Below are 230686 nucleotides of genomic sequence, written 5' to 3'. Positions count from 1 at the left end.
GCCCGGTGACCGTCGACGCCACCACCACCGTCACCGCGCCGTCGGGCCATCGCAGGCGCACGCCCGGTTCCGCGGTGAGACGACCGCAGTCCGCGATGGTCAGGGTGCTCGGGGCAGGTACCTCGGCACGACGCCGATCCGCACTGAGCATCGCGTACCCGGGAAAGCACGTCAGCCACGCGCCCATCGACGCCTCGTTCGGGCGCGGAACAGCGGTGACGTCGAGTTCGGCTCCGGTGCCCGACGCCTCGGCGAGCATGCCGAGCGTCCCGGCGATCCCGGCCATGCTCACATCCTTCGCCGCTGTGGGCGCGACCGTCGCGAGATGACCTGCCATCGAGCACAATTGGTCGCTGCTCCGCGAACTCGTCGAGTCCCACTGGCGGTCGTGATAACCCGGTCGCCACGACCCGCCGAGATCGGCGTGCAATGTCACCGTGTCGCCGACCGCGCCGCCACCGGCCCGCAGGGGACTGCTGGTGGTCCCCAACGCCGTCACCGACAGCGCCGACGGCACCCCGACCTGGGTGTGACCGCCGAGAACCGGGGTCTGCCAGGCGCGTGCGGCATCGGAGATACCGCGGATGATGCGGGTCAGATGCGACGTCGTGGGTGCGCCGACGGCGTCGAGCAGGCCGATCGGCCGTGCCCCCATCGCGGACAGGTCGTTGATGTTGACCAGCACCGAACACCATCCGGCCCATTCGGGGTCGCGTTCGATCATCGACGGGATAATTGCATCGCAGGCTGCGATCACGTCGGTGCCGGGCAGTGGGACACCGTCGTCGCCGCGGAAACCGGCCGCGCCGAGTCCGCCGTCCTGGTCGGCGAACGGTGCAAGTACCTCGGCGAGAACGGCTTTGGTGCCGTCGACGGTCCGCTGGATGCGGTGGATCGGCCACCGCATCTCCCGATGTGCCTGACCGGCGATCACCGGGCCGGCGCCGCAGTCGTCCCAGCCGAGCCGCCGGAACATCCGTGCGTAGCGGTCCTGCACGGTGGCGTCGAACCGTAGTGCACCCTTCTGTTCGATGTGCGCACACGCCGCCCGCACGAGTGCCGGACCGATCCCGGCTGCGTGCCCGGGGTCGGCGACCACGAGCCGGCTGCCGAACCACCAGCCGATGTCCTCGGTGTCCGACGATCCGTCCCAGCGCACGGGCGCGACGCGAACACCGCCGGCGATCGTGCCGTCCGCCAACGTCGCGACGAGGACCACCGTGCGCGGATCGTCGTCGGTGTCATCGAGGTCGGTATGCGCGAAAAGCCCTTGCTGGTCGACGAATTCGCGGTGTCGCATCGACCGGTAGGCAGCATGTTCGGCGGCGGTGTCGGCGACCGTGATCAGGAAGTCCGGCCGCGCGGCGACGCGGCGTCGACCGGCGAGGATCGACAGTTCACCTCCGACGACGTCTGTGCTGGATGTCCTCATTCAGCCACCCACCGTCGGGAGGATGCTGCACGCACCACACGCCGCGCATCCGGCGCGCTGATCCGCTCCCGCCATCCCGATCAGGGCAAGATGGCGCGCGACCTCGCGACTGATCTTCTCCACGATGGCCGGGTCCGGTGCCGGCGCATCGTCGACGTCGACGGCAAGCGTCCCGGCGTGGCGCCGAAAGGGCACGATGAACGGGTAGACGCCCATGTCGGCGAGTTCCTTGGCGCCGGCAATCATCTCGTCGGTGTCCTCACCGAGCCCGACGAGCAGGTACGTCGACACCTGGTTCCGACCGAAGACGCGCACCGCTTCGGCCCACGCGGCGCGGTACTCGTCCATCGACACCGACGACTTGCCGGGCATCCACCGACGCCGCACCTCGTCGTCGAGGGATTCGACGTGGATGCCGATCGCATCCGCGCCCGCCTCACGGAGTTCGGTGAGGACGGCGAGGTCGGCGGGTGGTTCGCACTGCACCTGGATCGGAAGGTGGGGGACCGCGGCCTTGATCGCGCGGACGCAGCGGGCGAGGTGCCGAGCGCCGCGATCACGGCCATTGGTGGTGCCCGTGGTCATCACCATCTGGGTGATGCCGTCGAGTTCCACCGCGGCCCGCGCGACCTCGGCCAACTGGTCGGGCTTCTTCACCGCGATCGTCGACCCCGACCGCAGCGACTCCTCGATCGAGCAGAACCGGCACCGCTCAGATTCGTCGTAGCGGATGCACGTCTGCACCACCGTCGTCGCCAGGACATTGCGCCCGTGCAGTAGGGCGATCTTCTCGTAGCTGATCCCGTCAGCGGTCTGCAGGTCGTAGAACCGGGGCCGCCCGATCGCCTCGACCTCGATGCCGACGTCCACCCCGTCGTACAGGACGCGCTGGCCGTCGAAAACGAACGGACTCTGCGGGTTCCGCGGTATCGCGGCGTGCAGTCCGTCGACCATCAGGTGGCCGTCGTCGCTCGGTCCGGCCCCGCCGGTCCGCTGCACCGGCGGGTCCCCCCGAATCCCGAGCAATGCCAGATCAACTCGTGTGGATACCGTCATGGGTACTCCTCTCCTTGAGGAAATCGATGTGCTCGCCCCTCGCGCCCTGAGGTGCGAGGAGCGCTAGCGACGAGCCACGAAGGGCGGGCGACGACCGCATCCCGCTCAGCCATCTACTGCGCCGCCGCCAACCGCGGGCGGTTCTCACCCAGAACACCGACGATGTGCGCGGCCAGGTACCTCGCGTCCCGGTCGATCCCGAGGAACCGTCCCGATCCCCAGGTGTGCATCCACGGCAACCCGACGAAGCTCAGTCCGGGCACCTCGGTGATCCCGCGCGTCTGCATCGGGCGGCCCCCACCGTCGAAGGCGCTGGCCTCGATCCACCGGTAGTCGGGTCGGTACCCGATGGCCCAGATGATCGACGTGACGCCGGCGGCCGCCAGATCCAACTCCACGGGGTCGACATCGGGAGCCCACACCGGTTCGTACCGTGAGGGTTCCGGCGCCTCGATCCCCAGCGAGTCGATGTGGCGGTCGATGTCGGCGCAGATGGAGTTGTAGGTCGCGTCGGCCTTGTCCAGTGCGTCGGTGAGTGTCGGCGCGAACCGCAGCGTCGAATCCTTGCCGTCGGTGAGCAGGCCGTAGAGCTGCATGCCTTCAACGGCGAAGCGCCGGAGGTCGATGTCGCGGCCACCGTCGCGGCCGGTGACGTAGTGGTTGGTCTTCTCCTGCGCGGCACGACCACCTGGGTACTCCTGCGTCGGAGTGTCGTAGAGCCCCATGTCCGAGAGCCACGTCATGCAGTCGCGTCCCCGGTAGAACCGCGCGACCCTCGGCGCGTTGCCGATCGCGAGGTGAACCTGCCGGCCGGTCAGGTGCAGATCTTCGGCGATCTGCGTGCCCGACTGCCCCGACCCGACGACGAGCACCGCGCCCTCGGGCAGCTGCTCCGGATTGAAGTACTGCTCCGAATGCAGCTGATGCACCGCCGGATCGAGCGCCGACGCGAACGGAGGGATGACCGGCAGCGGATACCCGCCGGTCGCGATCACCGCCTGATCACACGTCACCGCGCGGATGCCGTCCGGCCCGTCGAGGGTCACCTCGAACCGGTCAGCACACAGACGCTGCAGTCGGGTCACTCGCGTGTGCTCGATGAGTGGCGGGTCGAAGGTCTGCAACCACCCGGTCAGCCAGTCGACCACCTCGTCGCGGGTCATGAACCCGTCCGGATCGGGACCGTCGTAGGCGTACCCAGGCAACCGACAATGCCAGTTGGGTGTCACGAGAGTGAAGTTGTCCCAACGCTTGTCGGCCCAGGCATGGACCGCGGTCTCTGCTTCGACGACGACGTGCTCGACCCCGGCCTGACCGAGGTACCAGCTGACCGAGAGGCCGGCCTGCCCGCCGCCGATGACGACGACCGGAACGTGTGTGTTCATGAGCGCTCCCGAAGGTCGGTGGTGTGGGCGGGTAGCGGCGGATACATCGAGACCACCTCGACCTCCGCCGAATCCGGATGCCGCGCAGCATCGTCGGCGATCTCCTCAGCGGACGCGGCGGCCGAGGTGCACGCGAAACCGAACTTCGCCCGCACGCGTGCGCTCGCCTCCTCGAGTGCGGTGGTGGCCCGCGCCCGGAAGTCGTCGACGCGGTACGACCCTGGTGCAAGGTGGTCGTGCAGCACGAGGCTGGGGGAGTAGTACTGGCGGAACTGCCCGTCGGGCCAGCGCACCTGGACGGTCATCTCAGGCATGAGCGAGGTCCCGCCAGGCGAGGTCGTCGGCCGACTCCGGTTCGGTGAGCAGACCGTATTTCTCGGGCCGCCGGTCCCGTAGGTGGAACATGCCGGCACGCATCGCGGTGAAGCTCTCGCAGATGTTCACCTCGGCGACCGCGAGCCCGCTACCGAGCAGCGTGGTGTCGAGGATGTTGCCGCCCGGATCGACGATCTTGGCGTTGCCCACGTAACGCAACGATCCGAACGTCCCGCTCTGGTTCGACGCCACCCCAGAACACCTGGTTCTCCAGGGCGCGCGCGGCGTCGAAGAGGTTGAACCGGTAGGTCCACCGGTCCTCTTGGAGGTTCTCGGCGGTGGCGGTGCGTGCGGCCGGCCAGGCCGACAGGCTGGCGATGATCTCGGCACCCTTGAGTGCCATGATGCGCGCGGCCTCGGGGAACGCCTTGTCGTAACAGATTTGGAGTCCGACCCGTCCGATGGGGGTGTCGAAGACGCCGTATCCCTCACCCGACGAGTACGACATGTTCTCGCCGAGTGGCTGGTGGACTTTCCGGTAACTGCCGTAGATCCGGTGGCCGTCGAGAACGGCGGCCGCGTTGTAGCGGGTCTCGCCGTCCTCGCCGAGTTCGCAGAACCCGATCGCCACCACCAGATCTCCGACGATGGACTGCACCCGCGCGATCTCGGGTCCGTCGAGGGAGATCGCCGGCGGCAGCGACCGTGCACTGTTCTTCCGGGTGTCGCCGTGATTGCCCAGCGACGACAGGTATCCGCCGATCGCCGCCTCCGGGAAGACCAGGAAGTCGACGCCGCGGGCCCGCGCCTGGGCGACGTACTGTTCAATTGTCGCGTAGTTCTGTTCGAGATCGCGGGTGAAGTTCGCCGCGACGGATCCGATGGTGGTCATAGGATGTCCCAGGGTCGGTGATGCGGAAAGGGTTATCCCGCTGGTTGAGTAGGCGAGGAGCGTAGCGACGAGCCGTATCGAAATCCTCAGACCATGTAGGTCGAGTTGATGATCGCGCCCTTGCGTGCGTAGTGGATGATGGCGTCCTGGACGTCGAGCGGATGCGCCGGGATGACGCCCTCGATCAGGTCCTCCTCGCGGCCGCCGTGCAGTGCGAGACCGAAGCGGCAGCAGAACACGGTGCCGCCCTCGGAGATGAAGGTCTCGAGCGCGTTGTTGATGTTCTGCTCACCGGGGAATCCGGAGTCGCCGGTCGTCGGAAAGCCACGCGTGGCAAGGCAATTGATGGCACCGGGACCGTAGAAGTACATCGCCGATTCGAAACCCTTGCGCAGGGCGCGGGTCGCCTGCAGGACCGCGACGAAGGACACCGACGACTCGTGCGCGATGCCGTGCACCAACGTGAAGTACGTTTCACCGTCCTCGGCCTGGTAGTCCGGGAAGATCTTGGTCCCGCCGTAGATGTTGGACCCCTTGGGAAGTGAGGGATGCGGGATCTCCGCCAGCGACGCGGCGATGTTCTCGGTGATGGTTTCGTCGAAAGAGGGCACAAGGACTCCTGGATGGCGAGACGACGGCGCCTGGCGGCTCGGCGTGTGAGACGAATGCGGATCGGGCATCATTGCCCAAGAGCGGTGGATCGGAAGATTTCGATCGCATCGAGTAGCTGATTGCTACGAGAACCAGTTCACCCCTCGACGATTACCGGGTGGTTACCGCTGGAATAAATGGATGGCCGGTCTGCGTAACACGTCGCTCGACGCGCGCCTGTCTCTCAACCGCTCGTCAGGACAGCAGGATGGTCCGGCAACAAAAATGTCCGACGAACCGGTCGGGTCGGGGGTCTGACCGGTTCATCGGACGTAAGTCAGCATATCCTCTGCGTCGCCGCAGGTCGAGCGCGGGATCCGCAATTCTGTGACCTGTTTCTCACGGATTCCGGACGAACCCGACCTCTACGGCTCCGTAACCGTCGTTCGCAGTCGTCCACCTGGACGACACCGATCCCGTCCGACGTGTCGCACCACCTCGCCGAACGACGAGGCGCAAGCTGGACCCATGCTCACTGCGATCCTCTACGGACTCGTGACTGCGGTACCCATCGCGATCGGTGCCGCGATCGGTCTCCGCTGGGACCTCCCCGCACGCGTCCTGGCGACGCTGATGGCCTTCGGCGCGGGCACGATGATCGCCGCGGTCTCCACCGAACTGTTCCTGCCGGCGTTCAAGCAGGCGGGCATCGGCCTCGCCGGCGCCGCACTGTTCCTCGGTACCGCGGTGTACGTGATCGCCGACCATGTCGTCGAGACTAAACTCGGCTCCCGCGCCATCGGTCCGGCCCTCATGCTGGGTGTCTTCCTCGACGGCGTGCCCGAGAACAGCGCGCTGGGCGTCTCACTCACCGCGGGCGGCTCGCTGGTGCTGGTGGTGGCGATCGCCGTCGGCAACGTCCCCGAGGCGGTCAGCGGGGCGTCGTTGATGAGACGCGAACACGACATGTCGCTGCGCTACGCGCTCGTGATGTGGGTGGCCACCGCCGCGATCCTCATTGCGGTGACCGTCGGCGGTTACGCGGTGGCAGAAGCCATCTCGCCGACCGCGATCAGCATCGTCCAGGCCTTCGCCGGCGGCGCGACCCTCGGCGTCCTCGCCAACGGCCTGATGCCCGAGGCCTATAGAGAAGGCGGCTGGTGGGTTGGCCTGGCCACTGCGGGCGGCTTCCTGCTGGCGTTCGTCCTGGGTTGAGCCGACGACCTCAGTGCGTCTGCGTCGCGTCCGGGTCGCTGGCCACGTGGCCCTGGGCGAGCTCTTGGAGTTCTCGGAAGACCCGCTTCGACGCCTCGGCCCACGGCATCAGGATCGGGAACACATGGAACATCCCCGGTTCCTCGAGTGCGCGCGTGGGCACCTCGGAGTCTTCGAGTCGCGCTGCGAATTCCCGGATGCCGTCGCGGAACATCTCGTCCTTGCCCCAGCACACGAATGTCGGTGGGAACCAGTCCGGCTCCGGGTCGGCGTGGATGATCGAGACGCGAGCATCGTTCGGCTGCACACCATGGAGGTACGGCGTCACCGGGATGTTCCACGGCAGCACGTCGTACTGGGCGTTCTCGGTGATCGACGGGTGGTCGAGGTCGAGATCGATCTCGGGGGAGAACAACGCCAGCGCACCGGGCTTGGGTAGACCCTGCTCGTGCAGGTGCGCCACGAGCGACGCGGCGAGCCCACCACCACCGGAGTCGCCCGCGACGATGATGTGTTCCGGGCTCACCCCACGTCCCAGGAGTGCCTGGTAGACATCCGCGGCGTCGAGAACCCCGGCGGGAAAGGGGAATTCGGGTGCCATCCGATAGTCGGCGATGAAGACCTCGAACCCGGTGATCCGCACCAGCGACGACGCGAACGCCGAATACATGATCGGCGACGTCCCGATGTAGCCGCCGCCGTGCAAGTACAGGATGGTCGCGCCGATCTCCTGCTTCTCCTCGTCCTCGTCGACGTAGGCGTCGGTACTCGCCTTCGCACGACACCACAGGCCGGGGACGCCGCCGATGGTGTCGTCGGTCAGTTCGACCCCGTCGGTCAATTCGACGAACGGCGGCATCACCACACGGCAGATCTCGTCGAGGATCTTCTCCATCGACCGGAACTCCTCGATCGGCAGACCCATCGAGTAACCCATGAACGTACGGATGGACTGCCGGGTGACAGACTGGCCGATGTTGTCCAACAGCCCCGACGGCCCCGACCACGGCCTCTTGAAGGGCACGCGCGCGAGCCCGCCGAGCATGCTCGACGCCAGTCCGGCGACGGCCAGCGCCGTCAGCGGTCCGGACGCGGTCTCGACCTCGGGACGATCAGCCATCACCATGATGCTCAGGGTAGCGAGGTGGGTCACCTGCGGCCGAACACACGACCACCGGACTGGGGTGCCGTCGCGGGGACGTGGCAGACTGTCGCGGGTCCCGTAGTCCCCGAGAACCCCGTGAGGCGGCGATGGAGATTTCTGCCTTCCCGGCTCAGCGCGAGGCCGGGCGACCTGCCGTACCGTCGGAATCGGTGCAGGTCACGCTGGGTGACGCCCTCGAAGCGAACCGTGCGCTGCAGAAGTCGGCGGCGGTCAAGCTGTTCGCCGCAAACAACTCGGCCCTCTACGTCACCTTGATGGAGCGTCACCTCGACTACGGCACCAAGATGTCCGAGGTCGAGCTGACGATGCGACTCGAACGCGATCTCGCCGAGCTCGACCTCACCGACGACCAGCCCACCGGCCTGGAACTGGTCAAACTGTGGGCCCGCCAGGGCTGGCTGCACCGCGTCACCGACACCACCGACCCCGACGCCCCCAACCTCTGCCACCTGACCAGCGAGGCCCGCACGGTCCTGGACTTCATGCGCCGCCAGCGCCGCGAGGACTCCATCGCCACCGGCGGCTCGATCACCGGCATCGCCGCCGAACTGCGACGCGTCGCCGGACAGGTCAGCAACGACCCCGAGACCATCCGCCTCGAGCTCGAGGCGCAGATGTCCGACCTCGACGCCGAGCTCGCCGACCTCGAAGCCGGCCGCCGCCCGCCGGTCGACCTACGCGTCGCCGAGGACTCCGCCCGCGCCATCGGCTATCAGATGGAGCAGATCATTTCCGACATCGGCCAGTACGGCACGATGCTCGATCGCATCACCACCGCGCTGCTCGACGACCCGGGCGACTCCGACCTCGCCTACCGCGACCGTCAGCGCCAGCTCTTCGACGACTACGAGGCACTCCTGCAGTCGTCGCAGTCGGCGTCGTACCAGGCGTTTTCTCAGATGATCCAGGACCCGGAGCGCCGCGCTCGCCTCAAGGCCGACATCGACACCATCATCGAGAACTTTCCCGGCATGGATGCCGGCCTGCGGTCGGTGATGGACAACTTCTTCGGGCTGGTCACCCAGCAGATGGCCGAGGTCGGCCGCACCCGTCAGCGCTGTGCTCGTCGTATTCGACGCTTCGTCGCGTCGGGCACCCTCGAGCAGAGCCGCGGTCTGGCCCGTCAGCTCAACGACGCCCTCGCCACCGCCAACGACCTCCTCAAGTCCTCGCTCGCGGACCGTCGCCTCGGCTACGAGCTGCCGCTGGCCGCGCCGACGCTCAATTCGATCGGCCGCCTCGCCTTCGAGATTCGCGAACACGTGCCACCCGCACCGGCATTGCCCGCCGGCGGCGCCGACGCCGACCTCTCGGCCTTCGCCTCGATGACCGGCCAGGTCGACACCGTCGAACTCACCGAAACCGTCAACAACGCCGTCGCGGCCGGACCCGTCCCGCTCACCGAGGTGATCGAAAGTCTCGACGAGGCGTACCTCGCGCACGTCATCGTGCTCTGGTCCTGGGCTCAAAAGCAGATGGCGGCAGGGGAGAAGGTGCCAATGACCACCGTGCGCTTCCGGTCCCTCCTCGGGGAGGACCACGCCATCGAAGTCCCCGACCTGACCTTCACCGAACCGATTCCGACTGCGGAGGTCGACGCCGAATGACATCTTTGCCCCCTGAGGTGCGAGCGGAGCGAGCCACGAAGGGCGCCCCTGAGGTGAACGCGGACACCGACCCCTCGCTCCCTGAGGTGCGAGCGCAGCGAGCCACGAAGGGCGCCGAAACCGACCTCCTCGACGAGTTCGCCGGCTTCGACGATCTCCCCACCGTCGCCAACCGCACCACCTCGCACGCCCCGAGCGCGCCTCGCTTCGACGGCGACGTCAGCGAGATGCCCGACCGGGCCTGTTGGGCGCTGCAGAACCTGCTGGCCCGCCGCTATGTCAGCGGTGACCGGCAGCCGCAGCTGTGGTCGTGGGTGTCGGAGTACCAGGACGTCCTGCGTATCCGCTTGTCCGAACTCGACCTCCGCCTGCGCCTCGTCGACGAACTGCAGGTCGCCTTCGTCGAGCAGGCCGGCTACGACTCCCGTTGGGGCCGACGCATTCTCAAGCGCGAGACCGTCCACACCTACGACGCGATCCTGGCGCTGCATCTCGCCAAGTACATCCGCGCCGCCCGTGACGAGGATGCGCTGATCACCCGCGAGGAGATCCACGAGCTCTTCGCCGGCGTCACCAACACCATCGACCGCGACCTCGCGCTCTTCGACAAGCGCATCGAGCGGGCCATCGACAAGATGGAAGAGCTCGAGTTCCTGCGCAAGCAGCGCGACGACGCCGACACCTTCACCGTCAGCCCAGTGATCTCCGCGGTCATGACGGCGTCGGTGATCACCGATCTGCAGCGACAGTTCGAGCAGTTCATCGGCTCCGGCGACACGGGGGAGGAGCCGCCGGAGGCTGCCGCCGCCGATGCGACCGACCTTGACGCCGAGGACGCCTACAGCGACGACGAAGGAGACAACTGGTGAGCGGGCAGGTCGACCAGTACCACCTGTCCCGGTTGCAGCTGATCAACTGGGGCGTGTTCGACGGGTATCACTCGATCCCGTTCAGCTCCAACGGTTCTCTGATCACCGGGTCGTCGGGTTCGGGCAAGTCGTCGTTGCTCGACGCCATCTCGCTGGCGTTCCTGCCCGACCATCGCCGCAACTTCAACGCCTCGGGCGATGCCACGGCCGCCGGCTCGTCGAGCGGTAAGCGCACCGTCGGCAAGTACGTGCGCGGCGCGTGGGGTGAGCGGCGCGACGGCACCAACGCGCACCGCGAGATCATGTACCTGCGCGGCACCGGACCGGCGTGGGCGGCCATCGCGGTCACCTACACCTCCTCCTCGGGAACCGCTATCACCGGCCTGGTCCTCAAGTGGCTGGCCGCGGGCAAGATGACCGACGCGCACAGCTCGTACTTCATCTACGACGGCGACGCCGACATCGTCGAGGTCTGCAACGAGTGGGCCGCCGCCAACTACAACTCGGCCAAGTTCCGCGACCGCGGCTGGCGCGGCGGACCCGGCGAGGGCAAGTACCTCTCGACGCTGTACTCGCTCATCGGGATCCGCGGCTCCGACGCCGCGCAGCAGCTCCTCGGAAAGGCCAAGTCGCTCAAGAGCGTCGGTGGTCTGGCGCAGTTCGTGCGGGAGTTCATGCTCGACGCCCCGACGTCCATTGTCGGCATCGCCGACGCCCTCGAGCAGATAGACCCGCTCGTCGAGGCCCGTGAGCTGCTCGACGTCGCGCGCCGCAAGCGCACCATCCTCGGCAACATCGAAGAAGTGCAAGAGCGGTACGCGACCGAGTCGGCCACCTTCTCCGTGCTCGACACCATCGACAGCAACACCATCCGCAGCTACGTCAACAACCTGCGGATCCGTAACGCGCAGCCCGAGGTCGCCGACCTCGACGACCAGATCACCCGCCTCGACGGTGATCTCGCCGCGCTGACCACTCAGCACGACCAGCTGCGCCAGGACCACAGTCTGCTGCTGGCCCGCATCGCCACCTCCACCGGCGACCTCGCCCCGCTGCGCGAACAGCTCGGCGGCGCACAGAAACTCAGCACCGAGGTCACCGCACGACGAAACGCGTACGAGGACAAGGTCTCCGCGCTCGGATTCAGCCCGCCGACCAACGCCGAGGGCTTCTGGTCGCTGCGAGAGGAGCTGATCGAGGAGGCCACCAAGATCGACGGCCAGCTCGAGGCCGGACGCGCCCACTACGCCGAGGCGCTGGCCCGCGAGGTCGCCGCCCGCAGCCGCCGCGACACCGCCCAGGAAGAACTCGGCCGCGTCGAACAGGCCGGATCCGCGCTGCCGCGCACCGAACACGAGATGCGCCGCGTCATCGCGCACGCGCTGCAGATCGACGAGTCCGAGCTCAAGTACGTCGCCGAGCTCGTCGAACTCGACCCCGACGAGGAACGCTGGCGCCTGGCCGTCGAGAAGGTACTGCGCAACGCCGGCCTGCGGCTCCTCGTGCCGGACAAGCATTTCCGCTCCGCCCTGCGTTTCGTCAACTCGCACGACATGCGTGGCCGGATCCAGCTGCACCAGGCCGAGACCCGCCCGATGCCCGTCGTCGAGCCGGGCACCCTGGCGTCCAAGCTGCGTTCGGTCGACCCGGGCCATCCGTGTGCGGCCGAGGCGATGACCGTGCTCTCGAAGCTCGGCAACCACATGTGCGTCGACAACCCGGGGGAGTTCTCCCAGTACGCCAAGGCCGTCACCGACCAGGGTCTGCGCAAGGACTCGGCGAAGCTGGCCGTCAAGGACGACCGTCAGCAGCTGCGCCGGTCGCAGTACATCTTCGTCGGTGACGTCGAATCCAAGATCACCGCGCTGCGCGACGAACTCGCCTACGAGGAGCGCGTTTTCGAGGATGCCCGCGAGGACTGTGCCGAACTCGACCGCGAACGTTCCGCCAAGGAGAAGCGCCGCGACGCGTATCGCCGTGTGTGCGAGCAGTTCACGCAGTGGAACGAGATCGATGTCGACTCCGTCGATGACCGCGTCGACCAGCTCACCGATCAGTACGACCTCCTCATGGAGGAGAACCCCGACGTCGAAGCCCTGCAGCGCAAGGCCGAGGACCTCTGGGAGCAGGTGCGCCACGCGATCTCGCAGGCCGCACTGGTCAAGGACAAGATCGCCCGGCAGGACGAGCGCCGCACCCAGCTGCTCGACCTCATCGACCGGCTTAAGCCCGACGACGTTCCCGCACAGGCGGAGAAGACCCTCGACGGCTTCCGCGAGGATCTCTCGGCGACACTCGACGTGCTCAACCCCGAGCCGTACCGACAGGAGATCGTCAAGGCCGCCGGCCGCGAGCGTGACCGCATGCGGTCCGATGCGCGTCGATCGCGTGATGAACTGGCCCGGATTCTCGACACCTACGACGAGGAATTCCCGGACGCGATCCCCAACGACAGCGACGACTTCGACGAGCGCATCCACGATTACGTCGCCGTCTGCCGCCGCATCGACGAACGCGAGCTGCCGTCCGCCTACGAGCGGATGCGCCGCCTGATCACCGAGCAGGCGCCCGGCGCGATCCTCGGTCTGCACATGGCCGCCGACGCCGAGGAACGACGCATCGTCGAACAGATCGAACGCGTCAACACCGGCCTCGGGGCGGTGGCGTTCAACCGCGGCACCCGCCTGCGGCTGGTACCGGGCCGCAAGAAGCTCGCCGCCGTGGAGGAGCTGACGGAGAAGGCGCGTCAGATCTCCAACCGCGCAACGGCGGTCAGCTTCGGCGACGAGCAGGCCATCCTCGAGCAGTACTCCGACATCCTGCTGCTTCGCGAACGCCTCGCCGGCAACACCCCGGAAGACCGCCAGTGGACGCGCGACGCCCTCGATGTGCGCAATCGCTTCGACTTCTACTGCGAGGAGCACGACGCCGAGAGCGGCGAGACCATCCGCACCTACTCGAACGCCGGCGACAACTCCGGTGGCGAGCAGGAGAAGCTGATGGCCTTCTGCCTCGCGGGTGCGCTGAGCTTCAACCTGGCCAGCCCGCACGGCAACGACAACCGGCCGATCTTCGCCCAGCTGATGCTCGACGAGGCGTTCTCCAAGTCCGACCCTCAGTTCGCCCAGCAGGCATTGTCGGCGTTCCGCAAGTTCGGGTTCCAGCTGATCATCGTTGCGACGGTGCAGAACACGAGCACGATCCAGCCGTACGTGGACAACGTGGTGATGGTGTCGAAGGTCGAAGCAGGTCCGGATCTGCGGCCGGTGGCGACGGCGACGTCGACGACGATCAAGGCGTTCTCGGAGTTGCGGCGGTCGGGGAGTCAGTTGTCGGTCTAGGGGAGTCCTGTGCCGGAGATGCTGGCACCCGCCGAAGAGCGGGAGCTCTAAGCAGAATGGATTCCTCGCGGTGTGCAGCGGATGTCCAGTCGGTAGGACGAGCCGGGGGTGCGGTGCGGTCTTCATTCGTGCCGGAGGGAGTTCGTCGATGGCATCGGCTACACCGATGATCTCGAGATGTTCCACCATCAAAGGGTTGTAAGCGACACCATGCCGATGCTCGCGGATGAGGTAGAACGCGAAACCGCGGAGCAGGTACTCACGCACACTTGGGAATCGTTCGACCTCGACCCGAGTACGGTCTGTGTGCTTCCCGGGTCATTTGAAGAGACGACCTGTGTAATTCACGCCAAAACTCAGCTGAGGTTCGTCACGATGGAGGCGAACCGTGCGGACGTCCGAGCGACCGGGCAGTTTCGTCCGTACGGACGATTTTGGCGGTGCTAAAGCTAGTGGGACCGCGAACGCGCCAGGTGGTCGGCACGAAACAGCAAGCGGACTGTTGACTGCATCGCTAGGGGAACGTAGAGATAGCCTATGGATCCTTACGGCAACCCGAGAGTACAGCCGGTCTATGACACCACCAGTCTGTGGAAAGCGCGGTGCCTATTTGGTGGTAACTCTCTGCTATTCCCTGACCGCGCAGCGTGGAGTCTTTCCAACCTTGCGGAGCTCGACCAAGTCTTCAACCATCAGCCGCTGGTAGGCAGCGGCTCGTTCGTCGACAAACTGGACGAGCAGCTCGCAAACTCCGAGTCGGACGTGAGAGTCACAGCGGCCGAGGTACTTTGGTTGTATTATCTGGTACCGCATACGAGCGTCGTTGGTTGGTCCCGCAAGCGTTCAACGATCGAACGGATCCTCGGCGAGAACCTTCCGGAGGGCGGCGTCGTTGAGGCGCTTAGGAGAGGCCCATGGCGACCGGGGCAGAACTACCTCCAACGCCCGGACCTCCACGTCGGGTATTTGATAGATTTCGCGCACCGTGCGAAGCAGCTTGACCTGGACGAGCTTGAGAAGATCACCGCGGACCCCGAAAAACTTACGAAGTTTGCGGACTCAACCGACCGTAGCCTCGGCGCAGCGCGCAATATGCTGTTGCACTTCTTGATTCCGACTGAATACGTCTCGGTCGCGGCGGGGAATCACAGGCGTCAACTAATATCGACCTTCTCGGAATTTGTGGCAGACCAAGGCGCGCACCCCGACGAGCAGCTACGCAAGGTTGTTAGAAACCTCGAGGAGAAGGGGATTATTGGCCCGGCTGGTCGCGTAGAGTTCTACAGCCCACCGCTCCTCGCCGTCTGGCGGCCTACCGACGACGACAACGTCGGCGAGCTGGAGGCACTGAGGTGGAAGAAGAATCTCTGTTTGTATGGGCCTCCAGGCACCGGAAAGTCCTATACGGCGAAGAAGATCGCCGAATCGCTTATTCGCCGCGAAGCGCTGGTGCGGTGGGGGGCTCATACCTACTTTAGTAATGCCACAACCGTTGACAAGATTGTCGGAACCAACATCCACGAACTGCAGTTGCACCCGGGGTGGGACTACTCCAATTTTGTCGTCGGACTAAATCTGCAAGACGGTAAGACCACTTGGAAGAGGGGGAGATCTTCACCGTCTTGGACAAGCTGAAGAATCAGGTGCTCCCTGTCGGCTGCGATCCGCTGCCGATCGTGCTGATACTTGACGAGATTAACCGGACGGATCTCTCAGCGATGCTTGGTGAGCTCTTCAGCCTTCTCGAACGTGATAAGCGGGGTGAGACCCGTAGGCTGCCATCGCATGGTGAGCAGGGTATCGGCGAAATTTCGTTACCCGCCGATCTCTACCTGATCGGCACGATGAACGACATCGACCAGTCAGTCGAGTCGCTGGACTTCGCTCTGCGGCGCAGATTTCTTTGGCGCGCGGTCGGATTCGACAAAGAGTCTCTCGCCGAGATCGTGATGCATCGCTGGAACGCGGAACACGGAAATGTAAGTAAGGTTGTATCCAGGACTACATATGCTGAATTGGAGGAGGAGATTACGGCACTAGGTGAGTGTGCGAGTAACTTGAATGCAGAGATATCGAAGATCCGCGGTTTAGGTACCGAGTTTGAGATCGGTCATACGTATTTCGCCGAAATTACTGAGTTCTTAATACTTTGGCTGGGAACACTTAACAAGAAACCGAATTCCGGCACCTACCTGTGGACGCCGAAGAATGAGCCACGCCCTTCATTGAGAGGTTTATGGAACTTGAGTCTCCGGCCGTTGTTAGAGCAGTACTTGGCCAGTGTCGAAGATCGGGACCAGGAGATGGAACGCCTCGAGAGAGCGTTCCTCACCAGGCCATGACTCAGAGAATCATCGAATTCCTCGATCTCGACGGACCGAGGACCGTCCTAACCGCCGAAGACGACATGTGGCTTGCCGACCTTGCAAAGGTGGCACACCCGGACGCTTTCGTAGTGCCATTCGCTCACCGCCACCCGGACGAGATTCCAGGATCGGTTATCGAACGGTTCGGTTCGGGTTGGCGTGCTGGCCGCTACATCGGGCAACTCCGAAGAGGTAATCGGGTCCTCACGATCAACCCACGATTGGGAATCGACACGATCGGTAGGTGGATGACTGGGGTCACGGGCGTCGTTGCGATCAAGCAGACGGCATCGCTGGGGGAGTCGCCCGATCTGCTGGTTGCGCCTGTTATAGCAAGGCTGTGGGCTAACTCGGTTACTCAGTCGTCGCAGCACGGTCTGCCGACGTTTCGACGCGAAGTCGATGCCTCCGGGACGACAGTCAAAGGGCGTATCAACGGGAAGCGCACGGCTGGTTTCGCGGCCCGCGGTGTCGCGTCGGTTGCCTGGACGGAGCGTCAAAAGTCGTTGGATAACTCCGTAAGCCGGTCGATCGTGGCTGCGGATAATGTGCTGGGCGGTCTTCTCGATTCGTGGGCACCCGACTGGAGAGGGCCCCGGGTGGAGGAAATCGTGATGCGTTTGCGCCACAGCACCGGCAATCGCCCTCGTCTACCAAAACGACGCCAGCTAGATAGTGTGCGATACACGCCGATCCGCCTGCCCTTCAAGCAAACAGCTGAACTATCTTGGCGTATAGCTCATTTCGGAGGCATTCAGAACACTCCCGCGGGAGACAGCATCGAAGGCATGCTGATCGACGTTGCAGAACTATGGGAGCTATTCGTCCTCGCCTGCGCACGGGAGGCCTTCGCGAGCGAGACGGTGGCACACGGCAACCTCGGAGGTGACAAGTCGTATTTCTTGCGATCGACTCGAAACGGTACGTTCGGCCTCGGCCGGTTGCTCCCAGACATAACCGTCGGTCCAGCCAGCAGCCCATTGGCTATCATCGATGCGAAATACAAGCGATTGACGAACGACCGGCGAGATCCCGATCGAGGGGACCTTTACCAGCTAGCTGCCTACCTAGCGACAAACTCGAAGGCAGGGCTCCCACCACCTCTTGGGCTTCTCGCTTATCCAGCAACATCTGAGATGGATCTAGACGTTCGAGCAGAGGCCCTCGGACCGTGGAAGACATCGCAGGGCAACATCGTGCATTTCATGCGGCTACCGACAGAGCAGACCCTCTGTGCGGCAGCGTTGAGGGCAATCGTCGGTCCGTTCTCTCGGGGATAAGGCTCCCCCGGTCGGTAGAAACCGTGATGGCTGGATGGTTAGTTCCGCTAGGAGGATGGTGTTCGCACGTCACCAAAGCGTCGGTCGTCTTCGGCCGTGCGTGGGGAATGGCAGCCGAGAGACCGTCGCGAGGATCATTGCCAGGCGCGCGTCGTGAGGGATCGCTCTTACAGTTCTCGCGTCCTTACCGTCAGCGAAGAACCTGAGGCCGATACGATGACCCAGGGGCGACGAGGAGGCTGATGACGTGAAGTTCAAGTGGGTGTCTCCCTCGCAGCCGCCACGTCCCGTCCCGAAGCCGTTCGTCGCAACTCCAACACCGGCGAGATCGGCACGCGGTGTCGCGCCGCCCCCGGCTTCCGTCAAACCCGGAGCTCGGGTAGGCCCGGTCACGGCTGGCCCGACAGCAAGCACAGCAGATATTCCGAAACTTGAAGGTGATGCGGCGAAAGCGGTGGCGCACCGTGGGAGCCACATCCAGATCATCGCGGCGGCCGGCTCCGGCAAGACGGAGGTCGTATCGCAGCGGGTGGCTTCCCTCCTTGCTGACGGCGAGCCCCCAGAGTCGATTGTCGCGTTCACGTTTACGGAAAAGGCGGCCGCGGAGCTGAAGGACCGCATTCGGGAGCGGGTGACAGCCCGAATGGGTGCTGCTGCAACTGATCAACTCGGGCGTCTGTTCGTCGGCACGATTCACGCGTACTGCTTTCGCATGCTGCAGACCTACGTCCCGCGATACGAGACCTACACGCCGCTCGATGCGAACCAGCTGACCAACTTCCTGTATCAACAGAATCGTCTGATCGGAATCAAGGACCTCGCGCCAACCGACGGCACGTTCAAGAACATCGACAGGTTCCAGCGGGGCATCGACGTCATCGAGAACGAGCTGATCGACGTTGCCACGCTCCCGGCGGGCGGCTTCAAGGACGCCGTGCTGGCGTACTACGCCGCTCTCGACCGCTACCAGTTCATGTCGTTCGGGACCCAGATTGTGCGGGCTGTCGAGGCACTCGCCGACCCAACGGTGCATTCCGCGGTCAGCGCCCCACTGCGGCACTTGATCGTCGACGAGTACCAGGACGTCAACCCAGCTCAAGAACGGCTCGTCGAACTGCTCGCGAAGCCAAACGGCAACGCTGACGTTGTGGTGGTCGGTGATGACGACCAAGCGATCTACCAGTGGCGCGGTTCATCCGTGCAGAACATAGTCACCTTCGCCGACAGGTATCCGAACGTGGCTCAGTTCAAGCTCCTCACCAACCGTCGTTCGCGGCCAGGCATCGTCGAGGTCGCGAACCTTTTCGCGCAGACAATCTCCGACCGGATAGAAAAGCAAATGCTCCCGCACCGAATGGCGGACGGCCCGAGTGTCGCGTTCGTTCGCGACCCAGGAGACGAGACCGACGCCGCGAGCGAGATCGCGCGGCAGATCCGCGACTTTCACTCGGGCGGACTCGCATATCGCGACATTGCGATTCTCGTGCGGGGTCGGTCGTCGTACCCGGCGATCATGGACGCCCTCGAGAAGGCCGGAATCCCTGTACAGGCAGGCGGACGATCAGGCCTGTTCGCGCAGCCGGAGCCTCGAGTGTTCGGCGAGACGTACGCCTGGATCGGGGATATCGGCTGGCGGCCGGCACAGTACGCGCAGTCAGAGATCATCACGCTGGAACGATTGCTCGACAACTACACCACGACGTTCGGCCTGTCTGTCAATCAGCGGTCGGCGCTGTCGGTCCACCTCGAGGTGTGGAAGAAGAAAGCCTGTGACAGCGACTTCAACGAGAGTCTCGTTCGTGACTTTTATGGCCTGATGGAGTTGCTCGGTGTGAATGCGTGGGATCTCTCCGACGAGACGACGCGCAACCGCCTCGGGACAATTGCGCGCTTCACGACGGTTCTCGCCGACTACGAGGGCGTCAGCTGGCGAGCGCGCAAAGACCCGAACACTCCGGGGGAACAGGTCGGTGGCCGAAGCGGCGGGCTGTGGTTCTACAAGAACCTCGCGATTCTGCTCACCAACTATGCAGTGGGAAGCTATGACGACTTCGCTGGCGAGGAAGGGCACCTGGACGACGGTGTCGCACTCGGCACTGTGCACGGGTCGAAGGGTCTCGAATGGCCGGTCGTGTTCTTGCCGTCTCTCGTGAAGACCCGCTTTCCATCGAGCCGCAACGGCCGCGCGCAAGACTTCCCCCAAGATTTGCTCGGTCGCTTCGACCGGCAACGGTACGAAGGCACCGACGACGACGAGCGGCGCCTGTTCTACGTCGCGATCACGCGCGCTCGCGACGCGGTACTTCTGTCCAGTTTTTCGTTGACAGGAGCCGGCAAGAATCGCAACGCCTCTCCGTACTATGACGAGGTTGCAAACGCCTACGCCAAGGCCGGCGTCCCGACGTCGGTGACTGGCAAGGGAACTGCGTCGGAGACCGACCTCACGATCACGTATAGCGAACTCGCACTGTACGACACGTGCCCGCGCAGCTACTTACTCAAGAACGAGCTCGGGTTCATGCCGACGATTCAGCAGGAACTCGGTTACGGCAACGCCGTGCACCACACGATGCGCGTTCTAGCGGAGCGTACACAGGCGACTGGCGTGGTGCCGACACGACAGCAGATAGACCAGCTGCTCAACTCTGAATTCTTCCTTCCTTACGCGAACAAGGCCGGCCACAAGCAAATGCGTGACAAGGCGCGCCAACTTGTGATGAGGTACGTCAGCGAGTACTCGTCAGACCTGTTACGTACCTGGGCGACCGAGCGACCGTTCGAGCTTTACCTGGATGGCGCAGTGATCTCGGGCCGCGCCGACGTCATCTACGACAACGAGGACGGCAAGATCGGGCGTCTCGCGATCGTTGATTACAAGACGTCCACGGGTGGGCAGATCGACCCTCTCCAGTTGCAGATCTACACCGAAGCGGGACGTCGAGAAGGCCTCGACGTCAGCGCCGCGTTCATTCAGGATCTCGGAACCGAGAAGCGATACGACGTCCAGGTCGACGCGAACTCGATCGGCAAAGCCGAAGAACTGATCATCGCTACAGCGGACAGCCTGCGCCGCCGCGAGTTTGAGCCGAAACCAGACCGACAAAAGTGCAGGCAGTGCGACGTGCGCAACGTCTGCTCGGCCGCCGCGAAATCGTGATCATCTGCTGAATACCTTCGAGTTTCGTTCCGCAGCGGCACAACAGCCCAGACTGAGACTCAGCGCTAAACCTTGTTATCGGCATAGTAGTTGCTAGCCAGCTGGGAGCTGTAAAACCAATCGACAGAACGGCCGCCGGCCTTGATGGTCGCGCGCACGTCATCGTCCTGCAGGTCCAGCATCTTCATCACGCCACCGACTTTGCTCAGTGCTTCGATTCGATGAAACGCGGACCCGTGCTCCTCGGCGAACGTTGCTAGGGCCTGAAGCTTGACCAATGAGTCATCGAGGTAGTGACCGTGAGGGTCGATGATCGAGGCCTTCGCTTCGCCATCAATATCGTGAAAGAAGACGAAGTCCGGGTGCATCGATCGCCAATTTCCCGTCGTCTCATCGCGATACGCGATCCCGAGTGAGTCGGCCGTCTGACGCGGAGGATTTCGATACCAGCCAAGAGCACCATCGCGCGCGATCTCGTGCTTGACGATCTCGGCTTCCCACTCGTTCAACTTCGTGATCGGCGCGTCGCCGTTCTCGTCCGACATGAGGTGCAACTTGACCAACTCGGCGCGGAGGAGCTGTTTATCTTCGTTCTCCTCGACGTAGTCTTCGATGCGGGTTCGTGGTCTACCGAGGGGTTCGATTTGAGGCGTCGCTGCGAGAGCGTTGATGTCGCGGTATTCCTGCCGACGATCGTCTGGCAATTTCAGGATGGCGTCGTCGTGTTCGTCAAACAAATCGGCCGCGATCTGATCGGACTTCTTGTCGACCGCTTCCCGTATCTCCGGCACGCAGGCGAGAGCTGCGGTTCGAACGAATGCTTCGCGTAGCGCGTCGTCGCTGTCATCTTCGGTCGTCAGGTGGTCGACGTAGCCGTGCGCGATATCGGCGCCAAACGCTTTGCGAGCGTCCTCGAACGCAGCGCGAATGGCCCGTTCGTCCGCCACCTCGACGATGTCGGCGTATTCAACGCTCTTGGCACCGAACTTCGCCGAGATCTCCTGCAGCCGCACAGCTAAGACTTCAGCAATCGCCGCCTCTACTTTGCTTCGATACGACACAGCCGCCTCATCGAGCAACGCATGGACCTGGCTAGACACCTCGGCCAGCGCTCCGTGCCGCACACCATCGGTTGATAGGGAAAGTGCGAGAGTAGCAAGTCGTTTCACGGGAGACGTCCCACGCTGCGGGATCGTCATCGACGGTAGGTTGTCCCACACGCGCCAAACCGTCTCCGGGACCGACTTGTTTGGCGTCATAAGGCACTCGTCGCGGACTATCCTCCTGGTAGGTTCGGGGACACCGTCGATCTGGGCGGTCAGCAGCCTTACTACATCACCGGCGGTCTTTCGGTCGAAGAACGGCAACAGGCAGTCGACCGAGTTAAGTTCGTCGTCGCCCGGAACTCGGCGGGCGAGGGGTGTGCGCACCATCCGGCCTAGCAACTGCTGGATGTGGTCGTGATCTTTCGCAGGACGAAATGACACCAATACCTCGGCACGGGGACAGTCCCATCCAGTGGAGATTGCGTCCTTTGCGATGAGTACTCGGACGTCGGGGCGATCTTCGACCAGTTGCGGCTCAATCCAATGGACTTGGTGAGCCCCGAATGTCTGCATCGCGTGCTTGTCAAAGACGTGTCGGATCGAAGATGAGCCTAGCTCGGGCATGACGTCGAAGATGACGTCGAGTGCCTCACCGATCTTATCGTGATCTGGTGTGTTGGGAGCCTGTAGGACCATCAAAGGCTTGACGACGTCGGGCAATCCCTGCGTCTCGCAGTAGATCTGCCACCGCTCGGACGAGTGTCTGAGCTTCCTCGCGCCACGACGAACCAAAACCATGTCGATGGCTTGCGCCTCAGCTGGAATGTCGACCTTGACGACATCCTTGACGAGTCCCGACTCCTGCACCTGGAAACCGTCTACCTGTACCGGAGGAAGGTAGCGGCGGTCGCCCGAGACATCCGCGTCGTCCATCGCCTCCCGGAAATCGCCAATTGTGGCAGAGATTCCCCAGACAATTGGTACCGGCGGATACCCTGCATGCCCATTGATCAGCTTTTGGACGATCGTGGACTTGTCTCTTGTTGCTTTAGTACCGAACCCTCGGTGCGCCTCGTCCACAATCAGATACAGAGTCAGGTCCGGATCATCGATAGTGTTGGCAATGGTCTGCCAAATCGTGTAGCCCTGCGTGTCCGGCTGGACGGACGGTTGCATGCCGTCCAACATGTACTCCTCCGCAACGGTCTGGTGACCACGCGTGAGAAGTGAGGACTTCGACAGCTTCTGCGTGTTGAGAAAATACACTTTCCCGGCTTCGAGCTTCGGCCGTGAGAACGGAGGCTCAATCGTTACAAGATCAGTCGAGACTACCCTGTCGGACGCCTCCATGATGCGAAAGCGTGTCTGCTCATTAAGATTTGGTTGGTCCGAGAACCAGATGACGACGGCGCCGTCGTCCGGTTCGAGGTCATAGTCGTCGTTGCCGTAGAACAACGATTCGATCACTGCCGCCGCGATGACAGTTTTTCCGGCGCCGGTGGTTGCAGACAGAGACACCGAGGTCGGGCTTGTCTCCCGCTCGTTGATCGTCTTAGCACGCTCGAGAGCCGCTAGCATGTCTTCGAGCGCTGTGCGCTGATACGGCTTCAGTGTGAACTTCAACGTGCGGCCCTCCCCGCTTCGATCTCGAAGTTGCGGAGGTAGGTGGAGTATAGGCGAATAGGTTCCACGTGTTCTGGCAGCTGTCGAACCATCGCCTCGAAGAGCCGATCCTCGTCGGTCACAATGAACGCGTGGGTTAGACCTTCCTGTGCTTCGATCGCCTTGATAAACGGCTCACTTAGATCGAGGTCCGCTAACACACCGTACGTGTCGGAAACATCCCATCCAGCCGCGATGTCGTCGATGCGCCGCCCTCGTGACCCAGCTCGAAGCCAAAGGAAGGGAGCGATCTTGGCGAATTCACGGTTGGACGCTACGCGCATCGCTGATTCGTACGTGAGGGTGAAGAACTCGACGTTCTCTTCAAAGCCTTCAGATATCGGGAACTCGTCAGTGTACTTGTAGTCGCCAACGATCCGTTCGCCAGCGGGTGTCGTCCCAGTGACACAAGCTGCGATGCGTGGCTTAGTAATATAGTCACAGATTCCCCATTGTTCCCATTTAGGGTCGCCGGGTCGAAGTCCCTTTTCGCGAAGTCCGCGCTGCTCCTCTGCGGATACCTCGTTGTTAGTTACGGAGACGCACTGGCGGGCACCACCGTCCTGCCTATTTAACCGCATAATTGCATGCGCGGTAGTTCCAGATCCTGAAAAGAAATCTAGAACAATAGCGTCCTTTTTGTGTCCGACAGCGAATCTTATGGCATCCTCAACCGCGTACAGTGACTTTGGATATGGAAATTTTCTGTCTCCGAGGAGGGTCTTGACGATTGAAGTGCCGTGTCCGGAGGTGGAATGTGACGATTGGTTCCAAACTGTGAGCGGTGACCGTAGGCTTGAGCGCATCTCCAACTCGACAGCTCCATCTGAGTCACGGCCGGTTATTAGTAGGTCGCCAGATTCGATTGCTGCCAGTTGGCCTTCCATAAGGTAGTAAGGAGTTCTTCCGCCGCCATTCTTTGAACCAAACTTAACGTAGCCCTTTCGGTAGTACTCGTTGAACTTCGGCTGACTGAGAGACCAACGGCCGTCCTTCCCGTTCTTCTGGATAGGCCAGAGGACTGACATGCCGTCCGGAATTGTCACCGACTCTATCGGGGTGCCGTCTGGTATTGGATCGCCAGCAAAGCGGAAAGCGAGGGTCTCGGAATCAAAGAAAAGGGGGTAGAACATATTGAATCGGCCAGTTGTCTGACCGGTTGATGCTAGGCGGAGGAGGCTTTTCCAGCGGATCTTCTTTCCATCCTCCGGCTCGGGTTGATTGAGCATATCCGAGTTCCATGGCGAGATTTCTCCATCACCGAAGCGGACATAGTAGATGTACTCTTCACTTCTGGAGAACTCGCCGCGTCGCGCGTTACCTTTGCGATTTATAACCGTAGTTATCATTTGTGTTCGCCCGTCGGGGTAGATCTGCTCAAGCAAGAGGCCTAGCCTCATGTATTCTTTTTCGTCGATTGTGACAATCAACATGGAGTCTGCCGGATTGAGGAGCTCTCTCGCTACGAGGAGGCGGCGCTCGATGAACGCAAGCCATTTCGAATGACGGTAGTGGTCATCGCTTTCGACATAGTCATTGTTATATTTCCAGTCCTTCGCGCCGGTATTGTAAGGCGGATCAATATAGATACAATCAACTTTTCCTCGATGGGTAAATAGGAGCGCCTGAAGGGCATGATAGTTTTCGGAGTTAATTACCGTGTGGAAAGGTTTATGTCCGCCGCGCTCAACTTTCCCCGTCGAGACTAGTCCGGGGTAGATCGGGTCTCGGAACTCTGCGACGACGACAAGGTCGTCAACGATTACGGACCACGTCTCCTCATCGTTGTCAACGGCGAGGACATCAGCCCACCGGTCTCCGTCCTCCGAGTAGACCTTCGTGACCCGGTACAGTCGCTCGTCCTCCTTTTTCGGCACGTCGCCACGCGCCGGGAGGATCCGAACCTTGTCGTTCTTCCGGACCGGCCGGCCCGGAAGCTCGACAGCCTCGGGAGTGTGTCGTTCGAAGTTCAATCCGAACGCCCGGCGGTCTGCGAGCGCATCCGTTTCGCGTCGAAGATCTTTGGCGAGTTGGGGATCAGTGTTGGCGACTTGGCGGAGGAGGTCGTTGAGGCGTGACACGTGTCGATTCTTTCCTACTGGTTCCGAGGGGCTAAGACGGGCCAGGCTAGAAGCCCGGATGCGGCCGGACAGCAACGAAGGACGGTGGGCACTGACCGCTGGCGGCCGTTCAAATCACACGCTCTAGACGGGGTCGTTTGAGTTCCAGCATTGCTTTCATCTGCCAGACGGCGCTCATCCGTGCTCCGATACGTCGATTGCACTCCGTGCGAATGTTGCAAGGATTCGTGCGTGTGTCTGCCGCGGCAGTTGACGAGTACCTGGTTCACCGAACGGTGTGCCGGGCCGGGCCGGCGCCCCGGCCAGGAGGTCATCGAGACCGGGGCGAGCCAGCATGAGGAGCCCGTGCGTCGCGCGGGTACATGCGACCGCGAGACGGCCGAACGCAGAGTTGAACGCGTCCAGCTCCGCCGCGCCGTTCAATGGGTGCACCGCGATCGTGATGCCGTTCGTCTGTCCCTGCCAAGAATCCACAGTGGAAGCGACGATGTCACGGTCGGTCAAGTTGTACCGTTCTTGAAGCCGCAGAACGACTTCGGCTGCGTCGTCGACGGATTGATTACGCGTTGCCAAAATTGTGATCATAGGATCCGAATGAGGGTCGCGCAGATTCACCGTCTCCCATCCTCCCGTAGGCCTACCTGAGACGTCCCGGTCATACACCGCGGACGTCAGCGTCGGCTCGGCAGCGAGAAACTCGTCGAGTAAGGCCTCGAGGAAGGTCATTAGCGGCAAGTCGATGTCGGCTGCTTCCGCTTCGGGTAATCCGCCAACCTCGAGCAAAGTTGGCACACCCGTGCCGACTTGCCTCCAGATTTCGGCCGCGCCGTCGTCCATCGGTCCGAAATCGATCGATCGGTCGCCTGGAGCCGCGACACAGTCGAGCGAGCCCTCCCATTCGGGGTAGAAGGCGCGCCAAAGTGCGAGGTGGCCGGCCGCTGGGCGCCACACCGTTGGGAGTTCACGCGACCACGTGCGGGCATCGTCGTCGTACTCGGTCGGCCACGCGCGGTATGGGTTATAGGCCGGGTCGCCACGCCACGGGTTCTGCCCGATCTCGAGTGGCGGCAACTGTCCGACGTCGCCCACACCAACCCAGATCGGAGCGAGCTTAGTGATCTGATCGAACAGGTGGTGTGCGATCTGCCACGCCTCGTCGACGAACAACACGTCGAACGGGGAATCCGTGTCCGATGCCGAACCGAGGTGATCGAGGAGTCTCTTACGCTCTGAGATTGCGCCGAACCGTGCCACCGTCCCGATCACAACCTGCACGTTCAACGGCAGGTTAGTCGTTGACGTCACGACTGTTGCTGCATCGACAACCTCTTGCGGGATGTCGAGGTACGCATCCTTTCCGGCGAGTAACGCAACAGCGTCCTTCCCAAGGGACTCCGCGAGCGAGACGGCGAGCGGTCGAACTTGTTTGTTCGTAAATGCGGTTATCGCGACTCGATGACCCGGAGCGTGCTGAGTCGCCTCCACGACGAGTCGTTTAAGCGCGTACGACTTGCCCGCACCGGCCGCCGCCTTCAACAAAATCCGTTCGTTCATCGACGTGCCAGACAGCATGGAGGCGAGTTCGACACTGGCCTCGTCGGTGACGTGCTCGTTGAGTACGGCTGCGTCCTCGTGGTGCTTGGCGCTGGTCGCAACGTCAAGCGGTTCCTGGAAGTGGCTCGACTCTTCCACCTGCTGTGCGGTCATTCGACGTCATCCATGGTCTTGTGGGCAGGCGGCGTCTCCGGCACGGTTGCGTACGCGTTCCCCTCAGACGCACCGCTGGCGGCTACCTCGAACGCGTCATCGTCACGCACCGGCGGCCACGTCTCGGGGTTCAGCTCGCCTCGTGCACGTCGTTCCGCGAGCAGGTCGGAGAACTCGGCCTCGCTGATCTCGTGCGAACGGCAGCACCACCTATGGGTCGACGGATCGGACTCGTACGAGTCGAACCGGCAATCGGGCGTAGGCGCCGACGTCGTGTCGGACTTTGGCTTGCACACCGGAAGTTTGCGGTTGCCCGTGAGCTTGTCGAACCAGGCAAAGTCGGCGACAACGAGCGAGTCGCCAACTTCCAGTTGTGGTGTCGTCTGAGGGGTCCACCGCAATATTGTCGGGATGTCTGGGTCGTCCGTCGCAAGGGGGCCGATCGACAGGCCGTCGATCTTGAACTTTCCGCCGGTGGGTGCGTCGAGAGTTACGTCGGTCATCTCCACGCAGGCCATGCCGTTCCGAGTCACCATAATGATCCGCGACCCGTCAACGATCCTCCGGGAATCGACGTCGAGGACGAGCGGCGTAACAGACACGACGGTGGCAGATGCGACGAATCGATTACCGGCATCCGAGGCCATGTCGCGCGCGGTTTGCGGATTACATAAGAGGAGCAACTGAGACGCACACTTTCCGTCGCTCTCGAGCATCGGCACGAGCGAATTCCGCCAGGGACGGTAAGCACGGCCGAAGCGCACGAGGTCCGACGCGTGCAGCGTCAAGCGCCGGCGCCATACCTCTTGCGCGTCAGACTCAACCGCGCGATACGCGGCGCGCAGTGTCGACGGCTCGATAGCTCCCAGAGCGTCCAGAGCGCGTTCAATTGCCCGCGCCTTGTACTGCATCTCCTCGAGAACGAGCCTCTCGTACATCTCGGGGTCAGCCGCCTCGCCTGATCCGGACTTGCCGCGCTTTCCAACTAGAGCCTGGTGAATTGCATCGGACATCGAATTAGTTAGGCGTGCGCCCGGAGTGTGTACGGAATCTTCGATCTCGTCTGCAAACGCCCTGTGATCGATCGGCCCGGACTTCTGTGCTTCGGCCCAGCCGACCAGGTAGTCGAGACGGCCCGCATTGACCGCAGGGCCACCAGCCACGAAGTGGCGCGCGAGTACTTCGCGAGCGTCGATGATGGGACAACGAAGCGAGAACCCGCGCGAGCGGTCGTCCTCGAGAAGGAACGCAATCGCCGTGCGTTCGCCCTCCGTGATCGCTCGCGGAATGGTTGCCGGTTCCCCGTCGTAGGTGAGCGCGGGGCGGCCCTGGTGCTCGTCGTGCTTCCATCGCAAGCGGCTCAGTTCGACTCCAGCTAGGTTGTCCGCGATCGTGACAAGCACGTCGGCAGTCGCCTGGTCGGGCACCACCAGGTGCACCGAGTCGGGCTGGCCGACGCCGGCCGCCCGTTGTTGCTCGCCGATTGCGCTGTTGAGCGACTTCCCGATGATCCGCATCGCTCGACGGCGAGTATCGGACGCTTGCGGGTCGTGGAAGACAGTGAACTGCCAGTCCTTTCGTCCGCTCGCTGTAACTCGTTGCACGCCGATTCCGTGGAGGCCGATCGCTGCAGCGTCCGACTTCGCGAGGACTACGTTGATCGTGCCCGGCTTACCGGCCTGGTCGACGCGAAGCTGGCCGGAATGCTGTGCCATCCCGCTCAGCGTTGCCTTGATGTTCGCCGCCGTCGACGCGGGCACGCGACCGACATCCGTCACACCGTCGACGAGGCCGAGGGCTGCGTTTCGAAGCCGCCGGGCTATGCCCAGTTCGATAAGCAAATCGCCAGCTGCAGTCGAGCGACGTAGCTCGTCGCGGCAGTAGGTGAAGAGCGTGCAAGTCGGGCACGAGGCCGGGTCGAAGGCGGCTTGGAGGTGCTCGACATATGGCTTGACGTCTTGCCCAGCGGCATAGCAGGACTGGGCCGCTTCACGTCGGCGCTCGTCGATGCGGAGGTTGACCTCCTCGGCGTAGTCATGGAGGTTCTCGACTATCGCCTCCGGTTGGAGGAACGCGTTGCGCGGCACGGCAAGTACCCCGAAAGTGTGGACGGACATGCCGACTGGCAGCCGAGACCACGCGCGTGCGGATTCTGCGCCGACAGCCACCTGAAGGAAGCCCTTGAGCATTCGCGCGTCGTCGATTCGCGAGCGAACCCGCTCGTAATCCTTTGCATCGCCCATAACCAGCCACGACGCGGTCGGGTCGTCGATAGATGGCGCGACGACAGCGAAATCGGGCTTCACATCGGTAGCGTCGTGCTCTTCGAAGCCGACGAATGGGACCGCGAGTTGGTAGACGAGGGTCACGGACTGTTCGTTTACGGCACGCTCGTGCGCTGCGACGAGCACCTTCGCGGTGGTGTCAGGGTTGGAGTGCGCGTCGACCGTGACCACTTCCTTCGGTCGGTCGAGGTAAAGCGCACCTACAGTCCGTGTGGCGATTCGTCCGGCGAAGTCCTCGTTGCGCACCAGCCGCTCGAATGTCATCGCGCGCATCCACCGTGCCTGCGGGATCGCGCCGGAGGCGTCGTCAAACCCGACTGCAGTAGCGAGATTGCGGCGAGTCAAGCCTGTGATCAGCGGATCGGTGCCGCGGAAGCGGGCACACGCGGCGTGAGACGAGGACGCGACGGCACTCGACCCTCCGCCGACAACTTGCAACGCCATTAGTTCAATCTTTCATCTTCGAGTCTGTCCGTTCGCCCGTACGCAGAAGTTACGTCGACAGGAAGCTAACCGATCGTTACGACAATCGTGAGCATTTGCGTGTCGGGTCGGAGGGATGTCCGAACCGCCGGGTGCTCGAACCAATTCTGTCGGCGTCAGCCACTATCGTGGACACCGTCATCCGCTACGGCCCGACAGACGCGTCATCGTGACAAGGCTCCAACCCGTGCGGGAAGTTCGTCGTGTCTTCCTGGAGCCGCATGTCTCTGTTTCGAGCTTCGGTGTTGGGCGTTCGCGCCCAGATCACCGCTAACACTCTGATCCCTAAGTTGACCGAGCAACATTTCTTCGAGTACGGCTACCACGCGTCGAAGGCCGAAGTGCGCTCATGGGAGCGCAGCGTCGCAGTACTGGTCAGCGACCTCGAAGACGCCGGGTTGGACCAGGCTGAGCTACTTCTCGAGTACCGGCTGCCGCTGACTAGCAAACGTGCCGACGTCGTTGTGTGCGGTGTTCATCCGAACACCGGCGAGGCCTCTTATATCGTGGTCGAGCTAAAGCAGTGGACGACTGCGACTCGACTGGACGGTACGGAGGACGTCGTCCTCTACGACGGCGACCGCGAACGTCTACACCCGGTGGAACAGGTCAGTCGCTACTGTTCTCACATCGCGGATTTTATTGCCGCCCTGGGCGGTAGTTCAGAGCAACTCGCGGGTGTCGCTTACCTGCACAATGCGACCGATGACGGTGTTCGATCGTTGTGGGGTTACCCCGAGTCTCAGACAGGCCGAATGTTCACGGGTCAGCGGCGCAGTGAGTTGATTGACTTCCTCCGCTCGCGCATTGCCGACAAGCCCGGTGCCGATGCGGCCGACCAGTTGATGGCGTCTGCGATTCGACCGAGTAAACAGTTGATGGCTCTGGCCGCCGACGAGGTGCAACGTCGAGAGCAGTTCGTACTTCTCGACGAACAGAAGATCGCTCATTCCCTCGTGATGCGTGCCGTTCAGGCGGCCGCCCGACAGAACACGAAAGAGGTGATCGTCGTCGTCGGCGGGCCCGGCTCGGGAAAGTCGGTCATCGCGTTGAGCTTGCTCGGCGAACTCGCACGTCAGGGCCGGACTGCAGTGCATGCCACTGGGTCGTCCGCCTTCACAAAGACTCTCCGCAAGGTCGCCGGTGCTCGAGCGCCGCGAGTCCAGAAGCTTTTCACCTACTACAACAACTTCATCAACTTTGAACCGAACGATCTAGAAGTCCTCATTTGCGATGAAGCGCACCGCATTCGCGAGACCTCGACCAACCGGTTCACTCGCGCGATCAATCGCACTGGTCGCCCACAAGTCGAAGAGTTGATCGACGCGGCGCGCGTACCCGTGTTCCTGCTTGACGAGGATCAAATCGTCAAACCGTCGGAGCGCGGCAGCGTCGATGAAATCCGACGAGCGGCCGAGCGAATGGGATGCACCATAAAGACCATTCGATTGGACGGCCAGTTCCGGTGCGGTGGTAGCCAAGCGTACGACTACTGGGTTCGAAGGCTTCTTGAACTCAAACCAGGCGGACCGATTCCGTGGGAGGGAGACGAGGCCTTCGACGTGGCAGTCGACGAGGCGCCATCCGTAGTTGAGAGTCGACTTCAACAAATGCTCGACGACGGCTACTCCGCTCGTATGGTCGCCGGATACTGCTGGAAGTGGAGCACGCCTGAGAAGGGCGAACCGCTCGCGGATGACATCACGATTGGAGGTTGGCGTCGACCCTGGAACAACCCGAAGACCACGAGACACGAGGGTGCACCCAGCCGGGAACTTTGGGCCACCGATCCCGCTGGTTTCGGTCAGATCGGATGCGTCTATACCGCTCAGGGATTCGAGTACGACTACGGCGCAGTCATTTTCGGGCCAGATCTGGTCTGGCGAACGGATCGTTGGGTAGCGCAGCCCGAGAAGAGCTATGACAGGCAGGTCAAGACGGCCGACCGAGCGGCCTTCGACCGAGCCATCCGTAACACCTACAAGGTGCTTCTCACCCGAGGGATGCGCGGCATGCGGATCTACTCGACGGACGCCGAGACGCAGGACATGCTCCGTGCTCTAGTCGAAGGACCGCGGAGTTGACGCGGATTCTCACCACCTATTCGGGTGTCACGCCGGCGGTCCAGGAGAACCTTCGATTCGGAATACAGCATGGCCGCTGGGGACTTCGACGGGAGCCACAGGGCTGGACGAAAGGAATGAGCTTCGACTGGCACGTCATCGGAGCTCGTGCCAGCGGGCTGCGGCGCGGTCCACGGTGCCAGCCGGAAGAGTGGGTGACGAGTGCGGTGGACGTATATCTATTCCGGGTGTTGTCTCCGCTGAGGTGGGAGTCGAGCTGTTTCTGGCCTGACGAGACAGCGGAGTCGGTGTTGAAGTATCCGTTCCGATTCGATACCGAGTTGATCGCGCAGGCCATGCAGGTGCCGACTGCGTACGACGACCCGATGCCGAGAGAAATCTCCGATGGAATTCGTCGGGCATCGAATCCGAAGGCTGAGTCAGTGGTGTCACTGAGCGACGCCAAGTGGTCCAAGATTGTCGCGGAGATCAAGATGCGCTGACAGTAGGCGTCGTGACTTGCGCGGCGGTCAGGAGGTCGTCGAACAGTCTTGGTCCGGTGGCCGTTGAGTTGGGTGGCACGTTCCGCGGAACGCTCATAACGGGCAGATGCCGATCGTCTCGCTGGCGTCGGCCTCGATCAGTGCTTGCAGCCCGCTCGGACCAACTCGGCGGACGCCGCCTCGGCATCGGCGGTGCGGAATGCATCAAGCTGTGAGAGCAAGGCAGAATGGTCGCCGACCCGCTCAGCAACAGCTGCCCTCGCCGCGAAACCCCACCATCCCAGGGCACTTATCGTTTCTTGAAAGGCCCGAATGTGATGCCCCGTTGGCGGCCACAGAATAAATGGGTCACTTGACTGTCCTCTTGGCGTGTCCCCCGTGAACCGGTCCGGTCTGTTTTAGAGTCCTGATTGCCCTGTTGAGGGCAGAGAAGGGACGATGAGGATCATGGCAGGACGCAAGCGCCACTCGGCAGAGGACATTGTGCGCAAGTTGCGCCGGGCTGACGAGTTGGCGGCGCAGGGCAAGACCGGCGAGGAGATCGCCGCCGACCTCGAGGTGTCGGCAGCGACGTTGTACAACTGGCGCCGCCAGTACGGCGGCATGGACGGTGACGCGGCCAAGGAGCTCAAGGAGCTGCGTGAGCAGAACGGCCGGCTCAAGCGGCTGCTCGCCGATGCCGAGTTGGAGAAGGACGCGCTACGGGAGATCGCCAAGGGAAAATTCTGAGCCCAACCGCCAAACGCGCCGCCATCGACATGCTCAAAGACGTGATGAACATGTCAGAACGCAAGGCGTGCAAGGTTGTTGGGCTTGCTCGTTCAGCGTATCGTCAACTGCCGCAAGCGCACACCCCGGCTGACCCGGATGCTGGCCTGCGCCAGCAGCTACGAACCTACGCCCGTCAGAACCCACGCCACGGGTTCCGTCGGGCGTGGGCCTGGCTACGTTTCGACGAAGGCGACACCGTGAACAAGAAGAAGGTCCACCGGCTGTGGAAGGAAGAAGGATTGCAGGTGCGCCGGGCGCCGCGGCGTAAACGGGCCGGCCAGTCGTCGGTGCCGATTGTCACCGCGGACGCACCGAAAGTGGTGTGGGCATTGGACTTTCAGTTCGACTCCACTGTCGACGGACACAAGATCAAGATCGCGTCCATGGTCGATGAACACACCCGGATGTCGCTGCTCAACATTGTGGATCGCTCGATCGCCGCCGACCGGTTGATCGAGGAGTTGAAGAAGACCTTCGCGATCTGGGGTGGCCCACCGAAGGTGCTGCGCATGGACAACGGCCCTGAGTTCATCTCTGAGGCCCTCCAGACGTTCTGTGCAGGGTCGGTGGGGATCTCCTACATTCCGCCTGGCACGCCGTGGAACAACGGGTTCATCGAGTCGTTCAACAACCGGTTGCGCGACGAGTGTTTGAACCGCAACTGCTGGCCCACCCTGTTGGAGGCCCGCGTGGTCATCGAAGACTTCAAAGACGACCACAACCACCGACACCGCCACTCAGCGCTGGGCTACAAGACCCCGGCCGAGTACGCTGCCCGATGCACCCACCAGCACCACCCCGTGGGCTGCGAGATCGACTGACCGACCGCAAGAAAGAACTGGCTCTAGGACCGACTGGACCGGTTATCGGGGACCTGCCACTCTGAACGATCGAATTCAAGGGTGTCCACCACGAGAAGTCTGGATAGGCACCCTGCCGGACGACAGTTACCCGCGCTAACTGTCACGGTCGCCCGCTATTGTGACTCTCGATTATGGCGAGCCGCGACGCCGCGGCCTGAGTTAGTGGGTTTTAGTGGCCAGTCGAGAGAACGACGTCGACCTCAAGGATCGCGTTGGCAGATTGATGCAGTTCCTTCGGGAGATGGTGAAGGCCCGGACACGACCGGTTCTGAAGGTTGATGACCATGAAGAACACCACTGGCTCTTCCCAGGCAGAACACCTCTTCAGGTGGATCGGGCTGCGACGGCAGGAGACGTGGTGGTGCGGGCGCCACGCGTGCATCTGGAGGATCCGCCCGAGCTCCCTCGGGACCTCCTGACCTGGGTCGACGATCCTACTGCCACCGACCGGAGCGAATCCTCGGGCCCCCAATTCCGCGAGACGGGCCAGGATGCTTCGGTCCCCGAATCTGAGGTTGTGCGGGCTCGCGCGAAGTACCTCCGTTGGTACGTTCGGTGGACTGCATGGGCGCAGACGGATCGGCAGCGTCGACCTCACCATGAGCTTTACCAAGCTCTGACCGACATGATGCATGAGCTCACGGCGAGACCTGAGTCGGTGGAGCTTGTCGTCGCGTCCGGACTTCTGTCCCTCCCGTCCAAGCTCGCTGACGGGTCGCGTGTGAATACCCATCTCGTCACGCAGGCAGCGACCATCGAGCGGGACGAAACCACTGGTGACCTTTTGGTGAGGTATGTCGATCTCTCGTCCTGTCGACTGGAAGACAGCGAGCTCCTCACCGGGCTCGAGATCTTCGACCAGTCGGGGAGTCGGACGCTCCTTACGCAACTCAAGGAGTCGAGCTCGCCTCTTGACGAGTCGATCCAGGTGTTTCTCAAGACCTGGGCGGCTCGTGCGCTCGGAATGGAAGTCCCGGTCACCGACGAGCTCGAACCTCCAACCACCACCGGCGAGGTATCGCTCGCCCTCGCCCCCGCTCTGGTCCTGCGGAAGCGTGGCGCGTTTGCGCTGGTCGAGTACTACAACCAGATGATCAGCCAGGCCGAAGAGGTGTCTGCGAAGACGCCACTCGGCCTAGCGCAGCTCGTAACCGCGATCGAGGCTGATGAGCGAGTCGCGTGGCTAGAGTCCACCGGGGCTACCGCGCCGAGCGAACTCGCCGAGGACCCGCTGTTTCCGCTACCCGCCAATGCCGAACAGTCGAAGATCATTGAGCGGCTCGGCGGCGACAGTGGCGTCGTCGTGGAAGGCCCGCCCGGTACGGGTAAGACGCACACAATTGCGAACCTGATGTCCGCGCTCCTTGCGCGCGGACAACGAGTGCTGGTGACGAGTGAGAAGTCACAGGCGCTGCAAGTGCTCCGAGACAAACTGCCGGCGGACATGCAAGAACTGTGCGTGTCCATCACGGACCTGGCCCGCGGCGGTTCCCAGGAACTCAACCGAAGCGTCGCGACGATCGCTGAGCGTAAGACTTCGTTCATTCCCGAGGCGTCCGAACGGACAATCGCCGACCTCACCGACAAGCGCGAGCAAGCGCTGGCGCGTCGATCGACAATCCTCGAGTCGATCCGAGCGTTGCGGGAATCGGAGACGTACCAGCATCCCGAAGTCGCTCCGGGGTACAGTGGGACGCTGGCCGCCATCGTGCGACGGCTGGAGGAGCAGCGTGAGCGACTCGCGTGGCTTCCCGGCCCGCTGTACGACGCGGAACCGCCGCTTGCTCCCGCAGAGTTTCGGGAATTGGTCCGGCTCCTCGAGCTGCAGACGCCTGAGCATGGGACTCGCGCGGAGCAAATGCTGCCGGCACTGGACACCCTGCTGCCTAGTGCTGATCGCATGACGAGCCTCTTCGACGCTGTCCACCGCCCGCGGCTGGAACTTCCCGCTCAGACACAGGATCTTGTCGACATCATCGAGAGTGTCGACAGCGGAACCGCCGAGCAGGTCCTGCTCCAGTGCGGCACGCTCAGGGAAGCGGTCGACATCGTTCGTGCGCTGCCTATGGACTACCAGCAGCTCGCAAACCGCGTGCTCGCAGGTGAGATTGACCATCTGTGGGCGCGGGTCCCAGAACTCGACACCAACGTTCAGGACGCGACCCGGTGCGACCGGGCCGTCGGCAGCGCTGCGGTCGATGCACCTGGCGTGTCACGTAGGGCTCTCCAGACGATAGAGGCATGGCTCGCCCGCTTGCAGGATGGCGCTGAGTGGAAGGGCAGGTTCCGTCGTTCCGCCGAACAGAAGGCATACGACGAACTCGAACTTGGCTGATCGTCGACGGCGATCCGGTGCGTCGAGCCGAGGAGCTCGAGATCATCGTCGCACACCTCAAAGCACTCGACGCAGTCGAATCCGCGCGGCGAACCCTCGCGGATCTGGGCATCCACCTTGCCGTCGACTCCTCTCGTACGGCACAGGTGAACAACCTTGTCATCCTGCGTCGACACCTCGCGGCGATCGAACGCGTGGTGGCAAGCTGCCTCGCGCTTACCGACACCCTCTATCAGAGCACTCGGCGGCATCTGGCCGTCCGAAGCGTCGACGACGCCGACACGCTGTCTCAAGCGGCGTCCGCAATCACATTCGAGCTGCAGCGAAGAGAGGCCCGGCAGGAACTGTCTGCCATCACTGAGGTGCTTGGCAACGCATTCGGGCCCGCGCCGGCGCCCGAAGCTCGTGAGCTCACCGAAAGCGTTCGGATGGCATCCGCTCGTCAATTTGGTGAAGCGGTGAGCGCGTACCTTCATGCGCAGCAACAACAGCGCGAGCACCACGAGTGCCAAGCTCTTGTACAGACTGTGCGAACGGCATCACCGTCGTTGCTCGACGAACTCACGGGGCACCTCGCTGACCCAGGCTTGGGAGTTCGCCTCGACACCATTGCTGAAGCGTGGCACTGGCGTCGTGCGTACGAGTGGGTTCAGCAACAGCGGACTCCCGGGCGGGAGGCGCAGCTCAGCCGTGAACTCGACGCCGCCACATCTGATATCAGCTCTCTCACAGCGCGATTGGCGGCAGAACGTGCGTGGAAGAGTGCTCTCGAGCGCATGAGCGCCACCGAGGTTACCGCGCTTCAGGCCTACCGCGATCACATTCGCAGCATCGGAAAGGGAACCGGCAAGCACGCTGAGAGGTTCCGGCAGGCAGCCCGCATGGCGATGCAAGAGGCGCAAAGTGCGGTGCCGGCGTGGGTCATGCCTACTCAACAGGTACTCGCGTCGATCCCGCCCCAGCCGGGCGCCTTCGACGTCGTCATCGTGGACGAAGCCAGCCAGGTCGACATCACGAATCTCTACCTTCTGTGGCTGGCACCGCGAGTCATCGTCGTCGGCGACGACAAGCAGTGCACGCCAAGCGAAGTCGCTCTCGGTGGCCTCGACGACGTATTCACACGCCTGGACAACTACCTTGGCGACCTACCCGACCACGTGCGAAATACGTTCACGCCGCGGTCGAGTCTCTTCTCGCTCTTGCGGTCACGCTTTGGCCAGGTGGTCCGTCTCCGGGAGCACTTCCGGTCGATGCCGGAGATCATCAGCTGGTCAAGCAACCAGTTCTATCGGGACGCTCCGCTGGTGCCGGTCCGGCAGTTCGGTTCCGACCGCCTGCCACCGCTGAAGAGTACGTACGTCTCCGGTGCGACCGTCACCGGCAAGAACGCCACACTCGCCAACAAGGCCGAGGCAGTGGCTATCGCCGACCAGGTTCGTTCCTGCCTCGACGACCAGCAGTACGACGGGAAGACGATGGGAGTCGTCGTCCTGCAAGGGCAGGCGCAGGTTACTGCGATCCAGAACGCTCTGCGCGGCAACATCTCGGAAGACGAGTGGGAAGAGCGCCGATTCCGAGTCGGAACTCCGCCAGACTTCCAGGGCGATGAACGAGATGTCATCTTCATGTCCATGGTGGTTGCGCCTGACCAGAACTTCCAATCGCTGACACGTACCGAGTTCGAGCAGCGATTCAACGTTGGCGCGTCCCGCGCGAAAGACCAGATGTGGTTGTTCCACTCAGTTACACTGGATCGGTTGCGGACGGGGGACCTCCGCAAGTCGCTCCTGGAGCACATGACTACGCGGACCGTCGCAACAACGGAACCCGTGCCAGAGAACGTCTCGGATGACGTACGAGATCACCGTTTTGACAGTCTGTTTGAGCAGCGAGTCTTCAACGAGATTGTTGCGCGCGGATACCACGTGAATCCCCAAGTCCCAGTCAACAATCGTCGCATCGACCTGGTCGTTACCGGCAGCGCGTCACGGTTGGCAGTCGAATGTGACGGGGATGCGTTCCATACGACACCTGAACAGCTCAGGGACGACCTTGAGCGCGAGATCGAGCTTCGTCGGTGCGGGTGGACCTTCTGGCGGGTGCGGGAATCCGAGTTCTACGCGGATCGCGTGGAAGCGATGGCGTCGCTGTGGGCAGAGCTGGACAGGCTGGACATCAAGCCTGGCGCTCAGTTTCAGGATGAGACGTCTACGGTCTCCACTGTCACTGCCCGGGGAAGCGAGGGTCAGGAGACTGGGTCCGGCGGACCCGCGACCAAACCGGCAACGAACACCGGAACTGAGGAGAACCAGCAGGGCAGTTCAACAGTCTCACCGCCGGTTCGGACTCCGGTGGAAACCGGGCCAAGCGTCGTCAACCTTGGAACCAAGAATAAGTCGCCACAGGCATCCGACTACGTGGTTGGACGTAACGCGCGCGACGACCTCTTACGGAGGGCTGCTGCCGAATCCGAACCGCCTGTTGCGCCGCCTGCACCAGCGCATGGTGCGCTTCACAAGGTTTTGGTCGCTGCGGCATGGGCGACCGTTCCGCTGACGTTGGAGCGGGCCCGCCACATCTCGAAGTTGGGCGACGGCGAGACGCGCGCAGTGTTAAGCGGGCTGGTCGAAGACGGGCAACTCGATGAGATCACCAAAGCCGGAACGGTGCTTTGGGTTCGTTCACATGGGACTAAGCCATGAAACCCCTTCGCGCCTGGCAGAAGGAGGCGCTCGATGAATGGCACAGGAGAGGGCGACGAGCGGTCGTTGAGGCCGTTACCGGGTCAGGAAAGACCGAGGTAGGAATCGCTGCGACGCTGGAGGCGGTAGCTGAAGGTCGTCGTGTGCTCGTTGTCGTTCCTTCACGAGACTTGCTGCGCCAGTGGCATAACCGGCTGATAGCTGCGAGTAGCACGCTGAGAGTCGGACGACGGGGCGACGGCAATCAGGACTCGTTCCGCCGGTACGACGTCATCGTGACGACCGTGCAATCCGCCGTGATGCCCGCCGCGGAACGACCTCCCGCCGGAGCGCTCATTGTCGCTGATGAGGTACATCGCTACGCCGCGGACTCCTTTGCGAACGTCCTGTCCGACTCGTTCGATGATCGACTGGGACTGACGGCGACTCTGGAACGTTCAGATGACGGGATCGACAGAGTCCTTCTGCCGTTCTTCGAAAATGTGATCTCGGGCTGCACGTACCAGCGCGGATACGACGACGGCATTCTCGCGCCGGTCAACGTGGCGTTGGTGCCCGTACCGTTCTCACCCCAAGAGCGTGCGCGCTACGAGAATCTCGACGAGGTGGCGCGCACCGAGCGAAACAATCTCATCTCCAAGTACGGTTGCCGGGCAGAACCTTTCGGTTCATACCTCCAGGATGTGCAGCTACTCGCGAAGGACGAGTTCGGCGGGGACCCCTCTGTCCGGTCCGCGCGGCGATACCTGAAGGCTTTCTCTGATCGCCGCGACCTTCTCGCATCGATCTCGGGCAAGGACGAGGCACTGGCAACCGTGGCACCTGGGCTGGCACGGTCGAGTAGGACGCTTGTGTTTGCCGAGACCAAGTCGGCCGCCGCGTCTGCTGCCGAAACCCTGTTGCAGGAAGGTGTTGCCGCCGCACCATATACGAGCGACCTCAGCAGAAACGATCGGATCGCCCTGCTTCAGAGCTTCAAAGACGGCAGGCTGACAACCCTGGCCGCCCCACGCGTGCTCGATGAAGGCATCGACGTCCCCGAAGCTGATGTCGGGATCGTCCTCGCTGCCAGCCGTACTCGACGTCAGATGATCCAACGAATGGGTCGAGTAATCCGGCCGAAGTCGGATGGACGGGCTGCAGTCTTCCTCATCTTCTACGCCGAAGGCAGTTCCGAGGACCCAAAGCTAGGTGCGCACGGAACCTTCCTCGAGCAGCTGACGGACATCGCACAAAGCATCGAGACCGTCGAGGTACACACTGTGCCGGCACTGCTGAAGGAGTGGCTACCCGAGGCGCGCACCAGCAGCCCATCAACCTCAGATAGTGAGCGAGACATGGCAGTAAACGTGGCTAAGACGGTGGCGCAGAGCGCAGCCGTGGTTCAACAGGTTAGCTCGCACATTCGGAGCGTGGTAGCGAGTGCGGTGCGGTTCAAGCGATCCGAAAGTCTCGACGACATTCTGCGAGCACTCGTCGAGCTTGACCCGGACGAGGCCGAAATCCTGATTTACCGATTCGGACTCGACGGTGACGATCCCCTTGATTACGGCACCATTGCAGCACGTCTCGGGCGAACCTACGACGAGGTGGTGCAACTCGGCGACGACGCACTGGAAAAGCTTCGGCTGCCGAGCGTAGGGGTGCCAGACCAACCTCGCGTTGCGACGCCTGTGGTCGGGGTCGAGACCTTAAGCAAAACGACAGACCTACGTTCGAGCAAACCAACATCCGAGCACAAGGAGGTCACTAAGCGGCAGGAAGGCGAAGCCTTCCGGGTTGAACAGCGGTCACCGAATCGTCCTGGTATTCGAACGATCCAGCTGCCCACGAAGCCGGGGGGCCGACAGGGTGCGCCGGCGAGACGGAACAAGGTCGCCATCTACATGGAGTGCGAGGGTGGCTTCATGCCCGGGGCCCTGTTAGACACCGACGACTGGAGCGTCATCTTGGACGAACCTGCCGCAGGTCGCCGCCGGTTTGAAGACCCGGATGAAGCGGCACGAGCACAGCTCGCCTTCTATGGTGACGAGCGAAGCCAGGTGGACGGTTGGTCGCTGTGGACGGTGAAGGAGTCTGGTCAGCCGATCGCCGCGCTGAAATCAGGACATCACGAGGTGACAGCCTGACGGCACTAAGCTGCCGATGTCGCATCCTGTCCAGCAGCACATCTCCAAGGGTCATCACCTGAGTGCAATACTCGTGCGGGACCTAACGCACGTCATCAAACGACTGGGTGACTGCACCGGCGCAGACGGACGGGACACGATGAAGCCTACGGAAGAGCAGCAGGCCATCATCGACGCTGCAAGACGCGGGGAGAGCCTCGTGATTCAGGCAGGCGCCGGTACCGGGAAAACCACGACGCTAAGACAAGTTTCAGAGTCCGTCCGACGCCCGTCGCTCTACATTGCCTACAACCGTGCAACTGCAGATGAGGCACGAGCCAAATTCCCGCGCCACGTCGAGTCACGAACCATGCATTCGCTCGCCTTCCAGGCTGTCGGTAAAGAGTACGCAGCCCGGCTGAACAGGCCCCGATTGACACTGCAAGATGCTGCCGACATCCTCGCGATAGACCCCGTGACACTGCCTCGAAAAGGGCTCTTTCGTCGGGGTCGCACTATTGACCGGCTCCACGTCGCTCGCCTCGTCCACGAAGCCGTGAATCGCTTCTGTATTAGCGCAGACGAACAGATCTCACTGCGCCACGTGCCAGAAGAACGCTCGCTCTCGAAGGACGAGAACGCCCGGCTCGCCGAACAGATCCTGCCGTTTGCTCAACAAGCATGGGCGGACATAGGTGACGTCGACGGACGACTTCGGTTCACGCACGATCACTACCTGAAGATCTGGGCGCTAAATCATCCGAGACTCCGCGCCGACGTGATCATGCTCGATGAAGCCCAAGACACAAATCCTGTGGTGGCCCAGATCGTCCGCGAGCAGCGCCTGGCACAGCAGATCGTCGTCGGTGACTCGGATCAACAGCTCTATCAGTGGCGCGGCGCCGTGGATGCTCTTGCGGATTGGCCTGCGGATCAAGAGCTATACCTCACACTGTCTTGGAGATTCGGTCGTCCAATCGCCGAAGAAGCCAACAAATGGTTGTGGCTGCTCGACAGTCACAAGAGACTTGAGGGAGCCGCGGCGCATGGGTCACGCGTCGATTCGCTCGCCGCCCCAGACGCGGTTCTCTGCCGGACAAACAGTGGGACAGTTCGACATGCGCTCGAACAACTGAAGACCGGGAAGAAAGTCGCGATCGTCGGAGGCGGTGCAGAGGTGAAGCGCCTTGCAGTCGCCGCAGACGAGCTAAACCGCCGGGGTGCGACGAGTCACCCTGAGCTGTATCTGTTTACGTCCTGGGACCAGGTACGGGAATTCGCTGATGAGCCAGCCGGTGCCGACCTTCGTACTTTCGTCGATCTCGTCGACAAGTACGGAACTGCAGAAATCATCAGGATCGTGGATTCGCTCGTGAGCGAAAACTACGCTGACGTGATCATCTCGACCGCCCACAGAGCGAAGGGGCGTGAATGGGGAGCAGTCCGAATATCTGACGACTTCAACCGATCCACTGCGGACCCAGAAAACGCCGGCAAACTCCGGTCGGTTCCCCACACGGACGCCATGCTCGCGTACGTCGCGGTCACGCGTGCAAGGGAAGCGCTCGACGTGGGCGGACTAGCGTGGATCGACGAGTACAACCCACCCGCATGGACCACGATCAGCGAGCCGGTTCCGCCTCCTGCAGCTTCGCGGTCAGACATCACTCTCGCAGCGTCGCTCGAACGAGAGGACCAACCTCAAGGACTGCCGAAGATCAATGAGACCGCGAGAGGTAGCGCCGTCGAATGGTCGAGTGATCCGGTTCGTACTGCAACGCGCATCAGCGAGTACGACGAGTACACGAAGACAAACATCCTCGCCGGCACCGAGATCGTATGCCCCTCGTATCGGCAATGCCGCCGCGCTGCTATGGGAGATGAATCATCCGAGAGGCAGGATCGTGACTACTACCCAGCACAACTTGGATACATAGGCGAGCACTACGACATACGGGTCAACGGTGTGCCGCGTCGAATCCTAATTGTTGGGATGGAGCGTGGAGAGGGGCCGGCTTGGTTTGATCGGGAGGCTCGAACGCTAGACCACGACCGTGCATTGGTTCCATCGAACAGGAACCCTCACATGAGAGGTGTCGTCAATGCGCTCAGGACTGCCTTCGAGGTAGTCGACGCAGAAACCCCGGAAGAGTACTTGGACCTCGATGCAGGGCCGAGCCATGTGCTCAAATGCTATGCGCTAGTCAACCTGCGCTTGTGTTCTGCGGTAAAGCGGACGGCACGCGGACGGGAATCGGCTCAGGTTGACGAGATGTCAGTGAACTGCGAGGTGCACCTCACAGAGACCGTGAGAATCCTCCAGCCGACCCTCACGATCGTCCAGGGTAAAAGGCTCTCGCCGTACGTGAAGTCAGCGCTCGGCGTCGAGAAGCAGGTGCATGACGAGCTTCCGCTCTACCTTGGCCAGATCGCCGGCACTCGACGTCTCGTGGCGCTGTTTAACCATCCATCAGCAAGTGACCCGCATGGATGGAGTAGTCCGATGTCGGAGTACTTCCGCGAGATTGTCGTACCCACCATTGAGCTAGCGAACACCATCGTTGGTCGGGCATATGCCCGGCGGACGGTGGCGCTCGCGCCCCAGCGTTCAGAAGGGTAAGTCTTCGTCCGAGATGTCGACGTCGTCATCATCGTGCCGGACCTGGCGCTGGATGCCCTCCTCGACAATCGAGACTGCTGGACTTTCGACTGGGCCCAATGCTGCGCTACCTGCTGAGTTAGGCAAGTATGGCAGCCGACCGAGCCACTCCCCGGCCGCATCGTTGTCGACGAGCCCATCATCAATGTGCCCACGGAGACAACGGAAGTAGACGCGACTGAGTTCGGAGTCAACTTGTGACTCTGCTGCCAGCGCATGCATGGCGACGTTCCACAGACCAGTCTCCGTGCACTCTCGACACATCACGACTGGTGCGGCTGGACTCTCAAGCGCGCCCCAGATAGTCGTAAGATCACCAGTGCGCAGTTGCTCCTCAACGAAGTCCGATCCAAGCGTGATCTCAACTCGCGGGTGGAAGTGACCGTTCGCGCAGACCTGCGGGATCTGGTCAGGATCTTCGCCTGTAACGATCTCCCATCGCCATTTAACCGATGCGTCGACCGCTTCATCCGGCGAAGGAAGGTGGGCATCTCGCTCGACGGCAGCTTCCCACAGATCAGAGTGCCGGTTGAGATGCCAAATACTGCCGTTTTCCGTTGTAATAATAAGGATCCACGGACGCGTAGGTTCCTTTGTGCGTCTGGGCTTTTCACCAAATCGTGTACGCACCTCTGCAGCCGTCTCTCCCAAGCCTATATCCACGATCCGCCGAACAACGGAAGCGACTGTGACGCCAAAGGTCTCTGCCAGAGCATCTAGCCTTGGGCTGCTCTCCGTCCACGCCGCCCGAAGCGCAGCGTCACTTTGCACATCCCACAGCGGAAGCCCCGCAGCGTCCAGGTTTTCCTGGAGAGCTTTCATCCAGTCGTACTCGTCTTCGGACAGTCGTTCCTGTGCTTCGTAGTAGCGGTCATCCTTGTTGCGCTGCGACGCGTCTGGACTAGCTCCGCGGATGAGAAATTCGGCGCGTGCTGCAACCGCGCCCGGTGTTCGCTCTAGGATGTCGGCTGTCTCGTCGAGCGACAACGCGTCACGCATTGAGGATACGAGGGTCTCGTAATCATCGAGGTCCCACGATCGTCCGTGGTTCGCAGGAGTATCGGTCATGGTTGCTCACTTTCAGCACGTTCGATCGACGATCGGCGTCAGATGTGCACGGTTGGGGGCAGACGTCAGCTCGCCACCACCGATCCGCTCTCAAATACATCGATCGGCATCGGCCGCCGCAGCTTCCAGGTGATAGCGATCGGCCGTTCGCCGCGGTGGCTGACGTAGTCGGCGTTGCCCAACAGGATGTACGGCTCCGCGCCGAAGTCTCCGTCCGTTCGGTCCCGAACGAATAGGAGAACATTGCACCCGTTGGAGCGCTGCTCGATGTACCGCCGACCCATCTCGGAGTCCTCGGCGGTGTTGTTGGGTGATTCCCAGTGGAAGAGGTCGCGCGAGATCGGATAGTCCCGATACATCGTCGTAGGGCTGAACTCACGATCATTCTTGTGCAGCGTCACAAAGAGTGCACCCGTGTCGTCGTACCAGGTGACACCGCCAGCCTGCCCGCGCGCCTTTCGTTGTAGGTTGGCGAACCCGATTGCCGCGAGTACTTCCTCACGTCGGTAGTGGGTGTGGGTGTAGAGCGGCATGTCGTCCGAATTGTGGTTGATGGCACGCGGGACATGGTCGATCTTCGCCGTGGTGACGTCGAAGAGCTGACCAATCTCAACGCAGAGGGTCCGGTGCGCACGAAGGTAGTGGAAACCGGCGTCGTAGCTAGTGAACCCACCGAGGTCTGACCACAGCGTAAAGAACAGCATTCGAGCGAGAACCTGCTCACGCGGCGACAGGTCCTGATAGGAAGGGGCGTCGGGCTCGACCATCCTGCGGTACAGCGCAATCCGTTCGGGATCGTCTACGTGCGCTAAGGCACGGACTCGCCGTGCCAGCGAGTCCTCGTCTGGACCCGCATCAGTTGTGAGAAGCTGAGCATCCCGCAGGAGCCGTGTCCAAGCTCGAGTGCCGCTGCCTGCGTATATGTCTGACAGCTCGGTGCCTGTGGCGTCGAGGTATTCACCTAGGACCACCGTGTTCGTCTCGCGGACTGACGATACGAGTGCGGCGCGGCGGTTACTTGGTAGCGCCCGCTTGATGGAGTCCAGGACGATCTTCTGAGACTGACGGTCGAGTACGATCCGACTCGCGCCGGGTAGATAGGGGAAGCCTCCAGAGATCTCGTCGAGGAGGTGTTTCCCGCGCACGCCGGTCACTGCGGTGAACCGCGGAGCGAAGTTGAACTCGGCGCGATGGTGACCGATGAAGTCGAGCACCGTGAGTACTGCCTTGTTTCGGCTGCGCCGGAGGCCACGGCCTAGCTGCTGGAGAAACACAGTCGCACTCTGCGTCGGTCGAAGCATCAGCAGAGTGTCGACGTCAGGGATGTCTACGCCCTCGTTAAAGACGTCAACTGCGAACAGACACTTGACGGTCCCGTTTCGGAGATCAGCGAATGCTTGAGCTCGATCTACCCTCGTTGTGTCGGCAGAGATGGCGGTCGCGGGGACTCCCTGCTTCGAAAACGAATGCGCCATGTACTCAGCGTGCGCGATCGATACGCAGAATCCGAGGGCGCGCATGCTCAGAGGGTCCGCTACGTGGTCACGGACGGCGTTGAGTATTAGCCGGGTTCGTGCATCGTTGCCTGTATAGACCTTCTCGAGGTCGCTGACCCGGTAGTCGCCACGTGACCAGACGATGTTGCGGAGGTCGGTGTTGTCTGCAATCCCGAAGTAGTGGAATGGACACAGCAGGTCTTGTTCGAGCGCGTCCCAGAGACGTAGCTCGTACGTCGGTCGGCCACCAAACCAGCCGAGGATGTCGAGGGTGTCGGATCGTTCCGGGGTTGCGGTTAGACCGAGAAGTTCGGCGGAAGCGATCCGAGAGAGAAGCGCCTTGTACGTCTCAGCTGCGGCGTGATGGAACTCGTCCACGACAACCACGTCGAAGTCTGCGGGGTCGAACGTTGGCGTATTCCTGCTGTTCAAAGACTGAATGCTTGCGAAGACGTGCTTCCACTGTGTGGGACGGTGCCCGTCAACGTAGAGCTCGCCGAAGTCCCCGTCGCCCAGTACCTCCCGGTACTTCCGCAAGGATTGTTCCAGGATCTCTTTCCGGTGCGCGACGAACAGCAAGCTCAATGATCTCCCAGCCGACTCGCAGAGTCGCTTGTAGTCGAGCGCCGCGACGACCGTCTTACCCGTCCCGGTCGCCGCAACCACGAGGTTGCGATGCTGATCGTGGACCTCGCGAGCAACCTCCAGCGCTTCAAGGATCCGTTCCTGGTGGGGGTAGGGCTGGACGTCGAGTCCGGAGATCGTGATTGCGTCGGTCGACCGAGTACCTCCGGCCGCGGCCAGCGCCTTGTCCAGCCGGGCACCGTCGACTTCTGGGTCGTAAGGGATGAACGCCGGATCGTTCCAGTAGGTGTCGAACGTGGCCTCGAACTTCCTGACCAGGTTCGGGGTAGCAACGTTGGAGATCCGAACGTTCCATTCGAGCCCGTCGACGAGCGCGGAGCGAGACAAGTTCGAACTGCCAACGTATCCGGTGTCGAAGCCGGAGTTTCGTCGGAAGAGCCAAGCCTTCGCGTGAAGGCGGGTCGATGCGGTTTCGTAGCGAACCCGAACCTCAGCCCCGTAGCGGGACACGAGTTCGTCGAGAGCTCGACGTTCGGTCGCACCACGGTAGGTCGTCGTGATGACCCGCGGCTGGACGCCTCGATCCCGGAGTGCATCTAGCTGGCGTCGGATGACCGCGACACCCGCGAATCTGATAAACGCGCACAACAAGTCGACGCGGTCAGCACTTTCGAGTTCTCGCGCGATTTCGCTCGCCATGTTCGGCTCATCGCGGGTGTTAGTCAGCAGCGCTACCTCGGAAAGCGGTGTCGCCGGTCGCAATGGCGCTGTAGCCCCTGGTGCGTGAACTGAGGTCACAAGGTCGGATCTGACGAGGGCGTCGTCGGATGCGTCATCCAGCGCGGCGATGATCCCGTTGGCGGCGTCGCGACGTTGATCGTCGTGGATGTTTGCGAGGTGTCGTTCGACCGCGATTGCGATGTGCTGTGCGAAGACATGCGGCTCATCGTTCTTTGCTAATGCGGTCTGTTCCGCCTCTAGCTCCGAGGCCGCGATGCGTCGGCGCAGCCTTTCGGTCAGGACGGATTCATAGATACCTGGAACCAACGGATCGTGCACGGGGGCAAGTAGATCACGGTGGGACGACAGTAGCGCCTCTTGTTCGGGCTCAGGTCCCGGTGTGTCAGGAAAGACTCGACGTCAGGGGGCGCTTCAGGCATCGCCAACAAGCGGATTCGTCCAGCTCGTCGCGTTGGGGTGAGCCGCCAAGTTCGAGCACGGTTGAGGTATCTGTCACGGATCTAGCGTGTGTTCGGGTATGGCGAGGTGCGTTCGCGACTAGACTCGCGAACGTTATCCGCCTCGGCCCGACAGACGCGTCGACACGACAAGGCTCCAACCCGAGCGGCGAGTCCGTCGTGTCTTCGTGGAGCTATATTGTCGTCGCTGTACAGGGCCTCCGTGGCCGGGGTGCGCAAGCAGATCACCTCCGAGAGCCTGGTTACTACTCTGTTCGAACAGTTCGCCTACGAGTTCGGATACAACCCGTCACCGGGTGAGGTCCGGTCGTGGGAACGCAGCCTGCAAGTTCTGGTGAGTGACCTCGAGGACGCGGGGCTCGACAAGGTCGAAGTCCTCGTCGAGTACCGCCTGCCACTCACCAGCAAGCGCGCCGACGTCATCTTGTGCGGTGAGCACCCGAAGACCGGTGAATCGTCCTACGTGGTGGTCGAGCTGAAGCAATGGACGAGAGCCTCGCGCTCGGCCGGCACCGACAGCGTCGTCCTCCTTGACGGTGTGCTCGAACGGCTACACCCGGTTGAGCAAGTGAGGCGGTACTGCACCCACATCGCCGACTTCATCGCAGCGCTGGGAGGAAGTACCGAACAGCTCGCCGGAGTCGCGTACCTGCACAACGCGTCGAGGGAGGGAGTCGCCGAGCTCTGGGACTTCGAGCAGGGCGAAACAGGGCGACTGTTCACGGGCGACCGACGAGGCGATTTCATCAGCTTCCTCAAGTCAAAGCTCTCGGCGGCGAACGGGGCTGCCGCGGCTGACCAACTGATGAACTCCGCTGTCCGACCCAGCAAACAGCTGATGGCGCTGGCGGCCGAGGAGGTTCAACATCGTGAACAGTTCGTGCTTCTCGACGAGCAGCAGGTCGCCTATGAGGACGTCATGCGCGCCGTTCGCAACGCTTCTCGAAGCAACACCAAAGAAGTCGTCATCATCAAGGGTGGACCAGGTTCAGGAAAGTCAGTCATCGCGCTCAGCCTTCTCGGTGAATTGTCGCGGCAAGGACGCACGAGTCTGCATGCAACTGGTTCGTCCGCGTTCACTCAGACGCTACGAAAGGTCGCAGGGGCCAGACAGCCTCGCGTGCAGAGGCTCTTCACGTACTACAACCAATTCATCGATGCCGAGCCGAATGGGGTCGACGTGCTTATTTGCGACGAAGCCCACCGCATCCGCGAGACCTCCACGAATCGCTTTACAAAGGCGACCCTCCGTACCGGCCGACCTCAGGTAGAGGAGCTGATTGACTCTGCCCGTGTGCCTGTATTCCTGCTCGACGAATACCAGGTGGTTAAGCCCTCGGAGCGCGGAAGCGTTGCGGAAATTGAAGGTGCTGCAATCCGAATGGGCTGCAAGGTAACCGAGGTCGACCTGGATGGACAGTTCCGTTGTGGCGGCAGTCGCGCCTACGAACACTGGGTGCACCGGCTTCTTGAGCTAGAACCCGGCGGGCCGACCAAGTGGGAGGGTGACGACGCATTCGAGGTCCACGTCGATGACGCCCCGTCGCTCATCGAGACAAGACTGCGTGAACTCCTCGAGGAAGGATTCTCCGCGCGGATCGCAGCCGGCTATTGCTGGGAGTGGAGCGATCCGATCAAGGGAGGCGGATTGGTCGACGACGTCGTGGTCGGCGATTGGAAGCGGCCATGGAATAACAAGAAGGCGACATCCCACGCTGGTGCTCCCGGTACCGCCTTTTGGGCATTCGATCCAGCTGGATTCGACCAAGTGGGATGTGTGTATACGGCGCAAGGCTTCGAGTACGACTACGGCGCCGTGATTTTCGGGCCTGACCTCGTGTGGCGGACGGACCACTGGGAAGCTCGGCCGGAGTTCAGCCATGACAAGCAGGTCAAGAAGGGGCAAGGGCTCTCGTTTGAGAAGGCGATCAAGAATACCTACAAGGTGCTCCTGACACGGGGCATGCGGGGGATGCGTATGTACTCGACTGACCGAGAGACCCAGGATCTATTGCGGTCGCTCGTAGAAGGGCGATGAAGAATGGCCTCAGTTCTGACTACGTATTCAGGCGTTGCCCCTGAGGTCCGGCGCAATCTGCAGTACGGGATCCGCAAGGGTCGGTGGGGGTTACGGAAGGAGCCTGTCGACTGGAAGGCGGGTAGAATATTTGACTGGCACGTCATTGGCGCCGAGGCGAAAGGACTTCGACGGGGTCCGCGATGCCAGCCCGAAGAGTGGGTGACCGCGAAGATCGACGTCTATGTGTTTCGGGTGCTGTCGCCCCTTAAGTTGGAGTCGGGGCCCTTCTGGCCGGATGAGTTGGAAGAATCCACCTCGAAGTACCCGTATCGATTCGACATAGATCTAGTTGCTCGTGCATTCGGTGTCCCAGCGGCTTACGACTCGCCGATACCCACGGGCATCTCGGAAGGCATCCGCCTTGCCGCTTCACGTGCCGAGGCAATCAATCCGGTTGGCGAGGAGCGGTGGGTGAACTTCTTGGACGAAGTTCGCCAGCGACACTGAGACCGGTTATTCGGACAGTCGTTCGGGCGGCCGTCGCTGTGGATCACTAGCCGTCTATTCTGCACCGGCCCGAAGACGCTCGGCGACATCACCGATAGCGCCCTCAAACCGTTCCCGACCGCCCGCAGTGTTCAACCCACGCATAGAACAGTGCGGGATATTGCCGCCCGGTACGTACACGCCAGGCAGGTTGATTCTTGCTCGTTTCCATCCGTCCCGCGCCGCCGCACCGAGCAGGAGCACGATCTCGAGGTTGGGCAGAAGGTCGACCACTTCACGTGTCCAGCGAACGGCCTGAGCCCGTTCACTCGGCGTCGACCCGCCGTTCTTCTCGCCGGCGACAGGGAATGGCACGACATTCCAATGCACGACGTCAGCCCACTCAACGTTGTGTCGCGCGTACGCTTCTCGGCAGTTCCGCGCAGTGTGGTCGTTGTTGTCCAGGCTCAGGAGTCCAGAGCCGGTCGCGGCCTCAGCCTTCGTGGACGGGTTGTCCAACAGCACGAGCATCCGCGCGCGAACACCACCGGCGTCCGGGTCGGCATACGGAACATATCCGTGGGGGAGTCCTTCTGCATCGGCGATGCGGTTCGCCAACTCGTTGAGTGGAGCGACGTGCGGTTCCCAGATTCGAGCATGCTTGTCTCGTACGACAGCAGGGTCTGCGTTACGTCCGTTGACTGCCATGGTCTTTCGCGCTAGCTGTGGTGAGTCGACAGATCACGAGGCGATGGCCGGGAAGACGATGACCGAGCCGTCCTTCTCCTGAAGGATGTCGATCGTCACCTCCGACTGGCGGGTGGTGGGCTGGACCGACTGGCCGAGATCGCGCAGACGACGTGTGGTCTCCAGTAACTTGTCGACCTCGCCGGAAGAGAACACCACGTCCCGGATGCCGTGAGAGCGATCCAGTTCCAATGCCGACAGCCGCAGAACTACCGCTTCAAGGCGCTGTTCGAGCGAGTCGAGACCCCGCTTCTCCGCCTGCAACGTGGTCACGAATCGTTCGAATGGGTTGCCCTCGGACAGTTGAGCATGTTCGACGGCCTGCAGGATCAGCACTCGTTGCTTCATCGCGATGGCCAACTGTGCGAGTTCGACGTGGACATAAAACTCGCTGTCAGCCTTCTCGATGCCCGGGATGAGCTTGGCGAGCTGGTTGAGTTCCACCTTGTCGCTACTCAGGTTGGTGAGTTCCTTTTCCCACTTGGCAATCCGCGACTTTGCGCGCGACAGCGCCTCCTCGATTGCGAACACTGTCGAGTCGAGTCCAAGGCTGGCGCCGATGCGTCCTTCGTCGAGAAGGACCGAAGTGGCCTTGACGATCGCGCCGCGGCACGCCTCTAGGCTGTGCTGCTCTGATTCGAGGTTGTCGGCGATCAGTTTTTCGAGGAGCTCGGTGATCCGCTCCAAGGTCTTCTGTCGCTGCTGGTCGGCGTACGCGCTGACGCCGACTGCCACCGCCATGAGTACGAGCGGTGCGGCGATGGTCAGGGCTCCGGCACCAGCTGCGGCCGCACCTGCGGTGGTGGCCGAGCCGGTCGCGGCGCCGGCTGCCGCTGCCTTGCCTGCACTGACAGGGACGAAGGATGCCTGGGCGGCGATCTTGGATCCGTCTGACAGCGCACTGTGGATGCCGTCTGCGGTCGTCGAGGACGCCATCGGTTTGACGATTCCGGCGGCGAACTGCGACGCAAACTTGGGGGGTACGACCATCGTGTACAGAGTCTCACCGCCGTCGGTGACGACATTAGGGGTCTTCTTCACGAGCTCCGACAGCTGCGTCGCCAGCGGACTGACACCGTGGAGGTGGATGCCCTTCGACCGGTCGAAAGCCTTGGGAACGTCGTGGGCCTCGAGAGTCGTGATCGGGATGTCACTCAGCGCTGCGAGAGCGGTCCGAAGACTGTCGAGCCGCTCGGGAGTGAGTGCGTTATCGCCGATCACCGCGGGTACGTCCGCGCGGTCCGTCGCAATCGTCCACACCGGCACCGTCCTAGGGTTCTTCGACAATCCGCCACCTCCCGCGTTCTGCTACAGAATGAACCGAATGTAGCGGATACGGCCGACATCCGTTCCGTTCGTCCGATCAGGTGACACCAGCTCCAGGAGCGCATGATTCGCGGGCGTTATCGGCTCATGCGACCCAGACCGGCACGAGTCAGACACGGGTTCGACAGTTGGAACAAGGTGTGAGAGGTTGTCGGGAGAGTGCGCTAGCGTCACGAATCGCGACACACCCGCTACCGCAGGCCGATGCACTCACACCGTCCCGCGGTGTAGCCGCCGGTGTCCAGGATCCAGGACGTTCCGTGCTCCGCACGCGGTCAGGAGACGAGGTTTATTTGTTGCCGTCACATAGAGGCTGGGCTCTGGTCGACGTCGAAACGTCCGGCTTGAACGCAAGCCGCGATCGCGTACTGAGCGTCGCAGCCATCGCCGTCGACCGCAATGGACAAACCGAAGCCGAGTACTCGTCGTTTTTTAACCCGGGCTGTGATCCTGGCCCCGTGCACATCCACGGGCTCACGCCTGAGAGGCTCCGAGGCGCGCCCACCTTCGATTCAGCGGTCGTGCAACTACACGAGCTGTTATCCGGCCGAACTCTTGTGGCGCACAACGCGAACTTCGACCACGGATTCCTCGTGGGAGAAGCCAAGCGAGCTGGCGTGACTCTCCCGATCACTCATCGTCTGTGCACGGTAACCCTCACCCGTCGCCTGCAGCTCGATGTGCCCAACGCTCAGCTCGCGACGCTTGCCCGTCACTGGCAGATACCGCAGCGCGACGCCCATAATGCGGTTGACGACGTTCGGGTGCTCCTTGAAGTCTTTCGTCGCAGCCTCGATCTCGCGAACAACCTCGGCTTACAAGTTCCGGTCGTCGCGTGCGGTTCCACCACGCGTGCTTACCCGGGCAACGTGACCCGCGTGCCGTGCCCATGGACTGACCCTGGTCGGTTCGACGCCGGTGTCGGACTGGTCCAAGGCACCAAGGTCGTCATCACCGGATCAACCTCGCTGCCCCGTCTCGAGCTGGCTCGACGGTTGACCGACGCAGGCCTCGACGTGATGAACGGCGTCAGTGGGAAGACCGGTCTGCTGATCGCCAACACCGGAGTCCCAGACAGTCGAAAACTGAGGGTTGCCCGCGATAAGGGCATCCCCATCGTCGACGAGGCCACCGCTATGCGACTCGTCGAACGAGTGGTGCCGGGAACCCCGAAGTCCGTCCCCGTCATCGAGGTGTTGCCGCAGACCGCGTCGTCGCGTCCCTCCAAACAGCCGGTGGCTCTACCGTGGAGCGGTCGGCGAGTCCTCGTGCTCGGTGGCGACCACACTGAGGCGGCAGCCATCCGATCTCGCCTGACGACTCTAGGCGCCACCCCGGCCATCAATTTCACGGCCGGCGTGACACACGTCCTGGTGTTGGACGGTGGGCACTCGGATCCGCGGATACGAAAGGCCCACGACAGGCAGCTTCCGATACTTGAATCGCATCACCTCGAAACGTTGGCGGGCGATACACCCATTGGGGAGCCAGAATCCGCTGTTGCCACGGCGGCCGCAACCCGTGCGCAGACACCCAGGAACCTGACGCCTGGAGCGGTGATGGACGTTCCTTCCGACGTCACCGAATTCACGGTCAACGTCGCCTGGGCGGATACTGCTGCGCCGATCGAAGTGGACGTCGTCGCCTTCGAGTTGGACCGCGATCACAAGGTGCTTTCCGACGACGAGTTCGTCTTCTACAACCAGCCCGCCAGTCCGGACGGCGCGGTGCGCCTGTGTATCGACGGCGATCGGGAGCAGGGGATAGCGGTCGACCTCCCGGCGGTAGACGTCGAAATCGACCGCATCATGGTCGGCGCGTCGATTGAGACCGCCACCTTTGGTGACGTCGGAGCACTGTCGGTGACCGTTGACAGTTCCGAACTCACCTTCGCCACAGCAGTACTCGACGCCGCGACGACCGAGCGATCAATGATCATTGCCGAGATCTACCGTCGCAACGATGTCTGGCGAATTCGTGCGCTCGGACAGGGATACGACGACAGCTTGGCCGAGTTCGCTGTGCGGCACGGCGTAGAGGTGGACGACTGACTTACGGAGCCTCGACCCAGCACCTACTCGAAGCACAGACGGCCATGTCGTTCCTAGCGGAGATGATGATCTCGAATGGTTCTTTGGTGCCAAGGGAACCAGGTCGACGCGGGCGAGGTTGTTGTCCAGAGTCCTAACAGCTAGGCGAGCGCAACGAGCTAGTCGTCCGAGAACTTCGGCATCGGGACGTGTTCGATACCCGGAATTCCCTCGCTGAGAGCGGAATTGAGATCTCGCCAGTTCAGATCAAGAAGGAAGGCCGTCGTAGTATCTGGGTTAACGGTGATGTAGAACCTGGTCGGGTTGTCGCTCCTGTAATAGGTCTTGGAGTCGACAAAACCGCCGGGATTCGGCTGGGCGACCTCGGTCCATGAGGGTGCGAGTCCGAGGTTTTTCCATCTGCGAGTGACTATCTCGAGTCGCTTGCCCGGGATTCGCAGTCGCGTTGTCAATGCCACTTCACTCGCAAGGAAGTGCTTTCCCGCATCGCTGAAGATTCCAAACCATGACTCTGACGATTCGCTGTACAGATTTCCCCTGCTTCTGCCTGAGCTTCGAATGCTGAAGTAGTCGTTCTGGTCGAGGATGGAGTAGTCGGTGTAGCCTTCCGAGTCCTCGGCATTTCCCGGACCACGCGGGACAACAAGCCTGTTTCCGTCGAGGTATGGCGGTTCGTAGAGAGGCGCTGCACTACGAAACTTTCCGCCTTCTGCTAGTGCGTTCTGAACTTCGGACCAATACTGCATCGAAGAAAGGAAGTCTGTCAGTCCATGCCAGCGGTCCACGGGTATTCCTCTCAGTACTCTGTACAAGATATCTGGACATCGGGTTGGCTACTCGATTACATCTGCGTCGATGAGTTTCTTCACTGGCACTTCTTTGCCCGTCAGCTTGTCCACCACAACCCACTGGTGTCCGCCTCCTGACTGATCGAATGCCTCCGCGATCTTGCCGTGACGTACTTCCCAGTTCGCGGGCAGCGGATTTCCGGTGCCAACGTACTCGGTGTACGGCCCAGCCTTGCCCGGTGGAAGCGCTCGGGCGCTGTACGAGTCGCCTTCGCGCCCCATGAACCCACCGCCGTCTCCGCCCAATCGGTCGAGTCGCGTGCCCGCAGGAATACTGTCGGCTACCTTGTAGCCGCCCTCGAATCCGTTGTTCGGTGGGTATGCCCAGGTACCTCGGGCATCATCCCAGTATCGATCGAGGATCTGCTGCGGTGTCATGTTGCGATACGGGTTGTTCGCGATTGCGTCGTCTATCAGATTCTTCGGCACCCCGTCGGCCTCCAGTGCCTTGCGGAGAACGTCAGGATCGGCCGCGCGTTTCAATTCATCGTGTGCCCAAACCGGGATCTTCTCCAAAGCGGCAGCTAACTCCGCCGCCCGTATTGACTCTTTGGACAACTGCATGGAGAACATCGCCCCACGCGAACCCATCAACGCGCCGAGGTCGCCAGCCGCCGCAGCAACCGGGTCCAGCACGTACGCCACCGGACGGAGCACTGGGCCGGCAGCGGTCGCGAGGGCCCGGATCACGCCCGCGATCCGGGCACCCGTTTGTGTAGCCTTCGCCACGCCCGCCGCTGTCGCGATCAGGCTACTCAACCCCGAGGTGACAAGCACCAACGCTATTCCGATGGCTGCCGCGACCAGTAGCTCACACGCCAACTCTTCGACGAGGTTGCCGATTTCTTCGCGGGTCTTCCGTACTTCATCAGCAAACCCATTGCAGAGCTTCGCCACTGCATCGCAAGATTCGGCAATCTCACCTAGATGTTGGTCGATCATCGCTGCCTGATCCTGGGCTGGTCCAACTTCGGCAGAGCTCTCGCCGGCGATCGGTTTGATCGCGGACCGAACTGCGCTTTGATGCGTGCGGAGTGCTGTCGCCGCACGGGTCCAGGCGTCGCCGGCCTTCTCTAGCTTGTCCGGTTGTCCGTCGGGGAAGATTTCGCCTTCGATGAACTCCTTTAACTTTTCCCAATTGCTCGGTTCACCCGGACCGCCAAAAGAAGTACCCACCGACAGCGTCGGAATCGTGTCCAGGTTCTTGAGGTTGCCTGAAGGATTGGCTGGAGTACACAGCCCGATGGCGTTGTTGACGTTCGCATGGTTGACCGCAGATGCGTCCAGCAGCTCGGCCATCTTGCCGCAGGCGTTACCCATCAGTGCGATACCCGCAAGGAGACTCTGTTCCCCGTTAACGGTCTTGTCGTAGGACTGTGCGAACTCCCTGCCGGACTTGTCGCTTCCTGCCATTTGGTCGCTCGACTGCAGCGAGACGTACAGTGCGTCCAGAGTCCTGCTGATGTCGGTATGGACCTGCAGGAAGGCTTCAGCCGCGGAGGAGAACGACGATGGACGGACCGCGATCGGTGCCGTCAAGGCCACATCTTTCGCAGGTGTTCTTGTAGCCCACCAAAAGCCGCGTGCGAGTGACTCGCTGCCTTCCGGATCTCCACGATGGCTTCACGAATGTCGGCAACACCCTCGCGCCACTGGCTATGAGCGCTGCGATGAGCGATTGCTGCGTCGCTGGCCCACACCAGGTGTAGTTCCTCAATCTGTGCGTCGAGGCTACGGATCCGGTCGTCAACCGTTGTAGCGAACCGTGCGAGGTCATCGACAAAATCCTGAACTGCCGCGAGCTCGATGCGGTAGGCATCGTCAGAGGTCATGGCAGCCTCAGTGCGATGTCGAAGGCTGTCCTCTCGATGACTTTCGCACCCGAAGTGTCGCGCTCAGCGTATGTTTGTGCCGCTGAGGCGAGGAGTTGGCCCATCGTACTCAGGCCGTTCAAGACGTGCCCGAGACCTTCGCAGCAGTGAGCCCACGGCTCGGCGTATGAGTCCGCGGCCGCTCCTGACCAGCTACCACCGAACAGATCCTCGGCCCGCTTGGCGAGCGCGGACCATTCGTCTGCGATATCGGCATGAAGTTCTGCGACGCTTCGCGATGTAGCGTGCAGCGCCTCGAGATCGGCTCGCAATTCCATTTGCCCCCCCATATGACCCGCCCGGACATTACCTGGTCTCTGAGGAGACCGCCGACTCTGTCCACAGGGCGTGGCGGCAATACAAGGGAGACTCAGCGCGACAGGGCCATGGGGAGGTTGCACCTGTTGAACGTCCCCGTTGGGAGCGGACGTGCGCTGGCTCCCAGGAAACGTAGCAGCGGATGAACCCTCCGGGCAGCGAACTCCTCGATCCGCGGTACAGCGGCTAAGCCATCCGGAGAACTCCTACCAGGAAATCCGAGTTCTCGGAGAACGGCCGTACGTCCCAGGCCGACAGCAGAACGTCAGGAACGAGGCCGGCTGACGCTGCGTCGGAACGGAACTCGGCGAATGGGTGATCCCGGCCGGCGCCAAACCCAATCACGGCACGGCCATCGTCGCGCAGATGTGCTCGTAACCGACTAAGCACGGTGACACGCGTACTCGGCGCAAGCAAAGTCACGACGTTGCCTGCGGACCCGATGATGTAGAACGGTTCACCGACGCCGTGGGCAGGCAGGTCGAGTTCGGCGAGGACCCGCTTCCGGACGTCTCCCGCGAATTGAACTTACGCAAACCAGGATCAGGACTTCCGAGACTCCGACACCGTCAGCGACGCAGTCAGGGGTTCGAGTGTGTCGAGATACAAGGTCGCGAGGACGGCCGAGTTGCCTGCAACTCCGCGGAGATGGTCGGTCTCCGAGGCGTTCACCACGTCATCTACCGCGTGTTCCAGCTCATCGATGGCGCCGACACGATCGAACCACGCCCGCTTGTCCTCGCGTTTCTGCACCCCGTCCACAACTTCGCGGTACTCGGCGAAGGCCTGCACTCGCCGCAACAGACCATCTGCGCGACTGTCGAGCACGCGTGCTTTCTCGACGTAGACACCCACCACGTCGTCGTCCTTCGCGAGATGTCCGGCTGGCGGTTCGCCCAGCAGCGCACGCTGATCACGTAACAGCGCGGCGCTGGCGGCGATGGCCGAGACCTGAGCGGCCAGGTCTATGCGAACGTTGTGTTCGTCGAAGAAGTCGAGGCGCCAGGCAGGGTAGGCGTGGATGCGCGCTGCGATCAGCCCCGCAACATAGGCGAACCGACCGACGAGGTCATCGCGCATTCCCTCCACTTCGGCTCGTTCCGTCTTGTTGAGGTCGTACACCCGGTCAAGACGTGCCTCGCGAGTCTCGTCGGTCTCCTCATGCTCGGGCGGATCGACAAACGGAAGCCAGCCTAGTCCGACGGCCCGATTGCGTTGCGTGAAATCCCGCCCTGACCAAACGTCAAGCGCGAGAACAACATGGCCCGCCGCGCGCCCCTCCGGAATCTGATCAACCAGGGCGACGCTCTCCAAGACCTCCGCTCGCAGCGCATCACAGGCCTCATTACGTTGCGCACGGGCGGCGAAGAGTTCCTCATTGAGCGCCAGAATAGGTGACCTCCGCCTACTAGGCCTGGCCGCGGGCTTCCGGTCCTTGTTGGGACGCGGCCACGCGAACGATGCCGTCGAAGCGAGGACAACAGCACACAGCAGGAGCACAGTCACGGCCTTCACGATGAACCCAGTGCCACATGCCGCAACGCGCCCCGCAGGTCGCGCGCGGTCTTCTCCCAGCCCCGCGCCTCGTGGAGGCAGGCCTCGGCTTCGTCGGTATCACCCGTGGCGAGCGCATCGTCTGCGCTGTTGCGCCAGTTGATCATCTGTTCCTCGACGATCCGGATGTACCGCAGTATGGCCGCACCGTCGTCGTCGCATATGCGTGCGACGTCTTCTGGTGACAGCGGGTGGCCGCCGTCTGCGTCGAGTTGGATGAGGATCATGATGGGAGTTGGCAATTCCTCGTCATCGTCGTCCTCGTCCTTAGCCCCGAGTTCCCATGCGAAGGTGCCCCCGACGTCCTGAGCGATCTCGGCGCCGTCGGTCATCACCGACTCGAACTCGGTGAGGCACCGAATCAAATGAGCTTCTACCGGCGGATCGGCGTAGAGAATTGCCCGCACGCGGATGGTGTCGCCCACAAGGAAAAACTTGAGGGCCGGGTGAGCCCTGTTGAGCCGCTGCACAACGAACCCCGCGTAATCGGTCTCGACGATGTCGGTCACCAGCGGGGAGAACACGTGAATCGCTTTCTCGTCCTCGACAGCTGTGATGAAGGCGGCGCCCGTGTCGAACTGGATTGGGAAGTCGCCGTCGTCGTCATTGACCGCCTCATGACCCACCATCGGTTCGAGAGCAGAACTGATCCAGATCTGCAGATCCGACAACGACAGATTCTCTTCGGCCACCTTCATCCCCTTGTCCTCGTGCCTCGCGGCTCAAGCCCCATCGTGGCGCACCGGACGACCACATGGTCGACATTGCCCGGGCACGCCCCATTCCGGCCCACCGGGGTAGCACGGGCTTCGGGACTGTGGACTACACCTCGTCGATGGCGTCGAGTTAGTGCGTGCAGCCGACCGCGGAACCCGGCACCACACAATGCTGATGATCGCATTGACCCCCGACAAGGTGAATCATCGTCGGATCAGCAACCTGCCGACAGCCCTGGGGCCAGGCACGGTTTCGCACCAACATTGAGGGGATTGTCGATGTCCAATGCGGTCCGACGATGATCTTTGTAGTGCGCTTGACCGCTCCACTCATCGATCTCGAGCCTTCGTGGACCACCCACTGTGCGGTATCTACGCGGGACGCAGCACCGCGACAAGAAACTCCGACTCCGCCGTGAACGGCCGAACATCCCACGCCGATAGCAGTACGTCGTCAGTGAAGCCCGCCGACGCCGCGTCGTCGAGGAACTCGTCGAACGGGTAGTCCCGACCGGCACCAAACCCGAGCACCGCACGTCCATCCTCCCGAAGGTGAGCACGCAGTCGCTTAAGGACGGTCACGCGCGTACTCGGCGCGAGAAACGCCATCACGTTGCCGGCCGAGACGATGATGTCGAACGGTTCCTCGATGCCGTGCGCCGGCAGATCCAGCTCGGCCAGATCGCCGACCAGCCATCGGGGCCCGGGATGGTCTTCCTTCGCAGCCGCGATGAGCACCGGGTCGACGTCGACGCCGACCACGTCGTGCCCGACCTCGGCCAGATATCCACCGACACGTCCCGGACCGCACCCTGCGTCGAGGATGCGGGATCCGCGCGCTGCCATCGCGTCGATGAGTCGAGCCTCACCGACCAGGTCGTCGCCCTTCGCCGCCATCGCGCGAAAGCGCTCGACGTACCAGGTTGAGTGATCGGGATTCGCTGCGACCTGTTGCATCCAGATGCTCTGTTCGACCATGCCGCCCATTGTCCCAGAGGCAGCGACGCACCTACGTGGGTGCGCCGCTCCGGCCGGTCACCCGCGCGTGGCCGTTGTCCCCAGATTGACCTCCAGCACGGTCCCAGTAGTGAGGCCAGGATCGTCGACAAAGTACAGGACCGCGCGGGTGACGTCGGCGGGTTCGAGCCACGGCACACCCAGCGGGCCGAGACCGGCGAACACCGACCGCGCGTCGTCGGGCTTGGGGTCGTCGAGGTCTGGCCGGAACCGCCTCAAGGTGGTCGGGTTCATGACCATCGGAGTATTCACCGACGTCGGGCACACCACGTTGGCGGTGATGCCGTATGCGCCGACCTCCAGGGCGACCGACTTGATGAAGCCGATGATGCCCCACTTGGTGGCCGCGTAGTGCGAAAGATTCTTCATGCCACCGCGTCCCGCACCTGACGACACTCCGACGATCCGACCTCGCCCATTCGCCCTCATCGCTCCGACCGCGGCGCGCACACAGTGGAACGTTCCGGTCAGGTTGGTGTCGACGATGTCGGCCCACTGGTCGTCACCGATCTCCTCGACCGGCGTGAACGCGCAAACGCCGGCGTTGGCGACGAGGATGTCGAGCCGACCGTGCTCGGCCATGATCGCGTCAACAAGCGCGGTGACTGCCGCAGCGTCACGCACGTCCAACCGCGCTTCCGTGGCCCGGCCGCCGTCGGCGACGATCTCAGCGACGGTCGTAGCCAGTTCCTCTTCGGTGGCCAACGGATAGGGGACCGTCGGCACCTGTCGGGCGATGTCGCTGACGATGACGTGGGCTCCCGCTGCCGCCAACGCGCGAGCGTGGGCGCGTCCCTGGCCGCGTGCGGCGCCCGTGACCCAAGCGACCTGCCCGGTCAGGTCGGTCATCGTTCCTCCTCGAAGCCGTACACGCCGAGTGCGTTTCGGCGATAGAACCGGTCCTGTTCGTCCGCGGGCTCGTCACCGATGATCGAGGTGAGTGACTCGATGAGGTCGGCGTAGCGGCCGCCGATGTGCTCGATCGGGATATTGCTGCCGAAGATCACCCGGTCCCAACCGAACGTGTCGATCGCCGGTTCCGCCCACGGGCGCAGAGTCTCCGCGGACAGGTCGCCCGTGGACATGCCGAGCCCGGAGATCTTGCACCAGGCGGAGGTCGTGTCGGCGCACGCGGTGATGGCGCGACGCCACGCGGTCCGGGCGTCGACGTCCGTCGCGGTGGGCCATCCGGTGTGCTCGAGAACGACGGTGAGATCGGGGAAGTCCGCGAGCGTCCGCAACCAGCCGTCCATGGTCTCCGGGTGGGCGGTGAGGTCGAAGACCAGGTCGTGGTCGTCGAGCCAGCGCAGCACGGTGCGCGCCGCCTGCGAGTCCGGTTCGAAGCCGTAGAGCACGCGGACTCCTCGGAACTCCGGCGTGATCGCGGCCTGGGCGTCGAGGTCGGCGCAGATGTCGTGTGCGCTCAGCGTCGGGTCGACGGATCCGACGAAGCGCATGTCCACTCCGCGGTCGGCGGCGACCTTCGACACCCACCGCAACTCGTCCAGGTACGCACGCGGCGCGGTCACCGCCGAGACGTGCACGTACTGCTCGACCGGGAACCCAACGGCTGCCGCCGCGTAGTCGTCGAGACCGAAGTCGGAGTAGAGGTCGGGCCTGCCGACATCCTCGGCGAAAGCTTGCAGACCCGGGTACCAGGGATGGTTCAGGTCCCACAGGTGAAGGTGGGCGTCGACGACATGTTGAGGCATGGACCTAATCGTCGACGCCGCGCGCGAAAACGACCAACACCCGTTGCCTATCGATCTAGCATCACAGGATGCTAGATGTGTCGTTGCGTGAGCTCGAGTACGTCGTCGCCGTGCATCGCGAACGGAACTTCACCCGCGCCGCACAGCAGCTGCACATGGCGCAGCCCGCCCTGAGTCAGGCCATCCTCCGGTTGGAACGACGCCTCGGAGTGCGTCTGTTCGACAGGACGAGTCGCCGGGTCGAACCGACGCCGGCCGGACACAACCTCGCGGTCGACGCTCTCGACATCATCGACCGCGTCGGTGCGGCCATCGCGCGAACGGCCGCACCTCGTCGTGCCGTCACCGTGCACATCAGCGAGCCCGCGCTCGAAACCCCACGCAGGCTGATGGCCGCGTTACGCTCCGCCGACCCCGCATTGTCCATACACCTCACGACGCTGCCCCGGTCGCTGACCGGCGACGACGCCAGGGGAGCGCAACTGTCGTTGACCATCGGTGCACCCATCCACGCGGCGGGGGCGCGAAGCACGCCGCTGCGTGCCGAACGCGTCGGCGCGCTCATGGACGTGAGACACCCTTTGGCACAGCAGGATTCGGTGACCTGAGGCGACCTCGAACGTTTACCGGTGGTGTCCATCGACGATCAGCTCAGCCAGTGGAACCGGTGGATCGCACAGTGGGCAACGAGTCAGGGCCGACACCCCAGATGGACGACGTCGGCGGTGTTCGGCATTGTCGCCGGCAGCGACATGGTCACCGACGGCGAGAGTCTGTTCGTGTGCCTGGAGTCGGTGGCCGCAGACGTCGGTGACGACTTCCGGTGGCTCCCGTTGGCGCCCACCGCGACCGCATCGTGGTTTCTCAATTGGATGGATGCGCAATCGGGTTCGCCGGAAGTACGCGACTGTGTCAGTGGCGCAGCCGCATTCGCCGAGGAATGTGGGTGGATAGCAGGCGGGAATCTGCCCGGTGGGTGAAGCGCTATGCGGTACCCGCACGCACGAGGTGTGCCCGCCACGATCCTCCGTCGTCCGACACCCATCCACGTTCATGCGCATAGGCGACCATCGCTTCGAACTGCCGGCCGTCGAATCCCTCGGACGCAGCCAACAGTACGGTGAGAGCGCCGATGTGAATCCACGCATGGTCGCCCTCGATCTCACCGAGGTGGGAGTCCTTGAGCTGCTTCGCGATGTCGGCGGCGGTGAGGCTTGCAGCGGCTTCGACCTGAAACCGGCGGTAGTCCGTGGCCTCGAGCACTTCGACCCGCCCGGGCTGGACGGTTACGTACACGACGAAAGACCTCCAGGTGTCAGGTGGCGTTGAGGATCGGGGAGTGGGTGCCGAAGATGCGACCGTGGTAGGTCAGCGGTGGCGACTCCTCACGAATGACGTGCCGCACGGCGCCGACGATGATCGTGTGATCGCCGCCGGTGACGAAACGTTCTGCGGCGCAACTCATCCAGATCGCCGCGCCGTTGAGAGCGGGGAGCGTCTGAGTGGTCGCCCACCCGATGCCGTCGAACTTGTCGTGGCCCTTCCGCGCGAAGGCAAGCGCGACGTCGGACTGATGCGCGCCGAGTACGTTGACAGCGAAGTTCCCGTGCGCGCGGATCACGCCGAGGAGTTCCGAGTTCTGGTCGAGCGCGATGGTCACCATCGGCGGTTCCATCGACAATGACATGAACGCGCTGACGGTGGTGCCGTGCGGCCGGTCGCCGTCGAAGGCCGTGACGACGGCGACCGGGGAACACACGTGAGCCATCGCGTCGCGGAATGACGCTTGAAGCGAATCGGTGGCTGTTGTGTTGGAGGGCATCGATGTTCAGCCCTTCGATGCCAGTTCCTGCTCGTACTTGCGCGTCATGTGGTCGACGGCCTCCAGCTGCTTCGCAGCATGGCCCTCTCGCACAGCGCGCGCGTGCTCAGCGGCGTCGAGTGTTGCCTGCGCCTGGCCCTGGAAGTGCGGGAACACTTCCTGCGCGAAGAGTTCCGCGGAACGCTTGGTGTCCTGCGGGTTCGCCCAGTCGTGGCCCATCTGCAAGAGGCATCCGAAACCTTGGGACTGATCCCACAGACGCTGGACCTGGGCCCGGGCTTGTTCCGGAGTACCGATGACCCCGATGCCGGCCTGGTTGATGAAGTCGATCATCTCGGTGAGTTTGTTTCCGGAGACGGCCATCTGGGGGAATGCGGCGACGTGTTGGAAGTAGTCGAACCACTGCTCGATGCCGTACTCGACCTGGCGGTACGCCTCGGCCTCGGTCTCCGCGATGTGGAACGGCCCGGCGAGGGTCCACTTGCTGCGGTCGACGGTCACGTTGTTGGCCGCAGCGCGTTCCTCCATGACGTTCCAGTGGTGCCCGAGTGCGTCGAAGCCGTCGGCCGACAGGGTCGCCCCGATCGACAGCAGGCCGAGGCCGTGGGTGCCGGCCAAGCGTGGCCCGGTGGGGGAGGCCACCGCGGCGACGACCACGTCGATCCCGTCCGCCGAATAAGGCGCGAGCTGCAGCTTGGCGTCGTAGAGCTCGTGGGTGCGGGTCTTGGCGGAGACGGTCTCGCCTCGCAGAAGACGTACGACGATATCGAGGTTCTCCTGCAGAAGTTCACGAGTGTCGGTGGGGTTGAGGCCGATCATCGCGGAGTCGGTGGGCAGGGATCCGGGCCCGACGCCGAAGATGGTGCGGCCGCGGGTGAGGTGGTCGAGCTGCATGATGCGGTCGGCCGCCCACAGGGGGTTGTGGTATGAGAGCGAGGTGACGCCGGTGCCGAAGCGGATGCGCTTTGCCCGCTGTGAGGCGGCGGCGATCATGATCTCCGGCGACGCGATGATCTCGCTGCCGGCGGAGTGATGCTCGCCGAACCAGGCTTCGTCGTAACCGAGGTGGTCGAGGTGTTCGACCAGGTCGAGGTCACGCTCCAGGGCGGCGGTGGGGTTGCGGCCGGGTGCGTGGAACGGCGCCATGAAGTATCCGAAACGAAGCCTGCTCATGCGAGTCTCCTGTCGATCTGTCGGCCGGCGGTCTGTCGGCCACGACCAAAGACTAGAAAGAGTGTGACTGGCGCCACAGTGCACGAAAGTGGACGGTTTGCTTTGTGCCTCCTGCCGCAGCGCCCGTTGCATGGCGTTGCATGTGCTCCACATCACAATTGAACCGGTACAGTTCAGGGGATCGCGTCAGGAGGAAGGAGCACGGGATTGGCCAGTCAGTCGGTCGCGCTACCCGTCGACGAGTACGAGCGGGTCTTCGCCATCTTGGACGCGTGCTCGCAGGCGGATACCCTCGACGCGTTCAAGAACGTCTTGATGTGTGCGCTGCACGAGCACTACGACTGTCTGAACACGACGTTCTTCACCGGCCCGACCTTTGTCACCGCGTTCTCGGACCCCAACCCTCTGGTGACGGGGCGGATCATGCCGGTGATCGACGAGTATCAAGCGCGGTGGTACCCGAAGGATGTCTTCGCGTCCACGCAGTCGCGGGCAGCACTGTCGAAGAACCCGGCGATCTCGGCGGACAAGCTCGGCGGACTCGCCAGCGACTCCGTCAGTTATCTACAAGACTTCCTGTATCGCAAGCAGTTACACAGTGCATCCGTGATGCATCTCGACCTCGCGAACGATTGCCACGGGCTGGTCGGGTTGTTCGACTCGGAGGGTAGGGAACCGGACCGCGTGCGGTTGCATGCCATGGGTCTGCTGTCGCGGCAGCTGTCGAACCTGGCGAAATTGCTTCCCGAGCAGCCTCTCCCGTCGTGGCGGGAGTATCTGTCGCCGCGGCAGATTGAGCTGGCTGAGCTCGTCGCGGATGGGCACACCAACGAAGAGATCGCGTCGATACTCAACCTGGGAGTCGACACGGTGAAGAAGTATGTCAGCCGGGTGTTCGCAGCTACGCGGGTAAGGAACCGGGCGGAGTTGGTGAAGTTGGTTTGTGTCAGCGCGCAAAGTTCTGATCGGAGCGTTGCGGCACAGTAGGCTACGGCGGACGAGGTTCACGCCAGTGAAGTTAACTCGCGCGCGACACTTTAACCGGTTCTCGGCCATCGTTTTTGACTGAGTTGCCCGTTTCACGCTCCTAATTTGGAATCTGGGCAATGGTTGCGGTCAGGAAATCGGTAGCCTCCGCGCATAGCTGTTCCGTAGGTGGCGGATTGAAGCCCATCCTTGTGACAGACGTTATGACAAGGGCATTTCCAGACCTGACGTAAACCGTGCAGTCTCCTGGACCCATGGATTCGCGAAGCACACGACGCCCGTTGACTTCAGTGTCTGGTAGCCAGGTTGTCCCTGCGTCGTTCGAGGCTTTGTGACCGGACAGACCCGCCTCCGGTCGTTGCAGGTTCCCCACGAACTGAGCGATCGAGGATCTCCTGTCGTCGACGTACTTCCACTCACATCCTCTGGCTGTCTGAAAGTCGGAAGCGGCGACGTCTCCAACGGAGTCTGGGTCCAGTACGAAGCGCGTCACAACATCGACCGATACCTGCGTACAGGGTTCGTACGTCGATCCGTCGTTGTTGATGCTCCATCTGTTCGGGAACTCGGTCTCGAAGGGAAGTCGATTGCCCGCGTCGTCTGTCTGCCGAATCTCTTGCGCTTTGGAGGGCGACATCGCAGTCGACGGCTCGGCGACTGGCTGTCCAGATTCAGTCGCACAGCCGCTCAGCGCGAGCATTGTGAACGAAGCGAGTGCGACAGAGAGTCCTGCCAGACGTGGATTACGCATCAATTCCCTCGGCGCCGGCGAGGTCAGTGCTTTCGAACTCGGTGGCGGCAGTTCTGCACTGGCGTGCCAAGTCGGTCGCTTGGTTTGCGTAGGCCGCAATGTCAGCGGAGAGGGATATGACAGCACGTCTCAGTCCGGCGGTGACGTCACGTCCTTCGACACAGTCGCCTAGGTGATTCGACTTGCCTACGGGTTTCAGATCTGAGAATGCCGTGTCGAGTGCTGCGGCCACGTCCACGGCCACCGCAGCCCGCCGCTCCCACAGTGCCCGCTCCGAGCGCAGTTGGTACTCATCTCCGTGCGGACTCGCCGGCATCGCGGGAGCAGCGCTGGGCAACAACGAGTCGTCTGAGAACGGTGTCGTCACAAGTCCCCCTCACGCTCGCGCGCCCCGACGGCGCCCCACCCTCGCCGAACAGACTAGCGTGGCCCGCTGATTCCGCCAGCTGATCCCGCTCGCTGTGGAGTCTGAAGACAGAGACTCCGACCGAATCCAGCCTCGTCGACCAACTCCGCGGACTCGCGCGAGCGACTGCACCGACAGGGGGAGGGCGAACGGGGTATTGGTGCGGCCACCGAGCCCAAGCCCGGTGGCCACACCCCAACAACGACCCACTACCGCCGACGCCCGCGCTTCCGGTTCGCGAGGTGGTACGAGTCCCGCGACATCTTCGACGCGTACCCCGCACCCTCGACCCTCGCCCGGGCACCCAGCACCTCGATGCTCCGCAGCTCCTCCTCGATCGCCATGAACTCCTCGGGCGAAGCAAGCGCCGACGCCCGTCGAAGCTGAGACGCCGACTCCTCCAGAAGTGCCTCAGCCGCACCCAGGTCGCCGGACTCGTACGCCTTCGACGCTTCGAGCTTCGCCGCCTGGCCCTCCTGGTATAGCCGCTCGGACTCCACCTTCGGGTCCGGCACGCGACCCGAAGCCTCTTCGCCCGGCACCACATTCACCGAGATCGGCAGCGTCACCGTGTGTTCGGTGAGCGTCGAGGTCTCGACGTACCGCAACTCGAGCATCGCGATCTGCGCCAGCCCGAGCGCGGCCATCCCGTCGACCTTCATCCGCAGCAACAGCTTCCGCTCTTCGAGCGCGTAGAAGTCGCCGAGCTCGATCATCACCTCGCCGTCCGCGGTCTGGTGTGCCGGCAGGTCGTTGTACAGCGACAACTCCTGTACCTGCGGGACGAAACGTACGGTCAGTGTCACCACCTGCGCCGACTTCGACAACAACCCCTCGATCTCGCCGGCGATCGCCGCACCCGCCGCATCCGGGTTGTCGGCGAACACGTGGTTGCCGTTGCCGGCGCGCGCCATCGCCGACAGCAGCGTCTCGTCGTAACCCCGCCCGTATCCGAGCGTGGACGTGACGATCCCGTCGCCAGCGGCCTTCGACGTGACGCTCGCGAACTTGTCGACCTCGAGAATGCCGCGGTTCACGTGGCCGTCGCTGATGATCAGCACCGTGCCCCCCTGGGTCCCAGCGGCCTGGGCGCTTCGCCGCAGTTCCCGAAGGCCGAGCAGGTAGCCCGACGACAGATCGGTGCAGCCGCCGGTCGCGATCGACCCGATCGCGTCCACCGCGCGCTGCTTATCTGACAGGGGAGCGGCCGGCACGACGACCTGCGCGTCGTCGTCAAACGTCACCACGCCGAACGCATCCGACGGATCCAGCTGCGCGACAACGCCGGCGAGCGCCTTCTTCGCACCCTCGAGCGGGCTGCCGGACATCGACCCGCTCCGGTCGAGCACCATCTGCACGGCGGTGGGGGTACGTTTCGTTTCAGGTCCCGCGGGAGCCTGCAATTCCAGCAGAACGGTCACTTCATCGGCAGTCTCGTGGGCCACCATCTCGACGTCCAGAGCAGCGGAGAGTTTCATCATTCTTCCTTCCTCCGTCCCGGCATCCGATCGAGACGGCGACTTTGCGCGAATCTGAGAATAGACCTTTGCGCAGACATTCGCATAGTCTTTTTGGTTGTGGCCACCGGTTCGACGACGCTCACTGACTACCCACGACCGAACGTGGCCGTCGACATCGCGGTCCTCACGGTCGCCGACGGCACGCTGAACGTGGTGATCCAGCGCGACGAGCAGGGGAGAGCCGCGTTGCCGGGGCGGTTCGTCCGCGAGCGACACACTGTCGAGGAGACGGTGCGCGAGGTGCTCGAACTGAAACTGGGGCTCTCGCCCGATCACGTCCATCCACACCTGCTGGCTGTCTTCAGTGATCCTGACCGAGATCGTCGCGGCTGGACGATCTCGGTCGCGCATGCGGTGGCGTTGCCGGCCGTCGAATTGTCCGACGTCACGGGCGAACTCGCACCCGTGACACCAACCGGTCAGCTGGCATCAGGGGAGCGGGTCCTTTACGACCACGCCCAGATCATTGCAGCGGCCACCGACAAACTCCGCGAACGCTACGAAGACCAGCCCGACCCCGACAATCTCCTGCGACCTCCGTACACGCTGTCGGAGCTGCGGGAACTGCATGAAGCAATCCTCGGGCGACGGCTGATGCGGGACTCGTTCAACCGGCGCGCGCAACCCTTGCTCGCACCACAGCTCGATGCGGAAGGAAAGCCTGCAACGCGCATCGGTGGCGGCCGTCCGGCGAGGCTGTACGCGAAAGATGCGCCACCAACCGCGACCTTCGGGTGGCGATTGCCCAGCCCGAGGCCCGACACTCAGTAGCGGCCACGCGACATCACCGGACGACGCCCCTGGATCCGCAGCGTCGTGTACACCGAACAAAGGAACTCGATGACGGACTCCCCGGCCCCGCTGCGTCGCGCACTCGGTCTCCACGACGCGGTGCTGGTCGGGCTCGGTGCGATGCTCGGCGCCGGAATCTTCGTCGCACTCGCGCCGGCCGCCGCCGCTGCCGGGTCTTGGCTGCTGGTCGGCCTCGCGATCGCGGGCGTCGTCGCTTATTGCAACGCAACATCTTCGGCGCGGCTGGCTGCTCTCTACCCAGTCTCGGGTGGCACCTACGTGTACGGCCGGGAGCGCCTCGGCGAGTTCTGGGGCTACCTCGCCGGCTGGGCGTTCGTCATCGGCAAGACCGCGTCGTGCGCCGCGATGGCGCTGACGGTCGGGGTGTACGTGTGGCCGGAGAATGCCCACGCAGTTGCGGTTGCCGCCGTGGTCGCCTTGACTGCGGTGAACTACGCGGGAGTGCAGAAGGCGGCGTGGCTGACGCGGATCATCGTCGCGTTCGTGCTGGCGGTGCTGGCCGCGGTGGTGGTGTCCGCGTTCACGTCCGACGTCGCCAGTCCCGACCGTCTGACGCTGAGCTCAGACGCGAGCGTTCTCGGCGTGCTCCAGGCGGCGGGCCTGCTGTTCTTCGCCTTCGCGGGCTACGCGAGGATCGCGACGCTGGGCGAGGAGGTCCGCGACCCCGCCCGCACCATTCCTCGCGCGATCGGCATCTCCCTAGGTCTGACTCTCGTGGTCTACGCGCTGGTCGCGACCGCGGCCCTCAGCATTCTGGGGGCCGACGAACTCGGTGACGCCGCAGCACCATTGACTGCGGTCGCGCAATCGGCGGGCGTCGACTGGCTGGTTCCGGTCGTGCGCGTCGGCGCCGCGGTCGCGGCGATCGGTTCCCTGCTCGCGCTGATTCTCGGCGTCTCGAGGACCGTGCTCGCGATGTCCCGCGACGGTCATCTGCCGCGGACGCTCGCCGCGGTGCATCCGCGGACGCAGGTCCCGCATCGCGCCGAGCTGGTGGTCGGTGCGGTGGTTGCGGTGGTCGCCGCGACTGCGGATGTTCGCGCGGCCATAGGGTTCTCGTCGTTCGGCGTACTTCTCTACTACGCCGTCGCGAACGCGTCGGCGCTCACGCTGTCTCGCGACGAGAACCGTCCCGCGCGAGTCATACCCGTGGTGGGTGGCCTCGGGTGCGTGGTGGTGGCGTTCACGTTGCCGCTCACCTCCGTGCTCGCTGGGATGGTCGTCCTAGCAGTCGGAGCCGGCGTGTACGCGATTCGCAGTACACACCGGCTCCGACGTTAGGACTCAAGAACGAGCGTCCGTCACGGGTGGACGCCGCGCTGGTTCAGCCACACTTGGGGGTTGATCTTCTTGCCGTTGGCATCCCAGACCTCGTAGTGCAGGTGGGGGCCGGTGGACTGGCCGCGGTTGCCGACGGTGGCAATCTTCTGGCCGGCAGTCACGTGCTGTCCGGGACGGACGAAGCTCTGGTCGACGTGGCCGAAGACGCCGGTGGTGCCGTCGTCCTGCTTGACGCGGACCCACTGGCCGAAGCCCGAGGCCGGTCCGGACTCGAGGACGACGCCGTCGGTGACGGCGTAGATGGGGGTACCGATCTTGTTGGCGATATCGACTCCGTTGTGGTTGGTGCCCCAACGCGGGCCGAACCCGGAAGTCACGGTGCCGCTGACCGGCTTGACGGCCTTCCGCATGCCGGGGGCGCCGGGGGTGAACACCGACGGCGGCAGGATGTCACGAGCGAACTTGTCGACCTCGGGCGGCAGGACCAGGCCGGCCGGCATCTTCACATTTTCCGGCAGCGCGATGTGCGGGGCGGGCGGCGCGGGCTGGGCCGATGCCTGCGCCGCGGTGCCGATCGTCAGGCCGGCGGTGCCTGCGAAGGCCGCGAGTGCGACCGCTCGCACTGCCTTCCGGGTGCGGGTCTGGGGTGAGCGATGAGCGTTCAGGAAATTCAAGGGCACAGCATTTCTGTTTCGGTAACGATTAGGTCTCGGAACGGACACGACGAGGCTAACCATGCCGACCTGAGCGAATCCTTAGAAGACGGCCCGATCGTGGCCGGGCTCACTCAAAATGGCTGAATTACGAGCTCAGCGTGGGTCCGGTCACACCTGGTTTGTCGCCCAGCAGACACGTGGCGCTGTCTGTCACGGGCCACGTGAGGGAGAGCGGGTCCGCCAAACGTGGGACACCGATCCGAACAGTCGGCGCCCCGCCATCAGGCCATGTGGACAGTTCCGTGGACCGCCACGTCTTCGTGCGCGCAGGCGCACGAGCGTCACATGCGCGATTGCCGGCGCCTACCGAGTTTCTGCATCGCACCGATGAGTCCGAGGCCGACGCTGGGCGCGAGGTCTCCGGCACGGCTGATCACCCCACGCCACCGGGGCAGTACCCGGAACACCTGACGGCTGTTCATCAGTTCCATACCGGCCTGGACAACCGCCGCCTCGTCGAGTGGCCGGGGGCCGGCGAAGAGCATCGCGGCACCCGGGTCGTTCGCGTGCGAGGTCACCATCTGCGTATTCACGACATCCGGGCACAGCGCGCGAACCCGGATGGGCAGACCTGCGTGCCGCACATCGCCTTCTAATGACGTCGTGTAGGACAACACCGCCGCTTTGGTGGCGGCGTACAGCGCCAACCCCGGCACGGGTGCGAGCGCCGAGAGGGACGCGACATTAAGAATGACTCCGCCGCCGGCGTGGCGCATCTGTGCAACCGCGGCGGCCGATCCCGCCATGACACCACGCACATTCACGTCGAGGATGGTCGCGATCTCCTCGTCGGAGTGCTCCCACGCCGCTCCCGCGTACAGCACGCCGGCATTGTTCACCCAGACGGTCAACCGCCCGAGTGCGGCGGCTTCCTCCGCTATCCGACGATGCGACGAGATGTCCCGCACGTCCTGCTGCAGGCCTACTGCGCCACCGCCGATCTCGGCCGCGGCGCGTTGGGCCGCCTCGCCGTCGACGTCGGCGAGAATCACCAGGTGCCCCTCCTGCGCGAGACGACGGGCGAAAGCAAGGCCGATACCGCGACCGGCGCCGGTGACAACCGCTGTGCTGGGCATGCCCGGACTCTACTGTGCGCAGATCCGCCCACTTGCGTCGTATCTCGCGACGCGCCGGGCTCCGCGCGGGGGTGGGCCGACCCTGGCACCCGACGCCAGTCGCTCCCGCCGATGTTGTTGCAGATGCTCGCCGTAGCCCGAACGCCGAGCCTCTAAGGTGAACGCATGGACACCGACGCCACTCGTCGTCTCGATGAACTAGCGCACATCGAGGCCATCAAGCAGCTCAAGCACCGCTACTGGCGGGCCTGTGATGCCAAGGACGTCAACGGTTTCCGCAGCTGTTTCACCGGTCAGGGTGCACGCATCGACTACGGCCGGCTCGGCATCTTCGACGACGCCGAGCCGATGGCGAAGATCTTCGAACAGGTGGCTCGGCACAAGGTCGGCGGGGAGTACGCCATCTTCGACATGCACCACGGCCTCCACCCCGACATCACGCTGACTTCGGAGACCACAGCCACCGGCCGGTGGACCCTGAAGTTCCGTCAGGTGAACCTGATCGACCGCACCGAAACCGTGATGACAGGGGAGTACGACGACGAGTACGTCGTCGAGGGCGGCGAATGGAAGATGTCGGCCAGCAAGCTCACCGAACGGTGGTCACTGCGACGCCCACTCGGCCCCGACGCCACGGTGCACGCCGGAACTTTCCACGAGTCGGACTAGCGTCACGCCGGCTGCCGGACCATCGCCGCGAGCCGCTCGAGTGTCTCCGTCATGCCGTGCCGCAGATCGGTTTCCGGTCCTTGAGTCCGTAGAGCGTGCCGATGAGGAACCAGCCGAACGAGTTCAACGGCTCGGTCACCTCGTAGGACTCGGTGACCATAGTGCCGGTGGCATCGGGATCGAATCGATAGCTCCAGCGCAGGGTCCCGCCGATCCACTCGGTGCGCTCGAAGGTGAACTCGCGTCCTCGGTCGGCGACGGTGATGACGGGTTTGTTGAACCAGTCCGGTCCACGCCCGGCCGAGTTCCGCGCTCGGAACCGCGCGCCGACGGCCGGACCGGTGGCGCCGTCCAGCCACTTCACATCCGCTATCTCCGAGGACAATTCGGGCGTTCGCGTGACGTCGGAGACGATGTCGTACAGCTCTGCGGGGCTCGCGTCGATGTGGCGCGACACCGAGTCGCTGGTCAGATCCTGACGCATGATGGTTCCTTTCCTTCCGCGCCCCGAGGCTTGCTCAGGGCGAATAGTGGCGCACCCACATCTGTAGGGCGTCGTCGAGTAGTCGTGTATAAGAACCGGATTCGTAGGTCGCGCCCGGTTCGTTGGACATCTGCTGCGAACCGATCCCCGAGACGACCGAGGTGAGGAGTCGCAGGGCATCCTCCGAGTCGGCGCCGGGGCCGAGTTCACCGCGCGCGACCGCAGTCGCCAGATCCTCGCGAGCCTGGTCCACGATCGCCCGCGCTGGAGCGAACGCCGCCTCGCTGGGCTCGAAGCCGGGCACCGGACGCCAGAACAGCAGGGCCGCCAGCCCGGGCTCCGTCATCGACCACCGGATGATCGCCCGCGACTGTTCGAGCAACCCGTCCAACCCGGGCTCGCGGCCCGCGCGTGCAGCGTCGACGAACGTGCTGAGTTCGTGGTTTCCGACCTCGAACAGGCTGTCGTACAGGGCATTGCGCGACGGGAAGTACTTGTAGAGCGACGGCGGCCGCATCTGCATCCGCCGGGCGATCTCGGAGATGGAGACCGCGCCGGCTCCTTGCTCGGCGATGATGTCGCGAGCATGCCGGATCGCCTCGTCGATCGTCGTCTGCCGACGCTCCGACCGTCGCGTTGAACTATATCCTGTAGCCACAGCTATAGGGTATAGCTATCTAGGCGTCGAAACAACGGCTCGGAACTAGAAGATGCAGATCGTGGCACCGTGGAACCCATGACCGATCCCGAGCGCACGCCCGACGGCCATCACGTCGTGATCAACGGCCGTAAGTGGCGTGCAACGGATCCGCTCATTCCCGACGACCGTCGGTCCGAACTGCAGTCGATCCTGATGGCGTGGCGACGCGACGTGAAACGCACGAAGGGCGCTCCCGAGTCACGCGCCGGCGTTCAGGCCGCGAAGGTCGCGCTGGGGGAGCGCGGAACACCGTGGTGGGAGCAGTCCGACGACGAGCGCCGCGCACGGTGGGAGGCCGACGTCCCGCGACCGGAACACAGCTGAGACTTACCGAGGAACGATCGATTCGGCCGCATATCGTCCGGCGCGCTCGAATGTCTCGGTGATGTCGAGATCCGGGTCGATCCGCCAGTAGCGCATGGTCGACAAGTAGATCGCCGCCACCATCTGGGCGAGGAACTCCACCGGGTGATCCGTCCGCAGATCGCCCTGCTCCAAGCCCGGCTCGAGCAGCCGCTGTACCTGCGCGGTGAACAGGTGGCTGCGTTCCCCCAGGCCCTCCGACGCCGTCGCCAGACGCTCGATCTCACCGGTGACGACGCGCATGTAATCGGGATCGGCCACCGAGGACTGCGCGAAGTCGATGAAGACGCCCACCACCCGGTCATGGGTACTGACCGGCCGGCGCAACATTGCGTCGACAACCCGTCCGAACACGCCCATCAGTTCGGCGTACAGCGCGCCGACCAGGTCGTCCTTGCTGGGGAAATAGTTGAAGAAGGTCGCCCGGGACACCTCGGCGCGTTCGGCGATTTCCTCGACCGTGGCGTCGGCTCCGCGGATGCCCAACAACTCGCGTGCCGCGGTCACCAGCCGGTCACGGGTCTGCTGCTTGTTCTTCTCTCGACGGCCGACAGGCGCGGCGTCGGTCATGGAGGGCCTCCGTCCGTCGCTGGGTCGAGTTGCAGTATGCCGCTCGTGAGGACCAATTCTTACATTCGCGCACCAATTCCTGGATGGTCATCTAACTTTTGCCTCTAGGTCCAATGTGACGCACGACACGTCGACTGCCTTGGTGTTGTCGCACGTTCCGAGGGGTGGTGAGCGCCGTGTGGGTGAGGCGGCCCAGCGGGGTGGGTCATCGACGAACGTCGCGTCGGAGTACGGCGGAAGGTGCCATCGCGGCTCGATGCTGCTCTATTGCGCCCTGATTCGAATTGGGTTGCACTGCAACAGAATCGAGGTAGCGCACAGAATCACAAAACTACGCATACCCGACATCTGTCGGGGTTACAGTCGCCTCGACGCCGGGCACCTCGGTCCTGGCATCTCCTATCGAAGGGATTGCAGTTGAGATCACCACTTGCACTCAAGCGCGTGCTGCGGACAACCACGGTCATCGGTTGCGCAGGCGTGCTCGCCCTCGGAGCCCTCACGGCGTGCGTCGACGACAGCTCCGACAGTTCGAGCGCCGGGGAGACCAGCGCGCTGCCCAGCAACGCCGCGACCGGCGACCCGATCAAGCTCGGGCTGATCGTGCCCGAGGGTGGAGCGGTGACGACGCCGATGGTGCGTGAGGGCAGCGAAGCGGCCGTCGACTACCTCAACAACAACGGCGGCGGCATCGGCGGTCACAAGATCGACCTCGTCGTGTGCAAGCAGCAGGAAGAACCCGCTTCGGCGACCAAGTGCGCCAACCAGATGGTCGAGGAGAAGGTCTCGGTCGTCGTGTCGCCGCTGGGCGCCCAGGGCGCGGTCATGCTGCCGATCATCGCCGGCGCGGGCATCCCCTTCGTCGCGCAGGCGCCGGTCTCGCAGGCCGAGATGGCCACCCCCGGATCGTTCATGCTCTCCGGCGGCATCGTCGCGGTGCTCGCCGGCCAGGCCGCCACCGCCGCCAAGGACGGCCTCAAGAAGGTCACCCTCATCATCGGCGACTCCGGCGACGCAGCAGCATCGGTCAAGGCCCTCGGCGAACCGATGTTCAAGCAGGCCAACGTCGAGCTGAACGTCGTCACCATCCCGGTGGGCGCCGCCGACCTGACCCCGCAGATCACCGCCGGCCTCGCCGACAATCCCGACGCGGTGACCGTCCTCGGCGACACCCGCCAGTGCATCTCGGTGCTCAAAACCCTGCAGACCGTCGCACCGGACGCCAAGAAGTACCTGATCGCCAGCTGCCTCGACAAGCCGGTCCTCGACGCCGTCGGCAACGAGGCCGTGTCCGGGTCCAAGGCGTTCACCACCGTCAACCTCAGCTCCGACGACCCGAGCGTCACCCTGTACCGCAGTGTCATGGCGCAGTACGCCCCCGACACCGATCCCGCCGGTCTGGCCTACATCGGCTACCAGGTCGTCGCTGCGCTCGGTGAGCTGAAGGGCCTGGAGGGCACCGTCGACGCTCAGGCCTTCAAGAAGGCTCTGTCGGAGGCCAAGGATGTCCCGCTGCCCGCCGCGCCGGGTATCACGTTCACTTGCGACGGCAAGGCCTTCCCGCCGCTGACGTCCCTGTGCAGCAAGGCGATCCTGGTCAGCGACGTGACTGCGGACGCCAAGCTCGAGAACACCGTCGTCACCAACAACTGATTCCGACCAGATCGGGGCCACGTTCCGGCGTGGCCCCGATCGAGGAGTTCCATGACTGACCATCTCGCGTTCCTGGTTCTCGGCCTCGGCAACGGGGCCGTCTTCGCCGCACTCGGCCTCGCCCTGGTGATGACCTTCAAGAGCTCCGGCGTGGTGAACTTCGCCACCGGTGCCGTGGCCCTGTATGCCGCCTACACCTACGCTTTCCTGCGTCAAGGTGAACTCCTCAACCCCTTACCCGGATTCCCGACGACCATCTCACTCGGATCGGATGTGGGAGTCGCTGTCGCCCTGCTGATTTCCGTCGTGATCGCGGCGATCCTCGGCGTCATCCTCTACCTTCTCGTCTTCCGGCCCATGCGGACGGCACCGGCGCTGGCCAAGGCGGTCGCGGCCATCGGGCTGATGCTGGTCATCCAGGCGCTCATCGCCCTGCGCGTGGGGGAGGACACCCCCAGCGTCGGCCCCATCTTCAAGGTCGAGACCTTCAAGATCGGCTCCAGCACGGTACCCACCGACCGGCTATTACTCGCCGTCGTCATCGTCGGGCTCGCCATCTGCGCCGGACTCGTGTTGCGCTACACCCGATTCGGCGTCGCTACAGAGGCGGCCGCCGAATCCGAGAAGGGTGCTCTCGTCACCGGTCTCTCCCCGGACCGTATCGCCATCGCCAACTGGGCATTGTCCTCGGCGACCGCAGGCCTGGGGGGCGTACTCATCGCCCCGATCGTGCCTCTCAACCCGGTCGCCTACACGATGTTCATCGTGCCGGCACTGGCCGCGGCGCTGGTCGGTAACTTCACCGCCATCTCGGTGACGGTCGGCGCCGGACTCGTCATCGGCATGCTCCAATCCGAGGCCACCAAACTGCAGACCACGTGGGACTGGATGCCCGACGCCGGTGTGGCCGAAGCGGTTCCGCTGATCCTGATCATCGGGTTCCTCCTCGTTCGCGGGCAACCGCTGCCCGGACGCGGCGCGGTCATCCGCCAGGACCTCGGCCGCTCGCCTCGTCCCCAACATCTGCTGGTCCCCGGGATCATCGGCGTCGTCGTCGCCGTCATCGCGCTGCTCACCACGTCCGGCTCTCTCCGCCTCGCGGTGATCGCCACGATGATCTACGGGATCATCGCGCTCTCCCAGGTCGTGGTCACGGGCTACGCCGGGCAGGTGTCGCTGGCCCAACTGACCCTGGCGGGCGTGGGAGCGTACGCGCTGAGCAGGCTGACCGAGGACCTGAACCTGCCCTTCCCGATCGCACCTCTTCTTGCCGCCTGCGCCGCGACCGTCATCGGCGTCATCGTCGGTCTGCCTGCCCTCCGTGTGCGGGGCTTGCCGCTGATGGTCGCGACCCTCGCGCTCGCCGTCTTCTGCGAGGCGTTCTGGTTCCGCAACCCGTCGCTGAACGGCGGTCTGCAAGGCGCACCGGTGGATGCACCGTCGATCTTCGGCATCGACCTCGGCATCGGGGCGGGCGAGGGCTATCCGCGTCTCGCTTTCGGCATCCTGTGCCTCGTCGTCCTGACGGTCGTCGCCTACGGTGTCGCGGCGCTGCGTCGTAGTGGGTTGGGCGCGTCGATGCTGGCGGTCCGGGCCAACGAACGGTCGGCGGCCGCAGCTGGAATCAACGTCGGCGTCACCAAACTCATCGCCTTCGCGATCGCCTCCTTCCTCGCCGGCCTCGGCGGCGCGCTGCTGGCCTATCAGCAAACCCTCGCCACCGCCGGGACATACGCCGTGTTCGCCGGCATCGGCCTCTTCGCGGTCACCTACGTCGCCGGCGTCACCTCCATCTCCGGTGCGATCCTGGCCGGCGTGATCGCACCCGGTGGCGTGATGTACTTCGCCGTCGACAAATACGCGTCCTTCGGCGACTACTACATGCTCGTCAGCGGCATCCTGCTGGTCCTCACCGTCGTCACCAGTCCCGACGGCCTGGTCGGTTACCTGCACACGTTGCCGTTCCCGGGCCGGCGCAGCGCACCGCCGGCCGAGCAACCTCCGGAGTCGTCCACGACACCCGTCGCCGACGCACCGACGCCGCCGAGTGGTTCGGTGGTTCTCTCCGTCCGTGATGTCACCGTTCGCTACGGCGCGGTCACCGCCGTCCGCGACGTCGGCTTCGACGTCCGCGCCGGGGAGATCGTCGGCCTGATCGGCCCCAACGGGGCGGGCAAGACCACCCTGATCGACGCCATCAGCGGCTTCGCTCCGGCCGAGGGATCCGTCGCACTCGAGGGATCGGCGATCGACGGACTGGCCCCGCACCGCCGCAGCCGTGCCGGCCTCGGCCGCACCTTCCAGGACATCGAGCTTTACGGCGAGTTGTCCGTCGCCGAAAACCTGGCGATCGCGGCACGACGCGCACCCGGTGACACCTCGGACAACGTGCGCAACGTCTTGCGCATGCTCGAGATCGCCCATCTGAGATACGTTCCGGCCGCCGACCTGTCCCAGGGTCAGCGGCAGCTGGTCGCCGTCGCCCGGGTCCTGGCCGGCCAACCACGGGTCGCGCTTCTCGACGAACCGGCGGCGGGACTCGACAGCACCGAGAGCCGATGGCTGGGCGATCGACTGAGAGCGGCTCGGGCACATGGGGTCTCGATGGTCCTGGTCGATCACGACATGGACCTCGTGCTGAGCCTCTGCGATCGGGTGATCGTGCTCGACCTCGGCGAGGTGATCGCCGACGGCACACCCGACGAGATACGGACGTCACCGGCCGTTGTCGGGGCCTATCTGGGCACCCCGTCGTCGGCGGAGGCAGCCGAACCCGATGCAGTGAAGGAGATGTCGTGACGGTGCTGGAATGCCACGGCCTCGACGCCGGATACAGCCGAGGGAACCCGTGTGTTCACGGGCTCGAGCTGACCGTGAACGCGGGAGAGATCATCGCACTGCTCGGGCCCAACGGTGCCGGGAAGACGACGCTCCTGACGACCCTGGCAGGATTGCTGCCGCGTCTCGGTGGTGAGGTCACCGTCGCCGGTCAGTCGGTGCGTCCGGGCGACGCGCGTGCGGCGGTCCGTGCCGGACTTGTCCTCGTGCCCGACGACCGGGCGCTGTTCCGCCGCCTGACCACCCGACAGAATCTGCACCTGGCAACACGTCTGCGGGGGCGGGCGCGTGCTGAGGCCGTCGACAACGTGCTCGGCCACTTCCCGTCGCTGACCAAACGCCTGACGGTCTCGGCCGGCGACCTCTCCGGCGGCGAGCAGCAGATGCTCGCCATCGCACGTGCACTCCTACAGAACCCGAAGGTGCTGCTCATCGACGAGCTCAGTATGGGACTGGCACCCATCGTCGTCGAAACGATCCTGCCCGTCCTGCGTCAGGTCGCCGACGCCGACCGCACTGCCGTCGTCCTGGTCGAGCAGCACGTGCGGCTGGCCCTCGAGATCGCTGACCGGGCGGTCGTACTCGTCCACGGCGAAGTGGGGCTGGAAGATTCGGCCGCGGTGCTGTCGACCGACATCGAGCGGATCGAGGAGGCCTACCTTGGGACGGCACGCGCGTAGACGCCCACGCAAGCGCATAGCCGACCCGTCGACCATCGCGACAGCGGACCTCAACGTAGGCGGTCTGGGCTCAGGCGGTCTCGGGCCGCGGCCGGTAGATGGCGTCGGTGATGCGGTTGGCGATGTCGGCGTGGGTGAGGAACCGGGCGGGGGACAGGAGTTCGGCGCACACAGCGCTGACCATGAACTCGACGGCGGCCTCGGGGCCGGGGGACAGGTACCGCGCGATCGGTGAGTCGGTGATGAAGGCGAGCGCACGGTCGGTGACGATGTCGATCAGCGTCGGATGTCCCTCGCGCCGGATCAACCAGGGTGTCAGCGACGCCGCGTCGTACCGGAGCGCGGCCTGCACCAGTTCGTTGCCGGCGTTGTAGTCGAGGACCTCGCGGACGAGCATGTAGATCGTGTCCCGCGGGTCGTCGGCAAACCGCAGGCGGCTCAACATGACCCGCTCAAGCGCATCCAACTCGGAGGAGACGATGGCCGAGATCAGCTGATCGCGGGATGCATACCGGCGATAGATGGTGGCCCGGCTGATGCCGGCCTCCTTGGCGACCGCGGCCAGCGTGAGCGCACCGACACCGACACGACGCGCGACCGCGCGCGCCGCACTCGTGAGGTCTTCGCCGCTCGACATTCCGCCATCCTAGAGCACCCCATGTGAAACACCCTTGCGGAATTTGTCTCATGCATGAGACTCTTCAGTCATGTCTGTATCAGACCTGACCCGGGCGCCTTCACGTGAGACCGGTGGAGAATCCCCGTGGGATTCTCAGCACGAAGAGTTCGACTACGAGGTCGACGACATCGAGGGTCAGATCCCTTCGTCGCTGCGTGGTGTCCTCTTCCGCATCGGACCCGGTCGGTTCGAGATCGGTGGACATCCGATGACCCACATCTTCGACGGCGACGGCATGGTGTCCCGTTTCGACATCTCGCCCGACCGCATCCACTACCGCAATCGTTATGTCCGTACGCGTAGCTTCAAGCGCGCCAACGAGACCCAGCTCCCGCCGAAAGGGTTCGCCACCCCAACGCGTCGGCGGGCCGCTGGCCAACGCGCTGAAGTTTCCCGAGAATCTCTCCAACACCAGCGTTCTCGTCCACGACGACGTGCTCTACACGCTGTGGGAAGGCGGACGACCGCACCGCCTCGACGCCGAGACGCTCGAGACGTACGGCAGCGAATCCTTCGACGGCGCGCTCAAACGTATCGGTGCGTTCTCCGCACACCCCAAGATCGACCCGAACACCGGTGACGTCTTCAACTTTGGACTCGACTTCTTCCCGCGGCCCATGATCCGCTGCTACCGGCTCGACAAGTCCAAACGCCTGCACAACGTCGGCACGGTGCCGATCCCCAAGCTCGGTTTCGTGCACGACTTCGCGCTCACCGAACGTCACCTGGTCTTCGTGCTCGGACCGCTGGTCGTCAGCCGACCCATCCCGGTCGCGCTGGGTATGCGACCGTTCGGTGAGGCGCTCTCGTACAAACCGGAGTTGGGCACGACCATCGTCCTAGTACCGCGTGACGGTGGGAAAGCCACACGCATCGAGACGGATTCGCTGTTCCACTTCCATGTGGCGAACGCCTACGAAGCCGGACCCGAGACCGTCGTCGACATCGTCGCCCACGACGCGACCGGCGGATGGACGCAGTGGAACAACTACCTGTGCAACTTCCGTGACAAGGCCGGACCCGCATTCGGCGGAACCCTCACCAGGTTGCGGATCAACCGCAACACCGAAGCCGTTGTGCGTGATCCGCTCAACGAACTCGGATGCGAGTTCCCGCAGGTGGATCCGCGGCTCGTGACCACCGCACACCGCTACACGTACTTGGCGGAGGCCTCCGTACGCGGGGGCGACCCCGATTCGATCACGACCGTCGACACGACGACCGGAGCGCAGGATCGCTACACCACGCCGGGCAACACCGTGTGCGAGCCCCTGTTCGCCGAGGATCCCGAGAACCCAGGCGAGGGTCGAGGCTGGTTGCTCAGCCTCGAACACCGGCCGTCAGACAAGCGATCCCGGTTGATCGTGTTGAACGCCGAACGCCCGAGCGAAGGCCCGGTCGCGGTGGCCACGCTCCGGCACCACGTGCCCATGACGTTTCATGGGGCGTACCGGACTGTTTCCGAGTAGGGGCGCCTTCGTCGCCCCCCCCGGGAGCAAGCACAGCTGATAAATTCCCGTCCCCGTGAGGGGTCCGCGAGGGCGGATCGCCCTCGACGATGTCTGAGGGGGACGAATTTCGCGTGGTCCGTAGCCACCCGCGCGCTTGACGTCCGGGACCGTGGTGCTTGCTACCCGACGTACCGGGTGAATTTGGTCGAGCCCTTCGCGGCTCGCCCCGCGAGTTCAGGGGTCCCCCAGGAACGGATGATCTCTCCGGGCCGACCGTCGGGGACCTCGTTGCCCTGGTCGTCGGCAATGGCGGGCTTCAGTCCATCACGTCCCGGACACGGGTGGTCTCGTGTCCGGCGAGGAGCGCCTGGTTGGAGTTCTTCATGTGACGCTGCCAGTGGGCTGCGGCCTCGGCGCCGTCGCCGGCGCGGACGAGGTCGACGAGCTTCTGATAGGAGCGGATGAGCTTTGTGTACTGCGAGCGCGGCATCGGGCCGTCGTCGATGGTGTTGGCGATGTGACGCTCGGCGATCTCGCTGAGCATGCCCGCGATCATCGCCATTGCCGAGTTACCGGACAGCTCGACAATGCGGCGGTGGAACCAGACCGATGCCTGGGCCATGGTGCCGTTCTCGTAGGCCTCGTCGAGTTCGTTGTCGATGATCGACTGGAGTTCGTCGAACGCATTGGTGTCACCGGTCTCCGCGAGCATCTCCGCGGCTGCGGGTTCGATGACCTCGCGGGCCCGCATGACTTCGGCGACCGTGGTCCCGGACAGCTCCAGCAACAGACCTGCCGGACGCGCGACGATCTCGGGGCCGGGGACACGGATCCGGGCACCAGTACGCGAACCGCGACGCACCTCGACCAGCCGCTCGGACTCGAGGACGCGGACCGCTTCACGCAGCGTCGGGCGGCTCACCTGGAAGTGCGCCATGAGATCGGCTTCGTGAGGGAGAAAATCGCCGTCCTTGAGCCGACCGTCGACGATCATCCGACGCAGGGTGCGTGCCACCAGCTCAGCGGTCTTGGGGGACCGGATCGCACCGCTCGTGGTCGCGGGGACCATCATGGGAGCCAGGTTGACGGGCTTGGTCATGAGTACCTTCCTCGTGCTTGACCACCGACGCTCTCGAGGTGAGGGCGGCGGCCGAACCGGATCTGATCCCCTGGCCGATCTCATACACCCAGTTGTCAAACCCAGTTATACAAGTCGATTCTACGCGACCGCGGCGAGCTGGTCGGCGGCAGAACCGATCGCAGCATCGTTGACATGCAAGCGTGCGCTTGCCTATCGTCAGGTGTGGCAGACGTGTTCCATGCTCTCGACGATCCGACGCGGCGTGCGATCCTCGACGAACTCGCCGACCGTGACGGTCAGACGCTGTTCGAGATCTGCGGACGACTCACCACGAAGCGGGGCTTGAGCCTGACCCGCCAGGCCATCTCGCAGCATCTGGGCGTTCTCGAGGCCGCCGGGCTGATTCACACCGAGAAGCGCGGACGCGCCAAGTTCCACTACTTCGATCCGGCACCACTGGCGGATATCGCCAGACGGTGGCCGGTGACACGAAAGGCATGACATGCGAATCACGTTGACCTCGATCTTCGTCGACGACCAGCGCAAGGCGCTGAGTTTCTACACCGACGTACTGGGCTTCACCAAACACCACGACATCCCGATGGGGGAGAACACGTGGTGGCTCACCGTGAAGTCGCCCGAAGCGCCCGAGAGCGCCGAACTCCTACTGGAGCCGGCCGGGCATCCGGCGGTGAAGCCCTACCGGGATGCGCTCGTCGAAGACGGAATCCCGTTGGCGCAGTTCACCGTCGACGACGTCGAGGCCGAATACCGGCGACTCAGGAAACAAGGCGTCGTCTTCACCCAGGAACCGACCGACATCGGCACCGCGGTGGTGGCCGTCTTCGACGACACCTGCGGAAACCTGATCCAGATCGCCGCGATCAAGGGCGCCTGACGGCATTTGCGCGGTCACACTCCGACGAGAGGCTTGGCGAGCGGCGGGATCTCGACGACCCGCGCTCGCAGCGCGTCGGGGTCGCCCTGGAACGTGGCAACCCACCATCCGATGTTCGGCGCCTTCCGTCGCCGTCCGTCCTGATCGGACTCCCACCGGGTCAGCGCGGGTTCGGCGATCAGCAGCGGGGTCGCCGGGTCCTTCTCGATCTCGAGCCGGCGGCGCTGGAGTCGGTGGCGAATGGTGGTGCCGTGCAGTCGGAATGGCCCGATCGCGAGTTTGGCCAGGTTGACGATCTGATATGCGGCGTTCATCGACTTGTTCGCGGCATATCGGGGGAGCGTCGGATCGACGGGCTGCCGAATGGCGGTGAAGCGGTCGTAGGAGAACTCGAGGCCACGCAGGCTCGCCTCCCACACCATCCAGGCAAGGGTGAGTTCGGACGGTTCGACAACTTCCAGCCCACCGCCGATGTCGGAGTGGACACCCTCGAACCAGACCTGTTTCACGTCCGTCTGCGTGTTGTCGGCCTTTTCCCAGACACACGGATCGAAGGTCAGGCGGCACTCGTCGATCGCCAGCGCCTGCCGGGCGACGTCGACCTTCTTTCCAAGATGCACATCGTGGAACTTGTGCTTGTGCCGCGTGATGCCGGGTACGCCGAGGGCGCCCACGGTGTCGAACACCCCGATGAAGGCGATGGGCACCTCGCGTCCGAGGGCCGGGAACTTCTTCTTGTCCCGGTAGAGCTCCAAGGCCTTCTCGAACAGGTTGCTGGTGGAGTCCTCGGCCAACTGGCGTGGCGTGATCAGACCGACCTTGCCGATCATCCCGGCCAGGCTCCGCGCGGTATACGCGCCCCGACTGAATCCGAACACGAAGATCTCGTCATCGGGCTCGTAGTTGAGGACGAGAAAGCGATACGCGTCAAGAAGATTCGCGTCCAGGCCGCAACCGAAGGCGCCCCCGAAGACGCGGTCGGACCACGAGGAACCCGTACCGACCCCGTTGACGTAGTGGACGAGTTGGACCGCGCCGTCGGTGGCGTCGGTCTTGACTGCGCGAGCGATCTTCTCGACGTTGGAGATCCGCGGATCCTTGGATGATTTCCAGGTGCCGTCGCAGCAGATGATCAAGCGTTTCCTCATGTCGGCCCCTCCGGTGCATCGACGGCCTCGACATGTTCGACGGTAACGCCGCAGACCGGTACCCGCAGCCCAGGTCAGTCGTACGGTTTACTGGTCTGATGAGCAACCTCGCGTCTCGACTGATGGGCGCCGCACTCGCGTCAGGTGCCGCCGCGTCTGCCGTGCTCGGCGTCGGTTCGGCGGGGGCAGCGCCCACCTTCCTTGCCCCAGGAACGGATGGCCTGGCTCCCGGCCTTGCCGCGTCGTACACGCTCGCCTCGAACGAGGCCCGGACGCAAGGTGTTCCGATCTGGATCACCTCGGGGAAGCGGTCGGATGCCGAGCAACGACAGCTCTGGCGCAACGCGATCGCGACCTATGGCAGTCCCGCGGCAGCCAGGCGCTGGGTCCTGCCCGCCGAAGAGTCACCGCACGTTCGCGGCGAGGCTGTCGACGTCGGCCCGTGGGACGGTGCGGCCTGGCTCGAACGCAACGGTCACCGGTGGGGGCTGTGCCGGACCTTTGCCAACGAGTGGTGGCATTTCGAGCTCGCGACCACACCGGGGACTCAGTGTCCGCCGATGTGGCCGGATGCTGCGGTCCGAGCAGATCGGCGCGGAATCTGATCGATCGGTCGTAGGCTGTCGATCGACGGGTCGCACGCTCGTCATCTCCTCACACCGACCGAGAGCCGGTCCTGGTGATCAGGAGGTCGACCATGCACTACTCAATCTTGCTGCACTACCCCGAGCACGACGCCTCGACGCTCGGCGAGGAAGCCATCCAGGCCGGTCAGGCCGCATTCTCGGCCTACACCCACAGGCTGCAGGACGCCGGCGTCCTCGTGAGTGCCGAGGTACTGCGGGATTCGACAGCCACCACGACGATCCGGAAGGTCGACGGCGAGCTCGTCGTCCAGGACGGGCCCTTCGCAGACACCAAGGAGCAGCTCGGCGGAACAATTGTCGTCGATGTCGAGGACCTGGATGCCGCCATCGACTGGGCTCGTCAGGCGCCTCCGATCGACTGGGGCGTCATCGAGATCCGACCCGGCGCGACGTACACCGTGGACGGGGCATGGATCCCCAACGGATGATTGCCGGCGGATGATCGGCGAACAGATGACCCGGGACGGGGCACACGCCGCCGCCGATCACGCTGCACGCGAGTCGTATTCGCGGTTGGTGGCGCTTCTCGCCGCGACGTCCGGCGACCTCGCACTCGCCGAGGACGCTTTGTCGACCGCCTTCGAACGCGCGCTGCGCACGTGGCCCGTGGACGGCACACCGGAGAAACCGACCGCGTGGCTGCTCTCCGTCGCCCGCAACCACCTGCGCGACGTCTGGAAATCCGCGGCACACCGGAAGTCGGCCGAACTCGACGACCGGGCCGACAACGTCGGGGAGGCAGTGGTGACACCCATCGACGACCTCGACCCCGATGCCATCGGCGACAAACGACTCGAGCTGCTGTTCACGTGTGCGCACCCGGCGATCGACCCGGCCATCCGGACACCGCTGATGCTGCAGGCGGTGCTCGGATTCGAGGCAGCCGATGTCGCCGCGGCGTTCGCGGTGGCCCCCGCGACGATGGCGCAACGCCTCGTACGCGCGAAGCGACGTATCCGGGACGCCCGCATCCCGTTCGTCGTTCCCGACCGCGCGGCCATGCCGGCACGTCTGTCCGCAGTTCTCGAGGCGATCTACGGGTGCTTCGCGATCGCCTGGGACGATCCGACCGGCTCCGGTACCGACGCCGTCGACTCGATGGCCGGGGAGGCGCTGTATCTGGCGGTGACGCTCGCCGACCTCCTCGACGACGAGCCCGAGGCGTGGGGCCTGGCCGCTCTCATCGCCCTCTCGTCGGCACGCGTCCCTTCCCGCACCGGGTCGTTCGTCCCTCTGGAGGAACAGGACCCGGACCTGTGGAACGGAGACCTGATCCGAGACGGCGAAGCGATGCTCCAACGTGCCGCCGTCCTCGGCGCTCCGATGGGACGGTTCCAGCTCGAGGCCGCGATGCAGTCGGTTCACACCGACCGCGCTCGCACCGGCGTCGTCGACTGGGACGCTCTGCGGACATTGTCGGCCGCCCTCGTCATCGTCACCCCGACCCTGGGGGCACAGGTCGCTCACGCCGCGATCGTGGCGCGCGCGAGCTCACCGGCCGAAGGTCTGGCTCTGCTCGACCGACTCGAGTCAGAGCACGATCTCGATGACTTCCAGCCGTTCCACGCCACACGAGCGGATCTCCTCTCCCGCACCGGGTCTGCGGCGGCCGCACGGCACCACTTCGAGCGTGCCGCCGTGCTGTCGCGTGACCCACGTGTCCGCGACTGGTTACGCCGCCGTGCGGACCACGTGCGGTGATGCCGATTCACGCCGCAGCGCGCGCAGACGCAACGGACGAGGCATGACCGCAACCGCCGAGGCCATCACCGACCTGACCTGCGAGCCCTACCGCTCACGCCGAAACGTTGACCCGTCGCGGGTGGGTTCGGCGACCGGGTCATGATGGCGCTGCTCCATCGCACCGAGTACGTCGAAGCGACTCTGGGAGTAGACCGCTTCGGCAGCAAGGACGCCGGTTTGTCCGATTGACCGGGCGAAATCTCACGAGCAACCCGTCGAGTCTGCGTAGGGTGTGACGCAGACAACTGTGACGCAGACAACAATGTCGAGCTTTGCACTATCGACACGGGAGCCAGTGAATGACCGCAACGTACGAAGCCACCGCCGATCTGACCACCGAGCCGTACCGCTCGCGCCGCAACCACTGGAACAACCAGGTTCACCGGCATGCGCTCATGACGCCGGACAAAGTGGCTATCACGTACCTGGACAAGTCCACGACGTGGAAGCAACTCGACGATCGGTCACGGGCTTTCGGCGCCGCGCTGAGCCGACTCGGTGTGCAGTTCGGTGATCGCATCCTGATGGTGCTGCTCAACCGCACCGAATACGTCGAAGCGGTGCTCGGCGCCACGCTGATCGGCGCTATCCCGGTGCCGGTGAACATCCGGATGAGCCCGGCCGAGGTCGCCTACCTCGTCGCCGACAGCGGCGCGAAGGTCATCGTGACCGAGAAGCTCCTCGCACCTCTGGTGGACGCCGTGTCGGCGTCCACCGGTGGGATCGATACCCTGATCGTCGTCGACGGCAGCGAGAACCCGCAGCACCTCGAGTACGAAGGCCTTCTTGCCCAAGGGGACGCGGACCTGCCCGCGGTCGATGTCCCCGAGGACACCGTCGCGGCGATCATGTACACCTCCGGTACCACCGGAAAGCCCAAGGGCGCCATGTTGACCCACCAGAACTTCCACGCCCAGGCGGTGACCACGATGGCCACCACTGCCAACGCGGACGCCGACGACGTCGCATCGGTGGTGCCGCCGATGTTCCACATCGCCGGCCTGGCCGCCTTTGCCCCGGTCTTCTACCGCGGCATCCGAGCCGTCATCCACCCGCTGGGCGCCTTCGACCCCGACGCCATGCTCGACACCCTCGAAAGAGAAGGCACCACTTCGGTGTTCATGGTGCCCGCCCAATGGCAGGCGGTGTGCGCAGCGCAGAAGGCCCGTCCGCGAAAGCTCCGCCTGCGCAACATCAGCTGGGGTGCGGCGCCGGCGTCGGACACCGTCCTCAATGCGATGGGTGAGGCCTTCCCCGACGCGCTCAACATGACCGCCTTCGGGCAGACCGAGATGTCTCCGGTGACAACCATCCTCGAGGGCAAGGACGCACTCCGTAAACAAGGTTCGATCGGCAAGGTGGTGCCGGCGGTGACCGCGCGCATCGTCGACCCGCTGATGAACGATGTGAAACCCGGCGAGGTGGGGGAGATCGTCTACCGCGGACCCAACCTCATGAAGGGCTACTGGAACAAGCCCGAAGCGACCGCGGAGGCTTTCCGCGGCGGGTGGTTCCACTCCGGAGACCTCGTGCGCGAGGACGAAGACGGTTTCCTGTACGTCGTCGACCGCGCGAAAGACATGATCATCTCCGGCGGCGAGAACATCTACTGCGCCGAGGTCGAGAACGTCCTGTACGGCCACCCGGCGATCATAGAGGCCGCGATCATCGGTCGCGCACATGAGAAGTGGGGCGAGGTGCCAGTCGCCGTCGTCGTCCTGGCCGAGGGGGTCACCGACCTGACGCTGGCCGACCTGGAACCCCACCTCAACGAGAACCTGGCACGGTTCAAGCACCCCAAGGATCTGGTCATCATCGACGAGCTGCCGCGTAACGCCGGTGGCAAGGTCGTCAAGCCGAAGCTGCGCGAGACCTACGGCAGCAAGGATGCCGGGCTCGCCGACTGACCGCTTCCGCAGCATGAACGAATCTACCCGCCACCTCGACGAGGTGGCGGGTTGATCTTCTCAATGGTGGGTGCGTCTGACCATCACTACTTCTTCTTGTTCTTCTTGTCCTTCGGTGGGCGGGTCGCTGCGAGCTCTCGCCCGCGCCGCCGATAGCGCCAGATGAACCATCCGACGACGATCGCGAGAAGGACGCCGATGATCACGCCCCATGCGGTGGCGGCGCGGAAACCGGGTGCGTCGACGTCGAAGATGCGTTCACCCGCGTGTGCACCGTTGCCGCCGCCGATGACGACGGTCAGCGTCAGCAGGTTGGGGATCGCCACGATGACGCCGACCACGGCGAACGCGATGGCGGGGACATTTCGCAGGCGACTGCGACTAAGGAACGCGAACGTGAACAGCAACAGCGGCACGAAGGTGCACACGACACCGAGGACGAGGCCGGTCCAGACACCGCTGGCCATCGACCCGTCGACGCGGCGACCGATCTGTCCGGCCCACCAGCGCGGCAGGAACGCCTCGAGGATGAAGTACGTGATCACCAGGAGGGCGGCAATGATCAGGCCGATGACGACCTTCTTGATGAGGGTGTTCGCGCGTTCGGCAGCCGTTGGCTTCAGAGACGTGTCGGTCGTCCCCGGCGTAGCCGGCGGTGTCGAGCCTGCCGTCGTACCCGGCAGTGTCGAGCCTGCCGGTGTCGACGCGGTCGGGATCGGCGCGGTGTGCGACCCGGGCGGCGGATCGACCGGGTCTGACGAATGGGCCGAGAACTGCTCGTTACTCATGTGGGCGAGTGTAAGCGCGGAAGATGACCTTTCAGGTGCGACGCCGCCGACGATCCGGCGACAACAAAGAGGACGTCGGAGATCCGGTGTCGCGAATCCCGCCGTAGATTCCACGTCGCACAATCCACGGTTGCAGCACCGCGTCCACCGACCAGGCCGGGAATCGGAACGCCCGGCCGTTCGGCGCGAACACCTGCAGACCGTCGTGCTGCACGCCGAGAACCGACCCCCACCGCCGTCGGGGCGGCACATAGGTCCGCGCCCGGTCCGGCCGACCCGAGAGGTCCACCCTGACGTTGTGGGCGAGAAGCCGGTCAGCTCGGTTGCGGGCTGAACTTCGGAGAGGGTCGGTCGCGGCGATGTCGCCGACGGCGTAAACCCGTTCGTGACCGGGAACCCGGAGTTCGGGTGTCACGCGGACGAATCCGTCCGCGTCGAGGATCTCCGCGGGCAGCCATGCCGAATTCGGGGCGACCCGGCCGATTGCCCAGAGCACCGCGTCGGCCTGCGCCGCGTCCTGCCCGGTGGACCAGCGCACCGACCCGCTGGTGATCTCGTCGCAGGCGAAGCCGTCGGGCACCTGCGCGCGGTGTCCGCCGTGCACTCCGACGCCGAGCCGGTCCAGGCGCGCCGCCACGTTCTGCCAGGTGCGCTGGTGGTGACGAGGAAGTGCGCGCTCGCCGGGGTGGTAGAGGTCGATGCGTTTGTCCGGCCATGTCGCAGCGAGGTTCGCCGCCGCACTCACCGCTGCTGCCCCGCCGCCGACCACCGCGATCGATTCCGCCCTCGCCAGCCGGGAATGAGCGGCGGTGAGGTCCCGATCGACGTCGGTCGGGGACTGAAGGCCCGGGCGACGCCAGAAGCCGTTGCGGACACCGGTTGCGATGATCAGGCTGTCGAACGGTTCGACGTGCTCGGTTCCGTCTGCACCGGTGACCGTGACGGTTCGTCCGTCGAGGTCGGCCGCGGTCAACGAACCGTGGATGGTGCGGACGCGATCGAGCTTCCGAAATCGCTCGAACGGGATCCGGTAGTCGCGAGCCCAGGTGTCGGGCCGGCTCACGCGTAGCCCGAGTTCCTGACCGCTGACCAGTCCGGTCTTCGACGAGATCCCGACGACGTCGGCGTGCCGGGACAGGTGGATGGCGGTGAGAATTCCTGTGTCACCGAGGCCGGCGACAACGACGCGGGGTCGGGTCATCCGGGGACGTGCTCGGTTGACTGCGGGGGTCGGTCACCGCGCGGCGGTCGTGGGACGAATCGCGACACCCGGTCGACGACGTCGGCGTAACCGGGGCGTCGGGAGAGGCTGCGCTGCTCCATCATCGGAATGCTGGCGCCGAGGAACATCGCCAGCATCACCACCACGCCGACGAGCAACCACCACCAGTCGGAGGGTGCGGCGGCGATCCCGAACAACGCCATCGCCACCCAGAACGAGAACTCGCCGAAGTAGTTCGGGTGTCGCGACCACGACCACACGCCGGTGTCCAGGACCGACCCCGGCGTGCGATGCACGGTGAAGCGACGCAGCTGGGCGTCGGCGACGTATTCGAGGGCGACGGCGGCGAACCCCACGACCGCAGCCAGTGCGGTCAGCCACGCGACCGTCGAATCCGTGTGGGTCACTGCGACATACACCGGGACCATGCCCAGGAACACCTGGATGGTGGGGATGACGTGAATGGCGAACAGGTCGACGACGAACGCCGCACCACCGGCACGCTCCTTCAGCATTCCGTAGCGCCAGTCCTCATGTTCCAGACCCGGCCACCCGATCGCCCAGTTGGCGGTGAGACGGATCGCCCACACGCCGACCACGACGGCGAGGACCCAGCAGTGCATGGCATCGACCCCGACATCGCCTGCGACCCACCAGTACACGAGAAGCACAGGTGGGATCACGCTCCAGTAGGCGTCGTACATGCTCGAATTCGCGTACCGGCGGCTGAAGCAGAAGATCACGAGGGTCGCCCACAGGTCGGCGATGAGGGTGTCGAGCCACATGTGACCGGTGTCGGGTCCCAGCCACAGCCACCCCGTGGCGACACCCAGCGCGATCACGTAGGCGACGACCACGCGCACGAACGACGTTGTCCGACTCATGATGTCTCGTCGCTACCGTCGGCGCGTCACAGTTGTTTCTCGATGGCCCCGACCAATTTCTCGGGTTTGGTGGCCGGGGCGAATCGTTCTACGACCACACCGTCGCGGTTCACCAGGAACTTGGTGAAGTTCCATTTGATCCGGCCGCCGAACACTCCCGACTTCTGGGTGCGCAGCCACTCGAAGAGGGGATGGGCGTGCGGACCGTTCACATCGACCTTGGCGAACATCGGAAACGTGACGTCGTAGGTGAGCGAGCAGAAATTCTTGATCTCTTCTTCGTCACCCGGTTCCTGGTGGGCGAACTGGTCGCACGGGAAGCCGAGGACACGCAATCCCTGATCCTGATAGTCGCGGTGCAGCGTCTCGAGCCCCTGGTATTGCGGCGTGAAGCCGCACTTCGACGCGGTGTTCACGATCAGCAGCGGATCGCCCTGGAACGTCGAGAGGTCGACCGGGTTGCCGTCGATCCCGGTCGCGGTGAAGTCATACGCGGAAGTCATGTCGCCACGCTACTTCTGGTCGGCCCAGAACAGCATGCATTGAACCGAACCCGCAGGCCGCGGTTGCGTCAGTCGCCGAAGCGTTCGGTACGGATCCGGGTCGGGTCGTGGCCGGCGTCGACCATCCACTTCGCACAGTCCTCGACGAACTTGTTCGGTCCGCAGATGTAGACGGTCGGCGAGCGGGATGGATTCATGGTGAGCGAGGCCAACTCCGCCGAGTCCAGGCGCCCCGCCGGTCTCTGCGACCCTGCGGGTGCAACGCGAGTGTGGACCAGGTGGAGGTCCATGCGGTGGTGCTCCGTGAGCTGCCGGATCTCGTCGCGGTAGTAGACGCGTTCGGGGCTGCGCACCGAGTAGACCAGGTTGAAGGGCGTCAGCGGTGCGTCGACCTCGCGACTGCGGATCATCGACATCAGTGGCGCCACCCCGGACCCGCCGCCGATCAGTTGCACCGGGCGGTCATCGCCCGAGGCCCAGGTGAAGTACCAGCCGTGCGGTCCGCTGATCTCCAGCGGATCGCCGACCTCCACGACGTCGACCAGATATGGCGACACCTCGCCGTCGTCGAGCCGCTCGACGGTGACCTCGACCGATCGGGTCTCCCGGGCGTCGGACACCGAGTAGGTGCGTGCGGTGGAGTAGCCGTCCTCCGCGGTGAGCCGGATGTCGACGTGCTGGCCGGGAAGCACGTGGATCGGTTCGGGAAGCGCGAGACGCAGAGTGCGCGCGGACGGGGTGATGTCGACGACGGAGGTCACCGTCGTCAGCAGCCAGTCCGTCACGAGTACCGCTGCTCACGCCAGGGGTCACCGTACATGTGGTACCCGCGCTCCTCCCAGAAGCCCGGCGTGTCCTCCGGCATGAACCGAAGGCGCCGAACCCATTTCGCGCTCTTCCAGAAGTAGAGGTGGGGGACGAGGAGTCGGGCGGGCCCGCCGTGTTCGGGTGCCAGCGGCTCGCCGTCGTAGGTGTCGGCGATCCAACCCTGTCCGCCGGTCAGAGCGGCCAGCGGGACGTTGGTGGTGTACCCGCCGTAGCAGTGCGCCATGACGTAGGCGGCGGGTTCGAAGGGCAGCGCATCGACCAGGGTGTCGAAGGAGACTCCGCGCCAGCGCGTCGCGAACTTCGACCACCTTGTGACGCAATGAATGTCGGTGGTGATCTCGCCGTGGGGCAGCGACTGGAACTGCTCCCAGGTGAACGTCGTCGCCCGGTGCTCGGCGGACTGGACGGCCAGCGACCATGTGTCCAGGCGGATCGAGGGAGTCGGTTCGGCCGACAACACCGGGAAGTCGAGGGTCGTGTACTGCCCGGGAGGCAGACGGCGGGCATCGCGGTCGCGCCGGCCCACGAAGCCTCGGTTGACGATCGCCATGGTCGCGGAGTCTACGCGCAGCCGACCCGGGTGGTGCAGTCGCGAGGTTTGGCGGAACACCGCACCGGGGCATCCCGGGGGATGGCGATCAACAAGAACGACACCGTCCGCTGGAACACCTCGCAGGGCGAAACCGAGGGAACCGCGGTGGAGAAACGCACCAAGGAGTTCACCTTCGAGGGGCAGAAGTTCAAAGCCAGTGAGGACGAACCGTATTGGATCGTGAAGTCGTCCAAGACCGGTGCGAAGGCGGCACACAAGGAGTCGTCGTTGTCCGAGAAATAGGCGACGCTGTTCCCCGGAACCTCGAATAACCAGCCAAAAGCCGGTAACGTCGGGGTCTGTCGGGGCCGAAACCGCCACTCACGAAGGGTTCCGCCATCGCCGTCGACTCGCTCCATCAGCCCCGAAACAACGTGCGCCGGAACGTGTTGGGATTGCTCTCGGTCCTCGCCGCACTCCTGACGACGATGGTGTCTGTCACGTCCGCCTCCGCCGCACCGCCCCCGACGATCGTGCTGGTGCACGGAGCCTTCGCGGACTCGACCGGTTGGGACGGCGTCGCGACGCGGCTGTCGTCGAAGGGTTATGCCGTTCAACGGTTCGACAATCCGCTCCGCGGGCCCGCCCACGACTCGGCGCTACTGGAGAAGAAACTGGCCACCATCGACGGGCCGATCGTGCTCGTCGGGCATTCGTACGGAGGCATGGTCATCACGAATGTCGACGATCCGGACGTGGTCGCCAACGTGTACATCACCGCGTTCGCTCCGGCGCAGGGCGAGTTCGTGCAGGGGTTACTCAATCCGATCGTCTATCCCGGCAGTCGACTCCTGCCGCCGGCGTTGCAGGTGAAGGTGGTCGACGATCCCACGGGCGTCGCGGGTCGCAACATCGACGGGTACATCGCGAAGCCGTACTTCCGGGAAGTCTTCGCACAGGACGTCAGCGTGGCAACCGCAGCCGACATGTTCGCGCATCAGAAGTCCGCGGCGCTCGTCGCGAATCTCGAACCGTCAGGTCCGGCGTCGTGGACCCGGGTGCCGAGCTGGTACCTGGTCTCGCGACAGGACCGCGTGATCCCGCCTGCACTTCAGCGCTTCATGGCGACGCGCGCCGCATCGGGGCACACCTCGGAGGTCGACGCCTCACACGTGTCCATGGTGTCTCACCCGGCCGTGGTGGCCGCCCTGATCGAAAAGGCCGCCAGCGCTTAGCGGCAAGTCGGTGTCGTTTCGGGCCTACCTCATCGGCTGCTGTGCAACGCTTATGGCGATCGCCGATCCTGGAGGTTCGCCATGCCCACCGGAGTGTCCGACGCCCCCGGGCGGTCACCCGCTGATCTCGCCGTGGACGTCCGTGGACTACACAAGTCCTTCGGCAGATTCGAGGCACTGCGAGGACTCGACCTGACCGTCCGCCGCGGCGAGGTCCACGGTTTCCTCGGCCCCAACGGCGCCGGCAAGTCGACGACGATTCGCGTACTGCTCGGTCTGTTGCGCGCCGATGCGGGTGAGGTCCGCCTGCTGGGCGGGGATCCGTGGCGCGACGTCGTCGAACTCCATCGCCGACTGGCCTACGTCCCCGGCGACGTGTCCCTGTGGCCGGCCATGACCGGCGGCGAGATGATCGATCTCCTCGGCTCGATGCGCGGCGGACTCGACGAGGAGCGTCGTGCCGATCTCGTCCGACGTTTCGAGCTCGACACCACGAAACGGGGACGCCAGTATTCGAAGGGCAACCGCCAGAAGGTGGCGATCGTCGCCGCGCTGGCATCGGATGTCGAGCTGCTGATCCTCGACGAGCCGACGTCGGGTCTGGACCCGTTGATGGAGAACGTCTTCCAGGAGGTGGTCGGGGAGGCGAAGTCCCGTGGCACGACGGTGCTGTTGTCGAGTCACATCCTCGCCGAGGCCGAAACCCTCGCCGACCGGCTCAGCATCATCCGCGACGGCGCGATCGTCGCCACGGGAACCCTGTCAGACCTGCGCGGCCACACCCGGACGTCGGTCCGCGCCGAACTCGACACCATCCCGTCCGGCGATCGGCTCACCGAGCTGCACGACGTCCAGGTCGACGGCCACCGTCTCTGTGCCACAGTCGATTCGGATCGGATCGGCGATGTGATGGCGATGCTGACCTCGTGCGGCCTGCGGTCGCTGACCGTCGAGCCGCCGTCGCTGGAAAGCCTCTTCCTCCGGCTCTACGAAGCCGAAGGTGCGACGCCGGGGGAGCGGTGAGATGACCGGCGCCTCGATCGTTGGTACGCGGCCCCTGCTGAAGGCGTCGCTGCACCATGGAGGGAGCACCTTCGCCCCGTGGATCGTGTTGCCGACGGCGCTGGCGGTGTCGTCGGTCCTCGTCTATCCCTGGTTGTTTCCCGACGCTCTGGAACGCAAGGCGTTTGCTGCCACGGTCGGGGCGAATCCGGCACTGGGGCTGATCTTCGGTCCGGCCTACGACCTGTCGACGACCGACGGTTTCACCGCGTGGCGCAGCCTCGCACTCGGCGGGTTCATCGCGGCGCTCGGCGCGATCTTCATCGTCGTCAAGGGCACTCGCGGACAGGAGGACTCGGGTCAGGCCGAACTACTGGCATCTGGTGTTCTCGGTAGGTCTTCGAGACTGCTGGCCGCGCTGGTCATGGCGATGATGTGCTCGCTGGCGATCGGCGCCGTGGCCGGCGTTGCCACCGGCCTGTGCGGTGGCTCCTGGGGCTCGTCGATGTTGCTCGGTGCCGGATTCACCGTGACCGGTTGGATGTTCGCCGCCGTCGCGGCGGTCAGCGCCCAGATCGGGGCGGATGCCCGTGCGGCGACCACCATCTCGGTGTCACTACTCGGCGTGCTCTTCATCTTGAGGGGGTTTCTCTACTCGGTGAGCGCACCGTCGTGGACGACCTGGGCCAATCCGCTCGGCTGGATTCAGGAGACGCGGCCGGCGACCGGCGATCACTGGTGGCCGTTGGGTCTCGGAGTCGCATTCGCGATCGTCGTCGCGGGACTGGGTTTCGCACTGCAGGTTTCTCGCGACTTCGGCCAGGGACTCGTTCCGTCTCGTCCCGGCGCACCGCGGGGCCGGACCGGGACGCCGACGGGACTCGCCGTTCGCCTCAACCGGGCACCCATCGCGTCGTGGTCGGTGGCGTTCGTCGGCCTTGGTGTCGTCTTCGGATACTTCACCCGGTCGGTGAAGAGTCTGCTGGAGACGAATCCGGCGATGGCCGCGATCTTCGCTTCCGGCGCTGCGTCACCGAACGATCTGATCTCCGCTTTCGTCTCGACGATCCTGAGCCTGGTCGGCATCATCGCGTCGGTGGCCGGGGTGCAGATCGTCAACCGTGTCCGCACCGAGGAACTCGAGGACCGCACCGAAGCGGTGCTCGCGACATCGGTTGCACGCGTGCGCTACTTCGCGACCAACGTCGTGGTGGCGTTTCTGGCGACGGCGGCATTCCTGCTGATCGCCGGGATGGTGGTGGGCATCTTCGCGTCGACCGCCGGTATCGGGATCACCTTCGGCGACGCGCTGCTGCAGGCGGTCGCGACGATCCCGGCGACGTGGACCGTGATCGCCTTCGCGGTCGCGGTGATCGGCGCGCGCCCGGAGGCCCGCCCGGCCATCTGGCTCGGTGTGTTGGTGTCATTTGTGATGACCATCCTGGGCCCGAGCTTCAAGTTGCCCGGTTGGGCCCTGGGTTTCAGCCCGTTTCATCACGTGCCCGACGTCGCTGCCGCCGGCGCGAACTGGTGGGGCGTGCTGTGGATCGGACTGGTGACCCTGGGGTTGCTGGCCATCGGCTCCGCCGGGTTCCGACGACGCGACATCCCGTGATCGTGCCCAGACGCGTATGACGTTGAACCCGAAAACCGGGCTCAACGTCATACCGAGTGTCTAACCGGGGCTCAGTTCTGGCCGAGAGCCGCCGCGAGTCGACGCCACTGCTCCCGGGGGAAACCGCGGTGGTCTTTCTGCAGCACCTGGACGCACACGTGATCGGCGCCGGCGGAGCGGTGCTCGTCGATACGGCCCAGGACCGCCGACTCGTCACCCCAGACGATCAGGGCGTCGAACAGCCGGTCGCTGACCGTGGTGAGGTCCTCGTCGGTGAAGCCGAGGCGCCGAAGGTTGTTGGCGTAATTCGGCATGGCGAGGTAGCCCGTGAGCCATTTGGTGCCGATCGAGCGTGCCTCGTCGCGGTCGGCCGCGAAGATGGCGGTCTGCTCAGGTGCGAGAAGTGGCCCGGTGCCGAGGGTCTCACGGGCGGTCGCGGTGTGGTCGGGCGTCACCAGGTACGGATGCGCACCGAGAGTCCGGTCCGCGGCCAGTCCGAGCATCTTCGGTCCGAGAGCCGCGAGAATCCGGCTGTCGGCCGGGACCGGCTGCGGCGCCGAATCGAGTCCGTCGAGGAAGGCTCGGGTGGTGGCGAGCGGCTTCTGGTAGCGTCCGGCCTCCTGCGCGTCGATCAGCGGCGCGTGGCTGATACCAAGACCGAGCAGAAAGCGCGGGCCGAATTCCTCGGCGAAACTCGCGTGCGCAGCGGCGACGTCGTGCGGTTCGTGCATCCACATGTTGAGGATGCCGGTGGCGACCACGGTCCTCTCGGTGGCACCGAGCAGGCTGCGCACCGAGTCGAGAACCGGGCCACCGACATCGGGGATCCAGAGGGCGGTGAAGCCCAACTCGTCGAGTTCGGCTGCAGCTTCCGCGGCCTCCCCGGCGTCTCCGTAGCGTAGTGGCGAACTCCAGATTCCTACCCCGTCGAGATTCATGTTCTCGACACTACCGACGGCGCTCGCCGTGGGTGCGCGAGCACCGGATTCAGGCGCCGCTCGCTGCTTCCGGTGCCGACTGGGCCAGCCGGGCGTCGAAGGCAGTGGTCAGTTGCCGGAAGACCCGGATGCCGACCGCGCCGACGACGATGACGACTATCCCGACGACCATGCTCAACTCGTCGGTGAGCAGACCGGCGATACCGATCGCCAGCACATAACCGGGCACCCAGTCGAACAGGTGGAACATGCTCTGTGGTTTCTCGTCTGTCGGCCACCCCTCGCGGACGGCGGCGTGGTAGGTGGCGTAATCGGGATAAAACTCGGTGAAGGCGATGGCGAACACGGTGCCGCCGATCTGGATGATCCAGCCGGTCCAGAAGTTGTTCGAATCATCGAGGACGATGTCGCCGACAGCACCAGACACCGCGGCGACGCCGAATCCGATCACCCACGCCCAGGTGACGACGTAGTTGATCCGGAGAAACAGCGGGCTGTCCCAGGCCTCCTCGTCGACGGACTCCCGCGCGTACTGCAGGGTGAACGGTTGGCGGATCAAGATCGAGCCCAGCGCGAAGGTGACCAACGCGATGTTGGTCAACTCGCCGCCCCACTTCTCCAGCCAGTCGATGACCCCTGCCGACGCGAAGAGAGCCAGGGCCGCCATCGATCCGAAGTAGACGACGTCGAAGACTTCGAGGAGCTTGATCTTGGAGCCGCGTCGATGCCCGCCCACGACGAGCAACAACGACAGTGCGAAAGCCGAGGCCGCTGCTTCCTCGAAGCGGCCCGGGCCCGTCACCAGCGCCATCAAGATCCATGGCGACATACCTGCGAAGGGAGAGTTCAGAAATGCGGTGAGGACACGGCGCGCTCCCGAGTCCGGCCTGGTCCCCGTAGCCGGTCGGTCAGCAGCTGAGTTCTCCGGCGCGTTCGACATGCCTAAAATTGTGGGGCTTCGCTGAGAGTTCCGCATGGATCTGGCCAGATGCATTCGAAAGCGCAACAATCCGCGCGGTCAGACCTGGGGCGCGATCACCACCGCCGAGTTGTGGCCGCCCATGCCCAGCGAGGTTTTCAGTGTGGGTCCCGCTTCGAGCGGCGAGAGGCCGTCCAGCAATTGCGGGATCCCGTCGGAAACCCTGGGTGTCGCCGGGATCTGGCCGCGGTCGTATCCGAGGAGCGACGCGGCCAACTCGACCGCACCCGCCGCACCCTGGCAGTGCCCGGCAAGGGGTTTGACGGAGAACACCTCGCTGTTGGGCAGCATCGTCTCCGCGATCGTCGCCTCGGCGCGGTCACATTGCCGCGTGCCGGGGCCGTGGGCGTTGAGGTAGCGGATCTCGTCACCGGCGACACCGGTGGTCGAGAGCGCCTGTTCCACGCAGCCCACCACATTGGTGAGCTGGGGATCGATCGACGTGACGTGATAGGCGTCGTGGGACATGGCTCCGCCCAACACATCTGCGTAACCCTCTGTCGCACGGTTGGTCATCGTGAAGGCGACGGCCGCTTCGCCGAACGTGAAGCCGCGGCTGCCGTCCTGGAACGGACGGCAGGCGTCGAGTGCGTCGGTGTCGGTGATGGCGACGCCGAGTTGGACGAACATGCCGACCACCTCCGGCTTGGCCGAGAGATCCGTTGCGACGACCAGAACGTCGTCGACGAGATCGGCGTCCAGCCACGACTTCGCGGTCACGATCGCCGCCGAACCGGAGGTGCACATCGCCGACACATTCAGCGCCGGACCGTGAAAGCCGTACTCCTGCATCAGCAACGACACGGGCGTCGACGGTGTCACCGACAGGTACTGCCGACCGGAGTACTGCCCGACACCGGAGGTCACCATCGGATACATGTCGAGATCGCCGAGCACACACGCATGTACCAAACCGACGCGCGAACCCGGACGCCAGCCGCGTTCGGCGGCATCTTCGATGGCTTCGCGCGCCGCACTTCGCATCGCGCGCGCGAAGCGGGTGTTGCCGTCGGCCTGGTCGCCCCCCTCCGGCACGCGCACGATCCACCCCGGACCGACGTCGTCTCCGGAACCGAATCCGAAGCCCTCGTGCAACGCGGCCGCGGACTTACCCGAGACGAGGCCGTCCCACAGCGCCTCTCGGCCCCAGCCGTATCCGGTCACGGCCCCCACACCGGAAACTGTCGATCGATGATTCGTCATTGGTGAACCCTCTTCATGGATTGGAATTTTTGCAGTTTTGCGAGGTCATCTGACCGAACGCCACCTCAAGAATCCCCCAGAAAGCGGCATTCGACTCATTTCTCGACGGGTGGGGCCTCCGATTCGACTTTGGCACGACTCTGCGTCGGTTTGGCCCACCCCACACCCCCTGTTTGGGGGAACATGGACGCCGGGGGTTGGAGCAGGGCGGGGGGAGGGACTGACGCAGTGCCGGAATCGACGCCTACGGACGGTGGCCACAGTGATCTCGTCGCGCCGCATGCCGAGCCCATGACCCGATCCAGCGACGCCGCGGTGGCCGAACGCTATCGTCTTCTCCTCGAACTCAGCCCGGACGCGATCGCTGTGCACCAGGACGGCCTCATCGTGTACGTGAACTCCGCCGCGCTCGACTTCGCCAGGCTCACCGATCGGGACGAGATGCTCGGCCGCCCGATCACCGATTTCGTCCACCCCGACGAACTCCCGCACATGATCGAGCGGATAGTCAGCATGGGCGACGAAGCCGGCGCGGCGACCTATCCGGAGGAAGTCGTGATGGTCGATGCCCACGGGGTGTCGCGGCCAATGGAGGTCACCTCGGTTCGCACCGTCTGGCACGACAAGCCCGCGTATCAGGTGATCTTGCGCGACATCACCGCACAGAAGGCCATCGATGCGGCGCTGCGTCGGCAGGCGGCATTGCTCGACCACGTCAGCAACGCCGTGATCGCCGTGGACACGAGCATGACGGTGCGGTCGTGGAATCCCGCGGCGGAGCAGCTGTACGGCATCACCGCCGGCGACGCCGTGGGCCGCGAGCTGGGTTCGGTCGCCGGCGGCAATCTCGACGTCCAGGCCGCCGTGGCACTGGGAGGGACCGTCGACCAGCTCCACCGCCGCGCCGACAACGACCGAACCTTCCTCGCCCACATCTCGGTGACATCTATGGACGACGGTTTCCTGATCGTCGCCGAGCCCACGCGCAGACCGCTGATCGAACGCCTGGGCACCATCCTCGCCGCCCTCCACCAGGCGGTCATCGTGGTGCGCGCGGACGGTGGGATCGAGCTCGCGAATCCCGCGGCCGCCACCATGCTCGGCCCCCAGGCAGTCCCTGGTTCCTTCGTGCACGATCTGCCGCTCGACTTCGTAGACGGCGAGTCACCGATTGTCCGCTGCCTGCGGACGAGAACTGCCGTCACCGATGCCACGGCGACGATCAACACACCCGGCGGCGAACGGTGGTTGTCGTGCAGCTGCCGGCCGATCGACGACGACACCTCGGAAGCAGTCGTACTGGTGTCCTTCGCCGACATCACCGAGCGGTACCGCGAGCGGACCCGGCTGGCGTGGGACGCGGTCCACGATCCGCTGACCCGGCTGTACAACCGGGCCGGCATCCTCAAGGAACTCGAGTCGCACATGGATGCACTCGGTGATCACGACACCGATTGCGTCGCAATTTATTACATCGATCTCGACAACTTCAAACTCGTCAACGACTCGCTCGGTCACGCCGTCGGCAACGAGGTCTTGCACACCGTCGCCCAACGCCTTGCGGGTGCGACGCCCGGGAAGGGCGCGGTGGGGCGGATCGGGGGAGACGAGTTCGTCCTGGTCACGACCCACCCGAAGGCGGACACAACGGCGGAGATCGACCGCCAGATCGAGTCGATACGCGCCGCGATCAGACCGCCGGTCAGCGTGACCGACCGCAGCGAACCCCTGACGGTGCGGGTGAGCATCGGCGTCGCCACCGTGGCCGCCGGCGACCGCTCCACCCCGGCGGACCTCCTTCGTGACGCCGACATCGCTCTGTATCAGGCGCGCAAGGCATCTCGGGAACCGTATGTCCGGTTCCGAACACATCATCGCGAGGAGCTCCAGCGCCGCCAACGGATCGAGGAGGAACTGCGGCGGGCGCTGGCCTCCGATCCTTCACAGTTGGAGATCCATTACCAGCCGATCGTCTCCACCGAGAGCGGAACACTCGTCGCGCTCGAGGCCCTCTTGCGGTGGAACCATCCCGATCTCGGTGCCATCCCGCCTGCCGAGTTCATCCCCCTGGCAGAGCAATCCACGCTCATCGACAAGGTCGGCACCCATGTCCTCGCCACGGCGTGCGCCGAGGTGGCCGGGGCACCGCAACTACGGCAGGTCATGTTGTGCGTCAATGCCTCCCGGCGCGAACTCACCAACGAGGAGTTCCTCCGCCGTCTCCGCGACACGTGTTCGCAGACCGGCATGAATCCCCGCTCCTTGTGCCTGGAGATCACCGAGAGCGCACTCGCGCCGCTGGAGAGCGGTCTGCTGAACCTGCTCGTCGACATCCGGGCTCTCGGCATCAGCATCTCGCTCGACGACTTCGGCACCGGCGCTTCCTCACTCAGCGAGCTGTACCGCCTGCCGGTCGGCATTCTGAAAACCGCCAAGGCATTCGTCGACGCCCTCGGGGAGAATCCGAACGCCCGCACGATCCTCGCCGGCATCGTCGACGTCGCCCACGCGGTGGGGGTCCGCGTGATCGCAGAGGGGGTCGAGACCGCTGACCAGGCAGCGACGATCGCGGCCGTCGGCTGCGACCTCGCGCAGGGATTTCACTACGGCCGACCGATGCCGCTCGCGGAGATCCTGACCGGGAGTCCGGCGATCTCGGCCATGTCGGAACCGCCGGACGACGCCCGACCTGCCGATCCAGATCAGATCGATACCGACGCGTGCTCGGATGTGCGCCGTCCGGCCTCGCCGCCCGAGTAGATTGAGCGCGAAAACGTCGGAGACGACGACCATGCAACCGGACAGCGAGGTCACGGACATGTCCCAGGATTCGTGCTGCACCACATCTGCGATCGGGGCCATGTGATGGCCGACGCGCAGCAGCGAGAGATCGCCGAGCAACACACCGCGAAGGTCATCGGTGTCACCGTCGCCGCGGCCGTCGGCGGCTTCCTCTTCGGCTTCGACAGTTCCGTGGTCAACGGCGCCGTCGACTCGATCGAATCGAATTTCGGTCTCGGCAAACTGATGACGGGCTTCGCTGTCGCGATCGCCCTGTTGGGCTGTGCACTCGGCGCCTGGTTCGCCGGACGGCTGGCCGACGTCTGGGGCCGCAAGCGGGTGATGCTGCTCGGCTCGGCACTGTTCACCATCTCGGCGATCGGCACCGCCTACACCCAGACGATCCCGGATCTGCTGCTCTGGCGCGTTCTCGGCGGTATCGGTATCGGCATCGCGTCGGTGATCGCGCCGGCCTACATCTCCGAGATCGCGCCCGCCCGCTATCGCGGCGCGCTCGCCTCGATGCAGCAACTGGCCATCACCATGGGTATCTTCGCGGCTCTGCTGTCGGATGCAGTTCTCGCCGACACCGCCGGGAGCGCGTCGAATGATCTCTGGTGGGGTCTGGAAGCCTGGCGTTGGATGTTCCTCGTCGGCGTCATACCCGCTGTCGTCTATGGCCTACTCGCGCTGCTGATCCCCGAATCACCGCGATACCTGGTGGGCCGCAACCGCGATGAGGAAGCCGCGCGCATCCTCCAGACAGTGACCGGCGAGAGCAACCCGCTCGACCGGGTCAAGGAGATCAAGCTCACCGTCAAGCGGGAGTCCAAGAGCTCGATAAAGGACATCACCGGCCCGTCGTTCGGGCTTCACCCGCTGGTGTGGGTCGGCATCTGGCTCGCGGTCTTCCAGCAATTCGTCGGCATCAACGCGATCTTCTACTACTCGACGACGCTCTGGCAGTCGGTCGGGTTCTCCGAGAGCGACTCGTTCAAGACGTCGGTGATCACGGCGGTCATCAACGTCGGAATGACCTTCGTGGCGATCCTGTTTGTCGACCGGATCGGCCGTCGGAAGCTGCTGCTGGCCGGATCCGTGGGCATGTTCATCGGCCTGCTGATGGCGTGCGTGGCCTTCACCCAGCAGATCGGTGAGGGCGAGAACGTGTCGCTGCCCGACCCGTGGGGCGTGATCGCACTGATCGGCGCCAACCTGTTCGTCGTCGCGTTCGCAGCCACCTGGGGACCGGTGATGTGGGTGATGCTGGGGGAGATGTTCCCGAACCGCATCCGTGGGGTCGCGCTCGGCGTGTGTACCGCGGTGAACTGGCTTGCCAACTTCACCATCTCGATGCTGTTCCCCCCGATGACCGAGGCCGTCGGACTCGGAATCATCTACGGCTTCTTCGCCTTCTGTGCCGCGGCGTCCTTCATCTACGTCTTCAAGAAGGTCGAGGAGACCAAGGGGCTGGAACTCGAGGACATGGATTCGGTCGCCGAATCCCGGTTGTCCAGGCTGGCCGCCTCCCGCGAGACGACCGAGAAGGCATGACGGTGGGAGCATCGGCCCATGGCTGACCTTCGTGACCTCGCCGTGCCGGTCGTCGGGGCGCCGATGGCCGGCGGGCCGACCACGCCCGAGCTGGTGGTCGCCGTCGGTCATGCCGGGGGACTCGGCCAGTTGGCAGCCGGGTACCTGTCACCCGAGCGGGTGGCGGTCGACATCGCCGCCGTACGCGCCGGCGGCGTCGACACCTTCGGGGTCAACATCTTCGTCCCCGAATCCGAGCCGGTGGATCGGGACGCCGTGGCCCGTTACCGAGACCGTCTGCTCGACTACGCCGCATCACTCGACGTCCAGTTGCCCGCTCTCGATGAACTCGGCGATGACGACGACCACTTCGACGCGAAGATCGCGTTGATGTGCGACGAGCGGATCCCGGTCGTCTCCTTCGCCTTCGGCTGCCCGCCTGCGGCTGCGGTCGCCGAACTACGACGACACGGGTGCAGCGTCGGGGTCACGATCACCACCGCGGACGACGCGGTCGGAGCGGCCGACGTCGGCGCCGACTGGCTCTGCGTGCAGGGGCCCGACGCCGGCGGCCATCGCTCTGTCTTCGACCGCCGGACCGAACCTCCCACCGAGCCCCTCGACGATCTGCTCGAGGCGGTGCGTGCACGCGTAGCACTTCCGTTGGTGGCCGCCGGGGGAGTCGCGACCCCTGATCGAGCAGACCAGCTGCGGTCGTCCGGGGCGGCGGCCGTCCAAGTGGGCACCCTGCTGCTGCGTACCCTGGAGGCCGGCACGAAGCCGGCACACGCCGATGCCCTGGCCGATCCGGCGCGCACCGGGACGGTGGTGACCCGTGCGTTCAGCGGACGTCCAGCGCGAGCGCTGCGCAACCGCTTCACCGACGAGTTCTCCGCGGCCGCGGTCGCCGAGTATCCGGCGGTCAACAAGCTCACCGGCGGCATCCGCCGCGCGGCGGCCACCGATCCCGACGTCATCAACCTCTGGGCCGGAACCGGTTTCCGCGAGGCCGTCGTCGAGTCCGCGACGGAAACGATTCGCCGTCTCGGCTGATCCATGTCGCGGCCGTCGCCCGGCCCCGACGCCTAGACTTGTGGCACGACCCGAGGGGATGCCATGACCGAGCCTGCGATGCAGCAGTCGGCGGATCCGGACATCGTGAGTCCGTGCGACCGGCCGCGATCGATGACGCCACGATCCGACCCCTAGGACGACGATGGCCCGTCGAGCAGTCACGAGACCCCCCGATCCCCCCTCCCGGGAGATCGCGGACGATCTGAGCGCCGCCGGCTTCACCGACGCCCGTGTCGCGGGACGTGGCGGTTTCGGGGTCGTTTACCGATGCCGCCAGCCCGCGCTCGACCGCGAGGTGGCGGTCAAGGTGCTGCGGACCGGCGGTGTCGAGACCGACCGGGTGCGGTTCCTGCGTGAGCAGCAGGCGATGGGACGCCTATCAGGGCATCCCAACATCGTCCACATCCTCGAGGCCGGGGTGACGCGATCAGGGTTCCCGTTCATCGTGATGCCCTTCCACGTTCGTGGTTCCCTCGACACCCGGCTCCGCAGGCGGGGACGATGCGACGTCGCCGATGTCCTCGACCTCGGTATCAAGATGGCCGGTGCTCTGGAGATCTCGCACCGGGCCAGCGTTCTGCACCGAGACCTGAAGCCGTCGAACATCCTGCTCACCGAGTACGGGCAACCCCAACTGACGGACTTCGGCATCGCCCGCCTCGCCGATCGGGAGGACACCAGCCGCGGGCTGGTCCTCGGCACGCCCGCCTACACGGCACCCGAGGTGCTGCGCGGCGATCCTCCGTCGGTGTCCTCGGACGTGTACGGACTCGGTGCCACGCTCTACGCCGCCCTGACCGGCCGGCCGGCGTACGGGCGGCGCAAGAACGAGGACCTGGTCGCCCAGCTCCTGCGGATCACCACCGATCCCCTTCCGGACCTGCGCGCTCAGGGGGTACCGGAACCGGTGTGGGCGGCTATCGCGAGGTCGGTGGCCCGTCCACCATCAGATCGCTATGCGACCGCACTCGAGTTCGGCGAGGCACTGCGGCAGGCCGGCCTCGAACTCGGTCTTCCCGTCGCCGACGTGCCCGTGCCGCTTCTCGCCGACATCGACGGTCCCTCACGGATCGACACCGATTCGTCGATGGACACCTCGGGGTATCTACATCTCGACAGTCCCGGCAGCACATCGGATTCGGGGCGTCCGCCCGTGGTCACCACCAAGTACCGGCCGCCGGTCATGGCCCACCCGATGGTTCCGCGGACCCGGTTGCTTGCGCGGCTGGCCATCGACAATCGGGCACGTGTCATCCTCATCCACGGGCCGGCGGGCTATGGGAAGACCGTTCTGGCGATTCAGTACGTACAGGCGGCCGAGGCCACCGCGGGCAAGACCGTGTGGTTGGCGATCGACGAGGACGACAACACTCCGGCATGGTTTCTGTCGCACCTCGTCGACGCGATCAGCGTGGCGCTTCCGGGTCTGGGGACCGAGCTCACCCGCACGCTGGAGGAGTACGGCGAGGGCGTGGAGCGCTATGTGCTGACAACTCTGATCAACCGGGCCCACACGACCGACGAACACATCCGCGTCGTGCTCGACGACTGGCACCGGATCACTGATCCGGCGAGCCGGGCGATCGCACTGTTCCTGATCGACAACGGTTGCCACCACCTGCAGCTCGTCGTCACCAGTCGCACGCACCTGCATCTGCCGCTCAGCCGTCTCAGGGTGAAGAACGAGCTGATCGAGATCAACGCCACGGCATTGCGTTTCGACATCGACGAGTCGCGTGAGCTGCTCAGCAGGGGAACCGGGCTGTCGATCGATGACACCGACGTGGCCGAACTCGAGGAGACCACTGACGGCTGGGTGGCCGCCCTGCAGCTGGCGTCGCTGGCGCTCCGCGAACACCACGATCCCCGCGCAGCGATTCGCCAGTTCTCGGCCAATCATCGCGAACTCAGAACGTACCTCGCCGAGAACGTCCTCGACAGCCTCGACCCGGACCTCCTCGACTTCCTCTTGGCGACCTCGATCAGCGAACAGATCTGTGCGTCGCTCGCGACGGCGCTGACGGGTCGCCGCCACACCCAGAGCGTGCTGGAGGACATCGAGGAACGCGACCTCTTCCTCACCCGACTCGACCCCGACGGACAGTGGTTCCGCTATCACCATCTGTTCGCCGGCTTCCTCCGTCTCCGACTCGAACACCAGGAGCCCGATCGGTGCGATGAACTCCATCGGCGCGCAGCGGAGTGGTTCGTCCAGCGGCGGATGTTCAGCCCGGCCGTCGATCATTTCCTCGCTGCCGGAGACGAAACGGAGGCGACCGGCCTGGTCGAGCGCGAGGGCATGAACATGTTCGAGCAGTCCAAGATGAGCACCGTGCTCGGCCTTGCCGCCAAACTCCCGGTGGCCACGCGCGGACAGCGACCCCAGCTCGAACTTGCCATTGCCTGGGCGCATGCGCTTCTTCATCACCGGGCGCAGGCGAACGCGGCGCTCGCGTCCATCGAAGCCGTACTCCCATCCGTTTCCCGCGCCGACGCCGACGACATCCGCGCCGAAACTGCACTCATCCGTGCAGGGATGACCGTTCTCGACGATCAACTCGACGGCCTCGACGAGGCTCTCGAAGCGTGCATGGTGCGCGCCGACAGCCTGCGTCCGTGGATCCTCTCCGGCGTCGCCGCGCTCGCTTCGAGTAGTGCCCCATAGAGTGGTGTAACTCGGTGGCCGAGATCGTGTCTGACGCTGTGTTGTTGACCGATGCAAAGCGGCCACCGCGTGATCCTTCGAGTCAACCTTCCACAGAATCCTCGAGGAGTCATCGCGATGACCGCACCCCATATTGTCGACCCTGCCGGCCTACTCGGCCAAGCCCTCGCAGACGCGTCGCCGGATCTGATGCGCGAACTGCTACAGACTATGATCAACGCCCTGCTCTCGGCGGATGCCGACGCCGTGTGCGGTGCCGAATGGAACGCACGATCTTCCGAACGCACCAACCGCCGCAACGGCTACCGTCACCGCCCCCTCGACACCCGGGTCGGCACCGTCGACGTCGCCATTCCGAAGCTACGCTCGGGCAGCTACTTTCCCGAGTGGCTCCTCGAACGTCGCAAGCGGGCCGAGTCAGCGCTGATCACCGTCGTGGCCGACTGCTACCTGGCCGGTGTATCGACCCGCCGGATGGACAAACTGGTCAAGACACTCGGCATCGACTCACTGTCGAAGTCGCAGGTCTCACGCATGGCCGAAGACCTCGACGAGCAGGTCGCCGCATTCCGGCACCGCCGCCTCGACGAAGCCGGACCGTTCACCTTCGTCACCGCCGATGCGTTGACGATCAAAGTTCGTGAGAACAAGCAGGTCGTCAAGGCCGTCGTGCTGCTGGCGACCGGCGTCAATGGCGACGGCCACCGCGAGGTGTTGGGCATGCAGGTGGCCACCAGTGAGACCAAGGCATCGTGGAACACCTTCTTCGCCGACCTGGTGGCCCGCGGCCTGGGCGGGGTGCGCTTGGTGACCTCCGATGCTCATGCCGGGCTCATCGAGGCGATCGCAGCGAACCTGCCCGGCGCGGTATGGCAGCGCTGCCGCACCCACTACGCCGCCAACCTCATGGCAGTGTGCCCCAAGTCCATGTGGCCGGCGGTAAAAGCGATGCTGCACAGCGTGTATGACCAGCCCACCGCCACCGCGGTGCACGAGCAGTTCGACCGGCTCCTCGAATACACCGACGGCCGATTGCCCGAGGTCGCCGACCACCTCGGCGACGCCCGCGAGGACCTGCTCGCCTTCACCGGGTTCCCCGACGACGTGTGGCGCCAGATCTGGTCTAACAACCCCACCGAACGGCTCAACCGCGAGATCCGCCGCCGCACCGACGTTGTGGGCATCTTCCCCAACCGCGACGCCATCATCCGCCTCATCGGCGCCGTCCTGGCCGAACAGACCGACGAATGGGCCGAAGGCCGCCGCTACCTCGGACTCGAAGTCCTCAGCCGCTGCCGACTTACCCTGACCACCGACACCCCAACACCGACGGAGGCGACCACCGATCCACTGATGCAACTACCCGCCTGACCCCCGAAGGATCAGAAACGAGTTACACCACTACTCGGGGCTTGACCTCGCTTCGTTCTGCGAGATCCAACGTTTCGCGTATGAGGAGGCGCGGGAGTGGCAACGCTGGGCCCGTCCGCATCACCGCCGGACGACAGGCCCGTTCAGCGTCATCTACGGGTACATTCTCGGCGGCGTGGCGGCTCGGGAACAGCTGGACTTCGACGCCGCAGAGGCCTCGTTCCGGCACGCGATGAATCTCGCTCGCAGCTCCGACGAGGACGAGTCCTACGGATCCCGGCTCAGTGGCGCGCTCCTCGGTGAGTTGTTGTACGAACGAGGCGATGTGGAAGCTGCACAACGGCTGCTCGACGACACCTACAACCTGGGCGCCGAGGGCGGCATAGTCGAGATCATGCTAGCCACCCATGTCGTCGGTGCACGCGTGAAACATGCTCTCGGACAGGATGATCAGGCCTCGCAGCGACTGGACGAGGGTGAACGGCTGGCGCAGGCCCTGAATCTTCCGCGGATGGCCGCCCACATCACGGCCGAGCGTCTGCGATCGGGAATCGGCGTGGCGACGCTGTCCGCGAACTCATTCCCGCCGGAGATGCCGCGCGACCTCCCGAACGGAATCGTCCAGGTCACCGCCGAGAAGACCGAAGAGGCCGCCATCCGCGCGCTGCTGGCCGTCGGCACCCACGACGCCCGCCGCGCCGCGTGCCGTCGGGCGCGTGCCCTCACCGAATCGATCGACGCGAACACCCGGCCGCGAGCGGAACTCAACGCCCGATTGTTACTCACCGAGTGCGTCGCGGCGAGCGGATCGACCGCCGAGGCAGAGGAACTGCTGCTTCCGATCCTCGATAGGTGTGCTCGGCTGGGTCTGGTGCAGCCCGTACTCGACGCGGGACCCGCTGTGCGACAGCTCGTCCGTAGACTCGGCACGACGGGCCGCGGGGAGGTCGATCCTGCCGTGGTCCCGTTCCTCGACAGGTTGCATTCGACGCCGCGCGCGGAGTGACGGCCTGCGAGGTCAGTGCGGGTCGAGCCGGTTCAGCGTTGCGACGACGTCGGCGTAGTCACCACGTGACTCGGCGTGACGAAGGAACTCGACCCGTTCGACCCGGATCTCGGTGGCATCCGGCTGTGTGTCGATCAGCTCGATCACCTCGGTCACGAAATCATCGAGAGGCATGGCGAATTCGCTGTCACGCTGTCCCGGCATCAGATCGGTGCGGACCGCGGGCGGTACGAGCTCGACGACCTCGACCGTGGTTCCGTCGAGCTGCAGTCGGAGAGACTCGCTGAGCATGTGGATGGCCGCCTTGGTGGCGTTGTAGGTCGGCGTCACCCGCAGCGGGGTGAAGGCCAGACCCGACGAGACGGTCATGATCGTGGCGTGCGGACGTGCCTGCAGGTGCTCGATGAACGCGCCGATCAAGCGGATCGGTCCGAGCAGGTTGGTGGTGACGGTCGCCTCGGCGGTTGCAAGGAATCCGGCCGAGGAGGACCAGTCCTCGGTGCGCATGATGCCTGCCATCGTGACGAGCACGTTCAGATCGGGATGGTCGGCGATCACGGATGCGGCTGCGTCGTCGATGCTGTCGGGGTCGGTGGTGTCGATGGCGACGGTGTCGATATCAGGGTGTTCGGTGCGAATCTGTTCGAGGAGTTCGGTACGCCGACCACCGACGATGACGGTGTTGCCTCTCTGCTGGAAGCGGAGGGCCAATGCGAGGCCGATGCCGCTGGTGGCGCCGGGGATGAAGATGGTGTTTCCGGTGATGTTCATGAATTCAGTGTTCGCCCGGGTCCGCGGGACATCCAGAGAGCGGTCATCGGGGGATCGGCGATCCCTGGCTGAGGTGGCGGTGTCGAGCAATACTGCACAAGTGGATCGTGATGCGCTCGCCGGTTTCCTCGTCAGCCGGCGGAACAGTCTCCAGCCGTCGGATGTGGGTCTGGTGACCGGTGCGCGGCGTCGGACCGCGGGTCTGCGGCGCGAAGAGGTGGCCCAGCTCGCGACGATGTCCACCGACTACTACACCCGACTCGAACAGAAGCGGGGACCGCAGCCGAGTATCCAGATGCTCGCGGCGTTGGCGCGTGCCCTGCGGCTGACCCCGGACGAGCGCGACTACCTGTATCGCGTTGCCGGGCACAGTGCTCCCGATCGCGTCGTCGGCTCCGACTACATCGCTCCCGGTCTGCTGCGTGTCCTCGACCGGCTCACCGGCACCCCGGCACTCATCCTGTCCGCATTGGGGGAGACGCTGGTCCAGAACGATTCCGCGCGAGCGCTGTTCGGCGACGTGAGCAATCTGACCGGCTTCGAGCGCAGCGCCATCTACCGCTGGTTCACCCGCCCTGACGAAGAGCGGCGCCGCTACCCGGAAGATGATCACGATCGCCAGAGCCGCGCCCAGGTCGCGTCACTGCGAGCCGCCTACGGCGTCATGGGCGGACGATCCCGTGCCGGCGAGATGGTGCGTGAATTGTGCCGTCGGAGTGAGGAATTCGCCACCCTGTGGGACACCCACCTGGTCAGCAGGCGGTTCGAAGACCACAAGACCCTGATCCATCCCGAGCTGGGACCGATCGAGGTCGACTGTCAGGCCCTGTTCACCGAAGACGAGACCCAGGTCCTGCTCGTCCTCACCGCGGCGCCGCGAACCGATGCCGCGGCCAAGATCGCACTGCTCAACGTCCTCGGCACGCAGCAGATGAACCCGAGTCGTGAATGACGTTCACCGCGACTCGGGTTCGGTGTTGATCCGCCGCCCGATCGCCGACAGCTGACGTAGTTGGGGTGCGGGTCAGACGGTCGACGACGAGTCGGCGCACATTGGCGACATATCCGGGCGCCGTGGCCACCACCTTTTTCCATCCCGCGTCGGTCAGCACCGCATTGGTGAAGCGCCCGTCCTCCGGACACTGGTAGCGGCGGACCCATTCCCGCTTCTCCAGACGGCTCACCACATGGGACAGACGCGAGAGTGAGCCGTAGGACATCTCGGCGAGCTCACTCATCCGCAAAGTGTGTTCGGGCGCCTCGGAAAGCGCGGCGAGGACCTCGTATTCGAAGTGGGTGAGCTGCGCGTCGCGGAGCAGCTGGGCATCGAGAGCATGGGGGAGCCGGGCGAGCGCCGTGGCCACCTGAATCCAGGCGTCCATCTCCTCGTCGTCGAGCCACTCGGGCTCTTGCTCTTCGGACACCCGGGCAGTCTATCGGATCGATTCACTTGAAGCTTCACTTGACCCTTCAACTCAAGTCACTTAGGTTCGTCAATTGACACGTCAAGTCATCCCTCTCGAATTCAAGGCGGTTTCCATGTCCAATCCCATCGTCCGTAGCGTGGGAATCCTCCTCGCACGCATCGCGATCGGCGTCGTGTTCCTGGCCCACGGCCTGCAGAAGTTCCAGCAGAACGGCTGGGCCGGACCCAAGGCCGGGTTCGAGATGATGGACGTTCCGCTGCCTGCGGTCTCGGCGTTCCTGGTCACCTGGCTCGAGATCCTGGGCGGCATCGCACTGATCGTCGGCGCATTCACCCCGGTCGTCGCGATCCTCTTCGTCATCGACATGCTGGGGGCGGTGTTCATCACCCACATCGACAACGGTCTCTGGGCGTCCGACGGCGGCTACGAGTTCGTCCTGACCCTCGGGGCCGGCGCGCTCCTCCTCGCGGTCGTAGGCGCAGGCCGGTTCAGCGTCGATGCGGCCCTCGGCACCAAGCTGCCCTGGCTCACCGTGGACGGAGACCGTCCGGCAGTCCCCGTCGGTTCCGCCAACTGACCGAATACGCAACCGGTCGCGGACCCGCAGCGCTGCTGCGGGTCCGTTCTGTATCGAGAGTAAATTCGCGCGCAATTGACGAGGCCTGAGCGTGGTACGTCTTCATCGCCATCGTCGCGGAGGTCAGCGCGACCCACTGAGAGCCTCGAGTCGGTCGGTCGACCAGCTCACGGGCGCTCTATACCATGCCCGAATCGACATGTCTCGGTAATCCGTGATTTTGCTCATTTGCGCGCCTGTTTATTCTGAGGAGCGTGACCCCCACAGTAGGTAGTTCCGTGCCATCGGGACGTATTCGCAACACCGCGTTCGCATCGAAGGTGATGTCGGCCGACGACGCCGTGAAGTACATCCAGCCCGACGACACCGTGGCGATCAGTGGTTTTGCCAGTGCCGGAACACCGAAGGTGATCGTCCCGGCGCTCGCCGAGAAGATCAAAGAGGCCCGGGCGACCGGCTCGAATTTCACGATCAACCTGCTGACGGGCGCGTCGGTCTCGACCGAGACCGAGCGGCTCCTCACCGAGGTGGACGGCATCGCGCTGCGTATGCCCTACCAGTCGGAGAGCACCGCCCGGAAGCGCATCAACGACGGCCGGATGGACTATGTGGACATCCACCTGTCCCACGTGGCGCAGCAGGTCTGGGGTGGGCTACTACGGTCAGGTCGACGTCGCCGTCGTCGAGGTTTCCGGGATCACCGAATCGGGGGAGCTGATTCCGGCCGCGTCCATCGGCAACAACAAGACCTGGCTCGATGTGGCCAAGAAGGTGATCCTCGAGGTCAACTCGTGGATCCCCGAGGCCGTCGAAGGCATGCACGACGTGTACTACGGCACCGCGCTGCCGCCGGATCGCAAGCCGATCCCGCTGACCCGCGTACAGGACCGGATCGGGCAGCCGACGTTCCGGGTCGATCCGGCCAAGGTCGTCGCCGTGGTGGAGACCAACTGCCGCGACAGCGCCAGCCCGGTGACGCCGCCCGACGCGATCAGCGAGGCCATCGCCGGTCACGTCCTCGAGTTCTTCGACTATGAGGTTCGTAACGGACGGCTGCCCGCCGACACGCTGCTGCCGCTGCAGGCGGGCATCGGCAACGTCGCCAATGCCGTTCTCGGCGGTCTGGACCGCGGCCCCTACAAGGGCCTGACCTGCTACTCGGAGGTCATCCAGGACAGCATGTTGCGGCTGATCAAGGACGGGACCGTGGCACACGCGTCGTCGACCGCCCTGGCGCTCAGCGAGTCCGGCATCGAGGAGCTGACGGCCAACGTCGACTTCTACCGGAACCACATCACCCTCCGTCCGCAGGAGATCAGCAACCATCCCGAGGTCGTCCGGCGTCTCGGTGTGATCGCGATGAACGGCATGCTCGAGGCCGACATCTACGGAAACGTGAACTCCACACACGTGATGGGCACCAAGATCATGAACGGCATCGGCGGTTCGGGCGACTTCGCGCGCAACGGCTACGTGTCGCTGTTCATGAGCCCGTCCACCGCGAAGGGCGGTGCGATCTCGTCGATCGTCCCGATGACGCCCCACGTCGACCACACCGAACACGACTGCCAGGTGATCGTCACCGAGCAGGGCCTCGCGGACCTGCGTGGCATGTCACCCCGGCGCCGTGCACGGGAGATCATCGAGAAGTGTGCGCACCCGGAATTCCGGCCGCTGCTGAACGACTACTTCACCCGCGCCGACGCGATGCCCTCGGCCGGCCAGACCCCGCACATCCTCGGCGAGGCGTTCAGCTTCCACCAGCGGTTCCTGGACACCGGCTCGATGCGCTGAGTGGTCAGCGCGGTTCGTCACCGCGCTGGCCGTCGGTGCTCTCGCCCTTCGCCCGGTCTTCACGGGGGTTGTCGAAGGTCACGTCGATCTCCTGGAAACCCTTGTTCCGCTGCGCCCGCACCTGCGCCGCATAGGCGGCTTCGTCCCCCTCGGTGAGGATGACATTGTCGGTGAACGGCGTCAGCAGCGACCGCGGATACAGGTGGTCCACGCGCACGGCGTTTGCCTCGAGGCAGAACACCAACACGATCGTGGTCACATAGAGGAACGCCAGCAAGCCGAGAACGATCGCGAAGACACCGTTCGTCGAACTCGCGTTGGCGATGACTCGCTCGACGTACACCGCGCCGAAGGTCTGGATGACCTGCCAGCATGCCCCCGCCGCGAGCGCGCCGGGGAGTACGTCGCGCACGGACAGGTCACGTGCCGTGCCGAATCGGAACGCCACGATGAACACACACGTGCTCAGCACCACCGAGCCGAGAATCGCGAACCACCGTCCGACAACGCCGAGCTCGAAGCTCGCGGCGATGCCGTTGACCACGGTCAGTCCGATGACGGCGAGACCGACCGTCGACAACAGCACCAAACCCCGGAGGCGAACGAAGATCGGATCCGGTCGTTCGTTGCGGGGGACGGCCCAGATGGTGTTCATCGCATTCTGAGCCGCGACGGCAACGCCCAGACCGCCGTACAGCGAGACGAGCACGCTGATGACGAGTGCCGGGATGCCGCCACTGAGTTTCTCGGGCTCACCGAGCTGGCTCCCGATCACCGGGATCTGACTCATGGCCGAGTCGAGGATGCGCTCCTGGAGCGCCGGATTGTCGGCGAGCACGATCCCCAGGATCGTCGAGAACAACAGCAGCAACGGGAACAGCGAGATGAATGCGTAGTAGGTGCACAGGGCGGCCAGATAGGCGCCCTGGTCGTCGACGAACTTGTAGATCACCGCGAGCGGGAAACCAGTCGCCGGGTGTCGTCGTTGGAAGTCGTCGATCCGTTCCGACAGCGACACCCGCTCACCTTCTGCTCGTCGTCCAGCCGGTCTCGTTCCGGCACCGCCCGGGCGGCGGGTGTGCTGACTGTATCCCGGCCGGCGACCGATCAGCCTTAAGCCGGTCCGTGCCACACTGTCTTCGATCTGTGGCTCTAGTGAAACGGATCGGCGGCCGGTACACCGAGCGTGCGTAGCGGCCACCCGAGCCGCCAGTACGCGAGTCCGACGATCCCGCGCGGGAAGAAGCGGCGCGTCGTGGTGACCTCGGTGCGTGCAGGATCGCCACCGAGGTCACGGAGTGCATACTCGACGAACCCGTTACCGCGCGAGTCCGCGCACACCTGGACACGAAGGAACTCCGATTGCTTCTCCGCGATCACGCGTCCTCGTCGCTCGAGGGACTCCCAGACCGTGTCGGGCGTGCCGTCCTCGACGGTCGTGGTCGTCGTCTCGAACATCTCCTCACCGGCCCAGTCCGGGTCGGTCGGGATGGGTTCGGCCGCGGGGGTGTCAGCGCTCGCGTTTGCCCACGTCGCGGGTTCCGAGCCGCGTTCGGCACGGCTCAGCGTCTCGGCGACCGCCCGGCTGTACGGGGTCAGGCCGCCCGGCGGGCGGGGGATGATCGAGTCGATGTCGCGGTTCCGGCAGACAGCGTCGCACTCCAGCGACTCGATCAGCGGTCGCGCGATCTTGCCCCGGATCGGGGTCACCAGGCGGACCCACCGGCTTGCCACCGACGGAGTGAGGAACGGAAGGACGACCATGGTGCGCGGACGCAGACCGGCGACCTGCGCGTAGACCCGCATCATGTCGCCGTACTCGAGGACGTCCGGACCGCCGATGTCCCAGGTCCGTGACCCAGGGACCTCGGCGGTCGCTGCCTCGACGAGGTAGTACAGGGCGTCGGCGGCGGCGATGGGCTGGATCTTGTTGCTCACCCAGCGTGGGGTCGTCATCGCGGGGAGCCGCTCGGTGAGGTGGCGGATGAGTTCGAACGATGCCGATCCGGATCCGATGAGCGTCCCGGCCTGCAGTGCGACCGTTTCGATCGACGAGTCGATGAGGATGTCGCCGACCTCGGCTCGCGACGCCAGGTGTTCGGAGAGCTCGGTGCCCTCGGGATGGAGCCCGCCCAGATAGACGATCCGGGATACGCCGCATGCCTGCGCAGCCGCCACCACGTTCTCCGCAGAGCGTCGCTCCTCGGCCGCGAAGTCGGCGTCGTTGCTCATCGAATGCACGAGGTGGTAGACGACGTCGACACCGCGGAAGGCGGAGATCAGCGAATCGCGGTCCGAGAGATCACCTTTGGCCACCTCGGCACGCGGGTTGGCTGTCCAAGGCGCGTCGGACAGCTTCGACGGTGTCCGCGCCAGGGCACGGACACGGTGCCCGCGTTCGAGTAGCCGGGGTGCCAGACGGCCTCCCACATAACCGGTGGCTCCGGTGACCAGACAGGTTCGCGCTTCGTTCACATGACTCCTCTGTACCTTCGGGCGGTACCCCTCAGGCTAGGAGCGGAAACGTCTGCCGCGGCCCGGCCGCTGGGAGTCGGTGCCGGATCGTTCCCTGCGGCCACGGGTTGATAACGCGCCGGCGTCGTTCAGGTGTTTCCCTGCTCGAGGGGCGAGTTCACGAACCAGAGGCTTTCTTCGTGCAGGCGTTCGCTCCGCCACCCCGTCTCGGTGCGGACCATCGAATGGTGATAGTTGCCGCCGCAGGTACTGATCTCGGTCATCCCCACGAACTGCATGGGGTTGTAGAACATCGCCCGGACCTGCGCACGGTCACCGTCGAAGGAGTACTCGATGTTGGTGATGAAGTGCTGGCTGACGGTGACGAACGCGAAGTTCTCCTCGAGCCACGCGGCAATCTCGTCCCGACTCCCGGCTCGTCCGGCCGGGGCAGAGGTGTAGTCGACGACGGCGTCCGCGGTGAACACCGAGCGCCAGAGATCCCAGTCCTTGGTGTCGACCGCACGGGCGTACCGGTGGAGCGTGTCGGCTATCTCGAACCGGTCCGCGATCTCCTGGGTGTTCACGACTCTCCGTTCCGGTCGCGCTGCGCGACGTCTCGATGGATGACCCACGGGGTGGGGGAGCAAGACGATTCACGTTGGCGCAGTGACCCTTTAAAGTGAGGACGACCTGCTCCTCGCCGACTATAGACACTCGAGGACCGCAGCATGTGCTGCTCAGCGATTCCGACCGACGGCGCCACCCGCGTCAGGAGGCGAGGAGGTTGCTCACCACGCGGAGGTCGGCGATATGCCCGGACACCTAGGACATCACACCCTGTCTCAGTTCTTCGGCAAGGTTCCGGCCTTGCCGTTCAACCACCTCAGCGCCTGGAGTTCAGAGGTCAGGCCGATGCCGTGGCCGAGGAACGTACCCGGCAGGATGACAGGCAGATGCATCGTCTCGACGGTGACATCGGCGCCCTTGGCGCGCCAGGACCGAACCATGCGATCCGTACCGCGCGGATCGACCACGTCGTCGCCACGGTTCTGGCTCACCAAGACCGGCATCCGCGGGGCGACTCCGCCCAGTCGCTGGTCGTTCACCGCCGTCAGCCAGGGGTCCTTGCGCAGATGCGCCGCGATCGGCCGGCCGCCCTTGGTGTAGAAGGTCGTCGGTACGAACGGAAGCATCCTCATCACGTCGAAGACGCAGTACTAGTTGACATCTCGCAAGACGCTCCGACCGAGCGGGTTGAACACGGCGAGGAACTTCTCGCGATGCTGTGGATACGCGGCGATGAAGCCGTTGACGACCCAGCCGACGCCACCTCCGAGCAGGCTTCCGTCCCCGAGTCGCGCAAGATCCGCGAGATCTGGTGCGGGGGCGCCCGCGAAAGCGGCGAAGATCGGGAGCTCGGGCGCGTATGTGCCGGCCAGTTCGGCGGCGGAGCCGGCTGCGAACCCGCCTTCGGAGTAGCCCCACAGCGCGACCGGGGCTTTCGCGCTCACACCGAACTTCGGATTCCGCGCCACACGAGCCATGTCGAGCATCGACGTCCCGAGGGACCTGCGGTTCAGGTAGGGGTGATCGCCGGGCGTACCGAGTCCTTCGTAATCGGTCAGCGCCACCGCATAGCCGTTGGCGAGCAACGCTCCGATCGCGAGCTCCTCGTACGCCTGGCCGTACCGCAGCAGACGCGACGGAGCGCATTGGTCGCCGGCACCGATGGTTCCAGAGCCGACCACCACGACCGGACGCTCACCACGTCCGGTCCACGGAGTGCGGGGGACGAGGACGCTGCCGGTCACGGCCGTCGGGCGGTTCCTGGCGCCGGTGCTCGCATACATGACCGTCGTGGTGCGGGCGTCGATGTTCGCGCCGGTGAACGGGATGACCGCGGCATAGGACGGTGCCGACTTGATCAGCGACCCAGGCCGCGGGTCGAAGCTCGATGGCGGGTTGTAGAAGGCGGCGTAGGGGTCCGCCGCGGCCGACCCGACACCGACCAGCGAGACGGTGGCCGCCACCGCCAACGCCAGTACAACCGCTCCTCAGCGTCGTCGGCCTCGTCGCATGCGATCGCCGCTGAACTGCTTCTTGCTTTGCAGACCCCCGTTGGACATGTGTCCATTAGTGATGGCATCGGCCCGTTTGTCAGCGGTTCCGGGAAAGTCGCATGTCGGCGACGACGGCCTGGGCCTCACTGAGGGTCAGCGAACCCGCGAACGCCGAAGAGCGCCGCGGGCCCCGGCTGTACTCTGCGCAGACGTTGCGGTCAGGTGGCCGCGACGACCGACTCCAATTCAAATGGAGTAGTGCCGGGGGTGTACAAAAGGACCGGTTCATCTGCGAACCCGAAAGGATCGAGCAATGTCAGTGGTGTCGTATGTGATCGCCGGCTCCGAGGCGACCGGTGGCGCGGGAATCCAGGCCGACCTGCGCACTTTCGCTCAGCTCGGCACGTACGGCGTCGGGACCATCACCTGCATCGTGTCCTTCGATCCGAAGGCAGGCTGGGGCCATCGCTTCGTACCGGTGGACGCCGGCGTCATCGCCGACCAGATCGAGGCCGCCACCGTCGCGCACGAGCCCGAGGTCGTCAAGATCGGCATGCTCGGAACGCCCGCGACCATCTCGACGGTCGCCGAGGCGCTGGCATCACGAACCTGGCGACACGTGGTCGTCGACCCGGTCTTGATCTGCAAGGGTCAGGAACCCGGCGCAGCCCTCGACACCGACAATGCTCTGCGCGCGGAGATCCTCCCGCTGGCCACCGTGGTGACGCCCAACCTGTTCGAGGCCGCGACGCTCGCCGGCATGGGCGAGCTGACCAACATCGACGATCTTGCCGAGGCGGCTCGTCGTATCGCCGATCTCGGGCCGAAGTACGTCATCGTCAAGGGCGGCGTCGGACTCGCCGGCGACGAAGCCGTCGACGTCGTCTTCGACGGCACCGACCTCACCATCCTGCGCGCGCCCAAGGTGGGGGACGAGCGCGTCTCCGGTGCGGGTTGCGTGTTCGCCGCCGCGACCACCGCCGAACTGACCAAGGGTGCCGACGTCCTCGACGCGGTGCGCGCGGCCAAAGAGTTCACCCACCGCGGGATCGTCGGACGCATCAGCTCGACCGCCCCGTTCGACGCCGTCTGGCACGGACAGCGATAGCGGCCGACAGACGCGATCCGCGCCCATCCGCCGGAGCGGATGGGCGCGGATCAAGGCGAGTGTCACTCGGTCGGGACGACCTTGCCGTCGACGGTCACCTCGACGTTGTCCGTGGCCTCGGTCCAGGTGATCTTGCCGTGTTCGAAGGTCGACTCCTTGACCCCGTCCTTCTCGGTCTCGTCGCTGGTGGCGACACCGAGCGGTCCCTGTGAACCGCCCTTGCCCTCGGGGGAGGGCACACCCTCTTCGTTGCGCGGCACGTTCCAGGCGTCGCGGATCTTGCCCCACGTGATGTAGGCGGGGGTGTCCGCGTCGTCGTCCTTCGCGGTGATGACACCACCCTCGAACTGCTGGAAGACGACGCCGTTCTCACCCTCACCGGCCGACTCGGGGCCGGTGAGCGGCTTGCCGAGATCGGTCTTCTGAGCCGGCGTGGCCGATTCGTACTTGGCGGCGATCGACCCGCTGAGCGTGACCTTGGCGCCGTCCGGTGCGGTCAGTTCCACCTTCTTGTCGTCGTCGGCGACCTCCGACTTCGCCGAGGAGATGGCCGACTCGGCCTTCGACATCCCGGACTCGACCGCGCCGGAAACAGCCGAGGACACCGCCGACGTGTTGTCGTTGTCGTCGTTGCTGCAACCCGCCAGGCCGAGCGTTCCGATGGCCACCGCCGCTGCCGTTGCGACCAGGCGTCGTGTGACGCTGTTGTGGTTCATGACTTCCTCTCGGTTCACAACCTTCAGGATCGGGAGGGCCGCCGCCCACCCGCATCGGACCCTAACGAACCAGATGCGCTGATGTTGATTTTCTTCGACATCGGCGCGTCATCGTGCAGTCCGAACGTGTCGGCACGCGACGTCCCGGGTATGCGACCGGCAAGCCCTCGGCGCCGAGCCGACGGTGCATCGTCGAACGCAGAGGAGAACCATGGCGGAGACAGTCGCCGACATCGTCCTGAAACGCCTACGCGAATGGGGGATTCGGCAGGTTTTCGGATACTCGGGGGACGGGATCAACGGATTGTTGTGGGCGTGAGTGCGGGCCGACAACGACCCTCAGTTCGTGCAGTCCCGCCACGAAGAGATGAGCGCGTTCCAGGCCGTCGGGTACGCGAAGTTCTCCGGCGAGGTCGGTGTATGTGCGGCCACGAGTGGCCCGGGCGGTATCCACCTGCTCAACGGTCTCTACGACGCGAAGCTCGACCATGTTCCCGTCGTTGCACTGGTCGGGCAGACCGAGCGTTCCGCGATCGGCGGGGCGTACCAGCAGGAGATCGACATGCACGCGCTCTTCAAGGACGTGTGCAGCGACTTCGTCCAGACGTGTACGGTGCCCGAACAGCTGCCCAATCTGCTCGACCGCGCCATCCGGATCGCCCTGGCGGAACGGGCGCCGACCGCCATCATCTTCCCCTCGGACGTCTTGGAGCTCGAGTACGAACCGCCCGCGCAGGTCTTCAAGCAGGTGCCGTCCAGTTTCGGTGTCGAACCTTCGACCCCCGTGCCGGACGAGGATGCACTGGCGCGGGCAGCGGAGATCCTCAACGCCGGTGATCGCGTTGCGATGCTCGTCGGTCAGGGCGCCCGGGACTGTGTGCCAGAATCGACCGACGTCGCCGACATTCTCGGGGCCGGCTGCGCGAAAGCTCTTCTGGGGCGGGACGTTCTGCCGGACACCCTGCCGTGGGTGACCGGATCGGTCGGCCTGATCGGCACCACGGCCAGCCACCGCATGATGTCCGACTGCGACACGCTCCTCACGGTCGGCTCGAACTTCCCCTACTCGCAGTTCCTTCCACCGTTCGGACAGGCGCGGGGGGTGCAGATAGACCGATCCGCGAAGCTGATCGGCATGCGGTACCCGAACGAACTCAACGTCGTCGGTGACGCCCGGACCACCTTGCGTGCGTTGATCCCGTTGCTGGAGAGGAAGTCCGACCGATCCTGGCGCGAGAAGGTCGAGTCGGACGTGACGAGATGGTGGTCGACGGCCGAACACCAGGCACTGACCGATGCCGACCCGGTTAACCCGATGCGGATCTTTCACGAGTTCTCGCTGCGCGCACCCGTCGACTCGATCGTCACCGCTGATTCGGGCAGCGCGGCCGACTGGTACGCGCGACACATCGTCTTCCGCGAGGGCATGCGTGGATCGCTGTCAGGGACCCTCGCCACGATGGGGCCGGCGGTTCCCTATGCCATCGGCGCCAAGTGGGCACATCCCGGCCGGCCCACGATCGCCTTCGAGGGGGACGGCGCGATGCAGATGAACGGACTCGCCGAGATGGTGACCGTCGCCCACTACTGGGAGCAGTGGGACAACCCGACCTTCGTCGTGGCGGTCTTGCACAACAACGACCTGAACCAGGTGACCTGGGAACAGCGGGCGATGTCCGGATCCCCCAAGTTTGCCCCGTCGCAGACGCTTCCGGATGTGGACTACGCCGCGTTCGCCCGCGGGATCGGTCTGATCGGGATCAACGTCGACGACCCCGATCGGCTGGGCGAGGCGTGGGACGAGGCCCTGGCCGCCGGCCGGCCCGCACTGCTCGATGTGCGGTGCGATCCCACAGTGTCACCGATCCCTCCGCACTCAACCCGCGAGCAGGCCAAAGCCCTGGATGAGACGCTGGTGAAGGGCGACGAGGATGCCTGGGACGTGGCGAAGAACGTCGCCAAGCACGGTCTCGAACAGTTCCTTCCGGGCCGCCGACGCTAGAGGCCCCGAACCCACCCAGCTCGGGGCGCACTCAATCGTCCTGCCGATGCCGGACGGCCGACTGAGGCATCCTGGAGGCCTTACCACGCCGCACAGCTCAGGAGCATCAGTGACCGCTGCAGACCACGTCGACGTTCTCGTCATCGGAGCCGGCATCTCGGGGATCGGGGCCGCGCGCTACCTACGGGCCGAACATCCGTCGAAGACGTTCACGATCGTCGAAGCCCGTGGGGCCGCCGGCGGCACCTGGGACCTCTTCCGTTACCCGGGCATTCGCTCGGACTCGGACCTCCACACCTTCGGTTATGAGTTCAAGCCGTGGACCGACAAGCAGGCGATCGCCGACGCCCCGCGGATTCTCGACTACCTGCACGAGACGATCGACGAGAACGGCCTCGCCGACCACATCCGGTATCACCACAAGGTCGTGGCGGCCGCCTGGTCCTCGGACGACGCGCGGTGGCTGGTCGACATCGAACGAACCCACACCGGTGAGCGGACACAGATCAGCGCTCGGTGGATCTTCTGTGGTTCCGGCTACTACGACTACGACGAGGGGTTCAGCCCCGACTTCGTCGGCGAGGAGCGCTTCCGCGGTCAGATCGTGCATCCGCAGCATTGGCCGGAAGATCTCGACTACGCCGGCAAGCGGGTCGTGGTGATCGGAAGCGGCGCGACAGCGGTGACGCTGCTCCCCGCGATGGCTGAGGACGCCGCGCACGTGACCATGTTGCAGCGCACGCCCACGTACGTCATCCCGCTACCGCGCGAGGATGCCGTGGCCAACACATTGAAGAAGGTCTTCGGCGACGAGCGGGGCTACGCACTCACCCGGCAGAAGAACGTCGCGCAGCAGCGCGTCCTGTTCGAACTGTGCCAACGCTTTCCGCAGGTCGCGCGACGGATGATCCGGAAGATCAACAAGTCCCAGTTGCCAGAGGACTTTCCGGTCGACGTCCATTTCAATCCGCCCTACGATCCGTGGGATCAGCGTCTGTGCGTGGTGCCCGACGCCGACCTGTTCCGCACCATCCGGGCGGGCAGGGCGTCGATCGTCACCGACAAGATCGCATCCTTCACCGAGACCGGCATCCTCCTGGAGAGTGGAGCCGAACTCGAGGCCGACATCATCGTCACCGCAACAGGTCTCAACATCAAGATCATCGGTGGCATCGACCTCACCGTAGACGGAGAGCCCGTCTCGCTGACGGACACGGTCGTGTACCGCGGGATCATGTTGTCGGGTGTGCCGAACTTCGCGCTGGCGATCGGGTACACCAATGCATCCTGGACACTGAAGATCGGGTTGCTGTGCCAGTACTTCTGCAAATTGCTCGGCTACATGGACGCTCACGGCCACGACGCAGTCTGGGCAGTCGCCGATCCGGACATGCCCACAGGTCCGCTGCTCGACTTCGGCGCCGGCTACGTCCAGCGCGCGCTCGACACCCTGCCGAAGCAGGGTCCGCATGCCCCATGGGTGATGTCGATGAGCTACTACGCCGATCGTCGACTGTTCAAGGGCGATGTCGCCGACGAGAACCTACGGTTTGCCCGGGCGCGGAAGTCTGAGGTGCTCACGTAGCGTCGTGCCCTCATAGCCTTCGCGGAACAGCCCGCGCCGACGCAGGATCGGGATGACCGCCTCGGCGAACACGTCGAATCCACCAGGCAGGGACGGCGGCATCACGTTGAACCCGTCGGCTGCGCCGTTGTCGAACCAGTCCGCCATCGTATCCGCGATCTGCTCGGGAGTGCCCGCGACGACGCGATGCCCACGGGCACCGGCGAGCTTGTGCAGTAACTGGCGGAGTGTCGGCTTCTCCCGGCGGACGATATCGGCGTACACCTGCGTCCTCGACTTCTTGTTGTTGGTGACGTCGCCGGCGTCACCGAACGCCTCGATGGGCACGGGTGCGTCGAGGTCCAGGTCGTCGAGGTCGACGTAGGCGAAGTCCTTGAGCTGCATGAGTCCGAAGGCCGGGATCGTCAGCTCGTTGAACTCGCGCTCGAGTCGTCGTGCCTCTTCCTCGGTGCCACCGATGAACGGACTGAGGCCCGGAAGAATCTTGATGTGGTCGGGGTTCCGGCCGAGGTCGAAAGCCCGGCCCTTCACGTCGCGGTAGAAGGCCTGCGCGTCCTCGATGCGCTGCTGGGCGGTGAAGATCGCCTCGGCATGCCGCGCGGCGAACACGCGGCCGTGGTCGGATGAGCCGGCCTGCACGAGAACCGGATGTCCCTGCGGAGGCCGCGGTGTGGTGAGCGCGCCCGCGACCTTCACATGTGGACCGGCGATGTTCGGGTGATGGATCCGGGTCGGATCCACATACCGCCCGGCGGCCCGGTCGAGCACGACCGCGTCGTCGTCCCAGGAATCCCACAGCGCTTCGACCGCATCGACGAAGGCCTCGGCCCGTTCGTATCTCAGAGCGGAGTCGGGATTGCCGTCCAAACCGAAATTGCGTGCGGCGTCGGGGGAGTCGGTGGTCACGATGTTCCACGCAGCACGCCCTCGGGACAGGTGGTCCAGCGTCGACAACGCTCGGGCGAGCTGCCACGGATAGGAGTAGGTCGTCGATGCCGTCGCGATGAGCCCGATGCGCTCGGTCCCGCCCGCGATGGTTGCCAACGTCAGCAACGGATCGAGACGACCGGCCGCATTGAACTCGATGTTGGCGTCGAGCTTCGGGATGTCGGCAAGGAACACCGCGTCGAGGGCCGCCGCCTCTGCGGCCCGAGCCAGATCCAGATAGAAGTCGGGCTCGAACATCCGCTCGGGCGTGGATGCCGGGTGGCGCCAGGCGGCCTCGTGGTGGCCCGAGGAGAGGATGAAGAGGTTGAGGTTCATCTGGCGGTCGGCCATGGTTGACGCGGTGTTCCTTGTCGGGAGTGGAATCATCGTGCAGGGTACGGATCAGAAGTACGTGTTGTCGGGGAGCGAGATCCCGTTGACCGCGAGATCGCCGATGGCACGGTTCTTGAACCGAGTCGGGTTGTGCGACACCACGGTTCGGATGTTGCGCCAATGCCGATCGAGGTTCGTCGACCGCTTGACCGCCGATGCGCCGCCGACGTCGAACAACAGGGTGGCTGCCCGCAACGCTAGATCACCGACGACGACCTGCACCTGGGACGCTCGCAGCGCCGCCTCGTGTACCACCGAGTCATCGGTGACACCGCCGACAGCCGTTGCCGGGATCCGTGCCAGTGCATCGGCTGCGTCGAGTACCAGCGACTCCGTTGCGTAGGCCAGCGACTGGATCTCACCGACCACCTCGAGCAGAACCGGGTCCTCTCGGGGCAGATCGGCCGAGCCGTGGGTGAAGCTGCGTCGTCGGCCACGGATCAGTTCGACGGCGTCATGCGCAACCGAGAGAGCGTTACCGGCGACGACGGCGTTGAGGTAGTGCTGGTAGAACGGGCCTAGATGCCAGCGCGGAATAGTGCTGAGATCCTCCGGCGGCAACGTCACCTCATCGGACTCGACGCGAACGCCTTCGAAACGGGTGGTGCCGGTACCGGTGAGCGTCTGGCCGAACCCGTCCCAGTCGTCCTCGACGGTGATGCCCTCGCGGCTCAGCGGCAGCAACGCCTGCACCGGAACACCTTCGGGTGTCACGCCGGTGACGAAGGTGTGTTCTGCATACAGCGTTCCGGTGGAGTAGTACTTCACCCCGTCGAGTCGGTAACCGCCCCCGGTGGGGGTGAAGGTGGTCGACTTGGCGAAATCACCGGCATGCTTGTTGCCCAGTTCGTTGTTGCCGTTGCCGATCAGTTCGCCGGCTGCGACCCGCTCGAGCCACAGTCGGCGCCGGGGCGACTCGGGCCACAGCAAGATGTCCTCGACCGTCCCGAAATGGGCACGCAGCAGGTGACCCAGATTCGAGTCGGCCTTGCTCAACCGGATGACGAGGTCGAACAGCTCGCGGACGGTTGCGCCGCCGCCACCATCGGAGACCGGGAGCCGGTATGCGCCGACCCTTGCCTCTTTGAGCCACACGACCTGCTGGTGGGGAGCGGTGTCGGTGCGTTCACGCTCGAAGCTTCCCGTGGCGATGCGCTCGAGCAGTGCGTCGAGGTCGGGGGACTCGGGGCGTACCGCGTCGGCCGCCCGTACGCCATCGGTGACGGTCATTTCGCTTTCCCCGCACGCGCGAGCAGGTCGACGACCCCGTCGGCGATGGCCTGAGGCTGCTCTTCCTGTACGAAGTGGACACCGGCACCGGCGGCCCGAACTTCAAGGGCGGCGATGTTCTCGGTGGCCCAGGACAGGATCTCCGGGGTCAGCAAAAAGCCCGGCTCGAAGGTGAGCAGCAGCTTCGGGACGTCGGTGCTGGTCTTGAGCCAGTCGACGCTGCGCTCGAGGAAGTCGACGCTCGCCGCAGGGTTGCCGTCGATCGGAAGGTTCCGCGGGAACTTGATGAGGTGCTCGCGGGACTCAGGCGTCGGAAAGGGCGCGAGGTAGACGTCGAGATCCTCCCGGGCCGGCGGAGTGAGGAAGGCGCCGGGCAGCACCTGCGTGAGGAACAGGTTGTTGTCCTCGACGACGAACTTCTCGCCGTCGCCGGGCGTGCGGATCAGCTGCTGCGCCTGGACGAAGGGTTCGGGCAGATCCGCTGACGCGATGTCGCGGATGACCGGTTCGGCCAGCAGGACGGCCTTCACACGAGCGGAATGCCTTGCAGCCCAGGAGACACCGAACGCGGCGCCGTAGTCCTGCACGACGAGGGTGACGTTGTTCAGGTCGAGGGCGTCGAACCAGGCGTCGAGGTAGCGAATGTGGTCGTCGAGTTCGTAGGCGATGTCGGGTCGTCCGGAGTCGCCGAATCCGATGAGATCCGGGACGATCAGTCGGCCGCGACCGGCCAGTCGCGCGAAGACGTGACGCCACAGGTACGAGCTGGTGGGGCTGCCGTGCAGGAAGACGATGGGGTCGCCATCACCGTGCTCGACATGGTGAATATGTGAGTTCAGCACGGGGGTGTCGACGCTTCGGGCTTCGGGACCGAACGCGTTCAGGGGGATCGATCGAGCGGCTTGTGTCATGACTGAATCCTCAGGACGAAATGGATCGCGGGTCGCTTGGAAAGGAACTCTACGCATTTCGTAGAGACGCGAAGTCGACTGTGCGACAGTGACAGTCTGGGCATGCGACCCATCTCTGCATCCTGTTCACCGACGACGATCCGCCGGCGAAGCACGTGTATCGGTCGCTAGCAGCGACAATGTTCTCGGGTGACTGTCACCGGGTCACCGACACGACGACACACCTCGCCGGCTGAACCTGCGAGGCAACAGAAAGAATCGGTCGAAGTCTAAGTGCGCGCACCATCTCGTCGGCCGAGCCGCTGGGCGACGAGACCAACGCTGAAGCCGTGCAACACCACGCTCGCCAGGACCGTCACGGTCATCGCGTAGAGCGTCTCGTTGGCGACCATCCCGTCGAGTTCGTTGAAGGCGAGGAGACCGAAGACGATCGAGGCGGTCCCGCGTGGTCCCAGGACTCCGATCAGTAACCGGTCCCGCGGACCGACGTCGGTACGTAGCAGCGCGAGGTAGACGGGAACGATCCGGAGGATGGTCAGTGCTGCGAGTGCCAGAACGACGATCTGCCAGACAAACCCGAGTTCGAAGACCAACACGGCGGCGCAGCCGAAGACGAACCACATCGTGAGTGCCGCGAGCGCACTGACGTCGTCCGCGAGGCGCAGTTGCTCTTCGCTCGGATCATCGGCCCGTGCCGCCTTGTAGGCGATACCGCAGACGAAGGCCGCCACGAAGCCGTTGCCGCCGAGTTGCACCGAGCAACCGTAGGCGAGGATCGGGATGAGCAGGAGGCTGATCCGGACGGATTGTTCGGTCGCGAGCCCTCGTCGCACGGAGAAGTTCGACAGTCGCGCACTGACGAGTCCGGTAACGCTGCCCGCCACCACGGCCCACAGCGCAGACGGCACGGCCAGTTCGAGCGCTTCGGCAGGGGATGCGGCGTGCTTGTGGTCGCCCGCGAGGGTCAGGGCGAAGATGAAGATCGGCGCGATGATCCCGTCGTTGTAGCCGCTCTCGATGTTCAGCAGGTGACGCACCCGTGTGGGGAACCGCTGATCGCGTACGAGCGAGGACGCCGGCGTCAGATCCATCGGGATCACGACGCAGGCGATCAACAACGCGACACCGATCGACGCCGTCGGAAGCAGCACCAGGCCCAGCAGGGTCGCGGCCGCCACCGACAGGGGCATCGCAACGAGCAACACCCGCAGCGAAGTGCGTCGTTCGCCTGCGAAGTAACCGCCCCGCACCTCGATGGCATCGACGAACAGCAACAAAGCAAGAATCAGCTCGACAACCGGTTCCGCGGAGTCGGTGTCGAGGGCGTTGCCGATCGAGTTGTTGGTGGTCAGACCGATCACGATGCCGACGACCACCATGACGATGGCCCCGGAGATCTGGAGTCGCGACAACCGGCCCGCGACCAGTGACCACCCCACGATCACCACGATCGCGATCAGAACGGAAGCCATCGACCTCGCCCACGTGACAGCATTGACGGATCGTATCCCGTGCCACGGCGTTCCTCAGTGCGGAATGCGCCGACGCAACTAACGCGAGCCCTTGATGATGTGTGGAGCCGGATAGGCTGACGTGCATGGATTTCGAGGACATCTTCACCGTGGTGGCGGTCGCGTTCGAAGCTCTCGGCGCATTGGCGATGATCGCCGGTTTCGTCATCGCGCTTGTTCTCGGCGCACGGTCGCTGTCACGGAAGGAAGGGGGAAGCGAGGCCTTCTCGGTCCTGCGCACAACCCTGGGATCCGCCATTCTGCTGGGTCTCGAGATCCTCGTGGCCGCGGACCTCATCCGGACGATCACCTCGAAGCCCTCGATCGAAGATGCAGTGATCCTCGGGATCATCGTGGTGATCCGGACGGTCTTGTCGATGTCCATTCAGATCGAGATCGAGGGCACCCTGCCCTGGAGACGGGCCGTGCTGACCAACGGCGGTCAGCTGTTGAGCAAGGCGGTGGCCCGTGACGCGGCTGCCGGTCGCGCGGGTCGTGTCGCCGACCCGACCTGATCCCGTGGCCCCCTCCGGCTGCCCATCAGGAACCGCGATCGCGTAGCGTTCCCGGCGTTATACCGACCGTCATAGGGGAACGATGCCGACTCTCGCCGAACTCATCTCCGGTTTCGACCACGACTTTCTCGTGCCCACCGGGTGGACGCAGGGCCGTACCGCGTACGGAGGCTTGACCGCGGCGCTGTCCGTGCACGCGGCCCGACTGACCGCCGGCGATCCGCTACCACCGTTGAAGTCGGCCCAGTTCCTGCTGAGCGCACCCGTGGTCGACCGCGCGTCGATCACGGCGCGCCGCCTGCGGGAAGGCCGCTCGGCGACCAGTGTCGCCATCGAAACCGTGAGCGGGGGACAGGTGGCCGCTCACGCTTCGTTGATCTTCGCTACGCCTCGCACCAGCACGATCGAGCACGATCTCGTCGAGACGCCACCGGTCCCAGGACCCGACGAGTGCCCCGTGTTCACCGAGCCGTCCGCGATGCGCCCGGCGTTCGTCGACAACTTCGACATCCGCAAAGCCGGTGGGACGAGCCCGATGTCGAACGACGGACCGCCACTGTTCCGGGCGTGGGTCCGTCACCGGGGCGCCGAAGGCGTCGATCGGGCGACCGCGCTCATTGCTCTCGCCGACGCCCTGCCGCCCGCAACCACGGCTGCGTTCACCGAGTGGGCGCCGGTCAGCACGATGAGCTGGTCGCTGCACATCTGCACCGACGACCTGCCGAAGCCGACCGACTGGATGCTCTTGGAATCGTCGAGCACCTTCACCCGCGACGGCTGTTCCCATCAGGCGATGCGCCTGTGGGACAGCGCGCGGCGTCCGATCATTCAAGGCTCACAGACGGTTGCGCTGTTCGCCTGACAGACCCGAAACACTTGTATGACGTTGCGCCCGGGTTCCGGGCACAACGTCGTACGAGGTTTCCGAGGAGCTGTGCGGCGTTCAGCCGCCGCGGGATTCCCTGAGGGCCCGGCCCTTCTCGATGTCTTCTTGGTGAATCTTCTCGTTCTTGTCCGAGACCGTGGTGTCACGCGGCGGAAGCTGTAGCCGTTCTTCGGCAGCCATACCCGCCTGGAGCTGACGGCCACGTTCGAGTTCGGCGTCGAACTCGGCCCCGAAGAGCAGGGCCAGGTTGGTCAGCCACAACCACAGCAGGAAGACGATGACACCCGCGAGTGCGCCGTAGGTCTTGTTGTAGCTGCCGAAGTTCGACACATAGAGCGCGAATGCCGCCGAGGCCACGATCCACGTGACGATCGCCAGGACTGCACCGGCACTGATCCACCGGAACTTCGGTTGCTTCACATTCGGTGTGGCCCAGTACAAAACGGCCACGATCACCACGACGAAGACGAGCACCACTGGCCAGCGAACGATGTTCCACACCGTAAGAGCTGTGTCGCCCAGACCGATTGCGTCGCCGATGGACCGGGCGATCGGCCCACTGATCGCGAGCATCAACGCCACTCCGGCGGCGAGGATGAGGGCGATCAGCGTCACCAGCAGCATGGCGGGCCGCAGCTTCCAGATCGGACGCCCCTCGTCGACCTCATACATGCGGTTCATCGCTCGACCGAAGGCACCGACGTATCCCGACGCCGACCACAGAGCGCCGGCGAGACCGAGCACGAGGGCGAGGCCGGCACTCGGCGCGGACACCAGTTGCTCGACCGGCGCGCGCAATGTGTCCACCGCGTCAGACGGCCCCAGGTCCTCGACCATCGTCAGCACCGCGTCGACCGTTTTCTCTCCCTGCCCGAAGACGCCGAGGAGCGAGACCATGGCGAGCAGTGCGGGGAACAGCGACAGCACCGAGTAGTAGGTGAGTGCGGCTGCGAGGTCGGTGCACTGGTCCCGGGAGAACTCGCGGGCCGTCTTGCGCAGCACGAACATCAGCGACGGTTTGGTCAGATCGGTGGGCGACTCGGGCTTGCGTGGATCGTCGGGGTCGGCGTGCGTCGGGTCATCGTCGACGTCCCGCCCGGCCTTGTCGATGGTCTGCTCGTCCTTGCTCATACCCCGGTGTAGCCGCCGGGTTCGCAGACCAAACTCGCCCTGCCGTGACCAGGCGAAACAGTGGAGCGCACCCCGGTGACGGTCAGCCCGCCGAGGCGACCTCGCGTGACAGTGCGAGCTCGCGGCCGGCGGCGCGAGCATTCTCCTCGGCCTCGACCTTGAGTTCGGCGGCGACGTCGGCGAATGCGTCGAGTGCAGGATTCACCCCGACGAGCGTGAACTGACGCCTGACGATCCGGAGGTCGAGACCCCAGACATCCTCCAGTACGCGACGCAGCCACGGCGTCGAATGGTCCCAGCCCTCCCTGGGCGTTCCGGGGTCGTAGTTGCCACCCTGGGTCGTGACGAGGACCGCGGGCTTGCCACGCAGCTCGGCCGGGTCGACGCCGATCCGCGGGTCGGTCACCGCGAGGTCGTACCAGGTCTTGAAGTGCTGGGACACACCGAAGTTGTAGAGCGGAACGGTGAGCAGCAATGCCTCGGCACCGAGGACCTCGTCCGCGATCGCGGTGGCGAGGTCGACCGCCTCGCGTTGCGCGTCGTCGCGGTCGGCCGGCGGGACCGTTCCGGCGATCACGGCGTCGCGCCAGGCGGTCGCGGAAACGGGCTCGGCCGACAGATCGCGTCGGGTGACCGTCGAGTCCGGGTGCGCACCGGTCCATTCGCGTTCGACGAGATCGCCGAGGGCGCGGCTCGCCGATGTGGAGGGGAAGATGCTGGCATCCAAGCGGAAGAGGGACATCGAAGACTCCTGAGTGTGTGACTAGCAATTTAGAAGCAGCTAGTCACACGGTAGTACCGTTGACGGTGAAGCGCCAGCGGGCGACTAGGATGTGTTGGATGTCCGAGATTTCCGCTACCGGCCACGAGCCGCGCACATGCGACGATGCATTGCGTCGTGCGTTCGGCTTCCTGGGCAAGCGGTGGAACGGCATTCTCATCGCAACACTGATGAACGGACCGGCAGGGTTCGCCGAATTGCGTTGCGCCGTCGGAGGAATCAGCGATTCGGTGCTGTCCGGCCGACTCTCGGAACTGACTGCGGCCAATCTGGTGGAACGCCTGGTGGATCCCGGTCCGCCGGTGTCGGTGTCCTATCAGCTCACCGAGTCGGGGCGCGCGCTCATGCCGGCGCTGACCGCCCTCACCGCGTGGGCATGGGAGAACCTGCCGCCGTCGGCGACGGAATAACTCGCGGAATCAGGCGGCCCGACACACCTCGTCGACCACGGCCTGCAGGTCATCCTGGATCATTCTCGTCAGTGCCGCCGGCGTCTCGTCCTGATGGCCGGCGAGGTCGACAGGGTCGCCGAAGGTCACCATCGGACGCGGCCGATCACCCTTCTGCGGGTAGGCAATACCGGCTGACACGAGTGTGACGTCGACGCCTGCTTTCAGTGCACGGTAGGCGATATGGCCGATCCCCGTTCCGAGCTTCTGCAGCCGGGTGACGTCACCCTCGTTGCAGGTCCCCTCGGGAAAGACGGCGATGCTGTCGCCGCGGACCATCCGCTCGACGCACACGCCGAACATCTGCCGACCGGCCTCCGCGGCGGCCCGGACACCGTGGTCCTTCTGCCGGAAGACCGGGATGCCGCCCAGGGTGTCGATCTTGCGCCGCTGCTCGGGATCTTCGAAGAGTTCGTCTTTCGCCAGCACGCGCATGTGACCGATCCGGGGACGGAGCGGCGAGCGGAAGCCTGCCGCGGCAAGCACCAGCGGGTCACGCTCGGACACATGGTTGGCCGCGATCAGCAGCGGCTTCCCGCTGCGAACCGCACGAACCAGCCGATCGCGCGCGGTGAACCGCACGACAGGCCTGATCTTGGCGGCGAGCACCCCGTACATCAACTTCGCGCGTACCCGATCCTGCTGGTGATCGAGGTAATGCGCGTATACGGCTTCGGACCGGGAGAGCTCTACATCCACGTAAGTTACGGTACCGTAGGTTAGCGTTACTGCCCACCGAACGACGAAACCCATTGGTCCGCAGACAACAAAGAACCGCAGGTGACGCGCTTGCGCCGTCGCCGGGGCAGTGATCAGTCAGGCACCACGACTGCTCGCCCTCGAAGGTCATTGGCGGCCAGTCGCCGGTAGGCCTCGACGCCGTCATCGAGTGAGAATCGTTCGACCGCCACCTCGAGAACCCCATCGCGTGCGAGATCCAGCACCTCGATGAGTTCGTCGCGCGCCCCCCAGTACGGCGCGCGTACCGACACCTCGTAGGGCTGGGTGAAGAAGCCGACCTTCGCCGTGGCGACCATGTCACCGATGCCCACGATCACCACGTCACCCATGGTCCCGACGACGCCCATCGCGATGTCGAGCGTGGGTTGCAGCCCGACGAAGTCGAAGACGGCGGTCGCACCATCGTTGCCGGTGATCTTGCGGACGTTCGCGACGGCATCGGCGTCGGAGAGCACCACCTCGTGAGCCCCGACCTCGCGCGCGAACGCGAGCTTGTCGTCGCTCACGTCGAGAGCGATCACCCGGGACGGGGTCAGGTGGCGAAGCAGTTGGATCCCGACATGCCCGAGACCACCGGCTCCGATGACCACTGCCGTGGTGCCGCCGACCAGCTTCGGAAGCGAGGGTTTGATCGCGTGGTAGGGCGTGAGGCCGGCATCGGTGAGTGGGACTGCAGCCACCGGGTCGAGGTCACCGAGCGGCACCAGATGCCGTGCGTCGTCCACGAGCAGGTACTCGGCCATCGCGCCCGGGTTGCCGAGACCCGGTGGGGTGATGCCGAGTTCGCCGGCTCGGCTGCAGTAGTTCTCCAGGCCGCGGGCGCAGAAGTGACAGACGCCGCAACCCCAGGCTCCGTACACGGCCACCGAGGTGCCCTCGGAGATGCCGGTGACGCCGGTACCGACCTCGGCGACCACGCCGGCCCCTTCGTGGCCGAGCGTCATCGGCAGGGGATAGGGGAATCCTTCCTCGGGCAGGTTGAGGACGAAGTCGTCCGAATGGCAGGCGCCGGCTGCCGTCACCTTCAGCAACACCTGCCCGGGACGCGGCGTGGGTTTCTCGACCTCGCGCAGCTCCGGCGGTTTGCCCGGCTGGATGATCTGAATGGCCTTCATGCGCACACCTTTCGATCCGGCGGAGGATTGACCCGCCTTTCGGTCTACTCGGTCGGCCGCAAGCCCATGCGTCTTCCGGTGAACTCGGCACGATCTTCTCGAGGTTGTAGCTTCGTGTTCACCACCGGCGGGACGGATTCCGCGCTGCGCATCGCACGCATTGCCGGGCCGCGGGGAGCACCTCGAGCCGCTCGGGGTCGATGATCTCGCCACACGTCTCGCAGCGGCCATACGCTCCGCGACCGACCCGCTCGAGGGCGGCATCGATCTCGTCGAGACGCACCCGCGATCGTTCGAGCTGGGCGACCAGTTGCCCGCGTTCAACGGCGAGCGTCGTTCCCTCCGGATCGTGCTCATCGTCCGAGGCGGCGTCGGCGGTCGCCTCGATGACGGCGGCCAGGCTGGCAGACAACGATTCGATGAGCGTCGCGGTTCTCTCGCGTTCGGCGGTCAGCGATGCTTCCGATTGGTTCGGGCCGGACTGGGTCACGACCGCACCCGGGTGTGTGGTCTCACGGATCCATTTGTACGCCGCAGGACCGACGATCGCGTTCACTCATGAACGTCGCGGAGACCGACGGCGCCGCGCAACCCCGAACAGTTGACGCATCCCACGCAGCCGACGCAGTCCGTGCAGCGAACGCAGCCGACACATCCAGCGCACCGCCGGCACAGCAGACAGGCCACGACACCGACACTGCCGGCGACCCCGGAACTGATCGCGGTCGCCAAACTTCCGGCAACGAGCAGACTGGCCATGGTCGCCGCCGAACCCGTGACGACCGCGCTCGCGACCGTGGCCGCCGAGGAATTGACACCGGCGCTGGCCACCGTGCCGGCCGACCCGGCGACGGCGGCACTCGCGACGGTGCCGGCCGAACCGGCCACCGCCAGGCTCGATGTGGTCGCGATCGAGCCGGCGACCGCGGTCGAGTTCACGGTCGAGCGTGATTCGACGACAGAAGTCTCATCGCGGGTGAGTGTCCACATGAGGTCCATGGTCGCGCAGTCGGAGCACGCACGCGGGGGGTTCAGAGGCAACTCACCGGTGTTCCGCGGAACACTCCCGACGCTCAGGTCCCGCAGAACGTCTGGAACGACGACGTGAATTCGTCCGACGCCGGGGCGGTGTACTTGACCCAGTCGACGCGCCGCTCGAACGGGTGCGTCACCACGTCGAGCATCTCCTCGAATGGCGCGAGGTCGCCCTCGTGCGCAGCACGGAGCGCGGCGTCCACCATGTGGTTGCGCGGGATGTAGAGGGGGTTGACGCGGTCCATCGCGTCCGCGGTGGTGGCGTCGTCGCGGCCGTGTTGTGTGAGCGTCTCGCGCCATCGCGCGAGCCACGGCGCCGAAACCTCCCGTGCGAGGAGTTGGTCGAGGGGAGCCGTTCGTCCGCGGAGTTCGTCGGCGAGCGCGCGGAAGGTGCCTGTCCAGTCGGCGCGGTGTTCCGCCATCAGGGCGAGGAGGTCGTCGATCAGTGCGTGATCGACGAAGGTGTCGGCCAGGCCCAGCTTGGCGGACAGACCTTCGTTGAGGTGTTGCTCGTAGAGACTGTCGAAGGTGGACAGGGTGGCGGTCGCGGTCGCGATCGCGTCGTCCGGTGTCGGACTGATCAGTCTGAGAAGCGTTTCGGCGAACCGTGCGAGGTTCCATTTCAGGACGGCGGGCTGGTTGCCGAAGGCGTAACGCCCACCCTGGTCGATGGAGCTGAACACCGCGGCCGGGTCGAAGGCATCGATGAATGCGCACGGTCCGTAGTCGATGGTCTCGCCGGAGATGGTGGTGTTGTCGGTGTTCATCACGCCGTGCACGAAACCGACAAGCATCCACTGGGCGACGAGGCGGGCCTGCCGTTCGACGACGCGCTCCAGTAGCTTCGCGTAACGATTCCCGGCGCCGGTCGTCGGCAGATCGGTCAGGTCGGGGTAGTGGCGAGTGATCGCGTAGTCGGCCAGGGGCTGCAGGATGTCGCCGTTGCGGGCGGCGAATTCGAAGGTGCCGACCCTCAGATGACTTGCTGCGATGCGCGCAAGCACTGCCCCGGGCTCCACGCCGTTGCGATGGACCCCGCGACCCGTCGCCACCACCGACAGCGACCGCGTGGTGGGCACACCCCAGGGCGTGCATGGCTTCGCTGATCAGGTACTCGCGCAGCATCGGGCCGACGACCGCGAAACCGTCGCCACCTCGCGAAAACGGTGTCGGGCCAGAGCCTTTCAACTGCAGGTCGACGCGGTGCCCGTCGACGTCGAGCAGCTCGCCGAGCAGAAGCGCCCGGCCGTCGCCCAGCAGCGGGGCGTATCCGCCGAACTGGTGTCCGGAGTATGCCGTCGCGACCGGCCTGCCGTCGGCGGGCACGGCTGCGCCGGCCAGGATCGCGACCCCGTCGACGGAGCGCAGTGCTTCGACGTCCAGTCCGAGCGACGAGGCGAGCGGTTCGTTCACGACGAGGAGCTGCGGATCGGGTACTTCGGCGCCGCGCCATTCGACGGTGAGCGGCGTCAGCTCGTCGGCGAAAGTGCTCTCGAAGCCGGTGATCGCGTCGGACGTGCGGGCGGGGGAGTCGGTGGCAGCCACTCTTCGAGCGTAACCACTCCTCGCGGTGCCCGGCTTTCGCTGATCCCTAGAGGGCGACTGCAGCGCCGCAGATGCCGCAGGACTCGAACTCGCGGCGTCCCCAGCGGGCGATCGGGATGAAGAACACGGTGAACTGCTTGAACTCCCGAATCCGGGCCCACTGGGTGGTGTTGTGACAGCGGGCGCACGTCCGGGTCTGACCTGCGCCGAGTTGCTGCTGCTTGGGGCCGTATCCGAAGAGGAAGAACATTTCGCCATCGTATGCGCGACACCGACCGAAGCGTCCGAGCTCGGAACGACACCGGACACCCAACAGTCGCACGCGTGTGCGAACATGTACGCGTGAGCTCGCAGAAGAGGACCGGCCTTACCGCCGGTGACCTGGAATCTCTGTCCGCGGCACTCGCGGCCGGCAAGCGTGTGACCGTCTACCTCCGCGACCCGATGCCGTCTCTCGGACTCGACGCCGGGACATCGGCGCGGGTCCTGTCCATCGACGGTTCGACGGTGACGGTGCGACCCAAGGGCGTCGACGATCAGTTGCCCTTCGAAGCCGACGAACTACAGCGCACACGTTCCGCCGCAGCACCTGCGAAGGCAGCCCCACGGTCGGCCAGAACCGCCCCTGCCGTACCGACGCCGACCCCGGCGGCCCGTCGTCCTGCCCCGACACCGAAAGCAGCTGCAGTGGAACCGAAGTCGGCACCCGAGCCCGCTCCGCGTCCGGAGACCGCACCGCCTCGATCGGCCGTGCCGAAGCCGGCCCCGGCCAAGACTGTGCGACGGGCGAAGACCTCGACGGCTGCGGTCAGCGTGACCATCACGTCAACGGGTGAGAGCGCCTGGACGGTATCGGTGGCGCACGGCAGCAAGAAGGGCAAGCCCGCCGAGGTAACCGCGGACCGCGTGGCCCGCGCAATGCAGGAGCTGGGTGACGACGCTGCGATCACAGCGGTGGACGAGGTCATCGAATCGGCGCGCGCGGCCGCACAGAGGAAGATCGAGGAGCTCACGCGCGAACTGGAGAACGCGCGAGCGGCTCTCGCTCACCTCGACGTCGGGCCCGCCGAGAGCTGACTCGACGTCATCCGGCCGGCGGGGCGAAGAACTCCAGCGCGATGTTGTCCGGATCGCGGAACGATATCCCTGACCCGTAGTGGGCGTGCCTGATGCCGCTGTGCGAGATTCCGGCCTTGTCCAGACGGGCGACCCATTCGTCGAGTTCGGACTGGGTGCAGGCGAATGCGATGTGGTCCAGTCCGACGTTCCGCTCGTCGAAACCGGAGGCGCCCGACCCGCTCGAGGTATGGGTGTGGAGTCCGAAAAGCGTTCCGCCGTCGAGTTCGAAGACGGTGTGGTGGAAATCGCCGGACTCTTCGTCTTCGTCCAGAACCGGTTTGGCTTCGAACAACTTCTCGTACCAGGCGGTGCTCGCCGGGAGATCGCTCACAGTGATCGCAACGTGGGTGAGCGCGGGGAATCCAGGCATCGAGGCCTCCTCGGAGGAAGTGCGCCGGAGAAAGAGTGACTGCAAGCGCATCGACCAGTTTATCGCCGCGGCTCGGATGGCCTTGTCTACCGTTGCACGAATGACACACACCGGACCACCCGTTCGTGGCGCGACCCGATACCTCGGGTCGACACTGGATTCATGAGCCGCAAGAAGTCTGCTGTCGCCCTCGGTGCCGCCACCACAGCGGCGGCCGTCGTCGTTCGTGATCTGTTCCAGAATGAGCACTCGTTGCTGCGCAACTTCCCACTTGTCGGGCATGCGCGCTACTGGCTCGAGGCGATCGGACCCGAATTACGCCAGTACATCGTCGCCGCGAACGACGAGGAGCGCCCGTTCACCCGCGACCAGCGCCGGTGGATCTACTCCTCGTCGAAAAAGGAGAACAACTACTTCGGCTTCGGCACCGACAACGACGTCGAGTACACGAACGGATATCCGGTGATCAAGCATCGGACGTTCAGTTCCGGGCCCGCGCCGGCCTCGACGCCCGAGGTCGGGCACGAGGTGGCGCTGCCCTGCGCGAAGGTCGTCGGTGAAGCGCGCCGGCGGCGGGGCGCCTTCCGTCCCGAATCGGTGGTGAACATCTCCGGGATGAGCTACGGGGCGCTGTCCGGAAACGCCATCGAGTCACTCAATCGTGGGGCCGCTCTCACCGGCGCGCTCCACAACACCGGCGAGGGCGGGATCTCGCCCTATCACCGCCACGGTGGCGAACTCGTCTTCCAGATCGGCACAGCCTATTTCGGCTGCCGCGACGCCGACGGGCGTTTCGACCTGGCCCGGTTGAAGGACGTTGTCGCCGAAGCCCCGGTGCGTGCTCTCGAGATCAAACTGAGCCAGGGAGCCAAACCGTGTCTGGGCGGGTTCTTGCCGGGTCCCAAGGTGTCTGCGGAGATCGCCGCGACGCGCGGCGTCACGGCGGGACACGATTGTGTGAGCCCGTCTCGGCATGCCGAGTTCTCCGACGCGGACAGCATGCTCGACTGGGTGGAGCTCCTGGCCGCCGAAACGGGACTGCCGGTCGGCATCAAATCCGCCGTGGGAGATCTCGATTCGTGGCACCAGATCGCCGACCTGATGACGAAGACCGGTCGCGGCGTCGACTTCATCACCATAGACGGAGGGGAGGGAGGAACCGGAGCGGCACCCCTGTTGTTCTCCGACTCGGTGTCACTGCCGTTCCTACTCGGTTTCGCCCGGGTCTATCGCATCTTTGCCGAGCGAAACCTCGACGAGCAGATCACGTTCATCGGCAGCGGCAAGCTCGGTCTGCCCGACAATGCGGTTCTCGCATTCGCACTGGGGTGCGACATGGTCAACGTCGGCCGCGAGGCTATGCTGTCCATCGGCTGCATCCAGGCCCAGAAATGCCACACCGACACGTGCCCGACGGGCGTTGCCACACAGAAGAAGTGGCTCACCAGAGGACTGGTGCCCGACGAAAAGTCCTCCCGAGCCGCGAACTACATTACGACGCTGCGGCGGGACCTGGTGAAGGTGTCGCAGGCCTGCGGAGTGGAGCATCCCGGACTCATCTCGACCGACTCCGTGGAGATCGTCGACGGCAGGCAGGGTTCCAGCCCGCTGGGTGAGGTGTACGGGTACTCGCCGGGTATGGGTCTGCCATCCGAGGCGGATCGCGCTGCTGTGATCCGACTGATGGCCGACCAGAGAACCGGCGGGTCGGCGCCGCCATCGGCCGCGGGCCCGAGTTGAGCCCCGGGTGACCACCCGCCCAATGGCTCGTCAGTCCGGGTCGGCGAACCGCGGTTCCCGGCGGGCCATTCCGGCGTGCACGGCCTCGAGCTGGTTCGGTGACCCGATCAGCTCGATCTGCAGTGTGCTTTCGAGCAACAGCGCGGCCGACGGGTCGGTGCCGGTCCAGGTCTCCTCGTAGAGTCGCTTCGCGGCGCGGACCGCGTGCGGTGACTTCGTTGCGATCTCGTGGGCGAGCTCCTGAGCCCGGGCGAGGGGGTCGTCGGAGGTACCGGTGACCAGCCCGAGCTCGTGGGCCTCGGCTCCGGAGAGCACACGACCGGTGAAGGTGAGTTCCTTGGCGACGTCGGCCCGGAGGAGACGCGGAAGCGTCCGGGTGATGCCCATGTCCGGCACCAGACCCCACTTGACCTCCATGATGGAAAGCCGCGCATCGGGGGTCGCGTAGCGGATGTCGGCGCCGAGCGCGATCTGCAGGCCACCTCCGAAGCAGTTGCCGTGGATCGCGGTGATCACCGGCGCCGGCACGTGACCCCAATCGAGAGACACCCGTTGCGCATGGTTCCCCCGGTCGGCGTCGTCGCGATCCAGCAGGGAGCCACCGAGCTCATCGCCGCCGAGGGACGAGATGTCGAGACCGGAACAGAAGCTCTTCCCGGCTCCGTGGACGACCACCGCCCGCACTCGACGATCCGCCGCCAGTTCGCTTGTCACGGCCGGCAACGCGTCGAACATCGCGGGGTCCAAGGCGTTGTGCTTGTCCGCCCTGTTGAGCGTGACCGTCGCGACTCCCGCTTCGTCGACATCGAGCAGAATCCGTTGTTCCGTCATCGTCCTCGCCACCTCGCCGTGTGTCGTCCGCCGTGCAATGGGCCCGGCCGCGTACTCCGAGCGCCTACACTACGGCCGTGGCGGAATCTGTCTGGGAATTCACCGAATCCGATGGTTCGGTCGTCGTGCACACCGACGTGGGCGGGCGGGCGGCGCGCACCGGCCACCGACTGAGGATCGCGATGCGCACCTGGTCAGCATCGGTGACGCTGACCGACCTCGTGCCGACGAATCTGACGGCCACGATCTCGGTCGACTCGATGCACGTGGAATCCGGCGAGGGCGGGCTCACCCCGATGACCGGGGCCGAGAAGTCGCTGGCGCGCATGAACGCCCTGAAGTCCATGGACGCCGACAAATACCCCGAGATCACCTACGAGGCAGGCACATTCAGCACTACGGACGGCGGTTACCGCGCCGACGGGGTGCTGACGGTCCACGGCCGGTCACGCCCGCATGTGCTGGACCTGCAGGTCGACGAGACCGCAGACAGTTGGCGGATCTCGACCGAGTCCACCGTCACCCAGAGCGACTTCGGGATCAAGCCGTATTCGCTGATGATGGGAACGCTGAAAGTCGTCGACAACGTCCGCATCGTCATCGAGGTCTCCCGCACTCGCTGACCAGCCGGGCCGCAGGCCAGCTCGGTTCCGGTGCACGCGTCTTCTCGGTCGGTACGCTCGAAGGTGCCCGATTTGTCCGCCAGGCCCGCCAGCACTCAGCTGCTTGCCCCGGACGAGTCCGTCGGACACGCACGAGCTGGAGAGAATCATGGAAGCACTGATCCTGATCGCCGTCATCGTCCTGATCGTCGTCGGGGTGGTGGTCGTCGCGCAGCAGCGCTCCGGCACCAACGCCGCGCGGACCCTGGACGATGCGAAGGCCGACGCCCGGCAAGCGATCGAACGTCTGGGAGGGCAGGTGTTCATGCTGGTCGGCGACGGCCCGGCCTCGAAGCAGGCTCTCGCCGACGCCGGGGAGCGCTATACCGCGGCGGGTTCACAGATCGAGCAGGCCAACTCACCCGCGCAGGCGCGCCTCGCCAAGCAGACCGCCATCGAAGGTCTCTACTACATCCGTGCGGCGCGGGTCGCGATGAACCTCGATCCCGGTCCCGCCATCCCCGAACTCGAAGGTCAGCAGAGCGCGGGCAAGGTCACCGAGGATCGGAAGGTCGAGTTCGAAGGGCGCCAGGTCGAGGCGTCGCCCAACCCGTCGGATCGGACGCCGAACTACTACCCGGGTGGCCGCGTCGCCGGGCGTCCGGTTCCGGCCGGCTGGTATTCCGAGCCCTGGTGGCGGCCGGCGCTCGTGGCGGGCGCCTGGGGAGTCGGGTCGATGTTCCTGTTCTCCGCGATGTTCTCCGGCATGGCCGGCGTCCCGTACGACGCCCAGGGTTTCGAGAGCGGCGTCGGCGACGGATCCGACATGGGCGCCATCGACGGCGGCGCCGGCGGGGACGACTTCGGAGGCGATGCAGGCGGAGACGGTGGTGTCAGCGGCGACAGCGGTTTTGGGGGCGACGGTGGCGGCTTCGGTGATTTCGGGGGCGGGGGATTCGACTTCTGATCGACGGTCGTTCGCCGGGCTATCGAATACTGTTCCGCGACTCAGTCCTTCGCTCTCAACCCGGGTCAAGAGCGAAGGTGTCTCGAGGTGTCCCCGACATGGGTGATGTCCCCGTAGTCGCGACTCGCGAAGTGCCACTCACCGTTGTCGACGATCAAGGTGTCGTGGTGTCGGCCGACCATGACGACATACTCCCCATCCGGACCGTCCTGCGTGACTGTGTATTCGCAACTGACGGTCGCCCGGCCCTGGTCGTCGATCTCGATCGACGGCTTCCCGAGGACGTGACGGGTGTGCGGTGTTCCGTCTTCGTAGATGATGACGGTGTCGTGCAGCAGTCGCTCCACGAACGCGCTGCCCGCGCCGATCCGGCTTCCGGAGACGAACACTTCCGCGCGGTCGAAAAGCTCTGCGACACCGGTCAGATCGCCGGCATCCAGGCGTTGGACGTACGTGGTCAGCAGGGCCGTGATGGTCGACTCAGGTGATCCCATCACGCGTTCACCCGGACGAGTAGCGTGCGGAGGCGTCGGACGAGAAGGCTTCGCTCCCACTGCGGGTCCGCGGTCTCGACGGTGAACCCGCCCGGTGTGCGGTCGAGGAGATGTCCGACCGCGAGACGCCCCTCCAGGCGGGCGAGCGCAGCCCCCACACAGAGGTGGATTCCCTTCCCGAAAGCCATGTGCGAGCGTCGATTCGCCGGGTCGAGATCGATCTGTTCCGGGCGGTCGAAGGTCTCCGGGTCGCGGTTGGCCGCGCCCCACATGAGGTACAGGTGGGAGCCGGCCGGGAGGTCGACATCGGCGAGGACGGTGTCCGTCACAACGTGGCGATAATGCCCACGGAACGGCGACTCGAGCCGCAATGCCTCCTCGATGAAGAGTGGGACGAGTTCACGATCGCTGCGGAGTTCGTCGACGACGCGCGGATGGCGGCCAAGCAGGTATACAGCGCTTCCCAGGAGGCTGACGGTGGACTCGGCGCCCGCGGCAACGAATTGCAGACCGATCATGACGGCGGTGCCGTGGTCGAGGTCGCCCTGGACGACGAGCCGGGCCAGGTCTCCCATGACGTTCTCGCCCAGGTTGTCCATCGCACCGTCGAACGCTGTCGACAGGTAGGCGCTGAGCTCGCCGACGGCCTCGGTGGCCGCCTCGAGCTGGGCGGGGCTCACGACGCCGTCGAGGAGAACAGTCGCTGCGAACGACCACCGGACGAGGTCGTCGATGTCGTAGGTGGGGAAGCCGAGCAGTTCGGCGACGACCGCCATCGGCAGGCGTTGGGCGACTGCGGTCACCCAGTCGATGTGGCCATCTCGGATCCCTTCGGACCACAGACGCTCGACGGTGACGTCGATGAACGGTTCGAGTGCACGGACTCGCTTGGCCACCAACGACGGCATGACCATCGCACGGTGGGCCTTGTGACCCGGGTCGTCTGCCGTGGCCAAGACATGGATGGGGGAGCCCAGTTCGGCTATTGGATACTCCTCGACCTTCCCGTCCTCCTTCCACACCATCGTGGCGGTGAGATTCGAGGAGAAGTCCTCGGGCCGTGCGACCGCCTCGGCGATCGCATCCCATCCGGTGACGAGATAGAAGGGCGAGTCGCCGACCCGGCTGACGGGTGCTGTCCGGGTCAGGGCGAGGAGTTCGGGATAGGGGTCGTCGAGATCATGCACGCCACCAGGGTGTACGGCGTGGTTCCTCGCGGAAGGCGATACCGGCATAGTCGATACGATCGCGTGGAATGATTGGCGTACAGTCGTCTCAGCATGACGGCTCTGCCTGCGGGTTCATCCCAGATCGTTCCGTGCTGTTGTCTCACGGTGAGATCGCCTGTCCCACGATCCGACGCTATGCGGTGGCCCTGTCGCGGACCGCCGCGAGTTGAGACGCGATTGGTACGTCGAGATCGGCAAGTGCATCCCGGTCGACCGGCAGACCTTGTGCCAGAACACGTTTGCTGAACATGAACTCTTGCGGGCGATTGACGCAGTCGGCCGCGATCAGTTCTCCCTCCCGCAGGTAGAAGCACGCGAACTCACGGTCCGACGTCGGGTCCCCGCGCAGCACCACGGTGTCGTACCCGGTGTTCAATCCGGCGATCTGCAGCTTGAGGTCGTACTGATCGGACCAGAACCACGGAAGGGCCGAGATCGCCGCCTCCTTGCCACACATCGTGGCCGCGGCGACCTTCGCCTGCTCGCCGGCGCTCGGCACCGATTCGAGCCGCGTCTTCCCATACCGCACATCGTGATACGTGACGCAGTCGCCGGCCGCGGTGACCTGGGGATCGCTGGTGCGGCCCTGCGCGTCGACGATGATGCCGTCGTCGACCGCGAGCCCGGCCTCGTGCGCCAGCTCGACGTTCGGACGGACGCCGATCCCGACGATCACGAAATCCGCCGGGACCGTCTCACCGCCGGAAAGACGCACCGCGGTCACGCGTTGCGGGCCGCTGACGTTCTCGTCGCCCTCGAAGCCGACGACAGCCGCATCGGTTTTGATGTGGACGCCCTCGGCTTCGTGGATCCGACGGAAGAAGGCGGAGACCTCCGGCGCGGTGACCCGCTGCAGGACACGGTCCGCTGCCTCGACGACGGTGACGTCGAGACCGAGCTTGCGTAGGGATGCTGCCGTCTCGAGACCGATGTAGCCGCCACCCACGATCACGGCGCGCCTGCTGCCGGGAACGTCAGCGCGGATCGTCTCGACGTCCTCGGCGGTCCGCAGGTAGTACACACCGCCGAGTTCGGCTCCCGGAATCCCCAGGCGCACAGGACGAGCACCGGTACAGAGGGCGAGCCGGTCGTAGGACACCGACTCGCCACCCGTCAGGACGACGCGCTGCTCGGCGCGGTCGATGCGGTCCACTCGCGCACGACGGACCTCGATGGCCTGTTTGTCGTAGAACTCCGCACCGCGGATCAGCAGGTCGTCGATCTCGACGGTGTCCGCCAGGTACGTCTTGGACATCGGCGGACGGTGGTAGGGCAGGTACGGCTCCTCGCCGATCAGGACGACGTCGCCGTCCCAACCGGACGACCGCAACTGGGCACTCAGCTGGGCACCGGCATGGCCGGCGCCGATCACGACGGCACGTCGCGAGGTCATGACCGTGCCTTCGGCGTGAGTTCGACCATCAGCTTGCTGTACCCACGTACGAAGTTGGACTGGACGTACTCGGGCTCCTCGAGCACCTTGATGTCGTCGAAGCGCTGCAGCAGTTCCTCCCAGAGGATCCGGAGCTGCAGTTCGGCGAGACGGTTGCCCATGCACCGGTGCACGCCGTATCCGAAAGCCATGTGGTTCCGCGCATTCGGGCGATCGATGATGAGCTGGTCGGCGTTCTCGAACTTGCTCTCGTCCCGGTTGCCCGAGGCGTACCACATCACCAGCTTGTCGCCCTTGCGGATGAACTGCCCGTTGAGAATGGTGTCCTTCGTGGCGACCCGCCGCATGTAGGCGAGCGGCGTCTGCCAGCGGATGATCTCCGAGACCATGTTCGGGATGAGGCTCGGGTCGGCCTTGAGCTTGTCGAATTCGCCGGGGAACTTGTTCAGTGCGTAGACACCGCCCGACATCGAGTTGCGCGTGGTGTCGTTTCCGCCGACGATCAACAGCGTCAGGTTGCCGATGAACTCCATCGGCCGCTTCACCAGGTCCTTGGTCTTCTCATCTGACTGCAGCATGCTGATGAGGTCGAATCCCGGTGCCTCCCCGGCCTCCAGTCGCGCCGCCTTGTCGTGCCACAGCTCCGCGAACGCGCGGACCATTTCCAGGGCGGCCTGGAACACGACGTCGGGATCGCTGCTCCCGCCGGTCGCCTCCTCGCTGCCCGCCGCCAGATCGGACCAGCGCACCAGCTTGCGGCGTTCGTCGTACGGGAAGTCGAGGATCGTCGCGAGCGTCCGCGCCGTGATCTCGACCGAGACCCGATCGACCCAGTTGAACGGTTCGCCGACGGGAAGATTGTCGAGAACCTCGCACACGCGTTCCCGGATCAGCCCCTCCATCTCCTTGAGATTCTTCGGTGCCACGACGCCCTGCACCGCGCGGCGCTGCTCGTCGTGCCGGGGCGGGTCCATCGCGATGAACATCTCGACGTCGAGACCCGGTGGGGGCGTGCCGATCACGATGAAGGGCTCGGCCGAGAAGGTCTCGTGATCCTTGTCGACGGTCAGGATGTCCTCGTACCGCGTCACCGACCAGAACGCGCCGAAACGACTGTTCGCCTGATAGTGGACCGGCGCCTCGTCGCGAAGGCGGGCGAAGTACGGTATCCACTGACCCTGTCGGTACATGAACGGATTGCTCATGTCGATCTCGTCCAGACCGACTTCGTCCACCGGCGGGATGGGCTGCTCCACATAGGATTCCGGCCGCGTTTCGCCGAGCAGACGAGCACGGGTCTTGTGAAAGAGCTGGAGGCCCTGAACCTGACGGTCCAGCGGAATGTTCGCCTGCACCGTCTCAACGACGCGGTCGAGGATCTGCATCAGTGGTTCTCCGATCGGTTCAGAACTGGAATTCGGGAAGATTGACGACGAGACCGTCGTGTTCGGCGGTGAGTGCGATCTGGCACGACAGCCGCGAGTTCTCCTGGCAGTCGGGATTCATCTCGAGCATCTGCGCTTCGGTCGCGTTCCGGCTGCCGGTCGAGGCAGCCCACTGTTGATCGATCATCACGTGGCAGGTGCCGCAGGCCGCGTCGCCGCCGCAGTCGCCATCGATTCCCGACACCGCGTTGTCGGTGGCTACCTGCATCAGGTTCTGCCCCTCGACGAACGGGACTTCCTGCTTTTCTCCGTCGTAGGTGATGAAGGTGACGGTGGTCATGAGTTCCTCCTTGAATCCCGCCTGGACTGTGACGGTCACCACTTGGTGTTGGCAGTGTCAACATAGAATGAACCACGATGTTGTCCCTGTCAACATCCATTGGCATGAAGGGAGGCCGTGTCGGCTTCACCCAGGTCGGGGGACCGGACCCACCTCGGTAGAGTGACCGCCATGGCATCGGAGCGCACCACCTACCACCACGGCAACCTTCGTAATGCCCTGATCGACGAGGCATGGGAGCTGGCGCGCACCAGTGCTCCCGAAAAGGTGACGATCCGCGAGGTGGCGCGTCGCGCCGGCGTTTCCCACAACGCCGCCTATCGGCATTTCGCCGATCGCCAGGAGCTGATGACGTCGATTGCCGACCGGGCCCTGGCAACACTCGCCGACCTGATGCGTGAACGGATTGCGACGGTCCCCGACGACCAGGACCCCGAGGAGATCGCGCGGTCCCGTTTCCGCGAGACCGCGCGAGCCTATGCCCTGTTCGCGATCGACGAACCGCACCTGTTCCAGGTCGCCTTCCACGCCGAGTTCTCGCGACCGGGCGTCAATCCCGACGTGTCCGCGCGCCGCGACGGCCCATACGCGATCCTGCACAGCGTCCTCGACGAGATGGTGGCAGTGGGGGAGATCCAGCCCGAACGACGCCCGGACTCCGAGATCGTCTGCTGGGCAGCGGTTCACGGCTTCGCCGAACTCTGCATCAAGGGGCCGCTGGGGCTGCTGCCCGAAGCCGAGCGCGAGAACTACTTCGAGCGGCTCATCGGCACGATCCTGCACGGACTGAAGGCCCCGCTCGCCTGACAGCGGTCGGCGATGGCACTCGTCACGGATTCGCCGTGAACGTTTGCGTCGCAGGATGTTTCGACCTTTCTTTGTGGATTGCCCACCAGCGGTGTCGAGCTGACGTATGTTCACCTGAACCCAACGCCGAGGGAATCGGGTGTCTCCGCACGGGCGAGTCCGCAGTAGGTGCTGCGACACGATCGACTACCGCGGGAGAGGTACCGGATGTCAGCCAGGAATCGTCGGAGACCTGCGACGCGGGTGATTGTCGCCATCGCCGCCGGCGGGCTCGCAATGGTCGGTTCTGCCTGCGCCCAGCCCACCGATGCGAGCACAGGGGAGTCCCTGCAGATCGTGCTGGGTTCGCCCCCGCCGGCGTCGCAGATACCGCTCGTATACGGCGTCGGGGAGTACGGACGCGATTCCGGGCTGGACCTCAGCGTCGACGGGAACGTGACGATCACTGGCACTCACACCGACGCGGTGAAGACCTTGTCCGACGGCGATGCCGAGGTTCTCGCAACGTCGTTCTCGGCGATTCTCGATGCACGGGAGCGGGGCGAGGATCTGAAGGTGTTCTGCCCATACGTCAGCATGGACGACTTCGTCCTGGCCGGAGCCAATGGCGTCGACACGGCCGGCCAGCTGTTCGAGCCATCGACCCGGGTGGGCGTCGACAGCCCGGGTGGCGCGGGGGCCATCGTCCTCAACGCGCTGTTGAGTGGCATCGGTGAGTCGCGTGACGTTCACGAGATCCCGAATCCGCAGATCATCGAAAGCGCAAGCGCCCGAACGGAAGCGTGGGCCACCGGACGGCTCGACGCCACCGTCATCCACGACACGCAGTTCGACGCCGCCCGATCGACGGTGAACCGACCGGTGCTGATCGCCACGCTCTACGAGAACGCCCCCGGTTTCATCAAGGTGGCCCACGCCGCCGAGGCGGACTGGCTCGCACAGAACCGTGAACTGGCCGCGCGATACTGCGCCACCACGCTGCGGGCGATGAAGACGCTGAAGAGCGACTTCGCCCTGTTCCGGGCCGCGGTCGGCGAGTATGTCGACGAACCTCCGTCCGAACAATCGCTTCGAGAGCTCTACGACCATCCAGAAGTATCCGTTCTGGACAGAGGACGGCGGACTCTCCGACGAGAGTGTGGAATTCATGATCGACATCGCGACCGAGTCGGGGGTACTGACCGAACCGATGAATGCCGCTGATGTCGTCGACCGGGAGACGCTGCGTCGGGCCGTCGAACTCGCGAGCACACCGGCGACGGGATGATCACTCATTCTTCGCTGCGGGCACGTCGTTGCGGTCGGCATCGGGTCCGGGGGCTCGGCGTTCCTGCTTGACCAGTTCCTTGGTCCGGAGCAGGCGCATGGCCGTCACCAGCACGATGCCGCCGATGATGTTGACCGCCACGGTGTACCAGAACCATGACAACCACCCGACGACGGTGACCCCGCCGCCGACCTGGATCGCACCGAAGATGAGCAGCGAGTCGAGGACGGAGTGGAACAGCTGTAGACCTGCGAGCAGAAACCCTGCTCCGACAGTCGCCGCGATCTTGGCCGGGTCGGACGATGTGCCCTGCTGCATCCGGGTCAGCAGAGTCATGACGGCTCCGCCGAGGACCGCCAGGCAAATGCTCTGCAACGACAGCGGGGCGTCGACGAAGTGCTGTGCCGATTCCGTCAAGGTCTCGCGCCATTCCGGGAACGATCGCGTGATCAGCCACATGATGACCCAACCACCGAGGAGGTTGGCCAGCAGCGTGCCGACCCAGAGCTTGATCAGCTGGAGGACAGACCCCTTACGCGCCACCACTGCGGCGATGGGCATCAGGAAGTCCTCGGTGAACAGTTCGCTGTGCGCGAGGTAGATCGCGATGAGTCCGATGCTGAAGGCGAGGCCGCCGAGGAGGTGGCTGCCGGTTTCATGGACGACGGCCAGCATCGCCATGACGCCGAGTCCGACCTCGAGCCCGCCGAAGAAGCCGGTGATGAGGACTGTGCGGACCGCCCGGTACAAGCGTTCGGTGCCCTCGGTCACGACTTCGTCGAAGCTCTCCTCGAGTCGCTGTTCGAGGGGGCCGTCCGCGCGACCGGCCGCGCGTCGATCGTCCTCGTGCTCCCGCTGGTTCGCAGTCATCGCGATTCCTCTCGGAACGCGGGGCAGGCGGCATGCACCGCCCCTGGGCGGTCCCGCGCTGCTGCAGGTGCGACCCGAATGCGACGCGTCGTCGACGGCTCAGGCCGGTTCCAGCGCCCGGTTCGCCTTCTCCAGCGCGGCTAGCGTACGAAGGACGGAATCCCGCTTCGCGGTCAGATCCGACACCTTGGCCCTGCCGCTCAAACCGGAGTCTTTCTGCGCGATCGCCAGTCGCTCCTCGATCTCGGCGAGCTGCGCCAGCAGGTTCTTGGCGCGGCTCATGAGCTCGGCGCGGTCGGGGCGGGTGACCCCAGACTTGTCGTTCTGCGTCTTGGTGGCCGACGCCTTGCTGCCCGCCTTGGGGGCGGTGGTCGCGGTGCGCGTTGCGACGCGCTGCCCGGACCGCGACTTGACACGAGGAGGGGTGTGCGAGCGGGTCTGGCTCAACAACGCACGGGCCTCGCGAGCGGCCACCCGGTGCTCGTGCTCCTCCTCGTCCTCCGATGCGAGCGATCCACCCAGGGGCCGCAGACCGTACAGGCCGACGAACTCGCGGGCCGCAGCAATGGTCTGCTCTGCAGTGCGGCAGCGCCCGCACCGCGGCTCGCCGCGGAACTCGGCGATGTCCTCGGTGGACGAGCACCACACGCATACGCGCGAAGTGAGGTCAGTCATGGAAGCATCGTCAGCAGCGGAATTCACGTGAGAAAAGATTACGGCACATGGCTTTTCGATCTGCAGCGGGGTCGCCCGAGTCCGCGTGGACCGCCGCCACTTCCTGGGTCATTACATCTAACCGTCCAGGATTCGCGCCTTGCTCTCGGTGAGTCCGCCGCGTGAGGTGTCCTTCAGTTCGACTCCGGATCTTCCGAGTTTTCGGGCGCCGTCTACCAGTGCGACGGTGATCGCGGCGGCAGTTGTGTAGTCGAGGCCGTCCGGAGGGTGGATGTTGGAGATGCAGTTGCGGTCGGCGTCAGTGCGTCCAGCTCGCGGAAGATAGGTGAGGTAGATGCCGAGACTGTCGGCGACCGACAGCCCGGGGCGTTCGCCGATGATCATGATCATCGTCTGGGCGCGGAGAGCTTCGCCGATGTGGTCGCCGAGTGCGACACGGGCTTGGCTCGCGATCACCGGGGGAGCGAGCGAGTAGCGCTCGCCGAGGGTGTCGAGGAGCGCTTCGAGCAATCCTCGTCCGTGGTCGGCGAGTGCGCGCGGCGAGAGCCCGTCGGCCAGCACGACGGCGAGGTCGGCGCCGGTGTCGGGCAGATGAGACAGGTCCGCGGGCTGTCGTCCGAGATCCGGTCGCCGCAGGTACTCGCTGCGGGAGTCGGCCTGGCTCTGCACATGGAGTGCTGGTTCGATGTCGAGATCACTGATCTGCCGGATCAGGTCGTCGACGTCGAGGGGTTCGTGCACGGCGTCACGGGCTGCGGAATGGGCAGCCTTGAACTCGAGCACTCGACGCGAGGGGAGGGAATTCCCGGCCCGCCCCAGGCCGATCCGCGCCTGTGTGGTCAGTCGTAGATCGGCCCAATGGTCCTCGGCCGGTTGGTTGGCGGCGTTCACCGGGCCGCCGTCAGTGAACGCAGGGGAGAGTTGACCATGTCGACGGGCAGAATTCGCCCGTCGGTGTCGGCCATCCCGAGTCCCGCCAGCCAGGTCTCGAACTCGGGAGCAGGACGCAGGCCGAGTGCCTGACGCACGTAGAGCGCGTCGTGGAAGGACAGGCTCTGGTAGCCGAGCATGACGTCGTCGGCACCGGGGACGGCGATGACGAACGCGGCGCCGGCGACGCCCAGCAGGGTAAGCAGTGTGTCCATGTCGTCTTGGTCTGCTTCGGCATGGTTGGTGTAGCAGACGTCGACACCCATCGGGAGGCCGAGGATCTTGCCGCAGAAGTGGTCTTCGAGGCCGGCGCGGATGATCTGTTTACCGTCGTAGAGGTACTCGGGTCCGATGAAGCCGACCACGGTGTTGATCAGAAGGGGTTCGAGGGCTCGCGCCACCGCGTAAGCGCGCGTCTCCAGTGTCTGTTGATCCACGGGTTTGCCGCCGGCGCCGAAATGCGCATTCGCCGACAGTGCGGAGCCTTGTCCGGTCTCGAGGTACATCACGTTGTCTCCGACGGTGCCGCGGTGCAGTGAGCGCCCGGCTTCGTTGGCTTCCCGCAGGATCGCCATGTCGATTCCGAAACTCCGGTTGGCGCCTTCGGTTCCGGCGATCGACTGGAACACGAGGTCGACCGGTGCCCCTTTCTCGATCAGCTCCACGGTGGTGGTGACGTGAGACAGGACGCACGATTGCATCGGGATACCGAAGCGCTGCCTGATGTCGTCGAGCAGGTACAGCAACTCCGACGTGGCGTGAGGTGAGTCGGTGGCCGGGTTGATGCCGATCACCGCGTCTCCGCATCCCATCAGCAATCCATCCAGAGTCGCCGCCGCGATGCCACGAGGATCGTCGGTCGGGTGGTTGGGTTGCAGCCGGGTGGCGATGCGTCCCGGCAGGCCGACCGTGGTCCGGAATGCTGCGGTGACCGTCGCCGCCGAGGCGACCAGGATCAGGTCCTGGTTGCGCATGATCTTCGATACGGCGGCAACCATCTCCGGGGTCAACCCTGGTGCCACAGAGGAGATCTGAGCGGCACTGTCTGCGCGGGCCGAGGTTTCGAGGAACCAGTCCCGCAGACCGCCGACGGTGAGGTGTGCGATCGACTGGAACGCCACCCGGTCGTGGGTGTCGATGATCAGCCTGGTGACCTCGTCGGATTCATACGGAACGACTTGTTCTTCGAGAAAGGTCGTCAACGGCAGATCGGCGAGTTGCCATGCCGCCGCGGCACGTTCGGCATCGGACTCGGCCGCACACCCCAGAGAGTTCGTCGCCGGAGCGGCGGGGAGTGGCCTTGGCCATGAGCTCGACCAGTCCGTCGAAGGTGTAGGTCGTGCCCGAGATCGACTGGGTGTAGATCATCGCAGGTCGTCCTCTGCTTCGGCGAGGGCAGCGAACTCCTCGTCAGGAGAGTTGGCGACGAGCTTGTGGCGGCTGTACACGGCGAAGTAGAGCATGAACAGGGCGAACACCCCGAGGCAACACAGGGCTGCCACCACGTCGACGAGGAACGTCGCAATGACCGCGACGACCGCGACGACGAGGGCGAAGCCGGTGGTCACGACGCCTCCGGGAGTGCGGTATGGGCGCTTCATGTCCGGCTCGCGGCGTCGAAGAACGATGTGGCTGACCATGATCAGCACGTAACTGGAGGCGGCACCGAAGACAGCCATGTTCAACAGAAGGTCGCCCTTGCCGGTCAGCGACAGCAGGAAGCCGATGATCCCGGGCACGATCAGTGCGAGCGTGGGCGCCTTGCGTCGGTTCGTCACCGACAACACCGTCGGCAGGTAGCCGGCTCGGGAGAGCGCGAACAGCTGGCGCGAGTAGGCGTAGATGATCGAGAAGAAGCTCGCGACCAGACCGGCAAGCCCGATGTAGTTGACCACCTTGGCCATCGACGAGTCGCCCAGGGCCTCGACCAACGGGTTTCCCGACTCCGACATCGGACCGGCACCACCCGCGCCGGTCGTCAGGAACAGCACGGTGACGCAGGTGACGAGCAGGACGCTGATCGCGGCGATGATGCCGCGGGGAACGTTGCGTTCGGGGTTGGCCGTCTCTTCGGCCGCCAGCGGTACACCCTCGATCGCCAGGAAGAACCAGATCGCGAACGGAATGGCCGCCCAGATCCCGATGTAGCCGAACGGCAGGAAGGACGACGACCCGGCGGCGTCATTGGGTGTGATGTCGGTGAGGTTGGCGACGTCGAAATGCCCGACGGCGGTGATGGCGAAGATGACCAGGCCGACCAACGCGATGGCAGTGATCACGAACATCACCTTCAACGCCTCACCTGCGCCGGACAGATGGATTCCGATGAAGATCATGTACACGACCAGATAAACCCACCAGCCGTCGGTGATCCCGAACAGGTTCAACGACTCGACGTAGGCACCGATGAACGTCGCGATCGCCGCCGGCGCGATCGAATACTCGATCAGAATCGCAGTGCCCGTGGCGAATCCACCCCATGGGCCGAGTGCGCGACGGGCGAATGTGTACCCGCCGCCGGCCGCGGGGAGAGCCGAGGACAGCTCAGCCATCCCCAGCACCAGGCACAGGTACATCGCGGCGATGATCACCGCCGCGATGGCGAGGCCGCCGAAGCCGCCGTGTCCGAGGCCGAAGTTCCAGCCCGAATAGTCGCCGGAGACCACATAACTCACACCCCAGACCGGCAAGCAACAGCCAGCCGGCGGTGCCGCCCTTGAGTTGTCGCTTCGCAAGATAGTCCGCCGACTCCGCGTGACTGTCCACGCCACCGATGTGGTGGTGCGGCGAACTCTGAGATTCCTCGATAGCCATGCCGGCCTCCTCGGGACAGGACGCAGACCCAGTTACCCAGGCCACAGTGGTCCGTAAACGTGACGCCTGACATTAAGGCGAGCAACGTTGCAATCGGGTTGGCCAGGTTCTGGCCTGTCCGAGTGGGGAGGGGTCATCGCAGGGCAAACCACTGCGGAGTCGGACCCGTGCCAGCCGTCGATCGACACACGAGGCGAGCAGGTACTCGAGGACCCCCTCAGCGCAGTGCGGCCACTACCTGATCGGCCATCGCCTTCTGCCCAGGTACATTGGCGTGCATCGCCGGGAAGCTGACCGCACCCAACGTCGGCTCGACCCAGCGCTGAGCGCCCGCGCATGCGTCGTGGCCGGCGGAGACCTTGGTCATGTCGACAAAGGTTGCGCGCGTGGCTTTGGCGGCGCGGCGCATGGCGTCGTTGAGGGCGACGAAGGCCCGGTGAAGGTATTCGGTGTCTCCGGGCGTCGTGAGCAACGACGCCGAGCACAGGGCAGTACCCCTGGCCGGGAAGATCTGCGGATACCCTACGAGCACGACGCGGGCTCGCGGCGCGGCGCGGTTGATGCCGCGCAACGCTTTCACGAGGTCGGGGTAGGTCGAGGACTTGATCTTGTCGACCAACGAGGTGCCGTACCTGTCGCGGCACGGGGTGGCCGCAAACGGTGCCGACAGCCAGGCCTGCTGGCAGGCTGAGGTCGCGAAGCTGAAGAACCCGTTGTTGTTTGCGCCGATCGTCATGGTGATCAAGCGGGTGGCCGGTCCCACCGCGGTGATCTGCGGCCCCTGCCACAAGTGTTGTGGCCGGGTGAGATCCTCGGTCGTCGCGCCCGAGCAGCTGGCGTCGGCGACCGTGGTCCCGCGTCGCTCCGCGACAAGGTGGGAGTAATTGACCAGCGAGTTCGAGCAGAACATTGCGGCATTCGTCGCCTGGGGGAACACCGATGCTCCTGCGCTGTAGCTGTCACCGAGGTTCACATAGGGGTGTCCGTCGGCGGCCTGGGCCCCGCCCGCATGGACGAGTCCGCCGACAAGCGCGGCGGCGGTGGCCACCGTCGTCAGCATCGTTCGGATGCCGAGGCGGCGTGTGCTACGGCCGTACGGCACGGGCATTCGGGCACTCCAGATCGTGGTGCTCAAGTTGCTGATGTTGCTGATGTTGCTGATGAGACTAGCATAGTGTGGCGGTGACCGACCCGCGCACGCCCACGGTTCTTCCTGGACCGAGCAGGTGGGTGACCTTGGAAGGGCGTAGGCCCCGACACCTTGAGCCCCTTGGGCAGGGCGGCCATGCCGCGCACAGCAGTCAGTGGTGAATCGCCCCGGGTTTGTCGGAGGCTCTCGAACCTGTGAAGGATGGAGAGTATGGCAGCACCACGGAAGTACAGCGTTGAGCTGAAGGAGCGGGCGACGCGGATGGCGGTGGAAGCCCGCAAGGACCCGGCCACGCGGCCGGGGGCGCTCAAACGGATCGGCGATCAACTCGGTGTGCACCCGGAGGCGCTGCGCACCTGGGTCAAGCAGGCCGAGATCGATGGCGGCGTTCGACCGGGTACCACGACCAGCGAGGCTGAACGGATCGCGCAGCTGGAACGGGAGAACCGTGAGCTGCGGCGGGCGAACACCATCTTGAAGCAGGCATCGGCTTTCTTTGCGGCGGAGATCGACCGCCCACAGCGCTGATCGTGGAGTTTGTCGCCACTCATCGTGGCGAACACGCCAGTCGATCCGATCTGCGCGGCCTTGCGCGATACGGCCGCCCAGATCGCTCCGTCCACGGTGCGAGCCCATCTGAGTTCTCGCCGAGTCGAGGCGCCACGGGTGGTCCGTGACCGCGAGATCCTCGGCGAGATCCGCACCGTGCATGCCGACAATCTCGGCGTCTACGGCGCCCGCAAAGTCCACGCCGAACTACACAGGAAGGGTATCGGCGTGGCCCGCTGCACCGTCGAACGATTGATGAAAGCTGATGGGCTACAGGGGATAACGAGGCTGAAGACACCCGCGACCACGCACAGCGAGGGGGCCGAAACTCCGCAGCCGGCAGATCGTGTCGAACGGCAGTTCACCGCGGCGGCGCCGAATGCGCTGTGGGTGGCCGACCTGACCTACATCCGCACCCACTCGGGGTGGGTGTATGCCCCATTCATCCTCGATGTCTTCTCGAGGATGATCGTGGGCTGGCAGGTCTCGACCACCATGCACACCGACCTCGCCCTCGACGCCCTGGACATGGGGTTGTGGGCCCGCTCGCGTGCCGGCCAGGACGTGGCCGGGCTGATTCACCACTCCGACCGCGGAGTGCAGTATCGAGCCATCCGTTACACCGAACGCCTCGCCGAAGCCGATGCGGTGACTTCGGTTGGCTCCAAGGGCGATTCGTACGACAATGCGATGGCCGAGGCGTTCAACTCGCTGTTCAAGGCCGAATGCATCCGCAACCCAATCATGCGCCCTCGAGGTGGCTGGGGCGGTGTCGGCGAGGTCGAGATCGCCGTCGCCGAGTACATCGACTGGTTCAATCACCGCCGCCTGCACGGCGAGATCGGACACGTCCCACCCGTCGAGTACGAGACCACCTACTGGTCGACCCACACAGTCACCAGCTACCGTGAAAACCCGGTCCCGGCAACCGCTGGAACCAACTAACCGAGCCTCCAACAAAGCCGGGGCGATTCACAACCGTTGTGGACCGAAGCCAAGATCGCCGCTGGTCGTGACGACGTGCCGCTGGATGTGCACGCAGCGAACCGGGCCGCGCGGGACTGGTGTGTCGAGGTCAACACCCGCCGCCACAGCGACACGCTGTGCGTGCCTGCTGAGCAACTCGATGTGGAACGAGAAGTGTTGTCGGCGTTGCCGTCTCTGCGTGCTCAGGTCGGTCCACCGCCGGTCGCACGTAAGGTCGACCGCCTCTCGTGTATCCGGTATGCCTCGGCCCGCTACTCAGTGCCCAACCGGCTCATCGGCACCACCGTGACCCTCATCCAGGACGGTGAGCGGCTTCTGATCGCCGAACCCGCCTCCGGTGAGGTGGTCGCCGAACATCTGTTGGCCGCACCTGGTGAGGTCGTCCTCAACGACGGCCACTACGGGGGGCCACGCACACCGCCCAGTCGTGCACCACGACCCAAAACCGCGGTAGAGAAGCAGTTTTGCGATCTCGGTGAGGTTGCTGAGCAGTTCCTGGTCGGTGCCGCAGCCATCGGCAACACCCGCCTGGGCGGTGAACTCGATGACATCCTCGGGCTCGTCACCTCCCACAGCCGCGAACAGGTGCTCACCGCCCTGACCCGGGCGGTGGCGTTCCGGCGGTTCAAGGCCGCCGATGTCCGCTCGATCCTCGATGCCGGAGCCGGCACCCCCAACCCGCGACCGGCCGGCACAGCACTGTTGGGCCACCTGCCAACCGCGCCCACCCGCTCGCTGGATGCCTACAAGCTCGGCGCCGGCGACAAAGAGGTGTCATGACCAACACAACATCGAAACCAGTTACATCCCAAACAGTGCCGCCACTACCGGCCGACCTCGACCAAGCGCTACGCCGATTGAAACTGGCCTCGATCCGCCGCAGCGCCCCCGAGGTCCTGCTCACCGCGAAAACCCAGCGGTGGACACCCGAAGAAGTGCTGCGGACCCTGGTGGAAACCGAGATCGCCGCCCGTGATGCCTCCAACATCCGCAACCGACTCAAAGCTGCCGGGTTCCCGGTCACCAAAACCCTGGAATCGTTCGACGTGGCCGCATCGTCCATCCCGGCCAACACCTTCGAATACCTGTCCTCACTGGAATGGGTACGAGCACAACACAACCTAGCCCTGATCGGCCCAGCCGGAACGGGTAAGAGTCACACCCTGATCGGGCTGGGGATCGCCGCAGTGCACGCCGGGCACAAAGTGCGGTACTTCACCGCCGCTGACCTCGTGGAGACCCTGTATCGCGGGCTCGCCGACAACACCGTCGGCAAAACCATCGACACCCTGCTGCGCCAAGATCTGCTCATTCTCGACGAGATTGGATTCGCCCCGCTCGACGACACCGGCACCCAACTGCTCTTTCGGCTCGTCGCCGGCGCCTACGAACGCCGCTCACTGGCGATAGCCAGTCACTGGCCCTTCGAGCAATGGGGACGATTCCTGCCCGAATACACCACCGCCGCCAGCATCCTCGACCGGCTACTGCACCACGCCACCATCGTCATCACCGACGGCGACTCCTACCGCATGACACACCGAACGGAGGTACCACCCACCTAGAACATCCCGCACAGGGTGGGGACTTTTACCTGGCCACCAGCGGGGACATCAAACTGGCCGTTGACACTCGGCCCACGACCGCCAGCGAGGTGCCCTTCTTGGCAGCGTCCAGCGATCCGGAGTTCACGTAGCCCAGTCGGCCGGTGTCGGAGTGCACCGCCACGAAGTCGGGGCTCTTGACGCCGTCGCGCTGGCTGGCCGGACCATATGAACGGCCACCGACACTGAAAGTGGATTTCGGGTCGGCGCCGCGTTCACTCTGCGCGATGGCCGAGAGCCGGGCTGTTGAGGCCGGCGCGGTGTAGTTGATCGGGTTCGACGGGAATGTCACGTACTCGTTGAACTGGGAGTCGTCGAATGCTTTGACGAAGCCGTGGCTGTTGTAGGACCCGGTGCCGCAGTGAGTGTTCGACTGCGACTCGACCGACGAGGTCCACGTCGTGTTGTAGACGTAGTCGACGACCTCGCACATTACGCCACTTTTGAACAGCCGGGTCCGCACTGACATGTACGAGGGCCCCACGGTGTTACCGAACGACGTCCACATCCGTGTTTTCGCTTGCACCTTAGGTGCACCTACCGACAAGTGTAGGCGTTACAACCTGAGAAGTAGCGGTGGGAGAGCTGCTTCGTATCGAAATCCAGTCCTCGATCGTGCTGATCGCCCTGCCGGCGAACCGCCTCCCACTGCTGGGCACCGAGAAGAGGCTGGCCCTCCAGCGCCCCGATCTGCCGGACGAGTTGCACTCGGTGGCTGTCGCAATCAAGCCAGATCAGCAATTCCTCCTTCGCTCCCTCCTTCGCTTCTTCTCAGCTCGACTTTGAGTCTGGCTAGAGCTCGGTGCTGGGCGACGCGGACCGCGCCCGGGGTGCTCCCGACAGCGTCTGCGGTCTCCTCCGGCTGACAAACCCACAATCAGCCTCAGAGCGAGCACCTCACGCTGCTTTCTCCGGCAGAGTAGTCAACAGCTGACGCATCCGGCGGGTGGCGTCGGCATCCAGTGCAGCTCGTTCCGGGTCACCAGCGCCGGCGACGGTCTCGGGAAGGTTTTCGGCCGGATCGGACTTGACCTGCCCCTCCACCCGGATGGCATCCGCTACCTTGTGCGCCGCAACAGTAGACAAATGCCATGAACGGCTTGCCCTGGTCCTGGTACCGGGGCAGGGCAGTCATCACCGCCATCAACGCCTCCTGCGCAATGTCATCGGCGGAGAACAAATGCCTTTCTCCGATCCCAACTCGCCCTCGGCAGTAGCGCAGAATAGGCTCTTGCACACTTGCGAGGACCGCCGTGAGCGCGGCGCTATCGCCATTCTGTGCGGCACGGACTTTGTCATCGAGTATCGCAAGCGACCCGCCTTGAGGTCCTGGCTCGTGCTGAGCACGGTGTGCAATCGTCCTGCCCACGACTGCACGCTCGCGCGTGCTTTCCTCGGAGACATGATCCTCGCTGAGCCTATTGTCTTCTGAGTCCGCTGCTTGCGGCGGCCCTACTGCTGCGTCAGCAGACTGTGCTAGAAGCGTTGCTCGATGGCTGATCTCGCGAGCAACTGTCGGAGATGTGCGCTTGCGCAATGCTTGGGCACCTGTAGTTCCGAGCGATGACCGCTCAAGCAGATCCTCGATGCTCATGTATTCGTCGGTCATCGTCGCTCACCTCCTCTACCTTCTTGCCGCTTGGGCGCGGGATGGTCTTTCCTGTTCTTCACCCGCAGGCGATACAGAGCGCCTTCAACCGCTTTCGCGGATGTGGCCCCAGTGATCTCAGTGATCTCCGCGAGCTCAAACCCGGCCGCTCGAAGAATCACCATCTCCTTTTGGCGAGGGGACACCTCGTCAAGCCTCCGGATGAGGGAATCGCGGTCAAGAACCATGTTCTCGGGCGAGTGGATGCTCGTGGACCAGCGAGCATCGATAACGTCTGGAAGCTCGGTCAGACCACTCCGGCGAGCCTCTGCTCGCTGGTAACGCTTGAACTCATTTGCGAACACTAAGACGCATGCACCCATGAAGTACGTGGACAGCGAAGCCTCACCGTCAGGATCTCACTAGGTCATCAGCATGGACTCTTGGGGGGGAGAGATCCAGTGACCTTTGTAATCAAGTTGTTACACTGAATGTTTCGTTGCTGATACAGCCGGTGTCAGAGAACCGAGCACCCCGGCAAGTTGTGGCGATCATGACTCCACAGAGAGGGGATCGTCGCTAACCACGGACCGGCCGTTGGCTGGTTCACCCGAGACTGCGCCGATGGCGTTCCCGTGCCCAATGGCGCGCCGCACTGTGAACGACATCAATCCGGACCAAGGGGGTGACGTACGTCGCAGCATCATCTAACATCAGTGTCACCTTTCAAGTGGACTCCGGTGAGGAATGTCGTCACAATGCAGCATCTGGTGTTTTTGCTTCTCGGACTAGGAAACGGCGCAGTTTTCGGTGCCTTGGCCCTTGCAATCGTCCTGACGTATCGCAGCTCCGGGGTCGTGAACTTCGCGACTGGAGCGATCGCGCTGTACACCGCGTACACATACGCCTTTCTTCGGCAGGGGCAACTCCTCGTACTGATACCGGGCGTGGACTCGATCGATCTGGGCAAATCGATGGGAATGTGGCCTGCGATGGCCCTGTCGCTCATCATCGCCGCGCTGCTTGGACTGGTTTTGTATCTGCTGGTCTTCAGGCCATTGCGTACATCACCTCTGGTGGCGCGAGCAGTGGCCGCACTCGGCATCTCGCTGCTGATCGCCGGCCTGGTGGCCCAGAAACTCGGTACGGACCCGGTCGAGGTGAGCCCCATCTTCCCGACGGACGTCTGGCAGGCCGGTGACCTGCAGTTGTCGGCCGACCGCTTCTACTTCGCGCTGACCATCGTGGTGCTGTCCGTGCTGCTTGCACTGGTCTTCCGCTACACCAAGTTCGGGCTAGCGACCCGGGCATCTGCGGAGACCGAACGCGGCGCGTATGTCAGCGGGATCTCGCCCGACCGCATCGCTGCATACAACTGGATGCTCAGTTCTGCGGTCGCGGGTCTGGCGGGAATCCTGATTGCGCCGATCGTCCCGCTGGTACCGGTCGCCTACACCCTGTTCATCGTGCCGGCGCTGGCCGCCGCGATCTTGGCACGCTTCGACCTCGTCGTGGTCGCAGTGTTCGCCGGTCTCGCCGTGGGCATGCTGCAGTCCGAGGCGCAGTACCTGGCATCCCAATACGACTTCTTGCCGTCCGCCGGTTTGCCCGAACTGGTGCCATTGGTCTTGATCCTGGCGGTGCTGCTTATCCGTGCCAAGCCGTTGCCTGCACGTGGCGAGATCATCCTGCAAACCCTGGGACGCGCCCCCCGGCCACTTCACGTCGCTCCTACCGCTGTGGTGATGACGATCGTCGGCATCGTGGCTCTGGTCCTGCTTGAAGACCGCATGCGCACGGGGCTGATCGTCAGCTTCATCATGGCCATCATCGCGTTGTCTTCCGTCGTGGTCACCGGGTACGCCGGTCAGGTATCGTTGGCCCAGTTGACGATCGCCGGAGCCGCGGGCTTCCTGCTCGGACCCATCGCCAACACCTTCCATCTTCCGTTCCCGATCGCTCCGCTTGTGGCTGCGATCTGCGCGGCATCGCTCGGCGTTGTGATTGGACTTCCGGCCCTGAGGATTCGAGGTCTCACAGTCGCGGTGGTGACGCTGGCAATGGCGTTTGCGGTCGAAGCGATCTGGTTCCGCAACGGCGACATCGTCGGCACCAGTGGCGTCGAGGCGCCGAAACCCAGCCTGTTCGGATGGGACCTGAGCATTGGTCAGGGCCTGGCGTATCCGCGGGTGACGTTCGGTGTGCTGGTGCTACTGGTGTTGGTTGCGGTCGCTGTCTCGGTCGCGCTGCTACGGCGCAGTCGACTCGGGACCGAGATGCTAGCAGTCCGGGCAAACGAGAGATCCGCTGCCGCAGCCGGTGTGAGTGTCGTCCGGGTCAAGATTTTGGCTTTCGCGATTGGTGCGTTCATTGCCGGCATCGGCGGCTCATTGCTGGCCTACCAACAGCAGACCGTGACATTCGACTCGTACTCGGCGATGGCCGGCGTTGCGCTCTTCGCCACGGTCTACCTGGCCGGTATCACCTCGGTTGCCGGCGGCATCCTGGCGGGGGTCTCCGCCGCGAACGGGCTGATATTCATCTTCGTCGACGAACTGTGGTCGGTGAGTGGTTGGTATGTCGTGGTCTCCAGCATCCTGCTGATCTTCACTGTGATCCTCAACCCCGAGGGCATCGTGGGCCCGGCACACAGTGTGTTGGCGAACCGCCGGGCCGCAGCGCTGCGGGACAAGGCCAAGGCCTCTCCGGATGCGCACGCCACGGATGCCATTCCCACCGAGGAGCTTCCGGCCCAGCCGCGGGTTCTCGACCGGACGGGGCAGTCCGAGCTGATCCTCACCGATGTGTCGGTGAAATATGGTGGTGCGGTTGCGCTGTCGGACGTATCGGTAGATGTTCCGAAGGGTGCGCTGGTGGGGCTTATCGGGCCGAACGGTGCCGGAAAGACTACACTCATGGATGCCATCACCGGATTTGCGGACTACACCGGCGACGTCACACTGTCGGGGTCGTCCATGGGCGGACTCGCCCCGCACAATCGGATTCGTGCGGGCCTCGGCCGTACCTTTCAGGCGATCGAGCTGTACGACGATCTCAGCGTGACAGAGAACGTCAAGGTGGGCCGAACGGCCGCAGTGCATCGTCCCGACGTCAACACCGAACACACCGATACCGGCCACCTCACGGAGGTATTCGAACTCCTGGGTATCACTGAGATCAGTGAGCGCCCAGCCGGCGAACTGTCACAAGGACAGCGTCAGCTGGTATCGATCGCACGGGCTCTGGCCGGCTCACCCCAATCTGTTGCTGCTGGACGAGCCGGCAGGTGGCCTCGACAGCACTGAGAGCCGTTGGCTCGGAGAACGACTGCGAAGAATCTGTGAGAGTGGGGTGACGATTCTGATGGTCGATCACGACATGGATCTGGTCCTGAGTATCTGCGACGACGTTCACGTGCTGAACTTCGGTGAGCTCATAGCGTCCGGGTCCCCGGCGGAGATCCGGTCAAATCGAACAGTTGCGGAAGCATATTTAGGAAGAGAGGCTCAGGTTCATGGCTGACGTGCTGCTTGCCGGAAAGGGCAAACCGGAAGAGTATGTGCATACCGGAAGCCCGATCCTCGAATGCCGAGAGGTGTCGGCCGGCTACGGTTCGGTCAAAGTGGTTCGAGACGTGAGCTTCTCGCTCCATGCCGGCAATGTCCTGGCGATCCTGGGGCCCAACGGCGCGGGGAAGTCCACTCTGATGAACACCTTGGCCGGGTTGCTGCCCCGCAAAGGAGGCGACGTCGTCGTCGAGGGCAGACAATTGCGCAGCGGTCGTCCTGCGGAAGCCAACCGTCATGGACTGGTGCTGGTTCCGGATGATCGGGCGTTGTTCACATCGCTGACGGTCCGTGAGAATCTGACGATCGCTAAGAGGTCCGGAGGGCTCGATGTTGATGCGGCCACGGAGATGTTCCCAGCCCTTGCCAAGCGCATCAAAGTCAATGCCGGGGCGCTGTCGGGTGGAGAGCAACAGATGCTCGCCGTGGCGCGAGCGCTGACCCAGAATCCCCGCGCCCTTCTCATCGATGAGATGAGCATGGGATTGGCCCCGGTCATCGTCGAGGAGCTGTTGCCAATCGTGCGTCGGATCGCGGATGAGACCAAAGCCGTTGTGGTGCTGGTGGAACAGCACGTGCAGTTGGCTCTGGAGGTCGCCGACGAGGCGCTCGTCCTCGTGCACGGCGGTGTGCGACTAAGCGGGCCGGCCGACGACCTCGCAAAGGACCCAGTGTTGCTCGAACAGGCTTACCTGGGCGAAGCCGTCTGACAGTTCATCGGCAGAGCCCGTTCACCGACATAGAGCCGGCCACCCCCGCGCGCGGGGGTGGCCGGCTCTATGTCTCATTCATGCAAGGAAGACCTGTTGTCTGAGACTGTTCACACCCAATCGAAATCTACTTGGATTTCACTCCTGGAAGCCGATGAGTCGAGCGGGTCGAGTGCATCTCCGGACGGGAGCTCTCGGGCCGCCGCAGCGTCAAAACGATCTCGGACGGAGGGTCCAAGGCGACACTCACCAAGTCGAAGCGGTTTCGAGAGAACCAAGCTCGGGAGTCAAACGTGCGCGCGATCCTCCGTTGGATCCCACGGTACGTACGACGGCTCTCGATCTGACGCGGGCGACCACGCAGGGTGCCCGTGGAAGCGTCCTGAGTCTGCTCCACTTGCCTGAAAGGCGACTGCGCAGGCGCAGCGTCGCGGGATCTTCCACATTCTGCCCGGCGCGCCGTGGAAGACGGTCATCGTGCCGTACGAAGCGGTCACGCAACCAGCAGTCAAACGGCGATCGGGGCGCACAGTGATCGATTCTGGAGTGGCCATCGGACTTGCGCGACGACCGACCCCGACAACGACATGCGGACCGACTTCCAGAGCGGAACGTGGCACTCGCTCCGAGGCTGGTTCCGTCCCAAATAGATTTGGCCGCCATTCCGAAAAGGGCTGGCGGCCAGATCAGTTCGAGCGGTTGATCAGGAGGTGGGTTTGGCGTAGAGCGATGGGTCGATGGTCACCTTCTTGTAGTTGGTGAGTTCGCCGTTCTCGTTCGCCTTGGCAAGGATGCCGTCTGCGCTGCAGATATTCGGTGAGATCGGGATCTGCTTGCCGTTGCACTGGAATATGATTCCGTCGGTCAGCGGGTACTCCGTCGGAGGCGCGGTCTTCAAACCCTCCATGACCGTTTCCTTCGTGGGGTCGGTGACCTTGGCGGCGTTGAGTGCCTTGATCATGCCGAGCATCGGGGCGTATCCGGCAGACGAGAGCTGGCCGAACTTTGCGCCGTCGCCGTACTTGGCCAGAATCGCCGAGTACAGTTGAGAATCGGCCGCGTCGGGGCTGAGGTTGAGTGCGGCCGTGACATTGATGTCCTTGTAACCGTTCGGGATCGAGCTGCCGCCACCGATACTGATGCACCGATCGATGGCGAAGATCGGGGTATTGGGCTTGGTGGTCTTGATTGCTTTGAAGGCGCTGGTGCAGAAGCTGTCATTGCCGAGGACAAAGAAGTTGTCCGCGTCGGCTCCCGCGGCACTGATCTGTGGGGTCATGTCCGCGGTGCCCGGCGGAATGCCGACGACATCGTACCCGACACCTGCATTACCCCAAACCATACCGCCTACCGCACGGGTGGGTCCCTCCGCGCCCGGCACGCCGATGGACACGGCGAGAGTGTCCTTGAGCCCCTCGTCTTTGGCTGAGGTGGCCGTGATCGCGAAGTACGCGGTGCCGTTCGACAGGGAGAAGACCCCGGGGGTGTTGAGGCCCTTCGGCGTGGTGCCGCTGTGGACGACGAGCGGGACACCGGCGGGCGACAGGACGTCGACGAGGTTGTCGAGTTCGCCCGGGGTCGGTCCGACCACCGCTGCGGCGCCGGCCTGGACCATCTGGTTCGCACAATCGGTTGCCACGGCAGGCTGCGCGAGTGCCTCACACGGCTTGAACTGGATCGGATGTCCGCCGATGCCACCGAGGTATTCGTTGGCGTAGGCGGCCGCGGCTTGGGCGCCACGGATCTCGTCGCTCGTGTCGATCGTCGGCGACTTGCCTTCGCTGACGAACCCGATTGTCACGGGAGTGCCGGTTGCCTTATTGGGCGTGCCCAGAACGGATTCGTTGACCGAGGGTTCGGCTGCCGAGTCGCCGCCGTCATCGGAACTGCTACAGGCGACCATCCCTGCGGTGAGGGCGGCAGAGAGCAACGTTGTTGCCAACAACCGCCGGCCGGTCCTTGTCTTGTTCATGCTGTGCTCCTGAGATCGGGACGTCGAAATTGCGCCCGCACATGGATGTTGGATCGAGTCTCGTATCCAATCGTTCGAGTTGGTGCGAAGATCGGATCCACTGGGAGACGCGGTGTCAGATACGGACACTCGAATCGTTGACTATGACGGCCGTCACTCCTATCGTTTTCTCGGAATGTTACCCAACTGTTATGTCCTGGCGGCACAGAGACGTGCTGTGTACGCTGGTGGTTCCGTGATTCGGGGATGGTTGATGGACCCGAAGACGCTGCGCGCGTCAGGCCTGTGTGGGTGGACAGAAGTGGACAGAAGATACCCAGAGATGTCAGAAAGTGCGCATAGGCTCGGTCGCTGTCGCCCGAGATGGTGTCGCGATGGGCGGAGGCCTCCCGAGGAGACCTGGTGGTGGCGCCGAAGGGCTTCCGCTCCGGTGACTGTCGATGGGTTGCGGCAGAAGACAACACGCTGATCGTCCACCTAGGGTGGCAGTGGTCGAGCACCACCGGCCCTTCGCCGCCGGTCCTTCCACCGCGGAAATGACCGTCGTCTGATAGGTGGGGTCCTCGTATCGTGGGTTGAGGACGTGTCAGTCCCCGCGCACGACTTCCATCATCGAGTCGGCGTCGACGAACTTCACTCGTGGTCGCCTCCGCGGCTTACCCGCGGCTCGCTCGGCCTTGTCGATCAGGGACCAGCCGGCGAAGTCGACGACGTGCGGCGCTCGCTGGGACACCAAGTCCGCGAATGATTCCGAGTCGTCTGCGGGAGCGGCGAGTGCGCCCGCGACGTAGTCCTGCAGCAACAGGTCGACGGTATCGGCGGCGCACTTCTTGTTCGTCCCGATGACCCCTGAGGGCCCCCGCTTGACCCATCCGGTGGCGTAGACACCCCGGACTGGTTCGTCGCCGTCCAGTGTGACAACCCGACCATCGACGTTCGAGATGACGCCACGGGCGTCGTCGAACGGCACCCCTGGTACCGGCACGCCACGATAGCCGACCGCCCGGAGTACGAGCGACGTGTCGATGACCTCGGTGGTATCCGTTCCGACCGCGACGACGGCTCCTGACTCGTTGCGTTCGAGGTTGTTGCGCATGACGCTGACGGACTCGATGTGACCCTCGCCCGAGATCTCGGTGGGGGAGACGAGGTATCTCAGGACGAGCCGCTTCGATGAGCCGGCCCCGCCCTCCTCGGCAACCTTGCGGGCCAAAACGACCTTGGCCTTGACCGATGACTCGGTTTCGGGGTCGTCGAGAATCTCTTGCGTCACAGAATCGATGCGCACCTCGTCGGGATCGATCACGAGGTCGACCCCGGGGAGATGGCGCAGGGCCATCATTTCGGGATTGGTGTATCCGGCTTGTGCGACACCCCGTCGGCCGAGCACAACCACCTCGCGAATGTTGCTCGCACGCAGCACTTCCAATGCGTGGTCGGCGATGTCGGTGCGGTCGAGGTCGTCCGGGTCGGAGAGCAGGATGCGAGCGACGTCGAGAGCGACGTTGCCGTTGCCGACGATGACGGCTCGTTCACCGCTAAGATCGTAGGTTCGATCTGCGTAGTCGGGGTGGCCGTTGTACCAGCCGACGAATTCCGTGGCGGTGTGGCTACCCGGCAGGTCCTCGCCGGCGATGCCGAGGCGACGATCCGACGACGCCCCCACTGCGTAGATGACAGCGTGGTTGTGTGCCAGCAATTCTTCATGCGTCAGGTCGACACCGACCTCGACCCCAAGGTGCAACCTGAAATTCTTGCGACGCTCGAGGGTCCGGAAGATGTCGGTCACCGCCTTCGTGCCCGGGTGATCGGGAGCGACTCCGGAGCGGACGAGCCCATACGGTGTCAGCAAGCGCTCAAACATGTCAACCTGGACGCCTTTGAGTGCGATCAGCTCGGACGCGGCATAGAATGCCGCAGGTCCTGACCCGACGATGGCGACCCTCAGCTGCGAGAAATCCGCCTTCCGCCACAGCGGTTTCGGCACGTCGAGTTCACCGCTCTGCACCGGATGCAGGTCGAAGTACTCGGCATTGAGTTCGATGAACGGGAGCTCGGGATCGTCCAACTCGTCTTCGGCCTTGATCGCCTCCACGGGGCAGGCCTCGACACAGGCGCCACAGTCGATGCAGGTCTGCGGGTCGATATGGAGCATCTCTGTCCGCATGAAGTCCGGCTCGTCGGGCGTCGGATGGATGCAGTTGACCGGGCATACATCAACGCATGAGGCGTCGTTGCAACACGCTTGCAAAATCACAAAGGCCACGGCGATGTCCTCCAATATCTGACAGTTACGTCTACTTTGGGGGACAAGGGTACGATCTGTCAAGTAGCAGAAGAACCCTTCCATACGTCTTTCTGCCGTTATGCCGGCTGCGAGCGTACGGCGTGATCAACGGCCCGTCGAAGTGGCGCTCGACTGGAGTGAACATTTGATCTAACGTCAGTGTCACTAATGGTTCAGGTGCCATTCCAGCGGCGACCGAACGTACCGACGAGGAGAGTCATGACGGAACGCAATCGACTGGTCGTGTGCGCGAGCCACAGCCCGGGGATGGAGCGAGACACCGAGCATGTATTCGGATCGGAGTTCCGGGCTGGCCTGGCTGATGCGCGGGCACTGATCACCTCGTTCGACCCGGATTTCACCATCCTCTTCGGTGGCGACCATCGCCGTGCCTTTCGGCACGTGGTCCCGACCTTCGGCGTGGCCACGTCCGCGACCATCCTGCCCGAAGGTGGCCATGACGAAGGGACACTGAATGTTCCGGCCGATGTCGCCATGGACCTCGCTGTGCATCTACTCGACTCGAGGTTCGATATCGCGGTCTGCCGGGACGTCTCCCTCGACCACGCTTTCGCGCAACCACTACGAGATCTCACCGGTGACCTCGGAAGCTACCCGGTCATCCCAGTGCCGATCAATTGTGCGACCGGACCGTTGCCGGCGGCCGCCCGCGTACTGGAATTCGGGGAAGCCGTCGGGCGTTTTCTCGACACGTTGGACGCCCGCGTGTTGGTGATCGGGACCGGCGGGCTGTCTCACTCGCCGCCGAGTCTGGAGCTCGATGGCTACGACATCAGCGACGAGGAGCGGCACCGCGTGATCACTGAGGGCGCGGCAGCTGCACGCACGAAGATTAAGCCGCAGTGGGACAAGGCATTCCTGGACGCGTTGGCCACCTGGGACGGTGCCGAACTCGTCTCGCTCACCGATGATGCCCGCGCGCAGGCCGGTGTCGGTGCCAACGAGGTGCGCACATGGCTGGCGGCCGGGGCCGCGGGAGGTGGCACGCCGCTGGAAGCGCTTGTCTACCAGCCGGTCGAGGAATGGATCACCGGGATGGGGCTGGCGGTGTCGAGGTGAACCCGCTGGTCTGGTACGCCACCGGGGAATCGGGTGGTCGGCGAAGTTCTCAATCGTGCGGACAATCCCGAACCCGGTGTCGCTCCTCACGAGTGTTGAGAAGAACTGATTTCGACGTGCGGTTGAACTGGCCGGCGTCAGAACGGACTGCCCGAAGCAATCGCTGTGGGGCAGTCCGTCTCCGTTGGTGACGCGCAGTTTCAGCGGCCCTGCCACACGGGTGGCCGCTTCTCGGCGAAGGCGCGGGGTCCCTCCTTGGCATCTTCGGAGTAGGCGATCGCCGGGAGTGCGGCGCTGGTCATGTCCCAGCCGATGGTCTCGTTCGGTCGATCGCCGGACTCGCTCTGTGCGAGAGCGATTCGTTTGGAAGCGGCTACCGCGAGTGGTGCATTGGCCGCGATCTTCTCAGCCAGCGCCAGCGCAGTGGCGAGCACGTCACCTGCAGGGACCACCCGATTTATCAGGTGCAGCTCGAGCGCCTGCACAGCGGTGATCGGTTCGCCGGTGAGCAGCAGTTCCATCGCAACGACCTGAGGTAGCTTCGCGGCGAGGCGAAATGCGCCGCCCGCACCGGCGATCAGACCCCGTGTCACCTCCGGCAGCCCGAAGATCGCAGTGTCGGCGGAGACCGCGAGATCGCTGGCCAACACGAGTTCAGTGCCACCGCCGAGCGCGGGTCCGTTGACTGCTGCGATGGTCGGCTTGCTGATCGCATGTCCGACGTAGCCCGCCAGGCCCCACTGCTCGCGCCCGGGTGGGATCACCGCCTCGCCGCGGGTGATGGCCTTGAGGTCGGCTCCCGCGCAGAACGCCTTGTCGCCGGCGCCGGTGAGGACCACGGCGCGAACGTCAGGGTCCTTGTCTGCTTCGGCCAGGGCATCGCCGACGACAATGCACATCTCGGCATTGACGGCGTTACGCGCCTCTGGACGATTCATGGTGATGAGCATGACGTGCCCGCGACGTTCGATCAGCGCGGGAGACTCCGGTGTATCAGTCAAGATTCCTCCAAATTGTTGTGGTGCACGAATCAGCGATCACGGCCAGACGTCCGCGACATCGACTGCGTGCCTTGGCGGTGGTGCGGGAACCGCAGGGGACGTACGCGAGAACGACGGCGCCGGCGCGGGTTGGGGTGATCCCGTCGATCGTCGTGAAGACACCGCGCGCGACCATCTGTGGATCGGCTTCGGCCTCGGCGAAGGTCAAAACCGGAGTGACGCAAGCGTCGACCCCGGCGAAGACGCTTGCCCATTCGTCCCGTGACCGAGAGGCAAAGCATTCGGCGAAGAGCTTACGCATGTGCGGGTAGTTCTCGGGTTCGCGTTGGGCGCCGACCTCGGCGGGATCGAGGCCGAGGGTTTTTACCATCGTCGCAAAGAACTGTGGCTCCAAGGCTCCGACCGCGACATACTTGCCGTCTGAGCACTCGTAGGTGTCATAGAACGGAGCAGAGCCGTCGAAAATATTCTCGCCACGGTCATCTGACCACCGTCCTGACCCGCGCATGGCCCACAGCAGGTGCCCCAGTGCCGCTGCGCCGTTCACGATCGCCGCATCGATGATCTGCCCGCGTCCGGAGGTCTGGCGTTCGACCAGAGCGGAGATGAGACCGATCACCAGGAACATCGAACCGCCGCCGAAGTCGCCGAAGAGGTTCAGGGGTGGCACCGGGCGCTCACCCGGACGTCCAACGGCGTGCAGTAGTCCCGTCAGTGAAATGTAGTTCAGGTCGTGGCCTGCCTCCATAGCCCGTGGACCATTCTGCCCCCATCCGGTCATTCGGCCGTAGATGAGCCGTGGATTGACCTCGGCGACGTCGTCGGGGCCGAGACCGAGGCGCTCGGTGACGCCCGGGCGAAAGCCCTCGATGAGGATGTCTGCCCGCGCGACGAGTCGCAGCACATCGCGGAGGTCATCGGGGTTCCTGAGGTCGGCTTCCACGATGGTTCGTCCGCGCAGGCCGGCACTCGACCCTGTTCCGGCTGTGGCCAACCCGCCGCGTCTCTGTACGCGGACCACATCGGCGCCCAGATCCGCCAACACCATCGCGGCGTGAGGACCGGGTCCCATGCCGGCGAGCTCGAGTACCCGTACACCGGCCAGGGGCCCGGCGTGCGGGTCAGTCACTGGAGGGAAGGGGTTTGGCGCTCTTGATGTCCAGTGGCGTGCCGCCGAGCGACAGGGTTCCGGTGCCGGGCTTGGTCACCAGGACCTCGACGGTGTCCTCGGGGTCGACGTAGCGTTTGCCCAGCTGTGTCCCGCTGTCGAGTCCCGCGGCCGGGGTGAGCCCGGTCGCCGGTGTCTTCGTCACGTCGATCATCGGCTGGCCGCCGCAGTCGAGTTCCGATTCGCCTGCGGGTGCCTTGACGATGATCACCTGTGTGCCGCATACCTGGCTCTGCAGACGACTTCCGGTTTTCAACACGATCTCTCCTTTGATTCTGGTGCTGTTCGACGTCGAGCTCTGTGCGCCGTTCACGCGCGGGATTCCGCTGTGGGTTCGACGATGCTCGACACCACGTCCTTGCGGAGAATCTTTCCGGTTGCGGTCGCCGGGAGGTCGTCGAGGAAGATGACCCGATCCGGGGTGCGCGAACCGCGTAGGCGTTCACGTACGTAGGTGCGCAACTCCTCGGGATCAACAGACATGCCAGGCTCGACGACGACCGCAGCAGCGATCGCCTCACCCCAGTGATCGTCTGGTATGCCGACCACCACAACCGAGCGGACCATCGGGTGGTGTACGAGAACGTCCTCGATCTCGGCGGGTGCGATGTTCTCGCCACCGCGGATGATGGTGTCGTCGTTGCGCCCGACGATGTAGAGGAAACCCTCGGTGTCGGTGTACGCGAGATCCTTGGTGGGGAACCAGCCCTCGGCGTCCAGCACCGAGCCGGCACCCATGTACTCCCCGGACACCTGTGGCCCGCGTACCCAGAGTTCGCCCTGCTCGCCTGACGCGACCGGGAGCCCCTCGGGGCTGCGCAGTTGGATCTCGATGCCGGGAACCGGTCGGCCGATCGAGCCCAGACGCGCCTGGACAACCGGATCGTCACTGTCGAGTGCCGCGCGGTGATCTTCGGGGCCCAGCAGCGCGATCGTGGAACTCGTCTCGGTCAGACCGTAGGCGTTGACGAATCCCGCCTCGGGGAATGCCCGCAGCGCCGCTTCGAGAGTGGGCCGAGGCATGCGTGCTCCGCCGTAGGAGAGCGATCGCAGCGTGGGCACATCGGCGCGTTCACCTGCCAGCACATCGACGATACGATCCAGCATCGTCGGCACGACCATGGCAGACGTCGCACCTTCTCGACGGACGAGCTCCACCCAGGCGCGTGCATCGAAGTTGGGCAGATAGATCAGGCGGCGACCGGCATAGATGTTCGTCAGGATCGTGCCCATCCCGGCGACGTGATACGGCGGAACACTGATGAGCGCACCGTCGGTCTCCGCGGCCGACCCGTACTCCACAGTGCTCATGACGTAACTGAGCAGATGGCTGTGCCGCAGGATCACACCCTTGGGTGCGGATGTGGTTCCACTGGTGAACAAGATGATCGCCGGATCGTCCGGGTCGACGTTCGCGGCGGGCAGCGGATCTGATGCAGCCGCGCGGGCGGCGGAGGCAAAAGCGTCGGTGGTCATGACGTCGCGGATCGACGCCAGTTCGGCGACGTAGCGAGGGTCCGCGATGACCAACGGGGATTCTGTACGCGCAATCAGCTGTTCGAGCTGCCCGCGGGCGAGGCGGTAGTTGACCGGTACGAACGGCACACCGGCATGGGCGGCGGCGAATACCAACACGGGGAGCTCGAGTCCGGAATTACCGAGGAAGACGACGTTCTTGGCGTCCGCCCGCGCGATGACACTTGCTGCGCCGGCGACGAGTTCGCCGAACTCCGCATACGTCAGTGAGGTGCCGTCGACCGTGATGGCAGTCCGGTCCGGGTGGCCAGATGCCGCCATGTCCAGGATCAGCGAGATGCTCATGCAAGACTTCCAAATCTCTCGTGTGATGTGATCCCCATCGTCGGCCCGATGCCCCGTTCTGTGCTGACTCGGAAGGGGTGCTCCGGAAGAATGACGTGGGTCACTCCTTGCCAAAACCATAGTGGATGATCTGACACCTTGTCCACGAATTGTCCGAAAGATGTCGCTCCACCGGTTCGAGCGGTCATTTGTGCAGTTCAGAAGGGGATGGAATCATTGTGTGTTGTGGCGATGCTTGTTCGGCGTGCGCGGTGCACCGAGCCTTGAATATCGTTGATCTGACATCTAGGGTCAGTTGCGTGTGCCGAAAGGCCAATCAGCTCGCAATCGAAAGGTGGCCGACATGGCACTTGCCATATCCCCCGAACACATTGAACTCGCCGATGCCGCTGCCGGCCATCTCCGGCGGCATCGTGTCCGCGACGCCGCCCGCGCTTCCCTCGACGGATCACCCGTTCTCGACAAGTTCTGGTCGAGCACAGCGGATCTCGGTTGGCTCGGCTTGCATCTCCCGGAAGAACACGGTGGGTCGGGCTACGGCATCGCGGAGCTGGCCGTCGTCCTCGAAGCGATGGGGCATGAGCTGACTCCCGGCCCGTTCCTCGCGACGGTTGCCGCATCGGCAGTCATCGCGCACTCCGGGGATGCCGACCTCAAGGCGGAAGTGCTCCCCGGGCTCGCGGACGGATCGACAGTTGGTGCGGTCGGCCTCGCCGCGGGGCTGTCCCGCGACACCGAGGGCCTGGTCAGCGGCCAGGTGCGCGCGGTCTTGTCGGCTCCGGAGGCAGATCTGCTCGTCCTCGCGATCGGCGATGACCTCGTGGTGCTCGACACGACCGTGGCAGGGGTAGGCATCAGCCCAGCCACCTCACTGGACACCACTCGCGGGCTGGGGACGGTCTCCTGTACGGGAGTTGCTGTCCCGGCCAACCGAATTCTCGAGGGTGCGGCACGCTCGGGTCGCAGCCTGCTGCGTGTCCTCGCATCCGCCGAGGCCACTGGCGGGGCGCTGGCGTGTCTCGAGATGGCCACGGACTACGCAAAGGTTCGCGAACAGTTCGGAAGGACCATCGGCTCGTTCCAGGCCGTCAAGCATCACTGCGCCGACATGCTCATCGCCGCCGAGGCGACCGTCGCGGCCACCTGGGATGCGGCCCGCGCCAATGACATCGACAGTGCCTGGTTCGCATCAGCTGTCGCGGCGTCCTATGCGGGCCCGACCCAGCTGAAGAACGCCCGGATGAACATCCAACTTCATGGTGGCATCGGGTTCACCTGGGAGCACGATGCGCACCTCTACCTGCGACGTGCGACCACGGTCGCCGCAATCCTGTCCGACGGCATCGATCCGTTGGTCGACATCGTCGCCGCCTACCGATCGGGTCAGGCCCAGGGCGCAATATTCGAGCTGCCCGAGGAGGCCGAGGTGTTCCGGACGGCTGCCCGTGCCGAGGCCGAGGCCGTCAGAGCCCTGCCCGAGGCACAGCGACGCGATCACCTCGTCGACAGTGGATACCTGGTCCCGCACTGGCGCAAGCCCTGGGGGCGCGAGGCCGGAGCGATCGAGCAACTGGTGATCGAGGAGGAGTTCGAGGGCATCGATCTGCCAGACCTGGGCATCACAGGCTGGGTCAATCTCACCATCTCGCAGGTGGGTTCGGACGATCAGCGCAATCGGTGGATCGAACCGGTGCTGCGCGGCCGGGATCAGTGGTGTCAGCTGTTCAGCGAGCCCGGTGCAGGTTCGGATGCCGCTGCCGTTCGAACCGTGGGCAAGAGGGTCGAGGGCGGCTGGCGCGTGACCGGCCAAAAGGTCTGGACCAGTGTCGCTCTCGACTGTCAATGGGGTCTGGCGACCGTCCGGACCGACCCCGACGCAGCCAAGCATGCCGGGGTCTCGATGATGGCGATCGACCTGTCGGCCGACGGCGTCGAGATCCGTCCGTTACGTGAGATCACCGGCGACGCGTTGTTCAACGAGGTCTTCTTCGACGATGTCTTCGTGCCGGACTCCGACGTCGTCGGCGCAGTGGGCGAGGGCTGGAAGGTCGCCCGTGCCACCCTGGGCAACGAACGGGTATCCATCGGCGGCGGTAGCGGTTCCATCGCGTTCGGGGAAGCCGATCTCGTAAAGTTGCTCGACGAGTCAGAGAGTGCCGACGGCGTGCGACGCGTCGGTGAGGTGATCGCCGAAGCACACACCCTTCGTCTACTCAACCTGAGGCAGGCCGCGCGCGCGGTCATCGGTGCCGGTCCCGGCCCCGAAGCCAACGTGACGAAGCTCATCAAAGCCGAGCATTCGCAACGTGTCACCGAGCTGGGAATCGATCTGGCCGGCACCGCAGCGGTGACCGGTGAGACTCCTGAGCTGACGTACGCATATCTGTTCGCGCGCTGTCTGACCATCGCCGGCGGCACATCCGAGATCATGCGCAACACCATCGCCGAGCGGCTCCTCGGCCTGCCGCGCGATCCGCTGGCCCGATGATGAACGCGTTGCCGCTCGCCGGCATCACGGTGATCAGTCTGGAGCAAGCGGTGGCCGCTCCGTACGCCACTCGCCAGCTGGCCGATCTCGGGGCGCGCGTCATCAAGATCGAGCGGCCCGGGGTCGGGGACTTCGCGCGGGGATACGATGACACGGTCCATGGGGAATCGAGCTACTTCGTCTGGCTCAACCGCTCCAAGGAATCGCTCACGTTGGACCTCAAGAGCGCTGTGGGGCAACAGTTGCTGCGAGAACTTCTGACCGACGCGGACGTGTTCCTGCAGAACCTCGGACCGGGTGCGACCCGCCGGATGGGGCTGGGGGCCGACGACCTCAAGGACTCGCACCCACGACTGATCGTCTGTGACATCACCGGGTACGGAGAAGGGCCTTGGCAGTCGCGGAAGGCCTACGATCTGTTGGTTCAGGCCGAGGCCGGATTGCTCAGTGTCAGTGGAACCGAGCAGGAGGTCGCAAAGGCGGGAATCTCGGTTGCCGACATCGCGGCGGGTAGCTTCGCCTATTCCGGCATCCTCGCCGCTCTCTATTCTCGGGCGACAACGGGCGATGCTCCGGCAGTGACGGTCTCGCTGTTCGAGGCACTCGCCGAGTGGATGGGTTCACCGATGTACTACTCGCAGTACGGAGGAACCCCTTCGCGTCGGACGGGTGCACGGCACGCGACGATCGCCCCATACGGCCCATTCAGCGTCGGCGATGGCGGCACCGTGCTGCTGGCGATACAGAATCAACCCGAATGGGAACGGTTCTGCACTCAGGTCCTGGACCTGCCCGGGCTGGTCGACGATCCGCGATTCGCAAAAAACCCTGTGCGCGTGCTCAACCGCGAAGAGTTGGAGGCGATCGTCACTGCGGCGATCGAGCCACTCAGCGCGGACGAACTGGAGAAGAAGCTCGAAGCCGCGGGTATCGCAAATGCCAGGATGAACACGATGGAGCAACTCTGGGATCACCCGGTCCTGTCCGAACGCGAGCGCTGGCGCGACGTCCAGACGCCGGGCGGACAGGTCCGGGCGCTCCTTCCGCCGGCGGTGCTGCGTGGAGTCCAGGCCAGAATGGATCCGGTGCCGGCGTTGGGCGAACACACCATCGCCATTCTGCGAGAGCTCGGCAGGGATGACGCAGAGATCGCTCGGCTCCGCGAAGCGCATGTGGTCTGACCCGTTGATCGGGTAGATCGTGGCCCGACCCGGACGGCGAGTCCTGAATCAACGTCGAGCGAGTCGAAAGATCGATTGATGTTTCGACTCGCTCGACGCGAATGCTCTTCTGCCCGGACTACTTCGGTCCGAAACGCAATGCTCCGTCGATACGGATGACCTCGCCGTTGAGGTAGTCGTTCTCGGCGATGTGCTCGACCAACGCCGCGTACTCTGCGGGGCTACCCATCCGGTTGGGGTAGGGGACGCCTGATCCCCAGTGCTTTTCGGCCTCTTCTCGCTCCATCTTGAATGCGGGGGTGAAGAAGGTACCCGGCGCGATCGCCATCACACGGATGCCCTGTTTCGTCAGGTCGCGTGCGGCAGGCAAGGTCAGTCCCACAACACCGCCCTTGGCGGCGGAGTAGGCCGTTTGGCCGATCTGGCCCTCGAATGCGGCGATGCTGGCGGTGTTGACGATGACACCTCGATTGCCGGCTTCGTCGGGCTCGTTCTTCGCCATCGCCGCCGCGCCGAGACGCAGCACATTGAAGGTCCCGTTGAGGAAAAGGTTGATGTACCACTGGAATTGCTCGAAGGACGCCGGCTCCCCGTCACGGCCGACAACGCGAGACGCGCCCGCGGAGCCGCCGTGGGCATTGACGACGATCCGAAGGGGGGCAGGCTCATTGGCTACGGCGAGAGCCGCGTTGACGCTGCTCTCGTCGAGTACATCGGTACTGACATAGCGGACGTGGTCGCCGAGTTCGACTTCGAGGGCTTTGCCCTTCTCGTCGTTGAGGTCGGCGATGACCACCGAGGTGCCGGCGGCGGCCAGCGTACGAACGGTGGCCTCGCCGAGACCTCCGGCGCCACCGGTGACGAGCGCTGATGCGCGGGTGATATCCATGTGGAGTTTCCTCTCCGCGGCACCTATCGGGTACCGCCGGGCGAACAGATCTCCATCAAAGATGACACAGTTGTCAGAAAAAATCCAGCTCCAAAGGTGGTCTGAGTCCAGATACACAGCAGCGCTTCGGGTATGGAAATTGACTCGTTGAAGCACAGGTCAGATCGATCAGCGAACTCAGGTCAGATGGCTGAAGAAGCCTCGCCCGACGCAGTCGATCACGAGGTCGGCGATCTCGTCTTCCGACAATGGCGGTGAGAGTTCCCGTGCGGCTTGTGGAACCCGGGTCACCAGCGATCGGAAGATGATTGCGGCGATGACCGGGTCGAAATGGTAGTCACGTTTGCGGGTGACCAGATCGGCCACCATCGCCGAATCCATGGCCGCCTGTCCGCAGGTGCCCAATTGGGTCACGATGTCGTTGTCCGTGGTCTTTTCGGTCCATGCGCCGATGGAGCCGGAGAATCGCGTCATGAAGCCCGTCAAGCTGCTGATCCAGGCGCGCAGTTCGGTGGTGTCGGGATCCGTGAGATCGATCTTCCTCAAACGCTCGGCGAGTTCGAGGGCGTGCCGAATGCCCTCGATGCTGATGGTGACCAGTAGATCCTGCTTCTCACTGAAGTATTTGTAAAAGGTGCCGCGGGCCAGTCCCGCCTCTTCGACGATGTCGTCGACGCTGGTCCGGTGGTAGCCCTTGAGCTGGAACTGTTTGGCGCCCGCGTCCACCAGCGTTCGGACTGTGTTGACCGCGCGCTTGCTGAGATTCGCGGTCCTATCGTCCATCGACAGACCAGCGATCGACGGTAGCGGAGGTACGTTGATCACCGGGTTCTCGGGCGGCGTCTCCAACGGAATGCTGTTCAGCACGGACGACGGCGTGTCGGGGAACAGGAGCAATTGGAGGTAGACCGACAACGAGTCGACGACGGCCTGGGTGTCGCGACCGTAGGTTCGGTCGGTGGCGAGGAACAGGTTCATGCGGTGCACGATGGCGATCATCGCCATCGCGGCCACCCGCGGTTCGATGCCGTGTAGCTCAGACTGCTCGAGCCGGGCGGTGACCATCCGTGTGTAACCGGACATGAACGAATCGATCTGCGGTCGCACAGAGGTGTCGGCCATCGCGACGCTGGTCCACTGCACGAACATCGTGGAATAGCGGTCGAAGACCCAACTCCACTCGCCCAGCCACCAATTGAGATTGTCGAATCCAACTTTGGTGGGACCCAGCGGCCCGATGCGCCGCGCCACGCGGAACAGTGCCCGTCCACAGACATCGAGCAGTTCCAGGAAGATCTCGTCCTTGCCGGGAAAGTATTGGTAGAGCGTCGCCCTGGAGATGTCGGCTTCCTTGGCGATCGCATCGACCGAGGTGTTGAAGAACCCGACGCGCCCGAACAGGTCCAGCGAGACGTCAACGATTTTGGTACGCGTGTTGGCGCCCCGGCTGCCCACTTCTGGGCTGGACGGGCCGTAACTGGCTCGGCGCGTGATCGGCGTTGTTTCTGACACTGCGGTCAGTCTAACTGTTGTTGTAGGCATGGACGACTCCCGGCCCGGCGTGGCTGTCGTCGGGTTGTCATGCCTGCACCCGCGTGATGACGAAATCCGCTGATCCTGCGATCGCGATGGCGCCGGTCTGCCGACTACAGATCAACTCCACTGTGGCCACGGTCTCACCATCGGCGCCATCAGTGATCGCCGTGATGGTTCCGGTGCAGGTCAAGATGTCTCCGGGCCAGACCTGCTCTCGAAATCTCACTCCGAATCGTCGCACATTCGCTGCGCCGAGCCAGTCTGTTGCGAATGTCGCGAGGAGCGCCGACTGATGCATTCCTTGGGAGAACACCGACGGGTTTCCCGCGCTGCGCGCCATCTCATCGTCGTAATGCATCGGGTTGAGGTCACCCGAGGCCCCGGAGTAGCGGACAAACATCTGGCGGGTCAATGGTCCGAAATCGCGGGGAGGGGCGGTATCGCCGACCGCGAACACGGTTTGGGTGCTCGTCATTTCGATGCCTCTTTCGCCGCGCGTTCGATGAAGGTTGCCTTGGCCTGGGCGACGAGATCGCCATTGCGGTGGCGGTAGTCCGTGACGACCACCGCAAATCTCATCTGCCCGCCGCGTTTGCCGGGTTTTTCGTATCTGTCCACGATGCGCTCTTGGGCAACGAGGACGTCGCCGACCTTCGGGGGAGGGCCGCTGAACACGTACTCCTGCTCGCCGTGTAGCAGTCGCTTTCGCTCGAAACCGACATTGACCCGCACTCCGGCCGGCGCCCACTGTGCGGCATTCACCAAGAAGGTGGGTGGGATGATGGCCTCCGCACCCTGGTATGCGGGATTGTCCGACTGCATTGCCGCGGCGAACTCCCTGATCTTGCCCTGTTCGATCACCATTTCCCAGGGCAGGCCGGTGGTGCCGACCGGGGATGCGTCTGGATCTGTGGTACTGCTCATCTGGTTCCTCCGGTGCTCAGTTCGGTGAGGTATCTATCGACGAGTGCGACGACGGTGGTGGGGTAGCTGTGTGCGATGTCGACGGCGAGGCCATCCCGGGCGAGGAGAACGGCCAGTCGATTATTGATGAGCGACAACACAAACGCCGCCACCAGTTGGTAGTAGGTGATGTCACCGTCGATCCGTCCGCCGAACTCGAGATAGCGGCGGACGGTCTCGTCACTGTCCGGGACTCCCGGCATGCGGGTGAAACCCAATGCCTCGCAAAGGAACTCTTCGAACATCAACCACCACCCCAGGTCGATTTCCGGAGGACCAGTGGTGGCAGTCTCCCAGTCGAAGAGTGCGGCGACCGACATGTCGTCGGCGAAGGACATGTTTCCCACCCGCGCGTCCCCCCAGACCACCCCCTCGCGGTTGGTGTCAGGGGCCCAGGTCATGATGACGTCGAATGCGCGTGCGAGGATCTGCGAGCCGACCACCAGGTCGGCACGTGCCCACTCGTACCATCCACGGAGGTTGTCGAGGTAGCGCGCCAGTGCGGTGTCACCGGTGGCGGGATCAGCGCGCAGGTAGTCGAGCACATCCGGGTCCTGGACTTGGTGGACTGCAACAAGGGATCGTATGGCGTTATCGCACAGAAGTTCTCGATCTGACTCGGACAGCTCTGCGGTCCACCCGCGTTTGTGCCAGCTCGGGACGTCGGACGGGGTGCGGCCCGCGACGCGACGCATCAAGTAGAACGGGGCACCCAGGACCGATTCGTCGTGTTCGATCCACACGATCTCCGGAACAGCGATCCCGGCGGTACGGCCGAGTCGCTGCATGATCTCGGCCTGTCTCGGCGCGTCGGGGGTGGTGAACAGCTGATGGTCCGACGCCTGCATGCGCAATACCAGATCCGTGTGCTGCCGGGTTCCCGTCGTGTCTGTCCAACGTGCGGCGAAGAACACGGTCTTGCCCGAGTAGCCGGCGTCGGGAGCCGAGAAGTCCGAGATCTCGAAGTCGGTGCCGTCGGGTGCGATGCGCTCGGGTAGCCATGAGTCGAGGACCTCGCGGGCTCCGCCCCCGAGTTCGCCGCGGGTTGGTGTGTACACCATGCGATTGCCTTCCCCGGGCCCGGTTCGCCGTCCGAAGAACCCGGCGGCGAAGACCCTTTCCTAAAGTGACCAACACTGTCAGAATAGGGGTATGACCGACGGGAAATCCACCAATGCCGAAAAAGTGCCGCCTCCGGTCGGCAAGGCCGGGCAACCGGCCTCTCCCGCCCTGGGGTGCGTACACGCTTCCCGGACGGGTGCCCGATCCGCGTCCGGCCATCGGCCAGGCGATGGAAGCGGAGCGGCTCGGGCTGAGCACACTGTGGCTCAGTGAGCGATGGGGCACGAAGGATTTCGGGGTCCTGGCCGGGGCCATCGGCCAGGTCACCGACTCGATCAGGATCGCCTCCGGAATCACGCACTTCCAGTCCCGACATCCCGCGATGCTCGCGTCGATGGCGATGACCGCCCAGGCCATTTCCAACGGTCGCATCGTGATCGGGATCGGGCGCTCTGTCGACGCGATGTGGAAGGCGGTGGGGCTACCGACTTCCACCAACGCATCAATCATCGACTCGGCTGAGCTCTTTCGCCGCCTCTGCCGGGGCGAGAAGGTCAAATACGATGGACCCGCGGGCAATTACCCATCCCTGCGTCTCACCGACCTTCCCGATCAGCCTGTTCCGCCCCTCGTCTTCGCGGCAATCGGGCCCAAGGGTCTCGGCATCGCCGGGCGACATTTCGATGGCGTGTTGCTGCACCCGTTTCTGACGCCCGAGGCGGTGGCACGATCGGTGACCTCGGTCCGCGAAGCCGAGAAAGAAGCTGGTCGACAGGCCGGCAGTGTGCGCATCTATGCGACGGTCGTGGTCGCATCCGGCCTCGACCCCGCCGAGGAGATGGCCGTGGTGGGTGCGCGTGCGGTGACCTACTACCAGATCCCCAAGTTCGGCGAACAACTCGCAAAGGTCAACGGGTGGTCGATCGAGGACCTCGACGCGCTGCGTGCACATCCCCATCTGGTCGGCCTTCGCGGAGCAGCGGATTCGGTTCGGACCCGCGAACAACTCACCGATGTCGCATCCTCGCTGCCGGTCGAATGGATTCGCTCGGCGGCGGCGGTGGGGTCGGCGGCCGACTGCTGGAAGACATTCGAGAGCTACCGCGACGCGGGTGCCGACGAACTGGTCCTCCACGGCAGCACGCCCGATCAGCTCGGCCCACTCTTCGGCTGAACCGCTGGGGCGGCACCTTGCCCTAGAGTGACATTACTGCCAGAATTGAGTCGATTTCGATGGGCGGCCGCTGCACCTTGGCCCCGACGCTCGCGGAGAAGGATGAAAGGTTGCCCGTGTACGAATACGAAGGCATGTATGTCGCCGGCAAATGGAGCCCGACGTCGGGGCCACGCATCGAGGTCCGTTCGCCGGCCTCCGGCGTGGTGCTCGGTCGCGTCAGTGAGGCGAGCACGGCCGACGTCGGTGTCGCCGTCGACTCCGCTCGGGCGGCTCTTGATCACGGGCCGTGGCGGAATTGGAGTCCGGCGGAGCGTGCGGCGGCGATCTCCGCGTTGGCCGACGCAATCGAATCCAGGACCGAGGTCTTCGCCGACCTCATCTCCGCCGAGGTCGGCTCGCCGCGCAAGTGGACACCGTTCGGGCAGTTGGCCACTGCCCTCGGTGTATACCGTTCGTGCGCCGCAATTGCGGTGGATTACGAGTTCGAGGCCAAGCGTCCATCGCTGATCGGTGGGGAGGTGCTGGTGCGACGTGTTCCGGTGGGCGTTGTCGCAGCGATCGTGCCATGGAACGCTCCGCTGTTCACCGCGGCACTGAAGATGGCGCCGGCGCTGGCGGCGGGGTGTGCGATCGTCCTCAAACCATCCCCCGAGGCGCCGCTGGGTCTGTCGATGCTCAGTGAGTGCATCGAGGAAGCCGGTATCCCGGCGGGTGTGGTCAACATCGTCTCCGGTGGCATCGCCACCGGAGAGGCCTTGGTCGAGCATCCTGGTGTCGACAAGGTCAGCTTCACCGGATCCACCGGCGCCGGAAAGCGGATCGGAGCGGCGTGTGCACGAGACATCCGCCGTGTGACGCTCGAGCTCGGCGGAAAATCGGCCGCCATTGTTCTCGACGACGTTGTCGTCGATGCCAAACTCATCAAGGGTTTGGTCACCGGCGTCATGGCGAACAACGGACAGATCTGCGCAGCGCAGACGCGTATTCTTCTGCCGCGCAGTCGCTACGACGAAATCCTTGAACCATTTGCCGCGGCCGTGGCGGCGATGCGCGTCGGAGATCCGACAGAGCGGGAGACCGAGGTCGGCCCCGTCATCAATACGACGGCCCGAGACCGGATCGAGGCGGCGGTGTCCGGCGCGATCGAGGCAGGCGCCCGTGTGGTCGCAGGAGGCACGCGGCCCGACGGGCTCGACGGTGGGGCATACGTGAATCCAACAGTGCTCGCCGACGTGGACAACGACATGGCGATCGCCCGTGACGAGCTGTTCGGCCCGGTTGCCGTCGTCATCGCTTATGACGGGGACGACGAAGCGGTTGCTGTGGCCAACGATTCCGAGTACGGCCTGGCGGGGGCGGTCTGGTCGGCTGATCCCGTCCGGGCGGCCGATGTCGCCGCTCGTATGCAGACCGGTTCAGTATCGGTGAATTCGCCTGCACCCCTGGACTTCGGGAGTCCATTCGGTGGCTTCAAGAAGTCTGGGATCGGCCGTGAGGGCGGGCCAGAAGGCATCGCGACGTATCTCGAGTCGCAATCGATCATTCTCTGACGTCTCGTCAGAACCAGTGTGGAAGGACGATGATTATGGAGACCAAGGCGGCGGTCCTGTGGGAGCGCAATGCTGCATGGCAGATCGAGACAATCGAACTCGATGCGCCGAAAGAACAAGAGGTTCTGGTCGAACTGCATGCCTCGGGCATGTGTCATTCCGACGAGCACATCGTTACCGGCGACATGCCTTTCAGGCTGCCCTGCATCGGCGGGCACGAGGGCGCGGGTGTGGTGAAGCAGGTCGGCTCTCATGTGTCGTGGCTCCAGCCCGGTGATCACGTTGTCTTCGGATTCATTCCGTCGTGTGGGCGATGCCCCTCTTGTTCCAACGGCCATCAGAGCCTGTGTGACCTGGGGGCAAAAATATACAGTGGCAACCAGATCCAGGACGACACGGCACGCCACCACATTGCAGGAGAGGACCTCGCGCTCGCCTGTGGGGTGGGCTCCTTCGCTCACCACACCGTGGTCAACGAGGCGAGTTGCATCAAGATCGAACCGCACCATCCCCTTGATCGTGCGTGTCTACTCGGTTGCGGGTTCATCACCGGGTGGGGTTCGTCGGTGTACACCGCCGACGTTCAGCCCGGGGAGAACGTGGTCGTCGCGGGCGTCGGCGGCATCGGCGCCGCGGCGGTCCAGGGCGCGAAGCTGTCGGGCGCCCGCACGATCACGGTGATCGATCCGTCGGAGCACAAGCAAGAGATCGCCCTGTCCATGGGCGCCACTCACGTGGCGAAATCGTGGGACGAAGCACCCGCGGTGGTTGCCGAGGCCACCTGGCACCGGGGCGCCGACAAGTTCATCTGCGCCATGGGTGTGGGCGAAGGTCGTTTGATCGCAAAGGCTTTGGCGATGACTGCCAAACGCGGACGTCTCGTTGTCACCAACATTCATCCGATGCTCGAACGCGAGGTGTCGGTGAACCTGATGGACCTGACCCTGCAGGAAAAGCAGATCGTGGGCAGCCTGTACGGTTCGGCCAACCCGCGCGCCGACATCCCCAAGATCTTGGAGCTGTGGAGCGGTGGATTCGTCGACCTCGATGCGATGGTCACCTGTAGCTACCCGCTCGAGGGTGTCAACGACGGGTACGACGACATGCGTGCCGGCAAGAACGTCCGTGGCATCCTCCGGTACCCGGCGGCCGACGCGGACGGCGCGGCTGCGCTGGAAAGCGCTACCGCAGGAGTCTGATCCACCCGAGTGTGCCCGGTGAACGTCACCGGGCACGGCCATCGCCGACGGCGCCCGTCGAGCAGGAACCGAATCTGAGAGCGGGAGTGCACCGTTCGGTGCACTCCCGCTCTCAGATTGTCCGCTGCCTACAGGATCGCGCCGCTGACCTTGTAATCGATGATCTCGTCCATCGTCAGCCCCAACTCTTCGAGGACGGCGTCGGTATGTTCACCGTGATCGGGAGCGCGGGTCAGCTCGTTGGGCACTTCGTTGAACTGGATCGGGGTATTGACGAGCTTGAAGTCCACGCCGTTCGAGTCGGTCACGTCGGAGATGTACCCGTTGGCGAGGACCTGCGGGTCGGTGACCACCTCCCGAGGTGTCTGTACGACACACCACGACCCGTCGATGTGGGCGAGCTCCTTCTTCCATTCTTCGAGGGTCCGCTTGCCGAAGGCGTTGTTGAGGACCTCGATGGCTTCGAGACGGTTTTCGCCTCGCTTCTTGTGACTTTCGAATCGAGGATCGGTGATCATCTCCGGAATGCCCAGTGCGGTGACCAACTCGGGCCAGAATCGGTCGGACTCGAGCATGACCAACGAGATGAAGCGGTCGTCCGAGGTCTTGTAGATGTTGACAAGTGGATTCGCCGCCGTCGACGGTGTGTGCTTGGGGTAACGCTCCATGTCGAAAGCGTTGGCGCCCGCAATGGTTGCGCCCATCGCCCAGGCGCCCATTGCCAGCAACGAGCTGTCGACCGTGAGAGCCTCACCCGTTCGCTCGCGATGCAGCAATGCGGTGGATACGGCGCCGGCGATGGTGAGCCCGCCCAGCACATCACCGAATGCGGGGCCGGGCATGGTGAGTCGGTAGTCGAGCTCGTCTGGGCTGACATTGTCGGCGGCGCCACCGCGACTCCAGAAGGATGTCATGTCGTACCCGCCGCGGTTGGCTTCATCGCCGCGCTGGCCGGTGGAAGACCCGCGGACGTACACGATCTTGTCGTTCACGGCGCGAACGTCCTCGACGTCGATGCGCAACTTCTTCCGAGCGTCCGGACGAAAGTTGGTGAGGAAGACGTCCGCGGTGGCAACCAGCTTCATCAGCAGATCGCGACCCTGCTCCGACTTCAGGTCCAGTGCGACACTGCGCTTGCCACGGTTGGGGAGCTCGAACATGTGGTTGACGCCGCCGGCGGGGATCAGGCCAGAGGTGACCAGCCCACGCTGAGGATCGCCCGATTCGGGGTGCTCGATCTTGAGCACGTCGGCGCCCCACTCGGCGAGGATCGCCCCCGCGACGGGCACGTACGTCCACGCCGCTACCTCGACGACACGAATTCCATTCATCACACCAACCACGGCATTGTTCCTTTCGGTCCAGATCTCGACGGACCGCGAGCGAGTGTCGCCTAGGCCCATCGACCAATATCTGACTGAATGTACATGAAATCGATCGCAATTTGTGGCGCGGATCACGACCGCTGACACGGAGCTATTCCCAGTTAGGGCCGCTAATGCAGATGACGTAGATGCAAGGGGTGTGATTGCGCGAGATTGGTATCTGACGATATGCCCACGAAGTGGTAGCCTCAGTAGCCGTGACCGGCGTCACGTCCGGCACCACGTTTGCACCACCGCGGCAACGGTGGTTCTCGGAAGGAAATACAGGATGTCGATTGACACGGGCCGGATGCTTCCGGAGGTGACGCCGGAATCGCAGGCCTTCTGGACCGGCGGTTTCGAAGGAGAGCTCCGCATCTACCGATGCCAGGAGTGCCGGGGCTGGATTCATCCACCGGTGGGTGCGTGCTGGCGCTGTCGAAGCCGCAACGTCGGTCCCGAGGCGGCATCTGGACGCGCCCGGATCTCGTCGTTCACCGTCAATCACCACCCGTGGTTCCCGGCGTTCCCGCCCCCGTACGTGATCGCCGTGGTCGAACTCGACGACCAACCAGATGTCCGCCTGACCACTTGCATCGTCGGCATCGATGTCGACGCAGTCGAGATCGGTATGGCGGTCGAGGTCGTGTTCGAAGAACATGACGACGTGGCCCTGCCATTTTTCAGGCCGGTGGCGGCATGACATTCGTCGACGACAAGGCAGTCATCACCGGGATCGGTCAGTCTCAGATCGGCAGGCGCATCGGCCGCTCGGGTATCGACCTCGCACTCGAGGCGACTGAACGGGCCGTTGCCCATGCCGGCTTGTCTTTCGACGACATCGATGGTGTCGCCAGCTATCCGGGTCCGGTGGCGGCCGAGGGCGGGTTCGTCGGCGCGACGACCCACGACGTTCGCGATGCCTTCGGCCTCAAGACGACGTGGCACGTCAGTGGTGTGGAGACCTCCGGGCAGATCGGCACGCTCCTCGACGCTGCGGCAGCAATCGCGTCCGGACGGGCGAAACACGTGCTCTGCTTCCGATCAGTGTGGGAGGCCACTGCGCAGGCGTCGGGACGCGCGGCGGCGTTGACACAGAAAGCTACCCGGGCCTCGGGTCATGCCGAGTTCCGGCTGCCGTTCGGCGCGGCGTCGCCTGCCAACTGGATCGGCATGTACGCGCAACGCTACATGTACGAATTCGGTTTGACGCGCGAGCAACTCGGAAAGCTCGTGATCAATGCCCGGCGCAACGCCGGGCTGAACCCGAATGCGATCTACCGCACTCCGATGACGATGGACGACTATCTGAGCGCCCGGATGATCTCGACTCCGATGGGGCTGTATGACTGCGATGTGCCGTGCGACGGCGCCACCGCCATCATCTTGTCGCGGCGAGAGGAAACCGCCGGACTTCCACACCCTCCGATCACGATCGAGGCCGCAGGCGCAGCGCTCTACGAACGCCACACCTGGGATCAGCGGACCGACTTCACCACGATGGCAGCCCATGACGCCGCCGCGTCGATGTGGGACAGCACCGACCTCACACCTGCCGATGTCGACTTCGCGACCCTCTACGACGGATTCAGTTACCTGTGTTCGCAGTGGATCGAGGCACTCGGATTCGCTGACCATGGCAAGGTGGGGCAGTTCCTCGATGAGGAAGGCCATTACGCGCTCGACGGGACGCTGCCGATCAACCCGCACGGGGGGCAGCTGTCGGCCGGTCGGCTCCACGGGTACGGGTTCCTCCATGAAGCCTGCACGCAACTATGGCGTGAGGCCGGAGACCGGCAGATCAAGAAGGACGTGTCGGTGGCTGCCGTCGGGATCGGTGGCGGACCCGAGGCAGGGTCGATGCTCTTGACCCTCGACGCCTGAACGAGACGGTCCGAACGAGTTCGCGGTGTCGACCCGCCGCTGCGGGTCGACACCGCGAACTCGGATGGCGGGCGTGGAGAACCGCTGGTGACCTTGGCCGATCAGATCGAGTCGATCCACCTCGACGCACGCTCGAAGAACGCTCGATTGTTGAGTGCCAGATTGATCGAATGCCCCGCCCCGGGCAGAACAAAAGTACTCACATCGGCCTTTGGGAAGTACGGGCGTTCGGAACGGTGGAGACTGTCGGCAGAGGCGCAGTCGGTGAGCGAACCGCCGCCCCCTTGGGCGCAGAAGACCTTGTCCGCCCGGCCGTTTGCGATGAGTACGGGAACGTCGATGCCGAACGTCGTGGGGATGAATACCGGAATTGTCGCCAGGACACCGATCGTTCCCGCAACCCGGGTCGCTTCGTCGGCGGCGACGACCGCCGGGTCCGAGTCCCCAGGTGCGTGGAAGGCCGTCGCCCGGGCGCCCGGCACGCTGAGGTAGGTGTAGTCGCCGGCCGGGACGGAATCACTGGTGGCCGGATCGAGGAGCGCTGGTCGTACGGTCCTCTGGATCTGCAGGATGCCACCGGGGCCCGGAGCATGTGAGGCGCCGCTGATCAGGAGGCCGTCGATGTCGTGGTACATTCCGGCTTCCATCATCGCGGTCAGTGAGCCGAATGAGTGGCCGACCAGGACAACTTTGTCCCAGCGATGGCCCAGTTCTCCTTTGCGGGCGGCCGCGATGACCTCATGGACGGTCTGCGCAGCCGTGTATGCGGAAACCTGAACGCCGGACGGCTTCGAACTCTTGCCAACACCGATGGGATCGATTGCCAGTGTGGCTTTTCCGGAACCCGACGCGTGACGGACGTAGGAGTACTTGCCGTCGAATCCAGGGAAGTCCCAGTACGAGCGGTCGTAGGTCGCGCCCGGGATCAGGATCTGCAGAGTGGTCCCCGGATCAGCGGCCGGGACGCAATAGCCACCCGCAATGTTCGCGGTGACCGGGCCGCCAGGTGCGAGAGCCACGGGAACCGAGATCTCGGCGCATCCGGCAGAAGCATGCGGTGTGGCCCCGGCAACCGGTGTGGACAATCCGATCATCATGGCCGCCGCTACGGCGGGATAGAACCAATGCCTTAGTGAAAGAGCCGATTTCATTGCAGGGCCTCCGTTCAGAAGTTCGTGCCGCCGTCGATGTTGATGAGTGATCCGGTGAGATAGCCCGCGCGTGGCGAAAGCAGGAACGCGATCAGCTCGCCGATCTCCTCGGGTTTGCCGGGGCGCCCAAGTGCCGCGTCGAAGCCCCATTCCTCGACCATGACCCGCTCGAGTGCGGTCTCCACCGGGTATCCGCGTTGCTCGGCGAGTTGGACCCGGAGCGCTGCCAATGGAGCGGTCTCGACGGCGCCCGGGCAGACACAATTCGCCCGGATGCCGTCCTTCCCGTACGTCTTGGCGATTCCTTTGGTGAACACCGCGACGCCGCCTTTGAGAGATGCGTAGGGGAGCCTGGCGATTTCGGGTGAGCGGATGGAATACGCGGCGGTGGTGACAACGGTGCCGCGAGTCTTCTTGAGGTGGGGAAGCGCTGCCTCGACCGAGCGTGTCGTGGCCAGGAGGACGTCGCGGAAGGCCGACGTCCAGACATCGTCGGACGATTCCACTGGAACCATGCCCTCGGTTCCCATGGTGACCGCCAACCCGTCGATCCCGCCGAGAAGTTCGGCAGCGGTGTCGACGGCTTCCCGCGCACCACCGGGCGCACTCACATCGCGGGCGATTCCGTACGCCTTCGTGGCGCCCGACTCTTCGGCGGCGCGCGCGGCGTCCTGGGCCTTGGACTCGTCGCGACCGATGAGGACCATCGAGGCGCCCTCGCCGGCAAGCACCTGGCCCGTGGCCGAACCCATTCCCGCTGTTCCACCTATCAGGACATAGCGCTTGTCGCGCATCCGCAGATCCACAGTCGATCACCTTTCGTAGTGACATTAATGTCAGACGCAAACGGTACTAGACCCGGCCTCTGGGCGGTGCTGATCTCGAAATGCAGAAGAAGGTCCTGGTAGAGCTTGACACTTGTGATCACTGTCACTAGCGTTACGCACTGTCAGATATACGGGAACGGCGCCGAGATTACCGGTGCCCCGTTTCTTCCTCAGCCCGTCATACGCAGCAGGAGGCGTCGTGCCGCTCCAGGATTACATGCACTTGATTTCCGTCGATGATCACTTGATCGAGCCACCGAATGTCTGGTCCGATCGGCTGCCGCGGAAGTTCCTCGACCAGGGGCCGCGGATCATCGAGATGGACATGAGTCAACAGCACGGGGACGAGGGCCTGTCGGCAGTTCTGCTCGACGCCGCGCGCGGCGAGGGTGGCCGTGCCGCGCAGAAGAAGCTCGCTGAGGTGTGGACCTACGAGGGCCGTATCTATCCGAACATCGGTCTGAACGCGGTTGCGGGCAAGAAGCCGCAGGAGTACGGCATGGATCCCACTCGCTATTCGGATATGTTGCCCGGCTGTTATGACGCCAAGGCCCGAGTTGCCGACATGGACATCGATGGTGTGCAGGCGGCGCTGTGCTTTCCGTCGTTTCCCCGTTTCGCCGGCACGGTATTCCTCGAGGGCGAGGACAAAGAGCTCGCTCTGTTGTCGGTCCAGGCCTGGAATGATTTTCACCTCGACGAGTGGGCGGCGACCGCTCCGGACCGGTTCATCCCGCTGATCATCCTCCCACTGTGGGACCCCGAGGCCGCCGCGGTCGAGATCTACCGCTGTGCCGCAAAGGGCGCGAAGGCCATCACCTTTCCGGAAAACACGGTTTCGCTGGGCCTTCCGTCGTTCTACACCGACTTCTGGGACCCGGTGTTCCGCGCGGCCGAAGAAACCAAGATGCCGCTGTGCATGCACTTCGGGTCGTCGGGACGGGCGCCGATCACCTCGCCCGAGGCCCCGATGGCGGTGATGATCGCACTCTTCGGTACCAATTCGATGTACGCCACCGCCGATCTGCTCTTCTCGCCGGTCTTCTACAAGTTCCCGAACCTGAAGGTCGCGTTGTCCGAAGGAGGGATCGGTTGGATGCCGTACCTGCTCGAGCGCATCGACCTGACGTGGGAGAAGCACCGTTGGTACCAGAACGTCAACAAGGAGGTTCGCCCCTCTGATCTGTTCCGTTCCAACATCTATGGTTGCTTCATCGACGACCATGAAGGTGTGGCGCGGCGCCACAAGGTCGGCATCGACAACATCACGTGGGAATGCGATTACCCCCATTCGGATTCCAACTGGCCCAACAGTCGGCGCTACACCGAAAAGTTGCTGGCGCAAGTGCCGGACGACGAGGCTCACAAGATCGTGGAACTCAATGCGCGCACGTTGTACAACTTCCCGCGCGTCGAGGCCTCGGCACAGTGAGGACCGTCGACGTGGCCGAGCACAAGGACATCGATGCAGCAGACTGGGTGGACCAGGACCTGCTCACCCGCGAAGAGTCCCGGGGCCGTCTCGATGACGAGATCGAGTTCGAGCGGAACAAGCTGAACAAGCTCGAATCTGATTCGGGAAGTGCAGATTCGATCACCATGGCGAGGAGACGGTTGGTGGCAATGCAGAACCTGAGGGATTCCCTGTGAGCGGCCAGGGGTCGCGCCTGCAGGGCAAGGTCGCATTGGTGTCCGGTTCGACCCGGGGCATCGGCCGATCGATCGCTCAGCACTTTGCCGCCGAGGGTGCCCAGGTTGCCGTCACCGGGCGGACGGTGGAACGCGGCAACAAGGTCGTCCAGTTCATCCGCGATGCCGGCGGTGAGGCCGAGTTCTTTCCACTCGACGTCACTTCCGAGGACAGTGTTCGATCGACCATCGATGCGGTGGTGGCCCGGTTCGGCGGTCTCTCGACCCTCGTCAACAACGCGGCACCTACCGACGTGGTCGCCACGACGGTGAAACCGCTGCACGAGTACACCACCGCAGAGTGGGATTCGATCCTGACCGGAACTCTGACCGGAAATGTGTTCTGGGCATCGAAGTATGCCTGGCCACATCTGATTTCGGCAGAAGGTGCCTCGATCGTGAACATCTCCTCGGGACAGGCGATCGCGGGGTTCAAAGGATTCGGTGCATACGGCGCCGCCAAGTCGGCGGTCGCGAGTTTGACAAGGTCGCTGGCGGTCGAGGGGGGCCCGGACGGTATCCGGGCCAACTGCATCCTGGTGGGCCGTGTGGTCTCCGGGCGTGGGGATTCCGGTCATCACACCGGTGGTGGCCGTCTCACCCGGATCGGGAATCCGATGGACATCGCTTATGCGGCGACCTATCTCGCGTCCGATGAGGCCGAGTTCGCCACAGGTTCGATGGTCACGGTCGACGGCGGGTTCTCGATCAACGGAGACGCCGTCTCCGATGCGGAAGCGGCGCTCGCGATCAGCTGATCTGCAAACATCACCCCGGCAGCCGCCCGATGACGTCGGCTGCCGGGGTGATTCGCGTGAGCATCGCGAGGAGGTTGTCGACCATGTACCGGTGATCCTCGGCGGTGGTACCTGCGGTGCAATCCTCCGCGAGGACCACGTCGTAGCCCCTGTTCACAGCCTCGAGTGCGAGTCCGGGCAACGCGACGTTGGTGGAGATCCCGGCAACGACCAGAGTCCGAACGCGCTGCAGCCTCAGCATCGCGTCCAGATCCGTGCCGTAGAACGCGGTCAGGCCGGTCGCCCGAGAGCTCACCAGATCAGTGGGTTCAGGGCCCAGTTCGGCGGGGATCTGCACATCGCGGGTGCCCTCGACCATCATGCGTTCCTCGATCGCCATCTTGCCGAGATACGAGTTGGGCAGCATGCCCTTCTGGTCCGCGCGATGAACGATGGTGCAGTGCACCACCGGAAGCGAGCGTGACCGGAAGGCGCGGGCGAGTTCAGCGGTGCGTTCGATCAGGCCGCGGCCCGCGGCCTGTGCGGCAAGTCCGGAGAAAGCCCCCGGTGGCGGGTCCAGAAGACCTTGCTGACATTCACTGATCACCAGCGCGGGCGCCTCGTAGGCTGTCATCGTTCCTCCTCGACTACAAGTGACGTTTGAGCCAGTTATGTTCTGACGGCGTGCCATCCGAAGCAACAAAGATGCAGTTCAGCGTGGTTGCCAAATAGTGACACCAATGCCAGAATGGGTCCAGCATATCTATCAGAGGCGGTGCACATGATCGAAACCGACGAGATCGCGTCGACCCCGTTACACGAGCTTTCCTGGTGGCAACAGTCGCCGGCCGAACGAGACGCGGCCTTTGCGGCGCTGCGCCGTGATCGGCCGCGAATGTTCGTGCCGCTTGAATCGACAACGGACGGACGGCGACCCAAGGGATTCTGGGCTCTGACGACCTACGAGGACATCCTCGAGGTCAGCCGAAGGCCGGAGGACTTCTCGTCAGGAATCGGTGGAACACAGATCTTTGATCAGCCGGCCGAACTGCGCGAGTACCGTGGCTCGATCATCGACATGGACAACCCTGAGCATGCGAGACTGCGCAAGATCGTCTCGCGCGGTTTCACGGCGCGAAATCTCTCGGGACTGCGTGACGAGATCGAGGAGACGGTCAGTGAGATCCTCGATGAGATGTCCGACACCGGCGAGTGTGACTTCGTCGAAGAGTTCGCGTCATTGCTGCCGCTGCGCATCATCGACAATCTGCTCGGGATCCCTCGTGAGCATGAGAAGTTCATCCTCGAAGCGACGAACATCATCCTGGGTGCGTCCGATGCCGAGTACATCGCGGACCAGTCCGCGAGTGGCATCGGGAAGGCCGTCACCGCCGCCAGCCAGGCACTCATCGCGTTGCTCAACGATCTCGCCGAAGATCGAATCGCCAACCCGCAGGACGACCTGATCACCAAACTCGTTGCGGCAGACGATGAGAATCTGACGCCGCAGGAGATGGCGAAGTTCTTCATCTTGCTGGTCGGAGCCGGCAACGAGACCACCAGGAATGTGATTTCCCACGGTTTGCACGTCCTGACCCAGCATCCTGATCAGCGTGACCGTTGGTTGGCGGACTATGAGGAATATGCGAGCACGGCCATCGAGGAGATGCTGCGCTGGGCCACTCCGGTGATCCACTTTCGGCGTACGGTGACCCGCGACGGTGTGATGCTGGGCGACCTCGAACTGTTCGAAGGCGACAAGGTCGTGATGTGGTACACGTCGGCCAACCGCGACGACACGATCTTCGAGAATCCCGAAGAGTTCGACATCGCTCGGGATCCCAACCCGCATGTGGCCTTCGGCGGGGCCGGTGCGCACTTCTGCCTGGGAGCCCACCTCGCCCGGCTCGAACTCGACGTCGCGTTCCGGATGCTGTTCGAGCGTTACCCGGATATCCGCTCGGTCGGGGAGCCGGTGCCTTTGCGCTCCAATTTCCTCAACGGGATCAAACATCTCCGTGCTGAATACACCCCGGGGACAAAATGACAGAGCTGGACATGCGGGTCGACGAGGACGCCGTGCAGAGCGAGCTGACCGAGGGCGTTCTGACGATCCATTTGAATCGTCCCCAGGCGGCCAACGCCATTCGGCCCGCTGACCGAGACACCCTCATCGAACTATTCCTCGAGGCGAGCACCGACCACGAGGTGCGCGTCGTAGTGCTCCGAGGCCGTGGCAAGCAGTTCTGTGCCGGTGCCGATGTGGTGAAACTCGCCGACGGACATGCCAACAACGTGAAACGGACCACCGGCCCGATGAAGACCATCATGGGCGGTGCGCAGCGTCTTGTCGCATCGGTGCTCGACTGCAGCAAGCCGGTGGTCACGGTCGTCCAGGGTGCGGCCGCCGGTGTCGGCGCTCATCTCGCGTACGCGTCGGATCTGGTTGTTGCGACCGAGAACGCCTACTTTGCAGAGTCATTCGTCAAGCGCGGGTTGGTGGTCGACGGCGGGGGCGCATACCTGCTGCCACGTCGGATCGGTATGCAGAAGGCCAAGGAGATGGCCTTCTTCGGAGACAAGCTGCCGGCAAGCGAAGCGTTCGGTCTCGGTCTGGTGAACAAGGTCGTGGCCGCCGACGAACTCGACGCGGCGGTTGGTGAGTACGTTCGGCGCCTCGCTGCCGCGCCGACCAGCGCTATCGGTCTGACCAAACGGCTCTTCAACGAGTCGCCCGACGTCGACCGGGCCGGTTCCTTTGTCACCGAGGCGATGGCCCAGGAGATCCAGTCGTACTCACACGATGCCCGTGAGGGCGTGCAGGCCTTCGTTCAGAAGCGACCCGCCGAGTTTGTGGGGTGGTGACGATGGCGGCACAAACGGACTCGACGCCGAACACTCCGGCGAAACCGCGCGCCGACATCCCGACGGTCGAGACTGCGACCACGGCGTACTGGGATGCCGCCAACGACGGCACGCTGCTCATCGCCCGCTGCGATGACTGCGGAAAGGTGCATCACTACCCACGGCCCTTCTGCCCGTCGTGTTGGAGCGAGAACGTGACGAGCATCGAAGCCAGCGGTCGTGGCACGTTGTACACATATTCGACGGTGTACGTGAACGATCTGCATCCGTTCAAGGAGCGGTTGCCCTACATCGCGGCCATCGTCGAACTCGACGAGGGTCCGAGGCTGATGACGAACATGGAGGATTGTGAACCCACCGACCTCCACGTCGGAATGCCGGTGACCGTCGGATTCCGGCCCATCACAGACGAACTCACTGCCACGATCTTCCGGCCGGCCTGACACTGCCGGCCACTCACACAATTCACGAGGGAGTACACCACTAATGAGCGGATTGCTGGACGGCAAGGTCGCGCTGGTCACCGGTTCCGGGCACGGCATCGGACGAGGTCACGCGTTGGAGCTCGCGAAACACGGTGCCACGGTGATCGTCAACGATCTGGGTACCTCGCTCGATGGCCAGGGCACCGGCAAGGTCGCCGACGAGGTTGTCCAGATCATTGAAGACCGTGGCGGCAAGGCGATCTCGGACTTCAGTGACGTCGGTGACGAAGAGTCCGTCGACCTGCTGGTCGAACGCGCATACTCCCAGTTGGGCCGGCTGGACATCGTGGTCAACAACGCAGGTATTGTCCGCGATCGGGCCATCTGGAACATGGGTGTCGACGACTTCGATCTCGTGATGCGAGTGCATGTGCGCGGTAGCTGGCTGACCAGCCGTGCCGTGGCCCGCAAGTGGCGTGAAGAATCCAAGGAGACAGGCGATAAGGTCTACGGCCGGATCATCAATACCACCTCGGGTGCCGGTCTTCAGGGACACTTCGGGCAGACAAACTACAGCGCGGCCAAGGCGGCGATCGTCGGACTGACACAAACGCTGAGCCTCGAACTGGCTTCGATCGGTGCCACGGTGAACGCGATCAGCCCCGGCGGGCGCACCCGGATGTCGGCCACGATGGCCGGCGCCGCGGCGCCCATCGAACCGGACGAGCGATCCGAGGACGAGTTCGACCCCAAGGATCCGTCGCTCGGATCGCCGGTCGTCGCCTGGCTCGCCAGCCCGGAGGCGGGTCACGTCAGCGGCCAGGTGATCAAGGCGCTCGGTGAGAACATCCAGTGGCTCAAGGGCTGGACTCCCATCAGCGCTGTCTCCAACGGTGGAAAGCGTTGGGATGCAAACAAACTTGGCACCATCATGGGTGTCGACGTGTTCGGTACCCGCGCCTCGGGTCTGCGGCTGGGCGGGTAGCCCGCGTGGCATCGCCGAGTCCACCTGCGGGTGACTGGCTGGGTACGCCGTTCCTCAGGCTGGACCGTGCGGGACCCTTCGCCGTGGTGACGGTGGATCGCCCCGATGCCCGGAACGCGCTGAGTCCGGCCATGTACTTCGGGCTGCGATATGCCATCGCGCATTGCGAGTCGGATCCGGATATTCACGGACTCATCCTGACGGGAACCGGAGATGTGTTCATCCCTGGCGGCGACCTGGGACGTACCGGTGTCGATGACTGGATGGACATGGGGCACCTGGGGATGGATGCCACCCCGTTCGATTCGTTGCGTGTCACCGCGCTACCGGTGATCGCTGCGGTGAACGGCATCTGTCAGGGCGGCGGATTCATGATCACGCTCTGCAGCGACGTCTCCGTGGTGAGTGAGCGTGCCACATTCCGGGTGCCCGAACTGTTCCGCGGCATCAGTGACACCTACTACGCGCAGATCCTGGCACGCACGATCGGGCCGGTCCGTACTCGCGACCTGATGTTCACCGGACGTGTGCTGAGCGCCGCGGAAGCGCTCGACTGGGGTCTGGTGACGCGGGTGGTTCCGCACGAGGAGCTGATGGGCAGCGCGACCGAGCTCCTGGCCGAGATCTGTCGGACCGCGCCCGCCGCCCGCCTCGACATCAAGAAGAGCCTCGACCACTACCTCGGCCTGTTCGATCGGATAGCCATGCGGCAGAGCCAAGCCGGTGTTGAAGCCATCGAGGGATTCGCGGCGTTCAAAGAGCGACGCAACCCGCGGTGGGTTCCCGCGTCGCTGCGGACCGAAGGCCGACTCTAGAACATTGACTGTGTCGCGGGCAGCGTCAGGGGCGGATGATGATCTTGCCGAGGGCCTGGCGGTCGGCCACGCGCCGCAGCGCCTTGGTGGTCTCGGCGAGTGGGTGGACACTGTCGACGTATGGCGCCAGTACGCCGTCGGAGAGCATCCGGTGAAGCTCCGCCCGGCCCCGCGATTCGGCCATCGGCTGATGCACAGGCATCGTCCCCACATCGACACCGGTGATGGTGATGCCCTTGAGGAGTACCAGATTCAATGGGATTGCCGGTATCTCACCGGACGCGTATCCGACGGTGACGAATGTACCTCCACGACGCAGGGAGCGTAACGCCGACTCTGATGACCTGCCGCCGACCGGATCGATGATGACATGGGCGCCCTGGCCGGTGATCTCCTTGATCCGGCTCCGGAGATCTTCGGTGTGGTAGTCGAGGGCCACCTCGGCCCCGCGCCGGCGGCACAGTGTGAGCTTGTTGTCACCCGACGCTGCGGCGATCACTCGGCCTCCGAGATGATGGGCGAGATCGATGGCGGCCGATCCCACTCCGCCGCCGGCGCCGAGTACGACAACCCACTCGCCCTTGCGGATTGCTGTGGCAGTACACAGGGCGTGGTATGCAGTCGTGTACGCGACGGCGAAACCGGCGGCGGTGTCATCGTCGACCCCATCGGGGATACGCTGTACCCGAGCGGCGGGAACGGTGACATACTCCGCGAACGCACCTGTGGCAACCGTGCCATAGACCCGATCCCCTGCCGCGAAACCACTGTCGATGCTCGATTCGACGACGACTCCTCCGAATTCACTTCCCGGGACGAAAGGCAGTGGCGTCGAACGCTGGTACCGGTTGGCGATGGTGAGTACGTCGGGAAAGTTGACTGCTGCCGACCGCACTGCCACCACAAGTTCGCCGGCCGCCGGTTCTGGATCGGCGAAATCGCCGACCTCGATCACCTCCGGCGGTCCATACTGCCGACAGATCGCTGCTCGCATCGGGTATCAAGCCTGTTCTGTGCCGAGCCCTTTCAGGCAAAAAGTGATGAAGAAGTCGATGTCCTCGGCGCGGGCGGGCTCGTCCAGGGACAACTGCCTACGCATCATTCCCAGTGCAGCGGTGAACACCGTGTCGGTGGCGCGGACGGGGTCGTCGATCACCAGCTGGGAAATGGGACGGTACAGCAGATCACGCAGTGGCTCGGTGACCCGGACGTCCGCCCTTCCCGAGTCGTCGGTGAAGCTCAGCTGGCGGGTCACCGCGCGACTCATGTTCGCCAGTTTCGGGTCACCGACCTGGGCCAGGACACCTCTGATCCATCGGTCGATCTGTGCCGCAGGTTCGGGTTCCTTGGACATCTGGTGATCGAGATACGACGCGACGATACCCACGCCGCGCTCCATCACCGCCAGGATCAGATCGTCCTTTCCCGTGAAGTAGCGGTAGAACGTCTTGTTCGAGGTTCCTGCCTCGGCGACGATGTCGGACACCCGCGGGTCGGCAGGAGTGGTTCGTTCCATCACGGTGGCCGCGGCGACCAGGATCCGCTCGACATCGGCAGCGGCCTGGCGCTGCCGCTTGTCCAGGGCCCGGTCGACCGCCGCGGTTGCACGTGAACTCATACTGCTCCTGCCGACGACTGCGAGCTTCAAGGATATCGCTCGGCGTCACGGCCCGGTCGGGGGTCCGGCAGGCACTGCCGGCACCGCGTCGACCAGGTCGCCGTACTTGATCCGCGCCGCCTCGATCTTGCGTCCGAGGAACTGTGACGGCCACATCGGGTCGTCGGCCTTGTAACGCTTGAGCAGGCCCCTGGCGAGATTCATCTTGTGGACATCGGTCGGTCCGTCGGCCAGTCCCAATGCTATGCCGGTCATCAGCATGTCGACCAGCGGTAGTTGCTCGGTGGCGCCGAGCCCGCCGTGGATCTGAATGGCGCGCAGGGTGATCGACTGGAGCACCTTGGGCGTGAGCACCTTCAGGGCGCCGATGTCGGTGCGAGCGGCATGCTCTCCATGTTCGTCGATGAGCCAGGCGGCATGCAGCACGGCCAGCCGGAACGGCATCAGTTCGGTGTACGAGTCCGCGATCGCAGCCTGCACCAACTGTTTGTCGGCGAGTGATGATCCCTTGGTCTCCCGGCTCAGCGCTCGCTCGGCCATCATGTCGATGGCCTTCTGGGCAACCCCGATCGACCGCATCGCATGGTGCAGCCGGCCGCCGGCCAGCCGTGACTGTGCGACTTCGAATCCGGCACCCTCGGTGCCGAGCATCGCGTCGGCGGGAACCCGCACTCGCTCGTAGCGGACCAGGGAGTGCCCAGGTTCATGCCGATGGGCGCCGAACAAGTGGTGGCTGGCCTCGATGACCACGCCCTCGCTTTCCGCGGGCACCAGGAACGTGGTGGCTCCGCGGTGGACCGGGACGTCGGGATTGGTGATCGCGACGACGATGAAGAAGGATGCCACCGCAGCGTTCGACGACCAGTACTTGCTGCCGGTGATGATCCAGTCGTCTCCGTCGCGTTCGGCTCGTGTGGTGAACACTCCGGGGTCGGCGCCGCCCTGCGGTTCGGTCATCGAGAAGCAGGAGAACACCTCCCCGGCCAACAGTGGTGCCAAGTAGCGGTTTCGCTGGGCCTCGGTCCCGAACCGCGCCAAGATCTCGGCATTTCCGGTGTCGGGTGCCTGAGTGCCGAAAATGATCGGTCCCCAGTCGGTTCGGCCCAGTATCTCGTTGATGAGGGTCAGTTTGACCGCGCCGAAGCCTTGTCCGCCGAGCTCCGGGCCCAGATGTGCGGCCCACAGTCCCTGATCGCGGACGCGTTGCTTGAGCGGGTCGACGATCTTGCGCCGCTCGTCGTCGAGCGGCAGATACTCACATCCGGGGAACAGGGTGTCGAGCGGCTCGACCTCCTGCTGGACGAAAGTCCTTATCCAGTCGAGTTTCTCCTGGAAATCCGGATCGGTGGAAAAATCCCATGCCATGGTGGTGCGCTCCTTGATCGTCTTACGGAATGCCGCCGTCGACCCGGAGGGTCGCGCCGCTCGTGTAGCTGGACGCGTCCGACATCAGATAGAGGGCGGCGCCGATGATTTCGGGTGGATCCCCGGCTCGCTGCAGGGCGTGGGCCTTGGTCGCCTTCTTGGTCGACTCGAGGTCCCAGTGCTTGCTCACGTCGGTGTAGAAAGGTCCGGACATCAGGGTGTTGACCCGTACGGTCGGTCCCAGCGTGAGTGCCAGGCCCTCCGTCAATGCGTTGAGGCCGGCCTTGGCCGCCGCGTAGGGAAGGATCCAGGGCGCCGGCCGAATGGAACCGGTTGAGCTGACATTGATTATGACCCCTCCGCCGGCCTGCTGCATCCGTTCGCCGAACAGAATCGACAGCCGGAAAGGACCTTTCAGATTGAGGTTCACCACCGCATCGAACATCTTCTCGTTGATGTCGGAGGCCGAGTCATAGACAGGTGACATGCCCGCATTGTTGATCAGGACGTCGGCACGGCCGAACCGTTCGTAGACCGCATCGGTGAGCCCGTCGAGTTGATCCCATCGGCCCACGTGGACTGCGAAGGGCATGACACTTCGACCGGTGGCGTCGGCTATTTCCTTCGCAGTGGTGGCGCACGATTCGAAGTCGCGGCTGGCGATGACCACATCTGCGCCGCAATGCGCGGCGCCGAACGCCATCTGGCGTCCGAGGCCGCGGCTGCCGCCGGTGACGACGACAACCTTGCCGGTAAGGTCGAAAAGCGTGTCCGCATAACCCATGTCACACCCCTTCGGTTCGTTCGGTCGTGAGGTCGGCGGCCGTCGCGATCAGATCGAGCACCAGCGGTCCGAAGGTCTCGATCTTCTCGTCCTTGCGATCGCCTTTGACCAGTGCCGCGTAACTCTTCTCCAGGACCACGCCGAGCTTCCAGTTGGCCAGCACGAGGTAATAGTGGATGTCGGCGGTCGAGCGCCCACTGATCTTCTCGTAGTGTGCGATCAACTCCGAGCGCTTCGGCATACCCTCGAGATCGACGTAGAAGTCGGTCTTGGGCGATTCGCCGTCCCAGCCGAGGAGAGCCCAGCCGAGGTCGAGGAGCGGATCGCCGATGGTGGTCATCTCCCAGTCGATGATCGCGGCGAGTTTGGCCGGTGTGCCGTTGTGGAACATGACGTTGGCGAACTGGTAGTCGCCGTGCATGATTCCCGGGGACCACCGTGCGGGACGGTTGGCGCGCAACCAATCCGCCGCGACATCCAGACCCGGAAGTTCCCGGAACCGGTAGTTGCCGAGAAATGCGAGCCAGCGGTCGACCTGGCGTTCGTGGAAGTTCTCCGGCCGGCCGAATCCGGTCAGACCACGGCCCTGCCAGTCGACCTTGGACAGTTGCGCGATGCCGCCGACCAGTTCGAATGCGAGCTCACCGCGGGCGTCGAGGTCGGTGTCGAACGGCGCCGCCCACGAACCGGTCGGGCTCCACCCGTCGATCGACTGCATCATGTAGAACGGCGACCCCAGCACGTCACCGGTCGGTTCGCCGCCGATGAGTTCCGCATGTGGAACCTCAGAACTCTTGAGGGCGGCCAACAGTCGTAGCTCGCGCCGTAAACCGTCGAGTCGCGCATCGTCCGCGCCGGCGGGCGGCATGCGCAAGACGCCGGTCATCCCGTTCCGGGTTACCCGAAAGAGCTCGTTCTGCGAGCCGCCGGTCAGGCGCTCGATCTCTGGCTTCTCTCCGTCGCCGGGTGCCCCGACGTCATCGAGCCATCTGGCCAGCGCGGCCTTGTCCTCAGGGTTTTTAATGCAGAACCTCCAATCGAAAATGTCGATGACTGGAGAATAGCGTTCTCCAGTTTGGAGGTCAAGAGGTTCCCAAAAGGAGGTTCACGTGTGACCGCACATCGCTGCGCGCGTCGGCGTCAATCCTCTATGACCTTGATCGCGCTCATCGGGCATCGAGTTGCGCCGTTGCGGGCGGCGGGCTCCATGCCCTGGGGCACAACGAAATCCGCTTTGGCCGCAAAGCCATCGTCGTCGATGTCGTATAGATCGGGCTCGTGCATCGCACACATTCCGTGTCCTTCGCACTCGTCGAGGGCGATGTGAATCCGCATGGTGATCTCCTAGGGTGTGATGGACTGATCAGGACCCGTCGGGTCGGGTGAGTCGGCGTCGCCAGCTGCGTAGGTCTGTCTCGGTTGCCCCGGCGTCGGTGAACCATCCGTGCACACCGCCGGGCCAGGAGAGGAGATGGCCGATCACCTCGTCGATGGCCTCCGGCGAGGTGGTCAGCCAGCTGCGTGGCAATCGAATCGCGGGAGCGAGCCGGGGGCCCTTCGCCTTCCATCGTCGCCGAAGCAGTTCCATGTTCGCGGTGGTGGCGAGATAGTCTTCTCGGACCGCCGCCGGCTCGACGCCGGCAGCGAGCAGCAGTGCTGCCACCATCACGCCGGTGCGGTCCTTGCCCGCAGTGCAGTGCACGAGGACCGGTCCGGCGGCAGCTGCCGCGATCTGGAGAACGTGCGCGGCTCGACTGGCCTTCGTCTCGAGCGTTGTCAGGTACAGTGCCGTCAGGTCCGGGGGTCGGACGTCGCCGGGTGCGGCCGCGTCGTGGAGGGGTAGCGCGTGCACGACGGTGCCTTTGTCCCAATCGAATCCGGTACGCTCACGCTCTTTCTTCGAGCGCAGGTCCACGACCGTGGATGGCGGCCAGGACGCCACGTGAGTGGGCAGACTGTCGCCGACATGGGGCGCGTCGCTGCGATACAGGACCCCGGATGCGGTCAGTCCGCCTCCGGTCAGCGGGAGGCCGGCGACGTCGCGCAGGTTGACCAGGTGATCGACCTCCGCAGTAGTCATGTGCGTCGTGACGGGGGAAGTGTTTCGGCCAGTTCACGAAGCCGCTTGCGATCCGTTTTCGCCATCGCCGTCTGGGGGATCGTCTCGACCACGACCAGGTGATCTGGAGCCTTGTAGTCGGCCAACAGTGATCGCGTCCAGTCCCGCACTTCGGCGAGCGTTGGTGGCGCAGCTGGGTCGACGGGAACCACAAAGGCGACTCCGATCTCTCCGATCACAGGAGCGGCGTGCCCGACGACCGCGGCTTCCGCAATCGCCGGGTGGCCGGCGATGACCTGTTCGACTTCGACGGGATGCACGTTGAAGCCGCCGCGGATGTACATGTCCCCGGCTCTCCCCACCAGCTTGAGGTTTCCGTCCGTGGTGATCAGGCCGAGGTCACCGGTGACCAGGAACCTCTCGGAATCAAAAGCGGTGGAGGTCAAGTCGGGATCGTGCCAGTACCCGCGCATCACGCAACCGCCCTTGATGCGTACCCGTCCCACCATCCCGGGTGAGAGCACGATCCCATTGCTGTCGACGACCTCGACGGTCATTCCGTACTGAGGACGACCGACCGTGCGGAACTGGACCTCGGGCGGATCGTCGGGTTCGGTTCCACAGACCGTCGGCGACTCGGTCATCGCGTACCGGACCACCAGCGGTACGCCGATCAGGTCGGCGGTGCGCCGAACCAGGTCGGGTGAGGCCGGAGCGGTGGCGACCACACCGACCCGGAGTTCGGGGAAGGAACGGCGATCGAGGCCGGGCAGTTCGAGCAGCTTGGCCCACTGGGTGGGTACCCCGCCGCCGACGGTGACGCGCTCGTCGATGAGCGTGCGCGCCATCCCGGTCGCTGTCCACGGCGCAGGCGGGATGACGATCGCTGTGCCCCAGAGTAATTGGTCCCAGAGCTTCGACATGTAGCCGGCGTGTGAGAAGGGGGTGGAGGTCATCCGCCGGTCGTATGCCGCACTCATTATGCCTGCGGCCTGTGCAGACGCGGCGAGATTGTCGGCGTCGAACCAGGCGCCCTTGGGTAGCCCGGTGGTGCCACTGCTGAAGATGATCGCGACGGGGTCGCGACGGTCGACGTCGACGGTCGGAAGGTCGTTGACCTCGTGGTACGAGGACCGTAACTCGTCGATGCACACAGTCAGGCGCTGCGCAGTCGATTCCGGCGGGAGCTGGGAAGGTCCGTGCACCACCAGGGCGGGCGATGAAGTGTTCAGGATGGATGTGGTCTCGGTCGGACCGAGTCGCGGGTTCACTCCGGTCGTGACGGCGCCCAGCATGGCCGCGGCCGCGTAACAGATGGCGTAGTCGATTCCCGAGGGGAGCATGAGCGTCACCACATCGCCTTTGCCGACTCCGGCGCCGGCGAAGTGGCCGGCGACGGACCGGGCGTGTGACACCCACTGAGCAAACGAGATCCGCGAGCCGGGTTCGACGTACGCGTCCCGGTCACCGTGCACGCGGGCGGCTGCGTCCAGTAGTTCGCGCGTGTTCGCGAATGTGTCGGCCAAGGGTGGTCGGATCGTGCCCGACCGCGGCCGGGGTGTCACGGCTTCTCCGAGCCGAGCAGCACCGTCCCGCTCGAGCAGAACCAGCCGCCGGTCCCGCTGACACACGCGATCCTTGCATCCGAAACCTGGCGCGGGCCGCACTCACCGCGCAGTTGCCGCGCTGCTTCGACGAGGAGGAAGAGTCCACGCTGGCCGGGGTGACACGCCGACAGTCCGCCTCCGTCGGTATTGGTCGGCAGCTCGCCTCCGAGCCGAAGACTCTGCTTGGCGACAAATGCCCCTCCCTCGCCTTTCTCGCAGAAACCGAGGTCCTCGATGGTCAACAGCAGCATGTAGGTGAACGCGTCGTAGATCTCGGCTACATCCACATCGGACGGTTTCAGACCGGCCCGCTCGAACGCGAGAGGGCCGGTGATCGCGGCGGGCCCCACCGTCATGTCATCCCACTGACTGGTCAGCATGTGGGAGGTGGCGTCGGCCGAGCCGAGCACCCATACCGGCGGCGACTTGAGATCGGGCACTCGGTCCTCGGCCACGAGGATCACCGCCGCCCCGCCGTCCGAGCGGATGCAGCAGTGCAACTTGGTGAATGGGTCGGCGATCATCGGGCCGGAGACGACATCATCGATCGTGATCGGATCCCGGTACATCGCTTCGGGATTGTCTGCGGCATTGAATCTGGCCGACACCGCGACCTCGGCCAACTGCTCGATCGTTGTCCCATACTGGTGCATGTGTCGGCGGGCGGCCATGGCGTACTTCGAGATGAGGGTGTGCCCATAGGGGGCATCCCACTGCAGGGGGCCACGTGCACCCCAGTTGATGTTGGCGCCGCGCAATCCCTTTCGGATGTCGGCGCGTGCCGTGGATCCGTACGTGAGCAGGACCACGTCGGCATGACCCGCGGCGATCGCATCGGTGGCATGGGAGACCATCACCTCCCACGAGGCGCCACCGACAGAGGTCGAGTCGATCCACCTCGGCTTGATGCCGAGGTACTCGCCGACATCGGTGGGGGGCAGCGTGCCCTGACTCGTCGATGCGAGACCGTCGATGTCGGAAGGTGTCAGTCCTGTCTGAGCCAAGGCCCGCCGACTGGCCTGCGCCATCAGTTCATAGGCATTTTTGTCGTCCACCTTGCCCACATCGGACAGCGCGACCCCGGCGATGGCAACCTTGCGACTCACTGGGCGGCCTCCAACTCGAGAAGATCGGCGAGAACCTCGGACGCACCGGCGAACAGGTTCTTGTAGACGATGGCCCGCTTGAGATACAGGTGGGCGTCGTGCTCGTAGGTATAACCCATCCCTCCGTGCACCTGAATACTGCCGCTGCCGTTGGACAGGGCAGCCTGACCCGCAACCGTCTTGGCCGCCAGGATCTGGAACTCGGCGTCGGGGCGATCGGCCTTCAGGGCCGCTGCCGCGAAAAGTGTTTGTGCCGAAGCAGATTCGGCACGAACGGCCATGTCGACGACCGCGTGCTTGATCGCCTGGTGGACGCCGATCGGCCGTCCGAATTGTTCGCGTGTCTTGGCGTGTTCGGTGCAGACCTGGGTGATGGCCTCGGCCAGCCCGGCGAGATACGCAGACGCCAGAATCTGTGCCCGGCCCCAGATCCACTCGGTCTCTGCCGGCAGCCACGCGACGACCCGTCCGGACGTCACCGTGGCGGTGGCCAGGCGCGTTGCGGGGTCGACGGATTCGACTGCAGTGATATCACCGAACTCTCCGAGCTCGGCCAGTGCGGCACCGTCTCTGGTCACCAGCAGCGCGTGACTGCTGCCGGCGCAATCCAGCAGATCGAAGGACCCCTTGAAGCCGTCCGAACCGATCTCGCCGTCGCCGCGCAATTCGGCGAGTCCGACCATCGCGGTGCCGGCCGCGATCTGAGCGACGAGCTCGCTCTTGCCGTCGCCGGCCGCGACGCGTGCGGCCAGTGTGGAGGCGAGGAACGGGCCGATGGCCAGATGCTTTGCGAGTTCCATGAAGAGCATGACCTCGTCATCGATGGACTGTCCGGATCCGCCGAATCGCTCATCAAGGGCGAGCGTGAGCAGGCCCAGTTCGGCGCCTTCGCGCCAGACGTCCTTGTCCACCAGTGTGCTCTCATCGCGATGTTCGCGGATCGCGGTGACGGGTGGTCGGGAACTGATGAAGTCCGCGGCTGCCGCGACCAGTTCGAGCTGATCGTCAGAGGGGAGCAGGTTCATGGTGTGCTTCTTTCCTTCAGCGTGGGAGTCCGAGTACCCGGTCGCCGACGATGTTTCGTTGGATCTCGGAGGTACCGCCGCCGATGGACTGGGAGAATGCGTACAGATAGTTGCCCACCCAGCCGTTCTTGTCCCATCGGGAAGTACTGCGCAGGGCATCGACCCCGATGATGTCCATCGCCAGCTCCGCGACCTGTTTGGCCAGATCTGCATAGAACAGCTTGAGCATCGATCCCTTGGGTCCGGGGGTGTCGGTCTGCATACTGCGGCAGATGCCGACGTAGGTCATGGCGCGCAGTGACGTCACTGCGGCCCGGGCCCGGGCCAATCTCCGGGCGATTTCGTCATCCGCGATCGCAGGGCGGCGTCCGTCCGGCCCGACGTGATCGCGCGAGAAGTCGATCAGGTCTTCGACCACCTTGGCCAGGCGGACCTGATTGGCCGTGAATGCGGTGCCCCGTTCGAACGACAGCGTCGACATCGCGACGCTCCATCCGTCGTTGATCTCACCTACGACGTTGGACAGCGGGATTCGGACGTCGTCGTAGAACACCTCGCAGAACTCGGCGCCGCCCTCGATGGTCTCGATCGGGCGGATCTCAATGCCAGGTGTGGTCATGTCGCACACGATCCACGTGATGCCCTGGTGCTTGGAGCCGGTGTTGTCGGTCCGGACCAGGAGCTCCTGGTAGTCGGCGATGGTGGCGAAACTGGTCCAGATCTTCTGCCCGTTGACCACCAGATCATCGCCGTCGATGACCGCCCTGGCGCGTAGCGAGGCGAGGTCGGAGCCGGCATCGGGTTCGGAGAATCCCTGGCACCAGATCGCCTCACCGCGCAGGATCTTGGGAAGGTGGAAGTCCTTCTGCGCCTCGTCGGCCCGGGTGATCAGGGTCGGACCGGCATGGGACAGACCGACGAAGTTCGCGTCGATCCCCGGAAATCCCTGGGCTGCGTACTCCTCGTACCAGATCAGTTGCTGAACCAGGGTCAAACCGCCGCCGCCGTATTCCTTCGGCCAGGCGATGCCCGCCCAGCCGCCGTCCCACTGGGTGCGTTGCCAGGCGGTGTCGTACTCCCGGATGCCGTCGGCGTCGCGCGGGCGGGGCTCGGACGGCTTGTTCTCCTCAAGCCATGTGCGTACCTCGTCCCGGAACTCCACCTGTTCGGGGCTGAAGTCCAAATCCATGTGGAGGCCTTCCGTCAGTCGTGCGGGGCGAGATCCGCTCCTGTAGTGACACTATTGTCAGATTTAATCCGCGAAGAGTCAAGTATCAGCTTGTGCCGGGTTGCGGGATGAAGCGTGCGGCCAGGGCCTCGCTGCCCCGCGCGAGCACCGTGACATCGGCTCCGACCAAGACGAACGAGGCTCCCGCCGCGATATAGCGGTCCACCAGGGCGGGATTGAACGCGTTGACGCCTGCCGCCTTGCCTGCGGCCTTGATCTGCGACAACGCATGCTCGATCGCGGCCACCACCGTGGGATGCTCGGGCTTGCCCAGGTGGCCGAGCGACGCCGCGAGATCGGCCGGTCCGATGAACACGGCATCGATCCCGTCGACCGCGACGATCTCGTCGAGTTGGGCGAGCGCGGCGGCGGATTCCACCTGAACCGTGAGTGACAGGCTGTCGTCTGCGGTGACCAGATAGTCAGAAATCCGGTTCCATCGCGAGGCTCGGGCGAGTGCGCTGCCGACTCCGCGAATGCCCTCGGGCGGGTAGCGGGTCGCGGCGACCACGGCCCTCGCCTCGTCGGCGGATTCGACCATCGGGATGATCAGATTCGTCGCACCGATGTCGAGGAGCTGCTTGATCGCGATCGGGTCAGCGGATGCCGGACGCACGAGAACCTGCACCGGGTAGGCGGCGAGCGTCTGTAGTTGCGCCAACGTGGATCTGACGTCGTTCGGGACGTGCTCGAGGTCGAGCATCAGCCAGTCGAGACCGGCGCCCGCGCAGATCTCGGCGCTGTATGCGTTGCCCGAGGCTATCCACATCCCGATCTGGGCGCGTTCACCGCGGATCTGCTGTACCCACGTGTTCGGTCCCGCGGCGCTAGTCACGCGGTGCCTCGTTCTCGAAATGGATCGAGACGGTCCCCATCGGTCCGTAATCCGCGACGAAGGTATCACCGGGATCGGCGAACACCGGCGCGGTGAACGAGCCGGCCAGGATCACCTCGCCGGCTTGCAGCGACACCCCATGCGGAGCAAGCCGGTTCGCCAGCCACGCGACACCGTTCGCCGGATGGCCCAGCACCGACGCCGCAACGCCCGAATCCTCGATCGACCCGTTGCGCAGCAGCAATGCGGCCACCCACCGCAGGTCGACGTCCATCGGTCGTGCCACCCGGCCGCCGAGAACGATGCCGGCATCGGCGGCGTTGTCGCAGATCGTGTCGACGATGGTGCGTAGATGCCCGGTTTCCGGGTCCGCCATCTGTACCCGTGCATCGAGGATCTCGATGGCCGGCGTCACGTACTCCGCCGCCCGGAGCACGTCGTAGAGCGTCACCCCGGGGCCGGACAACGGGTCGCCGAGTACGAAGGCGAGTTCAACCTCGATGCGGGGGCGGATGAACCGTCCGGCCGGCACGGTTCCGCCGTCGTCGAAGAACATGTCGTCGAGCAGTGCACCGTAGTCCGGTTCGGTGATGGACACGGCGCGTTGCATGACCTTGGAGGTGAGTCCGATCTTGCGTCCGCGAACCACGGCACCACCGGCGACCTTCAGGCGCACCAACTCCCGCTGTACGGCATAGGCGTCTTCGATGGTCATCTCGGGATGCTGCAGCGATATCTGCCGGATCGGGGTCCGGGATTTCTCGGCCTCATACAGGCGGCGCGCGAGCTCGGCGACCGCTGTGTCCGGCAGGGCGATGTTCGTCATCGCCCGAGGAACTCCAGAGCGGCCGGGTTGAAGGCCGCCGGGTCCTCGAAGTGTGGCCAGTGCCGGACGGCGGCCATCTCGAACACCTCGGCGTTCGGGATCAACCCGGCGACGATGTGGGCAGTGCTCTGGTATTCGCCGTGGTCCTGGCCGGACGCCACCACCATGGTGGGCGCAGAGATGGTCGCCCATTTGTCTTCCGGGATGAGATTGCGGTCGCGGGCTTGCGCATCCTGCAGGATCAGCAGGTGATCGATCGTGTTCCGGGTGTCGTCGCGTCGGTAGATCGCCTGCCGCAGCGCGATGAGGTCGGGTAGACGATTGGATTCGTCCGCGATCAGGTGTGCGAACACCTTGTGCATCGACTCCCAACTGGGATTGTTGACGGCTTCGGTGCGCTCGGCGCGGATGCGGGCCATGTTCGACGCGGTGGCGATCAGTCCGGCGGGCGACATCAGGATCACCTTGTCGACACGCTCGGGATGCTCGACCGCGATCGCGGCCGATACCCATGCGCCGAGTGACATCCCGATGAGGTGTGCTCGGGTCATCCCGAAGTGCTCCATCACACCGAGAACCTGCTGGACGTAGACGGCGATCTCGTAGTCGTAGTCGGGTTTGTCGGAGAACCCGTTGCCGACCATGTCGATCGCCACACAGTGGTAGTGCTCCGAGAGCGGTCCCAGGTTCGGCGCAAAGGTCTCCCAGTGGCCGCCGGTGCCGTGCAACAGGATGGCGTGTGGTTTGTCGGCGGAGCCTGCCTCGGCGAAACGGGTCCGCACGCCGTCGATGTCGACGAACCCCTGCCGGAACTCCAGTTCTTTGAGGTGGCTCCAGATGCTGCGGTACTCGCCGGTGTCGGCCGCAGGGGCGGAAATCGTTGTCTCAGTCATGGTCGGGGCCTCCGTTGTCTAACCAAATTTTCCACTGTGTGCATGTTCAGTCTTAGCACTTTTAGCGCCGTGAGCTGGGTGAGTGTCAGATTTCTGCCACCGAGTGCTCGGAATTGGGGGATTGTTTCTGACACCTGTATACGATAAGACTATGAGGCGGGATCAACGCAAGGGCAAGTGTCTTCTGAGGGTTGGTCACAACTTTTCGAGAAGTCACCAGAGCGAGGTTGGGCGAACAGGTCGTCGATGACTATGACCACACACGAACATGAAGGTGCGGACGCGGGAGACGGCGACGCGGATCTGCGCCGGGTGCATCGACGCGTGCTGGCGTCGCTCGTCAACGAGTTCGCGGCAGTGCGTGTGTCGCTGGATTCGACCGGCAACGGGGACAGGCTGCTCGTCGAGGACCTCGAGAGCGACGATCACATCTTTCTCTCACCCCTCGAGCTCGTCAGCCTGTGCCTGGCGACGCCGGACGATCGTGAGGACTGGCTGCGCGTCGGTAACTACCGGGACGAGCGGCGCGACCGCTCCCTGGGGCCGGTTCGGGGGAGAACCTCGTGACCGCGTCGATCGTGGGGGTCGGGATGACCCCGATGTCACTGAAGCCCGGGCACAGCCCGCACGAACTGGCTTCTCGCGCCTGCCGAGAGGCCGTGGCAGACGCCGGAATCGAACTGTCCGACGTCGACGGACTGCTGGTCGGTTCTTCGCAGGGGATTCGGCCGGACCGGCTTGGTGTCGGCTTTGCATCCTCGGGAGGATTCGGCGATGTGCGACTCCTGGAACACGTGGAGATCAAGGGCGCCACGACCGTTGCGATGATCCAGCGGGCCCGCTACGCCGTGGAGGCCGGCGCAGCCCGCGCGGTCATGTGCGTCTTCGCAGACGCGCCCCTCGTCGCGGGCAAAGCCGCCGGATCGACCTATGCGCAGAGCGGCGGACAGTCCGGATCGCGCGGCCTGGAGCGGGCCAGCGGGGTCCTGGGCTCGGTCCCCACCTACGCCCTGCTGACGCAGCGATGGATGCATGTCAGCAACGGTTCGCCCGACGATCTCTGCGCGGTTGCCACGTCGACGCGTGCCTGGGCGACCGGCAATCCCGATGCGGTGATCCGCACGCCCCTCGACATCCAGGGTTACCTCGACAGTCCGATGATCTCCGATCCGCTGCGGCGGCTCGACTGTGCACGCCCGGTCAACGGTGCCGTCGCCGTCCTCGTCAGCGCCGATCCGTCGATCGGCCACGACATTCGTGTCGACATTCGGGGAGCCGGTCGGGATCATCCGGTGCGTCATCGGCGATCCGGCTCCGAGTCATGGTTCGGCGGTGGCCGACGATGCGTGGACGACGCCCTGGCAGAAGCGGGGATGACACGTGGCGACCTGGACACCGCTCAGCTCTATGACCCGTTCTCGGTCGTCACCCTGATCTTGCTCGAAGAATATGGGCTCACCGGGGGGGCGCCCGCAGGAAAGTTCGTCCGCGACGGGAACACCGCTGCCGGCGGCAGTTTGCCGACCAACACCGGTGGAGGGCAGCTGTCGGGCTTCTATCTCCAGGGAATGACCCCGTTGGCCGAAGCGCTCGTGCAGTTGCGCGGGGCCGGCGGCGAGCGACAGGTGCCTCATGCGTCGACCGCACTGGTCGGTGGCATCGGCGGTCGGATCGATCACCACGCCGCGTTGATCCTGGAGCGTGCGGCATGATCACCTCGACCGATTGGTTGCTCTCGGATTCGCTGGCTCCGGTGGTGGCAGGCGATCCCCTCGAACCGTTGTATGCCGGTGCCTCCCGCGGCGCACTCGTGCTGCCGTTCTGTGGGGGTTGTTCGCTGCCGCTCGACCTCGAGCAACGAGTGTGCGACGACTGTGGATCAGATGAGATCGATTGGCTCGAAACCCTGCCGAGGGGAGTGGTCCATTCGTCGACGACGATGCACAGACTGGAGCCCGGACTCGTGACCGCGACCGGTCCATACCCGATCGTCGACGTCGAACTCGACGGTGGGCATCGGCTGATCATGACGACGGTCGAGCCGGCGGCCGGTACACCGCGGATCGGCGACGCCGTCGACATCGCCTTCAGATATCTGGCCGGAGTGGCGATCCCGGCCGCGCAGACCATCACTTCCACCGATACGGAGGCCACCAATGACAACCACTGAGGCGAATCCCAACACCTCGAATCCTGCCACCCCGAGTGACTTCGACGTGTCCAAGATCGTCCAGGAAGATCGTGTGCACGGCTCCGTGTACACGTCTCCGGAGATCTTCCAGCGTGAGATGGACACCATCTTCCGCACCGGCTGGGTCTATGTCGCGCACGACAGCGAGGTCAGCGAGCCCGGTGACTATCTGACCCGCCGTATCGGCAGTGAGCCGGTCGTGGTGTCCCACGGCAAGGACGGAGAGATCCGGGTCCTGCTCAACCGGTGCTCGCATCGCGCCAACAAGCTGTGCAACGCCGAGAAGGGAAACGCGAGCTCGTTCCGCTGCCCGTACCACGGGTGGACCTTCAGTAACACGGGTTCGCTCACCGCGGTCCCGATGCGTGAGGGTTACGGCGAGGCGTTCCGCGCGGTACGGTCCGAGCTCGGTATGGCCGAAGCCCCTCGGGTAGACAGCTACGGCGGTTTCATCTTCGCCTCGTTGGCCGCCGACGGTCCGTCGCTCGCCGAGCACCTCGGTGGCTCGATCGCGGCCTTCGATCGTCTTCTCAACCTGTCGCCGACCGGTCAGATCGATCTCCGGGCCAACTGGATGAAGCACCTCCACCATGCCAACTGGAAAATGGTGGTCGAGAACAATGTCGACGGTTACCACGCGCTGTTCACTCACGCGTCGGTCTATGACGCCATCCGCCCGGCCAAGGTCTCCCATATTCCGTCAAAGACTGACGTCGTGGTGCGTGACATCGGTGGCGGCCACTCTGAGATCGACTACTCGGCCGAATACCGCAAGCTCGACGAGGAGTTCATCTGGTACGGGCGCATGCCACGGGAGAAGCTGCCCAAATATGTTGCCGCACTGGAGAAGAAGTACGGCGAGGAGAAGGCACACGACTCATTGGTCGTCGGCCCACCGCACACTCTGATCTGGCCCAACCTCTTCCTGGCCGAGATGAACGTGATGTACGTGGAACCGATCGGGCCGGACGAGACGGTCGCATACACCACCGCGGCGCTGATCCCGGGACAGGACGAACTCAATCTGAGGACCCTGCGCCGTTCCGAGGGTGCGATGGGTCCGGCCGGGTTCCTGATCGCCGACGACGGTGAGATCGGGATGCGCAACCAGGCCGGACTGGCCGCCAAGGATCCGGAATGGCTGCGGTTGTCCCGCGGCCTGGAGACCGACATCACCGACGAGACCGGAATCGTCAACAGCGACAAGAGTGCCGAGACACCTCAGCGTGGTTTCTACCGCCAGTGGGCCAGCGTTGTGGGACAGGAGATCAGCAAATGAGCAGAGTCGACGACACCGAAGTCCTCGCCTCGGCACTGCAGCCGCTGCCGGCGCCGTCCCCCGAGGTGGCAGGGTTCCTGTTCCTCGAGGCTCGTCTGGCCGACGAGGCGCGCTATTCCGAATGGGAGCTGCTCTGGGACGACGACGCACTTTACTGGGTGCCGATGCATCCCGACGACGATCCGGCAGTCAATCTGTCGTACATCTACGACAACCGTCGACGTATCAAGAGTCGTGTAGCGCAACTCAACACAGGGAACCGGCACTCGCAGACCCCGCCGTCTGTGATGCGTCGGCAGCTCACCAACATGGAGGTTCTCGACTCCACCGATGACACCGTCACGGTTGGATCGAACTTCGCCCTGTTCGAATACCGCCACAACCAGCGCATCTGGGCCGGCCGGGTCATCCACAAGGTCCGCCGCCATCCCGGCGGGTTCAAGCTCGTGAGCAAGACCGTCCACATGATCAGCGCCGGCGGTCCCGTGGACACCCTCGCTTTTCTGATCTGAACCAACCATCCGAATCCGCGAAGGCTGCGCCTTCGCGCTGAAGTACCTGTGAGGCAACGTGCTTGTAGGCGACATCTCAACCAACAACGCCCGTCGATACCCGGACAAGCCCGCCGTCATCGAGTCCGGGCGGACCCACACCTGGAGTGACGTCGACGAGCGTGCGCGCCGACTGGCCAATCACCTCCTCGCCGCTGGCCTGAAGAAGGGCGACCGGGTGGCCGTCATCGCCCGAAACTGCATCGAATGGCCGGAGATCACCTTCGCCGCGGCCAAGGCCGGGCTGGTCACCGTTCCCGTGAACATCAGGCTCGCCCCGGACGAGCTGGCACATGTCCGGGACGACTCCGGAGCGATTGCCGCGGTGATCCACACCGACCAGGTGGAACGGTTCGGCCCGGAACTCGCCGATCTGCAGACGGTTGTCGAGATCGGCGGGAACGCAGTCGGTATCGACTACGAATCGGCACTGCGGGCAGCCGATGACAGCGACCCGACACCGGCGTCGTTGCGGCCTGATGACATTCAGTTCATCCTGTATACCAGCGGGACCACGGGTCGATCCAAGGGCGTGATCAACACGCACCGCGGGATGCTCGCCCAGGCCGTGGACACGAGCCTGGTCACCGAGGCCAATCGCAGCGACGTTTTCCTCGCGACGACACCCTTCTTCACGGCGGGTGGGATGGTCCGGACCTTGTCCTGGACCTACCTCGGCCAGACGATGGTGATTCACAAGCGCTTCGACCCCGAAGCCGTCATCGACGAGATCGAACGCAGCGGGATTACTTTCACCACCTTCATCCCCACGATGCTGCAGCGCACCCTGCGTATTCTCGAAGAAGGCCCGCACCGGGACATGTCGAGCCTACGGCGGATCAGCTACGGCTCGGCGCCGGTTCCGCCCGGACTGGCGAAGAAGGCGATGGATCTCCTCGGGTGTGACCTGCAACAGCGGTATGGGCTCACCGAATGCGGTGGACAGGCAACGATTCTCACGCCTCAGGATCATCGCGACATGGTCGACGGAAAGACGAGCATCCTGACCTCCTGCGGGCAGGAAACGCCGATGTGTTCCATCCGTATCGTGGACGGCGACGGCAACGAGCTCCCGACCGGAGAGATCGGCGAGGTCGTGATCGTCAGCGAGGCCAATGCGATCGGGTATTGGAACCGCTCCGATCAGACCAAACAGACCTTCCGGAGTACCGGATTATGGTCGGGTGACCTCGGGTACCTCGACGCCGAGCGGTACCTGCACATCACCGGCCGCAAGACCGACATGATCATCTCCGGGGGCTTCAACGTCTACCCCGCCGAGATCGAGCGGGTGATCGGACATCATGCCGCCGTGGACATGGTTGCGGTGGTGGGAATCCCGGATCCCGAATGGGGTGAGACGCCGGTCGCCGTGGTGGTTCCCAAGGGAGACATCGACACCGATACGGTCGCGGGCGAGCTGACGGCACTGTGCCGTGCCGAGCTGGCCGGTTACAAGCAGCCGCGGCGGTTCGAGTTCCGCACCGAGTTCCCGCTCGGCCCGGCCGGCAAGATCCTCAAGCGTGAGATCGCGGAGTCGTTGCGTACTGCACCGGAGAAGGTCTCGGCGTCCGGGGTCTCGTCGTGACGTCCACGCAGCGGCAACCGACGATGGCGCGGGCGACGAATCTCTGGGAACTGCTCACTGAGCGTGTCGAGCTGAGTCCCTCGAAAGAGTTCGCCGTCGACGAGCACGGCCGCCGGTTCACCTTTGCCGAGCTGGCCGACCTCGCGATGACCACGGCGGCGGCCCTACACGGCCACGGAGTGCGCGCCGGTGACGTGGTGTCGTGGCAGCTGCCCAGCAGTGTCGAAGCGATGGCGTTGTCGCTGGCGCTCTCCCGGCTGGGTGCGGTGCAGAACCCGATCATCCCGATGCTGAGGGAGAGCGAGGTCGCCTTCATCGCCGGACAGGTCGGCGCATCACTGCTCATCGTGCCCGACGAGTTTCGTGGCTTCGACCACGGTGCCATGGCGACCGCGGTCGCGCAGCAGGTCGAAGGCCTGCGGACCCTGATCGTCGACCAGGACTGGATGTCGGGCGATCCCGAGACGTTGCCCGCGCGCCCACAGCGTGACGACAACGAGGTGAGGTGGATCTTCTATACGTCCGGCACCACGGCGGCGCCCAAGGGCGTCAAGCACGGTGACGCCGGACTGATCGCGGCGGCGAAGACCTTTGTCACCAACGTGCAGGTCACCGAGGACGAGCGGTGCGCCGCATACGTACCGATCACACATGTCGGTGGTATCGCGCATGTGCTGAGCAGCCTGCTGGTCGGACATACGCTGATCACCGCGGCGAAGTTCGTTCCGGAGGACAACGCGGATCAATTGATCTCCGAGGGAGCAACTCTGATCGGCTCCGGTCTGCCCTTCACCACCGAGTACCTGCGGATTGCGCGCGACCGCGGGGTGCGGCCATTGTTCCCACAGGCGCGCGCCACACTCGGTGGTGGTTCCGGCCGGCCGGCCGAGCTGAGCCTGCAGACGGCGCAGGTTCTCGGGGGCGTGGGGATCATCTCCGGATACGGGATGACCGAGTGCCCCTACCTGACCTGGGGCAGCCCCGACGACACCGATGCCGAGCATTCGGCCTTCGAGGGGACGCCGGGTCCGCAGGGCGCAGTCCGCATCGTCGGAGCCGATGGCGCCGAACTGCCCGTCGGGGAGGTCGGGGAGATCCGTGTGCACGGACCGCAGTTGTTTCAGGGCTATGTTGATTCGGCTCACAATGACGGTGCCCTCGACGAACGGGGATTCTTCCGTACCGGTGATCTGGGATTCGTCAATGCGGCCGGTCGACTGTGTGTCACCGGACGCATCAAGGACATCATCGTGCGCAAGATGGAGAACATTTCGGCCCGTGAGGTCGAGGAGGCGCTGATCGGTGACCCCGCCATCGCGGATCTCACCGTGATCGGCATGCCCGACCCCGACTCGGGGGAGCGGGTATGCGCAGTGGTGGTGCCGAGCGATCCGCACCAGCCCCCGAGTCTCGATTCGATTCGCGACCACCTCGCGACCACGACCCTGAACAAGCGCAAGTATCCCGAACAGGTGGAGATCGTGGAGGTCATTCCACGGAACTCGCTCGGGAAGATCGCCAAGTCGCAGCTTCGTTCCGATCTTCTCACCCCTGCGACGGAGGTTCCGTTGTCCACCCAGGTTTCCGAGCGGCAATTGCCTGAAACGAGCTATCAGACAGTTGAGTTCGTGGTCAGCGCGCATGTCGCGACCATCACGCTCAACCGGCCAGATCGGTTGAACTGCTTCAACGAAACCATGGCGAACGAGATGGCCGACATCTGGAAGCGGGTCCGCGACGAGGACGACATCCACGTCGCGGTTCTGCAGGCCAACGGCGACCGTGCGTTCTGCACCGGTGTCGACGTGGGCGAGGGCGCGTGGTGGACGCACATCAACCGGTTCAACCAGGAAGATCCCGGGGTATTGCTGGGACCCAAACAGCATCGCGTCTGGAAGCCGGTGGTGTGCGCCCTGCACGGAATGGTCGCCGGTGGCGCCATGTATTTCGTCAACGAGTCCGACATCGTCATCTGCAGCGACGACACCACCTTCTTCGATCCGCACGCCAACGCCGGGATCGTGTCGGCGCTCGAGCCGATGGGCATGCTCGCCCGTGGGATTCCGCTCGGCGAGGTGTTGCGATGGGCGCTGACCGGAAGCGATGAGAGGATGACCGCCGACAGCGCGCTGCGGACGGGGATCGTCACCGAGGTCGTGGCGCGAGCCGAACTTCGGGAGCGCGCCCAGCAACTCGCGGCCGAGATCGCGGGCCGGCGTCCGGAGGCGATTCAGGGGACTGTGCGGGCGATTTGGGAGTCACTGGACATGACACCGTCGATCGCGCTGCGCACGGGGCTGTCGTACACCCCAGATCGGTAATCCCGGATCGGGGCGCACCGATTCCCGAAAGAACAAGCGCAGCCCGCGTCTACGCTGACCCATCCGCGATTGACCCAAGGAGTTGTTGTGAGCACAGAGACCCTCACCGACCAGATCGCCAGTTATCCGTTGCTCATCGGCGGTGACGAGGTGGAAGCCGAGTCCGGCAAGACTTACGAGAGTGTCGACCCATTCACCGGTGAGCCGTGGGTGCGAGTACCCGACGCGGGCGCCGCGGATGTCGATCGTGCGGTCCGGGCGGCCCGAGCGGCACTGTCCGGTCCGTGGGGAGAGTTGACCGCGTCTGCGCGTGGAAAGCTGATCTGGCGTCTGGCAGAGCTGATCGAGCGAGACGCCGACGAACTGGCGGAACTCGAGGTCCGCGACGGCGGCAAGCTGTTGCGCGAGATGTCCGGCCAGATGCGCGGACTGCCCGCGTACTTCTACTACTACGCGGGAATGGCCGACAAGCTCGAGGGCACCGTCATCCCCACCGACAAACCCAACTTTCTCGTCTACACCACGCACGAGCCGGTGGGTGTCGTCGGTGCCATCACGCCCTGGAACTCACCGCTGCTGTTGCTGTCCTGGAAACTCGCCGCAGGTCTCGCCGCAGGCTGCACGTTTGTGATCAAGCCGAGCGATCACACCCCGGCATCTACCCTGGCCTTCGCCAGATTGTTCGCGGAGGCGGGATTCCCGCCCGGAGTGGTCAATGTGGTCACCGGTTGGGGACCGGAGACGGGGGCCGCACTGGCCTCGCACCCCAGATGTCGACAAGATCGCATTCACCGGGTCGACCGGGACCGGGATTCGGGTCGGCCAAGCCGCGGTCGCCAACATGACCCGGTTCACCCTGGAACTCGGTGGCAAATCGGCGCAGGTGGTCTTTCCCGACGCGGATCTCGATGCTGCTGCGAACGGAGTCATCTCCGGCATCTTTGCCGCCACCGGGCAGACGTGCCTCGCGGGCTCACGGTTGCTGGTGCACGAGAGTGTCGCCGACGAGTTGATCGAGAAGGTCGTCGCCCGGGCCTCGACGATCGTCCTCGGCGATCCCAAGGACCCGCGCACCGAGATGGGGCCGGTGTCGAACGCGCCGCAGTACCAGAAAGTGTTGTCACACTTCGATTCCGCGCGGGAACAGGGTGCCACCATCGCCTATGGCGGGGAACCCGCGGGCGAGCTCGGCGGATACTTCGTCAAGCCGACGGTGCTGACCGGGGTGACCGCGGGCATGCGGGCGGTCACCGAAGAGATCTTCGGTCCGGTGCTCGCGGTGTCGACGTTCACCGATGAGGAGGAGGCGATCACGGCCGCGAATTCCACCGAGTTCGGCCTGGCCGGCTCGGTCTGGACCAAGGACGTTCACCTGGCCCACCGGGTTGCGGGCAAGCTGCGCGCGGGCACCGTCTGGATCAACTCCTATCGAACGGTCTCTCCGCACGTGCCCTTCGGAGGGGTCGGTGCCAGCGGTATCGGCCGCGAGAACGGCATTGACGCGGTCAAAGATTTCACCGAAACAAAGGCGGTGTGGGTCGAACTCAGCGGCGCCACCCGTGACCCCTTCACGCTCGGCTGAGCCGCGCACCCGAACGAAAGGTACTCAATCATGTCAACCATCGAAGCCGTCATCGTCGCCGGAGCGCGTACCCCGGTCGGCACCTCGTTCAAAGGCACCCTGCGCGACACCACCGCCATGGAGCTCGCCGAAGTCGTCGTCGCCGAGGTGCAACAGCGTTCCGGCCTGGAGCCGTCACAGATCGATGACATCATCCTCGCCGAATCGAACTACGGCGGTGGCGATGTCGCGCGGCATGCGGCAGTGGTGACCGGAATGACCCAGGTGCCCGGCCAGTCTGTCAACCGTCATTGTGCGGGCAGCCTTACCGCAGTCGGAAATGCTGCAGCGCAGGTTATCTCGGGCGCCGAACGCGCCATCATCGCCGGTGGCACCCAATCCGTCTCGACCGGTCCACTGCAGGCGTTCCGGACGCCGGGGACCGTCGACGAGTTCACCGAGAGGTGGATGCCGCCGACCCATCCGGACAGCCCGGAGGCGCCGAACCAGGACATGTCGATCACCGTGGGCTGGAATACCGCGACAGCACTCGACCTGACCCGTGAAGAGATGGATGCGTGGGCGCTGCGGTCGCATCAGCGGGCCGTCGCGGCCATCGACTCGGGAGCGTTTGTCGACGAGATCGTGCCGGTCTCGGCACGACAGCAGGATGGCAGCACGGTGGAGTTCAGCGCCGATGAGCATCCGCGCCGCGACACGACCGCGGAACGCCTCGCAGGCCTCAAGCCCCTACACCCGGAGATCGAGAACTTCTCGATCACCGCAGGCAACTCCAGTGGCATCAATGACGCCGCTGCCGCGGTGATGGTGGTCGGCTCCGATCTCGCCGAAGCCCGGGAACTCGAGGTCCTTGCGGCCGTCAAGGCGTGGGCGGCAACTGGTATCGACCCGTCGCACACCGGCCTTGCGGTCCTCGACGTCATCCCGAAGGTCTTGGACCGGGCCGGAATCGGGATATCGGACGTGGCGTTGTGGGAGATCAACGAGGCGTTCGCTGCAGTCCCCGTCGCGGCCTGCAAGAAGCTCGGGATCAGCGAGGATGTGGTCAACGTGCTCGGCAGCGGATGCTCGATCGGGCATCCGGTGGCGGCATCCGGTGCTCGCATGATCATCTCACTGATCGGCGAACTGCGCCGTCGCGGAGGCGGATACGGTGTCGCCGCGATGTGTGCAGGTGGAGGCCAGGCAGGTGCGGTCGTCATCGACGTCCCGCCACCGGCGACCAGATGACGACGATCTGCCCGATACGCAACATTTGCCCGACACACAAAGGAGAACAGCGATGAATGTGGACACTGACGCCGCCAACAAGGTTCTGGGCGGTTTGCGTCCGTACCCGGTCGCCATCACCACGGTCGACGGTGGATTCGCCAACGGCTTGATGTCGCTGTCGGCCGGCGCCGCCAGCATCATCCCGGAGGCTCCGCGTGCCACTGTGAGTCTGACGAAGTACAACATGACCCACGACATGCTCTTGAACTCAGGGGTTTTCGCGATGCACATGCTCAGCGCGGGTGAGGACGAGGTCGATGCCTCCCTCGAGATCCTGATGACCCTCGGTGGCAGCTCGGGACGGGACGGCGACAAGATCGGCAAGCTCCGGACGAAGACCGGCGTCACCGGCGCTCCGATCCTTCTCGATGCGCACAGCTACGTCGAATGCAAGGTGATCGGTTCGCTCGATGTGCAGGAGAGCACCATCTTCGTCGGTGACGTGGTCGCCGCCGAGGTGTTCAGTCAGGCGCCGCGCATCAAGATCGGTGAGGCCTGGGTCAAGCTGCCCGACGAGTGGATAGAGCGGTACGACGCCAACCACGTGCCGCAACTGCAGAGCGCCAAGGATCACCGTTTCGGTCAGAAGGTCTGAGGCACAGATGACCGTGGACACCGTCACCGACGTCGAGGGCCCGCCGCTCGGCTCATGGGAGTTGCCCGAAGAGTTGCGGATGCTCCGCGAGACGGTGCGTCGGTTCATGGAGCGAGAGGTCCATCCGCTCGAGGCGACCCTTCCGCACGATGCGGCGGGCCTGCCCCGCGATCAACTAATTCCCCTGCAGGAGAAGGCCCGCGGCCTTGGCCTGTGGGCGCTGCAGACACCAGAGGAGTACGGGGGTGCCGGTCTGAGCGTCCTCGGGCAAGTCGTGGTGGCCGAAGAGGCGGCCAAGTGCCGGATGGGAGCGTTCTTCCCGGCGTTGGGCGCCTTCGGCGGCAATCCGCCCAACGTGATGTTCAAAGCCTCGGCCGAACAGTTCGAGAAGTTCGCGCAACCGATTCTCGACGGCACGATGACCAAGGCCTATACCGCGATCAGCGAAGCGAACGGCGGTTCCGATCCGGCACGTGCGATCAGCCTCAGAGCAGTCCGAGATGGCGACCACTACGTGCTCAACGGCAGCAAGATGTGGACCTCACACGCAGAGAACGCCGACTGGGGAGTGGTGTATGCCAGGACCGGCGAGGGGCGAGCGGGGATCTCCTGCTTCATCGTTGAAAAGGACACTCCCGGAATGTCCTTGCACCGCATCGGTGTGATGGCGTCGTTTTCACCCTTCGAGCTGCACTTCGACGATGTGCGGCTCCCGGCCTCCAATCTGATCGGTGCCGAGGGTGGCGGGTTCAGGCTGGCCAGTGACTTCCTGATCTACAGTCGGATCATCTACGCGGCCGGCCCGATCGGGATCGCACAAGAGGCGCTCGACGCCGCGTGCCGATGGGCCAAAGAGCGCGAAGTGTTCGGCGGCAAGCTCTCCGACAAGCAGGGCATCGCCTGGATGTTGGTCGATGCCGAGGTGGAACTCCGGGCGGCCCGGCTGCTGATGTATCAGGCTGCCTGGAACGCCGATCTCGGCAAGGACGTCAAGGTCGACGCCTCCATCGCCAAGATGTATGGCACTGAGGTGGCCTACAAGATAATCGACAAGTGCATCCAGATCCACGGCGCCCTAGGACTTTCCGACGAGCTGCCGCTGGAACGGTGGTTTCGCGATCTGAGGGTGAAACGCCTCGGCGAAGGCGCCACCGAGGTGCAGCGGGTAGTGATTGCCCGCGAACTGTTCAAGTGAAGGTGTGATCATGGCTGTGAAGTTCAATCTGATGTTTCCCATGCGAGCTGTCAAACACTACCGCGACTGGATCGGCGACGGCAGTCTCGGTGAAGTCGCGCGTTGTGCCGAAGACGCCGGGTTCGACGGCTTCTCCATGAGTGAGCATCCCTATCCCGACCGCGAATGGCTGGCCAACGGCGGACACCATGCCTTTGATCCGTTCGTCTCGTTGTCGATGGCGGCCCAGGCCACCAAGAACATCAGGTTGATCACCTATCTGATGGTGGTCGGATATCGGAGTCCTTATCTGGGGTGCCAAAGCCGTTGCGAGTCTCGACCTTCTGTCCGGTGGTCGGGTCACTCTCGGACTCGGTGCCGGATATCTCGAGTCGGAGTTCGCGGCGCTTGGCGCGGACTATGCGCGCCGCGGGAAGCTTTTCGACGAGGGCATCGACGCCATGCGGGCCACATGGCGAGGCGAGGAACACGACGGTCCGGCATTCGGAGTTTCCGGGCACATCGCGCTGCCATTGCCACTGACCGACGGCGGTCCGCCGATCTGGATCGGTGGCAACAGCCGGGCCGCGCGTCGGCGGGTGACCGAGAAGGCGGACGGTTGGATGCCGATCGCACAGAAGGCCGAAATGGCGGCGATCACCAAGACCCCGCCGCTCGAGGACATCGAATCACTCGGCATCCAGATCAGCGGGCAGAACAAACGACGTGCCGAACTTGGCAAACCTGACATCGACGTTTCGTTTGTCCCGTTCGAAAGCGATGCGCTGCGATCGGGAGGCGCCACTGAGTTCGTCGCCAGGGTCGCACCGAAGCTGGCCGCCTACGAGGACGCCGGGGTCACCTGGATCACCATCGAACCCACGAGCCGAAGCTTCTCCGATCTCAAGGCGGACCTGGCCGTGATCAGCGAAGGCCTGATCCGGTGATCGATCGCCGAACCCCACAGAGAGAGCGACGATGACCGAGGCGCCGGCGTACGACACCACATCCTTTGTCGACCTGATAGATGCGTTTCGGGATCTGCAGGAGACCCTGTGCTTGGTGGCACCGCCACCGGCGGCCACTCTGGAACTGACGGCGGCCGTCGCGGATGTGACGAAGCGGCTCAAAGAGTTCGAGGCGCCCGAGGGTCACCGCGTGGCACGGGACCGGGAGATGGGCAGCGATGTACACCCGATGCTGGTCAAGTACGAGGCCACCGACACATCAGACACCTCCCTGGCCGGAACCGTGACGTTCAACCACGCGCACATGGGTGGGGGAGGCGCCGTCCATGGCGGAGTCATCCCCATGTTGTTCGACGATCTACTCGGTATGTTCGTCAGCCGCAGAGGCCAACCCAACTCGAGGACGGCATTCCTGAATGTGAACTATCGCAGCGTCACCCCGGTGCTGCGAGCACTGCGCGTCGACGCGAGGATCGAGAAGATCGAGGGTCGAAAGACCTTCGTGACCGGAACGATCTCCGATGGTGACCTCGTCTGCGCCGAGGCAGAAGCGCTTTTCGTCCGGCTGTTGCCCGGCCAGCCCTGATCGACACATCGCACGCACGTCAACGGAGACGAAGATGACATTTGAGAATGCCGGCGCGTTGGTCACCGGCGCGGGCTCGGGCCTGGGTCGGGCGATTGCCGTCCGCCTCGCGAGTGACGGAGCGCGGGTGGTTGTTTCGGATGTGAGCGCCGAGGGGGGAGCAGCCACAGTCGATACGATCGTGGGCGCCGGTGGCCAGGCCTCGTTCATCCAGGCCGACGTCTCCGATGCCGACGGTGTGGAGGCGTTGATCGCCGAGTCGATCGACTACCTCGGAGGTCTCGATCTTGCCGTG

At 64.5% G+C, this 230686-nt stretch carries 194 protein-coding genes and 17 pseudogenes (2 of these 211 cut by a window edge); 99 read left to right on the top strand and 112 right to left on the bottom strand.

The genetic code is table 11. The features are described 5' to 3' along the window. From RVF83_RS18490 to RVF83_RS18465, 6 genes and pseudogenes are all read right to left on the bottom strand, one after another. Positions 1-1432 carry the 5' portion of an MSMEG_0567/sll0787 family protein gene (locus RVF83_RS18490; protein ID WP_005195014.1) on the bottom strand. 14 nt of this gene lie to the left of the window's left edge, so only the first 1432 of its 1446 coding nucleotides appear in the window; the start codon lies at positions 1430-1432; its stop codon lies beyond the left edge, outside the window. Next, positions 1433-2488, bottom strand: coding sequence for an MSMEG_0568 family radical SAM protein (locus RVF83_RS18485; RefSeq protein WP_005195016.1), 1056 nt, complete (start codon positions 2486-2488; stop codon positions 1433-1435). 113 nt (positions 2489-2601) lie between these two features. Continuing rightward, positions 2602-3873: an MSMEG_0569 family flavin-dependent oxidoreductase gene (locus RVF83_RS18480; protein ID WP_005195018.1), complete on the bottom strand. Its 1272-nt coding sequence runs from the start codon at positions 3871-3873 to the stop codon at positions 2602-2604. Continuing rightward, entirely contained in the window at positions 3870-4187 is a 318-nt protein-coding gene (locus RVF83_RS18475) for an MSMEG_0570 family nitrogen starvation response protein (RefSeq protein WP_005195020.1), read from the bottom strand. Before RVF83_RS18475 ends, RVF83_RS18480 begins: the two co-directional genes overlap by 4 nt. Beyond that, a pseudogene (locus tag RVF83_RS18470) lies at positions 4180-5080 on the bottom strand (carbon-nitrogen hydrolase family protein). The gene RVF83_RS18475 and the pseudogene RVF83_RS18470 overlap by 8 nt, the downstream one beginning before the upstream one ends. Before the next feature lie 86 nt (positions 5081-5166). After that, entirely contained in the window at positions 5167-5691 is a 525-nt protein-coding gene (locus tag RVF83_RS18465; protein ID WP_005195025.1) for an MSMEG_0572/Sll0783 family nitrogen starvation response protein, read from the bottom strand. A gap of 508 nt (positions 5692-6199) precedes the next feature. Between RVF83_RS18465 and RVF83_RS18460 the strand changes: the two genes are divergently transcribed. Beyond that, positions 6200-6886: a ZIP family metal transporter gene (locus tag RVF83_RS18460; protein ID WP_005195027.1), complete on the top strand. Its 687-nt coding sequence runs from the start codon at positions 6200-6202 to the stop codon at positions 6884-6886. 10 nt (positions 6887-6896) lie between these two features. Here RVF83_RS18460 and RVF83_RS18455 read toward each other — a convergent pair whose 3' ends face one another. Further along, the gene (locus RVF83_RS18455) at positions 6897-8012 is read right to left on the bottom strand and encodes an alpha/beta hydrolase (protein ID WP_039879927.1); all 1116 of its coding nucleotides are present in this window, start codon (positions 8010-8012) and stop codon (positions 6897-6899) included. Between the two features lie 125 nt (positions 8013-8137). On the opposite strand from RVF83_RS18455, the gene RVF83_RS18450 reads away from it, so the two are divergent. The 7 genes from RVF83_RS18450 (at position 8138) to RVF83_RS18420 (ending at position 20671) form a co-directional block, all read left to right on the top strand. Further along, positions 8138-9658, top strand: coding sequence for a DUF3375 domain-containing protein (locus tag RVF83_RS18450; RefSeq protein ID WP_005195030.1), 1521 nt, complete (start codon positions 8138-8140; stop codon positions 9656-9658). Beyond that, positions 9655-10527, top strand: coding sequence for a DUF4194 domain-containing protein (locus tag RVF83_RS18445; protein ID WP_005195032.1), 873 nt, complete (start codon positions 9655-9657; stop codon positions 10525-10527). Before RVF83_RS18450 ends, RVF83_RS18445 begins: the two co-directional genes overlap by 4 nt. Then, a complete protein-coding gene (locus tag RVF83_RS18440; protein ID WP_005195034.1) occupies positions 10524-13868 on the top strand; it encodes an ATP-binding protein in 3345 nt (1114 codons plus the stop codon). Before RVF83_RS18445 ends, RVF83_RS18440 begins: the two co-directional genes overlap by 4 nt. A 537-nt stretch (positions 13869-14405) precedes the next feature. After that, a complete protein-coding gene (locus RVF83_RS18435) occupies positions 14406-15503 on the top strand; it encodes an AAA family ATPase (protein ID WP_341261968.1) in 1098 nt (365 codons plus the stop codon). Further along, complete coding sequence (locus tag RVF83_RS18430; protein ID WP_341261967.1) at positions 15491-16210, top strand: AAA family ATPase; 720 nt, start codon at positions 15491-15493, stop codon at positions 16208-16210. Before RVF83_RS18435 ends, RVF83_RS18430 begins: the two co-directional genes overlap by 13 nt. Beyond that, on the top strand, positions 16207-17514 hold the full coding sequence (locus tag RVF83_RS18425) for a 5-methylcytosine restriction system specificity protein McrC (RefSeq protein WP_005195038.1): 1308 nt from the start codon (positions 16207-16209) through the stop codon (positions 17512-17514). The genes RVF83_RS18430 and RVF83_RS18425 overlap by 4 nt, the downstream gene beginning before the upstream one ends. Before the next feature lie 247 nt (positions 17515-17761). Further along, positions 17762-20671, top strand: a complete 2910-nt coding sequence (locus RVF83_RS18420; protein ID WP_005195039.1) for an ATP-dependent DNA helicase — start codon at positions 17762-17764, stop codon at positions 20669-20671. A gap of 65 nt (positions 20672-20736) precedes the next feature. Here the strand turns inward: RVF83_RS18420 and RVF83_RS18415 are convergent, their stop codons facing one another. The 4 genes from RVF83_RS18415 to RVF83_RS18400 form a co-directional block, all read right to left on the bottom strand. Then, the gene (locus RVF83_RS18415) at positions 20737-23340 is read right to left on the bottom strand and encodes a DEAD/DEAH box helicase (RefSeq protein ID WP_005195040.1); all 2604 of its coding nucleotides are present in this window, start codon (positions 23338-23340) and stop codon (positions 20737-20739) included. Continuing rightward, positions 23337-25460: a site-specific DNA-methyltransferase gene (locus RVF83_RS18410; protein ID WP_005195041.1), complete on the bottom strand. Its 2124-nt coding sequence runs from the start codon at positions 25458-25460 to the stop codon at positions 23337-23339. The genes RVF83_RS18415 and RVF83_RS18410 overlap by 4 nt, the downstream gene beginning before the upstream one ends. Positions 25461-25634: 174 nt before the next feature. Next, positions 25635-27167, bottom strand: a complete 1533-nt coding sequence (locus RVF83_RS18405) for an AAA family ATPase (RefSeq protein ID WP_005195042.1) — start codon at positions 27165-27167, stop codon at positions 25635-25637. Then, positions 27164-29896 carry a hypothetical protein gene (locus RVF83_RS18400; protein ID WP_005195043.1) on the bottom strand — a complete coding sequence of 911 codons (2733 nt, stop codon included), beginning with the start codon at positions 29894-29896 and terminating at the stop codon, positions 27164-27166. Before RVF83_RS18400 ends, RVF83_RS18405 begins: the two co-directional genes overlap by 4 nt. Before the next feature lie 260 nt (positions 29897-30156). Between RVF83_RS18400 and RVF83_RS18395 the strand changes: the two genes are divergently transcribed. Next, positions 30157-32019, top strand: coding sequence for a DUF2075 domain-containing protein (locus tag RVF83_RS18395; RefSeq protein ID WP_039879928.1), 1863 nt, complete (start codon positions 30157-30159; stop codon positions 32017-32019). After that, positions 32016-32501, top strand: a complete 486-nt coding sequence (locus RVF83_RS18390) for a hypothetical protein (RefSeq protein ID WP_005195045.1) — start codon at positions 32016-32018, stop codon at positions 32499-32501. The genes RVF83_RS18395 and RVF83_RS18390 overlap by 4 nt, the downstream gene beginning before the upstream one ends. 41 nt (positions 32502-32542) lie before the next feature. Here RVF83_RS18390 and RVF83_RS23760 read toward each other — a convergent pair. Further along, positions 32543-32785: pseudogene (locus RVF83_RS23760) on the bottom strand (transposase); the annotation flags it as partial. 163 nt (positions 32786-32948) lie between these two features. Here RVF83_RS23760 and RVF83_RS18385 point away from each other — a divergent pair. The 5 genes from RVF83_RS18385 to RVF83_RS18365 all read left to right on the top strand — a co-directional run bounded on the left by RVF83_RS18385 (position 32949) and on the right by RVF83_RS18365 (position 43900). Further along, positions 32949-34093, top strand: a protein-coding gene (locus RVF83_RS18385; protein ID WP_099047927.1) for an IS3 family transposase whose coding sequence is annotated in 2 segments (ribosomal slippage) — positions 32949-33216 and positions 33216-34093 — 1146 coding nt in all. Because the reading frame shifts where the segments join, the coding sequence is not laid out codon by codon here. Between the two features lie 763 nt (positions 34094-34856). Further along, positions 34857-36470 carry an AAA domain-containing protein gene (locus RVF83_RS18380; RefSeq protein ID WP_279404835.1) on the top strand — a complete coding sequence of 538 codons (1614 nt, stop codon included), beginning with the start codon at positions 34857-34859 and terminating at the stop codon, positions 36468-36470. Further along, complete coding sequence (locus tag RVF83_RS18375) at positions 36407-39172, top strand: AAA domain-containing protein (RefSeq protein ID WP_255220624.1); 2766 nt, start codon at positions 36407-36409, stop codon at positions 39170-39172. The genes RVF83_RS18380 and RVF83_RS18375 overlap by 64 nt, the downstream gene beginning before the upstream one ends. Continuing rightward, complete coding sequence (locus tag RVF83_RS18370; RefSeq protein ID WP_005195117.1) at positions 39169-41301, top strand: DEAD/DEAH box helicase; 2133 nt, start codon at positions 39169-39171, stop codon at positions 41299-41301. Before RVF83_RS18375 ends, RVF83_RS18370 begins: the two co-directional genes overlap by 4 nt. Positions 41302-41317: 16 nt before the next feature. Then, positions 41318-43900, top strand: a complete 2583-nt coding sequence (locus RVF83_RS18365) for a UvrD-helicase domain-containing protein (RefSeq protein WP_005195116.1) — start codon at positions 41318-41320, stop codon at positions 43898-43900. On the opposite strand, the gene RVF83_RS18360 is transcribed toward RVF83_RS18365, so the two are convergent. Both RVF83_RS18360 and RVF83_RS18355 read right to left on the bottom strand, forming a co-directional pair. Beyond that, complete coding sequence (locus tag RVF83_RS18360) at positions 43889-45007, bottom strand: hypothetical protein (protein WP_005195115.1); 1119 nt, start codon at positions 45005-45007, stop codon at positions 43889-43891. The two genes, RVF83_RS18365 and RVF83_RS18360, sit on opposite strands and share 12 nt — an antisense overlap. 65 nt (positions 45008-45072) lie before the next feature. Next, on the bottom strand, positions 45073-48147 hold the full coding sequence (locus RVF83_RS18355) for a DUF3427 domain-containing protein (protein ID WP_005195114.1): 3075 nt from the start codon (positions 48145-48147) through the stop codon (positions 45073-45075). A gap of 342 nt (positions 48148-48489) precedes the next feature. Between RVF83_RS18355 and RVF83_RS18350 the strand changes: the two genes are divergently transcribed. Both RVF83_RS18350 and RVF83_RS18345 read left to right on the top strand, forming a co-directional pair. Beyond that, positions 48490-50325, top strand: coding sequence for a DUF2075 domain-containing protein (locus tag RVF83_RS18350; RefSeq protein WP_005195113.1), 1836 nt, complete (start codon positions 48490-48492; stop codon positions 50323-50325). 201 nt (positions 50326-50526) lie between these two features. Continuing rightward, complete coding sequence (locus RVF83_RS18345) at positions 50527-50814, top strand: hypothetical protein (RefSeq protein ID WP_247602308.1); 288 nt, start codon at positions 50527-50529, stop codon at positions 50812-50814. Between the two features lie 54 nt (positions 50815-50868). Here the strand turns inward: RVF83_RS18345 and RVF83_RS18340 are convergent, their stop codons facing one another. Both RVF83_RS18340 and RVF83_RS18335 read right to left on the bottom strand, forming a co-directional pair. Further along, positions 50869-51501, bottom strand: coding sequence for a uracil-DNA glycosylase (locus tag RVF83_RS18340; RefSeq protein WP_005195111.1), 633 nt, complete (start codon positions 51499-51501; stop codon positions 50869-50871). A 33-nt stretch (positions 51502-51534) separates the two neighbouring features. Next, positions 51535-52827, bottom strand: coding sequence for a hypothetical protein (locus RVF83_RS18335; protein ID WP_039879950.1), 1293 nt, complete (start codon positions 52825-52827; stop codon positions 51535-51537). A 299-nt stretch (positions 52828-53126) separates the two neighbouring features. On the opposite strand from RVF83_RS18335, the gene RVF83_RS18330 reads away from it, so the two are divergent. Continuing rightward, positions 53127-54917 (top strand): TerD family protein, encoded by a 1791-nt coding sequence (locus RVF83_RS18330; protein ID WP_005195109.1) that lies wholly within the window; start codon positions 53127-53129, stop codon positions 54915-54917. A 158-nt stretch (positions 54918-55075) separates the two neighbouring features. Here RVF83_RS18330 and RVF83_RS18325 read toward each other — a convergent pair whose 3' ends face one another. From RVF83_RS18325 to RVF83_RS18280, 10 genes and pseudogenes are all read right to left on the bottom strand, one after another. Then, a complete protein-coding gene (locus RVF83_RS18325; RefSeq protein WP_005195108.1) occupies positions 55076-55702 on the bottom strand; it encodes a hypothetical protein in 627 nt (208 codons plus the stop codon). Positions 55703-55750: 48 nt separating this feature from the next. After that, a complete protein-coding gene (locus tag RVF83_RS18320) occupies positions 55751-57310 on the bottom strand; it encodes a glycohydrolase toxin TNT-related protein (protein ID WP_005195107.1) in 1560 nt (519 codons plus the stop codon). Further along, entirely contained in the window at positions 57301-57597 is a 297-nt protein-coding gene (locus tag RVF83_RS18315) for a WXG100 family type VII secretion target (protein ID WP_005195106.1), read from the bottom strand. The genes RVF83_RS18320 and RVF83_RS18315 overlap by 10 nt, the downstream gene beginning before the upstream one ends. Beyond that, positions 57594-57914 carry a WXG100 family type VII secretion target gene (locus tag RVF83_RS18310; protein ID WP_039879958.1) on the bottom strand — a complete coding sequence of 107 codons (321 nt, stop codon included), beginning with the start codon at positions 57912-57914 and terminating at the stop codon, positions 57594-57596. The genes RVF83_RS18315 and RVF83_RS18310 overlap by 4 nt, the downstream gene beginning before the upstream one ends. A gap of 226 nt (positions 57915-58140) precedes the next feature. Then, positions 58141-58449: pseudogene (locus tag RVF83_RS18305) on the bottom strand (SAM-dependent methyltransferase); the annotation flags it as partial. A gap of 48 nt (positions 58450-58497) precedes the next feature. After that, entirely contained in the window at positions 58498-59460 is a 963-nt protein-coding gene (locus RVF83_RS18300) for a hypothetical protein (RefSeq protein WP_255220623.1), read from the bottom strand. A 5-nt stretch (positions 59461-59465) separates the two neighbouring features. Next, on the bottom strand, positions 59466-60206 hold the full coding sequence (locus RVF83_RS18295; protein ID WP_005195102.1) for a T3SS (YopN, CesT) and YbjN peptide-binding chaperone 1: 741 nt from the start codon (positions 60204-60206) through the stop codon (positions 59466-59468). Between the two features lie 390 nt (positions 60207-60596). Beyond that, on the bottom strand, positions 60597-61202 hold the full coding sequence (locus RVF83_RS18290; RefSeq protein WP_039879948.1) for a class I SAM-dependent methyltransferase: 606 nt from the start codon (positions 61200-61202) through the stop codon (positions 60597-60599). A 57-nt stretch (positions 61203-61259) separates the two neighbouring features. Further along, on the bottom strand, positions 61260-62090 hold the full coding sequence (locus RVF83_RS18285; RefSeq protein WP_005195100.1) for a mycofactocin-coupled SDR family oxidoreductase: 831 nt from the start codon (positions 62088-62090) through the stop codon (positions 61260-61262). Further along, positions 62087-62953, bottom strand: coding sequence for an amidohydrolase family protein (locus RVF83_RS18280; protein WP_005195099.1), 867 nt, complete (start codon positions 62951-62953; stop codon positions 62087-62089). Before RVF83_RS18280 ends, RVF83_RS18285 begins: the two co-directional genes overlap by 4 nt. Positions 62954-63021: 68 nt before the next feature. Between RVF83_RS18280 and RVF83_RS18275 the strand changes: the two genes are divergently transcribed. Further along, positions 63022-63561, top strand: a complete 540-nt coding sequence (locus tag RVF83_RS18275; protein ID WP_051989244.1) for a LysR family transcriptional regulator — start codon at positions 63022-63024, stop codon at positions 63559-63561. A 21-nt stretch (positions 63562-63582) separates the two neighbouring features. Beyond that, positions 63583-63933: a hypothetical protein gene (locus tag RVF83_RS18270; RefSeq protein WP_039879945.1), complete on the top strand. Its 351-nt coding sequence runs from the start codon at positions 63583-63585 to the stop codon at positions 63931-63933. 4 nt (positions 63934-63937) lie between these two features. Here RVF83_RS18270 and RVF83_RS18265 read toward each other — a convergent pair whose 3' ends face one another. The 3 genes from RVF83_RS18265 to RVF83_RS18255 are packed head-to-tail and all read right to left on the bottom strand — an operon-like array spanning position 63938 to position 65948. Next, positions 63938-64249: a hypothetical protein gene (locus RVF83_RS18265; RefSeq protein ID WP_005195096.1), complete on the bottom strand. Its 312-nt coding sequence runs from the start codon at positions 64247-64249 to the stop codon at positions 63938-63940. A gap of 19 nt (positions 64250-64268) precedes the next feature. Then, positions 64269-64775: a flavin reductase family protein gene (locus tag RVF83_RS18260; protein WP_005195095.1), complete on the bottom strand. Its 507-nt coding sequence runs from the start codon at positions 64773-64775 to the stop codon at positions 64269-64271. Positions 64776-64781: 6 nt separating this feature from the next. Then, complete coding sequence (locus tag RVF83_RS18255) at positions 64782-65948, bottom strand: LLM class flavin-dependent oxidoreductase (protein ID WP_005195094.1); 1167 nt, start codon at positions 65946-65948, stop codon at positions 64782-64784. 207 nt (positions 65949-66155) lie between these two features. Between RVF83_RS18255 and RVF83_RS18250 the strand changes: the two genes are divergently transcribed. After that, positions 66156-66935: a helix-turn-helix transcriptional regulator gene (locus RVF83_RS18250; protein ID WP_005195093.1), complete on the top strand. Its 780-nt coding sequence runs from the start codon at positions 66156-66158 to the stop codon at positions 66933-66935. 100 nt (positions 66936-67035) lie between these two features. On the opposite strand, the gene RVF83_RS18245 is transcribed toward RVF83_RS18250, so the two are convergent. Both RVF83_RS18245 and RVF83_RS18240 read right to left on the bottom strand, forming a co-directional pair. Then, complete coding sequence (locus tag RVF83_RS18245; RefSeq protein WP_247602335.1) at positions 67036-67572, bottom strand: DUF3558 family protein; 537 nt, start codon at positions 67570-67572, stop codon at positions 67036-67038. Between the two features lie 729 nt (positions 67573-68301). Next, on the bottom strand, positions 68302-69570 hold the full coding sequence (locus RVF83_RS18240; RefSeq protein ID WP_005195090.1) for a vWA domain-containing protein: 1269 nt from the start codon (positions 69568-69570) through the stop codon (positions 68302-68304). A 93-nt stretch (positions 69571-69663) separates the two neighbouring features. Here RVF83_RS18240 and RVF83_RS18235 point away from each other — a divergent pair, with 93 nt between their 5' ends. After that, complete coding sequence (locus tag RVF83_RS18235; RefSeq protein WP_005195089.1) at positions 69664-70383, top strand: NUDIX hydrolase; 720 nt, start codon at positions 69664-69666, stop codon at positions 70381-70383. Between the two features lie 69 nt (positions 70384-70452). Next, complete coding sequence (locus RVF83_RS18230) at positions 70453-71706, top strand: APC family permease (RefSeq protein WP_005195088.1); 1254 nt, start codon at positions 70453-70455, stop codon at positions 71704-71706. A gap of 20 nt (positions 71707-71726) precedes the next feature. On the opposite strand, the gene RVF83_RS18225 is transcribed toward RVF83_RS18230, so the two are convergent. Both RVF83_RS18225 and RVF83_RS18220 read right to left on the bottom strand, forming a co-directional pair. Beyond that, positions 71727-72380 carry a M23 family metallopeptidase gene (locus RVF83_RS18225; protein ID WP_005195087.1) on the bottom strand — a complete coding sequence of 218 codons (654 nt, stop codon included), beginning with the start codon at positions 72378-72380 and terminating at the stop codon, positions 71727-71729. 323 nt (positions 72381-72703) lie between these two features. Further along, positions 72704-73498, bottom strand: coding sequence for an SDR family NAD(P)-dependent oxidoreductase (locus RVF83_RS18220; RefSeq protein WP_005195086.1), 795 nt, complete (start codon positions 73496-73498; stop codon positions 72704-72706). 165 nt (positions 73499-73663) lie between these two features. On the opposite strand from RVF83_RS18220, the gene RVF83_RS18215 reads away from it, so the two are divergent. Further along, positions 73664-74167: a nuclear transport factor 2 family protein gene (locus RVF83_RS18215; protein ID WP_005195085.1), complete on the top strand. Its 504-nt coding sequence runs from the start codon at positions 73664-73666 to the stop codon at positions 74165-74167. 49 nt (positions 74168-74216) lie between these two features. Here RVF83_RS18215 and RVF83_RS18210 read toward each other — a convergent pair whose 3' ends face one another. Continuing rightward, a complete protein-coding gene (locus RVF83_RS18210; RefSeq protein WP_005195084.1) occupies positions 74217-74651 on the bottom strand; it encodes an SRPBCC family protein in 435 nt (144 codons plus the stop codon). A 34-nt stretch (positions 74652-74685) separates the two neighbouring features. Next, complete coding sequence (locus RVF83_RS18205; RefSeq protein WP_051989243.1) at positions 74686-75309, bottom strand: TetR/AcrR family transcriptional regulator; 624 nt, start codon at positions 75307-75309, stop codon at positions 74686-74688. 78 nt (positions 75310-75387) lie between these two features. Between RVF83_RS18205 and RVF83_RS18200 the strand changes: the two genes are divergently transcribed. After that, positions 75388-75675 (top strand): hypothetical protein, encoded by a 288-nt coding sequence (locus tag RVF83_RS18200; protein WP_005195082.1) that lies wholly within the window; start codon positions 75388-75390, stop codon positions 75673-75675. A 3-nt stretch (positions 75676-75678) separates the two neighbouring features. On the opposite strand, the gene RVF83_RS18195 is transcribed toward RVF83_RS18200, so the two are convergent. Further along, entirely contained in the window at positions 75679-76284 is a 606-nt protein-coding gene (locus RVF83_RS18195; RefSeq protein ID WP_005195081.1) for a TetR/AcrR family transcriptional regulator, read from the bottom strand. Between the two features lie 417 nt (positions 76285-76701). On the opposite strand from RVF83_RS18195, the gene RVF83_RS18190 reads away from it, so the two are divergent. From RVF83_RS18190 to RVF83_RS18180, 3 genes are read left to right on the top strand one after another with little or no spacing between them, the layout of a single operon-like run. Beyond that, the gene (locus tag RVF83_RS18190) at positions 76702-77937 is read left to right on the top strand and encodes an ABC transporter substrate-binding protein (RefSeq protein WP_005195080.1); all 1236 of its coding nucleotides are present in this window, start codon (positions 76702-76704) and stop codon (positions 77935-77937) included. A 51-nt stretch (positions 77938-77988) separates the two neighbouring features. Next, entirely contained in the window at positions 77989-80736 is a 2748-nt protein-coding gene (locus RVF83_RS18185; RefSeq protein ID WP_005195079.1) for a branched-chain amino acid ABC transporter permease/ATP-binding protein, read from the top strand. Further along, the gene (locus RVF83_RS18180; RefSeq protein WP_005195078.1) at positions 80733-81455 is read left to right on the top strand and encodes an ABC transporter ATP-binding protein; all 723 of its coding nucleotides are present in this window, start codon (positions 80733-80735) and stop codon (positions 81453-81455) included. The genes RVF83_RS18185 and RVF83_RS18180 overlap by 4 nt, the downstream gene beginning before the upstream one ends. A 70-nt stretch (positions 81456-81525) precedes the next feature. Here the strand turns inward: RVF83_RS18180 and RVF83_RS18175 are convergent, their stop codons facing one another. After that, positions 81526-82092 (bottom strand): TetR/AcrR family transcriptional regulator, encoded by a 567-nt coding sequence (locus RVF83_RS18175; RefSeq protein ID WP_005195077.1) that lies wholly within the window; start codon positions 82090-82092, stop codon positions 81526-81528. 70 nt (positions 82093-82162) lie between these two features. Between RVF83_RS18175 and RVF83_RS18170 the strand changes: the two are divergent. Further along, positions 82163-82405, top strand: a pseudogene (locus RVF83_RS18170) (carotenoid oxygenase family protein); the annotation flags it as partial. A gap of 163 nt (positions 82406-82568) precedes the next feature. Then, the gene (locus RVF83_RS18165) at positions 82569-83603 is read left to right on the top strand and encodes a carotenoid oxygenase family protein (protein ID WP_341261964.1); all 1035 of its coding nucleotides are present in this window, start codon (positions 82569-82571) and stop codon (positions 83601-83603) included. Between the two features lie 298 nt (positions 83604-83901). Here the strand turns inward: RVF83_RS18165 and RVF83_RS18160 are convergent, their stop codons facing one another. Continuing rightward, positions 83902-84684, bottom strand: coding sequence for a FadR/GntR family transcriptional regulator (locus tag RVF83_RS18160; protein WP_005195075.1), 783 nt, complete (start codon positions 84682-84684; stop codon positions 83902-83904). Positions 84685-84858: 174 nt separating this feature from the next. Here RVF83_RS18160 and RVF83_RS18155 point away from each other — a divergent pair, with 174 nt between their 5' ends. Then, positions 84859-85167: an ArsR/SmtB family transcription factor gene (locus RVF83_RS18155; protein WP_051989242.1), complete on the top strand. Its 309-nt coding sequence runs from the start codon at positions 84859-84861 to the stop codon at positions 85165-85167. Between the two features lies 1 nt (position 85168). Beyond that, complete coding sequence (locus RVF83_RS18150; RefSeq protein WP_005195073.1) at positions 85169-85564, top strand: VOC family protein; 396 nt, start codon at positions 85169-85171, stop codon at positions 85562-85564. 14 nt (positions 85565-85578) lie between these two features. On the opposite strand, the gene RVF83_RS18145 is transcribed toward RVF83_RS18150, so the two are convergent. Then, a complete protein-coding gene (locus RVF83_RS18145; RefSeq protein WP_039879938.1) occupies positions 85579-86712 on the bottom strand; it encodes a DUF2235 domain-containing protein in 1134 nt (377 codons plus the stop codon). Positions 86713-86810: 98 nt separating this feature from the next. On the opposite strand from RVF83_RS18145, the gene RVF83_RS18140 reads away from it, so the two are divergent. The 4 genes from RVF83_RS18140 to fadD5 all read left to right on the top strand — a co-directional run bounded on the left by RVF83_RS18140 (position 86811) and on the right by fadD5 (position 91009). Further along, the gene (locus RVF83_RS18140) at positions 86811-87317 is read left to right on the top strand and encodes a M15 family metallopeptidase (protein ID WP_051989241.1); all 507 of its coding nucleotides are present in this window, start codon (positions 86811-86813) and stop codon (positions 87315-87317) included. 92 nt (positions 87318-87409) lie between these two features. Continuing rightward, positions 87410-87787 (top strand): YciI family protein, encoded by a 378-nt coding sequence (locus RVF83_RS18135; protein WP_005195070.1) that lies wholly within the window; start codon positions 87410-87412, stop codon positions 87785-87787. Positions 87788-87797: 10 nt separating this feature from the next. Beyond that, the gene (locus RVF83_RS18130) at positions 87798-89060 is read left to right on the top strand and encodes an RNA polymerase sigma factor (protein ID WP_005195069.1); all 1263 of its coding nucleotides are present in this window, start codon (positions 87798-87800) and stop codon (positions 89058-89060) included. 341 nt (positions 89061-89401) lie between these two features. Then, on the top strand, positions 89402-91009 hold the full coding sequence (gene fadD5, locus RVF83_RS18125; RefSeq protein ID WP_005195068.1) for a fatty-acid--CoA ligase FadD5: 1608 nt from the start codon (positions 89402-89404) through the stop codon (positions 91007-91009). Positions 91010-91095: 86 nt separating this feature from the next. On the opposite strand, the gene RVF83_RS18120 is transcribed toward fadD5, so the two are convergent. The 6 genes from RVF83_RS18120 to RVF83_RS18095 all read right to left on the bottom strand — a co-directional run bounded on the left by RVF83_RS18120 (position 91096) and on the right by RVF83_RS18095 (position 95784). Then, entirely contained in the window at positions 91096-91797 is a 702-nt protein-coding gene (locus RVF83_RS18120; protein WP_005195067.1) for a hypothetical protein, read from the bottom strand. A gap of 31 nt (positions 91798-91828) precedes the next feature. Continuing rightward, positions 91829-92998 carry an FAD-dependent oxidoreductase gene (locus RVF83_RS18115; protein ID WP_005195066.1) on the bottom strand — a complete coding sequence of 390 codons (1170 nt, stop codon included), beginning with the start codon at positions 92996-92998 and terminating at the stop codon, positions 91829-91831. Beyond that, a complete protein-coding gene (locus RVF83_RS18110; RefSeq protein WP_005195065.1) occupies positions 92995-93903 on the bottom strand; it encodes a DUF1295 domain-containing protein in 909 nt (302 codons plus the stop codon). The genes RVF83_RS18115 and RVF83_RS18110 overlap by 4 nt, the downstream gene beginning before the upstream one ends. Positions 93904-93929: 26 nt before the next feature. Continuing rightward, on the bottom strand, positions 93930-94406 hold the full coding sequence (locus RVF83_RS18105) for a glutathione peroxidase (RefSeq protein ID WP_005195064.1): 477 nt from the start codon (positions 94404-94406) through the stop codon (positions 93930-93932). A 68-nt stretch (positions 94407-94474) separates the two neighbouring features. After that, a complete protein-coding gene (locus RVF83_RS18100) occupies positions 94475-95191 on the bottom strand; it encodes a ferredoxin reductase (protein WP_005195063.1) in 717 nt (238 codons plus the stop codon). After that, positions 95188-95784 (bottom strand): sulfite oxidase-like oxidoreductase, encoded by a 597-nt coding sequence (locus RVF83_RS18095; protein WP_005195062.1) that lies wholly within the window; start codon positions 95782-95784, stop codon positions 95188-95190. The genes RVF83_RS18100 and RVF83_RS18095 overlap by 4 nt, the downstream gene beginning before the upstream one ends. A gap of 81 nt (positions 95785-95865) precedes the next feature. On the opposite strand from RVF83_RS18095, the gene RVF83_RS18090 reads away from it, so the two are divergent. From RVF83_RS18090 to RVF83_RS18075, 4 genes are all read left to right on the top strand, one after another. Beyond that, a complete protein-coding gene (locus tag RVF83_RS18090) occupies positions 95866-96069 on the top strand; it encodes a DUF2945 domain-containing protein (protein WP_005195061.1) in 204 nt (67 codons plus the stop codon). A 185-nt stretch (positions 96070-96254) separates the two neighbouring features. Beyond that, positions 96255-97001, top strand: a complete 747-nt coding sequence (locus RVF83_RS18085; RefSeq protein ID WP_247602336.1) for an alpha/beta fold hydrolase — start codon at positions 96255-96257, stop codon at positions 96999-97001. 81 nt (positions 97002-97082) lie between these two features. Then, positions 97083-98024: an ABC transporter ATP-binding protein gene (locus tag RVF83_RS18080; protein ID WP_005195059.1), complete on the top strand. Its 942-nt coding sequence runs from the start codon at positions 97083-97085 to the stop codon at positions 98022-98024. Between the two features lies 1 nt (position 98025). Then, positions 98026-99618: an ABC transporter permease gene (locus RVF83_RS18075; RefSeq protein ID WP_005195058.1), complete on the top strand. Its 1593-nt coding sequence runs from the start codon at positions 98026-98028 to the stop codon at positions 99616-99618. A gap of 71 nt (positions 99619-99689) precedes the next feature. Here RVF83_RS18075 and RVF83_RS18070 read toward each other — a convergent pair whose 3' ends face one another. From RVF83_RS18070 to RVF83_RS18060, 3 genes are all read right to left on the bottom strand, one after another. Next, positions 99690-100556, bottom strand: coding sequence for an LLM class F420-dependent oxidoreductase (locus tag RVF83_RS18070; RefSeq protein WP_005195057.1), 867 nt, complete (start codon positions 100554-100556; stop codon positions 99690-99692). Between the two features lie 49 nt (positions 100557-100605). Continuing rightward, positions 100606-101496, bottom strand: a complete 891-nt coding sequence (locus RVF83_RS18065) for a hypothetical protein (RefSeq protein WP_039879934.1) — start codon at positions 101494-101496, stop codon at positions 100606-100608. 78 nt (positions 101497-101574) lie between these two features. Beyond that, on the bottom strand, positions 101575-102738 hold the full coding sequence (locus RVF83_RS18060) for a beta-ketoacyl synthase N-terminal-like domain-containing protein (RefSeq protein WP_005195055.1): 1164 nt from the start codon (positions 102736-102738) through the stop codon (positions 101575-101577). A gap of 291 nt (positions 102739-103029) precedes the next feature. On the opposite strand from RVF83_RS18060, the gene RVF83_RS18055 reads away from it, so the two are divergent. From RVF83_RS18055 to RVF83_RS18030, 6 genes are all read left to right on the top strand, one after another. Further along, positions 103030-105498 carry a sensor domain-containing protein gene (locus RVF83_RS18055; RefSeq protein WP_255220621.1) on the top strand — a complete coding sequence of 823 codons (2469 nt, stop codon included), beginning with the start codon at positions 103030-103032 and terminating at the stop codon, positions 105496-105498. Between the two features lie 105 nt (positions 105499-105603). Further along, entirely contained in the window at positions 105604-107073 is a 1470-nt protein-coding gene (locus RVF83_RS18050; RefSeq protein ID WP_039879932.1) for a sugar porter family MFS transporter, read from the top strand. An 18-nt stretch (positions 107074-107091) separates the two neighbouring features. Beyond that, positions 107092-108105 (top strand): NAD(P)H-dependent flavin oxidoreductase, encoded by a 1014-nt coding sequence (locus tag RVF83_RS18045; protein ID WP_005195052.1) that lies wholly within the window; start codon positions 107092-107094, stop codon positions 108103-108105. A 163-nt stretch (positions 108106-108268) separates the two neighbouring features. Next, positions 108269-110791: a serine/threonine-protein kinase gene (locus RVF83_RS18040; protein ID WP_279404837.1), complete on the top strand. Its 2523-nt coding sequence runs from the start codon at positions 108269-108271 to the stop codon at positions 110789-110791. A gap of 117 nt (positions 110792-110908) precedes the next feature. Then, positions 110909-112162, top strand: a complete 1254-nt coding sequence (locus RVF83_RS18035) for an IS256 family transposase (protein ID WP_005199596.1) — start codon at positions 110909-110911, stop codon at positions 112160-112162. A gap of 10 nt (positions 112163-112172) precedes the next feature. Beyond that, a complete protein-coding gene (locus tag RVF83_RS18030) occupies positions 112173-113168 on the top strand; it encodes a serine/threonine protein kinase (protein WP_341262035.1) in 996 nt (331 codons plus the stop codon). Positions 113169-113180: 12 nt separating this feature from the next. Here the strand turns inward: RVF83_RS18030 and RVF83_RS18025 are convergent, their stop codons facing one another. Then, complete coding sequence (locus RVF83_RS18025) at positions 113181-113939, bottom strand: SDR family oxidoreductase (protein ID WP_005201022.1); 759 nt, start codon at positions 113937-113939, stop codon at positions 113181-113183. Positions 113940-114039: 100 nt separating this feature from the next. Here RVF83_RS18025 and RVF83_RS18020 point away from each other — a divergent pair, with 100 nt between their 5' ends. Beyond that, a complete protein-coding gene (locus RVF83_RS18020; protein ID WP_005201023.1) occupies positions 114040-114891 on the top strand; it encodes a helix-turn-helix transcriptional regulator in 852 nt (283 codons plus the stop codon). Positions 114892-114894: 3 nt separating this feature from the next. Here the strand turns inward: RVF83_RS18020 and RVF83_RS18015 are convergent. After that, positions 114895-115363: pseudogene (locus RVF83_RS18015) on the bottom strand (MarR family winged helix-turn-helix transcriptional regulator). A 115-nt stretch (positions 115364-115478) separates the two neighbouring features. On the opposite strand from RVF83_RS18015, the gene RVF83_RS18010 reads away from it, so the two are divergent. Then, positions 115479-115943, top strand: coding sequence for a DoxX family protein (locus RVF83_RS18010; protein WP_005201025.1), 465 nt, complete (start codon positions 115479-115481; stop codon positions 115941-115943). 278 nt (positions 115944-116221) lie between these two features. Next, positions 116222-117737 (top strand): annotated as a pseudogene (locus tag RVF83_RS18005) (acetyl-CoA hydrolase/transferase family protein). A gap of 4 nt (positions 117738-117741) precedes the next feature. Here RVF83_RS18005 and RVF83_RS18000 read toward each other — a convergent pair. The 5 genes from RVF83_RS18000 to RVF83_RS17980 all read right to left on the bottom strand — a co-directional run bounded on the left by RVF83_RS18000 (position 117742) and on the right by RVF83_RS17980 (position 122224). Next, on the bottom strand, positions 117742-118755 hold the full coding sequence (locus tag RVF83_RS18000) for a YihY/virulence factor BrkB family protein (protein WP_005201027.1): 1014 nt from the start codon (positions 118753-118755) through the stop codon (positions 117742-117744). A 134-nt stretch (positions 118756-118889) separates the two neighbouring features. After that, complete coding sequence (locus RVF83_RS17995) at positions 118890-120212, bottom strand: NAD(P)H-binding protein (RefSeq protein ID WP_005201028.1); 1323 nt, start codon at positions 120210-120212, stop codon at positions 118890-118892. 128 nt (positions 120213-120340) lie between these two features. Next, entirely contained in the window at positions 120341-120778 is a 438-nt protein-coding gene (locus RVF83_RS17990; protein WP_005201029.1) for a nuclear transport factor 2 family protein, read from the bottom strand. 258 nt (positions 120779-121036) lie between these two features. Further along, complete coding sequence (locus tag RVF83_RS17985; protein WP_005201030.1) at positions 121037-121387, bottom strand: lipase family protein; 351 nt, start codon at positions 121385-121387, stop codon at positions 121037-121039. A gap of 24 nt (positions 121388-121411) precedes the next feature. Beyond that, positions 121412-122224: a lipase family protein gene (locus tag RVF83_RS17980; RefSeq protein ID WP_336620335.1), complete on the bottom strand. Its 813-nt coding sequence runs from the start codon at positions 122222-122224 to the stop codon at positions 121412-121414. A gap of 343 nt (positions 122225-122567) precedes the next feature. Between RVF83_RS17980 and RVF83_RS17975 the strand changes: the two genes are divergently transcribed. After that, entirely contained in the window at positions 122568-123362 is a 795-nt protein-coding gene (locus RVF83_RS17975; protein ID WP_005201032.1) for a hydroxymethylpyrimidine/phosphomethylpyrimidine kinase, read from the top strand. A gap of 62 nt (positions 123363-123424) precedes the next feature. Here the strand turns inward: RVF83_RS17975 and RVF83_RS17970 are convergent, their stop codons facing one another. Next, on the bottom strand, positions 123425-124078 hold the full coding sequence (locus RVF83_RS17970) for a hypothetical protein (RefSeq protein ID WP_005201033.1): 654 nt from the start codon (positions 124076-124078) through the stop codon (positions 123425-123427). A 211-nt stretch (positions 124079-124289) separates the two neighbouring features. Between RVF83_RS17970 and RVF83_RS17965 the strand changes: the two are divergent. Then, a pseudogene (locus tag RVF83_RS17965) lies at positions 124290-126080 on the top strand (thiamine pyrophosphate-requiring protein). Positions 126081-126189: 109 nt separating this feature from the next. Next, a complete protein-coding gene (locus tag RVF83_RS17960) occupies positions 126190-127665 on the top strand; it encodes a flavin-containing monooxygenase (protein ID WP_005201035.1) in 1476 nt (491 codons plus the stop codon). Here the strand turns inward: RVF83_RS17960 and RVF83_RS17955 are convergent. The 4 genes from RVF83_RS17955 to RVF83_RS17940 form a co-directional block, all read right to left on the bottom strand. After that, a complete protein-coding gene (locus RVF83_RS17955) occupies positions 127624-128943 on the bottom strand; it encodes an LLM class flavin-dependent oxidoreductase (RefSeq protein ID WP_005201036.1) in 1320 nt (439 codons plus the stop codon). The two genes, RVF83_RS17960 and RVF83_RS17955, sit on opposite strands and share 42 nt — an antisense overlap. Before the next feature lie 51 nt (positions 128944-128994). Further along, entirely contained in the window at positions 128995-130215 is a 1221-nt protein-coding gene (locus RVF83_RS17950; protein ID WP_005201037.1) for an oxidoreductase, read from the bottom strand. Continuing rightward, positions 130212-131126, bottom strand: coding sequence for a haloalkane dehalogenase (locus tag RVF83_RS17945; protein WP_005201038.1), 915 nt, complete (start codon positions 131124-131126; stop codon positions 130212-130214). Before RVF83_RS17945 ends, RVF83_RS17950 begins: the two co-directional genes overlap by 4 nt. A gap of 269 nt (positions 131127-131395) precedes the next feature. Then, positions 131396-132598 carry a cation:proton antiporter gene (locus RVF83_RS17940; RefSeq protein WP_005201039.1) on the bottom strand — a complete coding sequence of 401 codons (1203 nt, stop codon included), beginning with the start codon at positions 132596-132598 and terminating at the stop codon, positions 131396-131398. A gap of 125 nt (positions 132599-132723) precedes the next feature. On the opposite strand from RVF83_RS17940, the gene RVF83_RS17935 reads away from it, so the two are divergent. Beyond that, positions 132724-133152: a DUF1622 domain-containing protein gene (locus RVF83_RS17935; RefSeq protein ID WP_005201040.1), complete on the top strand. Its 429-nt coding sequence runs from the start codon at positions 132724-132726 to the stop codon at positions 133150-133152. A gap of 82 nt (positions 133153-133234) precedes the next feature. Next, positions 133235-134014, top strand: a complete 780-nt coding sequence (locus RVF83_RS17930) for a thioesterase family protein (RefSeq protein ID WP_005201041.1) — start codon at positions 133235-133237, stop codon at positions 134012-134014. A gap of 81 nt (positions 134015-134095) precedes the next feature. On the opposite strand, the gene RVF83_RS17925 is transcribed toward RVF83_RS17930, so the two are convergent. Next, positions 134096-135169, bottom strand: a complete 1074-nt coding sequence (locus tag RVF83_RS17925; RefSeq protein ID WP_005201042.1) for a YihY/virulence factor BrkB family protein — start codon at positions 135167-135169, stop codon at positions 134096-134098. Positions 135170-135251: 82 nt separating this feature from the next. Further along, on the bottom strand, positions 135252-135911 hold the full coding sequence (locus RVF83_RS17920; RefSeq protein ID WP_005201043.1) for an FMN-dependent NADH-azoreductase: 660 nt from the start codon (positions 135909-135911) through the stop codon (positions 135252-135254). Positions 135912-136009: 98 nt separating this feature from the next. Between RVF83_RS17920 and RVF83_RS17915 the strand changes: the two genes are divergently transcribed. After that, on the top strand, positions 136010-136360 hold the full coding sequence (locus RVF83_RS17915) for a winged helix-turn-helix transcriptional regulator (RefSeq protein ID WP_005201044.1): 351 nt from the start codon (positions 136010-136012) through the stop codon (positions 136358-136360). 9 nt (positions 136361-136369) lie between these two features. On the opposite strand, the gene RVF83_RS17910 is transcribed toward RVF83_RS17915, so the two are convergent. From RVF83_RS17910 to RVF83_RS17885, 6 genes and pseudogenes are all read right to left on the bottom strand, one after another. Further along, on the bottom strand, positions 136370-137152 hold the full coding sequence (locus RVF83_RS17910; RefSeq protein WP_005201045.1) for a lysophospholipid acyltransferase family protein: 783 nt from the start codon (positions 137150-137152) through the stop codon (positions 136370-136372). Between the two features lie 59 nt (positions 137153-137211). Further along, positions 137212-138255, bottom strand: coding sequence for an NAD(P)-dependent alcohol dehydrogenase (locus tag RVF83_RS17905; protein ID WP_005201046.1), 1044 nt, complete (start codon positions 138253-138255; stop codon positions 137212-137214). 118 nt (positions 138256-138373) lie between these two features. Continuing rightward, entirely contained in the window at positions 138374-138745 is a 372-nt protein-coding gene (locus RVF83_RS17900; RefSeq protein ID WP_039881250.1) for a TraR/DksA family transcriptional regulator, read from the bottom strand. Positions 138746-138807: 62 nt separating this feature from the next. Beyond that, entirely contained in the window at positions 138808-139245 is a 438-nt protein-coding gene (locus RVF83_RS17895) for a hypothetical protein (protein WP_039881252.1), read from the bottom strand. A gap of 83 nt (positions 139246-139328) precedes the next feature. After that, positions 139329-140835: pseudogene (locus RVF83_RS17890) on the bottom strand (protein adenylyltransferase SelO). Between the two features lie 46 nt (positions 140836-140881). Then, positions 140882-141085: a zinc-ribbon domain-containing protein gene (locus tag RVF83_RS17885; RefSeq protein WP_005201050.1), complete on the bottom strand. Its 204-nt coding sequence runs from the start codon at positions 141083-141085 to the stop codon at positions 140882-140884. Between the two features lie 92 nt (positions 141086-141177). Between RVF83_RS17885 and RVF83_RS17880 the strand changes: the two genes are divergently transcribed. Continuing rightward, complete coding sequence (locus tag RVF83_RS17880; protein ID WP_005201051.1) at positions 141178-141912, top strand: DUF6319 family protein; 735 nt, start codon at positions 141178-141180, stop codon at positions 141910-141912. Positions 141913-141919: 7 nt separating this feature from the next. On the opposite strand, the gene RVF83_RS17875 is transcribed toward RVF83_RS17880, so the two are convergent. Continuing rightward, entirely contained in the window at positions 141920-142324 is a 405-nt protein-coding gene (locus tag RVF83_RS17875) for a VOC family protein (RefSeq protein ID WP_005201052.1), read from the bottom strand. A gap of 162 nt (positions 142325-142486) precedes the next feature. Here RVF83_RS17875 and RVF83_RS17870 point away from each other — a divergent pair, with 162 nt between their 5' ends. Then, positions 142487-144064, top strand: coding sequence for an FMN-binding glutamate synthase family protein (locus RVF83_RS17870; RefSeq protein WP_005201053.1), 1578 nt, complete (start codon positions 142487-142489; stop codon positions 144062-144064). Positions 144065-144094: 30 nt separating this feature from the next. On the opposite strand, the gene RVF83_RS17865 is transcribed toward RVF83_RS17870, so the two are convergent. Next, complete coding sequence (locus RVF83_RS17865) at positions 144095-144895, bottom strand: crotonase/enoyl-CoA hydratase family protein (RefSeq protein WP_005201054.1); 801 nt, start codon at positions 144893-144895, stop codon at positions 144095-144097. Between the two features lie 77 nt (positions 144896-144972). Here RVF83_RS17865 and RVF83_RS17860 point away from each other — a divergent pair, with 77 nt between their 5' ends. Both RVF83_RS17860 and RVF83_RS17855 read left to right on the top strand, forming a co-directional pair. Next, a complete protein-coding gene (locus tag RVF83_RS17860; protein WP_039881242.1) occupies positions 144973-145518 on the top strand; it encodes a YceI family protein in 546 nt (181 codons plus the stop codon). 148 nt (positions 145519-145666) lie between these two features. Then, complete coding sequence (locus tag RVF83_RS17855; RefSeq protein WP_005201056.1) at positions 145667-146464, top strand: hypothetical protein; 798 nt, start codon at positions 145667-145669, stop codon at positions 146462-146464. A gap of 65 nt (positions 146465-146529) precedes the next feature. Here RVF83_RS17855 and RVF83_RS17850 read toward each other — a convergent pair whose 3' ends face one another. The 5 genes from RVF83_RS17850 to RVF83_RS17830 form a co-directional block, all read right to left on the bottom strand. Beyond that, positions 146530-146958: a nuclear transport factor 2 family protein gene (locus RVF83_RS17850; protein ID WP_005201057.1), complete on the bottom strand. Its 429-nt coding sequence runs from the start codon at positions 146956-146958 to the stop codon at positions 146530-146532. Beyond that, positions 146958-148145, bottom strand: a complete 1188-nt coding sequence (locus RVF83_RS17845) for a cytochrome P450 (protein ID WP_005201058.1) — start codon at positions 148143-148145, stop codon at positions 146958-146960. Before RVF83_RS17845 ends, RVF83_RS17850 begins: the two co-directional genes overlap by 1 nt. A 175-nt stretch (positions 148146-148320) precedes the next feature. Then, a complete protein-coding gene (locus RVF83_RS17840) occupies positions 148321-149580 on the bottom strand; it encodes an NAD(P)/FAD-dependent oxidoreductase (protein WP_005201059.1) in 1260 nt (419 codons plus the stop codon). Beyond that, positions 149577-150965, bottom strand: a complete 1389-nt coding sequence (locus RVF83_RS17835) for a cytochrome P450 (RefSeq protein ID WP_005201060.1) — start codon at positions 150963-150965, stop codon at positions 149577-149579. Before RVF83_RS17835 ends, RVF83_RS17840 begins: the two co-directional genes overlap by 4 nt. 19 nt (positions 150966-150984) lie before the next feature. Continuing rightward, a complete protein-coding gene (locus tag RVF83_RS17830; RefSeq protein ID WP_005201061.1) occupies positions 150985-151305 on the bottom strand; it encodes a 2Fe-2S iron-sulfur cluster-binding protein in 321 nt (106 codons plus the stop codon). 171 nt (positions 151306-151476) lie between these two features. Between RVF83_RS17830 and RVF83_RS17825 the strand changes: the two genes are divergently transcribed. Further along, on the top strand, positions 151477-152112 hold the full coding sequence (locus RVF83_RS17825; RefSeq protein ID WP_005201062.1) for a TetR/AcrR family transcriptional regulator: 636 nt from the start codon (positions 151477-151479) through the stop codon (positions 152110-152112). 207 nt (positions 152113-152319) lie between these two features. Beyond that, a complete protein-coding gene (locus RVF83_RS17820) occupies positions 152320-153315 on the top strand; it encodes an ABC transporter substrate-binding protein (protein ID WP_247602313.1) in 996 nt (331 codons plus the stop codon). Between the two features lie 64 nt (positions 153316-153379). Here RVF83_RS17820 and RVF83_RS17815 read toward each other — a convergent pair whose 3' ends face one another. The 6 genes and pseudogenes from RVF83_RS17815 to RVF83_RS17790 form a co-directional block, all read right to left on the bottom strand. Next, positions 153380-154249: a formate/nitrite transporter family protein gene (locus RVF83_RS17815; protein ID WP_005199590.1), complete on the bottom strand. Its 870-nt coding sequence runs from the start codon at positions 154247-154249 to the stop codon at positions 153380-153382. 99 nt (positions 154250-154348) lie between these two features. Then, a complete protein-coding gene (locus RVF83_RS17810) occupies positions 154349-154924 on the bottom strand; it encodes a hypothetical protein (RefSeq protein WP_005199589.1) in 576 nt (191 codons plus the stop codon). A 117-nt stretch (positions 154925-155041) separates the two neighbouring features. Next, positions 155042-155815: an ethanolamine ammonia-lyase subunit EutC gene (gene eutC / locus RVF83_RS17805; RefSeq protein ID WP_005199588.1), complete on the bottom strand. Its 774-nt coding sequence runs from the start codon at positions 155813-155815 to the stop codon at positions 155042-155044. Then, positions 155812-157222, bottom strand: a pseudogene (locus RVF83_RS17800) (ethanolamine ammonia-lyase subunit EutB). Before RVF83_RS17800 ends, eutC begins: the two are co-directional and overlap by 4 nt. After that, positions 157219-158668 (bottom strand): annotated as a pseudogene (eat, locus tag RVF83_RS17795) (ethanolamine permease). The pseudogenes RVF83_RS17800 and eat overlap by 4 nt, the downstream one beginning before the upstream one ends. Before the next feature lie 217 nt (positions 158669-158885). After that, entirely contained in the window at positions 158886-159776 is an 891-nt protein-coding gene (locus tag RVF83_RS17790) for an SGNH/GDSL hydrolase family protein (protein WP_005199585.1), read from the bottom strand. Between the two features lie 252 nt (positions 159777-160028). On the opposite strand from RVF83_RS17790, the pseudogene RVF83_RS17785 reads away from it, so the two are divergent. The 3 genes and pseudogenes from RVF83_RS17785 (at position 160029) to istB (ending at position 162919) form a co-directional block, all read left to right on the top strand. Further along, a pseudogene (locus tag RVF83_RS17785) lies at positions 160029-161312 on the top strand (IS3 family transposase). A gap of 36 nt (positions 161313-161348) precedes the next feature. After that, positions 161349-162134: a Mu transposase domain-containing protein gene (locus RVF83_RS17780; RefSeq protein ID WP_005199582.1), complete on the top strand. Its 786-nt coding sequence runs from the start codon at positions 161349-161351 to the stop codon at positions 162132-162134. Beyond that, positions 162131-162919: an IS21-like element helper ATPase IstB gene (istB, locus tag RVF83_RS17775; protein WP_005199581.1), complete on the top strand. Its 789-nt coding sequence runs from the start codon at positions 162131-162133 to the stop codon at positions 162917-162919. The genes RVF83_RS17780 and istB overlap by 4 nt, the downstream gene beginning before the upstream one ends. A 25-nt stretch (positions 162920-162944) precedes the next feature. On the opposite strand, the gene RVF83_RS17770 is transcribed toward istB, so the two are convergent. Next, a complete protein-coding gene (locus RVF83_RS17770) occupies positions 162945-163391 on the bottom strand; it encodes a hypothetical protein (protein WP_005199580.1) in 447 nt (148 codons plus the stop codon). Between the two features lie 143 nt (positions 163392-163534). On the opposite strand from RVF83_RS17770, the gene RVF83_RS17765 reads away from it, so the two are divergent. Further along, positions 163535-163744, top strand: a complete 210-nt coding sequence (locus RVF83_RS17765; RefSeq protein ID WP_005199579.1) for a hypothetical protein — start codon at positions 163535-163537, stop codon at positions 163742-163744. On the opposite strand, the pseudogene shbA reads toward RVF83_RS17765, so the two are convergent. Beyond that, positions 163683-164264: pseudogene (gene shbA, locus RVF83_RS17760) on the bottom strand (RNA polymerase sigma factor ShbA). The gene RVF83_RS17765 and the pseudogene shbA overlap by 62 nt on opposite strands. Before the next feature lie 1040 nt (positions 164265-165304). Between shbA and RVF83_RS17755 the strand changes: the two are divergent. From RVF83_RS17755 to RVF83_RS17745, 3 genes are read left to right on the top strand one after another with little or no spacing between them, the layout of a single operon-like run. Continuing rightward, on the top strand, positions 165305-167851 hold the full coding sequence (locus tag RVF83_RS17755; protein WP_341261963.1) for an ABC transporter permease subunit: 2547 nt from the start codon (positions 165305-165307) through the stop codon (positions 167849-167851). Between the two features lie 58 nt (positions 167852-167909). Next, positions 167910-168068: a hypothetical protein gene (locus tag RVF83_RS17750; protein ID WP_341262034.1), complete on the top strand. Its 159-nt coding sequence runs from the start codon at positions 167910-167912 to the stop codon at positions 168066-168068. After that, positions 168061-168822 carry an ABC transporter ATP-binding protein gene (locus tag RVF83_RS17745; protein ID WP_005199574.1) on the top strand — a complete coding sequence of 254 codons (762 nt, stop codon included), beginning with the start codon at positions 168061-168063 and terminating at the stop codon, positions 168820-168822. The genes RVF83_RS17750 and RVF83_RS17745 overlap by 8 nt, the downstream gene beginning before the upstream one ends. 703 nt (positions 168823-169525) lie before the next feature. On the opposite strand, the gene RVF83_RS17740 is transcribed toward RVF83_RS17745, so the two are convergent. Together RVF83_RS17740 and RVF83_RS17735 are read right to left on the bottom strand one after the other, a co-directional pair. Beyond that, positions 169526-170794, bottom strand: coding sequence for an ABC transporter substrate-binding protein (locus tag RVF83_RS17740; protein WP_005199573.1), 1269 nt, complete (start codon positions 170792-170794; stop codon positions 169526-169528). Between the two features lie 586 nt (positions 170795-171380). Next, positions 171381-173060: an FAD-dependent oxidoreductase gene (locus RVF83_RS17735; protein WP_005199572.1), complete on the bottom strand. Its 1680-nt coding sequence runs from the start codon at positions 173058-173060 to the stop codon at positions 171381-171383. Positions 173061-173300: 240 nt separating this feature from the next. Here RVF83_RS17735 and RVF83_RS17730 point away from each other — a divergent pair, with 240 nt between their 5' ends. Then, the gene (locus RVF83_RS17730; protein WP_005199571.1) at positions 173301-174161 is read left to right on the top strand and encodes a 3-carboxyethylcatechol 2,3-dioxygenase; all 861 of its coding nucleotides are present in this window, start codon (positions 173301-173303) and stop codon (positions 174159-174161) included. 200 nt (positions 174162-174361) lie between these two features. Here the strand turns inward: RVF83_RS17730 and RVF83_RS17725 are convergent, their stop codons facing one another. From RVF83_RS17725 to RVF83_RS17710, 4 genes and pseudogenes are all read right to left on the bottom strand, one after another. Continuing rightward, positions 174362-175162 (bottom strand): crotonase/enoyl-CoA hydratase family protein, encoded by an 801-nt coding sequence (locus RVF83_RS17725; RefSeq protein WP_005199570.1) that lies wholly within the window; start codon positions 175160-175162, stop codon positions 174362-174364. Between the two features lie 36 nt (positions 175163-175198). Next, a pseudogene (locus RVF83_RS17720) lies at positions 175199-176234 on the bottom strand (CaiB/BaiF CoA transferase family protein). Positions 176235-176283: 49 nt separating this feature from the next. Further along, positions 176284-176589 carry a hypothetical protein gene (locus RVF83_RS17715; RefSeq protein WP_005199568.1) on the bottom strand — a complete coding sequence of 102 codons (306 nt, stop codon included), beginning with the start codon at positions 176587-176589 and terminating at the stop codon, positions 176284-176286. 50 nt (positions 176590-176639) lie between these two features. Next, positions 176640-178151, bottom strand: coding sequence for a class I adenylate-forming enzyme family protein (locus tag RVF83_RS17710; protein WP_005199567.1), 1512 nt, complete (start codon positions 178149-178151; stop codon positions 176640-176642). A gap of 343 nt (positions 178152-178494) precedes the next feature. On the opposite strand from RVF83_RS17710, the gene RVF83_RS17705 reads away from it, so the two are divergent. Both RVF83_RS17705 and RVF83_RS17700 read left to right on the top strand, forming a co-directional pair. After that, positions 178495-180639: an acyl-CoA dehydrogenase gene (locus tag RVF83_RS17705; RefSeq protein WP_005199566.1), complete on the top strand. Its 2145-nt coding sequence runs from the start codon at positions 178495-178497 to the stop codon at positions 180637-180639. Beyond that, complete coding sequence (locus tag RVF83_RS17700) at positions 180639-181820, top strand: CaiB/BaiF CoA transferase family protein (RefSeq protein WP_039880738.1); 1182 nt, start codon at positions 180639-180641, stop codon at positions 181818-181820. The genes RVF83_RS17705 and RVF83_RS17700 overlap by 1 nt, the downstream gene beginning before the upstream one ends. Positions 181821-181938: 118 nt before the next feature. Here RVF83_RS17700 and RVF83_RS17695 read toward each other — a convergent pair whose 3' ends face one another. The 5 genes from RVF83_RS17695 to RVF83_RS17675 all read right to left on the bottom strand — a co-directional run bounded on the left by RVF83_RS17695 (position 181939) and on the right by RVF83_RS17675 (position 186269). Then, positions 181939-182709, bottom strand: a complete 771-nt coding sequence (locus RVF83_RS17695) for an SDR family NAD(P)-dependent oxidoreductase (protein WP_005199564.1) — start codon at positions 182707-182709, stop codon at positions 181939-181941. Positions 182710-182886: 177 nt separating this feature from the next. After that, a complete protein-coding gene (locus RVF83_RS17690) occupies positions 182887-184221 on the bottom strand; it encodes a TetR/AcrR family transcriptional regulator (protein ID WP_039880737.1) in 1335 nt (444 codons plus the stop codon). A 67-nt stretch (positions 184222-184288) separates the two neighbouring features. Further along, entirely contained in the window at positions 184289-184720 is a 432-nt protein-coding gene (locus RVF83_RS17685) for a MaoC/PaaZ C-terminal domain-containing protein (RefSeq protein WP_005199562.1), read from the bottom strand. Then, positions 184717-185169: an FAS1-like dehydratase domain-containing protein gene (locus RVF83_RS17680; protein WP_005199561.1), complete on the bottom strand. Its 453-nt coding sequence runs from the start codon at positions 185167-185169 to the stop codon at positions 184717-184719. Before RVF83_RS17680 ends, RVF83_RS17685 begins: the two co-directional genes overlap by 4 nt. Continuing rightward, complete coding sequence (locus RVF83_RS17675; RefSeq protein WP_005199560.1) at positions 185166-186269, bottom strand: phosphotransferase family protein; 1104 nt, start codon at positions 186267-186269, stop codon at positions 185166-185168. The genes RVF83_RS17680 and RVF83_RS17675 overlap by 4 nt, the downstream gene beginning before the upstream one ends. 197 nt (positions 186270-186466) lie before the next feature. On the opposite strand from RVF83_RS17675, the gene RVF83_RS17670 reads away from it, so the two are divergent. The 3 genes from RVF83_RS17670 (at position 186467) to RVF83_RS17660 (ending at position 190196) form a co-directional block, all read left to right on the top strand. Next, complete coding sequence (locus RVF83_RS17670) at positions 186467-187444, top strand: TIGR03857 family LLM class F420-dependent oxidoreductase (protein WP_039880781.1); 978 nt, start codon at positions 186467-186469, stop codon at positions 187442-187444. A gap of 116 nt (positions 187445-187560) precedes the next feature. Beyond that, positions 187561-188997, top strand: coding sequence for an aldehyde dehydrogenase (locus RVF83_RS17665; RefSeq protein WP_005199558.1), 1437 nt, complete (start codon positions 187561-187563; stop codon positions 188995-188997). A gap of 35 nt (positions 188998-189032) precedes the next feature. Next, positions 189033-190196 carry an NDMA-dependent alcohol dehydrogenase gene (locus RVF83_RS17660; protein ID WP_051989318.1) on the top strand — a complete coding sequence of 388 codons (1164 nt, stop codon included), beginning with the start codon at positions 189033-189035 and terminating at the stop codon, positions 190194-190196. A gap of 128 nt (positions 190197-190324) precedes the next feature. Here RVF83_RS17660 and RVF83_RS17655 read toward each other — a convergent pair whose 3' ends face one another. Next, the gene (locus RVF83_RS17655; protein ID WP_039880777.1) at positions 190325-191527 is read right to left on the bottom strand and encodes a CaiB/BaiF CoA transferase family protein; all 1203 of its coding nucleotides are present in this window, start codon (positions 191525-191527) and stop codon (positions 190325-190327) included. A gap of 322 nt (positions 191528-191849) precedes the next feature. Between RVF83_RS17655 and RVF83_RS17650 the strand changes: the two genes are divergently transcribed. Continuing rightward, positions 191850-192263 carry a Zn-ribbon domain-containing OB-fold protein gene (locus RVF83_RS17650; RefSeq protein ID WP_005199555.1) on the top strand — a complete coding sequence of 138 codons (414 nt, stop codon included), beginning with the start codon at positions 191850-191852 and terminating at the stop codon, positions 192261-192263. Beyond that, positions 192260-193444 (top strand): thiolase family protein, encoded by a 1185-nt coding sequence (locus RVF83_RS17645; RefSeq protein ID WP_005199554.1) that lies wholly within the window; start codon positions 192260-192262, stop codon positions 193442-193444. The genes RVF83_RS17650 and RVF83_RS17645 overlap by 4 nt, the downstream gene beginning before the upstream one ends. A gap of 101 nt (positions 193445-193545) precedes the next feature. On the opposite strand, the gene RVF83_RS17640 is transcribed toward RVF83_RS17645, so the two are convergent. Beyond that, positions 193546-194529, bottom strand: a complete 984-nt coding sequence (locus tag RVF83_RS17640; RefSeq protein WP_039880775.1) for an alpha/beta hydrolase — start codon at positions 194527-194529, stop codon at positions 193546-193548. An 80-nt stretch (positions 194530-194609) separates the two neighbouring features. Further along, positions 194610-195401 (bottom strand): SDR family oxidoreductase, encoded by a 792-nt coding sequence (locus tag RVF83_RS17635; RefSeq protein ID WP_005199552.1) that lies wholly within the window; start codon positions 195399-195401, stop codon positions 194610-194612. A gap of 220 nt (positions 195402-195621) precedes the next feature. On the opposite strand from RVF83_RS17635, the gene RVF83_RS17630 reads away from it, so the two are divergent. The 3 genes from RVF83_RS17630 to RVF83_RS17620 are packed head-to-tail and all read left to right on the top strand — an operon-like array spanning position 195622 to position 197869. Then, positions 195622-196854: an amidohydrolase family protein gene (locus RVF83_RS17630; RefSeq protein WP_005199550.1), complete on the top strand. Its 1233-nt coding sequence runs from the start codon at positions 195622-195624 to the stop codon at positions 196852-196854. An 11-nt stretch (positions 196855-196865) separates the two neighbouring features. After that, positions 196866-197072, top strand: a complete 207-nt coding sequence (locus RVF83_RS17625) for a hypothetical protein (protein ID WP_005199549.1) — start codon at positions 196866-196868, stop codon at positions 197070-197072. Then, positions 197069-197869: an SDR family NAD(P)-dependent oxidoreductase gene (locus tag RVF83_RS17620; protein WP_005199548.1), complete on the top strand. Its 801-nt coding sequence runs from the start codon at positions 197069-197071 to the stop codon at positions 197867-197869. The genes RVF83_RS17625 and RVF83_RS17620 overlap by 4 nt, the downstream gene beginning before the upstream one ends. Positions 197870-197879: 10 nt before the next feature. On the opposite strand, the gene RVF83_RS17615 is transcribed toward RVF83_RS17620, so the two are convergent. Further along, positions 197880-198482, bottom strand: coding sequence for a cysteine hydrolase family protein (locus RVF83_RS17615; protein ID WP_005199547.1), 603 nt, complete (start codon positions 198480-198482; stop codon positions 197880-197882). A gap of 147 nt (positions 198483-198629) precedes the next feature. Between RVF83_RS17615 and RVF83_RS17610 the strand changes: the two genes are divergently transcribed. Genes RVF83_RS17610 through RVF83_RS17590 form a run of 5 tightly spaced genes read left to right on the top strand, consistent with a single transcriptional unit; the run spans position 198630 to position 202938 of the window. Beyond that, positions 198630-199895 (top strand): cytochrome P450, encoded by a 1266-nt coding sequence (locus RVF83_RS17610; protein WP_005199546.1) that lies wholly within the window; start codon positions 198630-198632, stop codon positions 199893-199895. Further along, entirely contained in the window at positions 199892-200713 is an 822-nt protein-coding gene (locus tag RVF83_RS17605; protein WP_039880734.1) for an enoyl-CoA hydratase/isomerase family protein, read from the top strand. The genes RVF83_RS17610 and RVF83_RS17605 overlap by 4 nt, the downstream gene beginning before the upstream one ends. A gap of 2 nt (positions 200714-200715) precedes the next feature. Then, positions 200716-201156 (top strand): Zn-ribbon domain-containing OB-fold protein, encoded by a 441-nt coding sequence (locus RVF83_RS17600; protein ID WP_005199544.1) that lies wholly within the window; start codon positions 200716-200718, stop codon positions 201154-201156. A gap of 43 nt (positions 201157-201199) precedes the next feature. Continuing rightward, positions 201200-202123 carry an SDR family NAD(P)-dependent oxidoreductase gene (locus RVF83_RS17595; protein ID WP_005199543.1) on the top strand — a complete coding sequence of 308 codons (924 nt, stop codon included), beginning with the start codon at positions 201200-201202 and terminating at the stop codon, positions 202121-202123. 5 nt (positions 202124-202128) lie between these two features. Beyond that, entirely contained in the window at positions 202129-202938 is an 810-nt protein-coding gene (locus RVF83_RS17590) for an enoyl-CoA hydratase/isomerase family protein (RefSeq protein WP_005199542.1), read from the top strand. A gap of 25 nt (positions 202939-202963) precedes the next feature. On the opposite strand, the gene RVF83_RS17585 is transcribed toward RVF83_RS17590, so the two are convergent. The 14 genes from RVF83_RS17585 to RVF83_RS17520 all read right to left on the bottom strand — a co-directional run bounded on the left by RVF83_RS17585 (position 202964) and on the right by RVF83_RS17520 (position 216284). Then, positions 202964-203932 carry an NADPH:quinone oxidoreductase family protein gene (locus RVF83_RS17585; RefSeq protein ID WP_039880733.1) on the bottom strand — a complete coding sequence of 323 codons (969 nt, stop codon included), beginning with the start codon at positions 203930-203932 and terminating at the stop codon, positions 202964-202966. A gap of 6 nt (positions 203933-203938) precedes the next feature. Next, positions 203939-204556, bottom strand: coding sequence for a TetR/AcrR family transcriptional regulator (locus RVF83_RS17580; protein ID WP_005199540.1), 618 nt, complete (start codon positions 204554-204556; stop codon positions 203939-203941). Positions 204557-204601: 45 nt separating this feature from the next. Next, positions 204602-205921 (bottom strand): acyl-CoA dehydrogenase family protein, encoded by a 1320-nt coding sequence (locus RVF83_RS17575; RefSeq protein ID WP_005199539.1) that lies wholly within the window; start codon positions 205919-205921, stop codon positions 204602-204604. A gap of 22 nt (positions 205922-205943) precedes the next feature. After that, positions 205944-206705: an SDR family NAD(P)-dependent oxidoreductase gene (locus RVF83_RS17570; RefSeq protein WP_005199538.1), complete on the bottom strand. Its 762-nt coding sequence runs from the start codon at positions 206703-206705 to the stop codon at positions 205944-205946. 1 nt (position 206706) lies between these two features. Beyond that, positions 206707-207591 carry a phosphotransferase family protein gene (locus RVF83_RS17565; RefSeq protein ID WP_005199537.1) on the bottom strand — a complete coding sequence of 295 codons (885 nt, stop codon included), beginning with the start codon at positions 207589-207591 and terminating at the stop codon, positions 206707-206709. Positions 207592-207845: 254 nt separating this feature from the next. Then, positions 207846-208040, bottom strand: coding sequence for a ferredoxin (locus RVF83_RS17560; protein ID WP_005199536.1), 195 nt, complete (start codon positions 208038-208040; stop codon positions 207846-207848). 28 nt (positions 208041-208068) lie between these two features. Next, positions 208069-208785 carry a tyrosine-protein phosphatase gene (locus RVF83_RS17555; RefSeq protein WP_005199535.1) on the bottom strand — a complete coding sequence of 239 codons (717 nt, stop codon included), beginning with the start codon at positions 208783-208785 and terminating at the stop codon, positions 208069-208071. Continuing rightward, complete coding sequence (locus RVF83_RS17550; protein WP_005199534.1) at positions 208782-210290, bottom strand: class I adenylate-forming enzyme family protein; 1509 nt, start codon at positions 210288-210290, stop codon at positions 208782-208784. Before RVF83_RS17550 ends, RVF83_RS17555 begins: the two co-directional genes overlap by 4 nt. 35 nt (positions 210291-210325) lie before the next feature. Continuing rightward, entirely contained in the window at positions 210326-211477 is a 1152-nt protein-coding gene (locus tag RVF83_RS17545) for an acetyl-CoA acetyltransferase (RefSeq protein WP_005199533.1), read from the bottom strand. Beyond that, entirely contained in the window at positions 211474-212502 is a 1029-nt protein-coding gene (locus RVF83_RS17540; RefSeq protein WP_005199532.1) for an acyl-CoA dehydrogenase family protein, read from the bottom strand. Before RVF83_RS17540 ends, RVF83_RS17545 begins: the two co-directional genes overlap by 4 nt. 16 nt (positions 212503-212518) lie before the next feature. Continuing rightward, positions 212519-213691 (bottom strand): acyl-CoA dehydrogenase family protein, encoded by a 1173-nt coding sequence (locus RVF83_RS17535; protein WP_005199531.1) that lies wholly within the window; start codon positions 213689-213691, stop codon positions 212519-212521. A gap of 85 nt (positions 213692-213776) precedes the next feature. Beyond that, positions 213777-214499 carry an aldolase/citrate lyase family protein gene (locus tag RVF83_RS17530; RefSeq protein WP_051989323.1) on the bottom strand — a complete coding sequence of 241 codons (723 nt, stop codon included), beginning with the start codon at positions 214497-214499 and terminating at the stop codon, positions 213777-213779. A 58-nt stretch (positions 214500-214557) separates the two neighbouring features. Then, on the bottom strand, positions 214558-215391 hold the full coding sequence (gene hpaH / locus RVF83_RS17525) for a 2-oxo-hept-4-ene-1,7-dioate hydratase (RefSeq protein ID WP_005199529.1): 834 nt from the start codon (positions 215389-215391) through the stop codon (positions 214558-214560). Beyond that, the gene (locus RVF83_RS17520) at positions 215388-216284 is read right to left on the bottom strand and encodes an alpha/beta fold hydrolase (RefSeq protein ID WP_005199528.1); all 897 of its coding nucleotides are present in this window, start codon (positions 216282-216284) and stop codon (positions 215388-215390) included. Before RVF83_RS17520 ends, hpaH begins: the two co-directional genes overlap by 4 nt. Positions 216285-216536: 252 nt before the next feature. Here RVF83_RS17520 and RVF83_RS17515 point away from each other — a divergent pair, with 252 nt between their 5' ends. The 15 genes and pseudogenes from RVF83_RS17515 to RVF83_RS17445 all read left to right on the top strand — a co-directional run. Beyond that, on the top strand, positions 216537-216851 hold the full coding sequence (locus RVF83_RS17515) for a hypothetical protein (RefSeq protein WP_005199527.1): 315 nt from the start codon (positions 216537-216539) through the stop codon (positions 216849-216851). Next, complete coding sequence (locus RVF83_RS17510) at positions 216848-217996, top strand: thiolase family protein (protein WP_005199525.1); 1149 nt, start codon at positions 216848-216850, stop codon at positions 217994-217996. Before RVF83_RS17515 ends, RVF83_RS17510 begins: the two co-directional genes overlap by 4 nt. Then, positions 217993-218454 carry a Zn-ribbon domain-containing OB-fold protein gene (locus RVF83_RS17505; protein ID WP_005199524.1) on the top strand — a complete coding sequence of 154 codons (462 nt, stop codon included), beginning with the start codon at positions 217993-217995 and terminating at the stop codon, positions 218452-218454. The genes RVF83_RS17510 and RVF83_RS17505 overlap by 4 nt, the downstream gene beginning before the upstream one ends. Further along, positions 218441-219754 (top strand): aromatic ring-hydroxylating oxygenase subunit alpha, encoded by a 1314-nt coding sequence (locus RVF83_RS17500; protein ID WP_005199523.1) that lies wholly within the window; start codon positions 218441-218443, stop codon positions 219752-219754. Before RVF83_RS17505 ends, RVF83_RS17500 begins: the two co-directional genes overlap by 14 nt. After that, complete coding sequence (locus tag RVF83_RS17495) at positions 219751-220266, top strand: aromatic-ring-hydroxylating dioxygenase subunit beta (protein ID WP_005199522.1); 516 nt, start codon at positions 219751-219753, stop codon at positions 220264-220266. The genes RVF83_RS17500 and RVF83_RS17495 overlap by 4 nt, the downstream gene beginning before the upstream one ends. 58 nt (positions 220267-220324) lie before the next feature. Continuing rightward, positions 220325-221893 carry a class I adenylate-forming enzyme family protein gene (locus RVF83_RS17490; protein WP_005199521.1) on the top strand — a complete coding sequence of 523 codons (1569 nt, stop codon included), beginning with the start codon at positions 220325-220327 and terminating at the stop codon, positions 221891-221893. A gap of 23 nt (positions 221894-221916) precedes the next feature. Beyond that, a pseudogene (locus RVF83_RS17485) lies at positions 221917-223347 on the top strand (class I adenylate-forming enzyme family protein); the annotation flags it as partial. Positions 223348-223488: 141 nt separating this feature from the next. Next, positions 223489-224272 (top strand): annotated as a pseudogene (locus RVF83_RS17480) (enoyl-CoA hydratase/isomerase family protein). A 56-nt stretch (positions 224273-224328) separates the two neighbouring features. After that, positions 224329-225796, top strand: a pseudogene (locus RVF83_RS17475) (aldehyde dehydrogenase). Positions 225797-225826: 30 nt separating this feature from the next. Next, positions 225827-227026, top strand: coding sequence for a thiolase family protein (locus RVF83_RS17470; RefSeq protein ID WP_005199518.1), 1200 nt, complete (start codon positions 225827-225829; stop codon positions 227024-227026). 52 nt (positions 227027-227078) lie between these two features. Then, positions 227079-227663, top strand: coding sequence for a flavin reductase family protein (locus tag RVF83_RS17465; protein WP_005199517.1), 585 nt, complete (start codon positions 227079-227081; stop codon positions 227661-227663). 7 nt (positions 227664-227670) lie between these two features. Further along, positions 227671-228858, top strand: coding sequence for an acyl-CoA dehydrogenase family protein (locus RVF83_RS17460; RefSeq protein WP_005199516.1), 1188 nt, complete (start codon positions 227671-227673; stop codon positions 228856-228858). A 10-nt stretch (positions 228859-228868) separates the two neighbouring features. Continuing rightward, a pseudogene (locus tag RVF83_RS17455) lies at positions 228869-229784 on the top strand (LLM class F420-dependent oxidoreductase). 31 nt (positions 229785-229815) lie between these two features. Continuing rightward, a complete protein-coding gene (locus RVF83_RS17450) occupies positions 229816-230391 on the top strand; it encodes a hotdog domain-containing protein (RefSeq protein ID WP_005199514.1) in 576 nt (191 codons plus the stop codon). 34 nt (positions 230392-230425) lie between these two features. After that, positions 230426-230686: the start of an SDR family NAD(P)-dependent oxidoreductase gene (locus RVF83_RS17445; protein ID WP_005199513.1), read on the top strand. The gene runs 486 nt beyond the window's last position; 261 of the gene's 747 nt are visible here — the first part of the coding sequence; its start codon is at positions 230426-230428; its stop codon lies off the right edge, out of view.

Source organism: Gordonia rubripertincta, assembly GCF_038024875.1.
Taxonomy (GTDB): Bacteria; Actinomycetota; Actinomycetes; order Mycobacteriales; family Mycobacteriaceae; genus Gordonia; species Gordonia rubripertincta.
The sequence above is the reverse complement of the archived record's forward strand: the minus strand, read 5'-3'. Positions and strand labels throughout refer to the sequence as shown.

Bases quoted from the DNA above. Each gene is read 5' to 3' on its own strand.
- RVF83_RS18485 (WP_005195016.1), bottom strand. From the start codon at position 2,488: ATGACGGTATCCACACGAGTTGATCTGGCATTGCTCGGGATTCGGGGG.
- RVF83_RS18480 (WP_005195018.1), bottom strand. From the start codon at position 3,873: ATGAACACACACGTTCCGGTCGTCGTCATCGGCGGCGGGCAGGCCGGC.
- RVF83_RS18475 (WP_005195020.1), bottom strand. From the start codon at position 4,187: ATGCCTGAGATGACCGTCCAGGTGCGCTGGCCCGACGGGCAGTTCCGC.
- RVF83_RS18460 (WP_005195027.1), top strand. From the start codon at position 6,200: ATGCTCACTGCGATCCTCTACGGACTCGTGACTGCGGTACCCATCGCG.
- RVF83_RS18455 (WP_039879927.1), bottom strand. From the start codon at position 8,012: ATGGTGATGGCTGATCGTCCCGAGGTCGAGACCGCGTCCGGACCGCTG.
- RVF83_RS18450 (WP_005195030.1), top strand. From the start codon at position 8,138: ATGGAGATTTCTGCCTTCCCGGCTCAGCGCGAGGCCGGGCGACCTGCC.
- RVF83_RS18445 (WP_005195032.1), top strand. From the start codon at position 9,655: ATGACATCTTTGCCCCCTGAGGTGCGAGCGGAGCGAGCCACGAAGGGC.
- RVF83_RS18435 (WP_341261968.1), top strand. From the start codon at position 14,406: ATGGATCCTTACGGCAACCCGAGAGTACAGCCGGTCTATGACACCACC.
- RVF83_RS18425 (WP_005195038.1), top strand. From the start codon at position 16,207: ATGACTCAGAGAATCATCGAATTCCTCGATCTCGACGGACCGAGGACC.
- RVF83_RS18405 (WP_005195042.1), bottom strand. From the start codon at position 27,167: ATGACCGCACAGCAGGTGGAAGAGTCGAGCCACTTCCAGGAACCGCTT.
- RVF83_RS18400 (WP_005195043.1), bottom strand. From the start codon at position 29,896: ATGGCGTTGCAAGTTGTCGGCGGAGGGTCGAGTGCCGTCGCGTCCTCG.
- RVF83_RS18395 (WP_039879928.1), top strand. From the start codon at position 30,157: ATGTCTCTGTTTCGAGCTTCGGTGTTGGGCGTTCGCGCCCAGATCACC.
- RVF83_RS18370 (WP_005195117.1), top strand. From the start codon at position 39,169: ATGAAACCCCTTCGCGCCTGGCAGAAGGAGGCGCTCGATGAATGGCAC.
- RVF83_RS18365 (WP_005195116.1), top strand. From the start codon at position 41,318: ATGTCGCATCCTGTCCAGCAGCACATCTCCAAGGGTCATCACCTGAGT.
- RVF83_RS18360 (WP_005195115.1), bottom strand. From the start codon at position 45,007: ATGACCGATACTCCTGCGAACCACGGACGATCGTGGGACCTCGATGAT.
- RVF83_RS18340 (WP_005195111.1), bottom strand. From the start codon at position 51,501: ATGGCAGTCAACGGACGTAACGCAGACCCTGCTGTCGTACGAGACAAG.
- RVF83_RS18315 (WP_005195106.1), bottom strand. From the start codon at position 57,597: ATGACCTCTGACGATGCCTACCGCATCGAGCTCGCGGCAGTTCAGGAT.
- RVF83_RS18310 (WP_039879958.1), bottom strand. From the start codon at position 57,914: ATGGAATTGCGAGCCGATCTCGAGGCGCTGCACGCTACATCGCGAAGC.
- RVF83_RS18295 (WP_005195102.1), bottom strand. From the start codon at position 60,206: ATGAAGGTGGCCGAAGAGAATCTGTCGTTGTCGGATCTGCAGATCTGG.
- RVF83_RS18290 (WP_039879948.1), bottom strand. From the start codon at position 61,202: ATGGTCGAACAGAGCATCTGGATGCAACAGGTCGCAGCGAATCCCGAT.
- RVF83_RS18285 (WP_005195100.1), bottom strand. From the start codon at position 62,090: ATGACCGACCTGACCGGGCAGGTCGCTTGGGTCACGGGCGCCGCACGC.
- RVF83_RS18280 (WP_005195099.1), bottom strand. From the start codon at position 62,953: ATGCCTCAACATGTCGTCGACGCCCACCTTCACCTGTGGGACCTGAAC.
- RVF83_RS18275 (WP_051989244.1), top strand. From the start codon at position 63,022: ATGCTAGATGTGTCGTTGCGTGAGCTCGAGTACGTCGTCGCCGTGCAT.
- RVF83_RS18260 (WP_005195095.1), bottom strand. From the start codon at position 64,775: ATGCCCTCCAACACAACAGCCACCGATTCGCTTCAAGCGTCATTCCGC.
- RVF83_RS18255 (WP_005195094.1), bottom strand. From the start codon at position 65,948: ATGAGCAGGCTTCGTTTCGGATACTTCATGGCGCCGTTCCACGCACCC.
- RVF83_RS18245 (WP_247602335.1), bottom strand. From the start codon at position 67,572: ATGTCGCCCTCCAAAGCGCAAGAGATTCGGCAGACAGACGACGCGGGC.
- RVF83_RS18240 (WP_005195090.1), bottom strand. From the start codon at position 69,570: ATGAAACTCTCCGCTGCTCTGGACGTCGAGATGGTGGCCCACGAGACT.
- RVF83_RS18230 (WP_005195088.1), top strand. From the start codon at position 70,453: ATGACGGACTCCCCGGCCCCGCTGCGTCGCGCACTCGGTCTCCACGAC.
- RVF83_RS18220 (WP_005195086.1), bottom strand. From the start codon at position 73,498: ATGCCCAGCACAGCGGTTGTCACCGGCGCCGGTCGCGGTATCGGCCTT.
- RVF83_RS18215 (WP_005195085.1), top strand. From the start codon at position 73,664: ATGGACACCGACGCCACTCGTCGTCTCGATGAACTAGCGCACATCGAG.
- RVF83_RS18210 (WP_005195084.1), bottom strand. From the start codon at position 74,651: ATGCGTCAGGATCTGACCAGCGACTCGGTGTCGCGCCACATCGACGCG.
- RVF83_RS18200 (WP_005195082.1), top strand. From the start codon at position 75,388: ATGACCGATCCCGAGCGCACGCCCGACGGCCATCACGTCGTGATCAAC.
- RVF83_RS18195 (WP_005195081.1), bottom strand. From the start codon at position 76,284: ATGACCGACGCCGCGCCTGTCGGCCGTCGAGAGAAGAACAAGCAGCAG.
- RVF83_RS18185 (WP_005195079.1), top strand. From the start codon at position 77,989: ATGACTGACCATCTCGCGTTCCTGGTTCTCGGCCTCGGCAACGGGGCC.
- RVF83_RS18175 (WP_005195077.1), bottom strand. From the start codon at position 82,092: ATGTCGAGCGGCGAAGACCTCACGAGTGCGGCGCGCGCGGTCGCGCGT.
- RVF83_RS18160 (WP_005195075.1), bottom strand. From the start codon at position 84,684: ATGACCAAGCCCGTCAACCTGGCTCCCATGATGGTCCCCGCGACCACG.
- RVF83_RS18155 (WP_051989242.1), top strand. From the start codon at position 84,859: ATGCAAGCGTGCGCTTGCCTATCGTCAGGTGTGGCAGACGTGTTCCAT.
- RVF83_RS18150 (WP_005195073.1), top strand. From the start codon at position 85,169: ATGCGAATCACGTTGACCTCGATCTTCGTCGACGACCAGCGCAAGGCG.
- RVF83_RS18145 (WP_039879938.1), bottom strand. From the start codon at position 86,712: ATGAGGAAACGCTTGATCATCTGCTGCGACGGCACCTGGAAATCATCC.
- RVF83_RS18140 (WP_051989241.1), top strand. From the start codon at position 86,811: ATGAGCAACCTCGCGTCTCGACTGATGGGCGCCGCACTCGCGTCAGGT.
- RVF83_RS18135 (WP_005195070.1), top strand. From the start codon at position 87,410: ATGCACTACTCAATCTTGCTGCACTACCCCGAGCACGACGCCTCGACG.
- RVF83_RS18130 (WP_005195069.1), top strand. From the start codon at position 87,798: ATGATCGGCGAACAGATGACCCGGGACGGGGCACACGCCGCCGCCGAT.
- fadD5 (WP_005195068.1), top strand. From the start codon at position 89,402: ATGACCGCAACGTACGAAGCCACCGCCGATCTGACCACCGAGCCGTAC.
- RVF83_RS18120 (WP_005195067.1), bottom strand. From the start codon at position 91,797: ATGAGTAACGAGCAGTTCTCGGCCCATTCGTCAGACCCGGTCGATCCG.
- RVF83_RS18115 (WP_005195066.1), bottom strand. From the start codon at position 92,998: ATGACCCGACCCCGCGTCGTTGTCGCCGGCCTCGGTGACACAGGAATT.
- RVF83_RS18110 (WP_005195065.1), bottom strand. From the start codon at position 93,903: ATGAGTCGGACAACGTCGTTCGTGCGCGTGGTCGTCGCCTACGTGATC.
- RVF83_RS18105 (WP_005195064.1), bottom strand. From the start codon at position 94,406: ATGACTTCCGCGTATGACTTCACCGCGACCGGGATCGACGGCAACCCG.
- RVF83_RS18095 (WP_005195062.1), bottom strand. From the start codon at position 95,784: ATGGCGATCGTCAACCGAGGCTTCGTGGGCCGGCGCGACCGCGATGCC.
- RVF83_RS18090 (WP_005195061.1), top strand. From the start codon at position 95,866: ATGGCGATCAACAAGAACGACACCGTCCGCTGGAACACCTCGCAGGGC.
- RVF83_RS18085 (WP_247602336.1), top strand. From the start codon at position 96,255: ATGGTGTCTGTCACGTCCGCCTCCGCCGCACCGCCCCCGACGATCGTG.
- RVF83_RS18080 (WP_005195059.1), top strand. From the start codon at position 97,083: ATGCCCACCGGAGTGTCCGACGCCCCCGGGCGGTCACCCGCTGATCTC.
- RVF83_RS18075 (WP_005195058.1), top strand. From the start codon at position 98,026: ATGACCGGCGCCTCGATCGTTGGTACGCGGCCCCTGCTGAAGGCGTCG.
- RVF83_RS18070 (WP_005195057.1), bottom strand. From the start codon at position 100,556: ATGAATCTCGACGGGGTAGGAATCTGGAGTTCGCCACTACGCTACGGA.
- RVF83_RS18065 (WP_039879934.1), bottom strand. From the start codon at position 101,496: ATGTCGAACGCGCCGGAGAACTCAGCTGCTGACCGACCGGCTACGGGG.
- RVF83_RS18060 (WP_005195055.1), bottom strand. From the start codon at position 102,738: ATGACGAATCATCGATCGACAGTTTCCGGTGTGGGGGCCGTGACCGGA.
- RVF83_RS18055 (WP_255220621.1), top strand. From the start codon at position 103,030: ATGACCCGATCCAGCGACGCCGCGGTGGCCGAACGCTATCGTCTTCTC.
- RVF83_RS18050 (WP_039879932.1), top strand. From the start codon at position 105,604: ATGGCCGACGCGCAGCAGCGAGAGATCGCCGAGCAACACACCGCGAAG.
- RVF83_RS18045 (WP_005195052.1), top strand. From the start codon at position 107,092: ATGGCTGACCTTCGTGACCTCGCCGTGCCGGTCGTCGGGGCGCCGATG.
- RVF83_RS18040 (WP_279404837.1), top strand. From the start codon at position 108,269: ATGGCCCGTCGAGCAGTCACGAGACCCCCCGATCCCCCCTCCCGGGAG.
- RVF83_RS18035 (WP_005199596.1), top strand. From the start codon at position 110,909: ATGACCGCACCCCATATTGTCGACCCTGCCGGCCTACTCGGCCAAGCC.
- RVF83_RS18025 (WP_005201022.1), bottom strand. From the start codon at position 113,939: ATGAACATCACCGGAAACACCATCTTCATCCCCGGCGCCACCAGCGGC.
- RVF83_RS18010 (WP_005201025.1), top strand. From the start codon at position 115,479: ATGTCCAATCCCATCGTCCGTAGCGTGGGAATCCTCCTCGCACGCATC.
- RVF83_RS17985 (WP_005201030.1), bottom strand. From the start codon at position 121,387: ATGCTTCCGTTCGTACCGACGACCTTCTACACCAAGGGCGGCCGGCCG.
- RVF83_RS17975 (WP_005201032.1), top strand. From the start codon at position 122,568: ATGTCAGTGGTGTCGTATGTGATCGCCGGCTCCGAGGCGACCGGTGGC.
- RVF83_RS17970 (WP_005201033.1), bottom strand. From the start codon at position 124,078: ATGAACCACAACAGCGTCACACGACGCCTGGTCGCAACGGCAGCGGCG.
- RVF83_RS17955 (WP_005201036.1), bottom strand. From the start codon at position 128,943: ATGGCCGACCGCCAGATGAACCTCAACCTCTTCATCCTCTCCTCGGGC.
- RVF83_RS17950 (WP_005201037.1), bottom strand. From the start codon at position 130,215: ATGACCGTCACCGATGGCGTACGGGCGGCCGACGCGGTACGCCCCGAG.
- RVF83_RS17945 (WP_005201038.1), bottom strand. From the start codon at position 131,126: ATGACACAAGCCGCTCGATCGATCCCCCTGAACGCGTTCGGTCCCGAA.
- RVF83_RS17940 (WP_005201039.1), bottom strand. From the start codon at position 132,598: ATGGCTTCCGTTCTGATCGCGATCGTGGTGATCGTGGGGTGGTCACTG.
- RVF83_RS17935 (WP_005201040.1), top strand. From the start codon at position 132,724: ATGGATTTCGAGGACATCTTCACCGTGGTGGCGGTCGCGTTCGAAGCT.
- RVF83_RS17930 (WP_005201041.1), top strand. From the start codon at position 133,235: ATGCCGACTCTCGCCGAACTCATCTCCGGTTTCGACCACGACTTTCTC.
- RVF83_RS17925 (WP_005201042.1), bottom strand. From the start codon at position 135,169: ATGAGCAAGGACGAGCAGACCATCGACAAGGCCGGGCGGGACGTCGAC.
- RVF83_RS17920 (WP_005201043.1), bottom strand. From the start codon at position 135,911: ATGTCCCTCTTCCGCTTGGATGCCAGCATCTTCCCCTCCACATCGGCG.
- RVF83_RS17915 (WP_005201044.1), top strand. From the start codon at position 136,010: ATGTCCGAGATTTCCGCTACCGGCCACGAGCCGCGCACATGCGACGAT.
- RVF83_RS17910 (WP_005201045.1), bottom strand. From the start codon at position 137,152: ATGGGTTTCGTCGTTCGGTGGGCAGTAACGCTAACCTACGGTACCGTA.
- RVF83_RS17905 (WP_005201046.1), bottom strand. From the start codon at position 138,255: ATGAAGGCCATTCAGATCATCCAGCCGGGCAAACCGCCGGAGCTGCGC.
- RVF83_RS17895 (WP_039881252.1), bottom strand. From the start codon at position 139,245: ATGTGGACACTCACCCGCGATGAGACTTCTGTCGTCGAATCACGCTCG.
- RVF83_RS17885 (WP_005201050.1), bottom strand. From the start codon at position 141,085: ATGTTCTTCCTCTTCGGATACGGCCCCAAGCAGCAGCAACTCGGCGCA.
- RVF83_RS17875 (WP_005201052.1), bottom strand. From the start codon at position 142,324: ATGCCTGGATTCCCCGCGCTCACCCACGTTGCGATCACTGTGAGCGAT.
- RVF83_RS17870 (WP_005201053.1), top strand. From the start codon at position 142,487: ATGAGCCGCAAGAAGTCTGCTGTCGCCCTCGGTGCCGCCACCACAGCG.
- RVF83_RS17865 (WP_005201054.1), bottom strand. From the start codon at position 144,895: ATGACGGAACAACGGATTCTGCTCGATGTCGACGAAGCGGGAGTCGCG.
- RVF83_RS17855 (WP_005201056.1), top strand. From the start codon at position 145,667: ATGGAAGCACTGATCCTGATCGCCGTCATCGTCCTGATCGTCGTCGGG.
- RVF83_RS17850 (WP_005201057.1), bottom strand. From the start codon at position 146,958: ATGGGATCACCTGAGTCGACCATCACGGCCCTGCTGACCACGTACGTC.
- RVF83_RS17840 (WP_005201059.1), bottom strand. From the start codon at position 149,580: ATGACCTCGCGACGTGCCGTCGTGATCGGCGCCGGCCATGCCGGTGCC.
- RVF83_RS17835 (WP_005201060.1), bottom strand. From the start codon at position 150,965: ATGCAGATCCTCGACCGCGTCGTTGAGACGGTGCAGGCGAACATTCCG.
- RVF83_RS17830 (WP_005201061.1), bottom strand. From the start codon at position 151,305: ATGACCACCGTCACCTTCATCACCTACGACGGAGAAAAGCAGGAAGTC.
- RVF83_RS17825 (WP_005201062.1), top strand. From the start codon at position 151,477: ATGGCATCGGAGCGCACCACCTACCACCACGGCAACCTTCGTAATGCC.
- RVF83_RS17820 (WP_247602313.1), top strand. From the start codon at position 152,320: ATGTCAGCCAGGAATCGTCGGAGACCTGCGACGCGGGTGATTGTCGCC.
- RVF83_RS17815 (WP_005199590.1), bottom strand. From the start codon at position 154,249: ATGACTGCGAACCAGCGGGAGCACGAGGACGATCGACGCGCGGCCGGT.
- RVF83_RS17810 (WP_005199589.1), bottom strand. From the start codon at position 154,924: ATGACTGACCTCACTTCGCGCGTATGCGTGTGGTGCTCGTCCACCGAG.
- RVF83_RS17790 (WP_005199585.1), bottom strand. From the start codon at position 159,776: ATGCCCGTGCCGTACGGCCGTAGCACACGCCGCCTCGGCATCCGAACG.
- istB (WP_005199581.1), top strand. From the start codon at position 162,131: ATGACCAACACAACATCGAAACCAGTTACATCCCAAACAGTGCCGCCA.
- RVF83_RS17770 (WP_005199580.1), bottom strand. From the start codon at position 163,391: ATGTGCGAGGTCGTCGACTACGTCTACAACACGACGTGGACCTCGTCG.
- RVF83_RS17755 (WP_341261963.1), top strand. From the start codon at position 165,305: ATGCAGCATCTGGTGTTTTTGCTTCTCGGACTAGGAAACGGCGCAGTT.
- RVF83_RS17750 (WP_341262034.1), top strand. From the start codon at position 167,910: ATGGTCGATCACGACATGGATCTGGTCCTGAGTATCTGCGACGACGTT.
- RVF83_RS17745 (WP_005199574.1), top strand. From the start codon at position 168,061: ATGGCTGACGTGCTGCTTGCCGGAAAGGGCAAACCGGAAGAGTATGTG.
- RVF83_RS17740 (WP_005199573.1), bottom strand. From the start codon at position 170,794: ATGAACAAGACAAGGACCGGCCGGCGGTTGTTGGCAACAACGTTGCTC.
- RVF83_RS17730 (WP_005199571.1), top strand. From the start codon at position 173,301: ATGACGGAACGCAATCGACTGGTCGTGTGCGCGAGCCACAGCCCGGGG.
- RVF83_RS17710 (WP_005199567.1), bottom strand. From the start codon at position 178,151: ATGAGCATCTCGCTGATCCTGGACATGGCGGCATCTGGCCACCCGGAC.
- RVF83_RS17705 (WP_005199566.1), top strand. From the start codon at position 178,495: ATGGCACTTGCCATATCCCCCGAACACATTGAACTCGCCGATGCCGCT.
- RVF83_RS17700 (WP_039880738.1), top strand. From the start codon at position 180,639: ATGAACGCGTTGCCGCTCGCCGGCATCACGGTGATCAGTCTGGAGCAA.
- RVF83_RS17695 (WP_005199564.1), bottom strand. From the start codon at position 182,709: ATGGATATCACCCGCGCATCAGCGCTCGTCACCGGTGGCGCCGGAGGT.
- RVF83_RS17685 (WP_005199562.1), bottom strand. From the start codon at position 184,720: ATGACGAGCACCCAAACCGTGTTCGCGGTCGGCGATACCGCCCCTCCC.
- RVF83_RS17680 (WP_005199561.1), bottom strand. From the start codon at position 185,169: ATGAGCAGTACCACAGATCCAGACGCATCCCCGGTCGGCACCACCGGC.
- RVF83_RS17675 (WP_005199560.1), bottom strand. From the start codon at position 186,269: ATGGTGTACACACCAACCCGCGGCGAACTCGGGGGCGGAGCCCGCGAG.
- RVF83_RS17660 (WP_051989318.1), top strand. From the start codon at position 189,033: ATGGAGACCAAGGCGGCGGTCCTGTGGGAGCGCAATGCTGCATGGCAG.
- RVF83_RS17655 (WP_039880777.1), bottom strand. From the start codon at position 191,527: ATGAATGGAATTCGTGTCGTCGAGGTAGCGGCGTGGACGTACGTGCCC.
- RVF83_RS17650 (WP_005199555.1), top strand. From the start codon at position 191,850: ATGTCGATTGACACGGGCCGGATGCTTCCGGAGGTGACGCCGGAATCG.
- RVF83_RS17645 (WP_005199554.1), top strand. From the start codon at position 192,260: ATGACATTCGTCGACGACAAGGCAGTCATCACCGGGATCGGTCAGTCT.
- RVF83_RS17615 (WP_005199547.1), bottom strand. From the start codon at position 198,482: ATGACAGCCTACGAGGCGCCCGCGCTGGTGATCAGTGAATGTCAGCAA.
- RVF83_RS17610 (WP_005199546.1), top strand. From the start codon at position 198,630: ATGATCGAAACCGACGAGATCGCGTCGACCCCGTTACACGAGCTTTCC.
- RVF83_RS17605 (WP_039880734.1), top strand. From the start codon at position 199,892: ATGACAGAGCTGGACATGCGGGTCGACGAGGACGCCGTGCAGAGCGAG.
- RVF83_RS17600 (WP_005199544.1), top strand. From the start codon at position 200,716: ATGGCGGCACAAACGGACTCGACGCCGAACACTCCGGCGAAACCGCGC.
- RVF83_RS17595 (WP_005199543.1), top strand. From the start codon at position 201,200: ATGAGCGGATTGCTGGACGGCAAGGTCGCGCTGGTCACCGGTTCCGGG.
- RVF83_RS17585 (WP_039880733.1), bottom strand. From the start codon at position 203,932: ATGCGAGCAGCGATCTGTCGGCAGTATGGACCGCCGGAGGTGATCGAG.
- RVF83_RS17580 (WP_005199540.1), bottom strand. From the start codon at position 204,556: ATGAGTTCACGTGCAACCGCGGCGGTCGACCGGGCCCTGGACAAGCGG.
- RVF83_RS17575 (WP_005199539.1), bottom strand. From the start codon at position 205,921: ATGGCATGGGATTTTTCCACCGATCCGGATTTCCAGGAGAAACTCGAC.
- RVF83_RS17570 (WP_005199538.1), bottom strand. From the start codon at position 206,705: ATGGGTTATGCGGACACGCTTTTCGACCTTACCGGCAAGGTTGTCGTC.
- RVF83_RS17565 (WP_005199537.1), bottom strand. From the start codon at position 207,591: ATGACCGGCGTCTTGCGCATGCCGCCCGCCGGCGCGGACGATGCGCGA.
- RVF83_RS17560 (WP_005199536.1), bottom strand. From the start codon at position 208,040: ATGCGGATTCACATCGCCCTCGACGAGTGCGAAGGACACGGAATGTGT.
- RVF83_RS17555 (WP_005199535.1), bottom strand. From the start codon at position 208,785: ATGACTACTGCGGAGGTCGATCACCTGGTCAACCTGCGCGACGTCGCC.
- RVF83_RS17540 (WP_005199532.1), bottom strand. From the start codon at position 212,502: ATGAACCTGCTCCCCTCTGACGATCAGCTCGAACTGGTCGCGGCAGCC.
- RVF83_RS17535 (WP_005199531.1), bottom strand. From the start codon at position 213,691: ATGGATTTGGACTTCAGCCCCGAACAGGTGGAGTTCCGGGACGAGGTA.
- RVF83_RS17530 (WP_051989323.1), bottom strand. From the start codon at position 214,499: ATGTGGATAGCCTCGGGCAACGCATACAGCGCCGAGATCTGCGCGGGC.
- hpaH (WP_005199529.1), bottom strand. From the start codon at position 215,391: ATGACGAACATCGCCCTGCCGGACACAGCGGTCGCCGAGCTCGCGCGC.
- RVF83_RS17520 (WP_005199528.1), bottom strand. From the start codon at position 216,284: ATGACTGAGACAACGATTTCCGCCCCTGCGGCCGACACCGGCGAGTAC.
- RVF83_RS17515 (WP_005199527.1), top strand. From the start codon at position 216,537: ATGACCACACACGAACATGAAGGTGCGGACGCGGGAGACGGCGACGCG.
- RVF83_RS17505 (WP_005199524.1), top strand. From the start codon at position 217,993: ATGATCACCTCGACCGATTGGTTGCTCTCGGATTCGCTGGCTCCGGTG.
- RVF83_RS17500 (WP_005199523.1), top strand. From the start codon at position 218,441: ATGACAACCACTGAGGCGAATCCCAACACCTCGAATCCTGCCACCCCG.
- RVF83_RS17495 (WP_005199522.1), top strand. From the start codon at position 219,751: ATGAGCAGAGTCGACGACACCGAAGTCCTCGCCTCGGCACTGCAGCCG.
- RVF83_RS17470 (WP_005199518.1), top strand. From the start codon at position 225,827: ATGTCAACCATCGAAGCCGTCATCGTCGCCGGAGCGCGTACCCCGGTC.
- RVF83_RS17465 (WP_005199517.1), top strand. From the start codon at position 227,079: ATGAATGTGGACACTGACGCCGCCAACAAGGTTCTGGGCGGTTTGCGT.
- RVF83_RS17460 (WP_005199516.1), top strand. From the start codon at position 227,671: ATGACCGTGGACACCGTCACCGACGTCGAGGGCCCGCCGCTCGGCTCA.
- RVF83_RS17450 (WP_005199514.1), top strand. From the start codon at position 229,816: ATGACCGAGGCGCCGGCGTACGACACCACATCCTTTGTCGACCTGATA.